The organism is Novosphingobium sp. BF6 (assembly GCF_058273105.1).
Genome location: NZ_CM177776.1, coordinates 703548 through 920000, shown reverse-complemented (window position 1 = coordinate 920000; position 216453 = coordinate 703548). Strand labels below are relative to the sequence as shown.

The 216453-nt window shown below is 65.8% G+C and carries 197 protein-coding genes and 3 pseudogenes (1 of these 200 cut by a window edge); 98 read left to right on the top strand and 102 right to left on the bottom strand.

Annotated features, from left to right (window positions below):
* Positions 1 to 160: 160 nt before the first annotated feature.
* Positions 161 to 1810 (bottom strand): Na+/H+ antiporter, encoded by a 1650-nt coding sequence (locus AC4D6D_RS19510; protein ID WP_491328680.1) that lies wholly within the window; start codon positions 1808 to 1810, stop codon positions 161 to 163.
* 221 nt (positions 1811 to 2031) lie between these two features.
* Between AC4D6D_RS19510 and AC4D6D_RS19505 the strand changes: the two genes are divergently transcribed.
* Positions 2032 to 2733: a glutamine amidotransferase gene (locus AC4D6D_RS19505; RefSeq protein WP_491328679.1), complete on the top strand. Its 702-nt coding sequence runs from the start codon at positions 2032 to 2034 to the stop codon at positions 2731 to 2733.
* Between the two features lie 12 nt (positions 2734 to 2745).
* Here AC4D6D_RS19505 and AC4D6D_RS19500 read toward each other — a convergent pair whose 3' ends face one another.
* The 8 genes from AC4D6D_RS19500 to AC4D6D_RS19465 all read right to left on the bottom strand — a co-directional run bounded on the left by AC4D6D_RS19500 (position 2746) and on the right by AC4D6D_RS19465 (position 10956).
* On the bottom strand, positions 2746 to 3762 hold the full coding sequence (locus AC4D6D_RS19500) for a nucleotidyltransferase family protein (RefSeq protein WP_491328678.1): 1017 nt from the start codon (positions 3760 to 3762) through the stop codon (positions 2746 to 2748).
* On the bottom strand, positions 3755 to 4906 hold the full coding sequence (locus AC4D6D_RS19495; protein ID WP_491328677.1) for a hypothetical protein: 1152 nt from the start codon (positions 4904 to 4906) through the stop codon (positions 3755 to 3757). Before AC4D6D_RS19495 ends, AC4D6D_RS19500 begins: the two co-directional genes overlap by 8 nt.
* 118 nt (positions 4907 to 5024) lie before the next feature.
* Positions 5025 to 5348, bottom strand: a complete 324-nt coding sequence (locus AC4D6D_RS19490) for a hypothetical protein (RefSeq protein ID WP_491328676.1) — start codon at positions 5346 to 5348, stop codon at positions 5025 to 5027.
* A 260-nt stretch (positions 5349 to 5608) separates the two neighbouring features.
* Positions 5609 to 7018 (bottom strand): cardiolipin synthase, encoded by a 1410-nt coding sequence (cls, locus tag AC4D6D_RS19485; protein WP_491328675.1) that lies wholly within the window; start codon positions 7016 to 7018, stop codon positions 5609 to 5611.
* A 212-nt stretch (positions 7019 to 7230) separates the two neighbouring features.
* Positions 7231 to 8046 carry a hypothetical protein gene (locus AC4D6D_RS19480; RefSeq protein WP_491328674.1) on the bottom strand — a complete coding sequence of 272 codons (816 nt, stop codon included), beginning with the start codon at positions 8044 to 8046 and terminating at the stop codon, positions 7231 to 7233.
* Positions 8043 to 9395: a lipopolysaccharide biosynthesis protein gene (locus AC4D6D_RS19475; protein ID WP_491328673.1), complete on the bottom strand. Its 1353-nt coding sequence runs from the start codon at positions 9393 to 9395 to the stop codon at positions 8043 to 8045. The genes AC4D6D_RS19480 and AC4D6D_RS19475 overlap by 4 nt, the downstream gene beginning before the upstream one ends.
* The gene (locus tag AC4D6D_RS19470; RefSeq protein ID WP_491328672.1) at positions 9395 to 10117 is read right to left on the bottom strand and encodes a nucleoside/nucleotide kinase family protein; all 723 of its coding nucleotides are present in this window, start codon (positions 10115 to 10117) and stop codon (positions 9395 to 9397) included. Before AC4D6D_RS19470 ends, AC4D6D_RS19475 begins: the two co-directional genes overlap by 1 nt.
* A gap of 32 nt (positions 10118 to 10149) precedes the next feature.
* The gene (locus AC4D6D_RS19465) at positions 10150 to 10956 is read right to left on the bottom strand and encodes a nucleoside/nucleotide kinase family protein (protein WP_491328671.1); all 807 of its coding nucleotides are present in this window, start codon (positions 10954 to 10956) and stop codon (positions 10150 to 10152) included.
* A gap of 233 nt (positions 10957 to 11189) precedes the next feature.
* Here AC4D6D_RS19465 and AC4D6D_RS19460 point away from each other — a divergent pair, with 233 nt between their 5' ends.
* Both AC4D6D_RS19460 and AC4D6D_RS19455 read left to right on the top strand, forming a co-directional pair.
* Positions 11190 to 11858, top strand: coding sequence for a response regulator transcription factor (locus AC4D6D_RS19460; RefSeq protein WP_491328670.1), 669 nt, complete (start codon positions 11190 to 11192; stop codon positions 11856 to 11858).
* Positions 11855 to 13237: a sensor histidine kinase gene (locus AC4D6D_RS19455; protein ID WP_491328669.1), complete on the top strand. Its 1383-nt coding sequence runs from the start codon at positions 11855 to 11857 to the stop codon at positions 13235 to 13237. Before AC4D6D_RS19460 ends, AC4D6D_RS19455 begins: the two co-directional genes overlap by 4 nt.
* Here AC4D6D_RS19455 and AC4D6D_RS19450 read toward each other — a convergent pair.
* From AC4D6D_RS19450 to AC4D6D_RS19405, 10 genes are all read right to left on the bottom strand, one after another.
* Positions 13234 to 13572 (bottom strand): hypothetical protein, encoded by a 339-nt coding sequence (locus AC4D6D_RS19450; RefSeq protein ID WP_491328668.1) that lies wholly within the window; start codon positions 13570 to 13572, stop codon positions 13234 to 13236. The genes AC4D6D_RS19455 and AC4D6D_RS19450 overlap by 4 nt on opposite strands.
* Positions 13573 to 13654: 82 nt before the next feature.
* Positions 13655 to 14755 carry a phosphotransferase gene (locus AC4D6D_RS19445; protein ID WP_491328667.1) on the bottom strand — a complete coding sequence of 367 codons (1101 nt, stop codon included), beginning with the start codon at positions 14753 to 14755 and terminating at the stop codon, positions 13655 to 13657.
* Positions 14736 to 15950, bottom strand: a complete 1215-nt coding sequence (locus AC4D6D_RS19440) for an acyl-CoA dehydrogenase family protein (RefSeq protein WP_491328666.1) — start codon at positions 15948 to 15950, stop codon at positions 14736 to 14738. The genes AC4D6D_RS19445 and AC4D6D_RS19440 overlap by 20 nt, the downstream gene beginning before the upstream one ends.
* Positions 15947 to 16492, bottom strand: a complete 546-nt coding sequence (locus tag AC4D6D_RS19435; protein WP_491328665.1) for a VOC family protein — start codon at positions 16490 to 16492, stop codon at positions 15947 to 15949. Before AC4D6D_RS19435 ends, AC4D6D_RS19440 begins: the two co-directional genes overlap by 4 nt.
* Positions 16493 to 16505: 13 nt before the next feature.
* The gene (locus AC4D6D_RS19430; RefSeq protein ID WP_491328664.1) at positions 16506 to 17936 is read right to left on the bottom strand and encodes a dihydrolipoamide acetyltransferase family protein; all 1431 of its coding nucleotides are present in this window, start codon (positions 17934 to 17936) and stop codon (positions 16506 to 16508) included.
* A gap of 13 nt (positions 17937 to 17949) precedes the next feature.
* A complete protein-coding gene (locus AC4D6D_RS19425) occupies positions 17950 to 18963 on the bottom strand; it encodes an alpha-ketoacid dehydrogenase subunit beta (RefSeq protein WP_491328663.1) in 1014 nt (337 codons plus the stop codon).
* A gap of 16 nt (positions 18964 to 18979) precedes the next feature.
* Complete coding sequence (locus tag AC4D6D_RS19420) at positions 18980 to 19969, bottom strand: thiamine pyrophosphate-dependent dehydrogenase E1 component subunit alpha (protein WP_491328775.1); 990 nt, start codon at positions 19967 to 19969, stop codon at positions 18980 to 18982.
* A gap of 46 nt (positions 19970 to 20015) precedes the next feature.
* Positions 20016 to 21224 carry an acyl-CoA dehydrogenase family protein gene (locus AC4D6D_RS19415; RefSeq protein ID WP_491328662.1) on the bottom strand — a complete coding sequence of 403 codons (1209 nt, stop codon included), beginning with the start codon at positions 21222 to 21224 and terminating at the stop codon, positions 20016 to 20018.
* A gap of 5 nt (positions 21225 to 21229) precedes the next feature.
* Positions 21230 to 22390 carry a thiolase family protein gene (locus AC4D6D_RS19410; RefSeq protein ID WP_491328661.1) on the bottom strand — a complete coding sequence of 387 codons (1161 nt, stop codon included), beginning with the start codon at positions 22388 to 22390 and terminating at the stop codon, positions 21230 to 21232.
* A complete protein-coding gene (locus tag AC4D6D_RS19405) occupies positions 22387 to 22785 on the bottom strand; it encodes a Zn-ribbon domain-containing OB-fold protein (RefSeq protein WP_491328660.1) in 399 nt (132 codons plus the stop codon). The genes AC4D6D_RS19410 and AC4D6D_RS19405 overlap by 4 nt, the downstream gene beginning before the upstream one ends.
* Positions 22786 to 22924: 139 nt before the next feature.
* Between AC4D6D_RS19405 and AC4D6D_RS19400 the strand changes: the two genes are divergently transcribed.
* On the top strand, positions 22925 to 24559 hold the full coding sequence (locus tag AC4D6D_RS19400; RefSeq protein ID WP_491328659.1) for a GMC family oxidoreductase: 1635 nt from the start codon (positions 22925 to 22927) through the stop codon (positions 24557 to 24559).
* 9 nt (positions 24560 to 24568) lie between these two features.
* Here AC4D6D_RS19400 and AC4D6D_RS19395 read toward each other — a convergent pair whose 3' ends face one another.
* Complete coding sequence (locus AC4D6D_RS19395) at positions 24569 to 25342, bottom strand: LuxR C-terminal-related transcriptional regulator (RefSeq protein WP_147219976.1); 774 nt, start codon at positions 25340 to 25342, stop codon at positions 24569 to 24571.
* 151 nt (positions 25343 to 25493) lie between these two features.
* Here AC4D6D_RS19395 and AC4D6D_RS19390 point away from each other — a divergent pair, with 151 nt between their 5' ends.
* The gene (locus tag AC4D6D_RS19390) at positions 25494 to 26612 is read left to right on the top strand and encodes an acyl-CoA dehydrogenase family protein (protein ID WP_491328658.1); all 1119 of its coding nucleotides are present in this window, start codon (positions 25494 to 25496) and stop codon (positions 26610 to 26612) included.
* A gap of 41 nt (positions 26613 to 26653) precedes the next feature.
* Here AC4D6D_RS19390 and AC4D6D_RS19385 read toward each other — a convergent pair whose 3' ends face one another.
* Both AC4D6D_RS19385 and AC4D6D_RS19380 read right to left on the bottom strand, forming a co-directional pair.
* Entirely contained in the window at positions 26654 to 27418 is a 765-nt protein-coding gene (locus tag AC4D6D_RS19385) for a ThuA domain-containing protein (RefSeq protein ID WP_491328657.1), read from the bottom strand.
* A 4-nt stretch (positions 27419 to 27422) separates the two neighbouring features.
* The gene (locus tag AC4D6D_RS19380) at positions 27423 to 28865 is read right to left on the bottom strand and encodes an aromatic ring-hydroxylating oxygenase subunit alpha (protein WP_491328656.1); all 1443 of its coding nucleotides are present in this window, start codon (positions 28863 to 28865) and stop codon (positions 27423 to 27425) included.
* A gap of 149 nt (positions 28866 to 29014) precedes the next feature.
* On the opposite strand from AC4D6D_RS19380, the gene AC4D6D_RS19375 reads away from it, so the two are divergent.
* The 6 genes from AC4D6D_RS19375 to AC4D6D_RS19350 all read left to right on the top strand — a co-directional run bounded on the left by AC4D6D_RS19375 (position 29015) and on the right by AC4D6D_RS19350 (position 34211).
* Entirely contained in the window at positions 29015 to 29794 is a 780-nt protein-coding gene (locus AC4D6D_RS19375; RefSeq protein ID WP_491328655.1) for an SDR family NAD(P)-dependent oxidoreductase, read from the top strand.
* Positions 29791 to 30609 (top strand): glucose 1-dehydrogenase, encoded by an 819-nt coding sequence (locus AC4D6D_RS19370; RefSeq protein WP_491328654.1) that lies wholly within the window; start codon positions 29791 to 29793, stop codon positions 30607 to 30609. The genes AC4D6D_RS19375 and AC4D6D_RS19370 overlap by 4 nt, the downstream gene beginning before the upstream one ends.
* Positions 30610 to 30829: 220 nt before the next feature.
* A complete protein-coding gene (locus AC4D6D_RS19365) occupies positions 30830 to 31621 on the top strand; it encodes an SDR family NAD(P)-dependent oxidoreductase (protein WP_491328653.1) in 792 nt (263 codons plus the stop codon).
* Between the two features lie 52 nt (positions 31622 to 31673).
* Positions 31674 to 33335, top strand: coding sequence for an FAD-dependent oxidoreductase (locus tag AC4D6D_RS19360; RefSeq protein ID WP_491328652.1), 1662 nt, complete (start codon positions 31674 to 31676; stop codon positions 33333 to 33335).
* The gene (locus tag AC4D6D_RS19355; RefSeq protein ID WP_491328651.1) at positions 33332 to 33841 is read left to right on the top strand and encodes a VOC family protein; all 510 of its coding nucleotides are present in this window, start codon (positions 33332 to 33334) and stop codon (positions 33839 to 33841) included. The genes AC4D6D_RS19360 and AC4D6D_RS19355 overlap by 4 nt, the downstream gene beginning before the upstream one ends.
* 13 nt (positions 33842 to 33854) lie before the next feature.
* On the top strand, positions 33855 to 34211 hold the full coding sequence (locus AC4D6D_RS19350; RefSeq protein ID WP_491328650.1) for a putative quinol monooxygenase: 357 nt from the start codon (positions 33855 to 33857) through the stop codon (positions 34209 to 34211).
* A gap of 78 nt (positions 34212 to 34289) precedes the next feature.
* On the opposite strand, the gene AC4D6D_RS19345 is transcribed toward AC4D6D_RS19350, so the two are convergent.
* The 3 genes from AC4D6D_RS19345 to AC4D6D_RS19335 are packed head-to-tail and all read right to left on the bottom strand — an operon-like array spanning position 34290 to position 36576.
* On the bottom strand, positions 34290 to 34709 hold the full coding sequence (locus AC4D6D_RS19345; protein WP_491328649.1) for a nuclear transport factor 2 family protein: 420 nt from the start codon (positions 34707 to 34709) through the stop codon (positions 34290 to 34292).
* On the bottom strand, positions 34706 to 36022 hold the full coding sequence (locus AC4D6D_RS19340) for an aromatic ring-hydroxylating oxygenase subunit alpha (protein ID WP_465143872.1): 1317 nt from the start codon (positions 36020 to 36022) through the stop codon (positions 34706 to 34708). The genes AC4D6D_RS19345 and AC4D6D_RS19340 overlap by 4 nt, the downstream gene beginning before the upstream one ends.
* Positions 36019 to 36576, bottom strand: coding sequence for a nuclear transport factor 2 family protein (locus AC4D6D_RS19335; RefSeq protein ID WP_491328648.1), 558 nt, complete (start codon positions 36574 to 36576; stop codon positions 36019 to 36021). Before AC4D6D_RS19335 ends, AC4D6D_RS19340 begins: the two co-directional genes overlap by 4 nt.
* Before the next feature lie 212 nt (positions 36577 to 36788).
* On the opposite strand from AC4D6D_RS19335, the gene AC4D6D_RS19330 reads away from it, so the two are divergent.
* Both AC4D6D_RS19330 and AC4D6D_RS19325 read left to right on the top strand, forming a co-directional pair.
* Complete coding sequence (locus AC4D6D_RS19330) at positions 36789 to 38210, top strand: DUF4139 domain-containing protein (RefSeq protein WP_491328647.1); 1422 nt, start codon at positions 36789 to 36791, stop codon at positions 38208 to 38210.
* Complete coding sequence (locus tag AC4D6D_RS19325) at positions 38210 to 39739, top strand: DUF4139 domain-containing protein (RefSeq protein ID WP_491328646.1); 1530 nt, start codon at positions 38210 to 38212, stop codon at positions 39737 to 39739. The genes AC4D6D_RS19330 and AC4D6D_RS19325 overlap by 1 nt, the downstream gene beginning before the upstream one ends.
* Before the next feature lie 97 nt (positions 39740 to 39836).
* On the opposite strand, the gene AC4D6D_RS19320 is transcribed toward AC4D6D_RS19325, so the two are convergent.
* Positions 39837 to 40223: a cupin domain-containing protein gene (locus AC4D6D_RS19320; protein ID WP_491328645.1), complete on the bottom strand. Its 387-nt coding sequence runs from the start codon at positions 40221 to 40223 to the stop codon at positions 39837 to 39839.
* A gap of 103 nt (positions 40224 to 40326) precedes the next feature.
* Between AC4D6D_RS19320 and AC4D6D_RS19315 the strand changes: the two genes are divergently transcribed.
* From AC4D6D_RS19315 to AC4D6D_RS19285, 7 genes are all read left to right on the top strand, one after another.
* Positions 40327 to 40746 (top strand): cupredoxin domain-containing protein, encoded by a 420-nt coding sequence (locus tag AC4D6D_RS19315; RefSeq protein ID WP_491328644.1) that lies wholly within the window; start codon positions 40327 to 40329, stop codon positions 40744 to 40746.
* Between the two features lie 20 nt (positions 40747 to 40766).
* Positions 40767 to 41003 carry an acyl carrier protein gene (locus tag AC4D6D_RS19310; protein WP_491328643.1) on the top strand — a complete coding sequence of 79 codons (237 nt, stop codon included), beginning with the start codon at positions 40767 to 40769 and terminating at the stop codon, positions 41001 to 41003.
* Positions 41000 to 42232, top strand: coding sequence for a beta-ketoacyl-[acyl-carrier-protein] synthase family protein (locus AC4D6D_RS19305; protein ID WP_491328642.1), 1233 nt, complete (start codon positions 41000 to 41002; stop codon positions 42230 to 42232). The genes AC4D6D_RS19310 and AC4D6D_RS19305 overlap by 4 nt, the downstream gene beginning before the upstream one ends.
* On the top strand, positions 42229 to 43320 hold the full coding sequence (locus AC4D6D_RS19300) for a type III polyketide synthase (RefSeq protein ID WP_491328641.1): 1092 nt from the start codon (positions 42229 to 42231) through the stop codon (positions 43318 to 43320). Before AC4D6D_RS19305 ends, AC4D6D_RS19300 begins: the two co-directional genes overlap by 4 nt.
* A 5-nt stretch (positions 43321 to 43325) precedes the next feature.
* The gene (locus AC4D6D_RS19295) at positions 43326 to 44036 is read left to right on the top strand and encodes a methyltransferase domain-containing protein (RefSeq protein WP_491328640.1); all 711 of its coding nucleotides are present in this window, start codon (positions 43326 to 43328) and stop codon (positions 44034 to 44036) included.
* Positions 44030 to 45121: an NAD(P)/FAD-dependent oxidoreductase gene (locus AC4D6D_RS19290; RefSeq protein WP_491328639.1), complete on the top strand. Its 1092-nt coding sequence runs from the start codon at positions 44030 to 44032 to the stop codon at positions 45119 to 45121. Before AC4D6D_RS19295 ends, AC4D6D_RS19290 begins: the two co-directional genes overlap by 7 nt.
* A gap of 106 nt (positions 45122 to 45227) precedes the next feature.
* Complete coding sequence (locus AC4D6D_RS19285) at positions 45228 to 45914, top strand: SDR family oxidoreductase (RefSeq protein WP_491328638.1); 687 nt, start codon at positions 45228 to 45230, stop codon at positions 45912 to 45914.
* Between the two features lie 7 nt (positions 45915 to 45921).
* Here the strand turns inward: AC4D6D_RS19285 and AC4D6D_RS19280 are convergent, their stop codons facing one another.
* Both AC4D6D_RS19280 and AC4D6D_RS19275 read right to left on the bottom strand, forming a co-directional pair.
* Positions 45922 to 46716, bottom strand: a complete 795-nt coding sequence (locus tag AC4D6D_RS19280; RefSeq protein WP_491328637.1) for a sugar phosphate isomerase/epimerase family protein — start codon at positions 46714 to 46716, stop codon at positions 45922 to 45924.
* Positions 46717 to 46724: 8 nt separating this feature from the next.
* Positions 46725 to 47885, bottom strand: coding sequence for an aromatic ring-hydroxylating oxygenase subunit alpha (locus AC4D6D_RS19275; protein ID WP_491328774.1), 1161 nt, complete (start codon positions 47883 to 47885; stop codon positions 46725 to 46727).
* 160 nt (positions 47886 to 48045) lie between these two features.
* Here AC4D6D_RS19275 and AC4D6D_RS19270 point away from each other — a divergent pair, with 160 nt between their 5' ends.
* The gene (locus AC4D6D_RS19270; RefSeq protein ID WP_491328636.1) at positions 48046 to 49668 is read left to right on the top strand and encodes an AMP-binding protein; all 1623 of its coding nucleotides are present in this window, start codon (positions 48046 to 48048) and stop codon (positions 49666 to 49668) included.
* A gap of 132 nt (positions 49669 to 49800) precedes the next feature.
* Here the strand turns inward: AC4D6D_RS19270 and AC4D6D_RS19265 are convergent, their stop codons facing one another.
* The gene (locus tag AC4D6D_RS19265; RefSeq protein ID WP_491328773.1) at positions 49801 to 50604 is read right to left on the bottom strand and encodes an SDR family oxidoreductase; all 804 of its coding nucleotides are present in this window, start codon (positions 50602 to 50604) and stop codon (positions 49801 to 49803) included.
* A gap of 155 nt (positions 50605 to 50759) precedes the next feature.
* Here AC4D6D_RS19265 and AC4D6D_RS19260 point away from each other — a divergent pair, with 155 nt between their 5' ends.
* The 3 genes from AC4D6D_RS19260 (at position 50760) to AC4D6D_RS19250 (ending at position 54775) form a co-directional block, all read left to right on the top strand.
* On the top strand, positions 50760 to 51518 hold the full coding sequence (locus tag AC4D6D_RS19260; RefSeq protein ID WP_491328635.1) for an SDR family NAD(P)-dependent oxidoreductase: 759 nt from the start codon (positions 50760 to 50762) through the stop codon (positions 51516 to 51518).
* Between the two features lie 183 nt (positions 51519 to 51701).
* Positions 51702 to 53990 (top strand): TonB-dependent receptor, encoded by a 2289-nt coding sequence (locus AC4D6D_RS19255; RefSeq protein ID WP_491328634.1) that lies wholly within the window; start codon positions 51702 to 51704, stop codon positions 53988 to 53990.
* A gap of 20 nt (positions 53991 to 54010) precedes the next feature.
* Positions 54011 to 54775: an SDR family NAD(P)-dependent oxidoreductase gene (locus AC4D6D_RS19250; protein WP_491328633.1), complete on the top strand. Its 765-nt coding sequence runs from the start codon at positions 54011 to 54013 to the stop codon at positions 54773 to 54775.
* A gap of 42 nt (positions 54776 to 54817) precedes the next feature.
* Here the strand turns inward: AC4D6D_RS19250 and AC4D6D_RS19245 are convergent, their stop codons facing one another.
* A complete protein-coding gene (locus tag AC4D6D_RS19245; RefSeq protein ID WP_491328632.1) occupies positions 54818 to 55825 on the bottom strand; it encodes an NADP-dependent oxidoreductase in 1008 nt (335 codons plus the stop codon).
* A 150-nt stretch (positions 55826 to 55975) separates the two neighbouring features.
* Between AC4D6D_RS19245 and AC4D6D_RS19240 the strand changes: the two genes are divergently transcribed.
* Positions 55976 to 58471: a TonB-dependent receptor gene (locus tag AC4D6D_RS19240; RefSeq protein ID WP_491328631.1), complete on the top strand. Its 2496-nt coding sequence runs from the start codon at positions 55976 to 55978 to the stop codon at positions 58469 to 58471.
* A 163-nt stretch (positions 58472 to 58634) separates the two neighbouring features.
* Here the strand turns inward: AC4D6D_RS19240 and AC4D6D_RS19235 are convergent, their stop codons facing one another.
* Genes AC4D6D_RS19235 through AC4D6D_RS19225 form a run of 3 tightly spaced genes read right to left on the bottom strand, consistent with a single transcriptional unit; the run spans position 58635 to position 60436 of the window.
* Positions 58635 to 59063: a nuclear transport factor 2 family protein gene (locus tag AC4D6D_RS19235; protein ID WP_491328630.1), complete on the bottom strand. Its 429-nt coding sequence runs from the start codon at positions 59061 to 59063 to the stop codon at positions 58635 to 58637.
* A gap of 10 nt (positions 59064 to 59073) precedes the next feature.
* Positions 59074 to 59442: a Rieske (2Fe-2S) protein gene (locus tag AC4D6D_RS19230; RefSeq protein ID WP_491328629.1), complete on the bottom strand. Its 369-nt coding sequence runs from the start codon at positions 59440 to 59442 to the stop codon at positions 59074 to 59076.
* The gene (locus AC4D6D_RS19225; RefSeq protein WP_491328628.1) at positions 59429 to 60436 is read right to left on the bottom strand and encodes an NADP-dependent oxidoreductase; all 1008 of its coding nucleotides are present in this window, start codon (positions 60434 to 60436) and stop codon (positions 59429 to 59431) included. The genes AC4D6D_RS19230 and AC4D6D_RS19225 overlap by 14 nt, the downstream gene beginning before the upstream one ends.
* A 107-nt stretch (positions 60437 to 60543) precedes the next feature.
* Between AC4D6D_RS19225 and AC4D6D_RS19220 the strand changes: the two genes are divergently transcribed.
* Together AC4D6D_RS19220 and AC4D6D_RS19215 are read left to right on the top strand one after the other, a co-directional pair.
* Positions 60544 to 60954, top strand: a complete 411-nt coding sequence (locus AC4D6D_RS19220) for a nuclear transport factor 2 family protein (RefSeq protein ID WP_491328627.1) — start codon at positions 60544 to 60546, stop codon at positions 60952 to 60954.
* 296 nt (positions 60955 to 61250) lie between these two features.
* Positions 61251 to 61493 carry a hypothetical protein gene (locus AC4D6D_RS19215; RefSeq protein ID WP_491328626.1) on the top strand — a complete coding sequence of 81 codons (243 nt, stop codon included), beginning with the start codon at positions 61251 to 61253 and terminating at the stop codon, positions 61491 to 61493.
* A 14-nt stretch (positions 61494 to 61507) separates the two neighbouring features.
* Here the strand turns inward: AC4D6D_RS19215 and AC4D6D_RS19210 are convergent, their stop codons facing one another.
* On the bottom strand, positions 61508 to 62233 hold the full coding sequence (locus tag AC4D6D_RS19210) for a murein L,D-transpeptidase catalytic domain family protein (protein ID WP_491328625.1): 726 nt from the start codon (positions 62231 to 62233) through the stop codon (positions 61508 to 61510).
* Between the two features lie 107 nt (positions 62234 to 62340).
* Between AC4D6D_RS19210 and AC4D6D_RS19205 the strand changes: the two genes are divergently transcribed.
* From AC4D6D_RS19205 to epsC, 6 genes are all read left to right on the top strand, one after another.
* Positions 62341 to 62799, top strand: coding sequence for an XRE family transcriptional regulator (locus AC4D6D_RS19205; protein ID WP_491328624.1), 459 nt, complete (start codon positions 62341 to 62343; stop codon positions 62797 to 62799).
* Between the two features lie 325 nt (positions 62800 to 63124).
* Positions 63125 to 65917, top strand: coding sequence for a TonB-dependent receptor (locus AC4D6D_RS19200; protein WP_491328623.1), 2793 nt, complete (start codon positions 63125 to 63127; stop codon positions 65915 to 65917).
* A 29-nt stretch (positions 65918 to 65946) separates the two neighbouring features.
* Positions 65947 to 66627, top strand: coding sequence for a DUF6250 domain-containing protein (locus AC4D6D_RS19195; protein ID WP_491328622.1), 681 nt, complete (start codon positions 65947 to 65949; stop codon positions 66625 to 66627).
* 14 nt (positions 66628 to 66641) lie between these two features.
* On the top strand, positions 66642 to 69347 hold the full coding sequence (locus AC4D6D_RS19190; protein ID WP_491328621.1) for an exo-rhamnogalacturonan lyase family protein: 2706 nt from the start codon (positions 66642 to 66644) through the stop codon (positions 69345 to 69347).
* Positions 69348 to 69500: 153 nt separating this feature from the next.
* A complete protein-coding gene (locus AC4D6D_RS19185) occupies positions 69501 to 71375 on the top strand; it encodes a methyl-accepting chemotaxis protein (RefSeq protein ID WP_491328620.1) in 1875 nt (624 codons plus the stop codon).
* A gap of 263 nt (positions 71376 to 71638) precedes the next feature.
* Positions 71639 to 72640 (top strand): serine O-acetyltransferase EpsC, encoded by a 1002-nt coding sequence (gene epsC, locus AC4D6D_RS19180; protein WP_491328619.1) that lies wholly within the window; start codon positions 71639 to 71641, stop codon positions 72638 to 72640.
* Between the two features lie 52 nt (positions 72641 to 72692).
* Here epsC and AC4D6D_RS19175 read toward each other — a convergent pair whose 3' ends face one another.
* Positions 72693 to 73340 (bottom strand): YjbE family putative metal transport protein, encoded by a 648-nt coding sequence (locus AC4D6D_RS19175; protein ID WP_491328618.1) that lies wholly within the window; start codon positions 73338 to 73340, stop codon positions 72693 to 72695.
* Complete coding sequence (locus tag AC4D6D_RS19170; protein WP_491328617.1) at positions 73337 to 73882, bottom strand: D-alanine--D-alanine ligase family protein; 546 nt, start codon at positions 73880 to 73882, stop codon at positions 73337 to 73339. The genes AC4D6D_RS19175 and AC4D6D_RS19170 overlap by 4 nt, the downstream gene beginning before the upstream one ends.
* 70 nt (positions 73883 to 73952) lie before the next feature.
* Here AC4D6D_RS19170 and AC4D6D_RS19165 point away from each other — a divergent pair, with 70 nt between their 5' ends.
* Positions 73953 to 74423, top strand: coding sequence for a hypothetical protein (locus tag AC4D6D_RS19165; RefSeq protein ID WP_491328616.1), 471 nt, complete (start codon positions 73953 to 73955; stop codon positions 74421 to 74423).
* On the opposite strand, the gene AC4D6D_RS19160 is transcribed toward AC4D6D_RS19165, so the two are convergent.
* Genes AC4D6D_RS19160 through AC4D6D_RS19145 form a run of 4 tightly spaced genes read right to left on the bottom strand, consistent with a single transcriptional unit; the run spans position 74395 to position 79404 of the window.
* Entirely contained in the window at positions 74395 to 75435 is a 1041-nt protein-coding gene (locus AC4D6D_RS19160; protein WP_491328772.1) for an AbrB family transcriptional regulator, read from the bottom strand. The genes AC4D6D_RS19165 and AC4D6D_RS19160 overlap by 29 nt on opposite strands.
* 31 nt (positions 75436 to 75466) lie before the next feature.
* Positions 75467 to 76768, bottom strand: a complete 1302-nt coding sequence (locus tag AC4D6D_RS19155; RefSeq protein ID WP_491328615.1) for a CitMHS family transporter — start codon at positions 76766 to 76768, stop codon at positions 75467 to 75469.
* 39 nt (positions 76769 to 76807) lie between these two features.
* Positions 76808 to 78289, bottom strand: coding sequence for an OprO/OprP family phosphate-selective porin (locus AC4D6D_RS19150; protein WP_491328614.1), 1482 nt, complete (start codon positions 78287 to 78289; stop codon positions 76808 to 76810).
* Positions 78286 to 79404, bottom strand: coding sequence for an ABC transporter substrate-binding protein (locus tag AC4D6D_RS19145; protein WP_491328613.1), 1119 nt, complete (start codon positions 79402 to 79404; stop codon positions 78286 to 78288). Before AC4D6D_RS19145 ends, AC4D6D_RS19150 begins: the two co-directional genes overlap by 4 nt.
* Before the next feature lie 99 nt (positions 79405 to 79503).
* Here AC4D6D_RS19145 and AC4D6D_RS19140 point away from each other — a divergent pair, with 99 nt between their 5' ends.
* The 3 genes from AC4D6D_RS19140 (at position 79504) to AC4D6D_RS19130 (ending at position 82526) form a co-directional block, all read left to right on the top strand.
* Complete coding sequence (locus tag AC4D6D_RS19140; RefSeq protein WP_491328612.1) at positions 79504 to 80169, top strand: response regulator; 666 nt, start codon at positions 79504 to 79506, stop codon at positions 80167 to 80169.
* A 59-nt stretch (positions 80170 to 80228) separates the two neighbouring features.
* The gene (locus tag AC4D6D_RS19135) at positions 80229 to 81557 is read left to right on the top strand and encodes a sensor histidine kinase (protein ID WP_491328771.1); all 1329 of its coding nucleotides are present in this window, start codon (positions 80229 to 80231) and stop codon (positions 81555 to 81557) included.
* Positions 81558 to 81737: 180 nt separating this feature from the next.
* The gene (locus tag AC4D6D_RS19130) at positions 81738 to 82526 is read left to right on the top strand and encodes a prephenate dehydrogenase/arogenate dehydrogenase family protein (RefSeq protein ID WP_491328611.1); all 789 of its coding nucleotides are present in this window, start codon (positions 81738 to 81740) and stop codon (positions 82524 to 82526) included.
* Here the strand turns inward: AC4D6D_RS19130 and AC4D6D_RS19125 are convergent.
* Positions 82474 to 83364 carry an exonuclease domain-containing protein gene (locus AC4D6D_RS19125; protein ID WP_491328610.1) on the bottom strand — a complete coding sequence of 297 codons (891 nt, stop codon included), beginning with the start codon at positions 83362 to 83364 and terminating at the stop codon, positions 82474 to 82476. The genes AC4D6D_RS19130 and AC4D6D_RS19125 overlap by 53 nt on opposite strands.
* A 140-nt stretch (positions 83365 to 83504) precedes the next feature.
* On the opposite strand from AC4D6D_RS19125, the gene AC4D6D_RS19120 reads away from it, so the two are divergent.
* From AC4D6D_RS19120 to AC4D6D_RS19110, 3 genes are all read left to right on the top strand, one after another.
* Entirely contained in the window at positions 83505 to 84755 is a 1251-nt protein-coding gene (locus tag AC4D6D_RS19120; RefSeq protein WP_491328609.1) for a putative DNA modification/repair radical SAM protein, read from the top strand.
* A gap of 2 nt (positions 84756 to 84757) precedes the next feature.
* Positions 84758 to 86170 carry a UdgX family uracil-DNA binding protein gene (locus tag AC4D6D_RS19115; protein ID WP_491328608.1) on the top strand — a complete coding sequence of 471 codons (1413 nt, stop codon included), beginning with the start codon at positions 84758 to 84760 and terminating at the stop codon, positions 86168 to 86170.
* Positions 86171 to 86315: 145 nt separating this feature from the next.
* Positions 86316 to 86519 carry a hypothetical protein gene (locus AC4D6D_RS19110; protein WP_491328607.1) on the top strand — a complete coding sequence of 68 codons (204 nt, stop codon included), beginning with the start codon at positions 86316 to 86318 and terminating at the stop codon, positions 86517 to 86519.
* A 55-nt stretch (positions 86520 to 86574) separates the two neighbouring features.
* Here AC4D6D_RS19110 and AC4D6D_RS19105 read toward each other — a convergent pair whose 3' ends face one another.
* Entirely contained in the window at positions 86575 to 88233 is a 1659-nt protein-coding gene (locus AC4D6D_RS19105; protein WP_491328606.1) for a methyl-accepting chemotaxis protein, read from the bottom strand.
* A 580-nt stretch (positions 88234 to 88813) separates the two neighbouring features.
* Between AC4D6D_RS19105 and AC4D6D_RS19100 the strand changes: the two genes are divergently transcribed.
* From AC4D6D_RS19100 to AC4D6D_RS19080, 5 genes are read left to right on the top strand one after another with little or no spacing between them, the layout of a single operon-like run.
* Complete coding sequence (locus AC4D6D_RS19100; protein ID WP_491328605.1) at positions 88814 to 89353, top strand: Csu type fimbrial protein; 540 nt, start codon at positions 88814 to 88816, stop codon at positions 89351 to 89353.
* 19 nt (positions 89354 to 89372) lie between these two features.
* On the top strand, positions 89373 to 89948 hold the full coding sequence (locus tag AC4D6D_RS19095; RefSeq protein WP_491328604.1) for a Csu type fimbrial protein: 576 nt from the start codon (positions 89373 to 89375) through the stop codon (positions 89946 to 89948).
* A 26-nt stretch (positions 89949 to 89974) separates the two neighbouring features.
* Entirely contained in the window at positions 89975 to 90742 is a 768-nt protein-coding gene (locus tag AC4D6D_RS19090; RefSeq protein WP_491328603.1) for a fimbrial biogenesis chaperone, read from the top strand.
* Positions 90743 to 90749: 7 nt separating this feature from the next.
* Positions 90750 to 93155 carry a fimbria/pilus outer membrane usher protein gene (locus AC4D6D_RS19085; protein WP_491328602.1) on the top strand — a complete coding sequence of 802 codons (2406 nt, stop codon included), beginning with the start codon at positions 90750 to 90752 and terminating at the stop codon, positions 93153 to 93155.
* On the top strand, positions 93143 to 94150 hold the full coding sequence (locus AC4D6D_RS19080) for a Csu type fimbrial protein (protein WP_491328601.1): 1008 nt from the start codon (positions 93143 to 93145) through the stop codon (positions 94148 to 94150). The genes AC4D6D_RS19085 and AC4D6D_RS19080 overlap by 13 nt, the downstream gene beginning before the upstream one ends.
* On the opposite strand, the gene AC4D6D_RS19075 is transcribed toward AC4D6D_RS19080, so the two are convergent.
* Both AC4D6D_RS19075 and AC4D6D_RS19070 read right to left on the bottom strand, forming a co-directional pair.
* Positions 94114 to 95190, bottom strand: coding sequence for an acyltransferase family protein (locus AC4D6D_RS19075; RefSeq protein WP_491328600.1), 1077 nt, complete (start codon positions 95188 to 95190; stop codon positions 94114 to 94116). The two genes, AC4D6D_RS19080 and AC4D6D_RS19075, sit on opposite strands and share 37 nt — an antisense overlap.
* Before the next feature lie 3 nt (positions 95191 to 95193).
* Positions 95194 to 96675 (bottom strand): hypothetical protein, encoded by a 1482-nt coding sequence (locus AC4D6D_RS19070; protein WP_491328599.1) that lies wholly within the window; start codon positions 96673 to 96675, stop codon positions 95194 to 95196.
* 155 nt (positions 96676 to 96830) lie between these two features.
* Here AC4D6D_RS19070 and AC4D6D_RS19065 point away from each other — a divergent pair, with 155 nt between their 5' ends.
* The 4 genes from AC4D6D_RS19065 to AC4D6D_RS19050 all read left to right on the top strand — a co-directional run bounded on the left by AC4D6D_RS19065 (position 96831) and on the right by AC4D6D_RS19050 (position 98960).
* On the top strand, positions 96831 to 97787 hold the full coding sequence (locus AC4D6D_RS19065; RefSeq protein WP_491328598.1) for a DUF4424 domain-containing protein: 957 nt from the start codon (positions 96831 to 96833) through the stop codon (positions 97785 to 97787).
* A 149-nt stretch (positions 97788 to 97936) separates the two neighbouring features.
* Positions 97937 to 98188 carry a hypothetical protein gene (locus AC4D6D_RS19060; protein WP_491328597.1) on the top strand — a complete coding sequence of 84 codons (252 nt, stop codon included), beginning with the start codon at positions 97937 to 97939 and terminating at the stop codon, positions 98186 to 98188.
* Positions 98189 to 98202: 14 nt separating this feature from the next.
* Positions 98203 to 98697, top strand: a complete 495-nt coding sequence (locus tag AC4D6D_RS19055; RefSeq protein ID WP_491328596.1) for a class I SAM-dependent methyltransferase — start codon at positions 98203 to 98205, stop codon at positions 98695 to 98697.
* On the top strand, positions 98694 to 98960 hold the full coding sequence (locus tag AC4D6D_RS19050; RefSeq protein ID WP_491328595.1) for a hypothetical protein: 267 nt from the start codon (positions 98694 to 98696) through the stop codon (positions 98958 to 98960). The genes AC4D6D_RS19055 and AC4D6D_RS19050 overlap by 4 nt, the downstream gene beginning before the upstream one ends.
* 51 nt (positions 98961 to 99011) lie before the next feature.
* Here AC4D6D_RS19050 and AC4D6D_RS19045 read toward each other — a convergent pair whose 3' ends face one another.
* The 8 genes from AC4D6D_RS19045 to AC4D6D_RS19010 all read right to left on the bottom strand — a co-directional run bounded on the left by AC4D6D_RS19045 (position 99012) and on the right by AC4D6D_RS19010 (position 108322).
* A complete protein-coding gene (locus AC4D6D_RS19045) occupies positions 99012 to 99833 on the bottom strand; it encodes a TorF family putative porin (RefSeq protein WP_491328594.1) in 822 nt (273 codons plus the stop codon).
* Between the two features lie 153 nt (positions 99834 to 99986).
* On the bottom strand, positions 99987 to 100367 hold the full coding sequence (locus tag AC4D6D_RS19040; RefSeq protein WP_491328593.1) for a hypothetical protein: 381 nt from the start codon (positions 100365 to 100367) through the stop codon (positions 99987 to 99989).
* A gap of 110 nt (positions 100368 to 100477) precedes the next feature.
* The gene (locus AC4D6D_RS19035) at positions 100478 to 101179 is read right to left on the bottom strand and encodes a response regulator (protein ID WP_491328592.1); all 702 of its coding nucleotides are present in this window, start codon (positions 101177 to 101179) and stop codon (positions 100478 to 100480) included.
* The gene (locus tag AC4D6D_RS19030) at positions 101176 to 103857 is read right to left on the bottom strand and encodes a DUF4118 domain-containing protein (RefSeq protein ID WP_491328591.1); all 2682 of its coding nucleotides are present in this window, start codon (positions 103855 to 103857) and stop codon (positions 101176 to 101178) included. Before AC4D6D_RS19030 ends, AC4D6D_RS19035 begins: the two co-directional genes overlap by 4 nt.
* Complete coding sequence (kdpC, locus tag AC4D6D_RS19025) at positions 103854 to 104444, bottom strand: potassium-transporting ATPase subunit KdpC (protein ID WP_491328590.1); 591 nt, start codon at positions 104442 to 104444, stop codon at positions 103854 to 103856. Before kdpC ends, AC4D6D_RS19030 begins: the two co-directional genes overlap by 4 nt.
* A 12-nt stretch (positions 104445 to 104456) precedes the next feature.
* Complete coding sequence (gene kdpB / locus AC4D6D_RS19020) at positions 104457 to 106493, bottom strand: potassium-transporting ATPase subunit KdpB (RefSeq protein ID WP_491328589.1); 2037 nt, start codon at positions 106491 to 106493, stop codon at positions 104457 to 104459.
* 10 nt (positions 106494 to 106503) lie between these two features.
* Positions 106504 to 108207: a potassium-transporting ATPase subunit KdpA gene (gene kdpA, locus AC4D6D_RS19015; protein WP_491328770.1), complete on the bottom strand. Its 1704-nt coding sequence runs from the start codon at positions 108205 to 108207 to the stop codon at positions 106504 to 106506.
* Positions 108208 to 108232: 25 nt separating this feature from the next.
* Positions 108233 to 108322, bottom strand: a complete 90-nt coding sequence (locus AC4D6D_RS19010) for a potassium-transporting ATPase subunit F (protein ID WP_008829858.1) — start codon at positions 108320 to 108322, stop codon at positions 108233 to 108235.
* Between the two features lie 280 nt (positions 108323 to 108602).
* On the opposite strand from AC4D6D_RS19010, the gene AC4D6D_RS19005 reads away from it, so the two are divergent.
* From AC4D6D_RS19005 to AC4D6D_RS18985, 5 genes are all read left to right on the top strand, one after another.
* Positions 108603 to 109499 (top strand): 3'-5' exonuclease, encoded by an 897-nt coding sequence (locus AC4D6D_RS19005; protein ID WP_491328588.1) that lies wholly within the window; start codon positions 108603 to 108605, stop codon positions 109497 to 109499.
* Between the two features lie 38 nt (positions 109500 to 109537).
* Positions 109538 to 110218, top strand: a complete 681-nt coding sequence (locus tag AC4D6D_RS19000; protein WP_491328587.1) for a 2'-5' RNA ligase family protein — start codon at positions 109538 to 109540, stop codon at positions 110216 to 110218.
* Positions 110219 to 110309: 91 nt separating this feature from the next.
* Positions 110310 to 110651 (top strand): DUF485 domain-containing protein, encoded by a 342-nt coding sequence (locus AC4D6D_RS18995; RefSeq protein ID WP_491328586.1) that lies wholly within the window; start codon positions 110310 to 110312, stop codon positions 110649 to 110651.
* Positions 110648 to 112357, top strand: coding sequence for a cation acetate symporter (locus AC4D6D_RS18990; protein ID WP_491328585.1), 1710 nt, complete (start codon positions 110648 to 110650; stop codon positions 112355 to 112357). Before AC4D6D_RS18995 ends, AC4D6D_RS18990 begins: the two co-directional genes overlap by 4 nt.
* A gap of 97 nt (positions 112358 to 112454) precedes the next feature.
* Positions 112455 to 113699, top strand: coding sequence for a phospholipase A (locus tag AC4D6D_RS18985; protein WP_491328584.1), 1245 nt, complete (start codon positions 112455 to 112457; stop codon positions 113697 to 113699).
* Positions 113700 to 113724: 25 nt separating this feature from the next.
* Here the strand turns inward: AC4D6D_RS18985 and AC4D6D_RS18980 are convergent, their stop codons facing one another.
* Together AC4D6D_RS18980 and AC4D6D_RS18975 are read right to left on the bottom strand one after the other, a co-directional pair.
* Positions 113725 to 115194, bottom strand: coding sequence for a GGDEF domain-containing protein (locus AC4D6D_RS18980; protein ID WP_491328583.1), 1470 nt, complete (start codon positions 115192 to 115194; stop codon positions 113725 to 113727).
* Positions 115195 to 115248: 54 nt separating this feature from the next.
* A complete protein-coding gene (locus tag AC4D6D_RS18975) occupies positions 115249 to 116418 on the bottom strand; it encodes a Gfo/Idh/MocA family protein (protein WP_491328582.1) in 1170 nt (389 codons plus the stop codon).
* A gap of 121 nt (positions 116419 to 116539) precedes the next feature.
* Here AC4D6D_RS18975 and AC4D6D_RS18970 point away from each other — a divergent pair, with 121 nt between their 5' ends.
* The 10 genes from AC4D6D_RS18970 (at position 116540) to AC4D6D_RS18925 (ending at position 125784) form a co-directional block, all read left to right on the top strand.
* Positions 116540 to 116908, top strand: coding sequence for a c-type cytochrome (locus AC4D6D_RS18970; protein ID WP_491328581.1), 369 nt, complete (start codon positions 116540 to 116542; stop codon positions 116906 to 116908).
* The gene (locus AC4D6D_RS18965) at positions 116905 to 117966 is read left to right on the top strand and encodes a sugar phosphate isomerase/epimerase family protein (RefSeq protein ID WP_491328580.1); all 1062 of its coding nucleotides are present in this window, start codon (positions 116905 to 116907) and stop codon (positions 117964 to 117966) included. Before AC4D6D_RS18970 ends, AC4D6D_RS18965 begins: the two co-directional genes overlap by 4 nt.
* A gap of 63 nt (positions 117967 to 118029) precedes the next feature.
* The gene (locus AC4D6D_RS18960; protein ID WP_491328579.1) at positions 118030 to 119334 is read left to right on the top strand and encodes an MFS transporter; all 1305 of its coding nucleotides are present in this window, start codon (positions 118030 to 118032) and stop codon (positions 119332 to 119334) included.
* Entirely contained in the window at positions 119331 to 120254 is a 924-nt protein-coding gene (locus tag AC4D6D_RS18955) for a hydroxypyruvate isomerase family protein (protein WP_491328578.1), read from the top strand. The genes AC4D6D_RS18960 and AC4D6D_RS18955 overlap by 4 nt, the downstream gene beginning before the upstream one ends.
* 17 nt (positions 120255 to 120271) lie before the next feature.
* Positions 120272 to 121111, top strand: a complete 840-nt coding sequence (locus AC4D6D_RS18950; RefSeq protein ID WP_491328577.1) for a 3-keto-disaccharide hydrolase — start codon at positions 120272 to 120274, stop codon at positions 121109 to 121111.
* The gene (locus AC4D6D_RS18945) at positions 121108 to 121668 is read left to right on the top strand and encodes a gluconate 2-dehydrogenase subunit 3 family protein (RefSeq protein ID WP_491328769.1); all 561 of its coding nucleotides are present in this window, start codon (positions 121108 to 121110) and stop codon (positions 121666 to 121668) included. The genes AC4D6D_RS18950 and AC4D6D_RS18945 overlap by 4 nt, the downstream gene beginning before the upstream one ends.
* A complete protein-coding gene (locus tag AC4D6D_RS18940) occupies positions 121665 to 122510 on the top strand; it encodes a sugar phosphate isomerase/epimerase family protein (RefSeq protein ID WP_491328576.1) in 846 nt (281 codons plus the stop codon). The genes AC4D6D_RS18945 and AC4D6D_RS18940 overlap by 4 nt, the downstream gene beginning before the upstream one ends.
* Positions 122511 to 122535: 25 nt before the next feature.
* Positions 122536 to 124218: a GMC oxidoreductase gene (locus tag AC4D6D_RS18935; RefSeq protein WP_491328575.1), complete on the top strand. Its 1683-nt coding sequence runs from the start codon at positions 122536 to 122538 to the stop codon at positions 124216 to 124218.
* Positions 124219 to 124295: 77 nt separating this feature from the next.
* Positions 124296 to 125333 (top strand): LacI family DNA-binding transcriptional regulator, encoded by a 1038-nt coding sequence (locus AC4D6D_RS18930; protein ID WP_491328574.1) that lies wholly within the window; start codon positions 124296 to 124298, stop codon positions 125331 to 125333.
* A 40-nt stretch (positions 125334 to 125373) separates the two neighbouring features.
* A complete protein-coding gene (locus AC4D6D_RS18925) occupies positions 125374 to 125784 on the top strand; it encodes a Dabb family protein (RefSeq protein ID WP_491328573.1) in 411 nt (136 codons plus the stop codon).
* Between the two features lie 7 nt (positions 125785 to 125791).
* On the opposite strand, the gene AC4D6D_RS18920 is transcribed toward AC4D6D_RS18925, so the two are convergent.
* The gene (locus AC4D6D_RS18920; protein WP_491328572.1) at positions 125792 to 126655 is read right to left on the bottom strand and encodes a shikimate 5-dehydrogenase; all 864 of its coding nucleotides are present in this window, start codon (positions 126653 to 126655) and stop codon (positions 125792 to 125794) included.
* Positions 126656 to 126661: 6 nt separating this feature from the next.
* On the bottom strand, positions 126662 to 127672 hold the full coding sequence (locus tag AC4D6D_RS18915; protein WP_491328571.1) for a LacI family DNA-binding transcriptional regulator: 1011 nt from the start codon (positions 127670 to 127672) through the stop codon (positions 126662 to 126664).
* 178 nt (positions 127673 to 127850) lie between these two features.
* Here AC4D6D_RS18915 and ptsP point away from each other — a divergent pair, with 178 nt between their 5' ends.
* The 4 genes from ptsP to AC4D6D_RS18895 are packed head-to-tail and all read left to right on the top strand — an operon-like array spanning position 127851 to position 134443.
* A complete protein-coding gene (gene ptsP / locus AC4D6D_RS18910; RefSeq protein WP_491328570.1) occupies positions 127851 to 130373 on the top strand; it encodes a phosphoenolpyruvate--protein phosphotransferase in 2523 nt (840 codons plus the stop codon).
* Positions 130373 to 131365, top strand: coding sequence for a 1-phosphofructokinase (gene pfkB / locus AC4D6D_RS18905; protein WP_491328569.1), 993 nt, complete (start codon positions 130373 to 130375; stop codon positions 131363 to 131365). Before ptsP ends, pfkB begins: the two co-directional genes overlap by 1 nt.
* Entirely contained in the window at positions 131365 to 133059 is a 1695-nt protein-coding gene (locus tag AC4D6D_RS18900) for a PTS fructose transporter subunit IIC (protein WP_491328568.1), read from the top strand. The genes pfkB and AC4D6D_RS18900 overlap by 1 nt, the downstream gene beginning before the upstream one ends.
* 49 nt (positions 133060 to 133108) lie before the next feature.
* Positions 133109 to 134443: a carbohydrate porin gene (locus AC4D6D_RS18895; RefSeq protein ID WP_491328567.1), complete on the top strand. Its 1335-nt coding sequence runs from the start codon at positions 133109 to 133111 to the stop codon at positions 134441 to 134443.
* On the opposite strand, the gene AC4D6D_RS18890 is transcribed toward AC4D6D_RS18895, so the two are convergent.
* The 3 genes from AC4D6D_RS18890 to AC4D6D_RS18880 are packed head-to-tail and all read right to left on the bottom strand — an operon-like array spanning position 134435 to position 136891.
* Positions 134435 to 135208: an alpha/beta hydrolase gene (locus AC4D6D_RS18890; RefSeq protein ID WP_491328566.1), complete on the bottom strand. Its 774-nt coding sequence runs from the start codon at positions 135206 to 135208 to the stop codon at positions 134435 to 134437. The two genes, AC4D6D_RS18895 and AC4D6D_RS18890, sit on opposite strands and share 9 nt — an antisense overlap.
* Before the next feature lie 38 nt (positions 135209 to 135246).
* The gene (locus tag AC4D6D_RS18885; protein ID WP_491328565.1) at positions 135247 to 136026 is read right to left on the bottom strand and encodes an SDR family NAD(P)-dependent oxidoreductase; all 780 of its coding nucleotides are present in this window, start codon (positions 136024 to 136026) and stop codon (positions 135247 to 135249) included.
* Positions 136027 to 136063: 37 nt separating this feature from the next.
* Entirely contained in the window at positions 136064 to 136891 is an 828-nt protein-coding gene (locus tag AC4D6D_RS18880; protein WP_491328564.1) for an alpha/beta fold hydrolase, read from the bottom strand.
* Between the two features lie 126 nt (positions 136892 to 137017).
* On the opposite strand from AC4D6D_RS18880, the gene AC4D6D_RS18875 reads away from it, so the two are divergent.
* Both AC4D6D_RS18875 and AC4D6D_RS18870 read left to right on the top strand, forming a co-directional pair.
* Positions 137018 to 138007 carry a GlxA family transcriptional regulator gene (locus tag AC4D6D_RS18875; RefSeq protein ID WP_491328563.1) on the top strand — a complete coding sequence of 330 codons (990 nt, stop codon included), beginning with the start codon at positions 137018 to 137020 and terminating at the stop codon, positions 138005 to 138007.
* A gap of 148 nt (positions 138008 to 138155) precedes the next feature.
* Positions 138156 to 140684, top strand: coding sequence for a TonB-dependent receptor (locus AC4D6D_RS18870; protein ID WP_491328562.1), 2529 nt, complete (start codon positions 138156 to 138158; stop codon positions 140682 to 140684).
* A 9-nt stretch (positions 140685 to 140693) separates the two neighbouring features.
* On the opposite strand, the gene AC4D6D_RS18865 is transcribed toward AC4D6D_RS18870, so the two are convergent.
* Both AC4D6D_RS18865 and AC4D6D_RS18860 read right to left on the bottom strand, forming a co-directional pair.
* A complete protein-coding gene (locus AC4D6D_RS18865) occupies positions 140694 to 141725 on the bottom strand; it encodes a FecR family protein (RefSeq protein ID WP_491328561.1) in 1032 nt (343 codons plus the stop codon).
* Positions 141722 to 142189, bottom strand: a complete 468-nt coding sequence (locus tag AC4D6D_RS18860; protein ID WP_491328768.1) for an RNA polymerase sigma factor — start codon at positions 142187 to 142189, stop codon at positions 141722 to 141724. Before AC4D6D_RS18860 ends, AC4D6D_RS18865 begins: the two co-directional genes overlap by 4 nt.
* Positions 142190 to 142417: 228 nt before the next feature.
* Between AC4D6D_RS18860 and AC4D6D_RS18855 the strand changes: the two genes are divergently transcribed.
* The 3 genes from AC4D6D_RS18855 to AC4D6D_RS18845 all read left to right on the top strand — a co-directional run bounded on the left by AC4D6D_RS18855 (position 142418) and on the right by AC4D6D_RS18845 (position 147679).
* On the top strand, positions 142418 to 144763 hold the full coding sequence (locus tag AC4D6D_RS18855) for a TonB-dependent receptor (RefSeq protein ID WP_491328560.1): 2346 nt from the start codon (positions 142418 to 142420) through the stop codon (positions 144761 to 144763).
* 79 nt (positions 144764 to 144842) lie between these two features.
* Complete coding sequence (locus AC4D6D_RS18850) at positions 144843 to 146303, top strand: amidohydrolase (protein WP_491328559.1); 1461 nt, start codon at positions 144843 to 144845, stop codon at positions 146301 to 146303.
* A gap of 116 nt (positions 146304 to 146419) precedes the next feature.
* Positions 146420 to 147679: a dicarboxylate/amino acid:cation symporter gene (locus AC4D6D_RS18845; RefSeq protein ID WP_491328558.1), complete on the top strand. Its 1260-nt coding sequence runs from the start codon at positions 146420 to 146422 to the stop codon at positions 147677 to 147679.
* Positions 147680 to 147725: 46 nt separating this feature from the next.
* Here AC4D6D_RS18845 and AC4D6D_RS18840 read toward each other — a convergent pair whose 3' ends face one another.
* From AC4D6D_RS18840 to AC4D6D_RS18810, 7 genes are all read right to left on the bottom strand, one after another.
* The gene (locus AC4D6D_RS18840) at positions 147726 to 150920 is read right to left on the bottom strand and encodes an efflux RND transporter permease subunit (protein ID WP_491328557.1); all 3195 of its coding nucleotides are present in this window, start codon (positions 150918 to 150920) and stop codon (positions 147726 to 147728) included.
* A 4-nt stretch (positions 150921 to 150924) separates the two neighbouring features.
* Entirely contained in the window at positions 150925 to 152064 is a 1140-nt protein-coding gene (locus AC4D6D_RS18835) for an efflux RND transporter periplasmic adaptor subunit (RefSeq protein ID WP_491328556.1), read from the bottom strand.
* Between the two features lie 5 nt (positions 152065 to 152069).
* Positions 152070 to 153350: a TolC family protein gene (locus AC4D6D_RS18830; protein WP_491328555.1), complete on the bottom strand. Its 1281-nt coding sequence runs from the start codon at positions 153348 to 153350 to the stop codon at positions 152070 to 152072.
* Between the two features lie 70 nt (positions 153351 to 153420).
* On the bottom strand, positions 153421 to 153750 hold the full coding sequence (locus tag AC4D6D_RS18825; protein ID WP_491328554.1) for a hypothetical protein: 330 nt from the start codon (positions 153748 to 153750) through the stop codon (positions 153421 to 153423).
* 104 nt (positions 153751 to 153854) lie between these two features.
* Positions 153855 to 154208 carry a hypothetical protein gene (locus AC4D6D_RS18820; RefSeq protein WP_491328553.1) on the bottom strand — a complete coding sequence of 118 codons (354 nt, stop codon included), beginning with the start codon at positions 154206 to 154208 and terminating at the stop codon, positions 153855 to 153857.
* 108 nt (positions 154209 to 154316) lie between these two features.
* Positions 154317 to 154721, bottom strand: coding sequence for an acyl-CoA thioesterase (locus AC4D6D_RS18815; RefSeq protein ID WP_334184049.1), 405 nt, complete (start codon positions 154719 to 154721; stop codon positions 154317 to 154319).
* A 144-nt stretch (positions 154722 to 154865) separates the two neighbouring features.
* Positions 154866 to 155447: a DUF4142 domain-containing protein gene (locus AC4D6D_RS18810; RefSeq protein WP_491328552.1), complete on the bottom strand. Its 582-nt coding sequence runs from the start codon at positions 155445 to 155447 to the stop codon at positions 154866 to 154868.
* Positions 155448 to 155568: 121 nt separating this feature from the next.
* Here AC4D6D_RS18810 and AC4D6D_RS18805 point away from each other — a divergent pair, with 121 nt between their 5' ends.
* Positions 155569 to 155967: a DUF3597 family protein gene (locus AC4D6D_RS18805; RefSeq protein WP_491328551.1), complete on the top strand. Its 399-nt coding sequence runs from the start codon at positions 155569 to 155571 to the stop codon at positions 155965 to 155967.
* 84 nt (positions 155968 to 156051) lie between these two features.
* Here AC4D6D_RS18805 and AC4D6D_RS18800 read toward each other — a convergent pair whose 3' ends face one another.
* From AC4D6D_RS18800 to AC4D6D_RS18790, 3 genes are all read right to left on the bottom strand, one after another.
* The gene (locus tag AC4D6D_RS18800; protein ID WP_147219960.1) at positions 156052 to 156234 is read right to left on the bottom strand and encodes a hypothetical protein; all 183 of its coding nucleotides are present in this window, start codon (positions 156232 to 156234) and stop codon (positions 156052 to 156054) included.
* A gap of 91 nt (positions 156235 to 156325) precedes the next feature.
* Positions 156326 to 156757 carry a hypothetical protein gene (locus tag AC4D6D_RS18795; RefSeq protein WP_491328550.1) on the bottom strand — a complete coding sequence of 144 codons (432 nt, stop codon included), beginning with the start codon at positions 156755 to 156757 and terminating at the stop codon, positions 156326 to 156328.
* Positions 156758 to 156882: 125 nt separating this feature from the next.
* The gene (locus tag AC4D6D_RS18790) at positions 156883 to 157059 is read right to left on the bottom strand and encodes a hypothetical protein (RefSeq protein ID WP_491328549.1); all 177 of its coding nucleotides are present in this window, start codon (positions 157057 to 157059) and stop codon (positions 156883 to 156885) included.
* A gap of 397 nt (positions 157060 to 157456) precedes the next feature.
* Between AC4D6D_RS18790 and AC4D6D_RS18785 the strand changes: the two genes are divergently transcribed.
* The 3 genes from AC4D6D_RS18785 (at position 157457) to AC4D6D_RS18775 (ending at position 161424) form a co-directional block, all read left to right on the top strand.
* On the top strand, positions 157457 to 159433 hold the full coding sequence (locus AC4D6D_RS18785) for a M48 family metallopeptidase (RefSeq protein WP_491328548.1): 1977 nt from the start codon (positions 157457 to 157459) through the stop codon (positions 159431 to 159433).
* Between the two features lie 37 nt (positions 159434 to 159470).
* Entirely contained in the window at positions 159471 to 160031 is a 561-nt protein-coding gene (locus AC4D6D_RS18780; RefSeq protein ID WP_491328547.1) for a hypothetical protein, read from the top strand.
* A gap of 334 nt (positions 160032 to 160365) precedes the next feature.
* Complete coding sequence (locus AC4D6D_RS18775) at positions 160366 to 161424, top strand: LacI family DNA-binding transcriptional regulator (protein ID WP_491328546.1); 1059 nt, start codon at positions 160366 to 160368, stop codon at positions 161422 to 161424.
* 81 nt (positions 161425 to 161505) lie between these two features.
* Here the strand turns inward: AC4D6D_RS18775 and maiA are convergent, their stop codons facing one another.
* From maiA to AC4D6D_RS18745, 6 genes are read right to left on the bottom strand one after another with little or no spacing between them, the layout of a single operon-like run.
* A complete protein-coding gene (gene maiA, locus AC4D6D_RS18770) occupies positions 161506 to 162150 on the bottom strand; it encodes a maleylacetoacetate isomerase (RefSeq protein ID WP_491328545.1) in 645 nt (214 codons plus the stop codon).
* Positions 162143 to 162841, bottom strand: a complete 699-nt coding sequence (locus AC4D6D_RS18765; RefSeq protein WP_491328544.1) for a fumarylacetoacetate hydrolase family protein — start codon at positions 162839 to 162841, stop codon at positions 162143 to 162145. The genes maiA and AC4D6D_RS18765 overlap by 8 nt, the downstream gene beginning before the upstream one ends.
* Positions 162838 to 163884 (bottom strand): gentisate 1,2-dioxygenase, encoded by a 1047-nt coding sequence (gene gtdA / locus AC4D6D_RS18760; protein ID WP_491328543.1) that lies wholly within the window; start codon positions 163882 to 163884, stop codon positions 162838 to 162840. The genes AC4D6D_RS18765 and gtdA overlap by 4 nt, the downstream gene beginning before the upstream one ends.
* 7 nt (positions 163885 to 163891) lie before the next feature.
* Positions 163892 to 165580 (bottom strand): glycoside hydrolase family 3 protein, encoded by a 1689-nt coding sequence (locus AC4D6D_RS18755; protein ID WP_491328542.1) that lies wholly within the window; start codon positions 165578 to 165580, stop codon positions 163892 to 163894.
* Positions 165573 to 166919 (bottom strand): sulfatase family protein, encoded by a 1347-nt coding sequence (locus tag AC4D6D_RS18750; protein WP_491328541.1) that lies wholly within the window; start codon positions 166917 to 166919, stop codon positions 165573 to 165575. Before AC4D6D_RS18750 ends, AC4D6D_RS18755 begins: the two co-directional genes overlap by 8 nt.
* 53 nt (positions 166920 to 166972) lie before the next feature.
* Entirely contained in the window at positions 166973 to 169354 is a 2382-nt protein-coding gene (locus tag AC4D6D_RS18745; RefSeq protein ID WP_491328540.1) for a TonB-dependent receptor, read from the bottom strand.
* Positions 169355 to 169707: 353 nt separating this feature from the next.
* On the opposite strand from AC4D6D_RS18745, the gene AC4D6D_RS18740 reads away from it, so the two are divergent.
* The 6 genes from AC4D6D_RS18740 to AC4D6D_RS18715 are packed head-to-tail and all read left to right on the top strand — an operon-like array spanning position 169708 to position 179354.
* Positions 169708 to 171033: a spinster family MFS transporter gene (locus AC4D6D_RS18740; protein ID WP_491328539.1), complete on the top strand. Its 1326-nt coding sequence runs from the start codon at positions 169708 to 169710 to the stop codon at positions 171031 to 171033.
* Positions 171034 to 171065: 32 nt separating this feature from the next.
* Positions 171066 to 172841, top strand: a complete 1776-nt coding sequence (locus tag AC4D6D_RS18735) for an arylsulfatase (RefSeq protein ID WP_491328538.1) — start codon at positions 171066 to 171068, stop codon at positions 172839 to 172841.
* Positions 172841 to 174274, top strand: coding sequence for a sulfatase family protein (locus AC4D6D_RS18730; RefSeq protein ID WP_491328537.1), 1434 nt, complete (start codon positions 172841 to 172843; stop codon positions 174272 to 174274). Before AC4D6D_RS18735 ends, AC4D6D_RS18730 begins: the two co-directional genes overlap by 1 nt.
* Positions 174271 to 175734: a sulfatase family protein gene (locus tag AC4D6D_RS18725; RefSeq protein ID WP_491328536.1), complete on the top strand. Its 1464-nt coding sequence runs from the start codon at positions 174271 to 174273 to the stop codon at positions 175732 to 175734. Before AC4D6D_RS18730 ends, AC4D6D_RS18725 begins: the two co-directional genes overlap by 4 nt.
* Before the next feature lie 12 nt (positions 175735 to 175746).
* Positions 175747 to 177453 carry a sulfatase family protein gene (locus AC4D6D_RS18720; RefSeq protein WP_491328535.1) on the top strand — a complete coding sequence of 569 codons (1707 nt, stop codon included), beginning with the start codon at positions 175747 to 175749 and terminating at the stop codon, positions 177451 to 177453.
* On the top strand, positions 177450 to 179354 hold the full coding sequence (locus AC4D6D_RS18715; protein WP_491328534.1) for a sulfatase-like hydrolase/transferase: 1905 nt from the start codon (positions 177450 to 177452) through the stop codon (positions 179352 to 179354). The genes AC4D6D_RS18720 and AC4D6D_RS18715 overlap by 4 nt, the downstream gene beginning before the upstream one ends.
* A 169-nt stretch (positions 179355 to 179523) precedes the next feature.
* Here the strand turns inward: AC4D6D_RS18715 and AC4D6D_RS18710 are convergent, their stop codons facing one another.
* On the bottom strand, positions 179524 to 180645 hold the full coding sequence (locus AC4D6D_RS18710; protein ID WP_491328533.1) for an alpha/beta hydrolase: 1122 nt from the start codon (positions 180643 to 180645) through the stop codon (positions 179524 to 179526).
* A 175-nt stretch (positions 180646 to 180820) separates the two neighbouring features.
* On the opposite strand from AC4D6D_RS18710, the gene AC4D6D_RS18705 reads away from it, so the two are divergent.
* The 4 genes and pseudogenes from AC4D6D_RS18705 (at position 180821) to AC4D6D_RS18690 (ending at position 186704) form a co-directional block, all read left to right on the top strand.
* Complete coding sequence (locus tag AC4D6D_RS18705; protein WP_491328532.1) at positions 180821 to 182320, top strand: ATPase domain-containing protein; 1500 nt, start codon at positions 180821 to 180823, stop codon at positions 182318 to 182320.
* Positions 182271 to 184406: a hybrid sensor histidine kinase/response regulator gene (locus AC4D6D_RS18700; RefSeq protein ID WP_491328531.1), complete on the top strand. Its 2136-nt coding sequence runs from the start codon at positions 182271 to 182273 to the stop codon at positions 184404 to 184406. Before AC4D6D_RS18705 ends, AC4D6D_RS18700 begins: the two co-directional genes overlap by 50 nt.
* Before the next feature lie 290 nt (positions 184407 to 184696).
* Positions 184697 to 184906, top strand: a pseudogene (locus AC4D6D_RS18695) (transposase); the annotation flags it as partial.
* Positions 184907 to 185795: 889 nt separating this feature from the next.
* Complete coding sequence (locus tag AC4D6D_RS18690) at positions 185796 to 186704, top strand: alpha/beta hydrolase (protein WP_491328767.1); 909 nt, start codon at positions 185796 to 185798, stop codon at positions 186702 to 186704.
* Between the two features lie 131 nt (positions 186705 to 186835).
* On the opposite strand, the pseudogene AC4D6D_RS18685 reads toward AC4D6D_RS18690, so the two are convergent.
* The 13 genes and pseudogenes from AC4D6D_RS18685 to AC4D6D_RS18625 all read right to left on the bottom strand — a co-directional run.
* Positions 186836 to 187094: pseudogene (locus AC4D6D_RS18685) on the bottom strand (tyrosine-type recombinase/integrase); the annotation flags it as partial.
* Between the two features lie 171 nt (positions 187095 to 187265).
* Positions 187266 to 188489 (bottom strand): NAD(P)/FAD-dependent oxidoreductase, encoded by a 1224-nt coding sequence (locus AC4D6D_RS18680; RefSeq protein WP_491328530.1) that lies wholly within the window; start codon positions 188487 to 188489, stop codon positions 187266 to 187268.
* Positions 188489 to 189691, bottom strand: coding sequence for a 3-oxoadipyl-CoA thiolase (pcaF, locus tag AC4D6D_RS18675; protein WP_491328529.1), 1203 nt, complete (start codon positions 189689 to 189691; stop codon positions 188489 to 188491). Before pcaF ends, AC4D6D_RS18680 begins: the two co-directional genes overlap by 1 nt.
* A gap of 6 nt (positions 189692 to 189697) precedes the next feature.
* Positions 189698 to 190468, bottom strand: coding sequence for a 3-oxoadipate enol-lactonase (pcaD, locus tag AC4D6D_RS18670; RefSeq protein WP_491328528.1), 771 nt, complete (start codon positions 190466 to 190468; stop codon positions 189698 to 189700).
* Positions 190469 to 190471: 3 nt separating this feature from the next.
* The gene (locus AC4D6D_RS18665) at positions 190472 to 190789 is read right to left on the bottom strand and encodes a 2Fe-2S iron-sulfur cluster-binding protein (RefSeq protein WP_491328527.1); all 318 of its coding nucleotides are present in this window, start codon (positions 190787 to 190789) and stop codon (positions 190472 to 190474) included.
* Between the two features lie 15 nt (positions 190790 to 190804).
* Entirely contained in the window at positions 190805 to 191455 is a 651-nt protein-coding gene (locus AC4D6D_RS18660) for a 3-oxoacid CoA-transferase subunit B (protein ID WP_491328526.1), read from the bottom strand.
* Positions 191455 to 192162 carry a CoA transferase subunit A gene (locus AC4D6D_RS18655; protein WP_491328525.1) on the bottom strand — a complete coding sequence of 236 codons (708 nt, stop codon included), beginning with the start codon at positions 192160 to 192162 and terminating at the stop codon, positions 191455 to 191457. The genes AC4D6D_RS18660 and AC4D6D_RS18655 overlap by 1 nt, the downstream gene beginning before the upstream one ends.
* A 13-nt stretch (positions 192163 to 192175) precedes the next feature.
* Entirely contained in the window at positions 192176 to 192961 is a 786-nt protein-coding gene (gene benD / locus AC4D6D_RS18650; RefSeq protein WP_491328524.1) for a benzoate diol dehydrogenase BenD, read from the bottom strand.
* A 10-nt stretch (positions 192962 to 192971) separates the two neighbouring features.
* Positions 192972 to 193484: a benzoate 1,2-dioxygenase small subunit gene (benB, locus tag AC4D6D_RS18645; RefSeq protein WP_491328523.1), complete on the bottom strand. Its 513-nt coding sequence runs from the start codon at positions 193482 to 193484 to the stop codon at positions 192972 to 192974.
* Complete coding sequence (locus AC4D6D_RS18640) at positions 193481 to 194839, bottom strand: SRPBCC family protein (RefSeq protein ID WP_491328522.1); 1359 nt, start codon at positions 194837 to 194839, stop codon at positions 193481 to 193483. Before AC4D6D_RS18640 ends, benB begins: the two co-directional genes overlap by 4 nt.
* Positions 194840 to 194863: 24 nt before the next feature.
* Positions 194864 to 195784: a dioxygenase family protein gene (locus tag AC4D6D_RS18635; protein WP_491328521.1), complete on the bottom strand. Its 921-nt coding sequence runs from the start codon at positions 195782 to 195784 to the stop codon at positions 194864 to 194866.
* A 40-nt stretch (positions 195785 to 195824) separates the two neighbouring features.
* Positions 195825 to 196115: a muconolactone Delta-isomerase gene (catC, locus tag AC4D6D_RS18630; protein ID WP_313442975.1), complete on the bottom strand. Its 291-nt coding sequence runs from the start codon at positions 196113 to 196115 to the stop codon at positions 195825 to 195827.
* A gap of 3 nt (positions 196116 to 196118) precedes the next feature.
* Positions 196119 to 197276 carry a muconate/chloromuconate family cycloisomerase gene (locus tag AC4D6D_RS18625; RefSeq protein WP_491328520.1) on the bottom strand — a complete coding sequence of 386 codons (1158 nt, stop codon included), beginning with the start codon at positions 197274 to 197276 and terminating at the stop codon, positions 196119 to 196121.
* Positions 197277 to 197388: 112 nt separating this feature from the next.
* Between AC4D6D_RS18625 and AC4D6D_RS18620 the strand changes: the two genes are divergently transcribed.
* From AC4D6D_RS18620 to AC4D6D_RS18595, 6 genes are all read left to right on the top strand, one after another.
* Positions 197389 to 198312, top strand: a complete 924-nt coding sequence (locus AC4D6D_RS18620; RefSeq protein WP_491328519.1) for a LysR substrate-binding domain-containing protein — start codon at positions 197389 to 197391, stop codon at positions 198310 to 198312.
* Between the two features lie 204 nt (positions 198313 to 198516).
* Positions 198517 to 199764 carry an MFS transporter gene (locus AC4D6D_RS18615; RefSeq protein WP_491328518.1) on the top strand — a complete coding sequence of 416 codons (1248 nt, stop codon included), beginning with the start codon at positions 198517 to 198519 and terminating at the stop codon, positions 199762 to 199764.
* 10 nt (positions 199765 to 199774) lie between these two features.
* Positions 199775 to 200986: a benzoate/H(+) symporter BenE family transporter gene (locus AC4D6D_RS18610; protein ID WP_491328517.1), complete on the top strand. Its 1212-nt coding sequence runs from the start codon at positions 199775 to 199777 to the stop codon at positions 200984 to 200986.
* A gap of 68 nt (positions 200987 to 201054) precedes the next feature.
* On the top strand, positions 201055 to 202515 hold the full coding sequence (locus AC4D6D_RS18605) for an alginate export family protein (protein ID WP_491328516.1): 1461 nt from the start codon (positions 201055 to 201057) through the stop codon (positions 202513 to 202515).
* A gap of 839 nt (positions 202516 to 203354) precedes the next feature.
* Positions 203355 to 203660, top strand: a complete 306-nt coding sequence (locus AC4D6D_RS18600) for a DUF6481 family protein (protein ID WP_491328515.1) — start codon at positions 203355 to 203357, stop codon at positions 203658 to 203660.
* A 44-nt stretch (positions 203661 to 203704) separates the two neighbouring features.
* Complete coding sequence (locus tag AC4D6D_RS18595; protein ID WP_491328514.1) at positions 203705 to 204415, top strand: spermidine synthase; 711 nt, start codon at positions 203705 to 203707, stop codon at positions 204413 to 204415.
* A 379-nt stretch (positions 204416 to 204794) separates the two neighbouring features.
* Here AC4D6D_RS18595 and AC4D6D_RS18590 read toward each other — a convergent pair whose 3' ends face one another.
* The 3 genes and pseudogenes from AC4D6D_RS18590 to AC4D6D_RS18580 form a co-directional block, all read right to left on the bottom strand.
* The gene (locus AC4D6D_RS18590) at positions 204795 to 205550 is read right to left on the bottom strand and encodes a dihydrodipicolinate synthase family protein (RefSeq protein WP_491328513.1); all 756 of its coding nucleotides are present in this window, start codon (positions 205548 to 205550) and stop codon (positions 204795 to 204797) included.
* Positions 205546 to 205698, bottom strand: a pseudogene (locus tag AC4D6D_RS18585) (dihydrodipicolinate synthase family protein); the annotation flags it as partial. The gene AC4D6D_RS18590 and the pseudogene AC4D6D_RS18585, both read right to left, overlap by 5 nt.
* A gap of 18 nt (positions 205699 to 205716) precedes the next feature.
* Positions 205717 to 206019 (bottom strand): LysE family transporter, encoded by a 303-nt coding sequence (locus AC4D6D_RS18580; protein ID WP_491328512.1) that lies wholly within the window; start codon positions 206017 to 206019, stop codon positions 205717 to 205719.
* A 465-nt stretch (positions 206020 to 206484) separates the two neighbouring features.
* Between AC4D6D_RS18580 and AC4D6D_RS18575 the strand changes: the two genes are divergently transcribed.
* Complete coding sequence (locus AC4D6D_RS18575; protein WP_491328511.1) at positions 206485 to 207417, top strand: hypothetical protein; 933 nt, start codon at positions 206485 to 206487, stop codon at positions 207415 to 207417.
* Positions 207418 to 207642: 225 nt separating this feature from the next.
* Here the strand turns inward: AC4D6D_RS18575 and AC4D6D_RS18570 are convergent, their stop codons facing one another.
* Positions 207643 to 208134 carry a helix-turn-helix domain-containing protein gene (locus AC4D6D_RS18570; protein WP_491328510.1) on the bottom strand — a complete coding sequence of 164 codons (492 nt, stop codon included), beginning with the start codon at positions 208132 to 208134 and terminating at the stop codon, positions 207643 to 207645.
* A 68-nt stretch (positions 208135 to 208202) separates the two neighbouring features.
* Complete coding sequence (locus AC4D6D_RS18565; protein WP_491328509.1) at positions 208203 to 208601, bottom strand: hypothetical protein; 399 nt, start codon at positions 208599 to 208601, stop codon at positions 208203 to 208205.
* A 163-nt stretch (positions 208602 to 208764) separates the two neighbouring features.
* Between AC4D6D_RS18565 and AC4D6D_RS18560 the strand changes: the two genes are divergently transcribed.
* Together AC4D6D_RS18560 and AC4D6D_RS18555 are read left to right on the top strand one after the other, a co-directional pair.
* Entirely contained in the window at positions 208765 to 208971 is a 207-nt protein-coding gene (locus AC4D6D_RS18560; RefSeq protein WP_491328508.1) for a hypothetical protein, read from the top strand.
* Positions 208972 to 209542: 571 nt separating this feature from the next.
* A complete protein-coding gene (locus AC4D6D_RS18555) occupies positions 209543 to 209884 on the top strand; it encodes a hypothetical protein (RefSeq protein ID WP_491328507.1) in 342 nt (113 codons plus the stop codon).
* Positions 209885 to 210716: 832 nt separating this feature from the next.
* On the opposite strand, the gene AC4D6D_RS18550 is transcribed toward AC4D6D_RS18555, so the two are convergent.
* The 5 genes from AC4D6D_RS18550 to gntA all read right to left on the bottom strand — a co-directional run bounded on the left by AC4D6D_RS18550 (position 210717) and on the right by gntA (position 213757).
* Positions 210717 to 211523 (bottom strand): transglutaminase-like domain-containing protein, encoded by an 807-nt coding sequence (locus tag AC4D6D_RS18550; protein WP_491328506.1) that lies wholly within the window; start codon positions 211521 to 211523, stop codon positions 210717 to 210719.
* A 325-nt stretch (positions 211524 to 211848) separates the two neighbouring features.
* Positions 211849 to 212112, bottom strand: a complete 264-nt coding sequence (locus tag AC4D6D_RS18545) for a DksA/TraR family C4-type zinc finger protein (protein ID WP_491328505.1) — start codon at positions 212110 to 212112, stop codon at positions 211849 to 211851.
* Positions 212113 to 212253: 141 nt separating this feature from the next.
* Positions 212254 to 212424 (bottom strand): hypothetical protein, encoded by a 171-nt coding sequence (locus tag AC4D6D_RS18540; RefSeq protein ID WP_491328504.1) that lies wholly within the window; start codon positions 212422 to 212424, stop codon positions 212254 to 212256.
* An 80-nt stretch (positions 212425 to 212504) separates the two neighbouring features.
* Entirely contained in the window at positions 212505 to 213098 is a 594-nt protein-coding gene (locus AC4D6D_RS18535; protein WP_491328503.1) for a DUF1989 domain-containing protein, read from the bottom strand.
* The gene (gene gntA / locus AC4D6D_RS18530) at positions 213095 to 213757 is read right to left on the bottom strand and encodes a guanitoxin biosynthesis heme-dependent pre-guanitoxin N-hydroxylase GntA (protein ID WP_491328502.1); all 663 of its coding nucleotides are present in this window, start codon (positions 213755 to 213757) and stop codon (positions 213095 to 213097) included. The genes AC4D6D_RS18535 and gntA overlap by 4 nt, the downstream gene beginning before the upstream one ends.
* Positions 213758 to 213913: 156 nt before the next feature.
* Between gntA and AC4D6D_RS18525 the strand changes: the two genes are divergently transcribed.
* On the top strand, positions 213914 to 214501 hold the full coding sequence (locus AC4D6D_RS18525; RefSeq protein ID WP_491328501.1) for a PRC-barrel domain-containing protein: 588 nt from the start codon (positions 213914 to 213916) through the stop codon (positions 214499 to 214501).
* A 19-nt stretch (positions 214502 to 214520) separates the two neighbouring features.
* On the opposite strand, the gene AC4D6D_RS18520 is transcribed toward AC4D6D_RS18525, so the two are convergent.
* Positions 214521 to 215246 (bottom strand): Crp/Fnr family transcriptional regulator, encoded by a 726-nt coding sequence (locus tag AC4D6D_RS18520; protein WP_491328766.1) that lies wholly within the window; start codon positions 215244 to 215246, stop codon positions 214521 to 214523.
* A 234-nt stretch (positions 215247 to 215480) separates the two neighbouring features.
* Between AC4D6D_RS18520 and katE the strand changes: the two genes are divergently transcribed.
* Positions 215481 to 216453, top strand: the 5' portion of a protein-coding gene (gene katE / locus AC4D6D_RS18515) for a catalase (protein ID WP_491328500.1). It continues 1250 nt past the right edge of the window; only the first 973 of its 2223 coding nucleotides appear in the window; the start codon lies at positions 215481 to 215483; its stop codon lies beyond the right edge, outside the window.

Below are 216453 nucleotides of genomic sequence, written 5' to 3'. Positions count from 1 at the left end.
TGTGGTCCGCTGCGGTGAGAGGCCCTCTAAGACCGACCCACGATTCGGTCAATAACCTAATTTCAAAAAAACGACATTTTCGAAAAATGACCGTTTTCAGCGGGGTTGACCTTCAAACGCCAAACGGCCCCACCGCCGGGGTGGGACCGTTTGCTCCATCTCATCCCCGGAAGCGGGCTTCCGAAAGATCGAGTTCGCGAGTCAGCTTGCGGATGGTCTCGCTGCCCACGCTGCGGGTGCGGATGAGTTCGCCAAGTGCCGTCCGTTCGGCCTTGAGGCCGACAAGCCGGAAATCGCGAAACAGCCGCTCCTGCTCGCGAGCGGCATCGCGTTCGTCTTCGCGGAGGCCTTCAATCCTTTCGCGGTAGAGGTCCATCACCCGGCCGCCCGCCGCCGCATAGCGGTCGGCATCGCCGCGACTCTCGGCAAGGTTATGCTGATGGCGCTCGATCGCCTTGATCGCCGCTTCGGCGGTTTTGACGCGGGCCGCGTCTTCCTCGGCCTGCTTGGACGGCTCACCCGGCATGGTGAGGTTCTTGAGCAGCACCGGCAAGGCGATACTCGCAAGGACCAGCGAAACGATGATGACACCCGCCGCCAGGAAGATGGCCAGATCACGTGCCGGGAACGGTGTCCCGTCGTTAAGGACCAGCGGCAGCGTCAGCACACCCGCCAGAGTGATCGCACCGCGCACGCCCGCGAAGGACATCGCCGCAACGAGCCGCCAGTTCGGCGTCGGGACCGCTCCCACTGTATCCTTGCCGCCGTTCGCCTGACGCTTGCGCAGGATCGTGAACTTGAGCGAGAGCCACACCCAAGCGAAGCGCAAAGCCGCAAGGCCGAGGACGATGGCGACGACATAGAGCGCCAGCCAGCCCGGCTGGGTATGGCCGGTGACGGCCACGGTCCGCTTCGCTCCGGCAAGGATCGCCGGAAGCTGCTCACCCAGCAGCACGAAGATGATGCCGTTGAGCGTGAACTGGATCGTGTCCCACACCGAGTTGCGCCGCATGCGGGTGACGGCCATCGCTTCACGCGAGATTTCCGCGAAGGTCATGGTCACGCCGGCGCTGACGGCAGCAAGGATGCCCGAGGCATGGAAGTGCTCGGCCAGCATGTAGGAACCGAAGGGGATCAGCAGGCTGACGAGGATCTGCGAGCCGGTGTCCTCGCCCCAGCGGCGCGTGACCCAGGCTTTGGCACGCGAGACGACGAGCGTGACCGCAACACCGATGGCCAGACCCGCGCCCGCAACCCAGAGGAAGTTGAGCGCGGCCCCCCCGGCGGAGAACGTGCCGGTCAGTGCCGCCGCGACGGCGAAGCGGAGGCAGACGAGGCCCGAGGCATCGTTCAGCAGGGATTCGCCTTCTAGGATATGCATCATGCGCTTGGGGATCGGCACGCGGGCGGCGATGGCGGAAACCGCGATCGGGTCGGTCGGCGAAACGACGGCAGCCAGCGCGAAAGCGACGGCCAGCGGCATGGCCGGAATCATCCAGTGAATGAGTAGGCCCATGCCGATCACGGTCGTCAGCACCAGCCCCAGGGCCAGTTCGACGACGGTAGAGACGTCCTTGAACAATTCGTCCTTGGGAATGCGCCAACCGTCAAGAAACAGCAGTGGCGGCAGGAAGAGCAGCAGGAACAGTTCGGGATCTAGCGATACGCTATAAGAAGTCGAAAGACCGATCACGCAGCCCAGCAATATCTGCACGAGCGGTGTCGGCACCGACCAGGGGAGCATGCGCGATACCGCACCGCTCACCACGACCGCCAGCAAAAGGAAAAGTACGACCGAAACTGACTCCAAACCTTGGCTCCTTCCATAATTCTCAGGTGAATTTCGCGGGAACCATGGCGGCTGGGGGCGCAGATTGCAAATCCTGCACCCGTATTTCTTGGCCTTATCGGGCGCGGGCAACCGTTTGATACATTTTCTATCGGACCCGCGTCGGGGCTTGCGCCGTTCGCGTGAGCGATGGAAGATGCAGGCAAGGCATTCCCGCAGTGCCACCCAAACGAAAGCGAGCAGTGACGAAGACCGCCTTGATCATCCGGCACGTTCCTTATGAAGGCGTCGCCGGCTACCGCATGCCGATCGAAGCGGCCGGATACGATGTCGACCGGATCGACGTGACCGATCCCGCCTTTTCCTCGCTCGACCTCTGCGAGCCGGACCTGCTCATCATGATGGGCGGTCCCATGGGCATCTACGAGCAGGACGAGCACCCCTGGATCACCTGCCAGATGCGCCGCCTTGCCCGGCGCCTGGAAGCGGAGCGGCCGACCCTGGGCGTGTGCTTCGGCGCGCAGATGATGGCCGCCGCGATGGGCGCCGAAGTCTATGCGGGACCGCACAAGGAAGTCGGCTTTCACAGTGTCTCGGTCCATGACCATGCTCTCGAAGGCCCGCTTCGCCATATCGCAGGCGTGCCGGTGCTGCACTGGCACGGCGACACTTTCACCCTGCCCGCGAATGTCGAGCTTCTGGCGTCGAGCCATCTCTATGCGCATCAGGCCTTCCGGCGCGGCAGCAATATCCTGGCCTTGCAGTTCCATGCCGAAATGGGCCTCGACCCGCGTTTCGATGCCTGGATCGAGCAATGGCCGGAATCGGTGGTCGAAGCGGGCGGCGACGAGGCCTCCCTGCGTGCAGCCCACGACAGTCTGGGTCCGGGCGCGGTGGCGGCGGGGCAGGCGATGATCGCGGAGTGGCTCACCGGGCTGCGCTGAAGCGCCCCTGCTTCAGACTTTCGTAGCCTTCTTCTCCAGCAGCATGCGCCGGACCTCCCGACCGCGCGCTGCCGCGCCGCTGTGTTCGAACAGGCCGAAAGGCGGATCGATCAACCATGAGGCGAGAGTGAAGGCGGTCTCCGTGCCGGGACGGCGCAACTGCTCACGTCGGCGCCAGTCCTGAAAGGGCACTCTCCAACCGCGACGATCGCTGGCGATCCGCACCCCCAGCCATTCCGCCAGCGTATCGAGCTGCACCGCGAGCGCGCGCCGGGCACGGGCTTCCGGGAACAGCGCGGCCAGTGCCGCACCGTCGATCCCGCCTTCGTCGCGGGCAATCGCCGCGAGATCGACGAGGTGGCGCAGATCGATCCGGCCGCGCCAGTAATCGCCCTCCTGCAACTGGTCGTGCAGCACGAAGAGCGCGGCCAGCGCCGCCGGAGAGGGCATCGCCGCCCTCCCTTCCCCTATCGCGAACGGGCAGCAGGAGGCAGCCAGCCAGGCCGCATCACGCTCGCGGCCCACGCGTTTCAGGCGGTAGTGGAGGTCCAGGCCGCCCGCATCGCGCTCCCGGCCGAGATTGACGCCCTGCCCGTCTTCATGCGTGGAGGAGAAACGGCGATAGCCGATGCTCTCCAGCGCCGCGATCGCCTGCGCGCCCTCCTCTTCGCGAACCATCAGGTCGAGATCGGTGAGCAGGCGATCGGCGCAGTCCGGTCCGCGCCGGGCGAGCAGAGCGGCACCCTTGAGGAGGATCGGCTGGATTCCCGCAGCATTGCAGGCGGCGACGGCCTCGGCAAGCTGGGCATGCATCAGCCCGTTGCGGGTGGCCGTGCGTTCGGCGATGACCTGAAGCAGACCGGCGACTTCGGGAGGGACTTTCGCGTTGAAAACCAGCGCTTTCGCCAATGCCGGGGTCACGAGCGCCCGATTGGCGAGTCCGAGCACCGCTTCCCAGTCGATCAGGGGCGGAACATCGCCCTTCAGGCACTGGCAAAAGTCCGAGAGCGCCTTGGCCGCGCTAGGCAAGAAGAGCCTCGATGGCGGGAAGCGCCTGTCCGGCCTCGGCATAGTGGAGCGTAAAGGTATGGGCGCCGTCGACCATTCGGGCCAGTCCGCGCATCTGGCCCGCCGTGCAGCGTCCACCACGCACGAAGCCTTCCTCCAGCAGCCGTCCTAGACAATCGATGGCGGACTGGGCAAGCAGTTGCGCCCCGGCCCCGGGACTGTCCTCACGTCGCAAGTCGACGATTGCGGCAACGCGCCGCCAACCGGGCGCGACGGGCGACGGCAGCGGGGCATAGCGCAGCCACTGCCCGTCGGCACGCAGGATCGGGGGACTATCCGCAAGGCCGGGAACGGCTCCCACGAGACGGTCCCAACTTCCGCACTTGATCGTCAGCGGCAGCGGCAGACCCATGGCCAGGCCGGTGCGGGGATCGAACAGGACGATATCGTCCCCGGCAAGGCGCAGCGTGCCGGGCGAGACCGCAGCCAGCGTCGCCAGCGTGGATTTTCCCGCACCCGGCGCACCGATCAGCAGGATCGTCTCGCCATCCGGGGTCGCCAGCGAGGCAGCATGGAGGGCAATGTAATCGTCCTGCTCCAGTGCGAGATCGACCACCATCCCGCGCAGCACGGGCGCGGCGCCTTCGCGCGCGACCAGCGTACCGGCGCGGCCGTCGAAAATGCCGGCAAGGTCGTTGTCCCCACCGAGTGCCGCCGCGGTCACCCGGAGATCGGCGCCGTGCTGCTGCGGCAGATGCGCATAAGGCGCGGCCAGCTCACGACCCCACGCACCGTCGGGAAAGACAATGGCAATATCCCGTGCGCCTGCCCGCAGGACGAGGCTGCTCCGTTCGGGCGACCCGGAAGCCTCGGATGACGCAGAAATGACGCGTTGCGCGCTCCAGTCCACCAGCAGCGCATCGACCTCGGCCGCCGAAAGACCGAGAGTGCCACCCAGCTCCAGGCGCAGATCGGCCAGACCGATGCCGTCGGCGAGGAGCGCGACGAGCATTCCGGCCGAGCCGTTCAGCGCATTCAGGCGCTGGGTGGCCTCGACGAAAAGGACCGGGCGGTCATCAATGACCAGCGGGAGGACGCCAGAGGCAAGGTGCAGGATCGGCGCATCGGCAACCGATCCTTCGTCCCTGGAGGAATCCCCGGGCACTTCCCTATCCGGCAAATCCGTTCCGCATGCTCCCGTTCCCGATACAAAGCCGCCGTGCATCGCGGCTCCCTCCCCCGGTTCGCCTCAGCCCCATCCGTTTCGACATTGCAGAAGACGCTCAGCGCCGATCGCGCCTGTCGCCGCCGTTCAGCTTGCCGCCACCGTCGCCCTTGGGAAGGCTGGCCTCGGCGCTCACCGAACCGGCATGGCTGTCGCCACCGCTGGGGACGCCCGTGTCCTTGGGCCCTGAACCGGAACCGCCACCGTCCTTGATGCTGCCGCCATCGCCGGTGGAGCCGCCGCTGCCGGACCCGCCGCCCGGCGTACCGCCCGAGCCCGTGCCGCCGCCCGTACCGCCGGAAGAACCACCTCCGCCGCCACCACCGCCGCCCGACTTGGCGATCGCAGGTGAACTGAGCGAAGTGGACAAGAGCATCGTCATCGCAGGGGGAACGAGAAGCGAATACTTCCCGCAAGCCGCCAAGAAAGATCGTCGGTCGTTGTGGCCCAATTCGGCCAGCTGTTCCTCTGGAAGCTTCATGAGTTCGACTCCTCGCCAAGTCACCCGAGGGTACATGACGAAAACAGGCCGGAAACCGGGAATGTGACAGTTTCTTGCGCGGCTATCCCGATGCCACGACCATCGGGATCAAATGGACTGCCGTCCTACCTCCAATGCGCCGCTTACAGGCTACCTACGGCTTAGAGCAGCGGGCTGACGAGACGTGCGCCGTTCTCGACGAACCGCCTCGTCCGGGGTCGCGCGCGCCATTCCGCCAGCAGGAGTTCATCGCTTCCGGCGATATAGCCCCGCTGGATTCGCGCCAGTTCGTCGATTGCCGGCCGGTCGAGCAGCAGCAGGCTGACTTCCTCGTTGAGCTGGAACGAGCGCACGTCGACATTGCTGGAGCCGACGATGCCGAGGGTATCGTCGATCCGCACCGCCTTCGCGTGAAGCAGGTAGCCGCGATAGCGGTGGATGCGCACGCCGTGCGCCAGGAGCTCGTCGTAATAGGACGCCTGCGCGAGGTTCACCAGCAGCTGGTCGACCACTTCCGAAACGATGACGTGGACTTCCACGCCGCGCAGGACGGCGGTGATCAGCGCGCCCAGCAGGCCCTCGTCGGGGATGAAATAGGGCGTGACCAGCACGACCTCTCGCTCGGCACGGGCGACCTGCCAGGTCAACAGGGTGAGAAACCCTTCCAGCGGGTAGTTCGCCCCACTCGGCAGCACTTGCAAGGTCGAGGCCCCTCCCGGAGGCGGCAGGGCGACCGCCGGTTCGAGCATCTCCTCGGTCTCCAGGAACCAGTCGGAAACGAAAATGGCGGACATCGCCGCGACCACCGGCCCCGTAACCCGCGCCACCAGTTCGCGGTTGGTCACGCCGGGCCGGAAATCCTTGGCGACGATGTTGAGCGAACCGGCATAGCCGATCCGCCCGTCGATCAGGAACAGCTTGCGGTGGTTGCGCATGTCGCGGCGGGTGCGTCCCCGGATCAGGCGGAACGGCAGCATCCGCCGCACCCGCACGCCCTGCCCGCGCAGCGCCTGCAAGGTGCCCTTGAGCCAGCGGTAGGAACCGACCGGATCGACCAGGACGTGACAGGGCACCCCGCGCGCCACTGCCCGGCCGAGCGCGGCGATCACTCGCTGCGCCGTGGCATCGTCGGCGAAGATGTAGGACAGCAGGCGGACGTGCTCCCGCGCCGCATCGATATCGGCGATCAGACGCGCGATCACCGTGTCGTAATCGTCGATCAGTTCGATCGCGTTGCCGGAAGCGGCGGGAAAGTGGCCGAGGCGCCCGGCCAGTTCGACCACTTCACCCGCATTTTCGGAGGCCGCCGGAGCCTCGCCCGCGATGCGGCCCGCGACATCTTCGAAGAAGCCGCGCAGGCTCTCGAAGCGCTCGACCCGCCAGGCCGGAAAGCGCGGGCTGCCGATCGCGGCGAACAGCAGCAGCCCCGGCACCGGCAGGAAGAAGATCAACAGCAGCCAGCTCGCCGCCGCCGCGGGCGTGCGCCGCAAGGGCACGACCGCCAGCATCGTCAGACGGATGCCCCACTCGGCGATGTAGAAGGCCTCGCCGAGAGTGGGCAGCGTCATCATGCGGGGATTGTTGGGCAATCCGCGCAGGATGGCAAGCGTTTGCGCGTGCTGCCCCATCCTTCGACAAGCTCAGGATGACCGGACTTCGAAAAGCTCAGAAGGAGCGGGCTTCGACAAGCTCAGGATGACCGGTCGTGATCCATCAATCCCATTCCTGTCGCCCTTCCGCTCAGCCCGAGCCTGTCGAAGGCCCCGCGACGAAGCGCTCGATCTCAGACGGGATAGGCCGCCGTCAGCGCCTTCAGCCGCGAAAGGATATCCTCGGGCATCGGGAAATCGTCGCGGTGGTAGTCGCGGTGCCCCTTGCCTGCCTGCTCGACGAGATCGTCGTGCATGCTGCCCATCAGCCCATTGATGGCACTGAGGAAGCGCGACATGCGGTAGCCCTGCTCTTCGGGTTCGAGCGTGCGCAGGGTATCGTAGAACGAGACCTGCCGACTCACGACCTTGCGGATACTGTGGAAACGGTGCCCGGTCAGCGAGCCGGTCGAGAGCCAGCCGCGAAGGCGGCGGAACTCCGCCTTGCGATAGGCGAGGAAACCGGCGGCATCTTCCAGCTTCACGCCTTCGACCTCACGCTGCACCGCCATCCAGACCGGCCAGGACAGCAGCACGCGCAACATCAGCGCATAGCCGAACACCGCTGCGCGCCGACGGTTGCGGAAGGCGTCCTGCAAGTGCCCCATGACCGCCACGGTCGAGCGGAACAGCAGCGGCGCCTTGTGGCTCGCCCCGTAGAGCACGAGAGCGAAGCGCAAGTGCTTGTAGGCGGCGCGGATATGCTTGTAGCGCCTGCGGGCATCCTGTGGCAGGTCTCCGGTCAGCAGCAGGGTGCCGACCAGTTCGCGCAGGGCGGCGCGGCTCGCCCGGTCCCGCCAGAACTGGCGGCAGAGGTTGAGGCAGCGTTGCATCTCTTCCCGCGTGCAGTCCACCGGGATCGGATCGGGCAGGCTGACCACCGGATCGACCACGTCGTCCATCTCGATCGCCTCGAACAGGGCGACGAGCGTTTCCTGAGAATAGGTCATGCGGGCGCCTCCTCGGCCATGATGTGCGAAAGCGTGCCCCGCGCCCTGTAGGCCCAGAGCGTCGGCATGAACATGAAGAGCGCCTTGAGACAGACCCCCGCGACATAGGCCAGCCCCGCGCCGGTAATGCCGAAGAAGTGGATCAGCACGAAGAGCAGCACGGCATAGCCCGCTGCAGCCGTGCCCTCGGCCACCAGCGCCGAGCGCTGGCGCCCGGCCATGTAGAGCAGGGATTCGAGCGGGAAGCTGGCCATCGTCACGATCAGCGAGGCGGTCATGAGCTGGAGCAGGTCGTAGGCCTCGACATAGCGCTTGCCGAAGACGAGACCGATCACCGGCTCGCCGCCGAGGATCACCGCCAGCAGGATCACGAAGCCGATGCCGCCCGAGATCAGCGCACTACGGATGGCAAGCTGCCAGGGATGGCGACTGGTAGGGTCGAGGCGCATGATCTCCGGATAGAAGCTGCGCGACATCAGATCGGCGGGCTTGCTGGCGGAATCGAAGAAGGTCGCGGCGATCTTGAACAGGCCCGCGCTTGTCGGCCCGAGCAGGGCACCGACGATCAGGTTGCTCACCGGCCCCCAGGCCGCCCAGATCGAGTGGGCGAAATTGGTGGTCCAGACGAAGTCCCAGGCGCCCGAAAGCCGCCGTCCTGGGCCGAACAGGCCCGGACGCAGCGCTCCGTGGATGCCCCGGCGGCGCAGTTCCTGCATCGACATGAACCAGAGGCACAAGTCGCCCAGCAGGTCGGCGAGATACCAGGTCATCACGAAACCGGCGAAACCGAAGCCACCGAAATAGGAGATCACGCCGCCGAGCGCGCGCAGCGCGGGCGTGACCATCTGCTGCACGGCGATCTGGTCGAAGCGGTCGAGCACGCGCAGGATGCCGGTGGGGGTCGCCGCCGTCATCGTCGGGATCAGCGTGCAATAGAGCATGGCCAGCTTCACGTCCTCGGCCGGAATGCCGAACCATTCCGCCAGGAACGGCAACAGGACGAGGCCGCCTGCAAGACCGATCAGGCCGCTGGCAAGGTCGAGACCGAAAGCGAAGCCGGTGACGTCGCGGAACTCGGCAACGTCACCGCGCCCCAGCGCGGGGGTGCCGTAGCGAACGATGAACTGCCAGGTCTGGAACTTGACCAGCGCGCCCACGCCGTTGGCATAGGAATGGATGATGACGAGCGTGCCGAAAAGCGCCGGGGTCAGTCCCCGCCCGGCGCAGGCCAGCGCGATAAGGCCCAGCAGCGCGCCGACCAGCTTGCTCGACCCAAGATAGGAGGCATTGCGCACGATCGTGCGGAACACCCCGTCGGAAAACCAGTGCTTCATGGAGACGGCTTTCATCACGCCGCCTTCCGGCCCACGGCGCTGCCCGAGGCCTCGATCTGCGACAGGCGCAGGTCGATCGCGGCCTTGGCCTGCGCCAGCACCTCGGCAAGCGGCAGTTCGGCATCGATCTCGACGATGGGTGCCCCTTCGAAGGTCAGGCGCGGCACATCGGCCACCTTGCGCGCGAGCGAGGACGCGCGGTGATCGGGCTTGCGGGCCATCGCCACGTCCAGCGAGACATTGAGCCGCAGCACCAGATCGGGCTTGTTCGCCACCATCGCCGCATAGCGACGGCGCTCCGCGCGCGCCAGCCAGCCGACGATCCCGTCCTGCCGGGCATTGGCGAGGCCCAGACCGTCCATCGGCCCCGGCACGCCGAGCTGCGGGAAGCGATCGCCGATGATCGCGTTACCGGCCTCGCGCAGCTTCATCATGCGGGCGAAGCGGCGCACACGGCGCATCGAGAAGAGGTAGATCACCAGTGCGGCACCGAGGCCGGGACCCTTGTCGGTCTGGGCCTTCTGCGCCTTGGCATGGATCGACTTGTCGAGCTTGCCGCCCAATAGCGGCAGGCGCGCGATGCGGCGGCCGATATTGCCGGATTGCTTGCCGAGGTGGCAAATCTGCGTGGGTTGGCGCTCGTTCATCCAGAGGCGCAGCGCCTCGGTAACGGTCGACTTGCCGGAGCCGTCGCAACCGACGACGGCGATGAGCGGGGGAAGAGAATGACGGGACATATGAAAACCTGAAATTTCGATCGAACGGCCGCTCAGGCCTCAAGACCATGGCGGCGCAGCACCGCAAGGACGCTTTCGAGCACTTCGCGATAGGGACGGGTGGCATCGACGTCGACGATCTGCGCGCCGCCGAAGCGCAAGGTCGGCACGACCGCCAGCTTCTTCTCCAGCATGTCGCGCTGGTGATCGGACTTGCGCGCGAGCGCCGTGTCGACATCGACATTGAGGCGGATCACCAGGGTCGGGCGATAGGCCGCCATCTCGGCGTAGAGCGCGCGTTCACGCGTCGCCAGCCGCTCGACGAGCGCCGACCCCTTGCGCAGCCACGACAGGCCGGGACCGTCGAAGCTGCCGGGCACTTCGGCCTGCGGATAGCGGTCTGTAATAACCTGCACGCCCTGACGGCGGAAATCGAGCACCTGGCGGAATCGCCGCCTGCGGGCGAGCGAGAAACCGAACATCGCCAGCGCCGTCGCCAAACCGGGGAGGCGCTTCTCCTTGCCCGTGCTCTTGCCGTCATGCGCCTTCTTCGCCTTGCCGGTGAGGAAGCGCTCCGCCAACCGTCCGACCAGCGGGATTTCGCCGATCCGGCGACCGAGGTCGCCGGTGCCGAGGCCGAGGTACATCGAGCGGGTCGGGGAGCGCCGGTCGAGCAGCGAGACGAGGTCGCTGGCCAGCGTGGACTTGCCGGAGCCGTCGCAGCCGATCAGCGCCACGCAAGGCGCGAGCGGGCTTCGGCTGCGGATGCCGGCCTGATTGCGAGGCGCGGAAAAAGAAGCGCCGGAAGGTTGCGATACGATCCCGGAAGAGAGATCGCGCGGACTTTGGTGTATCGTCATGTTCTGTTGGCCGTGATGGCTCCGCCGCCGCGTCACACGGCGAAAGACGGAGGATTCCTGCAAATCGAGTCGCCTGGATTCAGGTCGATCCGCAGGCCCTAAACCCCGAAGCTGATGCGAAGCTGACGGGGCGAAAAAGATGTTCCACGCGTTTGACGCCCCCCGCAAGCTGGCATAGCGAAGGGGCTCGGAGGCGCTTTTCCCGCGCCGTTCACTCTCCAAGGGAGCCTGTCTTGCCCCGTCTGCTGGTTGCGGAAGACGATGCCGCCCTCGGGTCCGCGATGAAGCGCGCGCTGGAGCTGGACGGCTATGTCGTCGATCTCTTCGCGCGGGGGGACGATGTGCTCGAGGCGGCCAGCGTGGGCGACTACGACGTGATCCTGCTCGATCTCGGCATGCCGCGCATGGGCGGCCTCGACGTGCTGCGCCAGCTTCGCGCCGACGGCAAGGCGACGCCAGTCATCATCGTCACCGCTTTCGACCGCACCCGCCAGCGCGTCGCCGGTCTCGATGCCGGTGCCGACGACTACGTGGTGAAGCCGGTGGACCTGGAGGAACTGGCCGCGCGCATCCGCTCGCAGCTGCGCCGCAAGGACGGCCGCCCGGCCGACAGCATGAGCGTGGGCGACGTGACGCTGGACGTCTCGGGCCATGTCGCCACCCTCAGCGGCGAGCCGGTGGCGCTGACCGCCAAGGAATTCCGCGTGCTCGCCCTGCTGATGCGGCGCGCCCGGCGCTTCGTCTCCAAGGCGGACCTCGAAGGCGAACTCTACGACCAGGAGCATTGGGTGGAATCGAACACCGTGGAAGTCGCCATCTCCGCACTGCGCCGCAAGTTCGGACGGGACTTCATCCGCACTGCGCGGGGCCTCGGCTACATGGTCGGCGGGCCGGATACGTGATACGCTCGTCGCTCTCGATCCGGCTCTACCGCCGGGTGCTGATCCTGCTGGCGCTGACCGGCCTCGGCATGGGCGCGATCCTCTACGTCGTCGCCAACCGGGAGATCGGGCGCGCCTCCGACGCCCAGCTCGTGAATGCCTCGCGCCTGCTCTACATGATGATGCAGGACGACCTGACCGCAGGCGTGCTCGTCGCACGTGGGAAGAATCTGCCGCTCGACGAAGCGGATGATCCCCTACTTTCCAATCAGGAACGCAAGGCCTTCCACGCCTCCTACGACTGGTGCATGTTCGCGGTGTTCTGGGACGGCAGGCCCGTCGCCCAGTCCGGCTGGGGCGCGCCCGTCAACCTCGTCCCGCGTCAGCCGGGCCTTCACGATTTCAAGGCGGTGGGCGACAGCTGGCGCAGCTACGGCTTGCCCGGCCGCGACCCCCGGCTGCTCGTCGTCGTTGCGGAGCGCGATGCCATGCGCGAATTCTCGATGGTGCCGGTCCTGCGCAAGCTGGCGCTGCCGCTGATCCTGCTGATTGCCGCCAGCATGGTCGTGCTCTGGTGGACCCTGCGCAAGAGCCTGTCCGAAGTCGAACGGCTGGCGACGACGCTGAACGCCCGCTCGCTGGCCGACCTGACGCCGCTGGTGCGGGGCGACTGGTCGCGCGATCTCGGCCCGCTGATCGTCGCGCTGAACAAGCTCTTCGTCCGGCTCGACCAGGCCTACGAACTGGAGCAGGCCTTCACCGACGATGTCGCGCACGAACTGCGCACGCCGCTGGCAGCGATCCGCGCGCAGGCGCAACTGCTGCGCAAAACCTCGCCCGCACCGCAACAGGAAGAAGCCGGGCGCCTGCTCGCCGTGGTCGACCGCGCCGGAGACCTGATCGACGGCATGCTAACCCTCGCGCGCCTCAACGCGACTTCGGTATCCACCCGCTCGGTCGACGTCCATGCGCTGGTGGCGGATGTCGTGGCGGAAACGCTGCTCCGCCTGCCGCCCGATGCGATGGAATTCTCCGTCACGCCCGATCACATCGTGCGCTGGCGCTGCGACCCTTCGTCGTTGCAGATCGCGCTCTCGGCGGTGATCGGCAACGCGACGGTCCATGCGCGGGACGGTGGGCAGGTGGATATCGCCGTGGTGCGCAGTTCGGACCGCCTCGCCATTACCGTGGCGGACCGGGGCTGCGGTGTCGACGCGGCCGACCGGGACCGCCTGTTGCGCCGCTTCGAACGCGGCACCGCGAATTGCCCCGGTAGCGGTCTGGGCCTGTCCATCGCGGTCAAGGCCATGACTCTGGCGGGCGGCACGATCCGGTTGGAGAACCGGCAGGACGGCCCCGGATTGCTCGTGGTGCTGAGTCTGCCCGCCGTGGCGGATTAGGCCACCCGCCGGACTTTCCCGGGTCGCGGCGACGGCGGCGCCAGCGCTTCGACAACCTGTTCCATCGGCGTATCCGGCTTCACCAGATGGACGGTTCCCGGCGCGCTCGCCTGCACGAGGCAGACGGCGTTCTTCGGGCAGATGTCAAGGCAGGGCACCGGCACCACTTTGTAGCGCCCCTTCCCTTTGAGCTGCGACTTCAACGCCTTTTCCAGACGCTGCTCGCCGTCCTTGCCGAAACCGCCGCCGACTTTCTTGCCGCACTTGCGGCAGACCAGCAGGACATCGTCCCACTTGGCCGAAATCTCGCGGATTGACTTGTCCTTACCGGACATTCTGAACTCCTCGCCTTGTCGCTCTCCCTTTATCTGGGAGACGACCGCAAGGACTGCGAGTGCGAAGTTCCGTTTTCAGCGATCAGTCGTGTCGATCAACGGCGTCAAGGCTCTGCCGTGCCATGCGGGCCAGCGTCGGAAAGCTTTCCGCCCGACTGGCAGCCTGCGCATTGGCAGCATTGCCGCGCAGCACCCGCCCCTTGATGCCGTGGAAGATCGCGGCAAGCCGGAACAGGTTGAAGGCGACATAGAACTCGTAATTGGCAATGCCTTCCCGCCCGGTCCGCGCGCAATAGGCGGCCACATAATCGCGCTCGGTAGGAATGTTCAGCGACGCAAGATCGGCACCGGCAAGCCCCGGCACGATCTCCGGCGGCATCCGGTACATCAGCGTGTGATAGGCGAAGTCCGCCAGCGGATGGCCCAGCGTGGAAAGCTCCCAGTCCAGCACCGCCAGCACGCGCGGCTCGGTGGGGTGGAAGATCATGTTGTCGCAGCGGCAGTCGCCGTGGATCACCGAAGTCTCGTCCCCCGGCGGGATCAGCGCGGGCAGCGCCTCCACCAGCGCGTCCATGTCGGCATTACGACCGGCGAGTTCGTCGGCTTGGTACTGCCTGGTCCAGCGCCCGATCTGCCGCGCGAAGTAATTGCCCGGCTTGCCGTAATCGCCCAGCCCCACGGCATCGGGATCGACGGCGTGAAGCGCTGCCATCGTGGCGTTCATCGCGTCGAAGTAAGCCGGGCGCTGCTCACGCGAGACTCCGGGGAAGGTCGCGTCCCAGAAGATACGCCCCTCCACCATGTCCATCACATAGAACCAGGTCCCGATCACGGCATCGTCGGTGCAGAGACCATGGATCCGCGCTACCGGGAAGCCCGCCGTTCCCAGCGCCGTCTGCACCCGCGCCTCGCGGTCAACGGCATGCGCGCCCGGCAACAGGTCACCGGGCGGCTTGCGGCGCAACACATAGTTGCGCGCGGGCGCGGAGAGGCGGTAGGTCGGATTGGACTGCCCGCCCTTGAACTGCTCCACCGTCAGCGGCCCGGCAAAGCCTTCGACATGCTCTGCCATCCACCGCGCCAGCGCCGCCTCGTCGAAGCGGTAGCCTTCGCGGACGGGCACGGTGCCCGCATTGTCGGCAGCGAGATCGACAGCCATCGCGCTAGGCCGCTTGCTCTGCATCGGCAGTCTCCTGCGCCTGCTTCCATTCGCGTTTGATCTTCTTCGCAAGCGACCATTTGTGCACTTCGGTCGGCCCATCATAGATGCGGAAGGCGCGGATCTCGCGGAACACCTGCTCCACGATCGTGCGGTCGGTAACCCCGGTGCCGCCCATCACCTGCACGCAGTTGTCGGCGATCTTCATCAGGGCCTCGCTGACCGAGACTTTCGCCATCGAGCTTTCGACCGTGCCCAACGATCCCGTGTCCAGCACGCCCGCGCACCAGTCGATCATCAGGCGGCACTGCTGGATCAGGATGCGGTTTTCGGCGAGCATGAAGCCCACGCCTTCGTGGTCGATCAGCGTCTTGCCGAAAGCCTCGCGTCGGCAGGCATAGTCCACGGCGATCTCGTGCGCGCGGATGCAGGCGCCCAGCCAACGCATGCAGTGCGAAAGGCGCGCGGGGCTGAGGCGGACCTGCGCATACTTGAAGCCCTCGCCCGGATCACCCAGCATCTGATTGGCTGGAACGCGAAGCGCGCGGATCGTCACGGTGGAATGGCCACCGGGCATCGACGTATCGATGGTGTTCGGCACCTCGTCGATCACGATGGCGGGATCGGGCAGGTCGACCAGGAACATGCAGGCCCCGCCCTTGCTCTCCTCGTCCACCGACACAGCCATGACGATGCCCACCATCGCCCCCTTGGCGCCGGTGATGAAGGTCTTGCGCCCGTCGATCACCCAGTGATCGCCATCGCGGCGGCAGGTGGTCTTCATCATCGAAGGGTCCGACCCCGCACCGCCCCAGTCGGCCGGTTCGGTCATGAAGAAGGCGGAGCGACCCCTGCCCTCCACCAGCGGCTGCAGGAACCGCGCCTTCAACTCGGGCGAGCCGACATGGCCGATCAGGTACATGTTGCCCTCATCGGGCGCCATGGTGTTGCAGGCCAGCGGGCCGAGCGGCGAGAGACCGGAGCGGATCAGCACTTCGGCCGTCTCGCGCTGGGTCAGGTGGCTGCCGTCATCGCGGATATGCGGGGTGAGCACACCCGCCGCGCGCGCCTTGCCGCGCATTTCCATGACGAGATCGTCGGTCGGCGCGCCGTGATGGTCGCGGCGCGGATCGTTCTCGTACGGAACGACGACTTCGCGCACGAACGCCTCGACGCGGTCGGCCATGGCGGCGGCGGATGCGGAAAGGGTCGCGCTCATTGCAGCACCCGCACGGGATCGCTGCCGTCCCAATCGCGCGCGGCGGCCTTCATCATCTCGAACAGGCCCTCCGATCCGGCCATGGGCTGGAGGTATTCGATCACGAAACCGGGGCCCTGACCGGGATCGACGTAGATCACCTCGCCATCGTCGCCCACTTTGCCCTCCACGATCACTTCGGCGCCCACCTCGGCGCAGGCGCGGCGGGCCTCGGCAATGTCCTTCACGAAGACGCAGACGTGGTGCAGCCGGTCGCGCACCGCATATTCGCCGGTGTAGAGCGAGGGCGCCGTGCTCTCGGTGCGAATCAGCTCGATCTGGATATCGCCCCAATAGCCGATCGCCATCGAGAAGGTGGCATCGGTGGGCTGGCCCTTGTACTTCATCTCGCCCAGCCGCACGTCGTTCAACACGAAGAACGGGCCGACGCCCACGGTTTCGATCCAGTATTTAAGAGCGGCGTCGAAATCGCTGGGGAAGTAGGCCAGCTGGATCACGTCCCCCAGCGCTTTGAGCGGTCCCGGTTTGGCCGGACTTGTCATGGCTTTTCCTTATTCAGACGAAGAGGCCTTGCGGCTCCTCGATGAGGGTCTTGAGCGTCTGGAGGAACAGCGCCCCTGCCGCCCCGTCGATAGCGCGGTGATCGACCGAGAGGGTCAGGGCGATCCGCGTCTCGAACGCCACGCCGCCGGATGCCGTCTCCACCGGCTGGCGCTGCGCCGTGCCGACGGCTAGGATCGCGCCTTGAGGCGGGTTGATGATCGCATCGAAGTTCTCGACCCCGAACATGCCGAGGTTGGAGACGGAGAACGTCCCGCCCTCCATGTCCTCCATGCCGAGGCCCTTCCCCTGCGCCTTGTCGATCAGGCGGCGGGTTTCGGCGGCAAGCTGGTCGATCCGCATCCGGTCCGCCTGCCGCACCACCGGGGTAACGAGGCCCTTCGGTCCTGCCACCGCGATCGAAATATCGGCATGGGGAAAGCGGTAGATGTCCGTGCCGTGGACCTGCACGTTGACTTCCGGATGGCGGACCAGCGCCATGGCGCAGGCCTTGACCACCCAGTCGTTCACCGAAGCCTTGCAGCCGAGCACGAGATTGGCGCTCTTGCGCAGTTCCAGCAGGGCATCGGCGCGGGCGGAGAGGCGCAAGTAGAAGTGCGGGATTTCCTGCTTCGCCTGCGTCAGCCGCTGGGCGACGACCTTGCGGATGCGGTCGAAGGGGACGATCTCGGGCCGGTTCTCGCCCGCGACGAACTCGGGCGCGGCCAGGGAACCGGCACTTGTCGGAGCCGGGACCAGTGCCAGCACGTCCCCCTTCGAAATCCGCCCGCGCGGGCCGGTTCCCGTCACGCCCGCCAAGGCGATTCCATGCAGCGCGGCGATGCGGCGGGCGAGCGGGGAGGCGAAGACTTTCGCATCGTCCTCCGGCAGCGCTACGGTGCCCTTGAGCACCGGGCTGGCTGGTCCACGCATGGCCTTGACCACGTCCTGATGGGTAATGCGGCCACCCCGCCCGGACCCGTCGACCCCGGCGATATCGACGCCCTCCTCCTCGGCAAGGCGCAGCGCCTCCGGGCTGATCGGGCGGTTGGTCTCGATCGGCACGCGCACACGTTCGGGCGTGCCAGCGATGGCGCCGACCGGCTCCACCACCTTCGCCTTCGACGCGCCCTGCGCCACGCCGCCCTCGGCGGGGGTGAAGGCGGCAATGAAGGCGTCGATCTCGTCATCCGAGTGCGCCCCCTCATCGAACACCGCCAGCAGCGCGCCCACCGGCTCGGCTTCGCCGCCCCCGGTAATCAGCACGCGGCGCACGGTGGCGTCGTATTCGGCCTCCACCTCGTTGGTGATCTTGGCGGTTTCGATCAGGCACAGCGTCTGGCCGCGCGTGAAACTGTCGCCTTCCTTGACCATCCATTCGGCCACGGTCCCTTCCGTCATCTCGATGCCCCACTTCGGCATCGTGAAAGCGCGGATCCTGCTCATGACGGCGCTCCCTTCAACGGTATGCCAGCGTCTTGCGGACGGCGGCGGCGACTTTCGCGGGGCTGGGCAGATAAGCGCCTTCCAACTCGCGGGCGAAGGGCACCGGGGTATGCGGCGCGGTGACCATCTCGATCGGCGCCCTCAGGCTGGCGAAAGCCTTGTTCGCCACCAGCGCGGCAATGTCGGTGGCAAGGCTGCAGCGCGGCGGCGCCTCGTCCACGATCACCAGTCGCCCGGTCGCCTCCACGGAATCGAGGATCGCTTCCTCGTCTAGCGGAGAGGTGGTGCGCAAGTCGATCACGTCGCAGCCCACGCCGTCCTGCGCCAGATCGTCGGCGGCGGTCTCGGCATAGCCGACCATCATGCCGGAGGCGACGATCGTCACATCCTCACCCGCCCGCGCCAACCGCGCATGGCCGAAGGGGATGACGAAGTCCGGATCGTCCGGCACTTCGCCGGTCATCGCGTAGAGGAACTTGTGCTCCAGAAAGACCACCGGATCGTCGTCCCGGATCGCCTGCCGCAGCAATCCGCAGGCATCGGCGGGGGTCGCGGGCATGACGACCTTCAGGCCGGGCATGGAGGTGACGAACTGGCTGATCATCTGGCTGTGCTGCGCAGCGGCGTTGTAGCCCGCGCCGCAGGGCATGCGGATTACCGCCGGGCAGACCGACTTGCCGCCGAACATGTAGCGGAACTTGGCGATCTGGTTCCACAGCTGGTCCATGCAGACGCCGATGAAGTCCGCGAACATGATCTCCGCCACCGGCCGCTTGCCTGCCAGAGCGAGGCCGCCCGCCGCGCCCATGATCGCGCTTTCGCTGATCGGCGTGTCGATCACCCGGTCCGGCCCGAAGGCCTCGTAGAACCCGGTGGAGGTGGACCATATGCCGCCGATCGCCTCCGGACCGCCCGCCGTGCCCATGCCGCCCACCACGTCCTCGCCCAGCACGACGACGCGCGGATCGCGCTGCATTTCCTGGAATATCGTGCCGCGAATGGCGTCGCGGTACATCATCTTTGCCATGTGTCTCGCTCCGCCGTCAGTAGCTGATGTAAACGTTTTCGAGGACGTTCTCGGGCTGCGGCCGAGCCGCCGCGCGAGAGTCTGCGACAGCTTGTTCGATGGTGCCGAGGGCATCGGTATCCACCGCGTCCAGATCGGCGTCGGTCAGCAGTTTCGCCCCGGTCACCTTCTCGCGGAACTTGCGCAGGCAGTCACGCGTGGCGCGCAGCCGGTCCAGTTCCCCCTCGCCGCGATAGCGCTGGGGGTCGCCTTCGAAGTGGCCGAAGAAGCGCTCTGTATCGAATTCCACCGCCGCCGGGCCATTGCCGGGGGTGCGCACGAATTCCAGCACTTCGCCGAAAGTGTCGAACACCGAGAAGAAGTCCGTCCCGTCCGCTCGCCAGACTTTCATGCCGAAGGCTTCGGCGCGGCTGGCGATGTCCTGCGCGGTGCCCACGGCATAGGCATCGCCTGTGTGTTCCGAATAGTGGTTGTTCTCGAAAACGAAGATCGCCGGAGCCTTGGTGACGACGGCCAGGTTCATCGCCTCGAACGTGGTGCCCTGGTTGCAGGCGCCGTCGCCCGAGAAGGCGATGGAGACAGCCAGCTTGCCGTTCTCGTCCGGCCCATCGATCTTGTTCGATAGCGCCGCGCCCACGGCGATCGGCGCGCCCGCGCCGACGATGCCGTTGGCGCCCAGCATGCCCTTGTCGATATCAGCGATGTGCATGGAGCCGCCCTTGCCGTTGCACAGGCCTTCCTGGCTGCCCCAGATCTCCTTCATCATCCCGGTCACGTCGCAGCCCTTGGCCAGGCAATGGCCATGGCCGCGATGGGTCGAGACGATCTTGTCGCGTTCCGAAAGGTGTTCGCACACGCCCACCGCCACGGCTTCCTGCCCGCAATAGAGGTGCGTGAAGCCGGCGATCTCCCCGGTCTGGATCTCCTCGTGAAGGCGTTCCTCGAATTCGCGGATCAGCTTCATCTGCCGATAGGCGCGCGTCAGCGCCTCGCGGTTCAGTTGCATCCCGGCTTCCTCTCCCATTGTGGTCCGCATGTCTTCACGGTTCCCTTCAAAGGCCCAAGACGGACTTGGCGATGATGGTGCTCTGCACCTCGTTTGTCCCCCCGAAAATCGTCCAGGCCCGGCTGTTGAGATAGCGGGCGGCGGCGACTTGCGCGGCGCGTGAGTGAACCGGCTCCGGCGCATTGGCGCCATAGAGCGGGCGTGAGGTTTCCAGCTGGAGCCCGGCGATGCCAAACAGGTCTACCGCGAGCAGGTCGATCTCCTGCCGCAAGTTCGATGCCAGCAGCTTGGTGAGCGAGGTCTGCGGTCCCGGTTTCCGGCCCTTGGCGATTTCGGAGATGATCTTCAGCTCGATCATCTCCAGCGCCTCCACGCCCAGCCGGGCCTTGGCCATGCGGCGGCGCCAGTCGATGCTGTCCGCCAGAACTCCGCCGCGACCGTCGCTTTCCGCTTTCGACACCGCTGCGATCTGGGCAAGGTCGTAGCCGAGCTTGGGCGCGTGGCACGATCCGCCGCGCTCGTTTTCGAGGAGGAACTTGGCGATGGTCCAGCCCTGCCCTTCCTCACCCACAAGGTTTTCGGCGGGCACGCGCACGTCTTCCAGGAAGACCTGATTGACCTCATGATCGCCCGCCGTCGTCAGGATCGGCCGCACAGAAACGCCGGGGCTGGCAAGGTCGATCAGCAGGAACGAGATGCCCGCCTGCTTCTTCACCTCCGGATCGGTGCGCACCAGCGTGAACATGCCGTTGGCGTGATGGGCATGAGTGGTCCAGATCTTCGATCCGTTGACCACGTAATGGTCGCCGTCTCGCACCGCGCGGGTCTTCAGACTGGCAAGGTCAGACCCCGCGCCCGGCTCCGAAAAGCCCTGGCACCAGTAGTCCTCTCCCGAGAGAATGCGCGGCAGATAGCGGGCCTTCTGCGCCGCGCTGCCGAAAGTCCAGAGCACCGGGGCCAGCAGCTTCAGGCCCAGGACGGTCAGGTTCGGCGCACCTGCGGCGGCGCATTCCTTTTCGAACAGATAGCGCTGCAGCGGTGTCCAGCCGGTGCCGCCATGCTCGACCGGCCATTGATAACCCAGCCAGCCCTTCGCATCGAGCACCGCGTTCCACGCCTGCCCGATGTCCGGCTCCACGAAGACCGAAGGCGTCGCGGCGGCACCCGCCTTGACCGCATCGGGCAAGTGATCGCGCAAGAAAGCACGTATATCCTCGCGGAAGGCGGCGTCGGCGGGGGAGAGTTCGATGTCCATGCGTGCTATCGTTCCAGAATCGTCACTGCGGATACGCCCGGCGCCCCGTAGACATGGCTGTAGGCGGTCTTCGGCTGGTGAGGCACCTGACGACCGCCGCCGTCTCCGCGCAGTTGCACCACGTTTTCATAGACTTGCCGCAGCCCCGAAGCGCCGATCGGCTCTCCGCAGGCGAGGCAGCCGCCGTCGGTATTGACCGGCAAGGCACCGCCGATCTCCGTGCGCCCTTCGGCCAGCCAGCGCTCCTGATCGCCATCGGCGCAGAAGCCGTTCTCGGCCATATGCATGATCTCCGCCCCTGCCTCGGTATCCTGAAGCTGGGCCACGTCGATGTCGCCCGGACCGATCCCGGCCAGACGGAAGGCATCGGCGGAGGCGATCCGCGTGGCGGTGCCGCGCGGGGCGCTGTCGTCCGCGACCACGTCCACGCTTGGTGCGAAAACCTCGAAGCTGTGCGGCGGGCGGGTACGCATGGTCGCCGCCTTCAGGCGGACCAGCGGCTTGCCCAGTTCGCGCGCCTTCTTCTCGCTGGCCAGCACCAGCGCCACCCCGCCCTCAGCAGGAGAGCAGAACATGTATTTGGTGTAAGGGTCCGACACGAGCGGGGCGGCCAGGATTTCCTCGATCGGCACCGGCTGGCGCCGCCAGGCGTGGGGCGCGTGGGCGCCGTTGCGAAAGGCCTTTTCCGCCACGCGGGCCAGCGTCTGGTGGGAGATGCCGAACATGTGCATGTAGCGCATGATCTTCGCCGCAAAGAACTGGGTGGTGACCATGTAGCCCGCCTCCCCGTACCAGTCCGGCAGGTTGTATTCGCTGGGCAGGGCATTGAAGGCGCCGCGGGGGTGCTTGTCGAACCCGACCGCAAGGCCAAGCTCGAACTCGCCCGACTTGATCGCCATCTGTGCCGAGAACAGCGCCGATCCGCCCGCCGCGCAGCCGTTGCGGACATTGATGAACTGAACCCCGGTCAGGCCCAGTCGATCGACCATGGTGTCCGGGTTTCCGGCCGCATCCGAACTGCCATAGGCGAACTGGACTTGCGGCCAGTCCACCCCGGCATCGGCCAGCGCCTGCCGCACGGCGAAGACGCCCTGATCGAGACCGGACAGACCATCGGAGCGCCCGAAGGGATGGATGCCGATGCCGACGATGCAGACGTCGCTCATGCCCGGGCCTCCTCGATCGGTGCGAAAGCCGGAATGGCCAACGGCTCGGCCGCCTCGGGATCGAGCGCCAACGGAACGAGGCGCACCGGCATCCCGATCTCCACCGCATCGAAGTCCACGTCCACCAGCCGTGCTTCCACGATCACTTCGCCCGGCAGTTCGACATAGGCGACGATCCACGGCGCGAAGGCCTCAGGCCCGGTGTAAGGCGGCGTCTTGGGGCGATAGCGCTGCACGGTGTAGGACCAGAGCCGACCCTCGCGCGCCAGCGGCACGGGATCGCAGGCATTGCCAGGCGGGCAGGGAAACACCACGCGCCCCGTTTCCCGCTCGCGGCCGCCCAGCAGCCGGGGCGGCGTTTCGTCGGTGAACAGGCCTTCGGCAATGGCGCGCATCGTTCTCCCCATCTCTCGGCTTTCGAGTCCGTTGATGTGAACGGTTTAAGCGCGCCCGCCCCGGCTTTGTGACTCACCAAAACGCTAGGGTAGCCAATGTGCCAGTTCGTGCGACGCATTGCGGCGGGAGAACGAACTGATGGCAAAGAGCTGGAACTACATCATCGTTGGCGCCGGTTCGGCGGGCTGCGTTATGGCGGAACGGCTGAGCGCCGACGGCCGCGCGCAAGTGCTGTTGCTGGAGGCGGGCGGCGCCAACGACAGTTTCTGGGTCACCCTGCCCAAGGGCGTGGCCAAGCTGGTCAAGAAGCCCGAACACATGTGGGCCTATCCGGTCAGCCAGCCGCGCGAGGAGGGTGCCAACGACGGCGGCGGCGAGGTCTGGATTCGCGGCAAGGGCCTTGGCGGTTCCTCCTCGATCAACGGCATGATCTGGAGCCGGGGCGAACCGGCGGACTATGACGCCTGGGAAAGCGACGCGGGCGCAACCGGCTGGAACGGCGCGAGCATGACCAAGGCTTTCCTCGAACTGGAGGACCACGCAGCAGGCGCTTCGCCGATGCGCGGCAGCGGCGGCCTCGTCCATGTCGACCCCGCCTGCTACACTTACCCGCTGGCGGAGCGCATGATCGAATCCGGCGAAGCGCTGGGGCTGCGCCGGGTCGACGACCTCAACGCCGCGACCGGCCCGCGCGTCGGCTATTACAGCCACAACATCCGGAACGGCCGCCGCGAATCCTCGGCACGGACTTATCTGGCGGCAGCGCGCGGGCGGCCGAACCTGACGGTCATGACCGGCGCTCTGGCGGAGCGGATCGTGTTCGACGGCACCCGCGCCGTGGGCATCGACGCCATTGTAAACGGCGCACAGCAACACTTCGCCTGCTGCGGAGAGATCGTGGTGAGCGCGGGCGCGATGGAAAGCCCACTGCTGCTTCAACGCTCCGGCATCGGCGATGCGCAGAGGCTGAAAGCGGCGGGGATCGCCCCGCTCGTCCATTCGCCCGACGTGGGCGAGCGGATGATCGAGCATCTGTCGATCTCGATCCCCTATCGGCTGGAACACGGGCGCGGCACCAACCGCAGCTTCTTCGGCCTGGGCGCGGGGCTGGCGATGCTGCGCTATCTTCTGCGCCATGACGGCGTTCTGGCGACCGGGCCGTTCGAGGTCGGCGCCTTCTGCAACGTCGCCCATCCCGACGGGCGCACGGACGCGCAGTTCTATCTGGGCGGCTACACCTTCAAGGTCGGCGACGACAAGGACCCGGTCCCGCTCGACAAGATCGATCCGCGCCCCGGCGTCACCATCTACGGCCAGTTGCTGCGCCTTACCAGCGAGAGCGCGGTGCGGGCTACGGGTCCGAACAGCGGTGATCCCGCCGACATCCGCCACAACTTCCTGACGACCGAGCACGACCGCCGCTCCGCCGTCGCGCTGGTCCGCAAGATGCGCGCCTTCATGGCCGAGGCGCCATTGGGGCAGATGGTCGGCACAGAACTGGTGCCCGGCGCGGAAATCGACAGCGACGCAGCCATTCTCTCCGCGTTCCGCCGTCTGTCGAGTTGCGGCCTCCACGCCATCCGCTCCTGCCGCATGGGCAGCGATCCGGCCGCCGTGGTCGATCCGCGCCTGCGGGTGAACGGCGTGACCGGCGTGCGGGTGGCGGATTGCTCGGTGATGCCGGGCCACGTGACCGGCAACACCAACGCCCCCGCCATGGCGCTGGGCTTGCGCGGCGCGAAGCTGATGCTGGAGGACCGGATTACCTTCTGATGCGGTCCATCAGTTATGCAGCGAGATATAGCCTAGCTGCGCGGCCTTGAAGACCGTCTGGCTGCGGTTCACCGCGTTCAGCTTGGTCGCCGCATTGTGGATGTGGAACCGCACCGTCGCCCGGCTGCGCGACATGATCATGCTGATCTCGAGATCGGTCTTGCCGATCGCCGCCCAGCGCAGACACTCGACCTCTCGCTTGGACAGGCGTGATTCCGGCGGCAGCGCCTGGGTGGAACCCATCACCTGCACATAGGTGGCGATGAACGTGCGGGCATAGAGGCCGAGCGCATCCGACAGGCGCAGGAAATCGTCTGCAAGGTCGGTGCGGTCCTTGTCCAGCGGGTTGAAGCTTACCGCGCCGATCTGCCCGAACGGCAGGTGCACCGGCACCGCGATGCAGGCGCGGGTCATGGCGCGCTGTTCGAAATTGGCGATGTCGATGGATTGCAGGTAGGAATTCGGCTCGCGCGTGTGGAACCCCTGTGCATTGGCCCAGAACGGCTGGCCTTCGAAACGGCAGGCCGTCGTCAGCGGGGAATCGAGCGCGATGCGCGAATTGCGCCACCACACCCGTTCGTCATCGCCCCAGCCGAACACCTCGATAGCCAGCACCTTCCCATCCCCGTCCACCGGCGTCCGCTTGTCGGCAATGTCGTGCGCGGGCGCCGCCCGGTAGCCAAGATCGATGGCAATCGTGTGCAGGGCCTCCGCTGCCGGGCGAATGCCAGCCGGCGAAGAGACGCGTACCGCGTCTATGTTTTCCTGTGACAACAGCGACATGTTTTTCCTCTCTTGGCAGGGAGCGTAACGCGTCCAGCCGGGGTGCACAATTGCCCGAAAGCCGAAAAACAGTGCTCCCATCCTAGCCTTTTGCCCAGCGGAGATGGTCCCACGGCAGGTGCTACACCCGTGTGACAGACGGGAGAGGCATGTGAATTTCGATCTCAGCGAAGACGAGGAAATGCTCAAGGCGCTGACCGAGCGCTTCGTCACCAACACTTACGATCACACCACCCGCCGCCAGTTTCTTGCGGAACCGAGCGGATTTTCCAGCAAGAACTGGGCATTGCTGGGTGAGCTGGGCCTAATTGCCGCCCCGTTTCCGGAGGAACTGGGCGGCCTCAGCCTCGACGCCACCGGCATCGCCACCATTTTCGAGGCGCTGGGCCGCGGCATGGTGGTGGAGCCGCTGGCGGAAGCCTCGGTGCTGGCCGGATGCCTTTTCGCGCGGACCGCCCCCGAGGAACTGCGGGATGAATGGCTGGACGGGCTGCTTACCGGCGAAAAGCGCCTCGCCCTCGCCCATGCCGAAGCGAAAGCACGGGACGGGATGACCTGGGTGGAAACCGCTGCCCTGCCCGATAACGGCGGCTATCGGTTGGATGGGGTGAAGCCCTACGCCGTCGCCGGCGGCGGCGCGGACGGCTATCTCGTCTCCGCCCGCCTCTCCGGCACGCCTGCGGATTCGGAAGGCTTGGCGCTGTTCCTCGTCTCCGCCGACACTCCCGGCCTCTGCCGCCGCGAATGGCCGCTGGCGGACGGGTCGATTGCCGCCTCGCTCGTGCTCGAGGGCGTCTCCGTGCCCGAAAGCCACCGGCTCGACGGCGGCCTTGCCGCGATCGAGGAGGCGCAACAGGTCGCCGCGCTGGCCCGCTGCGCCGAAGCGCTGGGCATCATGGAGCGCATGTTCCATGACACGCTGGACTATCTGCGCACACGCGACCAGTTCGGCGCAGCGCTTGGCTCGTTTCAAGCGATCCAGCACCGCATGGTCGCGCAATATGCCGCCATCGAGCAAAGCCGGGCGCTGCTGAATCTGGCGCTGGTATCCTGGGGCGGCGACCGCTTTGCCGAAGCGGTGAGCGGCGCGCGGGCGTGGATCGGCGAGGCATCGATCGCGCTGGCGCACGAGATGGTGCAGTTCCACGGCGGCATGGGCGTGACCGACGAACTGGCCATCGGGGCCGGCCACAAGCGGTTGCTGGTGCTCTCCCGCTGGCCGGAGGGTCCGGAGGCAGTGCTGGATCGCTATGCGCGGCTGTTGAACTGAAAGGGAAAAGGAAGCGGGCGCCCCGCTTCCTTTCTACAACCTCACCCCTCCCGCTGCTTGATCCAGCCGATCCCCCGACGCAGCAATTCGTAGAACACCGGTAGGTCCCAGGCGCAGCGGTCCACCGTCGGCCACCAGTCGAGCATGGGCTGCAAGTCGTAATGGCCCCGGCAGTGGCCGAGCGTGTTGTAGAGAACCGCGCCCTGGCCGTGCTGCTTGATATACATCACCGGATGCGTGCCGATGGCCTCGGCCGCCTCCACGAAACCGGTGCCTTCCTCGGTGCATTCGGTTTCCAGCAGCACGTGCAGGTCGCCGTGGCATTCCATATGGTAGAGTTCGTCAGTCGTCTCGAACGGTTCGATGCCCTCTACCAGCGGATGGTCGGGATCGGCCACCGTCACCGTATAGGGCGCGATCGGTGGGTGGCTGACGAACTGGCTGCCCAGCAGGTCCATGAACAGCGGCGCCCAGCGCGGCGCGTCCCATAGTCCATTTTCGAGCAGGCGCAGCACCGAATTGGTGCCGTGAAGCGCGTACCAGCGCCCACCGGTCGTAAGCCAGTCGCGCAGCACCTCCTGCGCGGCCAGCGACGGGGTGACGTCGCAAGTATAGGTGATCAGCACGGAGGCCGAGCGGATGGCGTCGAGGTTCTCGTAATCCTCGAACACGCGGGTACGCACCGACGGGTCCTCGGCCAGCAGCTTCAGCAGTTCCAGCCGGGCGAAGTCCATGTCATGCCAGACCCCGCCGCAGATCAACACGCAGTCGATGCGCGGCGGGTGGCTTTCAGCGGTCTCGCTCATGTAGTCAGGCCATCCCTTCTGGCACGGTCTGCCCCAGTTCGCCGTCGATGTATTTCATCAGTGTATCCTGGAACTGGCGAATGCGGATTTCCTGATAGTTGCCCAGGTTCACCTTGCCCGTCTTCGAGGCGTGGAGACCTTCCTGAACGAAGGGCAGGTTGTCCATGTCCTGTTCGAACACATCGCCCAGAATACCCAGTTCCGGCGCCTCGGTCCATTTCTGGTCCAGCCGCAGCATCTTCAGCGGCGCGCCGCGCGGGATCGGCTGACCCTTGGGAATGCGCGCAAGAATGCGCACTTCCATCACGCAAGTGTCCGGCGTCTTACCGGGCAGCCAATTGTAGATGATGTTGGGCATGTAACCGCCCCAAGGCGCGAAGTTTGGAAAGACGTTGTAGACCAGCGCGTCCAGCAGTTCGGCATCGGTCGCCTCGGCATGATCGTAGCCGGTGCTCTCGGTATAGGCCGCGCGCATCGCCGCGCCCAGCGCCGCGCGGGCAGTGACGCCTTCAGGCACCCGGATCGCCATGGGATTGGCCGAGGCCTCGCCCTCGTAATTGTCGCCGGAGCGGCCGTTGTACTTGATGAACTCGTCGACGATCCACTGCTCACCCTGACCCTGCTCGATATGCGGACTCATCACGCCGAAGGGGACGAGGTTGACGTTCACATTGTCCCCCCAGGTCCAGTAGGCGGCGTTGGAATCGCCGGTGAAGGGCAGCAGTTGCGGGTGGGTGACGATGGTGTGCCAGGCCTCCATGAAGGCCTCCATCACCACTTTCCAGTTGGCCGGCACTTCCTTGGCCACGCGCATGACGCTGGCACATTCCTCGTGCCGCCAGCGCTTGAAATGCTCGGGCAGCGGAGCCAGGAATTCCTCGAGACTGGGTCCGCCCTTCTCCTCGCGGAGGAAGACGTAGCCTGCCCAGCGACCCACTTCGGCCTCGGGCAGATCGAGGTTCTGTTCGGCCAGATGGGGAAAGTCCCACTGGCAAGGCATGGAATCGAAGCTGCCGTCCTTCTTCCAGACGAAGCCGTGGAACGGGCAGACGAACTTTTCGGCATGGCCTTCCTCCGTGCGCAGCTTGCGGCCGCGATGGAGGCACACGTTGTGCATGGCGCGGATCGATCCGTCGTCCTGGCGGCTGACGAGGTAGGACCGCCCCGCGTTCTCGTAGACGATGAAGTCGCCCGGATCGGGCAGGTCTTCCTCGCGGGCGACGAACTGCCAGACGTAGGGCCACATCCGTTCCCGCTCCAGCTTCGCGAATTCGGCGCTGGTGTAGCGGCTGGCGGGGATCGGGTCGGACCCGCGATAGGTGTAGCTCTCCTCCGTCAGGATCGCGGGGGCCTCCCGCGAATCCCGCGCCATGAGTTCGGCCCAGCTGATGCCCTCGCTGCGGTCTTCTCCCAGCGCGGAGCCCAATTCGGGGTCACGTTCGGCCATTGCTCCAAGGTCTCCCAACCTGTTTCGTTTTTCCCTGTTTGGGGCATGTCTGGACCGGAGGGAAGGCGAAGTCACCTTGCTCTAATCATAGGTTGCCCCCCGGCGAAGATCGGCCATGTTCGAAGCAACGAATAAAACGGGAGAATGCCGTGAAGCGGCTTGAAGGCAAAGTGGCGCTGGTCACCGGAGGCACGTCCGGCATCGGCGCGGGTGCGGTGCGGCGGCTCTGCGCGGAAGGCGCGCGTGTCGTGTTCACCGGCTCCAACCGGGGCGCCGCGGACGAGGTCTGCGCCGCGACCGGTGCCGAATTCGTCAACCACAACGTGCGTGACGGCGCCGCGTGGGACGCGCTGTCCGCCCGGATCGCGAGCGAATATGGACGGCTGGACTTTGCCTTCGCCAATGCCGGGACCGAGCACGGCGACGGCAGCGTGGAAGACATCACGCTGGAGGGCTGGGAGAACGTCATCGGCGTCAACCAGACCGGGGCGATGCTTACCGTGCAGCATGCGATGCGGCTGATGGCCCGGAACCCGGAAGGAGCAGCGGGGTCGATCCTCGTCAACTCCTCCATGAACGCGCACCGGGCGATGGGCAATTTCGTGGCCTATTCGGTGTCAAAGGCCGCCGTCGTCGCGCTGGTGAAATCGGCGGCGGTCCACGCGGGCAACCGCAAGTACCGCATTCGCGTGAACGCGATCCTGCCCGGCGTGGTCGAGACGGCGCTGATCCGCAACCTGATCGAGACCTCCGGCGATCCGCAGGCCACCCGCGCCGCCTACGAGAGCCTGTCTCCCTTCGGGCGCATGGCGCGCGTGGAGGAGATCGCCGGGCTGGTCGCCTGGTTCGCCTCGGACGAATCGCAGTTCGTCTCCGGCAGCGAATACGTGATCGACGGGGCATCTACGGCAGGGATGATGGGCGTATGAGCGATCTGGGTTCGCAGCGGCTGAAGGGCCGCGTGGCGCTGGTTTCGGGCGGTCTGCGCGGCATCGGCCTCGCCTGCGTGGAGCGATTCCTGGCCGAGGGCGCGGAAGTGGTGCTGACCGATCTTGAGGCGCAGGACAGCGCGCTGGCGGGAGAGACGCTAGGGCGGCTGGGGCAGGCGGCCAGCTATGTGCAGGCCAACGTCACCAGCGAGGATGACTGGACCGCAGTGCTGGATGCCGTGACCCAGCGGCACGGCAAGCTGCACATCCTGGTCAACAACGCGGGCATCGACCTGACCGGCCCGGTCGCCGAAACCTCTCTCGAAGGCTGGCGGCGAATCATGAGCATCAATGTCGACGGCGTGTTCCTGGGCGTGCGCACTTTCGTGCCGCTGATGGCGGCGAGTGGCGCGGACGTGAAGGGCGGCGCCTCGATCATCAACGTCAGTTCGATCATGGGCCTTGTCGGCATGAGCGAGGTTTCAGGTTACAACGCCAGCAAGGGTGCGGTGCGGCTGTTCACCAAGTCGATCGCGCTGGAATTCGCGGAAAAGAAGATGCTGATCCGCGCCAATTCGCTGCATCCCGGCTTCGTGATAACCCCGCTGCTCAAGGAAGGCTTCCAGCGCTGGGTGGACAAGGGCGTCGCGGAAAAGCCGCAGGATCTGGTGGACCTGATGTCCGGCAAGACGCCCATGGGCCGCTTGGCCGAACCGTCCGAACTGGCCAGCGCGGTGTTCTTCCTGGCTTCCAGCGACAGTTCCTACATGACCGGTGCGGAACTGGTCGTGGACGGCGGCTGGACCGCGCAGTGACGATGCGTGGCGCCCTGTTTGCTGAGGGCCACAGGTCGGGAGTGACCCTTCGACAAGCTCAGGGTGAGCGGGGTTTGTTCCATGCTCCCAGTCTCGTTCAGCGGGAGCGGCGCTTGTCCCATACGCCTAACCGGACCTTGTTCGATCCCCCCAGTCCCGCTCAGGCTGAACTTGTCGAAGCCCCCTCGTGCAGGGCGCTATTGATAGAGGAACATACAGAATGACCCCCACCTCACCCGGCGCCCTTCCCGACACCATCGCCGTCGTCACCGGAGCCGCAGGCGGCATCGGGCGCGAGATCGTGAAGGCCATGAAGGCCGCAGGCGCCACCGTGATCGCCACCGATCTCAAGGACGACGCGACCGTCGAAGGCGCCGACCACTATCTGAAGCACGACGTCACCAGCGAGGCCGACTGGCGCGCGGTGGAGGCGCTGGTGCGCGAAAACTACGGCAGGCTGGACGTGCTGGTGAACAATGCGGGCTTCTCGATCGTCACGAAGTTCGAGGATACGCCGCTTTCCGAATTTCACCGGGTCAATGCGATCAACGTCGATTCCGCGATCATCGGCACGCAAGTCCTGCTCGATCTGCTCAAGGCCGGGGGCAAGGCGCGCAAGGGCGGGGCATCGGTAATCAACTTCTCCAGCGTCGGCGGCCTGCGCGGTGCGGCGTTCAATGCGGCCTATTGCGTCAGCAAGGCGGCGATCAAGATGCTGTCGAAGTGCTTGGGCGCCGAATTCGCGGCACTGAAGTACAACATCCGCGTCAATTCGGTGCACCCCGGCGGGATCGAGACGCCGATGCTGGCATCGATCATGGACCGCTACGTCGAACTCGGCGCCTCGCCCTCGCGCGAGGCTTCGCTGGCGGCGATGAACACCACCCACCCCATCGGCCGCCTCGGCAGGCCCGAGGAAATGGCGGGCGGCGTGGTCTTCCTGGCCAGCGAGGCATCCAGCTTCATGACCTGCGACGAACTCGTGATGGACGGAGGCTTTAGCCAAGTGTGATCTGGCAGCTCTGATTTCATGAGGTCCTGAAGGGGCCATCGGGAGAGAGACAATGAGCAACAAGGCATACGATCTCGTCGTGCTCGGTTCGGGCGCGGCGGGGCTGACGGCTGCGCTGACCGCGGCCGAGCATGGCGCGAAAGTTCTCGTGGTCGAAAAGGGCGAGAAGCTGGGCGGCACTTCGGCCTGGTCCGGCGGGCAGATCTGGATTCCCTGCAACCCGCATCAGAAGGCGTTCGGCAAGGAAGACAGCCGCGAAAAGGCGCTGACCTACCTCGCCTCCATGTCCAACGGGCTGATCGAACCGCAGATGGCCGAGGCCTATATCGACGGCGGCGTCGAGATGGTGGCCTTCCTGGAGGACCGGACTCCGGTGAAGTTCATGGTGGTGCCCGATTTCCCGGATTACCACCCCGAACAGCCCGGCGCCGCATCGCGCGGAGGGCGTACGCTGGAATGCGCGGTCTATCCCTATGGCGACCTCGGCGAATGGCGGGACCGGGTGGAGGTCTCCCCCTATTACTGGCCGCATGTCTATTTCACTGTGGGCGAAACCTCGCTGGCGCAGGCCGTGCCCGATCCGCTGGACCCAGCCGAGGCGAAGCGCCGGGCGGACAATGACGAGCGCGGGCTGGGCCACGCCCTCGTCGGCCGCCTGCTGCGCGGCTGTCTGGATCGGGGCGTGGAATTCCTGCTCGGCACCGGCGGCAAGGAACTCCGCATCGAACAGGGCGTCACCATTGGCGTGGAACTGGACGACGGCACCCTGATCGACGCACCCAACGTCATGCTGGCGACCGGCGGCTTCGAACATAACGAAGCGTTCAAGACCGCCTTCCTGCGCGGTCCGCTCACGTCTCCGGTCTCGATCCGCACCAATACCGGCGACGGGCTGCGCATGGCGATGAAGGCGGGCGCCATGCTCTCCTCCATGCGGGAGGCCTGGTGGATGCCGGTGGTGGAGGCCCCGCTCAACGAAATGGGCCGGATGCTGTTCACCGGGGAGCGGACATTGCCCGGCACGATCATGGTCAATCGCACCGGCAAGCGCTTCACCAACGAGGCGGCGAACTACAACGCCTTCGGCGCCGCGTTCCATGTGCAGGACCTCAATTCCTGCTCCTGGGCCAATCTTCCGGCCTGGTGCCTGTTCAACCAGGCGTTCTACGACAAGTGGGGCTTCCTCGACACGCAGCTGATCGGCGTGGGGGACGGCGAGCACAAACGAGAACCCGCCGACTGGATCGCGCGCGGCGATACTCTCGCCGAACTTGCCGGAAAGCTGGGCATCCCCGAAGGCGCACTGGAAGCCACGGTCGAACGCTGGAACAAGATGGTCGATGCGGGCAAGGACGAGGACTTCGGCCGGGGCGACAGCTATTACGACCTCTATTGGGGCGACCCCGACAACAAGGGCCGCAAGGAAGCCACGCTCGGCAAGATCGAGGGTGGGCCTTACTACGCGGCCGAGGTCAAGTCCGGCGCGCTGGGCACCAAGGGCGGGCCGAAGACGGACACACTCGGCCGCGTGCTGGACGTGGACCTGAAGCCGATCGAGGGGCTCTATGCGGCGGGCAACGCCATGGGATCGATGATGGGCATGACCTACGGCGGCGGTGGTGGCACGCTGGGCCCCGGCATGGTCTTCGGCTACCTTGCGGGCCGACACGCGGCGCAGCGCAATCTGGGCGCGGAAAGCTCGGTAGCGGCATGAGCGAGACTCTCCCCGGGGTGATCGGCATCCACCACATCGGCGTCTCGGTGCCCGATCTGGCCAAGGCGCGGCACTTCTACCTCGATATCCTGGGCGCGGTGGAGGAAGTGGAGCCGCTGCGCTGGGCCGACAATCCGTTCATCGATCAGATCGTCGGGCTGGAAGGCAGCGCGGCGGAGCAGTTCTTCTGCCGTCTCGGCAATGTGCAGATCGAGTGCTTCGAGTATACCGCGCCGAAGCAGAAGCAGCCGCAGGACCCGCGCCGGGGCGTCAACGAATACGGCTACACGCATATCGCCCTGCAAGTGCAGGACCTCGCCGCCGTCCACGAGCGGATCGTCGCAGCGGGCCTGCCCGTCCACGCTCCGCCCGACCTTGCGACGATCACCACCGACGCGGACGGCGTGAGGCACGGCTATGCGGGCACATATTGCCGGGATTTCTTCGGCAACGTCTTCGAAATTCTGGAAATCCACGAGACGCCGCTAATCCGGCCCATCACCTGAAAGGACCTCACCGATGCGCATCATCGTGGCGGGAACGCTCCGCTTTGCCGGAGACGATGCCCTATGCTCCGAAATCATCCGGGGCGGCGCCGCACACATCGCCTCCAGCCGGGAGGAACGGGGCTGCACCGCCTACAACTGGGCGGTCGATCCGCTCGATCCCGGCGTGATCCATGTCTACGAGGAATGGGACAGCGAACGCGATCTGCTCAGCCACTTTGCGCATTCCTCCTATGCGGCGATGCGCGATCATCTTGGCCGCTACGAACTGACCGGCTTCGCGGTGCAGGTCTATTCCGTCGCCGGGATCGAGCCGGTCTATGACGAGCAGGGTCAGGCGCGGCGGGAGATTTTCGGGGTGACGCTGTAACGCTCACCCTCCCCTAAACGCCTCGTCATCCCCGCGAAGGCGGGGGTGACGAGGTGTAGTGGCAGGAAAGCGCCCCCCTCACGCTTCCGGCGGAAGGAGAAAGTCCATCGTATAGCGCGCGGCCTTCCAGCCCACCGCCGTCCGCACGACATCGAAGTAATAGCGCCCGTGAACCGTCACCCCGCCCCCCGCCTTGTACCGGGCCATTCCCGTCACATAGGCGCGGATCGAAGCCCGATCGCCCGCATAGGCGGTGATTGCGAAGTTGCTCAGGTAATGCGCCTGCGCGGCCATCGCCGCGAACGTATCCTCGAAGAAGCGGCGGATCTCGGCGTGGCCCTCCAGCTTCGCAAACCCGATGCCGGAAAGGTCGAAGACCGCATCCTCCACGAAGAGCGCGAGCAGCCCGTCGACATCGTGGAGACCGTCCAGCCCATGGGCATAGGCCACCAGCAGGTCCTCGATCGCCAGTCGATCCTCGACGGGGCAGGAATTCACCCCAGTACCTTGTCGTTGAGCAGCTCATGGAACCGCTGCACCCGCTTTTCCTGACCCGGCAGGATGCAGCCCTTGAACCCGCGCGAATTGAGGCCCTGTTGCTGGCTGGTGCCGATCGACAGGTCCTGATCCGCCACGAAGCCCACCGAAACGCCGTCGCCATAGACCGAGTGCCGGGCAATGGCATCGTGACGCAGCGGCACGGTGCCGAGCGGCGTTTCCACCTCGCGCATGCCCGCGATCGGAGGATAGAGGCACCAGTGCTGGAATACGCACTTCTCGGGATCGGTCGGGTGCGGTTCGGTGCGCAGGACCTGCAACTGCTCCGGACTCATCGTCAAGGTGAGGTTGGGAAACAGCGTGCAGTGGAAATAGTCCACCAGTTGCTGATCGCTCATCTCCGCGTAGTTGGCGAAGCCCCGCTCCGGCCCCAGCCGCCGCTTGGCCTCGATCACCGCTGCGCGAAGGTCGCCGGTGTGGCCCGCATAATCGGCCGGATCGATGCCCCAGGCCCGCGCGATCTGGTCGAGCGGGGCAGGCACTTCGGTCGTGTGATAATCGACACGGGTGGTGGCCTGATGGCCCTTCATCCACATCGAGTTGTGACCCGAGGGGTACATCTCGAACAGGGTATCCGGCAGACCGTCGTTGATGAAAGTCGCCAGTTCCGGATGGATCGTCGGCAGGTGGTAGCTCTCGTTGAAATTGTCGCGGATGATCTTCCAGTTGAATTCGCAGTCCGCCGAGAGGTTGAGCACCCGCACCCAGTTGTCGATGCCGTAACCGGCCAGGCGTTCCGGGAAGGGCGAGAGCCATTCATGCAGCGGGGCGACGTCGTCGTCCATGCACCAGAACACGAACGGCCCCCAGGTCTCGCAGCGCAATTCCGACAGGTGGACTTTGCCGCAGGGGTTGCCGCCCTCGAAATCGTCCGGGTCCTGCACCTTGATGAGCGTGCCGTCCAGGTCGTAAGTCCAGTTGTGATAGCCGCATGTGATGCGCGGCACGCTGGTCACGTCGGCCAGGATCAGCCGGTTCCCGCGGTGCGGACAGGAATTGTAGAAGGCGCGGATGGAATCGTCCTCCTGCCGCACCATGATGACCGATTCCTTGGCGAAATTGTGCCGGATCACGTCGCCCGGCTCCTCCAGGTCGGCCAGCACCCCGCCCAGGTGCCAGACCTTGGGCCAGAGGTTCTTCATCTCGCCCGCCATCCACTCCTTCGAAATGTAACGATCCGCCGTGATCGGGTCGCCGCGCACCGGCGGATCGAATTCCTGCGAGTAGCGGGAAACCTTGCTCTGGAGGTTCATCGTCTTGCTCCTGCCTGTTGGGCTTGGATATCGCTGGGGTCCGCACCAAGTCGACCGCCGCGCACGACGCCGGGATTGGCGGCAAAGAAATCGAGCGAGCCGGGATCGTCCTTGACCCAATCGGTCACGAGCAGGCGCGAGGTGATGCGCCACTCGCCGTCCCGGCAGGCATATTCGTCGAGGTAACGCCCGGCGATGAACAGGTCCCGCACCCCGCCCGCCTCGTCGGTCACGCCGTGCCAGGCCTGGAAATAGGCCTCGCCGCGCGCGGTATCTCCGGAAATCTCGATTTGATGCTGGCCGAGCAGGTGATGCGTCGCGGCCATCGCGCCGAGGAAATTCTGACAGAAAGCGACGAATTCGTCCGCCGTGCCCTTCATCAGGCCGCAATCGACCACGGCATCGTCGTGGAAGGCCCGGCGCTGGAGCGCGGGATCGAGCCGGTCCAGCCCGCGCATGTAGCGATGCGCGGCCTCGGCGATGTCGCGCCGCGCCGCCAGATCGCGCAGTTCGGCCGCGATATCGAAATCTGTCGCCGCTTGCGGCTCGCCCATGTCCTGCCTCTCCGCCGCCGGTCCTCGAAGACCGGCCTGCTGTTATCGGACTCTTATGGTACGCCCCCGCCCGCGATCTCACCTGCGACTAAGGCTAGGACGCAAGATCCAGACGCCAAAAGCGCCGTTTTCGTAAAAACTTACAGCAAGTGTACGTTGATCGACCGCGCCGCGACGGGCATGAAGGCAGGATTCTGGCAGAGGGGAATGCGATGCGGAAGATTCTCGTGGGCTGTCTGGCTCTGGCGGTTTCCCTAAGTGCGATGCCGGTTGTCGCGAGCGCGCAGGAAACGCCGATCTCCCCCACGGCGCCGAGCGCACAGGGCGATCTCTCCGTCACGATCTACAACAACGACGTCGCCCTCGTGCAGGATGTCCGGCAACTCGATCTGGCCAATGGCCGCGTGCGCCAGAGCTTTCCCGACGTCAGCGCCCGCATCCGGCCCGAAACGGTCTCGCTCACCGTTCCCGATGCCGCCATCGTCGAGCAGAATTTCGATTTCGACCTGCTCAGCCCTTCCAGCCTGATGGAAAAGGCGGTGGGAGAGACGATCACGCTTATCCGCACCAATCCCGCCACCGGCGCGGAGACCCGTGAAAGGGCGAAAGTGCTGGCGGTGAACGGCGGCGTCGTGCTGGATATCGGCGGCCGCATCGAAGTGCTGCGCGACGACGGGTTGCCGGTCCGCGCGGTGTTCGACAGAGTGCCGGAATCGCTGCGCGCGCGCCCAACCCTTTCGGTCACGCTGGCCAGCACCCGCGCGGGCACGCGCCCGGCGACGCTTTCCTACCTCAGCAGCGGCCTCGGCTGGAGCGCGGACTATGTCGCCCTGTTCGACGACAAGAGCGACAAGCTGGACGTGCAGGGCTGGATCACCCTGACCAATACCAGCGGCACGACCTTCACCAATGCCCGCACCGTGCTCGTCGCCGGGGACGTGGGCAGCGCCGACGACGGCAACTCCTACATGCCCAGTCCGCGTCGAGGCACGCGCATGGCGCCGGGCACCGAGACCGCGGGTCGCGAGCAACTTGGCGACTTCTACCTCTACCCCCTCGCCGAACGCACCACGATCGCCGACAAGCAGACCAAGCAGGTCAGTTTCCTCGACGCCAAGGGCGTGGCGGCCAGCACCGGCTATCGCTTCGAGAACGGCTGGCTCGGCAGTTCCGGCGACAGCCGCAGCGCCCAGAGCGTACTGCGTTTCGCCAATTCCGGCGCCGCCGGGCTGGGCGACGCGCTTCCGGCAGGCACCGTGCGCGTCTATATCCGCGACGCGCGCGGCCAGCCGCAGTTCACCGGCGAGAACCGCATCGAGCACACCCCGCAAGGTTCGGGTATCGCCCTGCCGACCGGCGATGCCTTCGATGTGAAAGTGCAGCCCACCGTCGTCGCCCGCACCAAGCTCGGCGACCAGCGCTGGCGTACCCAGATGCGCTACCGCCTGACCAATGCGCGCAGCCGCGCCGTCACCGTCGAACTGGTGCAGGGCGGCCTCGACTGGACCGATACCCGCGTGACCGAGGAAAACCGCAAGAGCGAGCGGCGCGACGCCGGTTCGGCGGTCTGGCAGGTGCCGGTCCCGGCCAATGGAGAGGCGGTCGTCACCGCCACCTTCGACACGCGCTACTGATGCTGCGGCGGCTCTGCCTGACGGCTTTGCTGGCCGCGCTGCTCCCCGGCCCCGTCGGTGCCGCCGGAGACGAGCGTCTCGTCACGTCGCCGTCGCCGGACGAGGTGGCGCTCACCGTCTACCGCGCGCCTTATGGCCGGGGGCCGCTGAACCTGCGCTATCTCGGCGGCTTCGCGATGGTGACGGAGACCCGCAAGATCCGCCTGCCGCACGGCCGCGCCGTGCTGCGCTTCGAAGGCGTGGCGGAGGGGATCATCCCCGTCAGCGCCGTGATCGAGGGCCTGCCCGGCGGCACGATCGAGAAGAACCGCGACGCCCGCCTGCTCTCGCCCGCCTCGCTGGTAGACGGCACGCTGGGCCGTCAGGTCACGGTGACGCGAACCGACAAGGCCACCGGCCGCACAATCAGCGAAGAGGCAACCATCGTCGCCGGGCCGTCGTCAGGCGTCGTTCTCCAGACGAAGACCGGGTTCGAGACCCTGCGCTGCTCCGGCCTGCCCGAGAAGCTCCGCTTCGGGGGCGTACCCGCCAGGCTGTCGAGCAAGCCGGTGCTCAGTGTCGTCACCGAAAGCCCGGCGGCGCGCACCGTCACCGTGCGCCTGAGCTATATCGCCTCCGGCTTCGACTGGCGGGCCAGCTATGTCGCCACGCAGGCTCCCGACGGCCGCTCGCTCGATCTCTTCGCCTGGCTGACCCTGGCCAACGGCAATCCGGAAGTCTTCGCCGAGGCCGAAGTCAATGCCGTGGCCGGACGGCTCAACCGGATCGCCACGCCAGGCATGCGCGCAGCGGTCTCGCAACTTCGCCTGAACTGCTACCCACTGGGGACCACGACTTCGGACCTGCAACGGCACGAGGTCGCTGCCGCTGCCGAGATCCTGCTGACCGGCAATCGGGTCTTGCGCGCGCCACCGCCCATGATGATGGCGATGCCTGCGCCCGCTGCGGCACCGGCGCCCCCTCCCCCACCGCCGGAAGACCTCGGCGATCTCAAGCTCTATCGCGTGCCCGAGCGCGTGACGGTAAACCCGCGCGGCCAGAAACAGGTCGCCCTGCTCGCGAAAACCGCCGTTCCCTTCGAGCGGCGCTATCGGCGCGCGGTCTATCCCGGCCAGCAGCTCGACAATGCACCCAGCGCCGTCGTGCTCGTCCTGCGCAACGAGAGCAAGGCGGGGCTGGGCCTCGCGCTGCCGTCCGGCAGCACCGCGCTCTATGCCGCCGGGCCCGAAGGCGGCAGACAGTTGCTGGGTCTCGGCACCCTCGCCGACCGTGCCGAGGGCGAGACGTTCCGCCTCTCGGCCGGAACCAGCACCCAGGTCCTCGTTTCGCAGCACCCGCTGTCGCAAAAGGAAGCCGCGCTGAGCGTGACCAACGCCAATCCTTTCCCCGCCGCCATCGACGTGCCGATCGGTTCCGCCGGTCAGGAGATCAGGGCGGACGGCGAGGCTCTGCAGCGCGTGGACGGCGTGGCCACCTGGTCCGTGACATTGCCGCCTGGCGGCACTGCCGAACTGCGCTATCGGTTCTGATCCTACGATCCTTCGACAAGCTCAGGATAGACGGCAACCGAAGCCAACAACCCCGCTCAGCTGAGCTTGTCGAAGGCCCCGCGCCAAAGCAGCAGCCTCAGGACTCGCCGAGATGGATTGCCAGCCAGATCGTCGGGTCGGCGGTATAAGTTACCCGGTGCGCGGTCCCTGCCGGAATGAGCAGCGCCTCCCCGGTCCCCAGCCGACGCAGGCCCGCGCCGTCCAGATACAGTTCCGCCTCGCCCGCCAGCACCAGAACCCACTCGTCCCAGTCCTGCACATAAGGCCGGTCCGGCGGCGTCGTGTGGCCATGCGACTCGATCCGCTCGATCCGCACGCCCGGACGAACCAGCAGATCGTCGAAGCGCTCGCCGTCGAGCGGGCCGGCGAGGAGCGGCAGGAGGCTGAGCACATCGGTCATATCCGGCGAGAGGTCTAGCGCGCTCCCCCAAACCTGACAACGCGCGGAACGCGTTGCAGCCATTCCGGATGATCCGCCCTTCGTACCGCGCAATTCCATGTACGCCGTTGATGCGGCGTGATATCGTCGGTTCCTGCCGACCATTCGGCCATGGTGGAGGATCGTCATGAAGGCATTGCTTGCCCTGGCTTCGATCACGCTTCTGTCCGCCTGCGCCGCGACCCACCCGATAGAGCCGCATCTCGCTTCGACCGCCACGGATTTCGCGGATGCGCAGACCGTCACCGTGACATTGTCCAACTTCCGCTTCACACCCCAGGACATCGCGCTCGTCGCCGGAAAACCGGTCGTGCTGGTGCTGGACGATACCGCCACTGGCGGTCACGACTTCACCGCGCCGGAATTCTTCGCCGCCGCCACGATCGCGCCGCAGGACGCCGCCCTTGTGGCCGGAGGACAGATCGCGCTTTCCGGCAAGCAGCAGGTCTCGATCCATCTCGTTCCGGCAGCGGGCGACTACAAGCTGGTCTGCACCCATTTCGGCCATGCCGCACTGGGCATGACCGGCAGCATCAAGGTTCACTGAAACAGGGGGAAACGCACGGCATGACGGTCTCCACGGATGCGATATTGGAGGTGATAGCGGAAGAATCCGGCCTCGATGCAGCCGCCCTGCGCCCGGATGCGACGTTCGAACAACTCGACATCGGCTCGCTCGACGTGGCCAGCACACTGTTCGCCATAGAGGACAAGTTCGGCGTGGCGATCGATCCCGATCAGTTGAACCCCGCCTCGACAATCGCCGAATTCGTGAACCTCGTCCGGCAACTGGCGCCTTCATGAGCCGAAAGGTCGTCCTGACCGGCTTCGGCTGCGTCAGCGGCCTGGGGATCGGCCTTGCGGAAACATGGCGAAGGCTCGCCGCAGGCGAAGGCGCCATCCGCCCGCTGTTGCGCGAGGCGCCGTCCGACCACCCCGCGCGGCGCATCGACGGCCCCGCCGCCTGGGTCGATGCCGAAGCCTGCCGGGCCGCGCTCGCCGCCGAGGACCTGCGGCCGATGGGCCTGCTCGACCCGCTTTCGCTTTATGCGCTGACGGCCGGACTGGAAGCCGTCGAAACCGCCGGTCTGCGCGGCCACGCCTCGCTGGAGCGCCGCACCGCGATCCTCGTCGGCTGCGGCAGCGGCGGCAATGCGACGATCGATCAGGCTTTCGAGCGCCTCTACGCCCGCGAACTGGCGAAAGTGCATCCCCAGACGATCCCCTCCTCGATGATTTCCGCCCCGGCCAGCCATCTCGCCCTGTTGCTCGGCTGCCACGGCCCAACCTTCGTGATCTCCAGCGCCTGCGCCTCCTCCGCCCATGCCTTGGGCGAGGCGATGCACATGATCCGCTCCGGACGGGTGGACGTGGCGCTGGCGGGCGGCAGCGAGGCCTGCCTGACGCTGGGGTCGTGGGTGGCGTGGAACTCGGTGGGGGTCATGGCCGAGGATACCTGCCGCCCCTTCTCGCAGGGACGCAAGGGCATGGTGCTGGGCGAAGGCGCGGCGATGGTCGTGCTGGAAAGCGAGGACCATGCAAGGGCGCGCGGGGCGAAAGTGCTCGGCGAACTGGCGGGCTACGGCAGCAGCAGCGACGCCGCCGACATGACCACCCCCGATCTCCACGGCATCACCGCCGCCATCCGCATGGCCCACGAAGACGCAAGGCTCGCGCCCGAGGAACCGGCGCTGATCTCCACCCACGGCACCGGCACCCGGATCAACGATCCGGTCGAGGCCGCCGCGCTGCACGCGGTCTATGGCCCGGCCTTGTCCGGCCATACGGTGATCGCCACCAAGTCGGCCCACGGCCACCTGATCGGCGCGACCGCCGCCATGGAGTTCGTCATCGGCATGGAAGCCCTTGCGCGCGGCGTGGCGCCGCCGGTGCTGAACCATCTCGGCCCCGATCCGGAATGCGAGCTGCCCCTGGCGCTCAGGCCCGAGCCGATCGACCACCGGGTGCTGGTCTCCAACAGCTTCGCGTTCGGCGGTCTCAACGCCGTGCTCGTGGGCAGGATCGCGCCGTGACCGCAACCGCGCACATCAACGCGATCGGCACGGCAGTACCGCCGCATCAGGTCCACGACGCCTTCGTCGCCTTCGTGCGCGCGTCGCTACAAGACCCCGCCCATGCCCGCCTGTTCGACCGCATGGTGGCGCGCTCGGGGATCGAGCGGCGCTTCTCCTTCATCGAACCGGAAGTGCTGCCGGACGGCCGCATCACCGATCGCGACCGCTTCTACGGGCTGGGCGACTGGCCCTCGACCGCCGCGCGCATGGCCCGCTACGAGCGCGACGCCCCGGCCCTCGCTCTGCAAGCGGTCCGCGCCCTCAGCCCCGACATCGCCGCCGAAGGCGTGACCCACCTCGTCCTCGCCTCCTGCACCGGTTTCGTCGCGCCGGGGCTGGACCAGATTCTGGTGGCCGAGGCCGGACTCGACCCCGGCGTCGAGCGGACCGTCGTCGGCTTCATGGGCTGTTATGCGGCGGTCAATGCCCTGCGCCTTGCCCACCACATGGTCCGCTCCGAACCGGACGCGCGGGTCCTGGTGGTCAATCTCGAACTCTGCACGATCCACTTCCAGCGTACGCAGGATCTGGAGAAGCTGCTGTCGATGCTGCTGTTCGGAGACGGCGCCGCCGCCGCGCTCGTTACCGCCGAGCCGAGGGGCATCGCGCTCACCGATTTCCGCGCCGCCGCCATATCCGGCTCGGGCGAGGCGATCACCTGGCGGATCGGCGACCAGGGCTTCGACATGCACCTGGACGGTCAGGTGCCGAGCCTCATCGCCCAAGCCCTGCGCGCCGAAGCCAGCCGAAACGACGACCGGGGGATCTTTCGCGGCCTGTCTCCGGCGGACTACGATCTCTGGGCGGTCCATGCCGGAGGCCGCACGATCCTCGACGCGGTGGACCGCGCGCTGGACCTGCCCGCCGAGGCACTGCACCCCTCGCGCGAAGTGCTGCGCCGCTTCGGCAACATGTCTTCCGCCACGCTGATGTTCGTGCTGGCGGCGATGATCGAGGAACATGCGGGGATAGAGTGCCGGAACGGCATGGCCATGGCTTTCGGCCCCGGCCTCGCGGCGGAGACCTTCCGCTTCAGGCTGGTCTAGCCGCGATGCCCGACTTCCGCCGCCGCTCCCAAGAACCGGAATGGATGGACGGCGACGCCGTAACCCCGCAGGAATTCGCCGCCTGCATCGAGGATCTCGCGAAAGTGAACACCCTCACGCTGGCGAGACCGCCCACCATGGCCTTTCTGGACCGCGCCTTCGCTGCAACGCCGCCGGAGCGGAGGCTCACCGTGGTCGATGTCGGCTTCGGTGCGGGCGACATGCTCCGCGCGCTCGCCCACCGGGCAAGGAAACGGGGCCGGGCGGTGCGGCTCATCGGCTTCGACATCAATCCCCGCAGCGCCCCTGTCGCCCGCCGCCTCACGCCGCCGGAACTGGAGATCGACTACCGCACCGGCGATGCCTTCGCGATGGCCCCGGACGAGCCGGTCGATCTCGTGGTGAGTTCGCTGGTCACACACCACATGTCCAACGCCGGGATCGTGGACTTCCTGCAATGGATGGAGCGCAGGGCCGCGCTCGGCTGGTTCGTCAACGACCTGCACCGCCATCGCTTCGCCTATCACGGCTTCTCGCTGCTGTCGGCGGCCATGCGCTGGCACCCTTTCGTGCGCCACGACGGCCCGCTTTCAATCGCCCGCGCCTTTCGCCGCGACGACTGGCACGTCCTGCTCGGCCGGGCCGACCTTCTCCGTGCCGCACACGTGCATTGGCGCTTCCCGTTCCGCTACTGTGTGGAGCGGACGAAGTGGTAGAACCGGTGGCGGTACTGGGCGGCGGTCTCGCCGGGGCTTCCGCCGCGCTCCGGCTGGCCCGCACCGGGATCGCCGCCCACCTCTTCGAGCGGCAGGCCGCGGCCCACCACAAGGTCTGCGGCGAATTCCTCTCGGTGGAAGCCCAACGCGATCTTCGCGACATGGCCTTCGAGCCGCTGCGGCTGGGCGCCGTGCCGATCGACCGGGTGCGGATCGTCAACGGGCGGAAAAGCGTGGAATCCCGCCTGCCCTTCACCGCGCTGGGGATCAGCCGGGAAGTGCTGGACGAGGCCCTGCTCGATGCCGCCGCCGCTGCCGGAGCCACGGTCCGGCGCGGCTTGCGGGTCACTGGCATCGAGGATCATGGCATCCGGACCGGCGAAGGCCTTTTCCAGACGGAAACGGTGTTCCTCGCCACCGGCAAGCACGACTTGCGAGGCGCCGCCCGGCCGGATGCCAGGGAGCGGGGCGGACATCTCTGCTTCAAGATGCACTGGCGCATCTCGGCGGGCCAGGACGAGGAACTCGGTTCCGCCGTAGAACTCGTGCTGTTCGACGGCGGCTATCTCGGCATCCAGCGCGTGGCGGCACGGGTCATGAACTTCTGCGTGCTGGTGCGGCGCGAGCGCTTCTGCGGGTCCTGGACCGGCTTGCTGGAAAACCTCGCGCGCGACGATCACGTCGCGCGGCGGCTGGACGGCGCCCGCGAATTGCTGGACCGCCCGGCCTCCATTGCGGGCCTGCCCTATGGCTACGTCCATCGCCCGAGGGACGATCGCAAGAACCTGTTCCGCCTCGGCGACCAGGCCGCGCTTACCGCGCCGCTCACCGGGGACGGCATGGCCATAGCCCTGCGCAGCGCGGCGCTGGCGGTCGATTGCTTCCGTTCGGGCCTCGCACCAGCCGACTATACCCGCCTGCTCCACCGCGCAATCAGTGGGCAAGTGCGCAAGGCCATGCTGCTCCATCACGGCACCGGTCTGCCGGTGCTGCCGCTGGCGCTTGGACTGCTCGGGTTGTGGCCGTCGCTGCTGGGCCGTCTGGCGGCGGCCACGCGGCTGCCCCGAACCGAAGAACCAGCCTGACCGAAGTGGCAGGTCCGGCCGCAACGCGCGTTTGCTAGGCTTGCTGGCCAAGGGCTTGTACATGTCTGTAGACATGCAACCCGCAAGGCATGGAGAAGGAACACCGATGGCGAACGTGGCAATCACCGGAGCAGGACGCGGTATCGCGCTCGAACTCGTCAAGCTGCATTTGGCCAAGAGAGACCGCGTCTTCGCGCTCCTGCGCAACCCGGAGAGTGCCGGGGCGCTGAAGGCCATCGCCGACGGCTCGGACGGGCTGGTGACGCTCCACGCCATGGACGTCGCCGACGATGCCTCGGTCAAGGCGGGCGCGGCGGACACCGGCACGGCCGCGATCGATGTGCTCTACAATGTCGCGGGCGTTTCCGGCAACACGGCTTCGGAACTGGAAAGCGCCGACTTCGCGGACTGGCTCGATGTGTTCAACATCAACGTCAACGGCCCGATGCGCGTGTTCCAGGCCTTCCTGCCGCGCCTGAGGTCCGGCGCGAAAGTCGTCAGCTTCGGCAGCCAGGTGGGGGCCTCGACATGGCCTTATCCGGGCTATGAAGTCTATTCGGCTTCGAAGGCGGCCCTGCACCGGCTCATGCTTTCCGTCGCGCTCGGCACGAAGGACCGGGGCATCATCGCGATCAGCGTGCATCCGGGCTGGGTCCAGACCGACATGGGCGGCGCTCAGGCCGATCTCACCCCGCAGGAAAGCGCCGCAGGCATCGCTGCTCTGACAGACGGGCTGACTCCGGACATGTCGGGCGGGTTCTACAAGTGGAACGGCGAGCCCCACGTCTGGTAGGGTAAGCCTAGGCGAGCCTTTCCAGCCAGCCGCGCGTGGCATCCAGCACCGCCTTGGCGCGTAACACCGGATGGGCGAATGCCTCGCGCAGCGCGGCGGAGCGCAGTTCGATGGACAGCGGCACGTCGCGCGGCAGCGCTTCCAGCAAGGCAGCCAGGGGCAGCGCTCCCTCTCCGCACTGCTCGCGCAAGTCCACCGCATCGGCGATCACGGCGGCGAAGTCGGCGGGGTCCGGTCGCTCCGCGCGCGCATCGCAGAACTGGGCGTAAGGCAGCAATGCGGGGTCGATGGCGGCGATCTCCGCCAGGCGCGTACCCGAGCGGTCGACATGGATCGGATCGACCAGCACTGCCGCCAGCGGATGATCCACCTGTCCGATCACCCCCAGCGCCTGCCCCAGGTTCTTCACCTCGGTGAAAATACCGAATTCCAGCGCCACGCGCATGCCCGAACCCTCGGCATGGCGGCAGAGCGCGGCGAACTTCGCCGCCGTAGCGCCATGATCGGGGTCGGAGGAGACGCACAGGACATTTCCCGCGCCGAGGTCCGCCCCCACGTCGATCACCTTGCGGTGGTCGTCGAACGCGGAATCGGGCTTGATCCACACCACTTCCACATCGAGCACGGGTATCCCGGTGCGCACCAGCGCCGCGCGGGTATCGCGGGTGTGCTGCGCGGTCCATTCCGCCGGGTCGATCCAGAGGCCGACCGCGTCGAAACCCGTCGCCGCCCCGGCCTCCACCACATCCACCGCGCCGAACTCGGGCAGCACGCCCGAGGCGAGCGAAAGTCTGTGCGCCATGGTCCGCCCTACATCTGCGGTTCGGGGAGCGAGGCGTCGTCCTGCAAGTACCAGTTCAGCCATTCGTGGAAGTACTGGTTGCCCCTTTCGTTGCGACCGAAGGTTAGCTCGTCATGCGCCCCGGATTCGAGGCCTTTCTGGATCTCCAGCCCGATGACGTAATCCTCCTGATAGGTCACGTCGCGGAAAAAGTTCATCGCCGCTTCCGCCTTCTCGCGGTCTGCCTCGTCGCGGACGGGATCGCGGCGCAGGTAGTTCAGCACGGTACGGTTGCGGTCGGGCGTGGGTCCCGGGAACAACTGGGCGACCTGGGTGATTTCCGGCGCGATGAAGATCGAGACGTTGGGGAAGAAGATGCGCACGAAATCGTAGCCGTAATTCTCCTGAAGCCCCCATTTCTCGCGCGGCACGTCCTTCAACTGCTCGGCGATCGAGTGCTGCGGAAAACCGATGCGGATGTTCGGGCCGAACCCCTCGTAATGCGTGCAGTTGGACGGCGTGCGCGGGAAGATCGTCTCCGGATGGAGCGACTGGAAGTGATAGCCTTCGAGATAGCCGTCGAAGGCGATCTTCCAGTTCGCGCCCTCGATCGTGCGGTTGCCCAGATAGGTCCAGTCTGCGAAGTCCAGCGCCTCGAAATCCTCCAGAAACCCGCGAAAATGATGGTCGAGATCGATCGGCGCATTGGGCGTCAGGCAGACGAAGATCATCCCCGCACGCTCCTCGCAGGGAAGCTGGCGCAAGCCCATCTCGGCTTTGTCCACTTGTCCGAACGTGCTCGCCTCCGAAATACCCAGCAGGCGGCCATCCGTCGCATACGTCCAGGCGTGGTATTTACAGGTGAAACGGGAGCAATTGCCATGCCCCTCGGCCGCAACCGGCGCGCCGCGATGCGAGCAGACATTGAGGAAGGCACGGGCCTGCCCCTGCTTGTCGCGCGTAATCAGCACGGGAAGGCCCACGGCCTCCATCGCCTTGTAATCGCCAGGGTTCGGCATTTCCGCGGTGAAGGCCAGCATCAGCGGCACGCGCTTGAACACCAGCTCCATCTCGGCATTGAACTGGTCCCTGTCGGTATAGCTTGCGGTAGGGACCTTGAACGTCCGCTCGGTCTGGAAAGTCTTCCTGTTCTCGACGTAGTCGAGCATGATCTCGGCGACGTCGCCCATGTGCTGCACGCGGTCCACTCGGTCCTCTCCCGCATCGTTATCGCCTGCGATCCTGTGCCCGTGGACCGATGGCGGCAACCTGCGCAAGGTGATAGGTGCATACCGTGGCTTGGCACTTTGGCCAGTTGGCCGCGACCTTCGGCAAGGGCAGTCATCGGCGATGATGGAGAGGAACGATCCCCCCTGGGCGTGGCTGAAAACGCCGCCACCGCACCTTGCCGCCTATGCCGGAACCGGCCTGTGGGACGAGCGAACGATCGCGCAGCAGGCACAGGCGCTGGCCGAAGCCGGTCCCGATTTCGTGGCGCTGATCGACGGCGAAGTCACCATGACCCGCGCCGGGGCGCTGGCCGAAGCCGAAGCGCTTTCGGCCGCGCTCCACGCGCGCGGGCTGCGGCCCGGCGACGTGCTGGCCTTTCAGGTGCCCAACTGGCGGGAGGCGATGGTCATCAATCTGGCCGCCGCGATGTCCGGGCTGGTGGTCAATCCCATCGTGCCGATCTACCGCGACCGGGAAGTGGCGCAGATGCTGGCCGATTGCCGCGCCGCCGCGCTGTTCGTGCCTGCCACTTTCCGCAAGTTCGACTATGCCGCGATGGCCGCACGGATCGCTGCCGACCTGCCCGACTTGCGGCATGTCTTCACCGTTCGCGGAAACGGTGACGACGATTACGCCGCGCTGGTCGCGGAAGGACGCGGCCGTCCTTTCGCCCGCCCCGCCGTCGATCCGCTGGGCGTGAAGATGGTGCTCTACACCTCGGGCACGACCGGCAGGCCCAAGGGCGTGCTGCACAGCCATGTCTCCATCGCCCGCATCCTGCGCGAAAGTGCCGCGCACTGGGGCCTCGCGCCAGGGGAGGCGACGCTGATGCCCTCGCCCGTCACCCACGTCTCGGGCTATGCCAACGGTCTGGAGGCGCCCTTCGTCTGCGGCACCCGCACCGTGCTGATGGAAAGCTGGAACGCCGCCGAGGCGCTTGCTTTGATCGACCGGCACGCGCTGGTCGGCACGGTCGCCGCCACGCCCTTTCTGGTGGAATTGGCGGCAGCGGCACGCGCGGCGGGCAATCCACTGCCCACGTTCCGCTTCTTCGCCTGCGGCGGCGCGGCGGTGCCGGCGGACCTGATCCCCGCCGCCAATGCCGCCTTCGCCCATTGCCGCGCCTTCCGCGTCTTCGGCGCATCCGAGGTGCCGCTGGTGACTTTCGGCTGGCCCCGCGACGAGGCGCTTGCCGCCGAGACCGACGGCAAAGTGGTCGATTACAATGTCCGGATCGTCGACGGCGAGGACCGCGACCTGCCCCAAGGCGGGGAAGGCGAGATTCTCGCGCGCGGGCCGGGCATGTTGCTGGGCTATGCCGATGAAGCGCAAACGCGCGAGGCGATCACGGCGGACGGCTTCTTCCGTACCGGAGACCTTGGCGTACGCTCGGCCGAAGGGGCCATCACCGTGACCGGCCGCAAGAAGGACCTCATCATCCGGGGCGGCGAGAACATCTCCGCCAAGGAGATCGAGGACGTGCTCCACGGCCATCCGCTGGTGCGGGAGGCAGCCGTGGTCGCCATGCCCCATGCGCGATTGGGCGAAGGCGTCTGCGCCTATGTGATCGCGGTCGAGGCGGTGTCAGGCGAAGACCTCGCCGCCCATGTCGCCGCAAGCGGACTGGCCAGGCAGAAAGTCCCGGAACGTTTCGAGTTCCGGGAGGACTTCCCCCGCACCGCCTCCGGCAAAGTCCGCAAGGACCTGCTGCGCGAGGATGTGCGGGCCTTGCTGGTTCCGTGAAAATCCGGAAAGGGCGTCCATAGCAATAACGTCATCCCAGCGAAAGCTGGGACCGCTGGCCGCGAGCAGCCACCTTTCGGCAGGGCGTCGATACCGCGCGCACGCACCTGAAGTTTTGCCGGCGATCCCGGATCAAGTCCGGGATGAGGATGCAACCGCCGCGTCGATCTCGCTCTTCATCGGATTGCGCCGCAAGGTCAGGCCGCCGTTCACTTGCAGGTTCTCGCCGGTCATGAAGCATTCGTCGCTGGCCAGCCAGACGGCGGCGGCGGCGATATCGTCCGAGGTGCCGATCCGGCCCAGCGGGTAGCCCGCCAGGAACGCGTCGAACAACCCCGGCACCTGCTTCGCATCGGCCGTCATCGGCGTATCGGTCAGTCCTGGGGAGATCGAGTTCGCCCGTACCCCCTCGCACCCGAATTCATTCGCCACGCAGCGGATCACATGGTCCGTTCCCGCCTTGGTGCCCATGTAGGCGGCGTGATCGTCCAGCATGATCGTTGCCGTGGCCGAACTGATCTGGATGATCGAGCCGCCCTGCCCGCCCCCGCTTCGCGCCATGCGGCGCAGCATCGCCTGGAAGAAGTGAAACGGGCCGACGTACTGCAGCATCGTCATCGCCATCACGTCCTCGTGCGTGGTGTCGAGGAACGGTTTCAGCAGTCCCCACCCGGTGGCATTGAGAGCGATGTCGATGCCGCCCAGTTTCGCCGCGCCCGCTTCGGCCAGAGCCTCTACGCTGCCTTCGTCGGTAAGGTCGCAAGGCGCCCATTCGCAGCCCTCTTGCGCGGCGAAGTCGGCCAGAACCGCCTCCTTGCGCCCCGATACCAGCACGCGCGCGCCTTCGGCCAGAAAGCGCCGGGCGATGTGCTGGCCCATGTTGTCCGCGCTGCTGGCGCCCAGAATCACGGCGCGCTTGCCTTGCAGTCGTCCCATCATCTTCTCCCGTCTTTATCAGCCCCGGTTTATCTCCTGGGCCTACCACGCGGACGGATGCGCCGTTCCTGACCAAAATAGGAGTGGCCCCCAACCCGCCAAGCGGCGACAACCCACCCGAAAAGCAACGCGCGAAGGCAGAGGAACAGGCAGCCATGGATCTTGGACTGAAGGGCAGGAAAGTCATTCTCACCGGGGGCAGTCGCGGCATCGGCCGCGCCGCGCTGGAGATCTTCGCCGCGGAAGGCTGCGACGTCGCCTTCTTCTCGCGCAATGCCGAACAAGTAGCCGAAACCGTGGAGTCGCTGGCGCGCCACGGCGGCATCGTGATCGGCGAGGCGCTCGACATGCTGGACCACGGCGCTTACGTGGAATGGCTGAAATCCGCCGCCGACAGGCTGGGCGGCTGCGACGTCTTCGTTCCCGGCGCCAGCGCCTCCGGCTCCGGCGCGACCGGCGACTGGGAAGCCTGCTTCGCCGCCGACATCAAGGGCACGGTGCTGGGCTGCGAGACCTTGCAGCCTTACCTCGAAAAATCCGGGTCCGGCGCGATCGTCATCATGGCCTCCACGGCGGGCACCGAGACTTTCATCGTCCCCCAGGCCTTCAACGCCATGAAAGCGGCGCTGATCGCCTATTCGGGCCAGCTCAGCCAGATGGTCGGGCCACAAGGCATCCGCGTGAACTGCGTGTCACCCGGCCCGATCAAGTTCCCCGGCGGCAACTGGGAAGCGATCGGGCAGGCCATGCCCGAACTCTATCAGGCGACCGAGGCCGCCTTCGCGCTCGGCCGCTGGGGCGGCCCGGAAGAAGTGGCCCGCACGATCGTGTTCCTGGCCAGCGCAGCCTCTTCCTACACCACCGGCACCAATGTGGTGGTGGACGGCGGCTACACCAAGCGCGTGCAGTTCTGAAGCTCACCCTCCGGCATGGAGTTGGCGGCGGTCCTCAGGGGCCGCCGCCTTTTTTATTGACGCCAATCTGCGCAACAACCCGCCAGCACCTGTGCAAATTGTCAGTTCGGGTATCACTCGAATTCGTAGCATAGTGATGCAGTAAAGTCGGCTACACGAATAGTCGGGGAGAGGGAGGAAACCATGGCATCCGCACATCGTCGCGGAGCGTTGTTTGTCGCACTTTCGACAAGCGCGCTCACTTGCATCATTTCTCCGGCCAATGCGCAAAGCGAAGCGCCGATACCGGCGCCGGCACCGCAACAGGCCACGATCGATAATACGGAAATCATCGTCACCGCCCGCAGACGTTCGGAAACGCTGCAATCCACACCGGTCGCCATCACCGCCGTCAACGCGGCGATGCTGGAGAACAAGGCCTCCGTGAACATCGGCGACCTGCAAGGCACGGCGCCGGGCCTGCTCATCACCCAGCAGAATTCGGGCGCGCAGGCCGCGAACATCTCGATCCGCGGCCTGACTTATGCCGATATCGAAAAGTCGCAGACACCGACCGTGGGCGTCGTGGTCGACGGCGTGACCATCGGCACCAATACCGGCCAGCTCCAGGACGCCTTCGACATCGCCCAGATCGAAGTTCTGCGCGGACCGCAAGGCACGCTGTTCGGCGCCAATACGATCGGCGGCGTGATCAACATCACCCGCACCAAGCCGACCATGGAACCCGGCGTGAAGGCCGAGTTCACCTACGGCCGCTGGAACACCTGGGCGGGCAAGGCCATCGTCAACTACGGCGACGGCGAGACCTGGGGCATCAAGGGCTGGTACTTCCACAACGAGTCCGACGGCTTCTACCACAACGCCATCCGCAATACCCGCGCGGGCGGCAGCAAGGGCGACAGCTACGGCGCCAGTGTCCTGTTCGAACCGACCGGCAGCGGTTTCGACGCCCAGCTCAGCGTCGAGAACGTGGTCCAGAGCTTCGAGCCGGTCGTCAGTAACCTCACCAACAGCACCGAGGCGTTCTGCGGGTTGATCCCCGCAAACGAGTGCAACCGCAACAACACCACCGATCTCTACACGGTGTTCACGCTGCCCGCGCGCAGCAAGTACCGCGCGCCGAATGCCACCTTGCAGATGAACTACGATCTGGGCGGGATAAAGCTCAGTTCCATCACCGGCTGGCGCCACAGCAAGGAAAAGCAGACGCAGGACTTCGACGGTTCGTCGAGCGATCTCTACTATGTCGACCGCCGCCAGAAGTATACGCAGTGGAGCCAGGAACTGCGCGCCGCCGGAAACCTGTTCACCGGGTTCGACTACGTGGTGGGCGCCTATTATTTCCACTCGAAGTACGATCTGACCCAGTGGACGCGCTTCTTCGGCTTCGATCCTTCGGTTCCGCCGATGGAATTCGACCAGAATCCGCAGACCAATCTGGGCAAGACCACCAGTTACGCCTTCTTCGGAGACTTCAACTGGGCCTTTGCCGACAAGTGGCGCCTCTCGTTCGGTGGCCGCTGGTCGCATGACAACAAGAAGCTGACCAACAGCTTCGCCCAAGCCGGGCTGATCGGTTCGGGCGATGCGAATTTCACCAAGTTCACGCCCAAGGTCGGCATCGACTATCGCCCGAATAACGACGTGATGCTCTATGCCAGCTGGTCGCGCGGTTACCGCTCGGGCGGCTTCAGCCCGCGTGCCGCCACGGCCCTGACCGCCAGCACGCCGTTCCAGCCCGAGACCGTCGACGCCTACGAAATCGGCGCCAAGCTCGCTGCGTTCAACAAGAAGCTGGAAATCAATCTCGCCGGCTACATCTCCGACTACAAGGACATGCAGCAGAACCTGACCGTCCCCGGCGGTCCGCTCGGCAACCAGACCATCACCGGCAACGTGCCCGGCGGCGCGATCATCAAGGGCATCGAAATGGATGCCACGCTGCGCATCACGCCCCAGCTGACGATCACCGCCTCTTCGGCCTACATGAAGTCGCACTTCCGCAACTTCGTGACCGACGGCGTCTACAACACCCAGATCGTGCCGTTCGACTATTCGGCGAACCGCTTGATCTATGCGCCCAAGTTTACCGGCTCGGTCAATGCGGACTACACCGTGCCGACCAGCTTCGGCAAAGTCGTGGCCACGGCGGGCTGGCGCCATATCAGCCCCTATGACGAGCAGATCTCGCTGGGGCCGCTTACGCCCGAAACGGATACATCCGGCACGGTCACCGGCGTCGTGGTGAACGGCAACGATCCGCGCGTGCGCACCACCACGCAGGATCTCGTCGATGCCAGCCTGACGGTGAACTTCGATATCGGCGACAAGGAAGCCTACGTGCGCCTGTTCGGTCGCAACCTTCTCAACGAGAAGACGACCACGCATGCCTTTACCGTCGCCGGGCTGTTCTCGTTCGGCATGGCGCTCGAGCCGCGCACTTACGGCGCCACGGTCGGCGTGAAATTCTAAATAGAGAAGGGTTGAAAAGCATGGGTCGTCTGGAAGGCAAGATCACGCTGGTTACCGGCGCCGGGAACGAACGCGGCCTCGGCGCTGCCACCGCCCGGCGCTTCGCGGAGGAAGGCGCCGTCGTCTACCTGACCGATCTCGATGCGGGCGGCGCGGAAAAGGTCGCCGCCGCGATCCGCGAAGCGGGCGGGCAGGCCGAGGCGCTGGCGCAGGACGTGACCAGCGAAGCGGGCTGGGAAGACCTGTTCCAGGCGATCGAGAAAGGCCACGGCCGGATCGACGTGCTGGTGAACAATGCCGGTATCGCCGTGCTCAAGCCGCTGACCGCGCTGTCGCTCGCCGACTGGGAAAAGCAGAACAAGGTCAACCTCGACAGCGTGTTCCTCGGCACCCGCCGGGCAGTGGAACTGATGCGCAAGACCGGCGGCGGCGGGTCGATCGTCAATCTCTCGTCGATCGGCGGCCTCGTCGGCGTGCCGATGTGCGGAGCCTATGGCGCGGCCAAGGGCGGGGTGCGAATCTTCTCCAAGGTCGTCGCAATGGAATGCGCGGCCGAGGGCATCCGCTGCAACTCGGTCCATCCCGGTATGATCGAGACCGCCATGCAGGACGTCGCCCGCAGCGACAATCCGGAAGGCTTCAAGGAGATCGTCGCCTCGATCCCGATGAAGCGCATGGGGAATCCGCTGGACATCGCCAACATGATCCTGTTCCTCGCCAGCGACGAGGCGAACTACATCACCGGCGGGGAATTCACGGTGGACGGCGGCGTGACGGCGATGTGAAGGGCTACGTCGTCCCGGATCCGATCCGGGACGACGAACAGGTCAGACCCGCACCACCACCTTGCCGATATTCTTCCCCGTCAGCATCCGCTCGTAAGCATCGAGCACGTTTTCGATCCCCTGCGTCTCGTCGAAACGCACCGCGAGCTTTCCTTCATCAAGCCATGCCCGCAATTGCGGCAGGAATTCCGCCCCGCGTTCGAGGAAGTCGGGGATGAAGAACCCCTCCACCCGCAGCCGCCGCATCAGGATCTGATCGAAGCGCGCCGGTCCCGGCATCGGCGCGTCGCTGTCGTAACCCGCCACCATGCCGCAGATCGCCACGCGGCCGTAATGCGCCATGTTCGGCAGCACCGCATCGAGGATCGGCCCGCCGACATTGTCGAAGAAGGCCCCGATCCCACCCTCGCAAGCCGCCAGCCGTGCTTCGACATCCTCGCTGCGATAGTCGATCGCCATGTCCACGCCGAGGTCCTCAAGCAGGTAGCGGCACTTCTCCGCCCCCCCGGCGATACCGACGACCCGCGCGCCGAGATTGCGCCCGACCTGACAGGCCAGACTCCCCGTTGCCCCCGCCGCCGCCGAGACCGCCAGCCACTCGCCGGGCCGCACCGCCGCCACTTCCTTAACGCCGACATAGGCGGTCCAGGCGTTCATCCCCAGCGCACCGAAATGCTGGCGCGGATCGCCGACGCTCTCGTCCACCGCCTCCAGCCCGGCCAATGCTGGCACGACCACCGCCTGCTCCGCCCATTGCCCGAAACCGCGTACCAGCGTGCCGACCGGAAAGGCCGGATCGCGCGTCTCGCTGACTCGGCCGAGCACCAGCCCGACCATCTTCGCGCCAAGCGGCAAGGGCGGCTGATAGCCATCGGTGCGCGGGCTCATCCACATGCGGGTCCCCGCATCCATCGAGAGCCACTCGGCGGCAATGCGCACTTCGCCCTCGCCCAGCGGTGCCGGGGCTTCCTCGCAAAGGCTGAGAAAACGGCCAAAATCCGAATTGCCTTCGGGATGGCGGTCGAGCCGCCAGAAACGGTTGCCGGTCAAATGAAGTCTCCCAGTGAACGCGCAACGTCACCCGCCCGCCCCCCCTCGCCACCTGACCAAACAGCTAGGGCTATCCGTTTGCACAGGCCCTCGCCCGCCCCCGAAGTTCTACCAAGGCGGGAATAAAGAAAACATGTGGGAGGCCTTGAAATGCGATTCTCGAAATCCGCTCTGCTCACGTCGACCATGCTGACGATGACACTCCTGTCCCTCCCCGCAGCCGCGCAGGAAGCGGCGGCTCCGCTGCCCCAGGCACAGCCCCAGCAGGACGAGGCCGCGACCGGCGGCATCAAGGAAATCATCGTCACCGCCCGCAAGCGGCAGGAAACCGCGCAGGACGTGCCCGTGGCCGTCACCGCGATTTCCGCCGAGCAGATCGCCTCGCGCGACATCACCAGCGTCGAGAAGATCGCCGCGATCGCCCCGCAGTTCAACGTCGGCCGCGCCTCCAACGGTTCCGGCGCGCAGCTCACCCTGCGCGGTATCGGCTCGTCCTCGACCTCGATCGGCATCGAACAATCGGTCGCGGTCGTCGTGGACGGCGCCTATTACGGCCAGGGCCGCGTGATCCAGGAAGGCTTCTTCGACCTCGCCCGCGTCGAAGTGCTGAAAGGCCCGCAGGCGCTGTTCTTCGGCAAGAACGCGACGGCCGGCGTCATCTCCATCACCACCGCCGATCCCACGCCCACCCCGGAATTCCAGATCAAGGGCGGTTACGAGTTCCGCAGCCAGCAATGGCGTGTCGAAGGCTATGCCTCGATGCCGCTGACCGAAACGCTCGGCATCCGCCTGGCCGCACGCTATTCGAAGATGGAGGGCGGCTACTACCGCAACGTCGCCCAGGACATCGTCTATACCGAAGTGGATTCCGCCAGCGTGCTCGCGGGCGGCAACGGCGATCCCACCTCGCATATCGCCGCGCCCGCCGCGCACAAGGCGCCGGGCGAGGAGGAATTCCTCGCCCGCGGCACGCTGAAATGGGAACCGACCAGCCGCCTCACCGTCAACCTCAAGGGCAGCGTGGACTTCAACACGGTCAACAACTCCTCGTGGAACTACGTCGCCTTCGCCTGCGGCGACGGCAGCACCTCGCAGCTCAACGGCTATGCCTGCGGCAAGCACTTCATCACCCACCAGAACAACATGCCGGTCGACGTTGCCGCCGGTTTCCCCTTCGCCAGGAAGAACGGCGCACTCTACAACCGCTACCGCTCGGCAGGCGGAACGCTCAACGTGACCTACGATGCCGACCAGCTGCAATTGTCGTCGGTCACCAACTACCAGTGGAACAACAACCGCTGGGCCTGTGCCTGCGACTTCCAGTCGAGCAACAGTGCAGGCGGTCCGGGCAGCAACTGGGCGACCGAGAACTCCTCATGGAAGGCTTTCAGCCAGGAATTCCGCGCGCTCACCCAGTTCGACGGCCCGTTCAACATGATGCTGGGCATGCTCTACCAGAAGACCCGGCGCGACTTCGAACAATACGTGCTGACCGGCGGCGTTTCCAATTCCGCCGCGCCTGCCGGGCTTGAGCATGTCGCCACCGCCAAGACCAGCTTCACCAAGGGCGAGACAATGGCCGTCTTTGGGCAGATCACCTACAAGATCCTGCCGACACTCGAACTGGCGGGCGGCGCGCGCTATTCGGACGAGACCAAGAACAGCTACTTCACCCAGTTCTACAACAACCCGCTGGTCACCACCATCTTCCGCGACCAGTTCGACCCCGACGGGCTTGGCGTGGTAACGGCCCGCCAGCACTTCACCAACTGGTCCCCGGAAGCGACGCTGACCTGGAAGCCGACCGAGGACCTCATGGTCTACGGCGCCTACAAGACCGCCTACAAGTCCGGCGGATTCTCCAACGGCGGCATCAACTCAAAGTTCTCGACCGATCCGACCGCCGACCTGACCTTCGATCCCGAGAAGGCGGAAGGTTTCGAAGTAGGCTTCAAGTCCACCCTGCTGAACCGCCAGCTGCGCTTCAACGTCACGGCCTTCAACTACAAGTACAAGAATCTGCAGGTCGATTTCTTCAACTCGCCGATCTTCGCGTTCCAGACCCTGACCGCCGATGCCCGCACCAAGGGCATCGAGGCCGAGTTCCAGTTCGCCCCCAACGCCGTCCCCGGCTTCGACCTGCACGGCTCGGTCAACTACGACAAGGCGCGCTATACCGATTTCCCGCTGGCGCCCTGCTATGCCGGGCAGACTCCGGCGGAAGGCTGCAATCTGGCCGGCAATAGCCGTCAGGACCTCGGCGGCCAGACGCTCTCGGTCGCGCCGCGCTGGACCGGCAATCTCGGCGTGAATTACGAGATGTCGGTGGGGCAGACGATGAAGCTGGGCCTCAACGTCGATGCCAGGTATTCCGGCAGCTATCTCGCCTCGGCCTTCGGCAATCCGCTGTCGCGCCAGGGCAAGTACGTGACGCTGGATGCCGGGCTGCGCTTCGGCGCCGAGGACGACAACTGGCAGCTCGCCGTGATCGGCAAGAACCTGACCAACCGCTTCTACGTGACCGGCGTGGTCGACGGCCCCTCGACCGGCAGCGGCACCGGCACGCCGGGCGGCATCCGCGCCGACCAGCTCGGCTTCGGCACCCTGCCGCGCACGGTCATGGTCGAAGTCAGCAAGAAGTTCTGAGGTTATCGGTGAGGAAGGGGCCGCTTCGAAGGAAGACCGGCCCCTTCTTTTTACGTTCTGCCGGAGCTTCCCTTGTCCTTGCTCCCGCCGTCACCCTGAACTTGGTTCAGGGTGACGAGTGATAAACGCTATGCTGCACCTCAAATAACGGGAAGAATTAGCCTCAGCAGCCCTTGGGCGCGTGCTGGCGATGGATGTTGCGGAAAGAACGGCTCCTGAACAGCCAGCGGCCATCAACTTTCACGCAAGTATCCTCATAAACACCTCGGTCGCGCATCGTCACGCCGTCCTGATCGTAGACTTCCGAGGTATAGCTGCGCATCGTCGCGCTCTCGCCCGAGACTTCGATCGAGCCGGGCCAGGCCTCGAACATGATGCCGGGATAGCCCTTCATCGCCTCGATCCACATGGCCACGATCGCCGGACGGCCCCTGGTGGTGCCGAGTTCGGGATAATCCGGCAGCGACCATTCGGCATCCTCGGCCCATGTCGCGCCCCAGGTTTCCGCGTCGCGGCGGGTCACGGCGTCGGCATACGTCTCCAGCAGCTCGCGGATGGCAAGGCGGTCCTCGAAGGGTCCGGTATAGGGCATCGTTTTCTCCTCAGGCTTCGACCGGGCGCTCGTCAGGCCCCGGCGGCATGTCGGGCACGGCGACTTCGATCATGCCGCCCGCGATGCGCAGATCGAAGCGGCGCAAGTCGGCATAGGCACCGCCGATGCAGCGCCCGGTGGCGGCCTCGAACCGGGCGCCGTGGAGCGGGCACATGATCGCCCCGCGCCGCACCTTGCCGCCGGACAGCAGCGCCGCCTGATGCGTGCAGCGGTCGTTGACGGCATTGAAGCCCTCGTCCGTGCGCAAGACTAGCACGCTCCAGCCCGCGATCCGCGCGGCCAGCTTGCCTTCCTCGGGGAACTCCACCTCGGCCACCAGGGGGTGCCACACATCGCTCATCGTTTCAGATCCGGACAAGTGTCTTTCCTATGGTACGGCCCGACATCAGGTCGATGAAGGCCTCTGGGAGTTTCTCGAAACCGTCGCGCACGTTGGCGAGCGGCTTCAGCTTGCCTTCCGCCACCCAGCCATCGAGTTCGGTCTGGGCCTGCGCCAGCACCTCGGGATAGTCGTATGTGATGAAGCCCTGCATGCGGATGCGGTTGACCACGAGTTGCCAGAGCGTGCGCACGCCGTGGGGATGATCGGCATCGTTGTACTGCCCGACCATGCCGCAGACCGCGACGCGGCCATGCAGGCGCATTAGCGGCAGCACAGCCTCCAGCACTTCGCCGCCGACATTGTCGAAATAGACGTCCACGCCCTCGGGCGCCGCTTTGGCGATCTCCGCGGCGATGTCGGGCGTGGCGCGATAATCGATGGCGGCGTCGAAACCGAGATCGCGGATCACCGCCGCCTTTTCCGCCGATCCGACGAGGCCGATCACCTTGCAGCCCCGCGCCTTGGCGATCTGCCCCACGGTGGAGCCGGTCGCCCCGGCAGCGGCGCTGACGACCACGGTCTCGCCCGGCTTCGCCTCGCCCACCGCGAAAAGCCCGACCCACGCCGTCAGCCCCACCGGGCCGAGCGCGCCCATGTAGTGATGCAGCGGCGTATCAAGCTGCCGGTGGACTTTCTCCAATCCCCAGGCCTCGCCCGAGAGCACGTAGTGGTCCGACCATGTGGCGAAGGCGCGCACAAAGGTACCGACAGGATAGTCCGCATGGTTGGAGGCCACGACCTCGCCCAGCGACATGCCGTTGATCGGCGCCCCCAGCGCAACCGGCTCGATATAGCTCGGCCGGTCGTCGAGGAAGCCCCGGATCGCCGGATCGACCGAGCCCACCCGCATCGCCACCAGGAACTCCCCGGCGCCCGGCTGCGGCATCTCGGCTTCCCGAAGTGCGAAGTCTTCCGGCACCGGCACCCCGTTGGGTCGCCGCGCCAGAACGATCTGTCTGACCTTTCCCATCCCCGCAGCTTAACCGCGCGCGGGCGGCGCGGACTGCTAGTCGAAACGCTAGGTTCGGGAATATCCGGGTTTTGCCACAGTCCGCACCGGAGAAGAGGAACAGCGCCATGACGATGAGTCCCGACCAGATGATCGATTTCGTCGACCGCCTCTATACCGCCACCGGCGCGGGAGACTGGGACACCGCATCCGCCATGCTCACCGAGGATTTCGTGGCCCACGAGGCCGACAGTCTGCCCATGGCCGGGGAATATCGCGGCCCGAACGCCCTGCGCGATCTCTACGCCAAAGTCATGGGCCTCTGCGATGTCGTCGCGCTGGACCGGATCGAGACGGCGGCGGGCAAGGACTATGCCGTGACCATCCTCTCCTTGCGTTTTGCCGATCCTGCGCTGCCGCCCGCCGAAATCTGCGAACGCTTCCGCTTCCGCGACGGCAAGTGCTGCGAGATCAAGCCGTTCTACTACGATCCGGCGCCTTTCATCGCCGCCAGCAAGGCGAAAACGGCCGCTATCTGAAGAAGCCCACGGGTCGCACCGGGCAAAAAACAATCGGTTGCCAAACGGCGGCAGGGAACCGCCGGACTTCCCATGATTTCAGATAATAAGAACGCGCTGTGCAGGCGGGAATCGCGGAATTCCGCGCCCTACCTCCAAAGAAATGCACAGAAAGCTCCGGCAGACCGTTCTTTATCCGCGCCGAAATGCTATGCTCGCAGGCGCAGCACTCAGCATGGGACTCACGAATGCCGAAGGACGCCACGGTTTACTCGCTAGATTCCACGAATCCAAGGACCGCCCCGTCCAGACTGACATTGAACGACCAACTCGCCGCGATCCTGGGCGACCTGCGCGAGCGGATCGGCGAAGCGGACGAGATCACGCTGGATTTCAAGGGTAAGCTCCACGTCCATCTCGACGTGAAGAAAGGCGAAGACCTGCCGCTTGTCGAAGCCAAGCTCACCGCACTGGGCGAAGGCATGTTCTCGCAGATCAGCCGCGGTTCGACGCCGAACCACCCGTTCTCGCACCGGGTCAGCGCCCTGGTTACGATCTAAGGCGAAGAGCGAGTTCAGGCCAGCTTGGCAGCGTAGATCAGGCGTCCTTCGCCGAGATGATCGAACGCGCGGCTGAGCAGGCTGTCGCCCACGGCAAGGCAGCCCTGGCTCCGTCCCAACTTGCCGTGCGCGCCGATCATGTTCGGCTCGGCATACCAGGCACCATGGATCACGATGGCCCGCTCCAGCGCATTGCTGTTGGTGGGGTCCAGCCCGACCAGCCGCTGCGAACGGCCATGTCCGCCGTAATAATAGTCGGAGGTCAGATAGGCGCCTTCGCTGCTGGCGTTCGACCCCATCCGGTTCGAGAAGCGCTGCAACCAGCCGGTATGTGCAGGATCGGACCCACTGCCATGGGCCACATGGAGCGAGGTGGTCTTGCGGTTTTCGAGGTCCACCAGATGGAAACGCGGCTGCGACGAGGAAGACGAGAAATCGACGATCCCGATCCGGTCGCCCTTCACGCGCCGATCATGCCGGTCGAGCGCCTTCATCGCCGCGTCGAACAGTTCCGGGCGAATGCCCTCCGGTTCGAATCGCGCGGGGACCGGCATGAGCGGCGGCTCGGCAGCAGGCTTTACCTGCGGAAACGCGCCGATGGCGGGGCCGCTGCGCGGCTGGACGAGCGAAGGCGCACGCGATCGGTCCGGAAATGCGGATGAAACGGCGCGAGCGGCAGAAGATGACGACGCTGCGAACGCACTGGCTGCAACGATCAGATTGCGACGGCTGAATTTCATATTGTCGCTGCCATATAGCGATTCCGTCGACAAAGTCTTGGCCAGATTCGCATCGTTCGCCACAAGCTCTTGTCCCCACCTCGAAAGACAAGGAAGGATCATACATCATGACCTCGGCCCGATCCGCTGCACTTTCGAGTGAGGACTACCGCCAGGCGGTGGCGACGATCATCCGTAACCTCCAGAAGCACGAGGATTTGTCGGATAGCCAGATGGCCGAGCGGCTGGGCTGCTCGGTCGGCACGATCCGCAATGCGAAAGGCCGGGCAACGAGTCTCGACCCGCTGATTCTCGCGCGAATCGAGCGCACGTTCGGCCCCGGCGCAATCGATCCGTTCCTGGCCCTGGGGCAAGTGCGCGCCGTTCCCCTGCCCAGCGCCCGCATGCCCATGGACCCCGTGCTCGCCATCGTCGAGGCGCTGCACTCCATCGTCGAGGTCCAGGCGGTGGACAGCGAGGGCGGTTCGCGAATCACCGGCAAGGAACTCCGCAGGATCATCGAGGAACTGCGCCACGGCCGCACCGCGCTCGACGCCCTGATCGCGCGTGCCGAAGCCATTCGCTGAATCGCCGCAATCGAACGGGGCCTAGGAATTCCGGTCGACGTTGCGGAAATACTCCGTGTAATTGCGTTTTACGCATTTCCATATGAGCAGTACTCAAGACCGTAAAGCGGCATCGCAGCGCCTATCTCGCACCGATCACCCCGAGATGCGCTGAACCGGCAAAGAGCTGCAAAGCGTCGCTCTGCCAGCTGCTATTTGCATTGCTCAACAAGCGCGAGATCGCCCTCTATCCTACTCCAGCCCCTAGAAAAACTTTTTTGTCAACCAAATCACTGGAGATTAGCCCTCACGTCGATTTTTAGTCCGACAAAAGGGGCATATTGTCGTGTATCGTTTCAGCGGCGCCTTGGCGCTTCTTCTCACCAGCACCTCGGTTTCCGCACAGGAAGCCCAGCAGCAGCCGCGAACCGAAACGCCGGAAACGGGTGCCGAAGACAGGCAGCGCGCCGACATCATCGTCACCGGCATCCGCAAGAGCCTCGCCGATTCTCTCGCCGTGAAGCGCGATTCCGCGCAAGTCGTCGATGCGATCTCGGCCGAGGACGTCGGCAAGTTCCCTGACAAGAACATCGGCGAGGCGCTCCAGCGGATCACCGGCGTGCAGATCACCCGCAGCGGCGGCGAGGGACAGGCGATCACCATTCGCGGCGCCGACGCCTCCCTCAACCGCGTCGAGATCAACGGCCAGACGGCGCTCTCCACCTCGATCGCGGCCGCGGCCGGCAACGGCAGCAACCGCGCGGTCGATTTCCGCGACCTGCCTGCCGAGTTCGTCTCGCGCCTCGAAGTGCTCAAGTCGGCGACTCCGGACATGACCGAGGGCGGCCTCGGCGGCACCGTGCGCGTCATCACCCGCCGCCCGTTCGACGCCAAGGAAGGCTACCTCGCCGGCTCGGCGCAGGGCATCTACAACGAGCTGGCCGACAAGGTGGACCCGAAGTTCGCGGTGATCGGCTCGAAGCTTTTCGCGCATGACACCATCGGCGTGCTGCTCTCGGGCACTTACGAAGAGCGCACGATCCGCTACGACCAGGCCCGCACCACCGGCTGGCGCCAGGTCGAGACCCGGCAACCGGCCACGCCCGCCGCACAGAACTGCCTTTCCGGCCGCAACCAGGCGCGCTGCGTCGATCTCGACGGCAGCGGCTTCGGCGACTTCTATCCCGACATCCCGCGCTACATCACCGCGACCGAGCCGACCAAGCGCTATGCCGTCAACGGCATCCTCGAATGGCGCCCCAGCGACGATTTCCGCGCCTATGTCGAGGGCACTTATACCCGCAGCGACACGACCTCGGACGATCAGTACCTCCAGCTCAGCACGACCCAGTCGGTGGCGAACGGCGGCATCGATCCCACCGGCGCCGTCATCCGCGACGAGACCGCGCAGACGGTGACCTTCGTCAACGGTTCCAACGCCGGGTCGGGTCCGAGCGTGAACTATCGCAGCGTGATCGGCACGCTCAACCGCCGCACCTTCAACGGCATCCTCGGTGCCGAATGGACCACCGGCAAGTTCCGGTTCTCCGCACGCGGCACTTATGCCGCCTCGCGCGTGCTGAATGACGAAGTCGACGTGACCGCCTCGGTCTCCGGCAAGGATGCGCTGCCGTGGATCACGATCGACTACAACAACCCGCAGAACGCGCCCAACATCATCCTGCCGATCGACACCACGACCACGCAGGGCATCAACACCCTCTCGGTCGAGGCCCGTCCGCGCCTCAACAAGCAGCGCGAGACCGGCGGCAAGTTCGATGCCGAATACCGGCCCGATGAACGCGGCTTCCTGACGTCGCTGAAGAGCGGCATCGAGCTGAACCAGCTGGTCTCCAGCAGCCGCTTCCAGAACGCGGTCTACACGCTGAACGGCATCACCGGGCAGACCACGCTGACCCGCTCGGGCGTGACCGGCACCCAGGTGCTCGGCACGACGACCCCGGCGGCCCAGCTCGCCAACATTCGCGACCTGCTGAACACATATGGCGGCATGGGCGACGGCAACTTCTTCAAGACCGGCGACCTCGGCTTTTCGGGCATCGACCGCTGGTGGAACCTCGGCGATAACCTCGCCAGTGCCGTGGGCGTTCCCGATCCCTACACCAGCATCTCGCCGCTCGACACCTACCGGGTCAAGGAAAGCACCGTGGCGGGGTATTTCCAGGGTTCGTTCAACGCCGACCTCGGCTTCGACCTCTCCGGCGTGGTCGGCGCGCGCCTCGTCCATACGCGCACGGTTTCCAGCGGCAGCCAGAGCACCGACGGCGTCATCACCCCCGCTCGCTACAGCGGCGAATATACCGTGCTGCTGCCTTCGCTGAACCTGCGCGCCGAAGTGATCCCGCGCAAGCTGGTGGTGCGCGCCACGGCATCCGACGTGCTCGCCCGCCCGGCGCCTTCGCAGATGGCCCCGAACGTCCGGCTCGATTCCGTCGCCCTCACCGGCTCGCGCGGCAATCCCGGCCTCAAGCCCTATCGCGCCTGGCAGTACGACCTCGGTTTCGAATACTACCTCTCGCGCACCAACTACGTCTCGGTCACGGCATTCCGCAAGGACATCAAGTCGTTCATCGACACGCAGAGCCAGGAAGAGGAGATCGACGGCCAGGTCTACACGATCCGGCTGCCGGTCAACGGCACCCAGCACGTCACCATCCAGGGCTTCGAGGCAGGCGCACAGCTCGGGTTGGACTTCCTGCCGGGCCTGCTGAGCAACCTGGGCGTAACCGCCAACTACACGTTCAACAGCGACAGCGGCTATGAAGGGAAGGACTACTTCACCGGCGGATCGCTGCCCTTCCCCGGCGTCTCGCGCAACAGCTACAACGCCTCGGTGTTCTACGACGATGGCCGCTTCGCCATTCGCGGGTCGTACAACTGGCGCAGCCGCTATCTGATCAACGCGGTCGATCGCGGCAACAATCCCTCTTTCGGCGAGTCCTTCGGCCAGTTCGACGCCTCGGCGAGCTACGTCATCACCCCGCAGGTCTCGGTGTTCCTGGAAGGCGTGAACCTCACCGACTCCACCCGCATCGAAAACGCCAACAGCGTCTATCGGCGCAACGTGATCGAGACCTACGGCCGCCGCATCTATTTCGGCGTGCGGGCCAAGCTGTGACGCTTCCGGGACTTTCCCGGCGCACGATAGTGACGGGGCTGGCAGGAGCCTGTCTCCTGCCAGCCCCGGCCTTCGCGCGCGGCGGCGAGCGAAAACTGTTCTCGGACGATTTCCGCCACGGCCTGAGCCAATGGCGGATCGAGGCCGAAACACCGGCACAGATTTCAGCGACAAGAGGCGTGCTCGATATTGAAGCGCCCGCCGGGCTGACCTTGTGGTTCCTGCCCCGCCTCGAAGGCCGGATCGCCATCGACTACGAAGCCCAGGCCGTCTCCGCAGGCGGCGCGCACGACCGGGTGAGCGACCTCAACTGCTTCTGGATGGCTGAGGACCCCGCCGCACCCGCAGGCGATGCCCTCGCCCGCCCGCGCTCGGGCAGGTTCGAGGACTACGATACCCTCGAAACCTACTATGTCGGGCTTGGCGGCAACGGCAATTCCACCACGCGCTTTCGCCGCTATGTCGGCACACCCGGCGTGCGGCCGCTGCTGCCGGAAAACGACCGGCGCGCACCAGAAGACATGCTCACCGCCAACCGCTGGCAACGCATCCGCCTGACCGCAGACGGCAACAGGATCGGCTTCTTCCGCGACGGCATGCCACTGTTCGCCTTCGACGATCCGAAGCCCCTGACCGGCGGCCACTTCGCGCTGCGCACCACCGCCAGCCATCTGCGGCTGCGCCGTTTCACCGTTTCCCGTCTCGCTTGATATCAGGAATGTCCATGCCCTGCTCACGTCGTGCGCTGCTGCGCGCCGGTCTCCTTGGCGGTGCCGCGCTCTCCCTTCCCGCCCGCGTGCTTGCCGCCCCTGCTGCCGCGGCCCATGCCGAACTGCATTGGCTCGACGGCACCGCGCCCGACTGGGACGCCGGCCAGACGTTCGGCCTGCCCTGGCCGCGCGGCACCCTGCGCCATGCCGACCGCCTCGCCGCCGCGACCGATGGCGGCGCCGTCCTGCCGGTGCAGAGCTGGCCGCTGGCCTACTGGCCCGATGGTTCGATCAAGTGGAGCGGCCATACCCTCCCCGCCGGACGCCATGCGCCGGGACACGTCAGGATCGCCGCAGGGCGCGGCGCCAGCCCGGCCGAAAGGATCTCGGTCGAAGAGCGGGCCGATGCCGTGCTCGTCACCGTCGGCCCGACGCGCTGGCGCATACCGCGCTCCGGCAGCGCTGCGATCGCCTCCGCCGAGCGCGACGGCCGCGTGCTGCTGCGCGATGTCGCGCTGGTCGCGCGTGCGCAGGATGCGGCTTCGGGCGAGGAGGCCGATACCCTCTCGCAGCACCACTTCACCAGCCGCATCGACAAAGTGACCGTCGAACAGACCGGTCCGGTCCGTGCCGTGCTGAAAATCGACGGCGTTCATTCCGGAGGAGCGCGTGCATGGCTGCCCTTCAGCCTGCGGCTCTATTTCACCAGCGGCAGCGACGCGGTGCGGATCGTCCACAGCGTGATCTGGGACGGCGATGCCGAGCACGATTTCCTCTCGGGCCTTGGTGTCACCGCGCAAGTACCGATGCGCGGGGCCTTGCATGACCGCCATGTCCGCCTCGCCACCGGAGACGGCCTCTTCGCCGAAGCCGTACGCCCGCTGACCGGCCTGCGCCGCGATCCCGGCGAAGCCTTCCGGCAGGCGCAGATCGACGGCCGCGCCGTGCCCGATCTGGCGACCCTGCCCGAAAAGTTCGCGCCGCTGCTGGACAGCATTCCCGCCTGGGGCGACTTCCGGCTGTTCCAGGGTTCGTCCGAGGGCTTCGTGCTGACCAAACGCACCCGCAAGGGCCGCGCGCCGATCCAGTCGCTCGAAGGCCACCGGGCACGGGGTCTCGCCTATGTCGGCTCGCCGCAAGGCGGCGCAGCAATCGGCATGGCGGACTTCTGGAAGCGCCATCCGGTCCAGCTCGACATTGCCGGAGCCTCCGGCGACGAGGCCCGGCTCACCGCCTGGCTCTGGGCGCCCGACGCCCCGGCGATGGACATGCGCTCCTACCGCGACGTTCTGGGCATGACCGACTACCCCGCGCAGAACCGGGGTCTCGACGTGACTTACGAGGACTACGAACCGGGCTGGGATTCCGCCAAGGGCATCGCGCGGACCAACGAACTCTGGCTCTGGGCACTGCCCGCGACGCCCGATGCCGCGACGCTGGAAAGCTACGCCACCCATGTCGCCCGCCCGCCGCGTCTTCAGGCCGCACCCTCGCATATCCGCGCCGCCGGGGTGTTCGGGGACTGGGCGCTGCCCGCCGCCACCGGCCCGGCGGCACAGGCGGTAGAGCGCCAAAACGACCTGCTGCTCGGCCATTATCAGGGCGAGATCGAACGGCGGCACTGGTACGGTTTCTGGAACCACGGCGATGTCATGCACACTTACGATGCCGACCGGCACCAGTGGCGCTACGACATCGGCGGTTATGCCTGGGACAACAGCGAACTCTCGACCGACCTCTGGCTCTGGTACAGCTACTTGCGCACCGGCCGCGCCGACCTGTTCCGCATGGCCGAGGCGATGACGCGCCATACCGGCGAGGTGGACGTCTATCATGCCGGGCCATGGGCCGGGCTCGGCACCCGCCACGGCGTCCAGCACTGGAGCGACAGCTCGAAGCAGCCGCGCGTCTCCAACGCCGCCTATCGCCGCATCTACTACTACCTCACCGGCGACGAGCGCGTGGGCGACCTGATGCGTGCCCTGATCCACTCCGATCGCGCGCTCCAGAAAGTCGATATCGGCCGCAAAGTGGCGGACCGTGCCCCGGAATCGCTGCCGCCCGGAGGCATCGCGGCGGTGACCAAACCCGACGGCCTCCCCGAAGGTGTAATCCAGCTACAGTTCGGCACCAGTTGGGGCAGCCTCGTCGCCGCCTGGTTCACCGAGTGGGAACGCACCGGCGAGCGCCACTGGCGCGACCGCATCATCGCGGGCATGGACAGCATCGCCGCCTTGCCCCGCCAGTGGTGGGCAGGCGGTGCCAATTTCGATCTAACCACAGGCTGCTTCGTTTCGGGCGGCGACCAGATCAGCGTCAGCCACCTCAATGCGGTGTTCGGGATCGTCGAGATCATGGCCGAAGTCCTGCCGCTGGTCGATGCGCCCCGCTACCGCGCCGCCTGGATCGACTACTGCGCCTGGTACAACGCCCCCGCCGCCGACTGGCAGCGCCGCTTCGGCGAACGCCCGCGCGGACATAACCTGCGGCAGGCCCATTCCCGCCTGACCGCCTATGCCGCCCGCGCCCTCGGTGATCGCGCACTGGCGCGGCGGGCCTGGGAGGAATTCCACGGCGGCGAACTCGCCTCGAATCTGGCGGAGACGACCGCCTCCGACGGGACCGTGGAAGTTCCCGGCCTCTCTACCAACAGCGCCGCGCAATGGGACCTGGCCGCGATCCAGAACCTCGCACTGATACCTGTCGATTTACAGACCTGAGCAAACGTCGAACCGCCTTCCGCTCGCGGCGAATTGGCGGATTTGCGCGGTTTCCGAGCATTGGTCAGGACCGAAACGACGCCATTGTGTCTATAAATACACAGTGGCGCGCCTTCGTCGGCGCCATCCGGTCTCCCGACAAATGGAATGAACATGCTCGATTTTCTCAATAACTGGCGGCTTCCAAAGAAGTTGTTTGCGGCCTTCGGCCTGCTGATCGCCCTGCTGAGCGTGGTGGGTATCAACGGCCTCGTCTCGACCCGCACGATGAACTCGATCGCTCGCAGCCATGTCGATCATGGCCTTGCCAGCATGTCGGCGCTCGCGGACGTCATCAGCAATGCCCAGGCCCTGCGATCGCTGGTCTATGCCAACTACATCGCGAAGAACGAGACCGAAAGCCTCGAGCTCAAGAAGCGTTACGCCACGGCCAAGGCGGATCTGGGCAAGGCCGTCGGGGAATACGACGTAGTGGCCGATGCCAGCCTCGCGGGCGACCTCGCGCAGTTGAAAAGCGGCATCGATACGCTCAATTCCGTAAACGACCGGACCCTGGAAATGCGCGCCTCGGGTGATCTCGACGGCGCTCTGGCGCTGATGAACGCCGATGGCCGCAGCGCATCGCGCAATGTCACGACCCGTACCGACCAGCTCATCGACAAAGTCCGCGCGCTTTCGACACAGCGGGCCGAAGACGGCGAAGCAACCGCGACCCTGGCTACCTGGCTTTCAGCGGGTCTGGCCGTGCTCGGCATTGCCGGTATCCTGCTGATCTGGCGCGTGCTCAACCGCACTGTCGCCGCACCTATGAGCCGCATCACGCAAGTCACGACGACGCTGGCCGAAGGCGGCAAGGTCGACGTGCCGTTCCGCGAGCGCGGTGACGAAATCGGCGAGATCGCCCAGGCCGTCGAGCAGTTCCGCGTCGCCGCCGCCGCCCGCGCCGAGATCGATGCCCGCCATGCGCGTGAACAGGAAGTCGTCACCGCGACCCTGCGCACCAGCCTGCAGGCGATCAGCGAGGGCGACCTCACCCAGAACATCACCGCCGAGTTCCCGCCTGCCTACGGCGAACTCAAGAGCAACTTCAACATGGCGGTCGGCGCCCTGCGCGACCTGATCGGTGCGGTCGCCGAAAGCGCCGTCGCCATCCGCACCGGCTCCAGCGAGATCGCCCAGGCCTCGGAAGACCTCGCCCGCCGTACCGAAAGCAATGCCGCCAGCCTCGAGGAGACTTCGGCCGCGATCACCCAGATGGACGAACGCCTGCGCGTCACCGCCGCCGCCGCCGGTCGCACCGTGCAGCGCGCCGACGGCGCGATGACCGTGGTCGGTTCGGGCCGCGAGATCGCCGACGAGGCGGTCCAGGCCATGGGCCGCGTCTCCGAGAGCGCCAAGGGCATCGACTCGGTGATCGAAGGCCTCGACAAGATCGCCTTCCAGACCCGCGTCCTTGCGATGAACGCCGCCGTCGAGGCGGGCCGGGCCGGCGATGCCGGTCGCGGTTTCGCGGTCGTCGCCGATCTCGTCTCGGCGCTGGCCATGCGCTCCGAGGAAGAGGCCAAGCGCGCCCGCGAACAGCTCACCGCCACCCAGACCGACATCGGTACGGCAGTGGAAGCCGTGCAGCGCGTCGACGGCGCCTTGCAGAACATCTCGGGCGACGTGACCGAAGTGCACACGCTGCTCCGCGATATCGCGGGCGACAACCAGGCCCAGTCCTCGACGATCACCGAGATCAGCGCGACGATCGGCACGATGGATCAGGCGACCCAGCAGAATGCCGCGATGGTCGAGGAAACCTCGGCCGCCGCACGCAACCTCAACAGCGAAGTGACCGCCCTGTCGGACCGCGCGGCCATGTTCCGCACCGGCAACGAAGGCCTGCGCGGTTCGATCTCGCGTCCCGCCCCGCGTCCTGTCCCGGTTTCGGTCCCCGCTGCCGCCTCGTTCGCCTCGGCGGAACCGGCCCCGGTCCGCAAGCCGATGAAGGCACTCACCACCGCCGACGACTGGATGGACTTCTAAGTCCTTCCGCCAAGGCCAGACGGAAAAGCCGCCCTGCCCCGGGCGGCTTTTTCTTTGTCCGCCAACCTTCGCTTTCGCCGCCGTCAGATTTTCTATCGCCATTTCGGGCCGGCTTGCTTGACTGGTCCGACCTCTTCTCAAATAATCAGGCTACGCGGCTTTTGATCGGGATGCAGCTTGCTCCGCGTTACCAACGGCTAAAGCGCGCGACGCTCAGGCGACAACGCCAAGCTTCGTGATCCCTCATCAAAGAGGTGAAAACGATGCCGATCCCCACTGGCGATCTTGACGACACCGCTCTTGAAGAAGTGGTACCGGCTGCTGCCGCGACCGACGATTTCTGGAACGTCGAAGGCATAGTCCACGAACTGTCGGAAATCCGGCGCGGCTGGCGCACGGCCAACATGCAACATGCCGAGTACGGCGTGGAGGGCTTCCCCTCGCGCGTGCGGCTGGCGAAAGTGGCCGAGGAACTCTGCGGCGCGCTGTTTCCGCTGAGGCTCGGCCCGGACTTCGTGCGGGTGCACAATGAGGAGACGTTCGTCACCCAGTCCCTGCAGATCGCGCTCAGCCGCCTTCAGGCGCAAGTACGGCTGGAACTCTACTACGGCGCGGGCGGACAGAGCGATGCGGCGGAGCAGCGGGCGAACGCCATCGTGCTGGAATTCTCCCGCGGCCTGCCCGCGATCCGGCGCCTGCTGGACCTCGACATCGAAGCCGCCTTCCGGGGCGATCCGGCAGCACGCAGCCTCGACGAAGTTCTGATCTGCTATCCCGGACTACTGGCGATCATCCACCACCGGCTCGCCCATGCCCTGCACGGACTGGGCGCGCCGCTGGTCGCGCGCATCCTCTCGGAAATCGCCCATGGCAGCACCGGGATCGACATCCATCCCGCGGCCAGAATCGGGCGCGGCTTCTTCATCGACCACGGCACCGGCGTCGTGGTGGGCGAAACCGCGATCGTGGGGGACAACGTGCGTTTCTATCAGGGGGTAACGCTGGGCGCGAAGGACTTCACCACGGAAAGTTCCGGCGCGCTCATCCGGGCGCAACCGCGCCACCCCATCGTCGAGGACGACGTGGTGATCTACGCCGCCGCGACGATCCTCGGGCGGGTCACGATCGGGAAGGGTTCGGAGATCGGCGGCAATGTCTGGCTGACCCACAGCGTGCCGCCCCATAGCCGGGTCTCGCAGGCGCGCCCGGTCGTCACCAACAGCCAGACGGGGAACGCGGTTCCGCCGCCGGGGCCGCTCAACTGAATTGCAAGGATCGCGGCATGGCTGGTGCCGCGATCCTTGCAAAGGACTCACCTCAGAACAGCGCGAGAATGCCGCGCGAGGGGTCGACGAGGCCTTCCCAGATCATCTTTCCGGCCACGTAGAGGATGACCATCAGGCCGACATAGGCGATCCAGCGATAGCGCTCGATCACGCGGGCCAGCACGTTCGCGGCAAGGCCCATCAGCGCGACCGACAGGATCAGGCCGATGGCAAGGATACCGGGATGGTCGCGCGCGGCACCGGCCACGGCCAGCACGTTGTCGAGACTCATGCTGACGTCGGCCACGGCCACCGCCCAGGCGGCGGCGGCGAACGAGCGCGGCGCGGCCTTGGCGACGGGGTCATCCTCGCCGCCGACATCCTCGCGCAGTTCGCGCCACATCTTCCATGCCACCCAGACCAGCAACAATCCGCCCGCGAAGACGAGGCCGACAAGCTGCATCAACTGGGTCACGACGAGTGCGAAGGCGATGCGCAGGACCAGCGCGGCCAGCACGCCGATCAGGATTACCTTGCGCCGCATCGCGGCGGGAAGCCCGGCGGCCAGCGCGCCGACGACGATGGCATTGTCGGCCGCCAGCATCACGTCGATCAGCACGACCTGTCCGAAGGCGGCGAGCGCGGCGGGCGAGCCGAGGTTGGAGAAATCGGCAACGATGTGCTGCCACAGTTCGGTCATGCGGAAAGGTTCCTGTTGGTCCAGGCGCCGCTAGCGGTCGCCACGAGAAAGTCGGGATAGCTCCAGCCGATAGCGGCTGCAGCGAGGGTGGAAAGGCTGTCTTGGTCCTCGCGGCCCGGTCGGCCGGAGCCGGTGAGATTGGGCTTCGCATTGACGTCGAAGAGGAAATAGGTGCCCTCGGCATCGGCGCGGCAGTCGATCCGCATCGGCGAGCGGATTTCGAGGTGCGCAGCGGCGTGCTCGCAGGCTGCGGTGACTGCGACGATGGCCGGATCGGCGCATTCTTCCCGCGTCATCGCGGTGCTGTTGCGGCTGACCGGAACGTCGCCGTTATAGGGTGCGACGTCATCGGCCTGATCGAAGCGACGCACAGGCGGCAGCGCGAAAGGTGCAGTCGCACCCTCCCGGCAAGCGGCGGGCATGACGGTCACGGTGATCTCCTGTCCCGGCAGGAACTGCTCCAGCATGATCGCCGCGCCGAAGCGACGGCTCTCGACCAGATCGCGGACTTGCGCGGCAAGTTGCTCTTCGCTCCGGGCCACACCGACGCCCTGACTGCCGCGCCCGCGCAAGGGCTTCACCACCAGCGAGGCAGTCCGCGAATGGCGCGAGTTGCGCGTCCAGATCGCCGTCGCCGTCGATCAGCCACGAACGTGCGACCGGCAGGCCTACCGCCAGCAGGCGCGCGTTGGTGGCGGCCTTGTCGTCAATCGCCTGCATCGCCTGCGGGTCGGGGCCGACGATCCAGACCTTGCGGCTGGCCGCTTCGATAGGGTGACCTGCGAAGACCACGGTATTGGCCCAGAGCAAGGTCGCGCCTGCATCCAGCGCGGCGGCGATGCCTTCCTCGGTGTCGGGCCAGACCCAGTCGAAGACGCGCGTCGGATCGGGATCGGCCACCGGCGTCGCCAGAGTGCAGCCCGCCGCCAGCAGGGCCACGCCGATATCGGCGCCGCTGTCCGAATAGCCGCCGGGCTTGGCCTCCTTGCGGGCGCCGTCGATCACCGGCGGTTCGAGCGCCTGATAGAGCATGGCGATGGTCTGTTCACGGGGATCAGGCGCGGTCATTGGTGGCTCCCATGATGCGGAAGGACAGCGGCGCGCCGACGATGACCAGCATCACCCGCACGAGGTGGTGGACGATCACGAAGCCCGCCTCCAGCGAGAGGCTCAGCGCGACCATGCTCATTTCCGCCACCCCGCCGGGCGAATAGGCCAGCGCGACGAGCGCCGGGTTGAGCCCCGTAGCCCAACCGATCGCAAAGGCCCAGACGAAGGTTACGAGCAGCAGGATCGCCGTAGATCCCGCCGCCAGCAGCAGCGTGCGGGCGAGGGTCCTGAGGTCGAGGCCGACGAAGCGGCAGCCGATGGTGGCGCCGAGGCCGACTTGCGCGGCGGCGATGGCCCAGGCGGGGATGTGGAAGTCGGAAAGGCCGGTCAGATGGACCAGCGCGCTGACGAAGAGCGGCCCCATCAGGTGCCAGGCCGGCAGGCGCAAGGCCCGGCCGAGCAGGCTGCCGACGATCACGCAGCCGAGGCCCCAGAGCAGCAGCGGCCAGCCGGTGGCTTCGGTCAATAAGGGCGCGGCGAGCGGCGGCGCGTGGACGTCCGCCTCGAAGGCGCGGATCAGGAACGGCAGGATGAAGACGACGAGGAAGATGCGCGCGCCGTGGATCAGGCCGACCATACGCTCGTCGGCCCCGCGCTCGGAGCCCATCAGCACCATCTCGGCAATGCCGCCGGGCATGCCTGCGAAGTACGCGGTCGGCGGGTCGAAGCGGGCGACGCGGCGGAAGTAGATCACGCAGAGAAACGCCGCGCTGGCGAGAAACAACGGCAGGAGTGCGATCGGTACGATCCACTCCGCCGCCTGTTTCATGAGGCCGGGATGGAAGGCGCTGCCGAGCACGACGCCGATCACCGCCGACATCGGGCGGCGCGTGGCGGAAGAGGCGGCGATGGGTAGACCGGCGATGCTCCCCGCGGCGCAGGCGGTCATCGCGCCGAGCACCCAGGGCAGCGGCGCACCGATCGACCAGAACGCAGCGCCCCCTGCCGCGCCCAGCGCAAGCGCGGCAAGGAAGCGCAGGATCATGCGGGTATCAGCCAAGGCTCGTAGTTCCCCGTCACCCCACGAACGGGAAGGCCAGCACCAGCATCCCCACGACCGTCATCACGAGGCAGCACAGCGCCGCCGGGACCAGCGTAAAGCGCTGGTGGTCGGCAAGGTCCACGCCCGCAAGGCTCACCAGCAGGTAGGTCGAGGGCACCAGCGGGCTGAGAAGGTGGACCGGCTGGCCCATCAGCGAGGCGCGGGCGATGGCCATCGGCTCGACGCCGTAATGCGCGCCCGCCTCGGCGAGGATCGGCAGCATCCCGAAGTAGAAGGCGTCGTTGGAGATGAAGAACGTCCCCGGCAGGCTGATCAGCGCGGTGATCGGCGCCATGTAGGGACCGAGGAACGGCGGGATGAAGTTCACGACCTCGCGGCTCATCGCCTCGACCATACCGGTGCCCGAAAGGATGCCGGTGAAGATACCCGCCGCGAAGATCAGCGAGACCACCGCCAGAACGTTGCCCGCGTGGGCGGCGATGCGCTCCTTCTGCTCCTTCACATGCGGATAGTTGGCGATCATCGAGATGGCGAAAGCCAGCATCATCAGGATCGGCAGCGGCAGCACGCCCCAGACCAGCAGCACCAGCAGCGCCACGACGAGCGCGGCGTTGAACCAGATCATCTTCGGACGACGCGCCTCGGGCCACTGCGAGACGGCGAAGTCGGCCAGTTCCTTCGGCGTCGCGGCTTCGACGCGGCCGATGCGGCGGCGTTCCTTGCGTCCGAAGTGGACCGCCAGCAGCACCAGGAAGGCGAGACCGGCGACCATGCCCGGAATCAGCGGCACGAACAGCGTCGAGGGATCGAGCTTCAGCGCACTGGCGGCGCGCGCGGTCGGCCCGCCCCAGGGGGTGAGGTTCATCACCCCGCTCGTCACCATCAGCAGGCAGACGAGGTAGAGCCGGTTCATGTCGTAGCGCTTGTAGAGCGGCAGCATGGCGGCCATCGTGATGATGTAGGTGGTCGAACCGTCGCCATCGAGGCTGACGAGCGCGCAGAGCACCACCGAGCCGATCAGGATCAGCATCGGATCGCCGTGGACCAGCCGGATCAGGCGCCCCACCAGCGGATCGAACAGCCCGGTGTCGGTCATGGTGCTGAAGAACAGGATCGCGAAGAGCAGCATGACGCCGGTGGGCGCCAGCTTGGTCAGGCCCTCGATCATCATGTCGCCCAGCCCGGCATGGAAACCGGCGAGCAAGGCGAACAGCGTGGGCACGACGACCAGCGCGACCAGCGGCGTCATACGCTTGGTCATGATGAGCGTCATGAAAGTGGCCACCATCAGGAAGCCGATAAGGGCGAGACTCATGATTGTCCCCGAATGTCTGTCATGGATGGATGGGACGGATCAAAACGTGACGCCGACGCGGGCGGTCAAAGTCTGTCCATCGTCTTTCCCGGTGTAGGCACCGGCGGTATTCTGCGTGTTCCAGTGGATCGCGTTGACCTGGAAGCGGGTGAAGCTGTTAAGATACCAGTTCACGCCCACGGTCGCCGCCCAGCCCTGTGCGGGCGTGACGATGTCGTCGAACTCGAGGTTCTCGTAGCGGGCCGTCAGCTCGATCGCGCCGGGGCCGCCTTCGAACACCGGGCGCAGCACCTTGGGCTGGCCGAAGCTGCCGAGGCGCGGGTTGTAGGGAGGCAGGTCCCCGGTCAGGAACCAGCCGCCCGAGACGCTCCAGGCGCGGGTGACGAAATCGGGGCGGCCGTTGTCGAGCCGCGCGTGGCGCTCGCCCGCCTCGCCCATGATCCAGAGCGGGCCGGAATAGCCGCCCAGTTCCACGCCGTAGCCGGTGGTGCCGGTGCCGCCGGTCAGCGTGCCGGTCGAAAGCCGCAAGCCGCCGTTGAAACGGCCGCCGATCACGGTGTTGCGGGTGAGCGTGTTCTTGCCGGGGTGGAGCATCTCATCGAAGCCCCACACGCCGAGGTGCAGCACCTGACGGTCGGACTTCACCGGGTTCCAGTGCGCGCGGGCGAGCACGGTGCGGTTGTCGGACGTGCTCTGGTCGCCGTCGATGCGGTCGCCGGTGACGGTCAGCGAGGCGTGGCCGGTCTTCCAGAACAGGCGCGGCATGATGCCGAGGCCGTAGAAGGCGCGCTGCGGGATGATCGCGGTGGCGACCACCGAACGCTCGGTGAACGGCGTCGAATCCGAGCCGGTCGAGCCTTCGAAGCTGCGGTCGTTGAACAAGTGACCGACCCGCACGTCGTAGTCCATGCCCGGCGCGATGCGGTTGCGCCAGCCCATGAAGGCCGTGACGACATCGACCTCGTTTTCCGAGAAGTCGGTCTCGAACTGATAGAAGAAGTGCGTGCCGACGGTGCCTTCGAGGCCCATGCGCAGCGCGCGCATGCCGGTGGTCGTCAGGTTGCGACCGCTGTATTTCGAACCCATGCTCGTGCTGACATCGGTGATGATGCGCCCGCGCGGCTTGAAGCTGAACATGCCATCGGCGGAGTGGAACACCGGCAGGCCCGCGCCCCATTCGGTGCTCACGCCCGAGGCCGAGACGGCAGCGGCGCGCACGCGCTCGATATCACGTTCGGCGGGGCCGGGAGGAAGGAGCTGCGGTGCATAAGGCTGCGTCACCACCACTTGCGGCGCGGCTTCGGGGGCAGTTGCCTGAGGGGCCGCCTGCTGCGGAGCCGCAGCCATCACGGGCGCAGATTGCCCCGCTTCCAGCTTCTCCACCCGCTGGCGCAGCGAGGCAATCTCGGCAGCCTGCGCGCGCACGAGTTCGGCGAGGTCTTCCTTGCTCGGTTCCTGGGCGAGCGCCGGAGTCGCCGCGATCAGGGCGACGAGCGCAGTGCCCGATGCAAACATCTTCATGGAGTCTTGTGTCCGGAGGCGAGGACCGCGTTCCAGTCGCGCAGGAAGCGCGCACGGGTCAGGCGATCGAGATTGACGAGAAGCTGCGGACCGACGCGCACGGGGCGGGCCTGACCGGCAGGAAGGCGATGGGAAGCGGGCACGTCGGTGCGCACCGGCCAGAGGCTGTGGCGGGCGAGCTGGGCCTGCCCGGCGCGGGAAAGCAGGAAATCGAGGAACAGCCGCGCGGCGGCCGGATGGCGCGCCTCGCGCGAGATGAAGGCGATGCGCGAAGTGACGATGGTATAGTCGCGCGGGAAGACGACGCCGATGCTCGGATCGCGCCGCGCCCGTTCGAGCGCGTAGGAGCCGATCACGTTGTAGGCCATCGCCAGCTTGCCCGAGGCGACGCCCTGAAGCATCTCCTCGGTATGGGTCATGAGCACCGGCCGCGTCGCTGCCATCGCCTCTACAAGGCTGCGGGTATCGCGGGTGATCTGGAAATCCTGCGAGAGATAGAGATAGCCGACATTGGAGCGCGCCGGATCGAAGGTCGCGACTTTGCCCATGAAGGCGGCGCGGCGATGGCGCAGCAATTGCTCCAGCTGCTGGTGGCTCTGCGGCACTTGCGCCGCCGGAACCAGCTTCCTGTTGTAGGCGATCCCGATCGGCTCGGCGGTGACGCCGAAGCCCATGTTCTTCCACACCGCCGTTGCCGGCAGCGCGGGCTTTTCGGGGCTGGCATATTGCTGCGCATAGCCGTCGTTGATGAGCTTGACCTGCTGGTCCATCGCCGAGGACCAGACGATGTCCGCCGAGTACGTCTTCGAGCGGACTTCCTGCGTGTAGCGGCGGTAGAGTTCGGCCGAGCCGAGATCGGCATAGAGCACCTGGATGCCGGGATAGAGCCGCCGGAAAGCCGAGACCACCGGCACCATCTCCGCCTTGTCGGCATTGGCGTAGATGCGCACGGTGCCCTCGGCGCGGGCATCGGCGATGAGGCTGTCGTAGGAACGCGGGTAGCCCGCCGGGCGCTGGACCTGCCGGTCGTTACGGCGCTGAGCTTCGGCAGGCGCGGTCATCGCGGGAAACGCGACTGTCGCTGCCAGTGCCAGAACCGTGATGAAGCTGCGCATTCCCGTATCCTCTCGCTTTCCGCATCTGATGTCGGATAAGCTGCTGGGCATGGTCTACGATCCGAAGCTGTCATCCACCTTTCACGAAAAAGTGTCCTCATGCGCATCCTGATCGTCGAGGATGACGCGCCCCTCGCGCGCGGGGTAATTTCTCTGCTGCGCGCGGCGGGCCATGCGATCGACCATGTCGCCAGCGGCGAGGACGCGCTTTCGGTGGCGGCGACGGAGCCTTACTCGCTGGTGATTCTCGATGTCGGCCTGCCCGATATAGACGGATTCGAAGTGCTCGCCCGGCTGCGCGCTCGCGGCGATCAGGTGCAGGTGCTGATGCTCACCGCCCGCGACGGTCTCGACGACCGTGTGCGCGGGCTGGACCTCGGCGCCGACGATTACTTGCGCAAACCCTTCGACGTCGAGGAACTGGAAGCCCGCGTCCGCGCGCTCGGGCGGCGACGGGGCGGCGATGCGGCGCCGGAAATGCGGATCGGGGCGATGACCATCAACCGCTCCACCGGCCGCGTCGAAGTGGGCGAGCGCGTGATCGAACTGCGCCGCCGCGAATGGGCGGTGCTGGAAGCGCTGGCCGCGCGCGCCGGGCAGATCGTCTCGCGCGAGACCTTGCAGGCCGAAGTCTTCGGCTTCGACGATCCGGTCGGTTCCAACGCGCTGGAGGTCAACGTCACCCGCCTGCGCAGCAAGCTGGCGCCGGACGGCCCGGCGATCCGCACCGTGCGCGGGGTCGGCTACATGCTCGACCGTTCGTGACGGCGACGGAAGTCACCCAGAAACGGGCGCTGTCGCTGCGCCGCCGGCTCGGCATCGCGATGCTGGGACCGCTGGTGATCGCGGCGCTGGCGCTGGGCGTGATCGGCTGGGCGCTGATCTCCGATGTCGTGCGACGCACCAACGATCGCGTGCTGGGCGGCGCGCTGGGCGCCATTGCCGAAACCGTGCAGGTGGAGCGCGGCGAAGTCACGCTCGACCTGCCGCCCGCCGCGTTCGGGATGCTGGAGAATTCCGAGCGCGACAATGTCTACTACCGCATCGCCGTGGGCCGCGAACTGCTGACCGGCTATGCCGACCTGCCCGCGCCCGATGTGCCAAGCCTTTCCGCCGAAGAGCCGCGCTTTCGCTATGCCGATTATCGCGGCCAGCGCATCCGCATCGGCGAAGTGCGCCGCGACCTGCCCCGCGTCTCCGCCCCGGTGGTGGTGCAGGTGGCCGAGACGCTCGACAACCGCAACGCCCTGCGCCAGCGGCTGATGACGGCGCTGCTGCTGGGCGAAGTGGTGCTGGTCGGTTTCGCGCTCGCGCTGATCCGCCCGGCGCTGGGTTGGAGCCTGCGCCCGCTCGCCGAACTGCGCGCCGCCATCGAGGCGCGCGACACCCGCGCCGCACCGGACCTGTCGCCGCTGCGCACCGGCCCCCTGCCTGCCGAACTGCAACCGCTGTCGCGCTCGTTCGACCGCCTGCTGGCCCGGCTCGACGATGCCACCAGCGCCATGCGCCGCTTCACCGCCGATGCCTCGCACCAGATGCGCACCCCGCTCTCGGTGCTGAAAGTGCAGGTTGCGCTGGCCCGGCGCGGCTCCGACGAGGCGCTTCAGGAGATCGACGAGGCCACCGACCGCCTCGAACGCCTGCTCACCCAGCTCCTCGCGCTAGCCCGCGCCGACGAGGCGGGCACGCTGCCGCCGCTGGAGCAGGTCGATCTGGTGGAAGTGAGTCGCCGGGCGATCTCCCGCCGCATCCGCCAGGCGATCGAGGCCGATGTCGAACTCCTGCTCGACAGCGAGGAAAATGACGAGTTCCCGGTACTGGGCCATCGCTCGCTGATCTACGAGATGCTCTCCAACCTCGTCGACAATGCGATCCGCTACAACCGCCCCGGCGGCAAGGTCACGGTCGCCCTGCGCAAGAATGCGGCGGGCACGCAGTTGATCGTCAGCGACGACGGCCCCGGCATTCCCGCCGGACAACGCGCGCAGGCCATGGCCCGCTTCGCCCGCCTTCAGGGCGAGAACGGCCCACCGGGAAGCGGCCTCGGCCTCGCGATCGTGCAGTCCTCGGCCGAGCGACTGGGAGCGGGTCTGGTGCTGGAGGACGCCGGGCCGGGCCTGCGGGTGATCGTCACCTTCGGCCAGGGCGGTTGACAGCCCTCCCTTCACCGCCTAGCCGGGAGCCCATGACAAGCATGCTCGCCCTTGCAGGAAGCTATTACTACCGCTGATCGGCGGTGGACCTCTTGTCGTTCTCAACCGCTGCGTGATCAGCGGTTGACCTCTTCCCAGCAAGACCATGGTTACGGCAGCCCTTATCGAAGGCTCCTACTCGTGGATTTCCCGGAACGTCGTCAGTCGCAGCAAGCCCCCTCGCTGGGCATCATCGGATTCGGTGCTTTCGGGCAGCTGACCGCGCGCTATCTGCGGCCTTGGTTCCGCATTCTTGCCGCCGATCCCAATATTGCCGCGTCGCCGGTGGAAGGCGCGGCGATGGCCGATCTCCGCGCGGTCTGCCGCTGCGATCTGGTGGTGATCGCGGTGCCGCTGACGGCGCTGGCGGAGGTCTGCCGCGAGATCGCGCCGCTGCTGCGGCCCGGCACGGTCGTCATGGACGTCTGCTCGACCAAGGTGCGGTCCGCCGAGATCCTACTGAGCGAACTGCCGCCCCATGTCGATCTCGTCGCGACTCATCCGATGTTCGGCCCGCAGAGCATCCGCGCGGGCACGAAAGGTCTCAAGATGGTGATTTGCCCGCTACGAGGCCGCTCGGCCGGGCGCATCGCCGCTTTCCTGCGCAAGCGCTTCGGCCTGTCGATCGTGCTGACTTCGCCCGAAGAGCACGACCGGGAAGCGGCCTTCACCCAGGGCCTTACCCACCTCATCGCCAAGGCCCTGCTACGTATGGACCCCTTGCCCGAGCGCGTGACCACGCGCAGCTTCGACCTGCTGCGGCAGGCGGTGGAAATGGTGCGCCACGATGCCCCCGGCGTCAGCCATGCGATCGAAAGCAATCCCTTTTCCGCAGAGGCCCGCAGCCTGTTCTTCGCGGAGATGGACGCCCTGCGCCTCAACCTGGAACCATCGCGCCCGACAGCCGTGCCCGCAGTTCCGCTTCAGTGAGGATCTCGATCCGCCCGCCCGCCCGGCGCAGGTCCTCGGCCTTGCGATACTGCGCCTCGGCCGTCACCCAGCGCCCGAGACTATGTCGCGCGCTGACGACCAACAGCGTCGTGGTGGTGCCGACGCCGGAGACGATGCGCGCCCCCTCGCCCGCCAGAAACTGCGCGAGAATGCCGTCGCGGGCCTCGCCGAGAATGGCCACGCGCTGCCCCCTGAGCGGCCCCTGCGCGGCGGCAGTGGGCACCTTGCGGGACTTGTCGGGCTTCGCCATCCAACCCGCGAGGTCGATCCCGGTCTCCCCGATGGCGCGCACGATCACCATGCCCGCCGCCCGCGCGTCGCTCAATGCATCGTGGTGCCGGTGCCGCAGGCCGAGGTGCCGCGACAGCACGTTGAGCCGGTGACTGGAAAGCTGCGGCCAAGCCCGCTTGGCGACGCGGACGCTGTCCAGCCAGGTCGTCTCGATCGGTGCGAGTTCCCCGATCCGGCAGGCCGCCGCCAGCGCGCCCTTGTCGAAGCCCGAATGCGCCACGGTGACGCGCCCGGTCAGATGCCCGGCAATCGCGCCGTGGATCTCGCCGAAGGTCGGCTTGCCCGCGACATGTTCGGGTGAGATGCCGTGGATACGGATGTTGAACGTGGAAAATTCGTCGCAGGGATCGACGAGCGTCTCATAGGCGAAGACTTCCCGCCCCTGCCGGAAACCGACGATGCCGATCTGGCAGATGCTGCTGACGCGCGCGCAGGCGGTCTCGACATCGACCACCACGAAGTCGGGTTCTTCGGAAGGGAATGCAGGGTCCAGCGCAGGAAGCGGATTCGAATCCGGGAGTTTCATGGCCGGCGATGTAGCAGGCACGGCCTGTCGCCGCGACCATCAACCGCAAGAACATTTGCAGAACATTTTGATTGCATCGACGTTCGCCTTCGGTCAGTCTGAGCGTTCAAAACGGACTCGAAAGAACAAGGTTTACGCGAATGCCCGCGCTCGAAGTGGCCGAAAAGCTGTCGATTCTGGCGGATGCCGCCAAGTACGATGCCTCGTGCTCCTCGTCCGGGGTAAAGAAACGCGATTCGAAAGACGGCAAGGGCATCGGCTCGACGCTCGGCGGCGGCGGCATTTGCCATGCCTATGCGCCGGACGGGCGCTGCATCAGCCTGCTCAAGGTCCTGCTGACCAACAGCTGCATCTTCGATTGCCACTACTGCATCAACCGCAAGTCCTCGAACGTGCGGCGCGCGCGCTTCACTGCGAAGGAAGTCGTGGACCTGACGCTCGATTTCTACCGCCGCAACTATATCGAAGGGCTGTTCCTCTCTTCCGGCATCATCCGCACGCCCGACTATACGATGGAGCAGATCGTCGAAGTGGCCCGCTCGCTGCGCGAAGATCACGATTTTCGCGGCTACATTCACCTGAAGACGATCCCGGATGCCGATCCGGTGCTGGTCGAAGCGGCGGGGCGCCATGCCGACCGCGTCTCGATCAATGTCGAGCTGCCGACCGTCAGCGGCCTCCAGCGGCTCGCACCCGAGAAGTCGCAGGCGCGGATCGAGGGCGCGATGGGCACGATGCGTGCCGCCATCGAGGACGGCGCCGATGCCCGCAAGCGCTTCCGCTCCGCCCCGGCTTTCGCGCCCGCAGGACAATCGACGCAGATGATCGTCGGCGCCGACGCCGCCACCGACCGCGATATCGTCTCGCGCGCGGCCACGCTTTACGACCGGTTCGATCTCAAGCGCGTCTATTATTCGGCCTTCAGCCCGATCCCCGATGCCAGCACCGTGCTGCCTTTGCGCCGCCCGCCGCTGATGCGCGAACACCGGCTTTACCAGTCCGATTGGCTCATGCGCTTCTACCACTTCTCGCCGCAGGAAGTGAGCGCCGCCGCCGATCCGGCCACCGGGATGCTCCCGCTCGACATCGACCCCAAGCTCGCCTGGGCGCTGCGGTTTCGCGACCGTTTCCCGGTCGACGTCAACCGTGCCCCGCGCGAGATGCTGCTGCGCATTCCCGGTCTCGGCATCAAGGCGGTGGACGCTATCGTCGTCGCCCGCCGCTGGCGCACGCTGCGGCTGGACGACGTGGCGCGCATGACCGTCTCGGTGAAGAAGCTGCGCCCCTTCATCGTCACCGCCGACTGGCGGCCGACCGCCCTGCTCGACCGCGCCGACTTGCGCCCGCTGCTGACGCCGCCCGCCCGCCAGTTGGAACTGTTCGCGGCCTGACGATGCGCGCGGTCCGCCTCGAAGCCGAGGACGATTTCGACGGCTGGCGCGCCGCCGCCCGCGCCCTCGCGGTCGAGGGCGTGGCACCGGAACAGGTGGTCTGGCAGGTCGGCGACCGCGCGACCGACCTGTTCGCCGATCCGGGCAGTAACCGGCCCCCGGCCCTGCCGACCACCACACCCTTGCGCGTGTCGAAGCCGTTCCTCGAACTCGCCCGCGATGCCGCGCTCCATAGCGAGCCGGAGCGTTTTTCGCTGCTCTACACACTGCTCCTGCGTCTGCTCGACCGTCCGCAGGCGCTGGAGGACCGTGCCGATCCGCTCATCCGCCGGATCGAAGGCCTCGCCCGCAACGTCCGGCGCGACAGTCACAAGATGCACGCCTTCGTCCGTTTCCGCGAACTTGCGGACGGGGACGGGGACGGTTCGCGCTTCGTCGCGTGGTTCGAGCCGGAGCATCACATCCTGCGCGCCAATGCCGGGTTCTTCGTCGATCGCTTCACCAATATGCGCTGGTCGATCCTGACCCCGCGGGGATCGCTGCACTGGGACGGCACGGTGCTGAACGAAGGCCCGCCCGCCACCCGCGCCGATGCCCCCGGCGACGATCCGGTCGAAAGCATCTGGAAGGCCTATTACAGCGCGATCTTCAATCCGGCACGGGTCATGCCCCGCGCCATGCTCAAGGAAATGCCGCGCAAATACTGGAAGAACATGCCGGAAACCGCGCTGGTCCCCCAACTTATCGCCGGAGCACGCAAGCGCGAACTCGGGATGATCGAGCAGGCCCGCAGCATGCCTGTTCGCGGAAGAGGCCCCGAATCCCTCGAACTGCTTGCCGAGGAAGCGGCAGGCTGCCGACGCTGCCCGCTGTGGCGACCCGCGACCCAGACCGTCTTCGGCGAAGGCCCCCACGATGCCGAGATCATGATCGTCGGCGAACAGCCCGGCGACCAGGAGGATTTGGCCGGAAGGCCTTTCGTCGGCCCCGCCGGTGCCCTGTTCGACCGCGCCATGGCGGAAGCCGGGATCGACCGCACGCGGACTTACGTGACCAATGCCGTCAAGCACTTCAAGTTCGAGCCGCAGGGCAAGCGCCGCCTCCACGCCCGCCCGAACGTCGGAGAGATCGAGGCCTGCCGCTGGTGGGTCGATCAGGAACGCGCCATCGTCCGGCCGCGCCTCGTCATCGCCATGGGCGCCACGGCAGCGCGCTCTCTGACCGGCCGTACCGTCGCCATCGGGCAGGAACGAGGGCGAGCCGTCCCCCTGCCCGATGGTACGCCATGCTGGGTGACGGTCCATCCCAGCTATCTGCTCCGCCTGCCGCCCGAAGCGGACACCGAGGCGGAGTTCGCCCGCTACGTCGCCGACCTTCGCGGCGCCGCAGCGAGTCTCTCGGCCATGGCGTCATGACTCGCCCTGCAATGCAGGATCGCCATCCACACGGCGTTTCGAAGCAACGATTTGACGCAAATCACTCCGAAACGGAGAGAATTGGGTTAGCCCTTATCCCGCAAGTGCGAAGGCCGGACACGGCGCGCACCTCTGGAGGAATGACATGAAGGTCTACACCCTGAGGTTCTTCGAGGACGAACACGGTCTCGCCAGGAGACTGGAATTCAAGGCGCCGGACATTGCCGGGGCCGTCGCCATCGCCCAGCGCGAAGCCGCCAAGCGCAGCGCCGAACTCTGGGAAGGCGCCCTCAAGCTTTGCACGATCGGCCGCTCTCGCCCCGAACTGGCGATCCTCGCGGTATCGTGAACGGCCCTGAACGGCAAGGCCGGGTACCGCAGCACCCGGCCCGTCACTGACTTTTTCAAGCGACCTTGAACAGCGAGGCCTGTGCGGCCAGCCGGTCCACTTCCTCGGTCAATCCGCGCGCAGCGGCGGACGCCTGCTCCACCATCGCGGCGTTTTGCTGCGTCGCGATATTCATCGCACCGATCGCCGCGGTGATCTCGCTGACCGACGTGGCCGAAGCGCGATTGCTGCGGGCCATGCCGCCAAGCAGGACATGGACTTGCGCTACGTCCCCGGCGATTCCCTCGAAAGCCCCGTCCACCCGCTCCACCGCACCGAGTGCGGAGACGATTTCCGACTGAGTCACGGTAAGCTGCTCGCGGGCGCTGCGGGCTTCCTCTTCCGAACGCTTGGCCAGCGCCGAGACGAGATCGGCCACGACCGCAAAGCCGCGCCCGGCCTCGCCCGCCCGGCCCGCCTCGACGGCGGCATTCATGGCAAGCACGCGGGTCTGGAAGGCGATCTTGTCGAGGCCCTCGATCACGCCGTCGATGTTGGTCGCGCTGTCCGAGACCCGGCGCATCGCATCGACCGCTTCGGCGGCCACCAGGCGCCCGCCGCCAACGGTGGCGATCGCCTCGTCGGCGCGGGCGACGGTTTCCGCCGCCGCTGTCGCTCCGGCCTTGAGGCCATTGTCGATTTCCAGCAGCGCCGCCGAACTCTGCTCCAGGCTGGCGGCACTCGCCTCGGTCCGGCGGGCAAGGTCTTCCGAGGCCTGGGCGATCTCGAACGAGCTGCCGCGGATCGAGATCGTGCTCTCGCCGGTGGAGCCGATCAGGCCGCGCAGCTCGGTCAGGGCCGAATTGTAGTTCGTGCGCAGGCCCTCATAGGTGCCGGGGAAGGCATGGGCGATCTCGGCCGTGAGGTCTCCGGCGGAAAGCTGCGCCAGGCTGCCGGCCAGGCGTTCGACCACCTGGTGCTGCTCCAGATCGGCCGCTTCCTTGGCGACGGCTGCGTCGCGGAACACCAGTAGCGCGCGGGCGATGCCACCGATCTCGTCCGGCCGCGCGGTATCGGCGATCTCGGCATGGTTGTCACCCTTCGCCAGCCGCATCATCGTCGCGCTTGCGGTTTCCAACGGTGCGAAGAGCTTGCGGGCACCGCGCATGCAAAGCGCGGCGGCGATCACCGCAACGACGACGGCGAGCAGCAGGATGTGCCAGCCCAGACTGTCGACATTGCGATAGAAATCCTCGGCGGAAACACCCACGAAGAGCACGCCGATCACTTGTCCGCTGGGGTCCTTGACCGGATCGTAGGCGGTGAAATAGCGAGTGCCCAGAATGTCGGCCTCGCCGCGATAGGGCTGGCCCTTGCCGAGCACGGTATCCTTGACCGGGCCGTCCGCGAGCCGGGTGCCGATGGCGCGGCTGCCGTCCTCCTTCAGGACATTGGTGGCCACGCGCATGTCGCCCATGAAGATCGTGGCGGTGCCGCCGACCAGTTCCTTCATGCGGTCGACCGCGGCATTGTTGTCATTGAGCGGCGTTTCGCCGACGTAGAGCTTCCCGTCCCGCATCGCGTAGTCGAGTCCGCTCCGCTGGAGCACGGACCAAGCCACGCGCATGTTGGTGTCCAGCCGCTCCTGGCCTTGCGCACGAGCGTCCTGCACGAGCAGCAGGCGGGTGCCGATGAAGAGCACGGCCGAAAGCATGACCAGTGCGCCGACGGTCATGAGCGTTACTTTGGTCGATAGATTCTGCCTGTTCAGAAAGGCACGAAGTCGTGTCATGGCATTTCTCGTTTGGGGGGAGGCGAGAGAAAGGCACCGCGATACCCGGCCCCGGGCTGATCCTCCCGTGCCGAGCGCGATTGCAGTCGTTATAGAGGCCTTGCGTCTGCAGCCCGCCGAAAACCGGCGTTTTTTAACATTTTGCAACAATGTTGCTGGAAAGATCACGCCGCACCCGCGAACGCGACTCAGAGGCGGGCGAAAGCTTTTCGATATCGCTAACCTCCGATTTTCTCATCGGAAATTCACAAACGTGGAAGGAGCGGAAAGAAGCATGTCCGCTTCGGCAGTATAATACCCGGCCGATTGAAGACATATCGGACCGATATCATCCATTTGATATGAATATGAAATCTTCCGAGTTACGCTCATTTGTCCAGTCGAGTGCTCTGCAATGGGTTCATTCCGGAGCCAATTCCCCGAAGACGAAAGGAACTCCGTAAGCAACTCTCAGATTACGATTGCAAAATCGCCGCGATTTTCCCGCCCGTGCGGGTCGGCAGCAAAGAGAGGTGCAAAGGTGTTGAGGACTATTCTAGCCGCAACGGGCCTGTCGGCGGCCTTGCTGGTCGCGGCACCGGCCCAGGCCGACATCACCGGAACCATCAATGCTACCCTGACGCTACAGGCAGGGTGCATCATCAATGGCCAGAACTACGACAACGGCTCCGCCAATGTCACGTTCGGCACGCTGAACTTCGGGACGCAGAACACGCTGTTCACGCAGGTCGATGCCCAGGTGCTGAGCGGCGCCACCGGCTTCACTATCCAGTGCAGCAACGGCGTTACCCCTTCGCTCTCGTTCCGCGCTGGCCAGCACGACGGTTCCGGCACCGGCACCGGCGTTCGCGCCATGCTGAACACCACGACCGCCGGGCAGTTCGTCACGTACAACCTCTATAGCGATGCAGGACGCACCACCGTGATCCCGATCGGCGGCACGATCCCCCTGTCCAGCACCGGGGCGGCGCAGACGGTGAACGTCTATGGCCGCGCCTTCGGAGCGGCGGGGCTTTCGCCGGGCACGTATACGGATATCGTCACGGTCGTTCTCGTCCTTTAAGGCGATCTCGCCGCCCGTCATGACCGTTGCCCACCCCCTTGGGGCGAGGAGGGGTGTTTCACCTGTCCCCCTCGCCCGCCTGACCGTCTTCGGCGCTTGCGTCGTAGCGCTGCTCCCTCCGGGTGCCGATGCCGCCACGACCGGGCAGTTCGACGTCACGGCAACGGTCACGCCCGGTTGTCTGGTCGACGGGCTGGGCGCCAGCGGCAATGCCGGGCAGATCGGCACGCTGGACTTCGGCACCGCCTCCACGTTCTCCACCCAGCAGCGCACCGCGACCTCCACGACCGGCCAGACCATGCGCCTGCGCTGCACGCAGGGCGTAACCCTGCGAATGAGCGTGGACGGCGGCACCCATGCCAGCAGCGGCCAGCGCAACCTCCAGCGCGGCGCTACCGCCTCGCGCATTCCCTACAGCTTGTGCAGCGATGCCGCCTGCACTTTGCCGATCGCCATCGGCACTGCGGTCAATACCGCAATCACCACGAGCAACAGCGAGGACGTGCGCCTGCCGATCTACGCCCGGCTGACCCTGCCCGGCACACTGCCGCCTGGCACGTACACCGACACGCTGACCGTCACTCTCGCATGGTGATCCGCCATGCCCCAAGGAGCCAGCCGATGCGCACGACTTTCCGTTTCCTCGGCCCGTTCCTCAGCTCAGCAATCCTCTCGGCGCTGGTTCCCCTCGCTGCCGGCGCGCAGTCGCCGGGTTCACTGCTGATCTGGCCGATCAGCCCGGTGATCGAGGGCGATGCGCCGGCAGCGGCACTCTGGCTGGAGAACCCCGGAAAGACGCCGATCACGTTGCAGATCCGCATCTTCGCTTGGACCCAGCAGAGCGGGGAAGATCTCTACGGCGAGCAGAAGGACATCCTCGGCACCCCGCCGATCCTCAGTATCGAGCCGGGCCAGCGCCAGCTTATCCGCCTGACCCGGCTAGTGCCGCCGCCCGGCGTTCCGGAAAAGCCCTACCGTGTCATCGTCGACCAGATCCCGACCAGCGACCCCGCCGCCGCGACGGGCGCCCAGGGCGCGGCCGTGACATTCCGCATGCGCTATTCGCTCCCGCTGTTCTCGCTTGCCAAGACCGGAGACGGCCCGAAGAAGGCCGCCCCCCCGCCGCCGCAGCTCGGCTGGAAGACCGGAACCGACGGCCAGGGCCGCTACCTCGAGATCCGCAACAGCGGCACCGGGCACGCGCGGCTCAGCGATGTCGCCTTTTCGCGCACCGGCACGCGCTCCGGCCTTGGCGAAGGGCTGTTCGGCTACGTCCTGCCCGGCGCGACGATGCGCTGGCCGCTCCCCGATGGCACGGACGCGCAAGGAGACCTGACGGCGACGCTCAACGGCAGGGCGCTGGCCCATATCGAGCGTCTGCCGGAATGATCCGCAGATGCCCGGAGCCGAGCCATCGCGGAGACGCCCGAAGCGAGTCCCGGCCGGGATCGCCACCTGCGTCATCGCGCTGTTGCTGGCGACGGACTGCCTCGCCGCGCCCGATGCACCGGACGCCCCCGATGCCGCCCCGCGCGCCGATTTCTTCTCCGACCTGCCGCCGCCGGTCGACCGGGCGGATTTCAACGCCGACCAGACCCTGCAACTCGAAATCCACGTCAACGGCATGGCCAGCGGCGTGCTAGCGCCGGTGCTCAAGCGCGACGACCGCTTCCAGCTCCGCACGGCGGACTTGCGCCGCGCCGGGATGGTTCTGCACACGACCGATGAAAAAGTCTTTCTCGATACGCTGGACGGGGTGAGCGCCGATTACGATGCCGCGCGCCAGCAGTTGCACCTCACCGTCCTGCCCGACTATCTCCCGACCCAGCAGATCGGCCCGCACGGCCGCCCCTACGAACGGGCGAAGCGGGATACCGGCGCCCTGCTCAACTACGACGCCTTCCTGACCGGCGGCGGCGGCCTTCCGCTGCAAGCCTCGCTCTGGCACGAGGCACGGGTGTTCGGGCGGTTCGGCATGGTCTCTACCACCGGCGTCGTCAGCACCTCGCCGGGCAATATCTCCGACGATCGCCGCCATGGCCCCTACATCCGCTACGACACGTATTGGCGCTGGTCCGACGAGCGCAGCATGACGACGGTGGAAGCGGGCGACATCATCACCCGCACCCTGCCCTGGGCACCCGCGATCCGGCTGGGCGGGGCGCAGATTTCCCGCGATTTCTCGGTACGCCCGGATATCGTGACCTATCCGCTGCCCGAATTCGCCGGCAGCGCCGCCCTACCCTCTACCGTCGATCTCGTCGTCAACGGCCAGCGGATCGCGGGGAGCCAGGTCAATCCCGGCCCGTTCTCGCTCGGCACCCTGCCGCCGATCAACGGCTATGGGCAGGCCAACCTGATCGTCACCGACATGCTCGGACGCAGCATCGCCACAACCATGCCCTTCTACGTCAGCAGCGCCCTGCTGCGTCCGGGGCTGACCGAATATGCACTGGCCGCAGGCTCGTTCCGCCGCAACTACGGCATCCGCAATTTCGACTACGAAGGCCTCGCCGTCAGCGCCTTCGCCCGGCACGGATTGACGAGCGCGCTCACGCTGGAACTGCGCGGCGAGGCGGCAGAGGACATGCGCGTGCTCGGCGCCGGGGCGGTGTTCCGGGTGGGCGAGCTGGGCGTGGTCAATGCCTCCTACAGCCGCAACTTGGGGCAGACCTCGGGAGGCGAGCTGACGGTCGGCTACGAATACCAGGCGCGGCGGTTCTCCGTGGGGGTGCGGCATATCCGGCATGACGCCGACTATGTGGACCTCGCCCTGCTCGACCAGCCCTACCGTCGCGGGTGGGAGCGCCAGACTTCCGCCACCGCCAGTTTCTCGCTGGGCGGCGGCGGCACGCTCGGCCTCGGCTATTTCGACCTTGCGCGGCAGGGGGCCGATAGCGGCAAGCTCGCCAATCTCTCGTGGACGGTGCCGCTCTGGCGCGAAAGCCGCCTCTATGCGGGCGTTTCGCGCGACTTCGCCAGCAAGAGCTGGTCCGGCGCGCTGACGCTCACCGTGCCGCTCGGCACCGGCTATGCCAGCGCCGGCGTGGCGCGCGATCAGGACGGGCGGACCGGGCTGACGGCGGACTACTCGCGACCGATCCCCACCGAGGGCGGCTTCGGCTGGAACGCCAGCGTCTACGGCGAACCCGGAGACCAGCCCTACTTGCGCGGCGACCTTGCCTGGCGCACCCAGCCGATCCAGCTGCGCGCCGGAGCCTATGGCCAGGGCGACTATACCGGATGGCTGGGCGCGAGCGGATCGCTGGTCTTCATGGACGGCGCCCTCTTCGCCGCCAACCGCGTGACCGACGCCTTCGCGCTCGTCACCACCAACGGCGAGCCGGGCGTTCCGGTGCGCTACGAGAACCAGCTGATCGGCGAGACCGACCGGAACGGACGCCTGCTCATCCCCTCCGCCAGCGCCTGGTATCCGGCCCATTACGACATCGACACCCTGTCGTTGCCGCCCAGTGTGCAGGCCGACGTCGTCAGTCGCCGCGTGGCGGTGGCGGCGGGCAGCGGCTACGTGGTGCGCTTCCCTCTCGACCGCACGACCGTCGCGCGCGGCGTGCTCGTCGATACGGCGGGCAAGCCGGTTCCGGCCGGTTCGGTCATTCTGCTCAACGAAAAAACGCGAACTTACGCGGGGTGGGACGGGATGATCTTCCTGGAGGGCGTGGCCGCCGAAAACGCGCTGGTGGCGACTTTCCCCGAAGGCGGCACCTGCCGCGCCCGGTTTGCGGCGAGCCTTCCCGCCGAGGATATTCTCGACATCGGAACCGTGATATGCCAACCGTAAGCCGCCTCCTCGCCCTGTTCACCGCCATGCTGGCGTTCGTGCTGCTCGCCGCCCGCGCCGAAGCCTGCACCGTCTCCGCGGGCAGCGCCAACCTGGGCGGCGTGAGTTCCTACACGGTCGGCACCACGTCCCAGCAAGGCAGCGGCTCGGCCGGTTTGCAGTGCGACATCACGCTCGCCTTGCTGGCCACACACTATGTGGGCCTTCGTGTCGAAAATTCCACGCTGCTGCTGACCGGACCTGGCGGGCTGACGGTTCCCTATATCCCATCGGCCACGCAGAACGGTGCCGCCCTGCCCCTGAACACGTTCGAGAACATCTCTTCGACGCCCCTTCTCAGCCTGTTCTCCGGCACGGGCGGCACCGTACCGATCTACATACGCACTACACCGACCACGGCACTGCGGGCCGGGGACTATACCGGCTCCTTCGATCTGCGCTGGTACTATTCGATCTGCACCGTCGGGGTGGTCGCCTGCATTACCTTCGACAACAGCCCCGGTCTCGTACGCCCGCTGCTGACCGCGCCGACCAACTGGGGGACAGGGGTGGTCGCGCGCATCACGGTAACGCTCACGGTCCAGAACGACTGCATCATCAACGCACCCGCCGCCGGGTTCGGCTCGGCGCCGCTGGTGGGCAGCTTCAACCCGATCACCCGCACGATCCAGATCCGGTGCAGCGCGGGAACCTCCTATACCGTGGGCCTCGACGACGGCGCCAATGCCAGCGGCGCCGTGCGCCGGATGCGCTATACGTCGGGCTCGACCTCCAGCTATCTCAATTACGAGATCTACAAGACGACCGCCTCCACCGAGCGCTGGGGTTCGGTCGGCGCTGCAAGGCGCGGCAGCGGCACGGCGGAAACCAATCCCAACATCTACGATTCCGTGACCACGCAGGGCTACACCTACCGCGCGGCGATCCTGCCCGGACAAGTCACGCCGCCCGGCGGAACCTATACCGATACCGTGCGGGTCGACGTGGCGTTCTGATCGTCCTCGCGCGGGGATTTCGCTCTGCGCCGCATACGCCGTAACAGCGGCCCTTCGATCAGGTGATGCACGAAAAGCCCGCAGGCGAGCGCCCCTGCTAGCAGAAAGGCATAACAGGACGCGAGATGCGCGGCGGTATTGATCCCGGTGCGCAGCCACACCTGCCAGGCCACGCCGATGCCCAGCAGGTGGAAGAGATAGAGGCTGTAGGACGCCTCGCCCAAGGCGACCGGCAGAGCGGAAACCCGCCGACGCGCCTGCCCTTCCCAGACCGCAAGCCCCGCGATCAACAGCGCGCAAGGCAGACCATAGGCAAGCCGGGCGAGATTGCCGTAACCGTCGATCCGCCCCAGCGCCTCCATCGTCCCGACCAGCACCAGCAGCCCGGCGGCAGCCAAAGCAAGCAGGCCTCCGCGCCCGATCCAGCCCCGATTGACCGCCAGCGCCGCCCCCATGCCGAACAGGAACTGGAGGTTGAACAGGCTGGCGAAGCGCGGCAGGCCGAGGTCCGGCAGCAGTCCGATCCCTTGCGCAAGGCCCCAGAGCAGCCAGAGCGAAAGGCAAGCCAGCCCGACTTTCCGGCTCACTATCAGCAGCGCGAAGGCGGCGTAGAACAGCATCTCGTGCTGCAAGGTCCAGGCGACGCCCAGCAAAGGGTCCTGCGTCACCGGCAGCAGGCTCGCCGAGAGCACGACGCGGGTGAGCGTCACTTCGCCGCCGTGATGCGGCAACATCAGCGCGATCGTCGCCGCCAGCGCCACCCAGTAGATCGGCATGAGCCGCGCGAACCGCTGCCAGGCATAGCGCCCGAGCGCCTGCGGACGGCCGATGTCCTGCCGGTGGACATGAAGGATGATGAAGCCGGACAGCACGAAGAACAGGTCCACCCCCGCATGGCCCGGCTGGGTAAAGCGGGTGATCGCCGATGCGTCCACCGCCTGCCCGAGGTGCCGGGCGGCGTGATAGGCGACGACCGCGAGCGCCGCGATCCCGCGCAGGGCCTGAATGCCCCGGAGCTTCGGCGTGCGCGCCGCGCTCATGGTTCAGCGCTCCGGCTGCGGCGGAACCACGGCGATCCAGCCGTCCCCGATGCGCCGAAAATCCATGTCCCGCACCGGAACACCTGAGGCGCGCAGATGGGCCGAGACCGCCCCGGCGTCGAACTGCTGCTTGCTGTCATGCTCGCCCCAGAACACCGTCGGGCAACCTTGCGCCATTTCCCGCGATCCCGCCGGAGCAACCGAAAAACCGAACGAACGCGCCACGTAGCGATAGGCGAAAGGCACGACTTGCGCATTGTCGCGCGGCAACATGGCCATGACTTCGGCATTCCAGAACGGGTCGGTATGCACCACCGTCCCCGGACAGCGGGCGACTTCCTGCGCGATCACCCGGCCCGTAGTGAACCAGCTCACCCGGTTCACCGCGAGCGGCACGTTCTGCGCAAGCGCCAGCAGCGTCGCCGCGAACCCGGCCAGCAGCGCCAGCAGCCGCCAGCGCGGCGACAGGCTTTCGAGCAGCCGCCCCCCGGCCAGCCCCACGCTGACCGAGACCGCCGCGACCAGCGCCATCAGATACTTCTCGATCAGGATCGGCCGCAGCATGTGCAGGGCGACAAGCCCCCCCGCCGCCAGCACGACACCGGCCACCAGCAGCGCCAGCGCCCCGGCCTCGCCGCTTGGCTTCCTGTGCCGCAGCACGTCGCGGCCCAGCAACACCGCTCCTGCCAGGGCCCCCGCCAGCACCGGCAGGTTGGCCTCCAGCGTGCGCAGCAGTGCCCATTCCACCGACCAGCGGGCGGAATCGAGGCCCGGCTCGATCCAGAACACGCGGGTATTGCTCAGCCAGATCGGAAGCTGGAGCGCCGTGATCGCCGCGAAGACCAGCCCGGCGACGACGACCGGCACGCCGACCGCACGCACCTCCCGCCAGTCGCGGCGCAGGGCGGCAGCCATGAGGAACGGCAGGGCCAGTGCCGCACAGGCGAGCGATGTGATGATATGCGTATTGAACGCCGCAAGCGCGGCGATCCAGAACACCGCCTGCCGCCGGGCCGAGCCCGCCTCTCCGGTCAGCCGGACGGCGCAAAGCCCCAGCGCCAGCACGGTCGCCGCGCAGAGCGAGAGAAAATAGGACCGCAGCTCGCTCCCGGCGATCAATGACCAGGGATTGGCGGCCAGTTCCAGCACCAGCACCGCTGCGGCGTGCGCGAGGCGCGGCACCTCGCGCACGATAATCGCACCGCCCGCCAGCGCCAGTCCGCCGAGCGCCACATTGAGCAGGCGATGATACGCGATCGAGCCGAGCCACGCGGTCATGCGCGCCAGCACGTAGTAGAGCGGCGGATGGTTGTCCGCGAGCCAGCTTTCGCGCAAGGCGTCCGTCCAGGGCAGGCCGGGACGGGTCACGAACTGGGTGTAGAATTCGTCGTACCACGGCCCGCGCTGAAGACAGGTCCAGACCAGCGCGCAGCCAAGCAGGAGCAGCGTGGCGAGAACCAATAACCGGCTGGACGAACGGATCAACGACAGGCCCCGCAACTTGCTCGCCCGCTCCGGACGCAGGCAAGGCGTCTAGGCAGGTTTGGCGAAGGAAGCGTTAACTCTCCTTCGGCGCCGCGCCAAGGGCAAGCCACCGGAAGCGATTGAAACCCGGCCGCTCTCCGCGCTACCACAGTGCCATGCGGAGATATCTGACCCTGGCCATCGCGGCGCTTTCCTCCTGCCTTTCGGGCATGGCCCTCGCCAACGATTCCTCAGCGCAACTGGCGGCAGGCGGCCTCGTCCTGACCCGCAGCGATAGCATCGAGATGCAGACCGAGGATCTCGAAATCTCGCGTTCGGCGGTCAAGGTGCGCTACACCTTCCTCAACACCAGCGGCAAGGACGTGGTCAGCCGCGTCGCCTTCCCGCTGCCACCTGTGGGGGGCCGGGAGATGTTCGAGATGGATGTCTCGATTCCCCTCGATTCCCCCGACAATTTCCTCGGCTTCACGACCCGCGTGGACGGCAGACCGGTCGCCATGGACATGGAGCAGAAGGCCGTGGTCGGTGCCGCCGACCGCGCCGCCTGGCTGCGCACGCACGGGATTCCTCTGGCCCCGCACCTCGGCCCCGCGCAGGAAGCGCTGGAGCGCCTGACCCCGGCCGACAACGCCGAAGCCCAGCGTCTCGGGCTGATCGACGAGGACGGCTATCCGGCCTGGAAGCTGGAGACGACCTATCACTGGCTCCAGACGTTCCCGGCGGGCGTGCCGGTGGTGGTCGAGCATCGCTACCAGCCCTCGGTCGGCGGCACGGTGGCTACCCTGCTCGGCCATGAGCCGGAGTCGGAAACCGTGCGCACCTACTGCGTCGATGCCACCCTGCTCTCGGCCATGAACCGCGCCGCTGCCCGCGACATCCATTATTCGGAAGGCTGGATCGACTACATCCTCGTCACCGGCGGCAACTGGAAGAAGCCGATCGGCAAGTTCCGCCTCGTCGTCGACAAGGAGCTTCCGCACGACTTCGTCAGCTTCTGCGGCGACGGCGTCCGCAAGATCGCCCCGACCCGCTTCGAAATGACGAAAACCAACTGGCGACCGGAAAAGGACCTCTCGATCCTGTTCCTCGAACGCCGCACCGAAGAAAAGTAAAGCCTTCCTCCAGGACGACACGCATTATGAAATCTCAACGGGCCGCCGCCTGACCTCGTCTGGAATTCACACGCGCCTCCTTTTAATTTTCGAGACATCGGCCCCGTCGTTTCGAGGCCGATTGTCTACGTAGCTTTGAGGAGCGTATCGTGATCCAATCCTTCGGCACTGCGGAGCCCGACCAACAGGGGTCCGTGATCTATGTCGGCCAGGACCGGGCCGGGCACTGGCTGGTCCAGGAAAACCACGGCCTTCTGGAAGGCCGGTTCATTTCCCGCGACGCCGCCTGGCGTTTCGCGCGCAGCGAAGTCCATGGCTTTCCGGGCGCGGTGATCGTCCTTGCGGCGGAATGGCTCGTGCCCGCGATCCCGTTCGAGCCGCCGCTCGAACGGGCCGCCTGACGGGAGCATCGACCATGCCCTACGCGCTTTCGCTGAAGGGGGCCTCGCCCTGGCCTGCCGTGTCGATCACGGCGGCGATACGGCCCCTGAAAATCGCTCCCGCCCCGTGCGATGATCCCCGCTGGCCCGCCCTCTCGGCCCGTCTCGAAGAACTGCGCGAGCACGGCCGCCGCGCCCTGCGCATCATCCACGTCCCGTGCGGCGACGGCTGCCTGCTCATCGCAGCGGCGAGACGGGCAAAGTCCCTCGGCTTTCTGTCGATCGAGGCCCTCGGCGCGGATGTCGATCCCGAGCGCATCGAACGCGCACGCCGCCATGCGTGCCTTCACGCGGACTCCGCCATCGGCTTCGCCTTCGAGGTCGCGCAGCCGCTGGCAAGGCTCGAAGCAGAGGCGGAATTTCCAGCCGATATCGTGCTTTACGAAGTAACGGCAGCGGCGCCGGAAGCCCTTGTGGAGGCAGCGGGACGCGCCGGTGATCTTGTCCTGCCCGCAAGGCTCTGCACATGACACGCCGGGACTTTCGCTGGCGCGTCCTCGGCGCGGTGCTTTTCGTCGGCGGGCCTAGCCTGGCACTGCTGACGCCGGGCCGGGCCGCCGGGCCGCATGGCCTCGTTACCGTGCTGTGCCTTGTCGCGACGCTGCTGGGCCTTGTCCTGTTGATACGGGGCAGGAAAGTCGCGCTGGCCCTGCGCGTCGAAAACAGCCAGCATCGGATGTTGCCCGCGCTGCTGCACGAGCGGCGCCTGAAGCGCCGCAGACCGCGGGGCTGATCGCTATATCGAGAAAGCCCGGCATCCCCCGATGCCGGGCTTTTCGCCCTGTCAGAATGCCGCCGTCACCGAGGCGACCACGGCGGCATCGGCAATCGAGCCGGAGCCGTCCTGCCCCTTGCTGAAGTTCGGCTGGAGCCGCGCGGCAGCGGCGCCGCCGATATCGGTATCGACGTAGGACACATTGAAGGTCAGGTTGCGCCAGGCGGCGTCCAGCCCGAGCGACCAGTCCCAGTACCTGCCGGTGGGCGCGACGCTGGTGCCGTTGGGTCCAAGGCCGGGATTGCCGTTCGAATGGCCCAGATGCGCCTTGGCCGTCAGCGGCGTTCCGGCAATGGCCAGTGCACCGTCACCCCAGAGGTAGAGGTTGTCCTGCTTCTGCCCCCGACTGTTGGGCGCTTTCGAGACGTTCGCGAGCGCATATTGCTTCGGCGCATAGGCCGCGCCCGCCGTCAGCGTGGCCGGGCCGGCGGTGCCGGAGAGCTTGACGTAAGGCTCGGCGAAATCGGTATCGTCCGCCCCGCCCGGATACATGTACCAGGTCAGGCCGACATCGAGCGCGGCATGGTCGCCCAGCTTCGCCTTGTAGCCGCCGATCAGGTCCAGTTCCATGTTGGCGCCGCCGAACGTGCCCCAGCCCGAAAGGTTCGATGCCCAGGTTCCGACGTAGAGTCCGCTCTCATGGGCGATGGTAAGGCCGCCCTGAACCGCCATGCTCTTGTCCGACTGCGAGACGCCGCGGAAACGGTAGTCCGAGGTCAGCGTGGCGGAACCGGAAACGGTCACAGCGCTTGGCGCCGACTCGTCCTGGGCCTGGGCCGCCAGCGGAATGGAGCCGACGAAGAGAGCGGCGAGAGATACGATGGATTTCATGATGTCCTCTTGCGTTCTCCGCCGGAGCGGCGGAGCGATTCGAGGACGCCCAAGTAGAGCAGGTTCGCATTTGATATCGAGAGCGGGACAACTGCGTCCGCATAGTGTTTTCATTACTTCCCGGGACTTTATCCTGCCCCATGACGGCTCCCATCAGCCGGTCGAACGCTGCCCGGCGCGTCCGGCGAACAAGGTGTCTGTACCCGCGACTGTCGGGCTTTCTGCGGTTTGCGGAGGCTCATCGTGCCGGAACAGCTCGAACAGGCGCGGCTCGGTTAGTCCGGCGCTCCAGCGTCCCGGTATGGTCACCTGTTTCCAGAGCCCTTCGCCGACGAATGCCAATGCGTTGCCGGTCACGGTCAATAGAAGCAGCAGCGCGCAAAGGCCCAGTTCGGCGGGCGTCGCCGCCCGCGGCGAATGCGCATGAACGCTGCTGTAGAGCAGCGAGCCGACGAACCAGGCCGCGCTCAGCAGAGCGCCGCCGCCGAGCCGCAGCAAGAGCCGGGCTGCGAGAGTTTCATGCCATGCCGCCATCGTGCACCTCCTTCGGGAGGCACACCATCTATAGGGGCGCGCATAGCAATTCGAGAGCGGCAAACGGCCCCCGGCATAGAGATTTCACAATGCCGGTCTCTGAGCCGCTCTCAGGCCGCGTCTTCGGGCAGGCGCAGGCGGTAGCCTATGCCCACCTCGTTGCTGATGATCTGCGGACGCTGCGGATCGGTTTCCAGCTTCTGCCGCAGCGACCGCACCAGCACGCGCAAGTATTCGACATGGCGCTCGGATTCGTTCGGCCAGACGTTCACCATGATCTGGTCGTGGGTGATGACCCGCCCCGGAAACTTGGCGAGCTGCGCCAGAACCGCATATTCCTTAGGCGTCAGATGGACTTCCTTGCCCGCCTTGGTGATCCGGCGGTTCATCAGGTCGATGGAGAGGTCCCCGGCACTCACGGCGGGCACGCCGCCGCCGCGCGTCATGCGGTTGCGCAGCGCCACGCGGACGCGGGCCAGCAATTCGTCGGTATCGAAAGGCTTGGTCAGGTAGTCGTCGGCGCCGAGATCGAGCGCGGCGACCTTTTCCTCGGTCGCCTCGCGGGCGGAGACGATGATGAGCGTGGTGTCGCTCTGCTGCTTGATCAGCGGCACGAGTTCCAGCCCGTCGCGGTCCGGCAGGCCGAGGTCGAGCAACACGATGTCGGGCCGCTCCTGCCGCAGCCGATCGAGCGCCTCGCGCCCGTTCACCGCCTCGATGACATGGTAGTCGGCCCGGCCGAGCGCGGCGAGGATGAGGCGGCGGATCTGCGGCTCGTCATCGACGATGAGGACCTTGTGGCGGATGGTCATGGTACGTCCCTATCTTCGAAGTTGCCCTCGAAACTCTTGAGTATCAACGCATCGGGAATGCGGATGGTGAAGCAGGCACCCGGCGGCTCCTCGTTGTTCGAAGCCTCGACCGAAAGCCCCATGGCCTCGGCAAAGCCCTTGACGATGGCGAGGCCAAGGCCGGTGCCGTGGCGCACCCGGTCCGACCCTTCGAGCCGCGTGAAGGTCTCGAACACGCGCTTTTCCTGGCCGAGAGGAATGCCCGGTCCCTGATCGATCACCGAAAGCAGCAACATGTCCGGCGCCCGGCGGCAGCGGATCAGGATCGGCGTGCCGGGATCGGCATAGCGCCCGGCATTGTCGAGCAGGTTGATGAGGCAATGGTGCAGGAGGACCGGGTCGACGCGCACCAGCGGCACGTCGGGCGGAATGTCGAGCTGGACCGCATGTCCGTGCAGAGCGGCGCGGGTATCGTGGGCGGCCCCGGCCACCGCGTCGAACAGGTCGGTCGGCTCCGGTTTCATCGGCAGGGCGCCGGCCTCGACGCGGGCCATGTCGAGCAGGTTGGCGACGAAGCGGTTGAGGCGCAGCGCCTCGGTCTCGATGGCCTCGGCCAGTTCGCCGGAGGGGTGCTGGCGCATCTCCTTCGCCGCCGTCAGGATCGTGGTGAGGGGGGTGCGCAGATCATGGCTGACCGACGAGAGCAGCGCCGAGCGCAGCCGGTCGCGCTCGCCCACGGCCTGCGCCTTGAGGTTCTCCTCCTCCAGCGTCAGGCGGTCGAAGGCGATCGAAGCCTGGTCGAGCAGGCTCATCAGCAGCGGCAACTGGTCGGAGCGCAGGGGATCGGCGGCATCGGTGCGGGCGATGCCCAGCACGCCGAGCACGCCGCGCGTCGTCCGCAAGGGGTTGAACAGCCAGTCGGAGGCGGTGAGCGTGGCCGAACCGCGCCCGGCGGGCTGGTCGTTCTCCATCGCCCACTGCGCGGCGGCGCGCTCGATCTGTTCGAGCCGGTCTTCCGGCGGCAGTGCGGCGGCGAGCACCGGGCCGTCGGCGGAAGGCAGCAGCAGCACCGCGCGCACGTCGAGCAGGCGGGAAACTTCGGCGCAGATCGCCTGCATCAGTTCCTCGCGGGTGACGGCGGCGGTCAGCTGGCGCGAAAAGCTGGCGAGCGCGGCATTCTGGCGCGCGCTCGATCCCGCCAGATCCGCCTGCGCGCGGACCCGCGCGGCGAACTGGCTGGTGACGACAGCGACGCCCAGCAGCACGAGGATCGAGATCACGTTCTCGGGATTGCTGACGGTCAGCGTGCCGGTCGGCGGCAGGAAGAAGAAGTTGTAGGCAAGGCTGGAGGCGAGGCCTGCGAACAGGCCCGCGCGCAAGCCGAACGTCGCCGCCGCGAACATCACCGGGACCAGGAACAGCAGCGCGATATTGCCGAGATCGAGCGCTTCCAGCAGCAGCCGCCCGATCACGGCCATCGCCGCCACCATCAGCAGCGACCAGAGGTAGTCGGCGGGATTTCCCCATTTTCCGCGCAGCCGATGCCGCGCCTTGCGGTCGGGCGAGGCCTCCTCGCCCGAGGGCAGGACATGGACCGCCACATCGCCCACCGAGCGCACCAGCCGGTCCACCACCGAACCGTGGCGCATCTCGAACCACCAGGTGCGGCTCGACTTGCCGATGACGATCTGCGTCGCCCGCGCCTCGCGCGCGAACTGGCGCAGGCCGTCCACCACGTCGGCCGCCGGAATGCTGGCGGTCGAAGCGCCCAGTCGGGTGGCGAGTGCCAGCGTATCGGCGAGCTGGCGGCGCTCCTCGTCGCTGAACTGGCGGTGGCGCTGGGTCTCGATATGCACGGCGGTCCACGGCGCCCTCAGCGCGTCCGCCATGCGCTTGCCCGCGCGGACCAGCCCGGCGGCATGCGGCAGTTCGCTGACGGCCACGACGATACGTTCCCCGACGGCAAAGCTGCCCGCCAGCGCATTGGCGCGGACATGCTCCAGCATCTGCGCATCGACCGCCTGCGCCGCGCGGCGCAGCGCCAGTTCGCGCAAGGCGGTGAGGTTGGTCTTGGAAAAGAAGTGACCGAGCGCCCGCGTCGCCTCGTGCGGGATATAGACCTTGCCGTCCTTCAGCCGCTCGATCAATTCGTCGGGCGGAATGTCGACGACTTCGATCTCCGCCTGTTCGAGCACGGAATCGGGCACCGTTTCGCGCACCCGCACCCGCGTGAACGAGGCGACGACGTCGTTCAGGCTCTCGACGTGCTGGATATTGATCGTGGAATAGACGTCGATCCCGGCGTCGAGCAGTTCCTCGACATCCTGATAGCGCTTGGGATGGCGGCTTCCCGGTGCATTGGTGTGGGCGAGTTCGTCCACCAGCACCAGCCCGGGCGCCCGCGCGAGAATGGCGTCGATGTCCATTTCGCCGAGGCTGTGCCCCTTGTGCTCGACCTCGCGGCGGGGGATCACTTCGTGCCCCTGTACCAGCGCCTCGGTTTCGCGCCGGCCATGCGTCTCGACGACGCCCACCACCACGTCCACCCCGGCATCGCGCCGCTGGTGGCCCTCGGTCAGCATTTCCCAGGTCTTGCCGACACCGGGCGCGGCGCCGAGGAATACCTTCAGACGGCCACGGCCCTCCTGCGCGGCGGCGCGCAGGAGGGCTTCCGGAGAGGGTCTGTCGTTTTGAGTCACGGGGTCTGCTTAGCGCCGATACCGTCCAGTCGTCGATTGAGTTCGAACACGTTTACATGTGGTTCGCCGATGAAGCCGAGCAGCGGCCGTTCGACGCTCTCGTCCACGAGGCGGCGGACGGCGACGGGATCGAGACCGCGCGCCCGTGCCACGCGATCGGCCTGATAAATGGCCGCCTCGGGCGTGATGTCGGGATCGAGGCCCGAGCCCGAAGTCGTGACGAGATCGGCGGGGATCGGCTTGCCCGGCTCCGCCGCCTGCATCGTCGCGACCTGCTCCTTCACCCGGTCGTGCAGGACTTGCGAGGTCGGACCGAGGTTCGAGCCGGACGAGGCCAGTCCGTCATAGCCCTTGCCCGCAGCCGAAGGGCGCGTCTGGAAGTAGCGGTCCGAAGCGAAGGCCTGACCGACCACGGTCGAGCCGACGACCTTGCCGTTCTCGGTGATAAGGCTGCCGTTCGCCTGGCGGGGGAAAAGCAGCTGGCCGACGCCGGTCATCGCCAGCGGATAGCCGAGGCCGAGCAGCGCGGCGAAGAGCCCGGTCATGACGAAAGCAGGGCGCAGCGAGGATAGGATATCATTGTTCATGTCGTCGCCTCCTCAGGCGAGGCCCAGGCCATTGACGGCCAGGTCTATGAGTTTGATGCCGATGAACGGTGCGATCAGCCCGCCGAGGCCGTAGATGGCCAGGTTGCGCGCCAGCAACGGGCCTGCCCCCATCGGCTTGTACTTCACGCCCCTGAGCGCCAGCGGCACGAGGCAGGGAATGATCAGCGCATTGAAGATGATCGCCGACAGGATCGCGCTCTGCGGGGTCGCAAGGCCCATCACGTTGAGCACGCCCAGCCCCGGATAAAGCACGATGAACATGGCCGGGATGATCGCGAAGTACTTGGCGACGTCATTGGCGACCGAGAACGTGGTCAGCGCCCCGCGCGTCATCAGGAGCTGCTTGCCGAGGCCGACGACCTCGATCAGCTTGGTCGGATCGCTGTCGAGATCGACCATGTTGCCGGCCTCGCGCGCGGCCTGGGTGCCGGTGTTCATGGCGACGCCGACGTCCGCCTGCGCCAGCGCGGGCGCATCGTTGGTGCCGTCACCGCACATGGCGACAAGCTTGCCGCCCTGCTGCTCCTTGCGGATCAGCGCGAGCTTGTCCTCGGGCGTGGCTTCGGCGAGGAAGTCGTCCACGCCCGATTCCGCCGCGATCGAGGCCGCGGTCAGCGGGTTGTCGCCGGTAATCATCACCGTGCGGATGCCCATCTGCCGCAACTCGCCGAAGCGCTCGCGGATACCGGCCTTGACGATGTCCTTGAGGAAGATCGCCCCCAGCAGGCGGCCGTCGACGGCAACCGCCAGCGGCGTGCCACCCGCGCGGCCGATCTCGTCGGTCACGCGGCGCAGTTCGGTGGCGGCGGCGGTCGTCCCGGCCTCTGGATTGGCGCGGAGGATCGCCTGCACCGCGCCCTTCTGGATCACCCGGCCGCCAGTGTTGACGCCGGAAATACGGGTCTGCGCGGTGAAGGGAATGACCTCTGCGCCTTCGGGCAGCACCGCCGTGGTCAGCCCGAACTTCTCGCGGGCGAGGACGACGATCGAGCGGCCCTCGGGCGTTTCGTCGGCGAGGCTGGCCATCAGCGCGGCTTCGGCCAGTTCGCTGATATTGACGCCGCCAACGGGCCGGAATTCGGTGGCCTGGCGGTCGCCGATGGTGATCGTGCCGGTCTTGTCGAGCAGCAGGACATCGACGTCGCCCGCCGCCTCGACCGCGCGGCCCGACTTCGCCAGCACATTGAAGCGCACCAGACGGTCCATCCCGGCAATGCCGATGGCCGAGAGCAGCGCCGCGATCGTCGTCGGGATCAGGGTGATGAGCAGCGCGGCCAGGATCGATACCGGCACCGAACCGCCCGCATAGCTGGCAAAGCCCGGAATGGTCGCCACCGCGATCAGGAAGATGATCGTCAGGCCGACGAGCAGCAGGGTCAGCGCGATCTCGTTGGGGGTCTTCTGGCGCTCGGCGCCTTCGACCAGCGCGATCATGCGGTCGAGGAAGCCCTGCCCCGGATTGACGGTGACGCGCACGCGAATCTCGTCCGAGATGACACGGGTGCCCGCGGTCACCGCCGAGCGGTCGCCGCCCGCCTCGCGGATGACGGGGGCGGATTCGCCGGTGATCGCGGCTTCGTTGACCGAGGCGACGCCGGAGATCACTTCGCCGTCCGAGGGGATCAGGTCGCCGGTCTGCACCAGCACCACGTCGCCTTTCTTGAGCTGGCTGGCGGGCACGTTGTCGAAGCGGGAACCGTCGGCCTTGAGGCGCTTGGCGGCCAGTTCCGCCTTGGTGGCGCGCAGCGAGGCCGCCTGCGCCTTGCCGCGCCCTTCGGCCAGCGCCTCGGCGAAAGTACCGAACAGCACCGTCAGCCAGAGCCACACCACGAGCTGGAGCTTGAAGCTCGCGGCCAGACCGTCATGGCCGACGATCAGCAGCACCGTCAGCAGAACCGCGACGACGGCGGTGGTGAACATCACCGGGTTGCGGATCAGTTCCCGGGGATCGAGTTTGCGGAAGGCATCGCCGATCGCCGGAACGATCAGGTCTGCCGTGAACAGAGAAGTCTTGGAGGACCGGGCCATTGGGTGATCCTTAGAAAAGCTGGCCGCGGATCATCGCGAGATGATCGGCGATGGGGCCAAGCGCGAGGCTGGGCAGGAAAGTCAGGCCGCCGACGATCAGCACGATGCCGATCAGGAGGCCGGTCCAGAGCGGGCCCGTCGTGGGGAAGCTGCCTGCGGTCTCGGGCGTATACTTCTTGGCGGCGAGGCTGCCTGCCACGGCCAGCATCGGGATGATGATGAAGAAACGGCCGATCCACATGGCCACGCCCAGCATGCCGTTGTAGAACGGCGTATTGGCGGACAGTCCCGCGAAGGCGGAGCCGTTGTTGGCGACGGCGCTGGTGAAGGCGTAGAGGATTTCCGAGAAGCCGTGCGGCCCCTTGTTGAGCGGTCCGGCAAGCCCCGCAGGCAGCACCGAGGCCATTGCGCTCATGCCCAGGATCGTCAGCGGCAGCACCGCGATCGCCAGCACCGCAAGCTTCACTTCGCGGCTCTCGATCTTCTTGCCGACATATTCGGGCGTGCGTCCGACCATCAGGCCCGCCACGAAGACGGCGAGGATGGCGAACAGCAGGAACCCGTAGATGCCTGCACCGACGCCGCCGATCACGACTTCGCCAAGCTGCATGTTGAACAGGGGGATCAGGCCGCCGAGCGCGGTGAAGCTGTCATGCATCGCATTGACCGCGCCGCACGACGCCGCCGTGGTGACGACGGAAAACAGCGAACTTGCGGCTATGCCGAAGCGGACTTCCTTGCCCTCCATGTTGCCCCCGGCGACGCCGAGGTGATGTATCACGGGATTGCCCGCAGCCTCCTGCCAGTAGGTCACGGCGGTTCCCGCGAGGAACAGCGCCATCATCGCCGCCAGGATCGCCCAGCCCTGCCGCGTGTTGCCCACGGCCTTGCCGAACGTGTAAGTCAGCCCCACGCCGATCGCGAAGATCGACAGCATCTGCACGAGGTCGGTCAGCGCCGTCGGGTTCTCGAAGGGATGGGCCGAGTTGGCGTTGAAGAAGCCGCCGCCGTTGGTGCCCAGCATCTTGATCGCCTCCTGCGAGGCGACGGGGCCGAGCGCCAGAGTCTGCTTCACGCCTTCCAGTGTCGAGACGTCCACCGAAGCGGCCAGGGTCTGCGGCACGCCGCTGGCGATGTAGAATAGGGTCAGCACGATGCAGAGCGGCAGCAGCAGGTAGAGCGTCACCCGCGTCATGTCGGCCCAGAAATTGCCGATGCCGCTCGCGCTCCGGCGGGCGAAGCCGCGAAACAGCGCGAAGGCCAGCGCAATGCCGGTCGCCGCCGAGAGGAAGTTGTGAATGGTCAGCGCCAGCATTTGCGACAGGTTCGACATCGTCGATTCACCGCCGTAGCTCTGCCAGTTGGTGTTGGCACCGAAGCTGATCGCCGTGTTGAAAGCGAGGTTCTCACTTACCGCACCGTAGCCCAGCGGGTTCAGCGGCAGCAGCGCCTGCGCGCGCAGCAGGACATAAGTCAGCAGGATCAGCGCGGCGTTGAAGATCAGCATGTGCACGGCGTAGCGGCGCCAGGACTGGTCTTCCTCGGAATCGATCCCGGAAAGCCGGTAGAACCCGCGCTCGACCGGCCCGAACACCGCATGAAGCGGCGTGCGGCGCCCTTCGTAGAGTGCATGGAGCCACAGCCCCATCGGCTTGGTAAGCGCCAGCAGGATGCCGACGAAGGCCGCGATCAGCAGCCATCCTTGTAAGGTCATGGCCTGTACGGTCATTGGGGCGCTCCTAGAAGCGTTCGGGCCGCGCGAGCACGGCAACGAGGTAGACGAGAAGGCCGAGTGCGGTGAATCCCGCCAGCCAGAGGTCGATGGTCATTTGCGGCTGCCCCTCATGCCTTGTTGCACAGCGCGGCGTAGCCAAGGCTGGCCGCCAGCAACGCGAGGGTCAGGCCGATCCAGAGGATGTCCTGCATGGGTATTGCTCCTGCAAGCTCACGTCGCGGGAGGCGCGGCATGAGTCGAATGCAGCAGACCCATTAGGATAATCCGCCGTTGAAATTCGAGACGAGCTGTTCGGCGATGGCGTAGTATTTGCATATGATTCAGCATTGGATTTCGTGTTTCGACTTCGCCGCGCAGGCGCTATCGGGGCAGCGATGTTCATGCCCCCCCATGAAGCGCCGCCCAACGCCCTGTCCCGTGCCGCCGCGCTGCTCGAAGAGGATGCGGATTACCGGGTGCTGCGCCGCCTCCGCACCGTCTCGCGGTTCCATGCGCCGCGACCCGGCGTCCCCTGCCGGGTCGGCGTGGCGGTCGATGTCGAGACGACCGGGCTGGACAACACCTCCGACCGGATCATCGAACTCGCCGTCCAGCGCTTCCGCTTCGACGAAGCCGGGCGGATCGTGCAGGTCGGCCAGCCCCGCGTCTGGCGCGAGGACCCCGAGTGTCCGCTCGATCCGCGCATCACCCAGCTGACGGGCCTGACCGACGCAATCCTGCAAGGCCAGGCGATCGACGAGGCGATGGCCGTCGAGATCCTCGGTTCGGCGGACCTGATCGTCGCGCACAATGCCGCTTTCGACCGGCCGTTCATCGACCGGCGCCTGCCTGCCCTCTCCGACAAGGCCTGGGCCTGTTCGATGGCCGAGCCGGACTGGCTCGAACTCGGTTTCGACGGACGGGCGCTGGGCTATCTCGTCTCGCAATGCGGATGGTTCTTCGAGGGCCACCGCGCGGAGAACGACATCCTCGCCCTCCTCTACCTGCTGGCCCACGGCCTGGCCGACGGCCGCACCGTGCTGGCCGACCTGCTGGCCCGCTCCGAGCGGCCCAGCTTCCGGGTGAACGCGGTGGACGCGCCGTTCGAAGCCAAGGACCGCCTCAAGGCGCGCGGCTATCGCTGGAACGCGGCGATGCGGTTCTGGTCGAACGAAATCCCCGAAGCCGAGCGCGAGGACGAAGCCGCCTGGCTGGCAACCGAAGTCTACACCGGCCATGGTAGCCCGGCGTTCTTTCCGGTGACCGCCAACGATCGCTACAAGATCGCATGATCTTCACCCATCCATCTCTCCGGCAGGAATCTTCGCTGATGCTTCGTTACGTCATTCCAGCCCTCCTCGCGACTTTCGGCGCCGCGCTCCCGGCGCAGGCCGAGGACCGGCTCAGCATCGACATCTACGCGATCCCGTCCCGCCCCGTCGTCGATGCGGTGGAGAAGGCCAGCCGCGACCTTGCCGGGCGCGGCATGACCACGTTCTACGCGAAAGGGCAGGCGCCCCATGTCACGCTCTACCTCACCCAGTATCCGGCGGATGCCGCCCCCCGGCTGAAAGCCGCCGTGGCCGCCGCCGCGAAAGACTGCAAGGCAGTGCCGCTGACCGTCAACGGCACCGAGCGCACGGCTTCCAACTGGCTGTTCCTGCATGTCGAGCGCAGCCCCGAGTTGCAAAGGCTGGCAGACCTCGTGACGCTCGCCGCCGAGCCGCTGCGCGACCGCACCGTCACGCCGCCCGGCTGGATGAGCGCCTATCCGGCCAAGCTCCCCGCCTTCGAGCGCTACGGCTCGCCCAACGTGTTCATGCAGTTCGAGCCGCATCTGACCCTGCTCGCCAACGAGAGCAACCCGGCTCTCGCCACGTTCATGACCGACATGGCGCGCACCCCGCCCGAGGCGCGCGGCGAAGTGGAAGGAATCGGCATCGGCCTCGTCGACGGCGACGGGCAACTGGTGAAGACCCTGGCCGAATTCCGCTGCACCGGCCGCTCCTGAATCCACGGCGCATCGGCGCTTCCACAATACCATTGCGTTTCAGAAGGCTGGAGGCATAGTCTTCCCCATAAAGTCGGCCCATAAAGCCGGCATGAAGGGGCATGAGGACGTGGAGAGCGAAAACGATACCGTGATGTCGTTGGCCGAGATCGCCTCGGATCCGCGCTACCGCGAACTGGTCCGCCGCCGCGCCCGCTTCGGCTGGATCCTGACCGGCGCGATGCTCGCCGTCTTCTTCGGCTTCATTCTGGTGATCGCCTTTCGCAAGGACCTGCTGGCCCGGCCGATCGGCGAGGCGACGACGACCTGGGGCATTCCGGTCGGCCTCGGCGTGATCCTCGTGGGGATCGCTCTCACCGGCCTCTACGTCCTGCGCGCGAACCGCGATTTCGATCCGATGGTAGCGGCCATCCGCAAGGACGCCGCGCAGTGAAGGGCAGTCTCGGCGCCGCTGCGCTCGCTCTGGCCTGCTGCCTTCCCCTTCCCGCCCTTGCCGATGCCCTGACCGGACAGACGCAGCAACAGGCCACGAACTGGCCCGCGATCCTGATGTTCGGCATCTTCGTCCTCGCCACCCTCGGGATCACCCGCTGGGCCGCGCGCAAGACCCGCACCACCGCCGACTTCTACACCGCGGGCGGCGGCATCACCGGTTTCCAGAACGGACTGGCGATCGCCGGCGACTACATGTCGGCGGCCTCGTTCCTCGGCATTTCCGCGCAGATCTTTGCCGACGGCTATGACGGACTGATCTACTCGACCGGGTTCCTGGTCGGCTGGCCGATCATCCTGTTCCTGCTGGCGGAGCGCCTGCGCAACCTCGGCCGCTATACGTTCGCGGACGTCGCCTCGTTCCGCTTCGCCCAGACTCCGGTGCGGCTCTTCGCCGCATCCAGCACGCTGGCCGTGGTGCTGTTCTACCTGATCGCCCAGATGGTCGGGGCGGGGCAGCTCATCAAGCTGCTGTTCGGGCTGCCCTACTCCTATGCCGTGGTGATCGTCGGCGTGCTGATGACGCTCTACGTCCTGTTCGGCGGCATGATCGCCACCACCTGGGTCCAGATCATCAAGGCCGTGCTGCTGCTGGGCTGCGCCACGCTGATGGCCTTCGCCGTGCTGGCCAGCTTCGGCTTCTCCCCCGACGCCCTCTTCGCCCGCGCCGTCGAAGTGAAGACGGCGCTGGCAAGCGAGGCCGGGGCCGATCCGGCAACGGCGGCGGCCAAGGGGCGGTCTATCATGGGGCCAGGCAACTTCATCAAGGACCCGGTCTCGGCGATCTCCTTCGGCATGGCCCTGATGTTCGGGACGGCGGGCCTGCCGCATATCCTGATGCGCTTCTTCACCGTTCCCGATGCCAGGGCCGCCCGCAAGTCGGTGCTCTGGGCGACCGGCTGGATCGGCTATTTCTATATCCTGACCTTCATCATCGGCTTCGGCGCGATCGTGATGGTCGCCACCGAACCGGCCTTCCTCGATCCAGCGACGGGTGCCCTGCGCGGCGGCGGCAACATGGCCGCGCTCCATCTGGCGGATGCGGTCGGCGGAGACCTGTTCCTCGGCTTCGTCTGCGCGGTCGCTTTTGCGACGATCCTGGCCGTCGTCGCCGGGCTGACCCTGGCCGGCGCCTCCGCCGTCAGCCACGATCTCTACGCCTCGGTCCTGCGCAAGGGGCAGGCGAGTTCCGAGGACGAACTGCGGGTATCGCGGCGGACGGTGCTGGTGCTTGCAGTCGTCGCGATCCTGCTTGGCGTCCTGTTCGAGAACCAGAACGTAGCCTTCATGGTCAGCCTTGCCTTTGCACTGGCGGCATCGGGCAATTTCCCGGTGCTGCTGCTCTCGGTGCTGTGGAAGGGCTGCACGACGCGCGGGATCGTCTGGGGCGGGTCGATCGGGCTGGCCCTGGCACTGGTGCTGACCGTGCTGTCTCCGGCGGTCTGGGTTTCGGTGCTGGGGCATGGCGAGGCGATCTTCCCGTTCACGTCACCGACGCTGTTCTCGATGCCGCTTGCCTTCTTCACGATCTGGATCGTGTCCCGCCTCGACCGCAGCGGCCGCGCGGCCGTCGATCGCGCGGGCTATCTCGAACAGCGCGTCCGCTCCGAAACCGGGATCGGCGCCGCCACCGCCAGCACGCACTGACCGCGCCTCCCTGCTCGCCGCCCGCGCCGAGGCTTGCCCGCAAGGGAGAAAATCATGCTACGGTGGGACTGATCGGCAACGGACGGCACCTGCATTCATGATAAAGCGTTTCACTTCGGCATCCACGGCAGGCTTCGGCGCCGCGCTCGCGCTCCTGGCGCTACCCGGCCCCGCCATGGCGCAGGAAGGGGTCGAGCGGCTGATCGGCCACGTCGCGCCCGGCGAGGACGGCAGCGCGCAAGTGGACGTGCGCCTGCTAAATACCGGCACCGCAGCCGTCACCGCCGAACTGCCCGAAACCGTCGAGGCTCGCCTTTCCCGCCCCGGCGCCTTCGGGCGGGGCCGCAGCGTCACTCTTCGCCGCGACACCGCGACGCCGGCCGCGCTCCCCGTCGCACCCGGCAGCTTCGCAAGCGCCCGCTACCGGCTGGCGGCAACCGACGTCGCCGACGGCGCGCTGCTCTCGGTACCCGGCTGGGGCGGCCAGTCGGTGACACTGGCCGTGGCTCCGGCTTCCGCGCCCGCGGCATCCCCGAACGCGGTGGAAGCGAGGATCGCCGCCGCCGATCCTGCGCCTGCGCAAGTTCCCGTCACCCCGCCGCCGAGCGACCGCACCGTGGGCAATGCCTTCATCGAGAACATGAGCGCCTACGAGCCGATCTACGCCGTCTACGGCCCCGGCACCAACGACGAGGCACGCATCCAGCTCAGTTTCAAGTACCAGCTCTTCGGCAGCCGCGCGCGGGCGGACCGTGCCGCGCTGGGCGACGGCCTCTACTTCGCCTATACCCAGCGCATGTTCTGGGACCTCGGCGCAAATTCCTCGCCGTTCCGCAACATCGATTTCCAGCCCGAGGTGTTCTACATCACCCCGCCCAAGGCCCTTTCGGACAAGGCCACGGTCAGCGCGCAAGTGGGCCTGCGGCACGAATCGAACGGGCGCGACGGCCTGTCCTCCCGCAGTCTCAACACCGTCTATCTCGCCCCGGCGGCAGCCTTCTCGCTGGGCGGCGATCTCCGCCTGACGGTGGCACCGCGCGCATGGTTCTACGCCGGCGACCTTTCGGACAACCCGGATATCCGCCGCTATCGCGGCAATACCGGCCTCTTCGTGGAGATCGGCGAGGCGGACGGGCTGCGCCTGTCCTCGTCCAGCCGCTTCAATTTCGGCAGCGGCAAGGGCGCGATCTCGGCGGACCTGTCCTATCCGCTGCGCCGCCTGCTGGGCGGCGGGCCGGACTTCTACCTCTTCGCGCAGAGCTTCGCCGGCTATGGCGAGAACCTGCTGGACTACAACCGCCGCATCACGCGCCTGCGTCTCGGCGTGGCCCTCGTGCGCTGACGGCAGGGTCGGCGCGAAAACGTGATCAGACCGCTTCCAGCGCCCGTTCCAGATTCGTGCCGACGCAATTGCGCCCCCCGCGCTTGGCCTCGTAAAGCGCGCGATCGGCGCTATCGATCAAGGCTTGGGCGTCCGCAGTTCCGGACATGAAATGGGCGAGCCCTATGCTCACCGTCACCCGCCCGCCCGGCGCGGGTGACGTAAGGTGCATGTCCTCCACTGCCGCGCGCATACGCTCGGCCAGCGGCACCGCCTGGCTCGCCTCGGTCCGGGGCAGAATCACGGCGAACTCCTCGCCGCCATAACGCGCCACGAGATCGCTGCCGCTCCTCGCGCAGGCCTGGAGCGCCGAGGCAACGCTGCGCAGCCGCACGTCGCCCACCGGATGGCCGAGATGGTCGTTCAGCAACTTGAAGTGGTCGATATCGATCATCAGCAGGGCCAGCGGCGTCCGGTCGCGCTGCGCCCGCAGGACTTCGCGCTGGAGCACTTCGTCGAACAGCCGCCGGTTCGCCACCCCCGTCAGGGCATCGTTGTGCGACAGGTGGGTCAGCCGATCCTGCTCGTCGTAGCTGCGTAGCTGCACCAGCACGCTGCGAATCCCGTAACCCGCCGTCGCGAAAAAGGCCCCGGTCAGCACCAGGGTCACGTCATGGCCGACCAGCAGCGCCGAGACGGTCAAGAGCGTGACCGGGATCATCAACGGACTGCCCGCTTTGACGACCAGCGCAAAACGCCGGGAGGCCGCAGGCACCGAAAACCGGGGCGTTCCCACCGCCGCCACGGCCAGAGACAGGAAGGGCAGGTCGATCAGGAGGTCGGGCCAATGGCCGAAGTCGCTCTCCCATTCGGCGTGGTTGATATAGGCCGCGACCAGCATGTAGAGGCCCGCGTAAGCGGTCAGCACGCGCAGGAAGCGGCTCTGCCCGGCATCGGTGGAAGCGGCAAGGCGCAAGCCCGCGAAAGCGAGGATATAGACGTTCTCGACATCGAACATCAGTCGCAGCGCCGCGGCGCCCGCCATCCCGGTCCCCTCCATGGTCGACATGATCGAGACATAGCGGAAGAACACGTAGCCGAGCGCCCCGGCCAGCAGTGCGTCGACCACGCGAACGTACCACGCTTCCTCGGCCGGGCTGGCGAGGGCGAAAATGATCGGTACGCCGTAGAGCACGTAGAGCAACATGCTGAGGCTCATCTCGCTCTCGACGTCCATCGCCATCAAGCCGAACATGGTGGCGGCCATGCCCCCCGCCCAGAGCAGCATGGCGGCGGCCAGCGGCAACCAGCCTTCCCACCCGTCCCGCTTCGCTCGCAGCAGGCAGAGGATGCCCGCCAGCACCGGGCTGCCGATCAGGAAGGCGAAAGTTCCGGAAGCAGCGCCCGCCAGCAGGACAAGGCCATGCAGCGCGACCAGAACCAAGGCAAACAAGGCCACGAACCTGGCCGCGACGCCCTCCCTGTCTGCCGACTGAGGACCGGTAATGACTTTCATGGCCTTGTCCGCGCTGATCGCAATCCGGTAAGACCCTAGGTCTCAAAGGTTAAGCTATCGCTTCGCGGCCGCCTTCACGCTCTCCTGGCCAGCGGCGAGAGGCGTCCACTTTCGATCCGATGCGGCATCGTCCAGGACGGTTTCGACGAAGGCCATCGTCCGCAGCCCGTCCTCGACCGAGGGGAAAGCGGCCGCCGCATCCTCACCCGCGATGCACTGTGCGAAGGCGCGGTAGAGGTTGGCGAAAGCCTCGATATAGCCTTCCGGATGTCCCGCGGGGGTGCGCAGGCGGCGCAAGCTGGACTCGGCAAGGCCCGGCCCGCCCGCGCGGACGATCTCGGTTGGACGATCCAGCCAGCGCAGCACGAGGCTGTTCGGCTCCATCTGCGACCATTCCAGACCCCCGCGCTCGCCGTGAATGCGCAGCTTCAACCCGTTCTCGTCCCCGGCTGCGACCTGCGTGGCCTTGAGCACCCCGCGCGCGCCGTGATCGAGGCGGAGCAGCACGCTGACATCATCGTCGAGCCTGCGGCCGGGCACATGGGTCGTCAGGTCGGCACAGAGTTCCTGTACCCGCAGCCCCGAAACATGTTCGGCAAGGTGGAAGGCGTGGGTGCCGATATCGCCGAGACAGCCGCCCAGCCCGGCGCGGGCGGGATCGGTCCGCCATTCCGCCTGCTTGTTGCCGTCGCGGTCGATCGGCTGGCTGAGCCAGCCCTGCGAATATTCGACCTGGACCAGCCGGACTTTGCCGAAATCACCGCGCGCCACCCGGGCGCGGGCCTCTTCCACCAGCGGATAGCCGCTATAGGTGAAGGCCAGCGCGAAGTGGCGGCCGGAACGCGCCGCAGCCTGCGCGATCGCTTCGGCCTCTTCCATGTTCAGCGCCATCGGCTTTTCGCAGAAGACGTGGAAACCGGCGTCCAGCGCGGCGATCGCCATGGGCGCGTGGAGGTGGTTGGGGGTGACGATCGACACCGCATCCACCCGCTCTCCTTCCGGCAGGGCGGCTTCCGCCGCGAGCAGGGTTTCCAGCGAAACGTAAACGCGATCCGGCGCGATACCCAGCCCTTCACCCGAGCGGCGATTGCGTTCCGGATCGCTGCTGAAGGCCCCGGCCACCAGTCGCCAGTCCCCATCCAGAGCAGCCGCCGCGCGGTGGATCGCCCCGATGAAGGCGCCCTCGCCACCTCCGGCCATAGCGAGACGCAAAGTCCGTGGCATCACCCTCTCCTTTTTCTTCATATGCGATAAGCCCCTCAAATTCAGGCCTTGATCCGATATGATTTACCGGTAAACGTTAGGCAACGAGAAAAAACGCAATAAGAAATATGGAGAGTCGAGGATGCGCATGACAGCAAGCCTCTGCCTGACACCGATCGCTGCCGTTGCCGCGATGTTTGCCGTGCCGGTTATGGCCCAAACGGCGCCTTCCGCCTTCAACGCCTGCCGCGCCTGCCACACCGTGGACAAGGGCGGAAAGAACGGTATCGGCCCCAACCTGAATGGCGTCGCGGGCAGGCAAGCCGCTTCGGCCCCCGGTTTCAACTATTCCCCGGCGCTCAAGGGCGCCAAGCTGCGCTGGGACGATCAGAGCCTCGACACGTTCCTGGCGGCGCCCGCGAAGAAAGTGCCCGGCACCCGCATGCCGATCGGCACGCCGGACCCGGCCAAGCGCGCGGCGATCATCGCCTATCTCAAGAGCCTGAAATGACGGAGAACAAGGCCATGCGCGGTCCGGCGATCTTCCTCGCGCAGTTCATGGGCGACGCCGCGCCGTTCGACACGCTGGACAATGCTGCGCGCTGGATGGCCGAAGCCGGTTACAAGGGCATCCAGGTGCCCAGTAACGACCCTCGCTGCATGGACCTCGCGCTGGCGGCGGAAAGCCAGGACTATTGCGACGAACTGGCCGGGCGCTGCCGCGAGGCGGGGGTCGAGATCACCGAACTGTCCACCCATCTTCAGGGCCAGCTGGTCGCGGTTCATCCCGCCTACGACGCCGCCTTCGACAATTTCGCGCCGCCCGAACTGCGCGGCAAGCCCGCCGAGCGGCAGGCCTGGGCCGTCGATCAAATGAAGCTCGCCGCCAGGGCCAGTCGGCGCCTGGGGCTGTCTGCGCATGCGACCTTTTCCGGCGCTCTGGCCTGGCCCTTCGTCTACCCCTGGCCGCAGCGCCCGGCGGGTCTCGTGGAGGAAGCCTTCACGGAACTCGGACGCCGATGGCGGCCCATTCTCGATGCCTTCGAGGATGAGGGCATCGACCTTTGCTACGAACTCCATCCGGGCGAGGACCTGCACGACGGGCTGACCTTCGAACGGTTCCTCGATGCCGTCGGCGGCCACCAGCGCGCCAATATTCTCTACGACCCCAGCCACTTCGTGTTGCAGGCGATGGACTATCTCCAGTTCATCGACATTTACCACGACCGCATCAGGATGTTCCACGTCAAGGATGCGGAGTTCAATCCTACCGGGCGGGCGGGCGTCTACGGCGGCTATGCCGACTGGGTCGATCGTCCCGGCCGGTTCCGTTCGCTGGGGGACGGACAGGTCGATTTCACCGGCATCTTCTCGCGCCTGACCCAGTACGGATACGCGGGCTGGGCCGTGCTGGAATGGGAGTGCTGTCTGAAGCACCCCGAGGACGGCGCCCGCGAAGGCGCGCCCTTCATCGAGGCACACATGATCCGCCGCCCGGAACGGGCGTTCGACGATTTTGCGGGAGGCGGCGATCCCGCCGACAACCGCCGCTGGTTGGGGCTGTCCTGACGGCAAGGCAAGAATGACCCCGACAACAGATAATACGCGGGGCAAACGGGTAGAGGATCGGGCATGACGGGCATAAACCGGCAAAGACTGTTCTGGCTGAGCGTGCTGGCGCTGTTTACAGCGTCGATGAGCGCAGCGCTGCGCGCCGCCGTGGCGAGCAGCCTCAAGGCGGAGTGGATCGATCCCGTCGCGCCGATCGCGGCGGGGGAAATGATCGGGGCGGCGCTGGGCTCGGCGTTCCTCGGCTTCTCGATCACCGTCTTCGTGGTCAGCGCGGTGCTGGACAGGATCGGCATCCGCCGCGTCCTGATCGGTTGCGGCATAGCCTTCCTGATCGGCACGACGCTGATCGTCGGCGCGGGCCTCTTCGCCAAGGGCATGGCCGTCTACCATCTGGTCTGGCTGGGCATGTTGTTGAGCGGCATCGGCTGGGGCTTTGCCGAAGCCTCGATCAATCCGCTGACCGCGCGGCTCTATCCCGAAGACACCACGCATCGTCTGAACGTGCTCCACGCCTGGTATCCGGGCGGGCTGATCGTCGGCGGGCTGGCCGGTGTGTTCCTGGCCCCGCTGCTGCCCTGGCAGGCGATCATGGCGCTGGTCTACCTCCCCGCCGTCTTCGTCATCCTGATCGGCGCGACGACCCGCTTCCCCGAGCCTCCCGCCGCCGCCGGTAGCCGGGCGATAAAGGACATGATGCTGGAAGTGGTGCGCCGTCCCAGCTTCTTCGTGTGGTTCGGCGCGATGTTCCTGACCGCCTCCTCGGAGCTGGCGCCGGGCCAGTGGATCGACGTCGCGCTCAGCAACCGGGTCGGCATGCGCGGCATCCTGCTGCTGGTCTACGTCAGCGCGCTGATGTTCGTGTTCCGCCATTTTGCCGGGCGCATCGCCGGGCGTCTCTCCAATCCGGGCCTGCTCTGGGTATCGAGCCTGCTAGCCGCGATCGGCCTGTTCCTGCTGTCGCAGGCACAGTCGCCGGTTTCCGCGATCCTCGCCTCGACCGTCTGGGGCCTTGGCGTCTGCGCCATGTGGCCGACGATGCTGGCCTCGGTCGCCGAACGCTATCCGCGCGGCGACTCCTGGACGCTGGGACTGGTCGGATCGGCGGGCGCGCTGGCGAGCTTCTTCGTCCTGCCGCGCCTCGGCGAGATGTTCGACCAGGCGAAAGTGGAGATCGCGGGCGGACCGGAAGCCTTCACCCGCTTGAACGGCGCCGCGCTGCGCGCCGTGGAAGACGCCGCCGCCTCGCAGTCCTTCGCGCGGCTGACCTTCGTGCCGCTGACTCTGCTCGTTGTCTTCGGCGCCGTCTGGCTGGCCGAACGGCGCTCCGCCCGCCCGAGCGCTTCCGTCGCGGAGGGCGCGGCATGAGCCTGACTCGTCGCGGCGTGATCGTCACCGGCCTTGCCGCCACCACCGCAGCCGCTGCCCCCGCCCTCTCGGCGGCTACCAGCAAGGGCGGCTCGAACGCCGCGCATTTCTCGCTCGGCTATGCCCCGCACGAGGGCAGCTTCGCCAGCCGGGGCGGCCTGATCGAACAGATCGCCTTCGCCGCCGATCAGGGCTTCCGCGCCTGGGAGGATAACGAAGCGCGTAACCGCCCGGTCGAGCAGCAGGAAGCCATGGCCCGCGCCCTGTCGCAGCGCGGCATGACAATGGGTGTCTTCGTCGCCAGCATGCCGAGGTGGGCCGACTTCCGCCCCGTGCTCGGCGGCAACGACGACGGCGAGCGGGAGGCCTTCCTGGCCGATATCCGCACCTCGATCGAAGTCGCGAAGCGGCTGAATGCCAAGCACATGACGGTCGTGACCGGCTTCATGGACCGCAAGGTGCCCGAGGCGATCCAGACCGGCCGGATCATCGACTGCATGCGCCGCGCCGGAGACATCGTCGCGCCGCACGGATTGACGCTGGTGATGGAGCCGCTCAACACCCGGACCAACCACCCCGGCGTGTTCATGCAGTCGATCGCACAGGGTTATGCCGTCGCGCGCGGGGCCGACAGCCCCGGCGTCAAGGTTCTGGCCGACCTCTATCACGAGCAGATCCAGTCCGGAAACCTGATCCCGACGCTCGACGCCTGCTGGGCGGAAGTCGGCTATATCCAGTTCGGCGACAATCCCGGCCGCAAGGAACCGGGAACCGGCGAAATCAACTACGCCAATGTCGTGCGCTGGCTGCGCGCCCGTAACTATGCCGGAGTGATCGGCATGGAACACGGCAATTCGCTGGCCGGACGCGAGGGCGAGGAGCGGCTGGTCGCCGCCTATCGGGCTATCGACAGAACATAAGCAAGGGGAGCGAGAGGATGAAGATCATCCCGATCGGCGTGCTGCTGGCAGTCACTATCGGCGCCTGCTCATTGGTCGAAGCGCAGGACAAGCCGGGATTCAAGGATACGCCGATACTGCCGGGCGGCCCATGGCACGTCCATGATCCGGACCGACCGGCGCCCAAGGTCATCACGCCCGCAGCCGCGCCCGGCGGCGCGCCGTCCGATGCGGTCGTGCTGTTCTCCGGCACCTCGCTCGATGCCTGGCGCGGCGAGCGCGGCCCCTGGACGGTCGAGAACGGAGTCATGACCGTGCCCTCCCGGGCGAAGAGCGGCGGCGAGAACAACCTGATCTCGAAGCAGGAGTTCGGCGACGTGCAATTGCACCTCGAATTCCGCTCGCCCAATCCGCCGCAGAAGAGTTCGCAGGACCGGGGCAACAGCGGCATCTGGTTCATGCAGCGCTACGAAGTCCAGATCCTCGACGGTTATGACAACCCGACTTACGCCGACGGCACCGTGGGCGCGGTCTATGCCTGGAAGCCGCCGCTGGTGAACCCCTCCCGCCCGCCGGGGGAGTGGCAGAGCTACGACATCGTTTTCGAACGCCCGCGCTTCGATGCGAGCGGCGGTCTGGTTCGCCCGGCCTATGTTACGGTGCTACTGAACGGCGTGCTGGTGCAGAACCATCAGGCCATGCTGGGCACGACCGCCTGGCGCAAGGTCGCGCAATATTCGGCGCATGCAGACAAGGCGCCGATCCAGTTGCAGGACCACGATTCGCCGGTTTCCTTCCGCAACATCTGGGTCCGGCCCCTCCCGGAAGAGGCGCCAAAAGAAGCCAGCGCCCAGGACCTGAAAGGGGTACAACGATAATGGATCGCAGACACGCGCTTGGCGGCATGCTCGCCCTGTTCGGCGCCCAGGTTTTCGCCCCGCTCGCCCGCGCCGCGGGTCTCGCCGCCCCTCCGACGATCGACCAGGGCGTACCGCGCCTGCAGGTCTTCACGCCGGACCAGCGGGCGCTGATGACCGCGCTTTGCGAGCGGGTCATCCCCACCACCGACACGCCCGGCGCCATCGCCGCCGGCGTTCCCGCCTATGTCGAGAAGCTGCTGGCCGACTGGGCCCTGGCGGAAGACCGCCTGCCGATCCTGTCGGGCCTCGCGGAAATCGATGCCCGCAGCTGGCAGGACTACAAGGTTCCCGCCGTCCAGGCCAAACCGGAGCAACAGGACGCCCTGCTGACCCTGGTGATGAACGACCAGATTCCCGACGGCGAGGAGTTCTTCAAGGCGTTCCGGCAGATGGTGATCGTCGGCTACTACACCTCCGAGATCGGCATGACGCAGGAGCGCGAATACCTGCCGGTCCCCGGCGAATACAACGGCGCCTTCCCCTATTCTCAGGTCAACAAGGTCTATTCGGCATGATCCTCAATCGTCGTTCCATGATGTTGGGCGCCGGCGGTGCCGCCGTGCTCGCGGCCCAGCCCCTCGTCGCGGGCCTCGCCCGCGCCGCGCAGCTCCGCAGCATCGGCCTGCAACTCTACACGGTACGCGAACTCTTCGCCGCCGATCCGGTCGCCACGCTCGAAAAGGTGGCGAAGATCGGCTACCGCGAGGTCGAATACGGCGGCGGCGGCTACGATGCCATGGACCATGCGCTGCTGCGCAAGACCATGGACCGGCTTGGCCTGAAGGCACCTTCCATCCATGTCGGCTACGATGCCCTGCTGGACACGTTCGATGCCAGCGTCGCCATGGCCAAGACGCTGGGCGCGGACACGATCGTCCTGCCCTACATGGTCGACAAGTACCGCAATGCCGAGGCGTGGGATGCTGCCCTCGTCAATATCAACCGCTTCGGTGAGCAGTTGAAGGCGGTCGGCCTCGGCTTCGCCTATCACAACCACGACTTCGAATTCACCGTGAAGCCGGACGGCGTCAGCCTGTTCGACCGTCTGGTAAAGGCCTGCAACCCGGCGCTGGTGAAGATCGAACTCGATCTCTACTGGGCGATCCATGCGGGACAGGACCCGCAGGCGCTGATCCGCAGCCTCGCGGGCCGCGTCTATGCCTATCACGTCAAGGACATGCGCCCCGACCGCAGCATGACCTCGGTGGGCCTCGGCACGATCGACTTCGCCTCTATCTTCAAGCTCAACGGGCTCGCCGGGGCGCAGCACTTCTACGTCGAGAACGACCAGTCGCCCGCGCCCTATCTGCCGGACATCACCAAGAGCTTCCAGACGCTCAACGCGCTCAAGTTCTGATTTTCCGATCAGGGAGAGGATCACGATGGCTACTACGGACAGGTTCGATGCGATCGTCATCGGTTCGGGCATCAGCGGCGGCTGGGCCGCCAAGGAATTGACCGAAAAGGGTCTGCGCGTGCTGATGCTCGATCGCGGCCACATGGTCGAGCACGTCGACGACTATACCTATGACGGCAAGCCCGCCTACGAGGTGCCCGCGCGCAACATCATGCCCGACACGCTGCGCGACAGCGACTACTTCATCGCCCAGCACGGCTATGTCGCGCCCAGCAACCAGGCCTTCTACAACAACGACCGGCTGAACCCCTACGACTACGGCGAAGGCAGCAAGTTCTACTGGATCCGCCCGGCTGCCGTCGGCGGCAAGTCGCTGATCTGGGGCCGGTGGAGCTTCCGCTGGAGCGCCGCCGATTTCGAGGCGAACAAGCGCGACGGCATCGGCGGCGAATGGCCGATCGGCTATGACGACCTCGCGCCCTGGTACAGCTACGTCGAGAAGTACATCGGCGTATCGGGATCGCGCGAGAACCTCGACTATCTGCCGGACAGCGAGTTCCAGCCGCCGATGCCGATGAACATCGCCGAAAAATGGATGAAGCAGCGGCTGGAATCGGCCTTCCCCGGCCGCAAGATGATCAATGCGCGCCTGTCCAACATGACCGAGGACAAGCCCGAGCAGAACCGCTCCAAGTGCCAGCTGCGCAACCAGTGCGGCAACGGCTGCTCGTTCGGCGCCTATTTCTCGACGCAGGCGGTCACCCTGCCCGCCGCCCGCGCGACCGGGCGCCTGACGCTGCGCAGCGATGCGGTGGTCACCAATCTCGAATACGATCCGGCCACGAAGAAAGTCACCGGCGTCCGCTTCATCGATGCCAAGACCGGGCAGGCGGAAGTGGTGCGCGCGAAAGTCGTCTTCCTGAATGCCTCGACGCTCGGCTCGGTGCAGATCCTCATGAATTCGCGCGCCGAGGGCAGCGAGCGCAGCCACTTCGACACCAGCGGCACGCTGGGCCGCTATGTGATGGACCATATCTTCCGCGTCGGCGTGAAGGGCGATATTCCCGGCATGGAGGAATTCATCGAATATGGCCGCCGCCCCGGCGCCATCTACGTGCCGCGCTTCCGCAACAACGGCAGGGACGAGGATCTCGGCTTCCGGCGCGGCTACGGCTATCAGGGCGGGGCCTATCGCGAACCGTCCAAGCCGGTCGGCTTCGGTGCTTCGATGAAGGAAGGCATGCGCCGTTACAGCGGCTGGAAGTTCCAGATGGGCGCTTTCGGCGAATGCCTGCCGTATGAGGACAACCGCGTCTCGCTGAACCCGAACAAGGCGGATCGCTTCGGCTTGCCGCTGATGCGCTTCGACGTCACCTTCCGCGACAACGAAATGCGCATGATGGCCGATGCCCGCGAGCAGGGCGAAAAGATGCTGCGCGCAGCGGGCCTCAAGAACGTCGAGAGCAACGTCAAGGAGCATGTACCGGGCGATGCCATCCACGAGATGGGCGGCGCGCGCATGGGCGACGATCCGCGCGCCTCGGTGCTCAACAAGTGGAGCCAAGCGCATGACGCCTCCAACCTCTTCGTCACCGACGGGGCGCAGATGGCGTCGATCTCTTGCGTCAATCCCTCGCTGACCTTCATGGCACTGACCGCGCGGGCAGTGGATCACGCGGTGAAGGGCCTGAAGGCGGGCACGATCTGACACGGGCTGCACGCGGGTTTTCAACGCTGTGAAGGCGCTGGAAACCCGCTATCGGAGCATATGGAATTACGATTCTGATGGCGAGGCGCAACGAAAACGGCGTGACGATCCGCGCGGTCGCGCAGCGCGCAGGCGTGTCCGCCATGACCGTGTCCAACGTCATCAACGGCGCCGGACGCGCCAGCCCGGCAACGGTCGCCACGGTTCGGGCGGCGATCGCGGAACTGGGCTATGTTCCCAATCTGGCCGCGCGGCGGCTCGCCAAATCACGCGCAACCACCGTGGGCCTGCTCTACAGCGACCGGCGCACGCCTTTCCTCGATGCCGTGCTGGTAGGCGCCCTGCGCGCGACCAATGCCCACGGCCTGCAACTGATCCTGCGCGACGGCGGCGGCGTCAGCCGGATAGCCGCCGAGCGCATGGCGCAGGACCTCGTGCGCTCCGGCGCCGATGCACTGCTGCTGATCCCGCCCTTTGCCGAGCAGCTCAGCGGATCGGCCATCGTGCCGGAACTGGGCGTTCCGCTCGCCGCGATCGCCACCGGCACGGCGATGTCCGACATGACCACCGTCCGGATCGACAACCGCGCCGCCATGCTGTCGCTTACCGGCGAGGTCATCGCCGGGGGGCACCGGCGCATCGCCTATGTCGCCGGTCCCGATCAGTACAGCGTCGTCGCGGCCCGGCTCGACGGTTTTCTCGCGGCGCTGCACGACGCCGGTCTCTCCGAAGAGCCGGACCTGATCGTGCGGCACGGCGAATTCGACTACGCATCGGGCCAGGCTGCGGCGCACAGGCTGTTGGCCCTGCCCGACCGGCCGACCGCGGTCATCTGCAGCAGCGACGACCTCGCCGCCGGTGTCGTCGCCGAAGCCAACCGCCTGGGCCTGCAATTGCCTGCCGACCTCACGGTCACGGGCTTTGACGACACCATCCTGGCCTCGCGCATCTGGCCGCCGCTGACGGTCGTGCGGCAGCCGGTCGAGGACATGGCCTTCCGCGCCGCCCAGTGCCTGATCGCCGCGCTCGGCAAGACCCAGATCGGGGTGAGCGACGAGATCTTCGATCACGCGATCATGATGCGCCAATCCATCGCGCGTCGGCCTGCGCCATGATCCGTAACGCCCCCACCCTCAGCAAAAGGAAAGCTGCACCATGGAAGCAAGCAGACGGGAACTGGCGGCCATGATCGCCCTGGGAAGCACCGGCATCGCCCTGTCCGCGACCGGAGCCGAGGCGGCGACCACGCGCCCCAGGCTGGTCCACCACGTCTTCTTCTGGCTCAAGCGGCCCGGATCGCAGGAGGATCGCGACCGGCTGATTGCCGGTCTGCGCACCCTGCGGGGCATCCCCGTGATCCGGAACCTCGAGATCGGCATCCCGGCCAGCACCGAGGCGCGCGATGTCGTCGATGCCAGCTACGACGTGTCCGAACTGATGTTCTTCGACAGCGTGGAAGACCAGAAGTCATACCAGGATCACCCTCTCCACCTGGCCTTCGTCAAGGCCTGCGAGCCGCTCTGGGCGAAAGTCGTGGTCTACGACATGGCCGTGGTCAGGGAATAACGACCTCTCACACGAGGTCGTTCAGCCGCGGCGCCATCGTGGCACCGTGGGCGAAGGTGGCCGCCGCTTTCACCGCCTCGGCGCTCGGGCGGATGCCGGTGTAGAGCACGAACTGCTCGATTGCCTGAAGCACGATCACTTCCGCGCCGGAGATGACGGTCTTTCCGGCTGCCAGCGCGGCCTTGATGAACGGGGTTTCGGCAGGCTGGGCCACCACGTCGAACGCCACGTCGCAGGCGGCAATCTGGGCGGGCGTGAAGGCAAGTTCGTCGGCCTGCGCGCCTTCCATGCCGAGCGGGGTGACGTTGACCAGCATGGCCGCACCCTCTTCAGACAGTTCGGGTAACCAGCGGAAACCGTATTGTGCGGCCAGCGCCTGCCCTGCCTCGGCATTGCGGGCGACCACGGTGCCGTCGCGGAAGCCGAGATCGCGCAGGGCTGCGACCACCGCCTTGGCCATGCCGCCGCTGCCGCGCAGCAGGAAGGGCGTGGCCGGATCGATGCCGCGCCGGGAAACGAGATCGCGCACGGCGGTATAGTCGGTGTTGTAGCCGGTCAGCACGCCGCCCTCGTTGACGATGGTGTTCACGCTGTCGATGGCGCAGGCCGAATCCTCAAGCCCGTCCAGCAGCGGGATCACCGCTTCCTTGAACGGCATGGAAATCGCGCAGCCGCGAATGCCCAGTGCCCGCAGGCCGCCGACGGCGGCGGGCAGGTCGGTGGTGGAGAAGGACTTGTAGACATAGTCCAGCCCCAGCAGCCCGTAGAGCGTGTTGTGCAGGCGCGATCCGGCATTGCCCGGGCGGGCGGAGAGCGACATGCACAGGCGCGTGTCGCGGCCGATCGATTGCTTCGCGCTGAAGTCGGTCATGGTTGGTCAGGCTCCGGTAGGCTGGGTGGTGGCGGTACGAGGGCCGCTCGATCCGCGCGCGATGAGGCGACCGGCCAGCACGACCTTGCGTGCCGGGGCGTCGGGGTGATCGAGGCGGTCGAGCAGCATGGTCATCGCATTGCGGCCGATCTCCTCGACCGGCTGCTCGATGACGCTGAGACCGCCGCCGACGAATTCCATCCAGTCGTTGTTGTCGAACCCGGCCAGCGCGATATCGGCGGGCGCTTCGAGGTTCAGGTTGCGCAGCGCGCGCAGCACGGTCAGCAGCATGACGCCGTTGCTGGCAACCAGCGCGTCCGGGCGGACCGGGGCCGAGAGCAGGTCCGTCACCACGCGCTTCGCCGCGTCGGCGGCGTGGGGCATCTCGATAGTCGTGACATCCATGCCGAGCTTGCGCGCGGCCTGTTCGAAACCGGCGCGGCGCTCGGCGCCGGTGCTGCTGGCGGCACCGAACAGTCCGGTGACGCGGCGGTGGCCCTGCGCGTGAAGGTGCGCGACCAGTTCGGCGGCCATGCGCTCGTTGTCGAGCAGAACACTGTCCAGCCCGGCAGAGGCCAAGCTGCGGTCGATCAGGACGACGGGGAAGCCCGGCTCCAGTCGCTCGGCCTTTTCCACCCATTGGCGACAGGGCGCGAAGATAACCCCGGTCACGCGTTCCTCGTGCATGAGTTCGAGGTAGGCGGCTTCCTTGGCCGGGTCTTCGTCGGTGTTGCAGAGGATCACCCGCAGCCCGCGCGCGGTGGCGAGGCTTTCGATGGCGCGCGAGACGGCGGTGAAGAACGGGTTGCGGATATCGGCGACGATCAGGCCGATGGTGTTGGTATGCTGCGAGCGCAGGCGCCGCGCGGCGAGGTTGGGGCGATAGCCGGTGGACTTGACCGCGGCAAGCACCCGTTCCTGCATCGCGGGATCGACGCTGCGCCCCGAAAGCACCCGCGAAACGGTGGCGGGCGAGACTTCCGCGACCCGCGCTACGTCCTTGATTCCTACTGTCATCCGCAATGCGCCATCCGGGAAATCGTTCTCACCAATTAGGGCACATTGCCCCTCTCCTGTCGCGGACTATGCATCACGTCATCGCATGATCGCAAGCATTCTCTTGACAAGAGCTTTGAGAAAACGTTTTCTACACATGTCACGGACTCGTTATCAAAACGGTCAGGAGAGGCCTGAAATGCTCGCAGATGCGCCCGCCTCGGGGATCGAGGATCTCGTTCGAATCGACGCCAGCGCAGCCAGCAAGGTCGATGCGATTCGCCAGGTCGGCCAGTTGCTGGTCGCCGCCGGTTGCGTCGCGCCCGGCTACGAGGAAAGCATGGTCCGCCGCGAAGGCGTGGCGAACACGTTCCTGGGTGCGGGCGTCGCGATCCCGCATGGTCTCGGTGAGGACAAGGGGCTGGTCCGCCGAGACGGCGTGGCGATCCTCCAACTGCGCGGCGGGGTGGAATGGAACCCCGGCCAGCGCGCCCATCTGGTGGTCGGCATCGCCGCCAATTCGGACAGCCACATCGCCATCCTGCGCCGGTTGACCCGCCTTATTCAGGACGAGCCGCGCCTTGCCGCGCTTGTCGCCACCGACGATCCGGCCGCCTTTTCCCGCGCCCTGTGGGAGGACGGAGAGACTTCCGCCCCGTCCGAACCGGCGGCCGACTACGCTGAAACCACCGAATGGACGGTCGATTACCCAACCGGCCTCCATGCCCGCCCCGCTTCGGCCTGGGTCGAAGCGGCGCGTGCCTCTGGCGTGCGCCTGCGCGTACGTCACGGCGGGGAGAGCGCCGATCCTCGCAGCCTCGTTTCCCTCCTCCAACTGGGGCTGCGTGCTGGTGATCGGGTGACTCTCTCCGCCGAAGGGGCAGGCGCGCGGGCGGCGCTGGACAGCTTTGCCGCCATGGTCCGCCGCCTGACCGCGCGCGAGAAGGAAGACGCCGCGCGCGCCGCCGAGAAGGCCGCCGCACCGATCCGGGGCTGGAAGCCCGAGGGCGAAGCGCAAATGATCGCGGGCGTTGCCGCCAGTCCGGGCCTCGCCATCGGCAAGGTCCATGTGCTTTCCGCGCAGGAACTCGACGTGCCCGACCGGCCGACTGATCTGGCCAGCGGCGGCACCCAGCTGAACGATGCGCTCACCCGCACCCGCGCGCAGATGAAGGCGCTGATCGACGACACCACCCGCCGCCTTGGCGCGGGCGATGCGGCGATCTTCAAGGCGCAGGCCGAACTGCTCGACGATACCGACCTCATCACCCTCACCTGCCAGTTGATGGTCGAGGGCCACGGCGTCGCATGGTCGTGGCATCAGGCGGTGGACCGGATCGCCGGGCAACTTTCGGCGCTGGGCAATCCGGTGCTCGCCGCCCGCGCGGCGGACCTCCACGACATCGGCCGCCGCGTTCTGGCCGAGATCGATCCCGCGCTCGCCGCCGGTTCGCTGACCGATCTGCCCGAGGAGCCTTGCGTGCTCGTCGCGGCGGACCTCTCGCCTTCGGACACCGCCACGCTCGATACCGCGCGCGTGGCGGGCATTGCGACGGCACTGGGTGGGCCGACCTCTCACAGCGCGATCCTGGCTCGCACGCTGGGACTGCCTTCGGTGGTGGCGGGCGGCGCGGACCTGCTGGGCCTTGCCGCCGGAGCCACCGCCATCGTCGACGGCGACAGCGGCCGCGTCTGGCTGAACCCGTCCGAGACCGACCTTGCCTCTGCCCGCGCGTGGATCGCGGAACTCGCCGAAAAGCGCGCCGCCGAAGAGGCCGAGCGCAGCAAGCCCGCCGAAACCCGCGACGGCCACCGCGTGGAGATCGCCGCCAACGTCAACCGCCCCGATCAGGTCGCTTTCGCGCTGGCGCAGGGCGGCGAGGGCGTCGGCCTGATGCGGACCGAATTCCTGTTCCTCGAACGCGGCGACAGCCCCGGCGAGGACGAGCAGGCCGATATCTACCGCGCCATGGCCGAGGCATTGGACGGTCGCCCGCTGGTGGTGCGCGCGCTCGATATCGGCGGCGACAAGCAGGTGCCGCACCTCGACCTGCCGCGCGAGGAGAACCCCTTCCTCGGCGTGCGCGGCGCGCGGCTGCTGCTGCGCCGCCCGGACCTGCTGGAGCCGCAGCTTCGCGCGCTTTACCGTGCGGCCAAGGCGGGCGGCGATCTGGCGATCATGTTCCCGATGATCACCTCGGTCCACGAACTGATCGCCCTGCGCGCCCGCTGCGAGGAAATCCGGCTGGAACTCGATGCGCCGACGATCCCGGTCGGCATCATGATCGAGGTCCCCGCCGCCGCCATTCAGGCGCGCTCGCTGGCGGCCCATGCCGATTTCTTCTCGATCGGCACCAACGATCTCACCCAATATGTCCTCGCCATCGACCGGCAGAACCCGGAACTGGCGGGCGATGCGGACAGCCTGCATCCCGCCGTGCTGCGCATGATCGCGGCGACGGTGGAGGGCGCGCAGGCGCATGGCCGCTGGGTCGGCGTCTGCGGCGGCATTGCCGGGGACCCGTTCGGCGCGGCGCTGCTGGTGGGGCTTGGCGTCAGCGAACTGTCGATGACCCCGCGCGACATCCCGGCGGTAAAGGCCCGCATTCGCGGCGCCTGCCTCGAAAGCCTGCGCGCACTCGCCGCCAGGGCACTCGACATGGAAAGCGCGAGCGAAATCCGCGCTCTGGACGTGCCAAAAATCGAAGAGGGGGAAGGCTGATGCGCACTCTTACCGTCACCTTCAACCCGGCCATCGACCAGACCGTCACGGTCGACAGGCTGATCGTCGGCGAAGTCCAACGCGCCCGGTCGGTGCGCCAGAACGCGGGCGGCAAGGGCGTGAACGTCGCCAGTTGCCTGGCCGACTGGGGCATGCCGGTTGCCGCCTATGGCCTGCTCGGCAGCGACAATGCCGCCGCGTTCGACGCGCTGTTCGCCGCCAAGGCCATCGAGGACCGTTTCATCCGTATCGCCGGGGCCACGCGGGTCAACCTCAAGCTGGTCGACGTGACGGGCACGACCGATATCAATCTCGACGGGATCGCCGTCGATGCGGGCCGCGCCGAAATGGTGGGGGCAACGATCTGCGAAGCCGCGCGCGAGGGCGATCTGGTGGTGCTCGCCGGAAGCCTGCCGCCGGGCTGCCCGCCCGACAGCTACGTGACGCTGGTGGCCCGCCTGCGCGCGGCGGGGTGCCGGGTGGTGCTCGATACCAGCGGGTTGCCGCTGAAGTGCGCGCTGACCGCCGATGTCCTGCCCGATGTGGTGAAGCCCAACCGCGACGAACTGGCGCAGGTGCTGGGCCGTCCTCTCCCCGATCTGGCGGCGCTTTCCGAAGCGGCCTGCGAACTGCACGCGCGCGGCGTTTCGCTGGTCGTCGTGTCGATGGGCGAGGAAGGGGCGCTGTTCCTCTCCGCAGAAGGCGCGGCAACCGCGCGCCTCCCGATCGCGCAAGTGGCGAGCACGGTCGGCGCCGGGGATGCCATGGTCGCCGGGATCGTCGCGGCGCTGGGCGAGGGAGCGGACCTTGAGCGTACCGCGCGTCTCGCCACCGCGTTCGCGGTCGCCAAGCTGGGCATGGCCGGGCCGAACCTGCCCGATCTGCCGACCGTCCACGCGCTTGCCGAAGAAGTCAGCGTCACGCCCCTCATGCCGTGCGGCGGGATGGAGCAGCAGAAAGCCACAACGGGAATTGGGGCCGGAGAGGAATAATGGCCAAGCTCTACGCAGTTATCGATGCGGCGGATTCCGCCGTACAGGGCGTGCTCGCCGGGGAAGCGCTGCGCAAGGCAGCGCGCGCCAGGGGCCGCGATATCGAGATCGAGGTGCGCACCGGACAGGGCGTGCTCAACCCTTTGCCCGAGGAATTGCAGGCAGACGACACGCTGCTGCTGGTTGCCGCCAATGACGAGGCTGGAACCGCGCTTCCGCTCGCCCCGCATCGCCGCCTAACGCTGGAGGCGGTGCTCGCCGATCCGGCTTCGGCGCTGGTGCCGGACCCGCAGTCAGCCACCGATACGCCGCGCGTGGTGGCGATCACCTCATGCCCCACCGGCATCGCGCATACCTTCATGGCGGCAGAGGGCCTTCAGGAAGGCGCGAAGCAGCTGGGCTATCCGATCCGCGTGGAAACGCAGGGCTCGGTCGGCGCCGGTTCGCCGCTGACGGCAGAAGAGATCGCGGCGGCCGATCTGGTCATCATCGCCGCCGACCGCGAGGTCGACCGTGCGCGCTTTGCCGGAAAGCGGGTCTTCGCATCGAGCACCAAGCCCGCCATTTCCGGCGGCAAGGCGCTGATCGAACGTGCACTGACCGAGGCGAAAGTGCAGGGCGGCGCGGCTTCGGCCGAGACTGCCGGTGCCGCTGCCGAACGGGCCGGTCCCTACAAACACCTGATGACGGGCGTTTCCTTCATGCTGCCCTTCGTGGTCGCGGGCGGCCTGATGATTGCCATGGCTTTTGCGCTAGGGGGCATCGATGCCAACAGCGCAGCGGCGGAGGGAACACTTGCCAATGCCCTGTTCCGCATCGGTGCGCAGGGCGGTTTCGCGCTGATCGTACCGGCGCTGGCTGGTTACATCGCCTATTCGGTGGCCGACCGCCCCGGCATCGCGCCGGGCATGATCGGCGGCATGCTGGCTGCCAATCTCGGCGCGGGTTTCCTGGGCGGCATCGTCGCGGGCTTCATTGCCGGTTACGGCGTCGAGTGGCTCAACCGGATTATCAAGTTGCCCAAGAACCTCGCGGGCCTGAAGCCGGTGCTGATCCTGCCGCTGCTGGGCACGCTGCTGACCGGGCTGCTGATGATCTATGCGGTCGGCACGCCGGTCGCCGCGGCGCTGGCGTTCCTCACCGAGTGGCTGCGCTCGATGCAGGGATCGAGTGCGATCCTGCTCGGCGTGATCCTGGGCGCGATGTCGGCTTTCGACATGGGCGGGCCGGTCAACAAGGCGGGTTATGCCTTCTCGGTCGGTCTGATTTCCAGCCAGGTCTACACGCCGATGGCCGCGACGATGGCGGCGGGCATGGTGCCGCCGCTCGCCGTGGGCCTTGCCACCCGTCTGTTCCGCGACCGTTTCACGACCGAGGAGCGCGAGGCCGGAGGCGCCGCCGCCGTGCTCGGCCTTGCCTTCATCACCGAGGGCGCGATTCCCTTCGCCGCGCGCGATCCGTTCCGGGTGATCCCGGCGCTGATGGCGGGTTCGGCGATTGCCGGGGCCATCTCGATGGCGGCGGGCGTGGAACTCAAGGTGCCGCATGGCGGTGTGTTCGTCCTGCCGATCCCCGGCGCGGTCACGCATCTGGCGGTCTACGGGCTGGCCATTCTGGCGGGCGTGCTGGTGAGCGGGGTCCTCGTCGGCCTGCTCAAGCCGCGTCCGGCATCGGCGGAAGCTGCCGCCGTCTGACATAATTGCGGCCCGGCGGAAGAACGGGCTCGAGAGAGGATTTCATTCGATGCGGTTCGCATTGCTCAAGGGCGCCTGCTGCGCAGGCGTCGCCGCCCTTTCCTTGTCTGCCGCCATGGCACAGGAGGCGGTTTCCGAAGACACTCGGGCCGAAGCTCCCAAGCCGTGGCAGCCGCTGGCGGATGACGGCATTACCCTTGCGCTCAGCTACACCGGAGAGGCGGCGACGAACGTCTCCGGCGGCCTGCGCCGCGATGCCGCCTATGCCGGGCAGATCTATGTCGGCGCGGACCTCGACATGGACCGTATCGCGGGCATCGGCGGCGGTACGATCCATGCCGCGATCACCAACCGCCATGGCGACAGCCTCTCGGCGCTGGCGCTGGGCAACAACACGTCGGTTCAGGAAATCTGGGGCACCCAGAACACCCACCTCGCGATCCTGACCTGGGAGCAGAAGCTGCTGGACGACCGCCTGATGATCGAGGCAGGGCGCAGCCAGGCGAACATCCATTTCCTGAACGCGCCGATCTACTGTCATTTTCAGGGCAACTCGGGCTGCGGCAATCCGACGTTCGTCTTCAAGAACAGCAATTTCACCTATTTCCCGGCATCGAGCTGGATGATCCGCGCCAAGGCCGAAGTCCTGCCGTATGTGACCGTCCATGTCGGCGCCTACGAGGTCAATCCGGACCGCAAGCGCCCCAACGACCACGGCTTCAACTTCAGCACGAAAAACGCCACCGGGGTGATCGTGCCGTGGGAACTGGGCTACTCCAAGGAAGGGAAAGGCGTGCGCCTGCCCGGCCACTACATCGTCGGCGGCTGGTTCGACCGGGGCGACTATGCCGATCCGCTGCGCGACGATCGGGGCGGTATCGCCATTCTCACCGGACGCGGCGCGCAGACCCATAATGGCCGCTCCGGCATCTATTTCCGCTTCGACCAGCGTGTGACCCGGCCCGACCCCAACTCGGAACGCGGCCTCAGCGTGTTCGGCGTGGCGATGACCAACCTGTCAGGCCGTGTCGAGGAAAGCCGCTTCTTCGACTTCGGCGTGGTCCAGACCGGCACGTTCGCCGGGCGCGATGCCGATACCATCGGCTTCATGCTCAGCGACCAGCGTTTCAGCGACCTTGCCATGGAGCGCATGCGCGCCGCGCGGATTGCGGCGGGCGGTGACGACAATGTTCACCGCCACCAGTACATGATGGAACTGGCCTATGGCGCCCAGCTCGGCCCGGCGATCCGCCTCTCTCCCAATGTGCAGTATATCCTCCACCCCGACCAGACCGGCGCGCCCTTCCGCCCAAACGGCATCAAGGACGCGCTGATCTTCGGCTTCAAGTTCACGGTGGATGCCCCCGCCCTGCTGTCACGCTGAGGCGCGCTCGGCCCAGTCGATGGCGGCATCGGCAACCTGTTCCCAGCCTTCGTCCAGCAGGGTCCAGTGCGAGCGGTCCGGGAATTCGATGTAGTCCGTCCGCGTCGGCGCGCGGCGCTGCTTGCGATGGATCGCGCGGGTCATCCCCGCGTCGGCGATCAGGTCCCTGCCGCCGCCGATCAGCAGCAGCGGCGGGCGCTGCGGGTTGCTCCAGTCGATCTTCATCGGCCCGACCACGCCGTCCCAGTAGACCCTGCCCGGCGTCGGGACGATGTAGCGTTCGTAGGCAGCCCCGGCTCTGTCGGCGGAAAGCGTCTGGGCGAAGCGCCGGGCGAAGAAGCGGCGCGACATGTGTTTCGCCTTGCCGCGGCTGAACGGGTCGAGGAACACCGGCAGCGCCGATACCAGCGCATGGGGAAAGATCGGCACGCCGGGGGTCGGCGCCGGGTCGATCGCCACGCCGGCAAGGCCCAGCCCCCGGTCGAGCAGGTGCTGCACGAAGACCCCGCCCAGCGAATGACCGATCAGGATCGGCTTTTCCGGCAGGGCGCGGATCACCGCTTCGTAGTGATCGACGATCCGGCGCTGGCCCAGCGTGCCGAGTTCCGGGTGCGGCCTTGCACGCAGGGCAGCGGGATCGCCTTCGTCGAGCGGCCAGTCGGGTGCGAGGACGGTATGGCCGCGCGCTTCGTAGCGGGCCTTCACATGCTCCCAGCTCAGGGAATTGAGCCAGGCGCCGTGGATGAGTACGATGGTCTTGCTCATGGCAGCGTCTCCTTCGCCGGTCGTTCGCCTTTCAGCGGTCACGCTTGGTAGCGTTCGGCGGGGCGGTTGCGGGACAAGTTGGGGCGCAGTGCGCGGCGGGCGTCCAGATAGGCGTTGAGATCGGCGGTGTCGGGCAAGGCGGGAATGGTGATCGTCTCGCCGAGGTCCAGCCCCTTCAGCGCCGCATCGACCATGTCCTCCACGTCCATGACCATTTCGGCGGGAAGGCTCGCCAGTTGCTCCTCGGTCCAGATCGGCGTGCGGGTGATCCCCGGCAGCACCGCCTGAACCTGCACGCCCCTGGCCCCGAGTTCGACGTGCAGCGCCTCGGTGAAGGCGAGCACGTAGGCCTTGCTCGCGGGATAGACCGCCGTGAAACCGTCGGGCATCAGCGCCGTCACCGACGTCATGTTGACGATCGTACCGCTGCCACGTTCGGCCAGACGCGGGGCGATGGCGGCGGCAAGCCGCGTGACCGCCAGCACGTTGAGGGCGATCATGCCGGTGAGATAGGCCGGATCGGAACCGACGAATGTGGTCTCTCCGGCGATCCCGGCATTGTTGACGAGACCGGTGATCGCCGCATCCTCGCGCAGCCGCCGTTCGATGCGGGCGAGGTCTTCGGGCCGTGCAAGATCGGCGCCGAGCGTTTCGACCTTCACGCCGGTCTCGGCGGCGAGGATTGCGGCCAGCGCTTCCAGCCGGTCCGCGCGGCGGGCGACGAGGATCAGGTCATGGCCGCGGCGCGCGAGGCGGTCGGCATAGACCGCGCCGATACCGTCCGACGCGCCGGTGATGAGGAAAGTGCCCTTGGTCATGTGCATGTCCTTTCGTGGATAGGGTTCGTGGGAGGTTTCAGGCGCGGATGAAGTCGAGGAGATCGGCGTTGAAGCGGTCCTGATGCGTCTGGGTCAGGCCATGGTCGGCTCCCTGATACACCTTGAGCACCGCATTCGGCACGATCTTCACCGTTTCCAGCGCCGAGGCGCCGATCGGCACGATCTGGTCGTCATCGCCGTGGAGGACGAGCGTGGGCACGTCGAAGCGGGCGAGGTCGCGGTGGAAATCGCTTTCGGAAAAGGCACGGATGGAGTCGAGCTGGCCCTTGAGGCCGCCCATCATCCCCTGCCGCCAGAATTCCTCGCGAATGCCTTCCGAGATCGCCGCGCCTTCGCGGTTGTAGCCGTAGAAGGGGATAGTCAGGTCGCGGAAGAACTGGCTGCGGTTGTCGAAAGTGCCCTTGCGGATGGCGTCGAAGGCATCGATCGGCAACCCGCCGGGATTGGCCTCGGTCTTGAGCATCAGCGGGGGGACCGCGCCGATCAGCGCCACTTTGGCGACGCGGGCGGTGCCGTGGCGGCCGATGTAGCGGGTCACTTCGCCGCCGCCGGTCGAATGGCCGACCAGGATCGCGTCGTGCAGGTCCAGCGCCTCGATCAGTTCGGCAAGATCGTCGGCATACTGGTCCATCGTATTGGCGTTCCACACCTGGTCGGAGCGGCCATGGCTGCGACGGTCGTGGGCCACGGTGCGGAAGCCCTCATGGGCGAAGAAGACCATCTGCGCGTCCCAGGCGTCGGCCGAAAGCGGCCAGCCGTGCGAGAAGACGATCGGCTGGGCGTCCTTCGCGCCCCAGTCCTTGTAGAAGATGCCGGTTCCGTCCTTGGTGGTGATCCTGGTCATGTCCCTTTTCCTTTCTCGATGGGGCCGTTGCGCCCCGTGAGAAGAGGGATAGACTGCCCCGCGAACCGGCAGGATCGGCGGTTCCGACATAAAACAGGCCAAAACCGACAAAGAGGGAATTCGGGCATGTCCGTGCCGCCGCGTATCCGGGCCGAGATCGGCCTCGTCCTCTACCCGAACTGCCAGGCGGCGATGGTCCACGGGATCACCGACCTCTTCGCCATCGCCTCCCATTTCTCGGCTCAGCACGAGGGACCGGGGCTGCGGGTCAGCCACTGGACGATGGAGGGCACGGATAGGTTCGCGCGCAGCTTCGACACCCATCCCGGAGGGGACGGCGGCCCCGAATTCCTGATCGTGCCCGGCCGCCTGTCCGGCCCGGCCGATGCCGAGGAGGCCGCGCCCTATGCCCGCTGGCTGCTCGACCGCCACGGCCACGGCGCGACGCTCGCCTCGACTTGCGGCGGCGCCTTCATGCTGGCGGCGACCGGGCTGCTCTCCGGCCGCCCCGCCACTACCCACTGGCTTTTCGCAGAGGCTTTCCGCACCCGCTTTCCGGACGTGCGGATGGAGCCGGACAAGATGGTCATCGAGGACGGCGACATCATCACCGCCGGAGGGCTGATGGCCTGGACCGACCTCGGCATGCGGATCGTCGACCGCCTGCTGGGTCCGACGGTGATGATCGAGACCGGCAAGTTCCTGCTGGTCGATCCCGCCGGGCGCGAGCAGCGCCACTACAGCAGCTTCGCCCCGCGCCTGACCCACGGCGACGAGGCGATCCTCAAGGTCCAGCACTGGGTCCAGGGCCGCGCCGAGCGTCCGCTCAGCGTTCCCGAGATGGCGGGACAGGCGGGGCTGGAGGAGCGGACCTTCCTGCGCCGCTTCAAGGCGGCCACCGGCATGAAGCCGGTCGAATATGTCCAGAACCTGCGCGTCGGCAAGGCTCGCGAGCTGCTGGAATTCACCCGCCGTTCGGTGGACCAGATCGCCTGGGCGGTCGGCTACGAGGATGCCACGGCGTTTCGCCGCGTGTTCCATCGCATCCTCGGCCTGACGCCCGGCGAGTATCGCACCCGCTTTTCCAGCGGCGCCGAACTGGAGATCGCGGCCTGAGGCCACCGGAGGTCACCCCGATTCCGGCCCCGGTTCCGGCCCCGCATGCCCGTGCAGGCGCTTGAACTTTAAGACCAAGGCCCATAGGCATCCGCCATCACCGAGAGCCGTTTGCGTTGGGAAGGCTCCATTCGCCGGGAAAGTCTGGTTGCGTCGCCCCCTTGCAAGTTCCTTCGGTGTGGTATCCGGTCTGGTCGCAGCGGCGACCGGCGCCCATGCGCAAATCACGCAAGTCGATGTTCCAGCCCTGCCCCTCTCCGCCGCCGTCGGCATGCTGGGGCGGCAGACCGGCGTCGAGATCCTGCTCAACGCGCCCGGCCGAGAGCGGCTGCCGACCACGGCCGTCCATGGGCGCCTTTCCGCGGGGGAGGCACTGGCAAGGATGATCCGCGGGCTGGACCTCGCCGTCCGCCGCGCCTCGCCCGGCGTCTACGTCATCGTCGCCGCTCCGGCCAGACGCCCTGCCAAGGCCCAGTCCAGGCCGTCCCCCCGGCCCGAGCCGCTGGAAATCCTCGTCTCCGCCCGCCGCCGTCCCGAACGCGAGGAAGACGTGCCCTTGCTCGTCAACCAGGTCGACGGCGGCACGCTCGACAAGGCGGCGGTGCGGACGATTGCCGACGTGGCCCGCCTCACCCCCGGCTTCATCGCCACCGGTCAGACCAGCAGCGCCACCCCCCTGCTGGTGATGCGCGGCCAGCGGCGCTCGATCAGCGACGAGAACCGCCTGCCGCTCGTCGTCTATCAGGACGAGATTCCCCTGCCCAACCAGGCGGCGCTCTCGCCGCTGTTCGACATGGCGTCGATCGAAGTGCTGCGCGGCCCGCAGGGCACGCTGTTCGGCCGCAACGCCACGAGCGGCGCGGTGCTGCTGCGCACAGTCCAGCCGGGCACGGGCGCGGCCTCCTATCTGGAGGCGGAGACCGGCAACTATGGTCTCTCCCGGCTGGAGGGCGCGGTCGAACTGGCCGCATGCGGACCGTTCGCGCTGCGTATCTCGGGCCAGCGCATGCGCCGCGACGGCTATACCCGGCTGCTGACGGGAGGGCGCGCCGACAGCGTGCACAGCGACGGCCTGCGGGCGATCCTGCGCTTCGATCCGCTCGGCCCGCTGCGATCGACCACGAGCTTCGACATGCTGCGCGCCGAGGAAGTCGGCGCCGCGCTGATCCTGGCAGGCGTCTATCCCGAGGGCAGCGTCCGCAATGCCGCGAACGCCCCCTATTTCGATTGCGGCGCGGGCGCCTGCGACATCGACAGCTATTTCGACGTACAGAAGGAATTGGGACGGCGAACATCGCAATCCAGTCCGGCGCTGTCGTTCGGCAGGAACTTCAAGGGGCTGGGCAACGTCACCGAATATGGCGACGAGAACCTCCTGTTCCGCAACATCGCCGGGCTGCGCTCGACGAGGGTGCATTACGAACTCGACGGCGACGGGACCCCGCTGCCGATCAACGATTCCGTCAGCGAGTCGCACCTGCGGCAGATCACGGAGGAGTTCCAGGTGCAGGGCCGCAGCGGCAGCCTGCGCTATATCGTCGGCCTGTTCTATCTCGACAGCGCGCCCGACGGGCCGGTTCTCCAGACGGTGTCGCGCCTCGTGCGGCCGGACAATCCCCCGTCGCATATCGCCAGTTACCAGACCTTCCGCAGCGGCGCGCTGTTCGGTCAGGTCACGGCGACGCTGGGCGGCGGCTATGTGGCCGACGTCGGCCTGCGCTACACGCGCGAGACGATCTCCGGCTGCTCGCTGCGCGCGGTAGATGCCATGCCGCAGAACGAGGGCCAGTGCATCGCCGAGAACGGCACCCGCGCGCGCTCTCGCTTCGGTCGCCTCACCTGGACGCTCTCGCTGATGCGGAAAAGGGGAGATCACAGCGTCTATCTCACCAGCCGCCGCGCATTCCGCTCCGGCGGATACAATACCCCGGCGCTGGGCGGCAGCCTGCGCCCCTACCAGACCTTCCGGCCGGAAACCCTCACCGACATCGAAGCCGGTGCGAAAGGACGCTGGGACATCGCCGGGATTTCGGGTTCCTACGCCGTCGCGGCTTATGTGGGCCTCTATTCCGACGTGCAGCGCGCGCTGTTTCCCGATGTCGACTACGACGGCGACGGCGACCTGAAGACCGATCCCATCACGCTATACGTCAACAGCGCCCGCGCGCGGGTGGCGGGGCTGGACGGCGACCTCTCGCTGGACCTCGGCGCGCGGACCCATGCGACGGTGAGCGCCTCCTGGATCGATGCGCGCTATACCAAGGTGATCGCGCCCGCCGAACTGACGAGCCTGCTGGGCAGCGATCCGCTGCACAACCGCTTCACCTATACGCCCACTTTCAGCGGCACCGTGGCACTGTCGCACGAAATCGACTTGCCGGGGCGCCTCGGCGTGCTGGAACTGCGGGCGGACTATGCCCATGTCAGCAGCGTGCGCTTCAGCGAGCGCCTCACCGAAGACTTTGCACGGCAGCCTGCCTACGGTCTGCTTGGCGCCTCGCTGAACTGGATGCGTCCGGCGGGCCTGCCGCTGGAATTGCAGCTCTGGAGCCGCAACCTGACCGACCGCTTCTATGCGAGCGGCGGGGGAACGCTCAACCCGGCCTATACGGCGGCGACGGTGATCCCCGGCCCGCCGCGCACGATCGGCATGCGACTGCGCTACACCTTCGAATGATGGGAAAGCCTAGGGCGCGACGAGTTCGGCCCTTGTCGCGCTTTCGTTCTCCACGCGGGCGATGCCTGCCGCTTCGAGGCTTTGCAGGAAGCCGCGTGTCACACCGATGCGGAAGGTGCCGCTGATCGGATGGCGCGCCAGCGCCGGGCTGGAGACGATGATCTCCTGCGGGCTGTAGCGATTGATTTCCGCCACGGCCTCGGCCAGCGGAACCCGGTCGAAATCGATCACCCCCTTGCGCCAGGCCAGCTGCCGCTCGACCTCGACCGCGCCGGTGCGATAGCCGCTCCCGTTCCAGACCAGCTCCTGCCCCGGCAGCAGGATGGCCGACTGCGCAGGTCTGCCGTCTACAGCAGGCATATCGACCCGCACGCGCCCTTCGGCCAGAGTCACATCGACACGCCCGTCGGTCTCGCGCACCGCGAACCGGGTGCCCAGTGCCGTCACCGTGATCCGGCCTGCCGTCACCACGAAGGGCTTGCGCGGGTTCTTGGCGACTTCGAAGAAGGCCTCGCCCTCGCGCAGGGCGGTGCTGCGCCGGGTGTCGCTTTCGGCCACGGTCAGCACGGTCGCGGTATTGGCGGTGATGACCGAACCGTCGGCCATGCGCAGCGTGCCCTGCTGCCCGACGCCGGTGGACAGCTCGCGGCTGTCGGCCACGGCAGGCGCCGCCGGGGAAACGGACGTGTAGTGCTGGAAACCGAACGCGCCGCCCAGCACTGCCAGCGCCATCGAGGCGGCGATGGCCGGACGCACCCAGGCCTTGCGCCGACGCCGGTTGGCCAGTGCACGTTCCCGGATTTCGAGAATGCGCGCCTCGGTGCGCATGGCGCCGGAGCCGTCCCAGGCCCGCTCCACCCTGGCCCAGGCGATGCGGTTGGCCTCGTCCCGCGCGTGCCAGCTTTCGAAATCCTCGTAGTCCCGCGCGGTCGCGCGCGGGGAGCGGAAGATGCTGAAATAGGCCGCCGCCGTCGCTTCGGGCGAATCTATCCGCTCCAGCGCATGGGCGTCGAACGGTCTCGGGTCGAGCGGCCGGCTCATGGCAGGTCCCTCGCGGCCAGGAAGCGGACGGCCTTCATGAGGTGGCGCCCGACCGCACTGTTGGAGAGGCCCAGATGCTCCCCGATCGCATCGTAGGACATGTCCTCGAAGCGATGGAGCACGAAGACGTCGCGCGTCAATTCGGGCATGTCTTCCAAGGCATTGGCCAGCCGGTCCACGTCCTCGCGCCCGCGCAGCACGCGTTCGGGGGTCAGTTCGTCGACCGGATGGAAAGCCTCGGTCAGCTCATGATGCGCGCCGCGGTGGCGCACGCTGTCGCGCCGGGCGCGGTCGGTCAGCACGCTGGCGGCGACCTGGAACAGGTAGCCCTCGACATTGGCGATGGGATCGGCCTGCCCGCGCACATGCATGCGCATCAGCACGTCCTGCACCAGATCGTCCACGTCGCCCGGCTGCGCGCGCTTGGCGATGTAGCGGCGCAGGGCGGGAACGTGCGCGGACAGGTCCGGCCCCTCGGGACGGCCCGGTTCCTGCCTGTTCGGCGATGTCCTGCGCAGCGAGAAAATGGGTCCGGCCTTCCGTGTCGAATGCCCGGCATCCTTAGCCGCCGGCGGCCCGGCGCGTCACCCGGAATATTTTTTCATCGAAAGCGAATGATCCGCGATGCGCTGCGTCTTGCGACTATCGGCCTGCGATCAGGGACAGGCCGGAAAAAAAGGGGAAATAAAAAAATGACCTGTCGCAGCCTTTCGGCTCTGCTTCTCGCGTCCAGCATCCTCGCCGCCGCCGCGCCTGCCCAGGCGCAAGTTCAGAATCAAGCCCAGAGTCAGACCCAGTCGCTCGACCAGCCGGGCGGCGACATCGTCGTCACCGCACGCCGCCGCGAGGAAAGCGCGCAGACCGTGCCCGTCTCGGTCACCGCCTTCAACGCCGAAATGCTGCGCGAAAAGGCCGTCGTCAGCACCCAGGACCTGACCTATACGACGCCGGGTCTCAACGTCGCGCCGCAGACCTCGCGCGATACCCCCTCGATCGTCATTCGCGGCCAGCGCCGCGCCACCGCTGGCGCCTCGGCTCCCTCGGTCGTGACCTACTTCGCCGACGTGCCGCTGCCCAACGAAGGCTCGATCGTGCCGACTTTCGACATCGGCTCGATCCAGGTGCTCAAGGGGCCGCAGGGCACCCTGTTCGGCCGCAACACCACCGGCGGCGCCCTGCTGCTCTATCCGGTCGCGCCCGACTACGATCTGGCCGGTTACGGCCAGGTCACGCTCGGCTCTTACAACGAGACCACGTTCGAAGGCGCGGTGAACGTGCCGATCGTCGATGACCATGTGGCACTGCGCGTCGCCGGCCAGATCGCTCGCCGCGACGGCTATACCAAGAACCACGGCAACGGCGGCGACCTCGACGATCGCCACAACGACGCTTTCCGCGCCTCGCTTCTGCTCGAACCGGTCGACGGCCTGAAGAACACCACCGTGTTCGACTGGTATCGCGCGCGCGAAAACGGCACCGGCACCGTGCTGAGCGGCGTCTACCCGAACCCCGCCGTCAGCGGCGGCGGTACCGCGCGCACGGCGGCCAACCGCCCCTACTTCGACTGCGGCGTCGCCGGTTGCGACATCGACATCGCCCTCGCCGAACAACAGGCGGCAGGCGTGCGCGACGTCAGCACCAGCATCGATCCCTACTCGAACCGCACGTTCTGGGGCATTGCCAACACTTCCGAACTGGAAGTGGGCAAAGTCACCTTCAAGAACATCTTCGGCTACCGCCGCAGCAAGGTTGCCGCCGCCCGCGACATGGACGGCACCTACCTCGCGCTCTACGACGGCGTTTCCAACACGAACGTCAAGCAGGTCTCGAACGAGTTCCAGATCCTCGGCTCGCTGCTGAACGACCGGCTCGACTGGATCGTCGGCGCCTTCTATCTCAAGAGCGATCCCAGCGGCGTCAACGGCAGCGTCACTTACTCTGCGGTGATCCCCGGCAGGACCTTCACCTACAACGAGAACTACAACTCCTCGACCAGCAAGGCGCTGTTCGGCCAAGTCGGCTATGCCTTCGGCGGCTTCGCGGAAGGCCTGCGCTTCAACGGCGGCTTCCGCTACACCTGGGACAAGTCCTCGGGCTGCTCGGTGGCCACGCTCGACACCGCCGCCCACATCGGGCCTGACGATTGCGGGACTTCGGGCGGCAAGACCGGATCGGAAAGCTCCAAGGCGCCGACCTGGACGCTGGGCTTCGACTACAAGGTCAACGACGACCTGTTCCTCTACGTCACCAACCGCCGCGGCTACCGCTCGGCAGGCTACAACCAGAGCGGCATGTCGCCGTACTTCGACGGTTTCGAGACCTTCAAGCCGGAAAAAGTCACCGACTACGAAGCGGGGATCAAGTCGAGCTGGGAACTGGGCGGCGTGAAGGGCCGGTTCAACGTGGCGGCCTACACCAGCAAGTACAGCAACATCCAGCGCTCGATCTTCCCCGGCGCCGACTTCGACGGCGACGGCAATTCGGCCAACGATCCCAGCAGCCTGATCATCAACGCCGCCAAGGCGACGATCAAGGGCACCGAGTTCGACTTCTCGGTCACGCCGACGAGCGGCTTCACCCTCTCGGGCTTCGGCGCCTATACCGATGCCAAGTACGACGAGTACGACGCCCCCGCCGCCTTCATCCCGCTGCTGGGCAACAACCCGGTGAACAACAAGTTCTCCTACACCCCCAAGTGGACCCTGGGCGGCGGCGCCCGCTATGCCACCTATCTCGGCGACTTCGCCGAGATGGTGTTCAACGCCAACTGGTTCCACAGCACCAAGGTCTGGTACGTTGAGCGTCCGCTGGACACCAACGGCATCCAGAAGGCCTACGACACCGTCAATCTGAAGCTGGACTTCAACAATATCGAGAATCGCGGCATCGACCTCGGCTTCTTCGTGCGTAATCTGTTCGATGTGACCTATGCCGCTGCCGGTGGTGTCGTCACGCCGTCCGTTACATCGACCACGCTCGTCTACAACGAGCCGCGCGTGATCGGTGCCCAGCTGCGCATCTCCTTCGGGAAGCGTTGATTCCGAGTGCCGGCCCCCGCGCGGACAGGATGCCGCGCGGGGGCACCCTTTCGATACGACCTTCCATGGGGATAGCCTGATGAAATCCTTCGTTCGTACCGCCCTGTTCCTCCTCGCCGCCGGGGCCAGCGCGCCCGCGCTCGCAGGCCCGCTTGCCGAGGCCGACCGTACCGCGATCCTCGCCGACGTCGATCGCGGCGCGGCCGCCATGTCGCGCAATGCGCTGCAGATCTGGTCCTGGGCCGAAGTCGGCTTCCAGGAGACCAAAAGCTCCGGCCTGCTCCAGAAGGACCTCAAGGCCGCAGGCTTCCAGGTGACGCCGGGCGTCGCCGGAATGCCCACAGCTTTCGTCGCCAGCTTCAAGACCGGCGATGGTCCCGTCATCGGCATCCTCGCCGAATTCGACGCCCTGCCCGGCCTCGCCCAGGCCGCCGAGCCGGAACGCCGCGTTATCGACGGCGTCGCCGGGCACGCCTGCGGCCACAACCTGTTCGGCGCCGCCTCGATCGCCGCCGCCATCGCCACCAAGAACTGGATGGTCGCCCACGGCATCAAGGGCGAGCTGCGCGTCTACGGTGCGCCTGCCGAAGAAGGCGGCTCGGGCAAGGTCTTCCTCGTCCGCTCGGGCCTGACCAAGGACGTTTCCGCCATGCTGCACTGGCATGCGGGTGACGGCTATAGCGCCATGCAGGGCCACGCGCTGGCCAATGTCAGCGCCAAGTTCCGCTTCCACGGCGTCGCCTCGCACGCCGCCGCCGCGCCCGAGCGTGGCCGCTCGGCACTCGATGCGGTCGAGGCGATGGACAACATGGTCAACATGATGCGCGAGCATGTCCCGCAAGAAACCCGCATCCACTACGTCATCACCGACGGCGGCAAGGCGCCCAACGTCGTGCCCGAGACCGCCGAAGTCTATTACTACGTCCGCCACCCCGACCAGCAGCAGGTGGCCGAGATCATGGAGCGCGTGAAGAAGGCCGCCGAAGGCGCCGCGCTCGGCACCGGCACCACGGTCGAGTACAACCAGATCGGCGGCACCTTCGACCTGCTGCCGAACGACACGCTCGGCCATGTGATGTACGACAACCTGAAGCAGGTGCCGCTGCCCAGCTACACGGCGCAGGAGCAGGCCTTCCTCGACAAGATCGGCGCCAGCCTGCCCAAGGGCGGCCGCAAGCGCGAGACCGGCGTGGCGCCTTATTCCAGCGGCGAGATCATGTCGGCCTCGACCGATGTCGGCGATGTCAGCTACACCACCCCGACGGCGGGCATGTCCGCCGGGACCTGGGCGCCCGGCACCCCGCCGCACAGCTGGCAGGCGGTCGCCGCCAGCGGCAACAGCGTCGGCACCAAGGGCGCGGAAGTTGCCGCCAAGACCTTGGCGCTGACCGCCGCACAGCTGTTCCAGAGCCCGGACACGCTGGCCGCCGCGAAGCAGGAACTCGACGAACGGCGCGGCCCGGACTTCGTCTACCGCTCGCTGCTGGGCGACAAAGCGCCCTCGCTCGACTACCGCAAGGCCGCTTCGTCCAAGGACTGATCGCCTTTTACAGAGTTGACCGGACCCATCCTGACCCCGGTTCCGCCGCTCCAAATCCGGCGGAACCGGGGGCTTTTTTTGGGCTTCACGCACTCCCTTCGAAAAGAGAATTTCCTATGTCGCGTCGCCTGACGACTTTCATCGTCGCCGGGATGGTTTCCGGCGTCTGCGCGGGGTTCGCCGCCAACCGGCTCGTCGGCGATACGCCCGAGACGGCCAGCGAAGTGGCGGGCTACTTCCACCTGCTCGCCGACGTCTTCCTCCATCTCATCAAGATGATCATCGCCCCGCTGGTATTCTCCACGCTGGTGGCGGGCATGGCGCATATGGGGGACAGCAAGGCGCTGGGCCGGATCGGCGGGCGGGCGATGGCCTGGTTCCTCACTGCCAGCCTGCTGTCGCTGGCGCTGGGCCTCATCCTCGTGAACCTGCTGGCCCCCGGCGAGGGGCTGCACCTCGTCCGCAGCGGCGCCGCCTCGGCGGTCGATGCTCAAGCGCTCAACTTCCGCGACTTCGTGCTCCACGTCTTCCCGACCTCGATGGTCGGGGCCATGGCGGAGAACTCGATCCTGCAGATCGTCGTCTTCTCGATCTTCGTGGGCGTGGCGCTCACCGCGCTCGGGGAAGAGGGCAGACCCATCGTCACGCTGATCGAGGCGATGGTGAAGATGATGCTGACGGTAACCGGTTATGTCATGCGCATGGCGCCGTTGGCAGTGTTCGGCGCGCTGGCAGCGGCGGTGACGACCGAGGGCATCGGCGTGCTGGCGACGTTCGGGCGACTGGTAGGATCGTTCTATCTCGCGCTGGGCACGCTGTGGCTGCTGCTGGTCTGCGCCGGTGCCCTGTTCCTCGGCAGGCGGATCCTCACCCTGCTGCGCCTTGTCCGCGAACCCGTGCTGCTCGCCTTTTCCACCGCATCGTCCGAGGCAGCCTATCCCAAGATGCTGGAGCAACTCGACCGCTTCGGGGTGCCCCGCCGCATCTACAGCTTCATCCTGCCGCTGGGCTACAGCTTCAACCTCGACGGTTCGATGATGTACGCCACTTTCGCGACGCTGTTCATCGCCCAGGCCTACGGCATCGACCTGCCGATCCTCACCCAGATCACGATCCTGCTGGTGCTGATGGTGACCAGCAAGGGCATTGCCGCCGTGCCCCGCGCCTCGCTGGTCGTCGTCGCGGCGACGCTGGGGCAGTTCGACCTGCCGGTGGAGGGCATCGCCTTCATTCTGGCCGTCGATCACTTCATGGACATGGGCCGCACCGCCACCAACGTCCTCGGCAACGCCATCGCGACGGCGGTGATCGCGAAATCCGAACAGAAGCTGGAAGCGGCGCAAGGCGCATCCCTCGAATGCACCGCCCCGGCATGAGATAGCAGGGAGAAGCGCTCGACGGGCGCGCTTCTCCCTTGCGCCCTTACCGGGCGGGTGCCTCGACCGGCAGGTCACGGCGTCCATATCGCGCATAGAGCGTCGGCAGGACGAACAGCGTGAGCAGGGTCGCCGAGATCAGCCCCCCGATCACCACCGTGGCAAGCGGCTTCTGCACTTCCGCGCCCGCCCCGGTGCCCAGTGCCATCGGCACGAAACCGAGGCTGGCGACAAGCGCCGTCATCACCACCGGACGCAGGCGCTGGATGGCGCCGGAGCGGGCCGCCTCGGCCCGCTCCATGCCCTTGCGCATGAGGTCCTGGATCGACGAAACCATGACCAGACCGTTGAGCACGGCGATGCCCGACAGCGCGATGAAGCCCACCGCCGCCGCGATGGAGAAGTCCATGCCGCGTGCGAACAGCAGCAGGACGCCGCCGACCAGAGCCAGAGGAACCCCGGTGAACACGATCGCCGCATCCCGGATCGAACCGAGCGCTCCATACAGCAGCAACAGGATCAGCGCGAAGCAGGCCGGTATCACCAGTTGCAGCCGCGCCCTTGCGGAGGCCAGATTCTCGAACTGGCCGCCCCATTCCAGATAGCTGCCTGCCGGAAGCCGGACCTCACCCGCAATAGCCGTTTGGGCATCTTCGACCACGCTGCCGACATCGCGTCCCCGCACATTCGCCTGGACGACGACACGGCGCTTGCCATTCTCGCGGCTGATCTGGTTCGGGCCGTCGACGACGCGGATGTCCGCCACGCTGGCCAGCGGCACGAACCCTCCTCCCGGCACCGGCACCTGAACCTGCTCCAGCACGCCGATATCGGCACGCTGCGTTTCGGACAGACGGATGACGACCGGGAAGCGGCGATCGCCTTCGAAGATCATGCCCGCCTCGCGGCCGCCGAGCGTGGCCGTGACGATATCCTGCACGTCCTGCGCAGTGACGCCGAGACGCGCCATGGCATCGCGATTGGCGCGAATGTCGAGCATGGGAAGTCCCGTGGTCTGCTCCACTTTCACGTCCACCGCCCCCGGCGTGCGGCGCAACACTCCCGCGATCTTCTCGGCCGTGGCATTCATGGCATCGAAGTCTTCGCCGAAGACCTTGACCGCGATGTCGCCGCGGACCCCGGCGATCAGCTCGTTGAAGCGCATCTGGATGGGCTGCGTGACCTCGTAGGCATTGCCCGGAAACCTGTTCAGTTCCTTTTCCAGCCGGGCCACGAGTGCATCCTTGGTGAGCCTCCGGTCTGGCCACTGATCGCGCGGCTTCAGCATCACGAACATGTCGGTGGCATTGGGCGGCATCGGATCGGATGCCAGTTCCGCCGTGCCCGTCTTGGAAAAGACGAACCGCACCTCCGGCTGCCGTGACAGCATACGCTCGATCGGCACCTGCATCGCCTGGCTCTGCTGAACGGAAGTCGCGGGGATGCGCAAGGCCTGGATCAACAGGTCGCCCTCATCGAGCTGCGGCAGAAAGACCTGTCCCAGCGACAGGAACGCGGCGATGGCGAGAACGAACCCGCCGATCCCAACGCCCACCGTCATGCCCGGCCGCTTCATCGCCTTGTCGAGACCCGGCGCATAGCGCCCCTTGAGCCAGGCCATGATCCGGCCTTCCTTCTCCTCCACGCGATTGGAGAGCCAGAGCGCGATCACGGCAGGCACTGCCGTCAGAGAGAGCACGAAGGCAAAGCCAAGTGCCATGATGACCGTCAGCCCCATCGGCACGAAGGTCTTGCCCTCCACGCCGCTGAGCGTCAGCAGCGGGATGTAGACGAGAATGATGATCGCCTGCCCATAGACCGAAGGCCGGATCATCTCGCGGGCGGCGGCAGCCACTGTGGCCAGGCGCTCCTCCACGGTCAGCAGACGCCCGCTGTCATGCTGTTGCTCCGCCATGCGCCGCAGCGCATTTTCGACGATAATGACGGCGCCGTCGACGATCAGCCCGAAATCCAGCGCGCCGAGGCTCATGAGATTGGCCGAGACACCGGCCCTGAGCATGCCGAAGCCGGTCAGGAGCATCGTGACCGGGATCACCATCGCCGCGATCAGCGCCGCGCGAAAATTTCCGAGCAACGCGAAAAGCACGACGATGACCAGCAACGCCCCTTCGCCCAGATTCCCCGCAACGGTCCTGATCGTCGAATTGACGAGCTGCGTGCGGTCCATCACCGGCTGCACGATCACGTCGGGCGGTAGCGAGGCATTGATCTCCTGGAGGCGATCCGCAACTGCCGTGGCGACCGTCCGGCTGTTCTCGCCGATCCGCATGATCGCGGTGCCGACGACGACCTCGGTGCCGTTCTCGGAAGCCGAGCCCATGCGAATGGCCTGCCCGGTCCGGACCTCGGCAACCTGGCCGAGCGTGACCGGAACGCCGTCGCGCGTCGCGACCACGACCTTGGTCAGTTCACTGGCATTCCGGATCAGCGCATCGGACCGCACGGCCAGTCCTTCGCCGTTGCGATTGACGAAACCGCCACCCACGCTCGTATTGTTGCGCTCCAGCGCGGTTGCGAGGTCGGTCAGCGTGATGTTCATCGCTGCAAGACGCTGGACATCCGGCACGACCAGGAACTGCCTGGCATAGCCGCCGATAGAGTCGACCCCGGCCAGCCCCTTGGTGTTCTTGAGCAAAGGCGAGACGATCCAGTCCTGCGCCGTTCGCAGATAGGTCGCCTTGTCGGTCTCGCCGGTCAGGCGCTCGCCTTCAGGCGTGATGTAGCTGCCGTCCGGCTGCATGCCCGGCTCACCGGGAACGTGCTTGTCATCCTTTCGGTGTTCGAGACGGACGGTCCACATGTAGACCTCGCCCAGCCCGGTGGCGATCGGTCCCATCTCGGGGTTGACCCCGGCGGGAAGGTTTTCCTTCACCCCGGTAAGGCGCTCGCCCACCTGTTGGCGCGCGAAGTAGATGTCGGTGCTCTCGTCGAACACCGCGGTGATCTGAGAGAAGCCGTTACGGCTCAGCGAACGGGTATGTTCGAGGCCGGGAATACCGGCCAGCGCGGTCTCGATCGGAAACGAGACCTGCTTCTCGACCAGTTCCGGCGACAGTGCCGGGGCGCGGATATTGATCTGCACCTGGTTGTTGGTGATGTCCGGCACCGCGTCGATGGGGAGCCGGGACAAGGCGGCGGCGCCGACGATGGCGGCAAGGACGGTCAGCAGCAGGACGAGCCAGCGCCTGCGAACCGCCCAGTTGACGATAGGGGCGATCATCGGCTCAGTCCTCGTGCGCCGCTTCGCCCTTGCCGAGTTCGGCCTTGAGCGTGAAGCTGTTGACGGTGGCGATCTGCTCGGTGCCCTTCAGGCCCGACCTGACGATCACGGTGCCCCCGGCATTGTCGCCGAGCGTCACGGGAACCGCCTGGAATCCGGTCGCGGTGCGCACGAAAATCACGCTCCTGCCCGCAATCGTCTGGATGGCGGTGCTGGGCACGCGCACGGCGCTGTCGCTGCCCTCGCCATTCAGCTGGACCGAAGCCGTGACCGGCTCGCCCACGCGCCATTGCCCGCCGCGATTGTCGAGCATGGCCATGACCGGCACCAGCCGGGTCTGCGGATCGAGCGCGGGTGAAACGAATGTCACCTTGGCGGTGGCGCTGCGACCGGATGCGGTAACGGCTACCGAACTGCCCGGCTTCACCCGGCCGGCATCCGCCGGTTGCAGGCTCAGCGCAAGCGAGACGCTCGACAGATCGGCTATCCGGTAGAGTTCGGCATTGGCATCGACGGTCTGGCCGAGCACGACGCTGCGAGCGATGACCTGTCCGGATATCGGCGCGGCAATACCAAGGCGGTTGAGCCCGCCCCCGCCGACACCCGCCGCCGAAATCTGTCCCTGTGCCTGCCGGTAGGCGATCCGGGCTTCGGTGGCTGCCGTACGCGCCGCGATCAGGTCCTGCTCGGGCGAGACGCGCTGGGCGAACAGGCGCTGCTCGCGGGCCAGATTCGCATTGGCCAGTGCCAGACGCGCGCGGCTTGCCTCGACTTCGCCCTTGAGCAGGGCGGCTTCGCGGCTCTCGATCACCGCCAGAATCTGGCCGCGCCCCACCGACTGGCCGAGATTCCGGTCGAGCGCCACCACGCGCCCGCCGATCGCCGCGGACACGACCTGCGTGCCTTGCGGATCCCCTTCGACGATCGCCGGCAGTTCGAGCGTGCCCGAACCGCCCACCACCGGACGGCCAAGCTGGATGCCCGCCGAGGCGATCTGCTCCTGCGTCAGTGTGACCTTGCCGTCATCGGCATGGGCGGCCTCGCCCGCCTCTTCTTCCTTCGGAGCGGCATCCTGTGAATTGCCGCCGCCACAGCCCGCGAGCGAGAGCGCCAGCGCGGCGCAGGCAAACATGTAAAGCTTCATGACGATCAATTCCCCCCCTGAAATGCGACGGCGGGCGCGGTCAGGCGCTCCAGCTGCGCACGGGCATTCTGATAGGCGGCCAGCGCATCGATGGCCGAGACGCGCGTCTCGGCGAGCGTGCGTTCGGCATCCAACAGGTCGAGTTGGCCGAACTTGCCCTCGCGGTAGCCGATGCGGGCGATCCGCGCGGCTTCCTGCGCGGCGGCCAGCGCCGGACCGGCAGCAGCCCTTGCCGCCGTGGCGGCATTGTCGGCATCAGCCTGAGCATCGGTGATGGCCTGTTCGATATCGAGCGCGCTGACGCGCCGCTGTGCCTCGGACTGGGAGCGCCGGGCGTTGGCCTGCTCAAGCGCGGCGCCGCCGTTGTTGAACACCTGCAGCGGGATCGACAGAGTGAATACCGCCGCGAAGTCGTTGCTCGCCTCCAGTCGCCGTAAGGAAGGTCCTACGTCCACATCGGGCACCCGGTTCGCACGGGCCAGCCGGACCTCGGCATCGGCGACAGCCAGATCGGCATCGGCCGCCGCGAGCGCCAGCGTGCCCTGCGGATCGACGGGAAGGCCCGGCCCATAGGCGTCGGAGGGCAGGCGATCGAGCAGGCCTGCATCAAGTGCGCCATTCAGGCCACGCCCCATGCGCCGTTCCAGATTGATCCGCGCGGCACGGGTCAGGCGGTCCTGTCGTTCGACATTCGCCTCCGCCGCTATGCGGGCGACATCGGCCCGCTGCTGTTCGAGCGGCGAGGCGCGGCCCGCCTGCACGCGAATGCTCGCGGCCCTGAGCGTATCACCGGCGATCCGGGCCTGGTCGCGTGCCGTCGCAAGTCGGCGTTCGGTTGCGATTGCCGCGACGTAGAGCCGGGTGGTCTGAAGCCGCAGGTCGGCGGCAACGATCGCGGCCTGAAGCTGCGTTCTGGACAGTTCCGCCGAGGCCGCCGCGACGCGAGCACTGCGCTTGCCGCCCCGTTCGAGGGTCTGCATGAACCCCACCGTCGTCTCGTTGCTGCGAAGGCCATTGTAGGCCCCGGTTCCGGCGACATTCTCGATCTGGGTCTGCGCCACGGGGTTGGGACGCAGCCCGGCGACGCGCCGCCCGGCCTCGGCGGCACGGATGCCGGCCGCGGCGGCTTCGATGGCGGGCCCGCTTCCGCCCGCTGCCGCAACGGCATCATCGAGGGTGACTATTCGGCCCGAAGACTGCACCGCGCGCGGCGGCGCAGTGTCCTGCGCCTGCGCGACGGCAGCGCACGACGTGGCGGCCAGCAGAGCCGCTATGATCCTGTACATGAAGGTATTCCTGATTGAAGGATGACTGGCCTCGGCCGCACATGCGCGCGCCGGAGCCGTTCGAATTCAATCAGGCAATGGGAGGTCGCAGATCAGGCCCGGCGATCCACCGGCCGAGACCCTGCGAGCGCGCAGCGGGAACCCGCTCCTTCAGCGCGCCGCGAAGCTGGGGATCCAGGTCCCGGGATGGCAGGAAGGAGGCACCGCCATGACAGTTTGCGTGGTGGTGCGGCACGCCCTTGTCGGCGTCGCCCTGCGATTGGTCCGCGTCCCCTTCGTCGTGGACGTAGCCGGAACATTCCATCGTCACCGGACCCGAAATCTCGGCAGCATGAAGGGCAGCGGTCGCCAGGAACGACGACAGCAGCATCAGCAGCAGAGAAACGCTCCAGCGCGACATGGGCCCGCCCATACCGCATTCGCGAAGCCCTGTCATCTCGAAGTCTTGCCCGTCGCAAAGCGGCATTTTCGCACGGTCAAAGCGCGGGCGTCCCGGTCTTCGCCTCAGGAGCGCGCTCTGGCCACGGTGCCCTGAAGCTCTGGAAAGCACTCGCGCGCAAGGCTTTTCCACATGGGCTCCACGGCATCCTTCCAGTCGCCGTAACCATAAAGAACCAAGGTGCCGTCATGGCGCGCCTCGAACGACATGAGCGGATTGGTCGGGGTATCGACATCCTTGGCCACGCGGAAATCAACCTTGCGGCCGAATTCCACCGAGAGGTTTTCGCTCACCCCGACATCGTCGAACTCGGTTTCGACACAGGCCGCAACCTCACCGATGGGACGATCCGAATGCGCCTTGATGGAGGCCGAGACCGAAGGCAGCGCAGCCGAAAGCAGGATAGCGGCAAGAAACATGACGCGTTGATACCACGAGTGGACAGATGGCCCAAGGCCGCCCGTCAGCGGGCGGGGCACCTGGCGAGTATGACGTTCAAGGGGTCAGGCAAAAGATCCGGCAAAGGATCAGGACGGATTTCCAAAGAAATGGTCGATAACATCCCGCGCCAGTCGGGCAGGCTTGAGCGTGGCGGCATCGAGACAGCACCAGCTGGACTTGACCTCGGCGAGGACTTCCTCCCCTCGCTTGATGATCGTTTCGTAGAAGGCCCGCGCGCCCTGGACCTTTTCCAGCAGCACGGTGGCGATCACGTCGTCCCCCAGGAACGTCGGCTTGCGATAGGTGATCTCGTGCTTGAGCGCGACCCACAAGTGCTGGCCGACCACGTCGGTCGGCGCGATGGCGCGCCAATGGTCGAGAACCGCGTCCTGCACCCACTTGAGATAGCTGGCGTTGTTCACATGACCCATGAAGTCGATGTCTGCAGCATCGACGCCGATGCGGAACTCGTGGGGAATCGCGGTGCTCACGGCAAGACTCTAACAGAACTGCGGCCCGCGCAGCAGACAAATATCATCGTTTTCGGATAAACCCGGATTATTGCAGAGCCGCGACAGCGGCAGGGATCGCCGCCAAGGTCCGGACGACCATCCCTGCCCGCGACCGTATTTCCGTTACAGCGACTTGGCCATGTTGAGATGGGCCGTGACGGTCGGAACCAGTTCCTTGGCAAAGGCCTGGAGCGGCGCGGAATCCCCGCTAGCGGCATAGGCCTTGAGCGCCGTCAGAGTCGCCTGATGGGCCTCGACCTGGGCCTTGGCATAGGCCTTGTCGAACTCGGCGCCGGTCAGCTTGCCCAGCGAATCGACGGTCTGCTCCTGCGCATCGCTCAGCGTGGCAGAAGGCGTGATTGCGGGAGAAAGCTTGCCGGTGACGCCCTTGAGCTTTTCGGTCGAGGCCGTATGCGCATCGATCATCTTGTTGGCAAAGCGCTTCACCGCCGCCGAGCTGCCCTTGGCCACGGCCAGCTTGGAGGTCTCGATCTCGAAGGCGTCGCTTGCGGCGGCCGTGTTGGCGAAAGCCTGCGCCGGACTTTGCGTGGCCGTGTCCATCGGCACGTCCGCGCCCGGAATGGCGCCGGGAACGACGCCGGTTGCCGTGCTCGTGGCCACGTCGCTGGTGGCCGGCGCTTCTTTCTTGCAGGCCGTCAGCGCAAGAGCGGCGAACGATACGGCGAAAAGTACCCGATGCTTCATGGTGAGTTCCTCTTCCAGACTATGCCTCTGCGTGAACCATCTTCTCCGCCGAGCGTTCCCGCTCAGGCTGCTTCCGGTCGCCCGGACCGGCAAAGCGCCCTTTCCTGCCAGGAGCACGACTATGGGAATCCTCGGAAACATCTTCGACAAGGTCTTCCATCGCAACAAGGCGGAAGCTGCCCCCGCACCTGCCCAAACTGCCCCGACGGCGCCTGCCGCGACCACACCTGCCACTTCCGCCCCGACACCTGCGGCCGAGCCTGTCGATGTCGGCGCCGTACTGGAGGAAATGGCCTCGATGAAGGCCGACCATGGCGGCAACTACAAGACCTCGATCGTCGACCTGCTGAAACTGCTGGACCTCGATTCCAGCCTCGCCGCACGCAAGGAACTGGCGGACGAACTGGGTGTCCATGTCGCCGCGGACGGATCGGCGGAACAGAACATCGCCCTGCACCGCGCGGTCATGGACAGTCTTGCGGAGAACGGCGGCGTGGTTCCGGACAGCCTTCGCCAATAGCCGTCGAGCCAATGGGATTGGATCGCGGGCGATCGGCAGATCCGATCGCCCCGGTTTCTTGGCGAGTCCAGCTCTTTGACGTGTTCAGTTCCTCAACATGTTCCAGTCGTCATCGCCGCCCTTCGCCCGCAGGACATCGAGCGCGGTCTGGACGTGGATCGCGGCAAGGTCCTGCCCGCAAGCATCGAGACGCCCGACCGCCTCCTGAAGCAGGGCAGCAATGCTGCGCAATTCAAGGATAAGCTGCTCCTGGTTGGTGAGTGCCATACAGAACCGTCTCTCCCCCTGGCCCTGACGCCAAGGCTAAGCGATCGGAGACGCTTCACCAAGTGGAATTACGTATGATTTATGGCGAATATCAGACGATCCGCGCCGCTCGCCTGAGATAGTCGTGCATCAGCGTAGCCCCCTTCTCGGTCAGGCGGATGTCTCCGCCCAATCTGTCGCTTCCCGGTGCGTGAAGCACAAGCCCTTCTGCTTCAAGGACATTCACCCATCGCTGGGTCGTGTTCCAGGATACCATGCGTCCAGGCATCGTGCGGCTTTCGGACTGCCCGATATAGAGGTCGAGAAGGATGTCCCATGCGGGATCTCCAAAGAAGTCCGCACCGAACACGTCATCCCGCAGCCGCCGACAGCTGCAGATGAACTCCGCCATCGGCACCAGATCGGCAGGTTCCAGAGTATCGTCGGAGTCGTCTTCTCCCTCGCGCTTCAGCAACCGGCGCGCCAGAACCGCCAGCTTCGGCGCAACGCCGGTGGCTTTCCCTTCCCGCAGTTTCCTACCCATTTCCCCCGCTTCTCGATTCCACGATCGCAGCTCATACCGCAGTTGCGAATGCCGGAAGCCCACCATGCTGACAACGGCGCAGCGGCGATAGATGTCGAGACTGCAAAAAGTTAATCAGCAAGGCTTCATCGACGACGGGCAGCGGCGACCAGCGCGTAAGTTGTCACGCCGCTGATCGCCAGAGCCAGCACGAAGCCCGCGATCGCGCCCCACTTCGCACCGACCGGCCCCAGAAGAAACCCGCCGAGCGCCAGTCCTATGAGTGGGAGGACCACCAGGGCAAGGCAGCCGATTGCGAACACGGGCATTTCTCCTGCCAGGTTGCGCGGCCCTTGCACGCCCTGCCCTGAACATAAGCTTTCGGCCCTGTTCCGTTCATTCCAGCCCTGCACCGGACTTGGACGCCCCCGTCCCACCTATCTACCTGTGCAGGCATCCAATTCAGGACAAAAGCAAAACGATCTTCAAAGCGATTAAACGCTGGCAGGTAACGTTTCGACGTATGCGCTCCTTGCCAAAAGTTTCGATCTTTCTAGGCGCATTCCACCTAAGATTTTGATTTTTGAGGTATTTAAGATGGTGCTTAGTCGGCAAAGATTCGAATTGCTGGCCGCCTTGATAGTTGCTCCGATACTACTTCTTGCCCTCGGGTACTGGGAGCATTCACGGGCGGGCGAGGCTATCGCCTATTTCGAAGGGATGTCGGCGGAACTCCCCCAAAAGGTCGCCGAGCTGCGCGCATTGGCGGCAAGCGACAAGTATGCCTCCGTCGATCTGGGAGACGAGGTCCGCTACGCGCCCGGACTGGCGGCGAACATGCTGGAGGAGATGCAACCTGCAGCGCAGCGGGGGCTGTTCCTGGCCCGATTACAGCCCTTTCTGGCGTTTGCGGCCATCGTCGGCGGCCTGCTTGCTCTTGCTGGCGGCGTGGGCGGCCTGGCGTTCGCCGAGATCGCGGCGCGGCGGGCGAGAGCCTCGCGCGACACTCTGGTTGCCAGTTTCGCCGCGCTCCAGCGCGCCCTGCCGGTCATCCTGGGAACGATGGTCGTCGGCCTGTCGCTGGCTATCGCGGCCAGTGCCGCCTTCGAGGCCATCGGTCTGGTATCGTCGGTGCACCTCACGAAGGGCGACATCAAGCTGACGATCGCGGCGGTGGTTCTCGGCGGCGGTGCCGTCATGGTGGCCTGGTCGGCGGTGCGTTCGCTGATGAAGATCGGCGCGCTCTATACGCCGGAGGAAGGTACGGTGCACGGCCGCCTTCTGACCGACCGGGACGCCCCGGCCCTGTGGCGCTTCGTGCGTGAAATAGCCGATCGCCAGCAGACCGTCTCGCCCGACGCGGTGATCGTCGGCATGGAGGGCGGGTTCTTCGTCACCGAGCAGACCTTGCGCCTGTCGCCGGGGGACAGCCGGGTCTCCGGCCGCACGCTCTATCTGCCCGCACCCTATCTGGCTTTCCTGAACGAGGGCGAGACTGCGGCGATCGTGGGTCATGAACTCAGCCACTTCACGGGCGACGATACGCGCTACAGCCAGCTTTTCGCACCGCTCTACGCAGGCATGCAGCGCACGCTTGCCGCCATCGCAACGGAGGCCGGCAACATGATCCTGCTGCGCGGTCCGCTGCTCTACGCGGTTCATGCGATGCACCGCTTCGACCACGGCGTGCAGCACTGGAGCAGGTTGCGCGAGTTCGAGGCCGACCGGCTCGGAGCGGGCGCCGAAGGACGCCGCCATGCCGCTTCGGCGCTCGTGCGGACCACCATCGTCGCGCCGCCGGTCAGAATGGTGCTGTCGGAAGCGTTCGAGAACCCGGACCGGGCGGAAGCCGATCTGCTCGGCGTCATGGTCGCGCAAGTGGAGCAGCGCGGCTGGCCGGATGTGCGCGATCATCTTGCGGATTCCACCTCTCACCCGACCGACAGCCATCCCCCTACCTCGGAGCGAATCCGGCGGCTGGATGTCGCGGTCGATGAGGCTTTGCTGGAAGAAGCGCTGCGCCCGCCGCAAGGCGCCTCCCCCTGCGCGGGCGAGCGGTTGGTCGCGGACTGGCCTGGCCTCTGCCGGGAATTGAGCACCGAGTTCGTCGCGCAGGCGCACACCGCGCATGGCGAGCACCGTGCCTTCCTCGAGGAAACCGCCGCGGCCGTTTCCGGGGAGGCAGTAACCTTGCACAATGATACCCGGCTCATGGTGGGCTTCCAGTTCACCGCGAGCGCAGTGCTTGCCACGGCTGGCATAGCGGCCTGGATTTTCCAGATGCCGCTTGGCCTGGCGGGACTGCCCGCCGTGATCCTGACCGGTTCCTGCCTGGTCGCTGCTGCCGCCACGCTCCTTGCGGGCATGCTCGTGAAGCGCAGTACCAAGGTGCCGTTTCTCGTCCTCTACCCGGATCGTCTGGCAACGCCGCGACTGAGCGAGGCCGTCGCCTGGAGCGAGATCGAGGAATGGACCGTGACCTACGGCAATCGTTTCGGGCTCGACCTCGTGCTTTCCGAAGATGCCGTGCTTCCGCGCGTTACCGGCGCAGGCAGGTTCACCAAGGTTCTTCGCAAGAAGCGGGAACTGCGCATCGGCGGTTATGGAGTGCGCGGGATGAAGGTCGATGCCTTTGCAGAGCTGGTCGGAAGCTATATCGCTGCGGACAAGGCCCGGCGCGCCTTGGGCAAGTCCTGAGCGACGAAGAATTTTCTCAATGAGACAGGGATCTATCGTGACAAAACCCGACCACTTCCGCCGACGCTCCGCTCTTGCAAGCGCAGCACTCGCCATCGCGCTTGTCGGCAGCGCCCAGGCATCCTCCGCCGAAACGCAGGAAGATATCGCCCAGTCCATGGGCGAGGCGAAAAGCGGGTGTTCGCAGAGGGAATTCAACCAGTTCCTCGACGCGTTCATCGCCTCGCCGGCGGTACGCGCCAAATACACCGCACCGCAAGTCGAGCAGCGCGGATTTGGCCAGCCCGCGAAGGCGACCGGCCGCAGCCTTCCGGCGAGTGCCTACCAGTCGTTCAATGTCTCGCACGTGGATTGGCAATTCGCCGACACCGCCTCCGTCGCGCGGTGGCAGGCCGACCCGAACAAGCCCTACACGGCGCTGGACGTGAAGTTCGAGGATCTGCCCGACGGCAGTTTCAAGTTCACCTATCAGCCTGCCATCCTGCGTGACGACGACGAAGGCGACGGCTGGACCGTGGAACGCCACATCGGCAAGCCCGCCGCCTATTTGTTCGCCTGGCGAAGCGGCTGCTGGCAATTGACGCAGGACTTCCGCTGAGGGAAAGCCGGGGACGGGCAAACGATGCTCGTCCCCGGCGAGGCCCGGATAATCCCGGCGGTCGCTCATATCGAGACCGAAGCGCATCCGAACGCGTGTCGGAATTGATGCCCTGGCGAAATCGGCGCGCGTCTGCTTGGCCATTTTCAGCATGTTCCCCTCTTTCTGAACGATCCTTCGCCATGCGCGATTAGCGGATGGACACTCGCTTATTTAGCGCTACAATCCGGCATGCACCATGGATTGCAAATCTGGTTGCCCATTGTGTCGACATACTCGCAGCGGCCGGTCTCAGCCTTGCCTATTCGCGGGCGGCACCTATGACGGGAGCGATATGACAAGCGGCACGAACATCCGAAAACGACGGCGCGGCGGCGGCGGCCCCACGATCGCCGAAGTGGCCGAACGCGCTGGCGTATCGACGATGACGGTATCGAACGTGCTGAACAACAGACCGGTCGTCCAGGCCGATACCCGCGACGCCGTGCTGAAGGCCGTGAAGGCGCTGAACTATACGCCGAACAGCGCCGCCCGCGCCCTTGCCAGTGCCGTGACCTTGCGGATCGGATTGATGCACAGCGATACGGAAAGCGCACTGCTGAGCGCGGTTCTGGTCGGATCGCTCAAGGCTGCCGCCCGGCTTGGCGCACAGCTGATCATCAACTCCTTCGATCCCGCCGATCCCCTCGGCGGCGTGGAGGCCTTCCTGAAGACCGGCCTCGACGGACTTCTGCTGCCGCCGCCCATTTGCGAAATGGTGAGCGCGGCGGGAATTCCGGAGCGATACGATACCGCCATGATCGCCCTCGCCCCGGGTAGCGAGCTGCGCAACATGGACTGCGTGCGGATCGACGACGAACAGGCCGCCTACGAAGTTACCCGCATCCTCCTCGAAAAAGGGCATCGCCGCATCGGCTTCGTCACGCTGCCCGGCGCGCTTGTCGCCGTATCGCGCCTGCGCGGCTACTTGCGGGCGCTCGGCGAGCAAGGCGTCATTCCCGACATGGGCCTGGTCTGGGAGGCGCGTCCGACTTTCGACGCCGGGCTTGCGCTCGCCGAGCGCGTGCTCATCGGCGAGCGGCAAGTGACGGCCGTAATCGCGGGCAACGACGACATGGCGGCCGCGTTCGTCAATGTCGCCTTGCGCAACAACCTCTCCGTTCCGGGAGACATCTCGATCATCGGCTTCGACGACACGCCTATTGCGGTGAAGATCTGGCCGGCCCTGACGACCGTGCGCCAACCGCTGGCGCTGATCGCGGAGCAGGCCACCGAAAGGCTGATCCGCAATCTTCGCGAAGGCACCGGCAAGGGCACCGGCAAAGTTGAGGCCAGTTACGTGGACTTCACCGTGATCGAGCGCAATTCGGTCGGCTGCGTACCGAAAGCATAAAAGAAGGCGGCGGCGGATCTGCATCCGCCGCCGCCTGGGCAATCGGCTCGGGAGGAGGTTTCGGCCGGTCGCCCCAAGGTTTCAGGACAGCTCCGCGTCAGGCTGGCGCGACGGCGCCGCGAGCTGAAATGCCGGCAATGCGTTGCAGGCAGATTCGATCGCAGCGATCCGCGGAAAATCGAAGCGCGCCCCGAACCGCCGTGCATTTCCAAGCTGAGGAACCAGGCAGAGGTCGGCCAGCGTCACTTGCTCGCCGAAGCAGTAAGGCCCCTCGTTCGCCGCGATCAGCTCCGAGAAGGCTTCAAGGCCGGTCTCGATCACTTCGCGCGCCCAGCCGGACACCGCCTCTTCATCGAGCCCGCGCCCGCGCAGCATCTCCAGCACCTTCAGGTTCTGAAGCGGGTGCACCTCGCAGGCTATGACCTGGGCCGCAGCCCGTACCCTGGCCCGCTGGACCGGGTCCGCCGGCAGCAGCGGCGGATCGGGCCGGATCTCATCGAGATATTCGCAGATGGCAAGGCTTTGCGTCAGCGTCTCGTTACCCACTTCCAGGCTGGGCACCAGCCCCTGCGGGTTGAGCCTGAGGTAGTCCGCCGCGCGCTGCTCGCCCGCGCGCAGTCGATACGTCCGTCCGGTCCATTCCATGCCCTTGAGCGCGAGTGCGATGCGCACGCGCCAGGACGAGGAGGATCGCCAGAACGTATGAAGGACCAGCGGCTCAGGCACCGGCGGGCGGCCCCACCGTCACCACGGTGTCGCTGAGCCCCGCAACCGAGACGACGATCTCGTCTCCGGGAACCACGGCGCCGACACCGGCGGGCGTGCCGGTGTAGATGAGGTCGCCCGGTTCCAGGCGGTAGGCGTTCGAGAGGAAGGCGATCAGGTCCGCCACCGGATGGATCAGGTCCGCCAGGTCGGCTTCCTGCCGTACCGCTCCATTCACGGTCAGCCGGATGGTCCCCTCGTTCAGCGGGCCGGTCTCGGCGATCGGATGGATCAGGCCAAGCGGCGAGGATTGCTCCACGTTCTTGCCGGCATCCCAGGGGCGGCCCTTGGCCCGTGCTTCGAGCTGAAGGTCGCGGCGGGTCATGTCCAGCCCGGTGGCATAGCCGTAGACATGGTCCAGCGCGTCAGCGGCGGCGATTCCGCGCCCCCCCTTGCCGATGGCAACGACCAGTTCCGCCTCATAGTGAAAATTCGCCGTGACCGGCGGATAGGCCATGACCGCGCCGCTGGGGATCACCGTTTCCGCCCACTTGGTGAAGTAGAACGGCGCCTCGCGGTCGACCTCGACGCCCATCTCCCTGGCATGGTCGGCATAGTTGCGGCCGATGCAGAACAGCCGGCGCACCGGGTAATCGTGACCGTCGCTGGTCTTCGCGATGACGGGCGGCAGCGGGTCGAAGAGATAGGTCAATGGTTGAACTCCCGGTAGAGATCCAGCTTCACCTGCGAAGCCTTGTCGGAATAGGCGAACAGCACCAGCTCGGATGCCGCCCGAAAGCGATGGGGAACCCAGGAGGGCACCACGACGACATCGCGCGGCTTGAGGTCGATGACCTCCTCGCCCAGCAGCAGTTCGCCGCTGCCTTCGCAGACCACGAAGACGGTGCCGTCGGTCGCCTGGCGGGTGCGGCTTTCGAAGCCGGCGGGCAGAAGGCGGACATGGGCCGAAATCGTGGAAAGTACCGGCCCGCCGTCCGCCGGATTGGTGAATTCCAGCGCATGGCCAAGGTGCGGGTCGATGTCGCCGCTGGAAGCCAGGGCCTGGAGCGCGGGCCGCCAATCGGCATAAGGATAGTGGAACAGCGGTCGGCCCGCCGGTCGCCGGTCTGCCGCGCTGCCGCGCATCGGGCGCATGTTGTGGCCGTAGCGCGCCAGGGTATCGCCCGGCGGCGCGGTTTCGGGGTGCACGGCAGTGCCGAGACGCTCGGCGAAGCTGGCATCGAACAGGCGCACGGTCGGAATGTCGAGACCGTCGAGCCAGATCATCGGGGCGTCGCCGGCATTGCCGTGATCGTGCCACTGGTACGCCGGTGTCAGCACCAGGTCGAACTGCTCCATCATCGCTTTCTCGCCGTCGAGCGCGGTGAAGGCCCCGCTCCCTTCCATGACGAAGCGCAGCGCGTTCTGGGCGTGGCGGTGACAGGGCGCGACTTCGCCCGGCAGGATCAGCTGGAGTCCGGCATAGAGGCTGGGCGTGATCGCCGCCTGTCCGGCGATTCCGGGATTTTCCATGATGAGCACCCGGCGCTCGGCCTGTTCGGCGCTGATGATGTCGCCCGCGCGCATCAGAAACGCGCGTGTTTCGTCATAGTCCCAGCGCCACGGACGGGCCGGGGACGCCGGTTCGGCCAATACGAGCGCGTGGAGGCTCTCCCACAAGGGCTGAAGCCCCTGCGGCGCCATCGCCGCATAGAGCGCTTCGAGCTGGGAACGCTGGTCGTTGGCACCTGTCATGTCGGTCTCACCACTTGAGCTGTTCGAGGCCGCAGAACGGATCGACCGGGCTGACTCCGGTGAAGGGAGCCTCACCGGTCAGGCGGCGGACCGTCTCGCGCTGCACCGGCTCGATCGAGCTATAGGCGTTGACGCAAGTCTGCATGTGCGGCGCATCGAACAGGTAATAGGGCTGGCCGAACGAGACCAGCGCGGTCGGAATCTCGCGCGGGTATTGGGTCATCGCCTTGCGATTGCCGCCATGCAGCTTCACGAAGTCGAGGAAGATGCGCGAGGCGCTCGGCGTCGCCTCCTGGCCGACGAGATAGAGGACGAGGTCGGTATCCTCGCGCGTCGGCATCGCCTCGGGATCGAAGCTGCGCACGTCGAACCCGCGCTGCTCCAGTTCCGCGATCAGCGGACCATAACCGCGATCGAGCGAGCCGTCCCAGAAGCTGAAGCCTTCCTCGGCGATCACCGTCACGCGGCGGTGCCGAGCCGGATCGAGCGGCAAGAGGTTCTGCACATCCTTGACCAGGGTAATGCTCTGCCCCGCTGCGGCGCGGGCGGTTTGCGCATCGGCAGGCCTCTGCAAGGCGTCCTGCATGGCCTCAAGCGGCAGAAGCCGTTCGGCAGGTTCTTGCAAATGCAGGCCAAGACGCGCCTTGAGCGTGAGGATGCGCGTGACCGCTTCCTCCAGCCGCGCTTCCGAAAGCAGACCCTTGCGCAGGCCATCGAGCATGAAACCGTAGTCGCGCTCGGGCGCGCGGCTGAACAGGAACATGTCGCAGCCGTTCTCGATCACGGCAGGGACCGTTTCGGAGCGCTCCATCCAGCTCGTCAGCCCGCCCATGCCGGTGGCATCGGAAATGATGAGGCCCTTGAAGCCCAGCTCGCCCCGCAGCAGATCCTCGTTGAGCAGGCGCGAGACCGTCGCGGGCTGGAACGCCTCGCGGCCCGCGTCCGGCATGCGCGCGCGGATATAGGCGGGAAACGCGATATGCGCCGACATCACCGTCATCACTCCGGCCCCGATCAGGGTGCCGTAGATGCGGCCGTAAAGCGCATGCCATTCCTCGACCGACAGCGGATTGACGCTGGTGACGAGATGCTGGTCCCGCTCGTCGAAGCCGTCGCCCGGCCAATGCTTGAGGCAGGCGGCAATGCCCTCTTCCTGGAGGACCCGGGCATAGACCCCGGCCTGCGCGAGCACGCGCGCGGGGTCCGAGCCGAACGAGCGGGTGCCGACGATCGCGCTGCGGAAGGCTTCGTTGATGTCCACCACCGGGCCGAACGACCAGTCGTAACCGAGCGCCCGGCTTTCGCGCGCGACCAGGCGGGCGACCGCTTCGGTCGTGGCAAGATCGTCGCAGGCGGCGAGGCCCATGATGTTGGGCACGGCAGTGGCGAAGGGATAGCTGATCGTGCCGCCCTCGATGTCGCCGGTGAAAATTGGCGGCACGCTGGCGTTCTCGACCGTGAACATCGTCGCCTCGCGGAAGGCGGCAAGATCCGGCCGAGGGAAGCGGTTGATGCCACCGGGCTTGAGCGCGAGCAGCGGGGCCAGTTCCTCGCGGCTGTCCTGCGAGGTCGAGAAGACGAAGAGCTGGCCGATCTTCTCCTCGGTGCTCATCGCGTCGCGGGTGCGCTCCACCCAGGCGCGGGCTTCGGCGTCGATGGCGATGGGGTCTTGCGCGTCGAGGGCGAAATCAGTCATGGGCCGCTCCCGAGGTCACGGCCACCGGACCGCGCTTGAACGGCGCGAAACGGGCGCGGGCTGCCGCGAGGCGGCCGCGCATGTCCTTCAGCACGTCGGGGTGCCGATCGGCGACGCTGTAGTTTTCGGCCGGGTCGGCGCTCAGATCGTAGAGCTGCGGATACTTGGGATCGGTCGGGCGGAATCCGGCCAGGAAATAGTCGCCGGAGACATATTTCCAGCGCTGGGTGCGGATCGCCACCGGGTCTTCATTGTTGAACAGGACAAGTTCCTCATGGGGAGACTGGCGCGCGCCGCCGAACAGGACCGGGGAGATGTCCTTGCCGTCCAGCTCCGCCTCGGGCAGAGCGACGCCGGCCAGCGCGCAGCAGGTGGGGAGAAAGTCTATGGCCATCGCGATCGCGTCGCTATGGCCGGAGGCGGAAATCGATCCGGGGCACCAGGCGATCAGCGGCACCTTGCTGGCACCGTCGTAGCCGCCACCGCCCTTGCGCTGGCGCAAGGGACCGCTCGATCCTTCGTACCAGGGGCCATTGTCGGAGGTGAACAGGACGAGCGTGTCGCGCTCGATCTTGAGCTTGCGCAACAGGGCAAGGATGCGGCCGACCTTGTCGTCCACTTCCTCTACGGAATCGCCATATGCACCCGCATGGGAGCGACCGGCGAAAGGCGCTGGCGGAAGGCAGGGAAGATGCGGCGCGCTCAGGGCCAGTTCGACGAAGAACGGACGTGCGGCGTTTTCGCGGATGAACGTCTCCGCCTCTTCGCAGAAAATCTGCTGGAGCGGGGTGATCTCGGTCGGTGCCTGCGAAGCCTCCTTCCCGGCTTCGGCGCGGACCAGCAGCAGCGGGCTCATGTCGTGGCTATAGGGAATACCGACGAAGCGGTCGAAACCGTGGTGCGTGGGCAGCCAGTCCGGTCCGCGATGGCCGAGGTGCCACTTGCCGAAAAGTCCGGTCGCGTAGCCGGCGGGCTTGAGCGCCTCGGCTATGGTCACTTCGGACTTGGGCAGGGCCCGGTCGTCGTTGTAGAGGATGACCTTGTCGCCAAGGCCGGTACGTACCGGATAGCGCCCGGTCAGCAGGCCCGCACGCGACGGCGTGCACAAGTTGGCGGCGGCATAGAACTCGGAGAAAGTAAGACCCTCGCGCGCCATCCTGTCGATGTTCGGCGTGGCGATGCCGCGGGCCCCGGTCATGCCGAGGTCGCCATAGCCGAGATCGTCGCAGAGGATCACGACCACGTTGCGCGGACGGCGCGGCCTTGCGGCCATGGCGGCACTCGCGGAGCAGGCTGCCGCTGCGGCGACACCGGATGCCAGGAACTTGCGTCGATCCAAGGCGCGATCCTTCAAGAAGCGGCCGGGCGCAAGCGCCCGGCCAAAGGTGGGTCTCAGAAACGGGCGCCGAAGGTCGCGCCGAAGTAGCGGCTGGAGTCCTTGTTGTAGGTTCCGACCAGATCGTAGGGATTGGCCGTGGTGGACATCAGCGAGTTGTGGCCGATGCTGGTCAGGTAATTGGTGTCGAACAGGTTCTTCACGAAGACCGAGATGCTATAGCGCTGGTCCGGCGTGGAAACGCCGACCGTGGCATCGACCAGCGTGTAGGACGGCTGGCGGGTCAGCGGATCGAGTTCGGACGTGAAGTACTGCGCGCTGGTGAAGTTGACGCCGAGCTGGGCGAAGGCGTTGAACTTCTCGCCTTCGTAGTCATAGCGAGGGGCCAGCGTGATGCGCCAGTCCGGGCTGGCTTGGAGCGGACGGTTACGCAGGTTCTGCTGGGGCGTCGCGCCGGCGGCGGTGCGATAGCAGATATTGTACGGGGTCCCCGTCATGACCGGTGCGGCAGCTTGCAGCTGAAGCGGGCAGTTGAGGCCGTCGATGTTGATGCGCGACTGCGCGTAAGTGACGCCCGCATTGACCGAGAACGAGTCCGACGGACGCAGGGTGGCCTCGATTTCGAAACCACGGCTGCGCGACGAGCCGGCATTGGTGGTGACGAACTGGATGACACCGGTGGTCGGATCGGAGCGGTTGGCCTGGACCTGGAGGTTCGAGTAATCGGCCTGGAACAGCGCGGCCGAGAAGGTCAGGCTGCGGTCAGACGTGCTGCCCTTGAAGCCGATTTCGTAGGCATTGACGTGCTCGGGCTGAATGGCCCTCTGGTTCGCCAGATCGGCCGAGATTTCCATCTCGTAACCCAGGCCCTTGTAACCGCGGGTGTAGGTTGCATAGACCTGCGCATTGCGGTTGAACTCGTACTGCAGGCCGGCCTTGCCGGTAACGGCAGTGTCGTGCGCCGAAAAGCTGCCGCTGTTGCTGGCATTACCGGGGAACACGGTGTCGCCGGCGACGATCGGGGCGGTTCGCGTGCCGCTGTTGGTGCCCTTCTCGTACTGGACACGGATGCCGCCGATCGCGCGCAGGCCGCCGACGATGCGGTAGTCCGCCTGGCCGAATGCGGCCACGCTGTCCTGCTTCAGGCGGATACGGCTCGATGCGGACTGCCAGACGATGTTGGCGGTCGTGCAAGGCTCCCCGACAATACCGGCCCTGCAGCGGGCGCGGCGGCGGTCGAACGGACGCACGATGTCGCTGTGCATGTAGAAGGCGCCGACCACGTAGTTCAGGTCCGACTTGCCGTTGTTGGCGATACGCAGTTCCTGCGACCAGGCGCTCAGATCGACGATGCCGTGGTTCTGGTTCCAGAACGTGTAAGGCGCAAAGGCGGCCGTACCGAGAAAGATCGGCGACGTCGAATTGATGCGGTCGATCGGCTGGTTAACTTCGAGGTCGTACTTCTGGTAGGCGGTGATCGAGGTGATCGAGGCAGCCCCGAGATCCCAGTCGGCCTGCAACGAATAGGTCTGCGACTTGCTGTTCGCGTAAGTGTCGGTGTCTTCGTTGATCTTACGGTTCTTGCGGCTGGCGTCGATGGGGCCGACGACCTGCTGGAGCACCGGGTTGACGATCGAGATGAGCGTCGAGCCGCAGCAGTCCGCGTCGGTCTTCTTGTATTCGCCGGCCAGCAGGAAGGTGAGGTTGTCGGTGGCATCCCATTCCAGCTTGCCACGCACGCCCCAGCTCTTGGTGCCGTTGACCCACTTGTTGGTGCCGATATTGCGCGTCACGCCCTGGACGTCGCTGTAGTAACCCGAGACGCGGGCGCGCAGGCTATCCGTGATGGGGCCGGAAACGGTGCCGCGCGCACGATATTCGTTATGTTCGGCGATCGTGATGTCGCCCTTGCCCTCGAACTTGTCGGACGGGCGCGCGGTCGTCACGCTGATGACGCCGGCCGAAGCGTTCTTGCCGAAAAGCGTACCCTGCGGTCCGCGCAGCACCTCGATACGCTCGATATCCGCCAGTTCCGAGAAGCCCTGCGCCGAACGCACCGCCACGACGCCGTCCACGACCACGGAAACCGAGGATTCCACGCCCTGCCCGAACAGCGCGGTGCCGACGCCGCGAATGCGGAAGCTGGTGTTGGTGGGGTTGGCGCCCTGCTGGAACGAGAGCGAGGGAATGGCGCTGACCAGCGAGGTGGTATCGTTGATCTGGCGCGCGGCAAGCGCATCGGCGGTCACCGCAGTCACGGCCAGCGGCACGTCCTGCAGGCGCTCGGAGCGCTTCTGCGCGGTGACGACGATGTCGCCCGTCATATTGCTTGCGGTGTCGGCGGCATCCTGCGCCGACGCCGGTGCCGAGACGGCAAGCGCTGCGCAGAGCGCGGTGACGGAAACGCCGGACGCGCCGAAAATGGCCTTAAAAGACATGCTATTCCCCTCCACTTGGGCTCCCCGGCATCTTTGCCGTTCGGAGACACACCGAACGTTCGCGCCGAGTTCGAATCACCTGATTCCTGTAACGCTAAACTCCATCGGGACCGGAGCTGTCAACGATTTATTTTACCGCTAATATGGCAGCGTTACAAATATCGAAGACAACTGCGCCTTTTTCCTCGCATTACCGAGGCGATGCAACATCGGCCAGCGTCGTGGGAGCTGGTTGCCGCTATGAAAGACGGTGTTCACCCGGCAAAAGACGGTTGACATTCAGCAAAACACTTGCTGTTTTAGCGTTAAATATGGCTGTAAAACATGGCAGCCACATATCTGCGGAGAGGTTCGTGAGGGAACAGTTGGAAAGCGAAGGCCGCGAATGGCCGTCGCCCAAGCGGGCTTGGTTCGCAGCAGGCATGCTGGCTGCGGCAAATACCCTTGCTTTCGTCGACAGGCAGGCGCTGGCCTTGCTCGTGCAGCCGATCAAGGAAGACCTGCAAGCCTCCGATACGGCGATGAGCCTTCTCTACGGCCTCAGCTTCACGATGTTCTACGTGCTGGTCGGCATTCCCGTGGCGCGACTCGCCGATCGGGCGAACCGCCGCAACATCGTCGCCGGCGCAGTATTCATCTGGAGCATCGCCACCGCGCTTTGCGGCCTGGCACGCAGCTTCGGCACGCTCTTCGTGGCGCGGATCGGCGTCGGCGCCGGTGAAGGCGGCCTCAGCCCCGCCGCCTATTCCATCCTCGCCGACTACTTCCCGAAGGAACGCCTGCCGGCGGCCATGGGCGTCTACCAGATGGGCATCTATGTCGGCGGCGCCTCCGCCCTGGTTCTCGGCGGCTTCATGGCGAGCGTGGTGCCGCCGGGCAGCGTCGTCATCCTGCCGCTGATCGGCGCGGTGAAGGGGTGGCACCTGGTGTTTCTGATGCTCGGAATCCCCGGCGTCCTGTTGTCCGGAGCCATGCTGCTGGTGCGCGAGCCCCAGCGCATGGGCCTTGCCGGAACCCACAAGAGCCCGCCCTTCTCCGAACTTGCCGCCCATGTCCTCCGCCACTGGCAAGCCTATCTGGGGATCAGTTGCGGGTTCGCGCTGATGATCCTTGTCGGCAATGCCACCGGGGCCTGGATACCGGCTTTCCTCGAACGGAAATACGGCCTGACGACCGCCCAGATCGGCGGAATCTATGGCACGATCACGGCCATCTGCGGCGTCAGTGGGACCTTGGCCGGCGGCTTCGCTGCGGCGGCTCTGCGGCGGCGCGGTTTCGAACGCGCCAACCTGCTGGTCGCTCTCTTCGGTTTCACCGCGCTGGTCCCCGTCACCACGCTGTTCCCCCAAGCTTCCACGGCGACACTTTCGCTGACGCTGATCGGTGCGATGAACTTCCTGGCGGGCTTCAACTTCGGCGGCGGCCTTGCGGCGCTTCAGGAAATCACCCCGAACCGGATGCGGGCTTCCGTATCGGCAGGCTATATGCTGATGGTGAACATGATCGGTGCGGCCGGCGGCCCCTTCGCGATCGCGCTGGTCACCGACTATTGGTACGGCGATCCCGCCGCCCTGCCGAATGCCATCACCATCGTCTGCGCCGTGGCCTCGCCGCTGTCGATAGCGGCACTCCTGCTGGGTCTGCGCGGCTATGGCCGCGCGATCAAGGGCACGATCTGAGATTGCGCGGGCCATTACCGGGAAAGAACAGGATGACGAACCGCATGTCGAAGCTGAAGCGCATGACGCATCTGGCCTGCACCGCAGCCCTGATCGCCGCTGGAACGCTCGCCGCGCAAACGGGCCTGGCCAAGGCTCGGGCTGCCACCGTTCCCGGGCAGGCACGACCCGATATCGTGCTCATCGTGCTGGACGATACCGGCTTCTCGGATATCGGCGCTTTCGGCTCGGAAATCCGCACACCCAACATCGATGCGCTTGCGGCGGGCGGACTGCGCTACAACCATTTCGACACCAAGGCGGTCTGCTCGCCCACCCGCGCCGCGCTGCTGACAGGTCGCAATCCGCAGACCGTGCGCATGGCAGACCTTCCGGCGCGCGTTCTCGATCCCGCCGACATGACCCGCGACCGGGGCGAGCTCCCGCAGAACGCCAGCACCATTGCGCAAGTCCTGCGCCGCGCCGGCTACGCCACGCACGGCTATGGCAAGTGGCATCTCGCGCCCGAGGATGAGGACGGCTCGCCCGGACACAACGGCTCCTGGCCGCTCCAGCGCGGTTTCGACGATTTCTACGGCTTCTTCCTGGGTTGGTCGGACCAGTACCACCCGGACCTGATCGAAGGGAACCGCCAGCTCCCCAAGCCCGACCGCCCCGGATACCATTTCTCGGTCGACATCACCGACCATGCCATCCAGGCCCTGTCCGGCGATCGGGCTCAGCCCCAGTTCGTCTATCTCGCCTTCGGCGCGGCCCATGCGCCGATCCAGGTGCCCAAGGCCTATATCGACGCTTACGCAGGTATCTATGAAAAGGGCTGGGATGCGCTGCGGGAGGACCGTCTGGCGCGCCAGAAGCTGATGGGGATCATGCCCCCGCAGGCCCGGCTCTCCCCCCGCGCTGCCGGCGACCGTGCCTGGGCGGACCTGACGCCGACCGAAAAGACCGTCTTCGCCCGCTTCATGGCGACTTATGCCGGTTTCATCACCCATACCGACGAGCAGATCGGACGGCTGGTTCAGCACCTCAAGGATACGGGCCGGTTCGACAACACGCTGATCATCCTGGTGTCCGACAACGGCGCTGCGTCGGAAGCCGGGCAAAAGGGTTCGTTCGAACGGATGTACCGCCCCAACACGCTCACCCCCGAGCAGATGCTGGCGCGCCTGGACGAGCTGGGTACGGACAAGACGCAGAGCGAGTATCAGCGCCCCTGGGCCTATCTCGGCGCGACGCCCTTCAAGCGCTACAAGATCTGGCCGCAGCTCGGCGGGGTCCGCACGCCGATGGTCGTGAGCTGGCCCAGCCACATCCGCGACGGCGGCAAAGTCCGCACGCACTATGTCGACGCGGTGGACATCGCCCCGACCCTTGCAGCAGCGGCGGGCACGGCCTTTCCAAAAGCGATCGAGGGCCGCGCGGAAATCGCCGTGGCCGGAAAATCGATCCTGCCCACGATTGCGAACGCCGCCGCGCCTGCCGTTCGAACCGTCCAGTATTTCGAACTGCGCGGCAATCGGGCGATCACCCAGGGCAAGTGGCGGGCGCTGGCGATCCATCCGCGCGACGCGGACTTCGCCCAGGATGTCTGGCAGCTTTACGATACCGACGCCGATCCGGCCGAAAATCACGACCTTGCGGCATCGATGCCGGCCAAGCTCAAGGAACTCCAGGCGCTCTGGTGGTCCGAGGCACGCAAGTATTCCGATCCTCCGCTTGCCGAGGCGCCCAAGCCTTATCGTTATCGCGAAATGTTCGACGGCAGCGGAGACCGCGTTGCACCGTCCGCTGGTGGGGAGCCGAAGTAATGGCACGATTTGCCCTCTCGCTGGCCGCGCTCGCGCTGGGAACCATGATCGCGGGGCTGCCGCCCGCTGCCGCCCGGGACAGCACGCGGACCGATGCCCTGACCACGGCCCTGGCCTCCACCCCCGCGCCGCGCACGTCCGGTCCCCCCAACATCATCCTGATCCTGGCGGATGACTTCGGCGTGGAAGGCATCAATGCCTATGGCGGCGAATATCATACGCCCCATGTCGACCGGCTGGCCGCCGAAGGCACCCGCTTCGACAATGCCCACGCCATGCCGCTGTGCTCGCCCTCCCGCGTGCGGCTGATGACGGGTCAGGAAAACTGGCGCAATTACGAGGCCTTCGGCTATCTCGCGCCCGGCCAGCGGACGTTCGGCAATGTCATGAAGGACGCCGGCTACGTCACCGGCATCGTCGGCAAGTGGCAACTGATGGGCAATGGGTTCGACGGCCGCGTCGGCATAACCCCGGAGGCCGCCGGTTTCGACGAGAGCTACCTGTGGCAACTTCAGGCGCTCACCGCCAAGGGTTCCCGCTACTGGGGACCCACCCGCGCCGGCAACGGCACAGCGAAGATCAGCGAGGAAGGTTTCGGCCCCGATTTCGACAGTGCCAAGGCCCTGGACTTCATCTCGCGCCACAAGGACAAGCCGTTCTTCCTCTATTATCCGATGGTTCTGGTTCACAACCCCTGGGTCCAGACGCCGGACACGATGACGGCGGAGGGCGCGAAGGATCGGTTCAACGGCATGGTGTCCTATATGGACCGGCTCGTCGGCGACCTGATGGCGCGGCTTAAGGCTGAAGGGCTGGACCGGAACACGATCGTCATCTTCACCGGCGACAACGGCACCAATCGCCAGATCACGTCGATGCGCGACGGCCATCCGGTGCGCGGCGGCAAGGGTACGACCGCGATCAACGGCACCCACGTCCCCTTCATCGCCTGGGGGCCGGGCGTTCCTCAGGGCAAGGTCAACGCGGCGCTGGTGGACTTCACCGACCTGCTCCCGACTTTCGCCGACATGGCGGGTCAGCCCGCTCTCGCCGGCAAGGTCGATGGCGTGAGCCAATGGCCGGTCATCGCAGGCAAGGCGAGCAGCGCGCGCGGTTCCATCTTCATGCACTACGCACCGATGTGGCAATTCAAGCCCGAGCGCTTCGCTTTCGATGCGACCTGGAAGCTCTACGGCGATGGCCGCTTCGTGGCGATGGACCCGATCTCCGGCGTCGAGACCGACGTCCCTGCGAACAAGCGCAAGGGCGAAGCCGCCCGCCGTTACGCAGCGCTGCGCAAGGTGCTCGACGAGACGAAGGACGGGCCGCTCGACCCCACGCGCTATCCCTGGTGCGAGGGACAGACCTCGGTCGATCCCGGCAGGCCCGCCACGGTCGCCGGCTGCGGCAGGACGCCAGGAGGAGAAGAATGATGCGACGCGCCCTTATCCCCGCGATGCTCGCAGGCGCCGCCACCCTGTCCGGCTGCGCGGCGAGCGCCCCCGGTGTCCCCCCTGCCCCGGCGGCAAAGACCGTCGCTGCCGGCCGACCGAATGTCGTCGTCATCCTTGCCGACGATCTCGACTGGGCGGACGTCTCGACTTACGGCCGCGCCGACGTGCCCACGCCCAACATCGATCGCATTGCCGAAACCGGGGTCGCCTTCTCCAGCGGCTATGTCGCCGCATCGGTCTGCGCGGTCAGCCGCGCCGGCTTGTTGACCGGCCGGATGCCGCAGCGCTTCGGCTTCACCTACAACATCAACGATGAGGGGGACGAAGGCGCCGGCCTGCCCGTCGGCGAGCAGACGATGGCGGACCGCCTGCGTCCGCTCGGCTATCGGAGCGCCGCGTTCGGCAAATGGCATCAGGGCTCGGAGCGCCAATTCTATCCCACCGAGCGGGGCTTCGACGAGTTCTTCGGCTTCCTTGCCGGTGAGACCAACTACGTCGATCCGAAAACGCCCGGCATCGTCACCACCCCGACCAAGGCGGATAAATACGTGATCGGTCCGCGCACCGGCAATCACGCGATGGTGGAAGGCCCCGATGCGAAGCCGGCCGACGATTTCGGGCGCTACCTGACCGACCAGATCACCGATCGGGCGGTCGATTTCATCGATCGCTCCGCGTCCGACAAGGATCGGCCGTTCTTCGCTTATGTCGCCTACAATGCGCCGCATTGGCCGCTGCAGGTGCCGCAGAGCTATTACGACCGCTTCCCCCAGGTGAAAGATCCGGTGCGCCGCACTTACATCGCCATGATCGCGGCGATGGACGACGGGATCGGCAGGATCCTCGACCGGCTGGAAGCGCAAGGCCTGCGAGACAACACCATCGTCGTGTTCCTCTCGGACAATGGCTGTCCGGAACGTTTCGGCTTCTGCAACCCGGATCATCCTTGGGGCGCGGGAAAGTTCACTTATCTGGAAGGCGGCGTGCGCGTTCCCTTCATGATCTCCTGGCCGGCAGGCCTCAAGCCGCAGGGCATCAGCGACAGCCCGGTCTCTTCGGTGGACATCGCCGCCACCGTGCTTCACGCCGCCGATCCCGAACGGTCCCTGCCCGCCGAGCTCGACGGACGCGATCTCGTGCAGACGGCGAAACACCCCGATCCGGATCGTCTGCTCGTCTGGGGACAGGAACCCGTCTATGCCGCGAGACGGGGTTCCCGCAAGCTCTGGGTCTCGCACGACTGGAACACGTCGCACCTCTACGACCTGAACAGCGACCCGGCCGAGATGAAAGACCTTTCCAGCAGCGATCCGGCCGGCGCCGCCAGCCTCTCGGCCGAGATCGAGCGCTTCCGCGCGGCACTCCCCGATCCCCGCTGGAAGCTCCACTTTACCCGCAAGACCACCGTCAACGGTCGCGAGACCGAATGGGTCTATTGACGAGGAACCCCGATGAAAAAGCACACCGTCCTCGCTCGCGCCCTTGCGGGTGCCGCCTGCTTTGCGGCCATGGCGATTTCAACGCTTCCGGCCTCGGCCAAAGCCCCTGCCGCCGCGCCCGCATCCCAGGAAGCGCGCCCGCGCAACATCATCTTCGTTCTCGTCGACGACTTGCGCTACGACGGCATGGGCTTCCTCCAGCCCGGCCTGCTCAAGACCCCGAACATCGACCGCATGGCGAAGGAAGGCACCTACTTCCCCAACGCCGTGGTAACCTCCTCCCTGTGCAGCCCCAGCCGCGCGACCATCCTGACCGGGCAGACCGCACGCAACCACGGCATCGTCGACAATAACGACGCTTCCGAGGCCGGGCTCACCTATTTCCCGAGCTATCTCCAGCAGGCCGGCTACGACACCGCCTTCTTCGGCAAGTGGCACATGGGAAGCAACAGCGCCGCCCCGCGGCCCGGCTTCGACAAGTGGGTCAGCTTCATCGGTCAGGGCAACTACTGGCCGGCCAAGGCGACCACCGCCCATTCCTCCCCCGACCTAAACGTCGACGGCAAGGACGTGCCCCAGAAGGGCTATATCACCGACGAGCTGACCGACTACGCAATGAACTGGCTGGCCAGGGAGCGTGACCCGAAGAAGCCGTTCTTCCTCTATCTCAGCCACAAGGGCGTCCACTCCGACCCGCTGCCGCCGCCGCGCTACGCGCATCAGTACGACAAGGCGAAGTTCACCCTGCCCGCCAGCGCCGCCAACACGCCCGAGAACAACGCGGGCAAGCCGGTCTGGGTGCAGAACCAGCGCAATTCCTGGCACGGCATCGACTTCTTCTACAATGCCGACGTGCCGATGACCGAGTATCTCAAGTACTACTACGGCACCCTTTCCGCGATCGACGACAGCCTTGGTCGGATCATGGACTATCTGCGCAAGAACAATCTGGAGAAGGACACGCTGGTCGTGTTCACGTCCGACAACGGCTACATGGTCGGTGAACATGGGCTGATCGACAAGCGCAACGCCTACGAAGCCTCGATCCGGGTGCCGCTGGTGGTCTGGGAGCCGGGTACGGTTCCGGCCGGCAAGGTCAATCCCGGCCGCATCCGCAATCTCGACTTTGCACCGACCTTCCTCGACGTCGCGGGCGCCAGCCGCCCCCAACAGTTCGAAGGCACCAGCGCATGGGACTTGTGGGAAGGCAAACTGGCCCCCACCGACTGGAAGCCCGGCGATTTCACTTACGAATATTACTGGGAATACAACTTCCCGATGACGCCGGGCACGTTCGCCATCGAGCGCGACCGCGTGAAATATATCCAGTATTACGGCGTCTACGACACCGACGAACTCTACGACCTCAAGACCGATCCCGAGGAAATGCACAACCTCGTCGACGATCCCAAGTGGGCGGCCCAAAAACAGGAACTGCGCATTGCGCTCTACCAGCAACTCGCCAACCGGGAAGGAAAGCACATGATCCCCTATGGCGCCCGCCTTTCGACCGGCGCAGTGCGGCGCGACGTGAACGGCACCCGCGCTGCGGACTTCCCCGCGTCGTGGTACATCAAGCCGAACCCGACCGACCGGCTCGACCCGATCCTTCCCGACAGCCCCGCCAAGCTCAAGGCCCAGGCCGAAGGCAAGCCGCTGGTCTATACGCCGCCACTCGGCGCCGAACTGAAGAGCCAGATCGGGAGCACCGGCAAGTGAGCGCCGTTTCGCGCCGCGCCGTGCTCGGTTCGATCGCCGGGGCGACGACATTGGCCGCGACGGGCACGGCCGCCCGCGCCGCCGCGCCTGTCCAGCGTCCCAACATCCTGTGGATCGTGAGCGAGGACAACAACCCCTACGTCGGCGCCTATGGCGACAAGCTGGCCCACACGCCGACGATCGATGGACTGGCCGCCAAGGGCCTGCTGTTCCGCCACGTCTATTCCAATGCCCCGGTCTGCGCGCCGTCGCGCTTCGGCATCCTGACCGGCGTCTACCCGGAAAGCTGCGCGCCCGCCAACCAGATGCGCGCCATCGGCAAGCTGCCTGAACAGTTCAAGACCTATCCGGAACTGATGCGGGCGGCGGGCTACTTCTGCACCAACAGCGCGAAGACGGACTACAACTGCAATGTAGACCCCAAGGCCGTCTGGGACGCCCAGGGCAAGGCCGCGCATTGGCGCTCGCGCGAGAATCCGGACCAGCCCTTCATGGCGGTCTTCAACTATGAGACCACCCACGAATCCAAGATCTTCACGCCCACGCCGGGCCGCGTGACGCCGGACATGGTGAAGATCCCGAGTTTCCTGCCGGATACGCCAGGGACCCGTCAGGATTTTGCCAGCTACTACAACCTGATGGAAAAGATGGACGGCCAGTTGGCCGAACGTCTCGCCGAACTGGCGGCAGACGGTCTCGCCGAGAACACCATCGTCTTCCACTATTCCGACAACGGCGGGGTACTCGGGCGGTCCAAGCGCTACTGCACCGAAGAGGGTCTGCGTTGCGAGATGGTGGTCTACGTGCCGCCCAAATGGCAGCACCTGATGCCGGGTCGCCCCGGCACCGAGATCACTTCGCCCGTGAGTTTCATCGATCTCGCCCCGACCGTATTGGCCATCGCCGGCGCGAAGCAGCCGCCGCAGATGACCGGCCAGCCGTTCCTCGGCCCCAAGGCAAAGCCCCAGAAGTACGCCTTCGGCATGCGCAACCGCATGGACGAGCGGATCGACTTCCAGCGCACCGTCACCGATGGCCGCTGGCGCTACATCCGCAACTACATGCCGCATCGCCCCCTGGGCCAGCACCAGGCCTTCGCATGGCTGGCAAAAGGCTATCAGGAATGGGAGCAGGCCTATCTCGACGGCAAGCTGACCGAAGCCCAGGCGCGCTTCTTCCAGCCGAAGCCGTTCGAGGAACTCTACGACCTCAGGGCCGATCCCGAAGAGCTGGACAATCTGGCCCGTAACCCTTCGCATCGGGCGATCCGCAAGACGCTGAGCGCCGCGCTCGACGGCCATATGATCGCGATCCACGACAATGGCTTCCTGCCAGAGGGCATGGCGGGCGAAGGCTGGGCCGAGAGCCGCGACCCGGCGGTCTATCCGCTCGGAAAGGTCATGTCTCTCGCCCGCACGGCCGGTCTCGGACGACTGGAGGGACTGCCCTCTCTGCGCGCCGCGCTTTCCGACCGGGTGGAAGTGCTGCGCTACTGGGCCAGTATCGGACTGCTCATCCTGGGGGACAAGGCTTCCCCCGCCAAAGCCGACATGATCGCCGCTCTGGCCCGCGAGACCTCACCCCATGTGCGCATTCAATTGAGCGAAGCGCTCGCAAGGCTGGGGGAAACCGGCCCTTCCATCACCGCGCTCGTCGATCTTTCAGGCGAGACCCAGCCGTGGCAGATCCGTCTTCATGCCCTGAACGCCCTGACTTTCCTGGGCCCGGTTGCCATGCCCGGGTTGGAGAACGCCAGGAAAGCGATGGGCGGGAGCAACGAATATCTCAAGAGCGCAGGCAAATATCTGACCCTGAAGCTGACCGGAGCCTATACGCCGGCGACGCAGATCTTCGACTGGGAGGGCCTGATGGCCCGCGTCAAGAACGGCGGGGCTCCATAGTTGCGTCCAACACCTGCGATGGCGGCGCCGGTCGAGGTTCGGGATGACTTCGGCGCTGCACAGGTCCGCCGACGCCTGCCCAAAGGCACATGATGGAATGGCGGTCCCGAAAACGTTTCGGGTACCGTCAACGACGTTTGCCGGACCCGCATGATCTACCCCGCATGATCTAAGGGGCAACATCGCCGTTACGTGCAGCGATTGGCCGGGCCTCGGTCACCAGCGTCGTCAGCAGTTTGCCCGGTTCCTCGCTCGTGATGTGATGCCCCGATCGCTCGAACCAGATCAATCGCTTCGACGGCGCACGCAGAGCTGCGAACCACTCGGCTGCCACCTCGCTCGACACATTCACGTCGTGCCGGCCAAGCAGCAGCAGCAGCGGGACATCCAATCGCCGGATCGTCGAGAGGTCGGTTGCCAGAACCTTGGGCAGCAGGGCCTGGGTGACCGGTTCCTGACCCTTGAACGCATTGCGGACATCCTCGTCGCTGTATTCCGGAGCCAGCTTGAAAGCGGCTGCCTCGAAATCGCCGCCCGGCCGCCGCCACGCCGCGCCGCCGTAATGGCCCAGCCACTTGCGCTGCGTCAGGATCGCGGGAACGGTGAGCGGATGGTCAGGGGCGCCATAGGGGGCGATTGCCTCCAGTTCGTGCACGGCCTGTGCGTTACCCTCGGCCCGCGCCCTGGAAAGCGTCCATTGCCAGCCGCGCCGTTCGCTCTCCAGCCCGTCCGTCAGTTGGCCCATTCCGATATAGGCATGGAGCCATTCGGGATGGGCGGCGGCAAGTTTCAGTCCCAACATGCTGCCCCAGCTGTGCCCGAGCACGAACACCTTGCGCTTGCCGAACCGCTTGCGTGCCCACTGCACCAGTTCTTCGGCATCGGCCTGGAAGCGCTCGGGCGTAAGCGTCGCGGGATCGCTCGCGCCGCTCAACGTGTACGTCTTGCCGGCGTCGCGCTGATCCCAATGAATGACCGTGAAATACTCGTCCCAACCGCGGTCCCACCACCAGTCGAGAGGCATCTCGACGAACCCGGGGCCGCCATGGAAGTAGATCAGTACAGGGTTTCGCAAATCCTGGCTGCGGATCGACACGGCTTGGGCAATGCCGCCGATCGGCACCGTTTCGATCGCCTGCAAACCCTGCGGGCTGACGATTTCCCGCAGGTCTGCAATGATTTTGACCGCTTCCGCCCGATTGTGCGGCCCTACGGAACTTTGCGGAACCTGTGGTTCGGCGATCACAGGAACGGCGGCGGCCATCGCGGCCAGTGCAACGATCCTCTTCATCCCCTCTCCATCGGTCTTGGATATCGGACTGTCAGCTTGCCAAATTTCGCGACCGCCTGTCCATCATCGATTGGGCCCTCCAAAGTTACCTTTACCTCCGCAAGGGGCTGACATTGCGACCGGGGACATTTTCGTTCGATAAGCGTTAACTCGCGGAACGGAACGAAGGTGGGCGATGGAACCCGAAGAACGTATTTCGACTGGCAATGACGGTTTAGACCTGATCCTGGGTGGAGGTTTGCCCGCCAATCGCCTCTATCTGATCGAGGGGAGCCCGGGATCGGGCAAGACAACCCTTTCGCTCCAGTTCCTCCTTGAGGGGGCGCGCCAGGGCGATGCCGTCCTTTACATCACTCTCTCGGAAAGCAGCGAGGAGCTTGAGGTCGTTGCCCGATCGCATGGCTGGGACCTCGACGGCGTAGCCCTTTTCGAGCTCGCTTCAGCCGAAGAGGTATTGGGCACCGGGCGCGAGCAGTCGATTCTACATAGCTGGGAGATGGAACTCGGAGGCACGATCGACCTCATCAAGAAGGAAGTGGAGCGTGTAAAGCCGAAGCGGGTCGTCTTCGACAGCCTTTCGGAAATGCGTCTTCTGGCTCAGGATCCGCTCCGCTATCGCCGTCACCTTCTCCAGCTCAAGCAGTTTTTCACCGGTCTCAAGACGACCGTGATTCTGATCGACGACCTGACCGGTACACGGGCTGAGCGGGACAGCCACCTGCACAGTCTCTGTCACGGTGTCATCACGCTGGAGCGTCTTACTCTGGATTTCGGTGCCGCGCGCCGGCGCCTCCAGGTCCAGAAGCTGCGCGGCGTCGATTTCGTCGCAGGCTTCCACGACCTCATCATTCGAAAGGGCGGTCTCGATGTCTTTCCTCGCCTCATCGCGGCCGATCACCATAAACCTTTTGTCGGCGAGCCGGTCGGCAGCGAAATCGAGGCACTGGATGCGCTGCTGAGCGGTGGCCCCGCACGCGGCACCAGTACGCTCATCACGGGACCGGCCGGCACGGGCAAAACATCACTCGCGCTCCAGTATATCGCGGCCGCGTGCCGGCGGGGCGAGAATTGCGCGATCTATCAATTCGACGAGCGGGTCGGCACGTTGCTGGCGCGTGCGCAGGCGTTCGGGATCAATCTTCAACGATTCATCGATGAAGGCTACCTTGTCCTGCGACAGGTCGACGCCGCCGAAGTCGCGCCCGGTCAGTTCGCGGCCATGGTGCGCGAGCAGGTCAATGAGGGCAAAGCCAAATTGATCCTCATCGACAGTCTCAACGGCTACCTGGCAGCCATGCCGCAGGAGCAGCAGCTGATTCTGCAGCTTCACGAGTTGCTTTCGTACCTCAATCAAGCCGGCGTCGTGACCTTGCTGGTCAACCCGCAGCAAGGTTTCTTCGGCAACATGCACGGGCACAATCTCGATGTGTCCTATATCGCCGACGTCGTGATCCTGATCCGTTTCTTCGAGGCGCAGGGCCGCCTCCGCAAGGCGATTTCCATCGTCAAGAATCGTAGCGGCCCCCATGAGGACAAGATTCGCGAGTTCCGCATCGACGCGAAGGGCGTGAGGGTGGGTGAGCCTCTTTCGGAGTTCAAAGGCATCCTGACCGGCACGCCGGAATATGTCGGCTCGCAGACTCCTCTCATGGAAGATCGCGGAAAAGGTGCATAGGACCGCACCTGAAGGACATCGCGTCCTCATCACCGCCCCATACGGGCAGGACGCGCAAAGCGTTGCCAAGCTTTTCGCGCAGAACGGCTATGATACCCTCATCTGCCAGAGCATCGATGAGCTGGCCGCCGCTTTCGACGACCATGTCGGCGCCATTCTTGTCACCGAAGAAGCGCTGACCGGACAGCTGGGGACCTTGCGTCATGCGCTGGAGGGGCAACCGGCCTGGTCCGACATACCTTTCATCCTGCTCGCAGGGCGTCAGGCGGGACGCCGGATCGCCGCCGAGGCGATTAGACGGCGGCTGCCAGACAATGCCACCAACGTCGTCCTGCTGGAACGCCCCCTGAGTTCAGAGTCCCTGTTGAGCGCGATCGCGTCGGCCATGAAGGCGAGGCAGAAGCAGTTCCTGCTTCGCGATCAGGTTGCCGAACTCGATGCCGAGCGCCGCCGCCTCTCGACCTTGCTCGAGAATTTGCCGGTCGGTGTCGCTTTCATCGGTCCCGCAGGGGATACGCAACTCGTCAACCCGGCATTCCGCCGCTTCGACATCGACGGCAACATCCCGGGCCTCGATCCGACCATCCAACCTCGCTGGGAGGCGTGGGACGCCGATGGAAAGCGGCTCGAACCCAAGGACTTCCCTGGCATGCGGGCGCTTCGCGGTGAGAATTTCGGTGGCGTGGAGTTTCTCTATCACCCGCCGAACGGGCCAGATGTCTGGACGCGGGTGGGCAGCATTCCTCTCCGGGACGAGGACGACATTGTAACAGGTGCGATCTCCGTGATCGTCGATATCGACGAACAGAAGCGGGCACAAGAAGCTCTCCTGGATGCGGCTCGCACCCTCGAAGCGCAAGTGGCCGAGCGCACCGCCGACCTCAAGGGCGCACTCGATCGGCTCGAAGCCGAGGCCGCCGAACGCAAGCGTGCGGAAGCCGCCTTGCGGCAGTCCCAGAAGATGGAGGTTGTCGGCCAGCTTACAGGCGGCATCGCCCACGACTTCAACAACATGCTGACCGGCGTAATTGGCGCGATCGACATCATGAAGCGCCGCATCGCCTCGGGCCGTACCCACGATATCGATCGCTTCATGGATGCCGCCGCCTCGTCTGCCCAGCGCGCTGCCAGCCTGACGGCCCGGCTGCTTGCGTTCTCCCGCCGCCAGTCGCTCGACAGCCGTGCCACCGACATCAACGCTCTGGTCTCGTCGCTTGAAGAATTGTTGCGACGGACGATGACCGAAAAGGTCGAGCTGTCGATCGTGCCTGCCGAAAGCCTGCCTCCCGGAATAGCCGATGCTAACCAGCTTGAAAGCGCGATCGTCAATCTTGCGATCAACGCGCGTGACGCCATGCCGGACGGCGGCAAGCTCACGATCGAGACGCGCACGGCCGACCTCGATGATGCGTACTGCTCGACGCACCCAGGCGTGAAGCCGGGCAGCTACGTCATCGTGTCGGTCTCCGACACCGGCGTCGGCATCGAGGAAGAGATGGTGGAGAAAGTGTTCGAGCCCTTCTTCACGACGAAGCCGATCGGTCAGGGCACAGGTCTCGGCCTCTCGATGGTCTACGGCTTCGCCAAGCAATCGAACGGCCAGGTCAGGATCCATTCCACGGTGGGTACGGGAACTACCGTAAGCATCTTCTTGCCCGCGGCCGATGTCGTGATCCACCGCGAGGCCTCGGCGACATCTGACATGATACGAGAAGGCGATGGTCAGTCCGTGCTGCTGGTCGAGGACGACGACTCGGTGCGGCTCCTCGTCCGTGATGTCCTGGAGGAGCTTGGCTACCGGACTTTCGAAGCGGCCGAGCCCACACATGCCTGCGAAATGCTTCGCTCTGGCCAGCATTTCGATCTCATGGTGTCGGACGTCGGCCTGCCAGGCATGAACGGGCGACAGCTGGCAGAAATCGCCCGCGACCATCATCCCGAACTCCCAATTCTGTTCGTCACAGGCTACGCGGAAAACGCCGCAATCCGCGCCGATTTCCTGGGCACCAACATGGCTATGATCACGAAGCCGTTCCAAATCGAAGTGTTGTCGGCCAAAATCAGCGAGATGCTGGGCGAGAGTTGAATTCGGGGGATTGTCTGGAGTTCAAGAACGCCAATCGCCGTTTGAAAGAAGTTTCCCAGACGCAATCATAATTCGAAGATCCGCTTCTAGGCGCGGAAAATCGCTACGGAACGACGAAAAGGGGGGCATCGGCAGCCGGTGGTTCCGAAGCAGGGCGCCGTCAGAAACGGCGATGCTCTGAGGTGGCCCCGCTTTTCCGGACAGGATGCTAAGCTAAGGGCGTAAACTCATAAATTGAGTTGAGTAGTCAGCCCTGTCGTGATTCAGGCGTCCTTCGGAATGGAGGGTGTATGGCGCGGCGGCGGTATGAATTGACGGATCAGGAATGGCTCATCATCGAGCCGTTGCTGCCCAACAAACCGCGCGGCGTGCCCCGAGTGGATGATCGCCGGGTGTTGAACGCCATTCTCTGGCGTTTCCGTTCCGGTGCGCCGTGGGCGGAAGTTCCGGAACGGTATGGGCCATCGACGACCTGCTACAACCGGTTCGTCCGCTGGCGAACGCCATCAAAGCGGCCGATCGCTGGGTTGATCACAATATGAACGGACGGACGCTGTACAGGGGACGGATCGAGACCCCTTAAGACCAAAAGGTCGGGGCTAGGCGCCATTAATTTTTGACACGGGGAGTTGTGAAACGCGGAGATCGCAATTCCGCCTGCTCATGTCGCAGAGCCTATCGATGGCAAAGCGTTGCAGCTTCTCCGGATCGTCGCCGAAATAGAGTATGCTGGCTTCTTGGGGAGGCCAAGGAGCGGTTATTACGTTGCCGGGGATAAGCTTTTGCGCCGATGGCGGGCGCGCCACCCCGCTCCCGACAATATCGACATAGACCGTCGCCTTACTATCGTTGCGCAAGCTAGTCGTCGGACTACAAGCTGCTAGCGCCCCGAGGGTCAATGGCCCCATCAATTTGAATTGCCACCTCACGCGCGCATTATGCCGTTCAACCGGATTGACCGCAATGTTGGCGGCTCCGGAAACGCGGGTTCTGGGTTAAAGTAGTGCAAAGCGGCCATCTGTCAGGTTTTATCAGGGGCCGCCATTCTACCAGCCTGAGAGGAACGGCTTAAGTTGGTCGACAGCCGCCGAAATATCTGACGGTCTGCACCGCGGAAGCGAAAATCGAGAGCTGAGTGACCGGGAAGGGTCGGGTTCTTCATATGGCGCAGCTCCGGCGCATTGTAGCTTGCTCATGTCTGGCGTGATTTCACGATGCAGTGATTGTCACAGCTGACCGGCAAACATGAGTGCAAGGCGCGGAGGTATAGGAAATTACTATGGGATTGCAAAATAAGCGTATTTGACCCTTTACGTTCGTAGATGTCATTCACCTTCCAAACAACAGGGGAGATCGTGGATGGCGACTGGCAAAATGGCCTATTTTGTTATGGCAATAGCATGCGTAGCAGCAGCAGGGAGTGCTGCTGCGCAGCCGGCCGACTATCCTGCCCCCGCTCCGGCAAGCGCGCCGGTCGAGACGGGCGCCATCCCGCTCTATGGCGCCAAGACGCCCGGATCTGCCGCCAACGAGAACTGGGCCCGATATTTCGGTAAGGCCTATGCGGTACGCAATGTTACCCGGCCCACTTTGACCCCGGTTCTTCCCGATCCCGCCAAAGCGACCGGCGCCGCTGTGATCGTTGCGCCCGGCGGCGCTTTCATGGCGCTTTCCATGTCGCACGAGGGCTGGGATGTAGCTCAGGCCCTTGCAGACCGCGGTATTGCCGCGTTCGTTCTGAAATATCGCCTCCTGCCAACCCCCAAGGACGAAGCCGAAGCCGGAAAATATGTATGGTCCAAGATGATGGAAGGCATTCCCGATCCGACTAAGCAACCGGTGTTGACCAATCCGCAGGCGACTGAAGATGGCCTTGCCGCGCTGAAGATGGTGCGCGAACATGCCGCCAAATGGGGCGTCGACCCCGCCCGCGTCGGCATGATCGGTTTTTCGGCAGGCGCCATGACCTCGCTCCAGACCGTCCTTGCCGCGAAGTCGGGCGAACGGCCTGCTTTCTTCGGGTACATCTATGGCCCGCAGGCAACGATCGACGTTCCGGCAGACGCATCGCCAATGTTCGATGCAATCGCTCTCGACGATCCCCTGTTTCCCTCGATGGGCTTCCCAATTGCGCAGGCCTGGCTCGCAGCCAAGCGGCCTGTAGAAATTCATGGCTACCAGCAGGGGAGCCATGGTTTCGGGCTCGGAAAGCCAAACACCACTACAACGCTCGTGTTAGACGAATTCACCGCGTGGCTTGCTATGCAGGGATTCTTGGCCAGAAAGACAGCCCCCTGACTGTGAAGCGCCTGAAACCGGCAGGTCTCTTCACGGCCATCCTCTCGGCAGGAAAATGGGAAAGCTGCCGGTCCGTGGTTGGGGAGCGAAACTGGGGCGCTGAGTGACTGGGAAGGGCGCTGAGCAGCCGCCACGCTGAGGTATCTGACCGTGCTTTCGATCTTCGTGTGCCCAAGCAAAATCTGGACGGCGCGGAGATTTCCAGTCGCCTTGTAGATGATCGACGCCTTGGTTCGGCGCAGAAAGCGGGTGCCATAATCTTCGCCGGGAAGTCCGATCCCCGTGACCCACTCGTCAACAAGGCGAGAATATGCCTGGTGCTTATGTGGGCTGCGTGATCGGTCCGGCTAGGAAATGAAAATCCTCCAAGGATCCACCTCTCAGGTGCAGACCGGCAGGTTTTGGGCGACCAACATGGATAGCTATTCGTGACTGTGCTACAGCTATGTCAGCTGCCGCTTTTACTCGTGTACGCTGCACCATACGCGATACAGGACGGCTAAGCCTGCAAATCTGCGCAACTGCTGCGAGCGGATGATATCCGGCCTGATCCACAACATATCACTGGACCAGTTCCTTGAGCGGCCTGTCCTTGTCCGCCAGCGCGGCGAGATCGGGCTTTGCCCCTGCCTCGACCAGCTTGCGGCCCTGGACGTAGTCCTTGACCATGTTCACGCAGTCGAGCGCGAGGACTTTGCCTTCCTTCAGGTAGATCACCGAGAAGCTGCGATCCTCGGGATTGCCGCGGATCACCGTCTGGTCGAAGCCGAGATTGATGCCAGCGGTCTGGAGCTTGAGGTCATACTGGTTGGACCAGAACCATGGGAAAGCCTTGTAGGGCTTCTCGTCCCCGCAGATCGCCTTGGCGACGCATGTGCCCATGTCGTTGGCGTTCTGCACCGATTCCACCCGCATCACGGTGCCGCCCGCAAAGTCGCAGGCGAAAGCGGCGCAGTCGCCGATCGCGTAGATGTCGGGCAGCGAAGTGCGGCAATATTCGTCCACATCGACGCCGTTCGCGCCCGCCGCACCGGCAAGGATCAGCGGACCGACCGCCGGGACGATGCCGATGCCGACGATCACCGCCTCGGCGGCCAGCACTTCGCCGTCTGCCAGCTTCACGCCGGTCACTTTATGGCCGTCGCCCACGAGGCAATCGACCGCAACGCCGGTGCGCAGATCGACGCCGTGGTCGCGGTGCTCGTCCTGATAGAAAGTCGAAAGCTCCTCGCCCGCCACGCGCGCCAGCACGCGCGGCAGCGCTTCCAGCAAGGTGACGTTGAGCTTCATCTTCGACAGCACCGCCGCCGCTTCGAGGCCGATGTAGCCGCCGCCGATCACGACCACGTTCTTCGTGCCCGCATCGACTTCGGCCATCAGCGTGTCGCAGTCCTCGCGGGTGCGCACGGCATGGACCCCGGCAAGGTCGGAGCCCGAACACGAAAGCCGACGCGGATCGCCGCCGGTGGCCCAGACCAGCTTGCCGTAGCCATGGCTCTCACCATTCGAGAGCGTCAGTTCATGCGCCTCGGGATCGACCTTGGTGACTTCGGTGCCGAGCTTGAAAGTGATCTCCTTCTCGGCCCAGAACGTCGGCGGGCGGATGTAGAGCCGGTCGAAGGTCTTCTCCCGCGCGAAATATTCCTTGGAGAGCGGCGGGCGCTCGTAAGGATATTCCGGCTCGCGGCCGATGACGGTGACGGTTCCCTCGAACCCGTTCTGGCGCAGGGCCAGCGCGCATTGCGCGCCCCCGTGTCCGGCTCCCACGATGACGACGTCTGCCATCAGACGCGCTCCATCAGCAGGGCAAGCCCTTGCCCGACGCCGATGCACATGAAAGCCAGCGCATAGCGCCCGCCGCCGCGCTGAAGCTCCTCGACCGCCGACATCGCGATGCGCGCGCCCGACATGCCGAGCGGATGGCCCAGTGCGATGGCGCCGCCGTTGGGGTTCACGCGCGGGTCGGCGGGATCGATCCCGAGTTCGCGCAAGGTGGCGATGGCCTGACTGGCGAAAGCCTCGTTGAGTTCGATGACGTCGAGCTGGTCCACGGTCAGTCCGCTGCGGGCGAGCACCTTGCGCGCCGCCTCGATCGGCCCGGCACCCATCACGCGCGGGGCGATACCTGCCGCCGCCATGCCGATCACACGGGCGCGCGGGGTGAGACCGTGGCGCTTCGCCGCCTCCTCGCTGGCGACCAGCATAGCCGCCGCGCCGTCGTTGAGGCCCGAGGCATTGCCTGCCGTCACCGTGCCGTCCACTTTCACCACCGGCTTCAGTTTCGCCAGTGCCTCAAGGCTGGTCGCGCGCAGATGCTCGTCGGCGGCGAAGAGGATCGGATCGCCCTTCTTCTGCGGGATCGTGACAGGCACGATCTCGGCGGCAAAGCGGCCACTAGCCTGCGCCGCCGCTGCCTTTTGCTGGCTGGCGAGGGCGAAGCGGTCCTGCTCCTCGCGGCTCACCTGCCACTGCCCGGCGACGTTCTCGCCGGTCTGCGGCATGGTATCGACGCCGTAGGCGGCCTTCATCGCCGGGTTGACGAACCGCCAGCCGAGCGTGGTGTCCTCGATCTTCTGGCCGCGCCCGAAGGCGCTGTCCGCCTTGCCCATGACATAAGGCGCGCGGGTCATGCTTTCGGCGCCGCCCGCGATCAGGAAGTCCGCGTCGCCGCTGCGGATCGCCTGCGCCGCCATGCCCAGGGCATTGAGGCCCGAGGAACAAAGCCGGTTGACCGTGACGCCCGGCACGCTCTCGCCCATGCCTGCCAGCAGCACGGCCATGCGCGCGACGTTGCGGTTGTCCTCCCCCGCCTGGTTGGCGCAGCCGAGGATCACGTCGTCGAGCAGGGACCAGTCCGCTTGCGCATTGCGCTCCATCAGCGCGCGCAGCGGGATCGCGGCAAGGTCGTCGGCGCGGACGCCGGAAAGCGAGCCGTTCAGCTTGCCGATGGGGGTGCGGATCGCGTCGCAGACGAATGCTTCGGACATGAGAAATCAGCCTTCAAGAAACGGAATGAGCGCGGCGGCGAGTGCCTCGGGGGCTTCGAGCGGGGCGAGATGGGCGGCTTCCAGCGCGACATGGGCCGCACCGGGGATGCGGGCGAGGAGATGTTCGCCGTGGCCTTCCATCGGCGTGGAGGTGTCGCGGGTGCCGGTCACCACCAGTGCCGGGCAGGCGATGCCGGAAATGCGGCTCTCAAGATCCATGTCGCGGATCGCCGCGCCGCAGCCCGCGTAGCCTTCAGCATCCATGGTCAGGAGCTGGCGGCGCACGGTTTCGTAGACGGCAGGTTCGGCGGCGTCCGACAGGAAGCGGCCCATCGCCAGATCGGCAATGGCGGCCATGCCCTCATCGCGTACTTTGGCGATGCGGTCGCTCCAGGAGGCGCTGTCCATCGTCACGGAGGTGCAGATCGGTGCCAGCTTCGTCACACGCTCAGGCGCGCGGAGTGCGAGTTCCATGCCCATCATGCCGCCCAGCGACACCCCCGCCAGCGCGAAGGCTTGCAGACCGGCGTGATCGGCCACCGACAGCACGTCATCCGCGAGCATGGCCATCGAAAAGTCGCCCGGCTCGGCCGCCGAGGCGCCGTGGCCGCGCGTGTCGATCCGCAGCAGGGCGAAGCGGTCGCGAAGATGGGGCAGGACGGCGTCCCAGAGGTCCATGTCCGTGCCGATCGAGTTGAGCAGCACCAGCGCCGGGCCCTCATCGCGCCCATCGCGCTTCCAGTAGAGAGCGGCTCCGGGAACCTGGGTGAAAGGCATGGTTCAATCCTCCGGGGCAATGGTGACGCGCAGGCCGTCCAGCGCGGCGGTCAAGGCGATCTGACACGAGAGGCGCGAGTGCGCGCCGCGATGGTCGGAGGAATCGAGCAGGTCGTTCTCGTCCTCTCCGGGGGCACCGGTCGTCTCCACCCAGCCCTCGTCCACAAAGACATGGCAGGTCGCGCAGGAACAGCAGCCTCCGCAAAGCGCAAGCAGTTCATCGAAGCCGCTGTCGCGAATGGCTTCCATCACGGTGACGCCCTCGCGGGTCTCGATCGCGGTTTCGTCTCCCGAACGGTCGACGACTATCAGTTTCGGCACCTGGATGTTCCTGTCTTACGCCGTTTCCAGCGCATGGACGAAGGGTGCGCCGGTCTTGGCGGTGACTTCCTCCAGCGTGACGCCGGGGGCGAGTTCCACCAAGGTCAGCCCACCCGCCTTGCGGTCGATGGCGAAGACGGCCAGATCGCTGACGATCATGTCCACCACGCGCTTGCCGGTGAGCGGCAGGGTGCAGGCGGGCAGGATCTTGGGATCGCCGTGCTTGGAAACGTGGTCCATCACCACGATCACCTTCTTCACCCCGGCGACGAGGTCCATGGCCCCGCCCATGCCCTTCACCATCTTGCCCGGGATCGTCCAGTTGGCGAGGTCGCCCTCGGCCGAGACTTCCATCGCGCCCAGCACGGCCATGTCGATATGACCGCCGCGGATCATCGCGAAGCTGTCCGCGCTTGAGAAGAAGCTGGAGGTCGGCAGCGCGGTGATCGTCTGCTTGCCGGCGTTGATCAGGTCGGGATCGACATCCTCGTCATAGGGGAACGGGCCGATGCCGAGCATGCCGTTCTCGCTCTGCAGCGTCACCTTGATGCCGGTCGGCACATGGTTCGCCACGAGGGTCGGAATGCCGATGCCGAGGTTCACGTAGTACCCATCGCGCAGTTCCTTCGCGGCGCGCGCGGCCATTTCATCGCGGGTCCAGCTCATTACGCGGCCTCCCTTTCACGGATCGTGCGCTTCTCGATGCGCTTCTCGTTGATGGTCGAAAGCACCACGCGGTCGACGTAGATGCCGGGGGTGTGGATGCAGTCCGGATCGAAAGTGCCGGCGGGGACGATTTCCTCGACCTCCGCCACGGTGACCTTGCCCGCCGTCGCCATGTTCGGATTGAAGTTGCGCGCGGTCTTGCGGAACATCAGGTTGCCCTCCTCGTCCGCGCGCCAGGCCTTGATGATCGACAGGTCGGCGCGCAGCCAGGTTTCGCGCACGTATTCCTCGCCCTCGAACACTTCGACCGGCTTGCCTTCGGCGACCACGGTGCCGACGCCCGTCTTGGTGTAGAACGCCGGAATGCCCGCGCCGCCCGCGCGAATGCGCTCAGCCAAAGTGCCCTGCGGGTTGAGTTCGAGTTCGAGTTCGCCCGAGAGATACTGGCTTTCGAACAGCTTGTTCTCACCCACGTAGGAGGAGATCATCTTCCGGATCTGGCGGCTTTCCAGCAGCATCCACAGGCCGAACCCGTCCGCGCCGGCGTTATTGGAAATGACCGTCAGGTTCTTCACGCCTGCCGCGCGGATTTCGGGGATCAGGCTCTCGGGATTGCCCGAGAGCCCGAAACCGCCCGACATGATCGTCATGCCGTCGAACAGCAGGCCGTCGAGGGCTGCGGCAGGGCTATCGTAGATTTTCGACATCGAGTGTCTCCGTTTAGCCGAGGTCGCCACCGGCAACCGGAAGTACCGTGCCGGTTACGTAGCTGGCCTCGTCCGAGGCGAGGAACAGGATCGGGGCGATCTGCTCCTCAAGAGTTCCGTAGCGTTTCAGGAAGGCGGAGGACGTCACCTGCTCCACCGCTTCCGCCATCCATGCCTGCTCCTGCGCGTTGTCGCCTTCGGCGTTGCGGGCGACACGGCGGGGGGGAGCGCTCGTGCCGCCCGGCGCCGTCGCGACGACACGAATGCCCGCTTCGGCGTATTCCATGGCGAGGCTCTGGGTCAGGCCGTTGATCCCGCCCTTGGCCGCCGAATAGGGCACCCGGCGAATGCCGCGCGTGGCGTTGGACGAGAGGTTGACGATGGTGCCCGCCCCTTGCGTGAGCATGGTCGGCAGCACCGCATGGCAGCAGTAGAGCGTGGGCATCAACGAGCGGCGGATTTCCGCATCGATCTGCGCAGGCTCGAACTCGGCATAGGGCCGCATCCGGATCGCGCCGCCGACATTGTTGATCAGGATGTCGATCCGCCCGAATGCCTCGACCGCCTTGGCCATCGCCATGGCCGCGCCTTCGTAAGTCTCAAGGTCGCAGCAGACGGAGACGGCTTTTCCGCCCGCCGCCACGATGGCCTGTTCCACCTCGGTCACGAATTCGGCGCGGTCCACCAGCACCACGCTGGCCCCTTCGGCAGCGGCACGGGTGGCGACACCGGCCCCGATGCCCTGCGCCGCGCCGGTCACGACCATGACCTTGCCTGCGAAACGTCCGGAGAAGATCATGCCGACCTCCTCAGACGTGGTAGATGTCGATGACCTGATGAATGTAGTCGTCCTTCAGGACGATCTTCTTCTTCAGGATCATGGGCGCATCGCCAGAGGTATCCAGCGTCAGGAACGTGGTTCCGAAGAACTGCTGCGTCTGCTGATAGCGGTGGCTCAGCGTGTGCCAGTTGTAGCGCAAGTCCACCTGCCCCTCGCGGCTCTCCAGTACTTCCACATTGGCGATGAAGTGCGCCGAGCGCGGTTCCGGGGTCGAGGCGGAGGAGCGTTCGGTGTTCAGGCGGTAGACGCGGTCTTCCAGCCCCTTCCGGTTGGCGTAGTAGATCAGCGAGATTTCGGTCTGCGGGTCGGTGCAGAGTTCATCGTCGTCGGTCCACGCCGGCATCCAGTATTCGGCGCTTTCGGAATAGCATTCCAGCCATTCGTCGAACCGGCGATCATCCAGCAGCCGCGCCTCGCGGTAGAGGAAGGCGCAAATATCGCAGTAGGACAGCGTTTCTCGGGTCATGTCGAGCGTGCTCATTCCGCCGCCTCCATCATCGGCGGCTGATTGGCCGCGTCCTTCGCCAGACCGTCCAGCATGATCTGCGCCCAGAACTCATGCTGGCGCACGAAGAGGCCCTCGTCCTCGCTGCGCTCGCTGGAGAGCAGCGGGTTCATGCCCATCGCGGCGGCATTGGCGTCCGGCCCGTGTATCCAGCGCTTGGCCCCGCGGCTGAGGTCGTTCCACAGCTCGCCCGCGCCTTCGTAAGCCTTCTGGCAGGACCGGAATTCCTCCAGATCGTCGGGCGTGCCCATGCCGGTGACGTTGAAGAAATCCTCGTACTGGCGGATGCGGTGGGCGCGGTCCTCGGCGCTCTCGCCCCTGGGGGCGTAGCAGTAGATCGTCACTTCGGTGGTGTGAACGTCGATCGGGCGGACCACGCGGATCTGCGTGGAGAACTGGTCCATCAGGAACACGTTGGGATAGAGCGCCAGATTGCGCGTCTGTTCGATGATGAACTTGGCCCGCTCTTCACCCAGCCGCGCGTCCAGTTCCGGCTTGTGGTTCCAGATCGGCCGCACTTCGGGATTGATCACCTGCGTCCAGAGCAGGATGTGGCCATGTTCGAAGCCGTAGACGCCGCTGGCGGGCGCCTTGGACCAGCCATTGGCATCCACCGCCTTGGTCCCGCCCTCCGCGCGGCGGCCCATGGTGGACTGGTAGTTTTCGTGAACGGAGCTGACGTGATAGCCGTCGCAGCCGTTCTCCATCTGCATCTTCCAGTTGCCGTCGAAGGTGTAGGTGGAATTGCCGGTCAGCACTTCCAGCCCTTCGGGCGCCTGATCGACCATCTGGTCGATGATGACTTTCGCCTCGCCCAGATGCTGTTCCAGCGGCAGCACATTGTGGTTCAGCGATCCGAACACGAAGCCGCGATAGCTCTCGACGCGCAGGCGCGTCAGGTCGTGCGAGCCTTCATGGTCGAAGCTTTCCGGATAGGCGCCGGTGCTGGCATCCTTGGCGCGCAGGAGCTTGCCGTCGGTCTTGAAGCTCCAGCCGTGGAACGGGCAGACGAACAGCGGCTGGTTGCCCCGCTTGCGGCGGCACAGCTTGGCGCCGCGATGCGCGCAGGCATTGACCACGCCGTTGATCGCGCCGTCCTTCGCGCGGGTAAGGATCACGGGCGTGCGCCCGATGAAGGTCGTGAAGTAATCGTTCTTGTTTGGAAGCTGGCTTTCGTGGGCGAGGTACACCCAGTTGCTTTCGAAGATGTACTTCATTTCCAGTTCGAACAGCGCCGGATCGGTGAAGACGTCCCGGCGGCAGCGGAACTCTCCGGTTTCGACGTCATCGACCACGGCGGTCGAGACCCGGTGCATGAGGTGTTCGTACATGATCCTGTCTCCCGTATTCTGTGATCAGGCCGTTTCGGTCTGCTTCTGCGGCTCGGCTTCGGCGCGGGCGCGGGACGAGAAGTGCTCATCATCCGCGTCGGCGGCGCGCTGCATCTGGAAGTCGAACTGGATGTAGGCGCTGTCGCCCTGGCGGCTGGGCACCGGCAGCAAGCCCTCGCGGGTGCCGAAAGCGAAGTCGTCGGCCGCGAAGGGATCGTCGCCGAAGTTGATCTGCGTGGTCAGCGTGCGATAGCCCGGCGCTTCGATGAAGAAGTGGACGTGGGCGGGGCGATTGCCGTGGCGGCCCAGCGCCTGCATCAGCTGGTCGGTCGATCCGCCCGGCGGCACCGAATAGCCGCTCGGCTGCTTGGAATGGAACGCATAGCGCCCGTCCTTGCCCAGCTTGATGCGGCGGCGGTTGTTGAACGGGGTCTGTTCGCCGGTCGGGTCGAAGTGCGAATACCAACCCTTCGAATTGGCGTGCCAGACGTGGACGATCGCGTTCTCCACCGCTTCGCCGTCCGGGCCGGTGACATTGCCGGTCATGTGCAGGACCGTGGTGCCCTCGTCCTCGTCCACGCTGAGGTTGGCATTACCCTCAACCAGCGGCGCGCCGGCGACGTAGAGCGGCCCTTCGATAGTGCGCGGAGTGCCGCCGGAGAGGCCGGCCTCGGCATCCTTGGCGTCCATGTAGAGGTCCAGGAAGTGCTCAAGGCCCGTGCCCGGCACGATCAGGCCGATCTCGCCCGCGCTGTCCGAAAGGTACTTCATGGCGAGCCAGAACTCGCTTTCGGAAATGTCGTGGCGGACGATCAGCTCCATCACCGATTCGGTAAGGTCACGCATGATCGCCTTGAGGCGCTGGCTGCCGCCGCTCTCGTTCACGCCGGCGGCGCGGTCGAGCAACTGCTGGATTTCCGGGGTCTTTACGAAGCTGACGTCCATTTTATTCTCTCCCAAGGACTGAATTCAGTGGCTCCGGCGATCAGCGATCGTCGTCATGGATGGAGGATGGGTGCCGGGCGAGCGGCGTGACCTTCATGGTCATGAAGGGGTAGAGCGGCAGCGCCATGAGCGTGTCATGCAGCGCCGCATTGCTCTCGACATCGAAGATCGAGACGTTGGAATAGAGCCCGACCTTGCGCCAGATGTGGCGCCAGGTGCCCGCCTGCTGGAGCTTCTGGAAATAGGCCTTCTCGGCCGCCTTGATCTTCGCGGCTTCTTCCGCGTCGAAGTCCAGCGGGATGTTGACGTCCATTTCGACCATGAACAGCATGGCTCAGGCTCCTGCATTTACGGCGTGAAGGCGCGGACCGGAACGGTCACGCCGGAAAAAGGCGATCTTGTCGGGATCGAGCGCGATGCCGAGGCCGGGGCCGGTCGGCACCTTCAGCGAAAAGTCGCCGTAGCCGAGCGGCTCGGTGAGGATTTCCTCGGTCTGCAGCAGCGGGCCGAACAGTTCGGTACCCCAGGCAAGCTCGGGAACGGTGGCGAAGACATGGGCCGAAGCCGCCGTGCCCACGCCGCCTTCCAGCATCGTGCCGCCATAGAGGCCGATGCCCGCCGCGGTGCCGATGGCGGCCACATCGGCGGTGGCGAAAAGCCCGCCGGACTGCGCGATCTTCAGCGCGAAGACGCCCGCCGCGCCGGCAGCGGCAATCCGCAGCGCGGTGCGCGGGCCGTGCAGCGCCTCGTCCGCCATCAGCGGCACCGCCTGCGTGGTGGCAAGGCGGGTCATCGCCGCAATGTCGTCCCCGGCGATGGGCTGTTCGACCAGATCGCAGCCGACATCCTGCAGCATCGCCATGCCCAGCTTGGCCTGCGCCTCGCTCCAGTTCTGGTTCACGTCCACGCGCACGCTGGCGCGATCACCCAGTGCCTTGCAGATCGCGCCGACATGGGCGACGTCCGCCCGCACATCGCGCTTGCCGATCTTCAGCTTGAAGATGCGGTGGCGGCGCAGGGACAGCATTTCCTCGCCCTCGGCAATGTCGCGTGCGGTGTCTCCGCTGGCGAGGGTCCAGGCCACCGGCATGTCGTCACGCACGCGGCCACCGCCGATGAGGTCAGAGACCGGCACGCCCAGCCGCTTGCCCGCTATGTCCAGCAGCGCCGTCTCCACCGCGCACTTGGCGAAGTGGTTACCGCGTACGCACTTGGCGACCTTGGCCATCGTCGCGCCGACATGGGCGATGTCGCAGGTCTTCAGGACCGGAACGATATAGGTGTCGATGGCGGACTTGATGCTTTCCGGGCTTTCCTCGCCATAGCTAAGGCCGCCGATCGTGGTGCCCTCGCCAATGCCCTCGACGCCGTCACCGTCCGTCAGGCGGACGATCACCATCGCCTGCGAATGCATCGTGGCCATGGCCAGCACATGCGGGCGGATCGTCGGTACATCGACGATTAAGGTATCAGCCTGGCTCAACAGGGCCATTGCAGCGACTCTCCCGAATGTTTAGCTTTCGAGAGGAAAGTTAGGCCCCGGCCGCAACGGCTGCAAAGATCAATGCGGTTACAGGTCCATACCTGAGAGGTATAATATCGTGATGGACGTGCGCCTTCTGCGCTATTTCGTGGCCGTGGCGGACGAAGGGAACTTCAATCGCGCCGCCGAGCGGCTGCACATCGCCCAGCCGCCGCTTTCGCGCGCGATCCAGCAGCTGGAGGCCCATGTCGGCGCACCGCTGCTCGATCGCGGCACGCGCCCGCTGCGGCTCACCGCCGTCGGCCGCCTGCTCCACGAACAGGCCCTGCAAGTCTTGGCCCGCATGGAGGATGTGGAGGCCATGGTCAGGGCCGCCGCCACCAGCAAGCGACGGCGGCTGGTGATCGGTTTCGTCGCCTCAACCATCTATGCGCGCCTGCCCGAACTGATCCGGGAATTCCGCAAGGCGGCGGAGAACGTGGAACTGGTCATGGTGGAAGCCACCACGCTGGACCAGATCGCCGCGCTGAAGGACGGGCGCATCGACGTCGGCTTCGGACGCATCCGCTTCGAGGACCCTTCGGTCCGCCGCATCATTCTGCGCAACGAGAAACTCGTGGCCGCCTTCCCGGTCGACCACCCTTTAGCCATCGGGAGCGGGCCGATCTCGCTGCGCGACCTGGCCGACGAGCCGCAGATCATCTATCCGCGCGCGCCCCGCCCCAGCTATGCCGACCAGGTGATCTCGCTGTTCCGCGATCATTCGATAGAGCCGCGGATCGTTCACGAGGCGCGCGAACTGCAGATCGCCATCGGTCTCGTCGCGGCCGAGGAAGGCATGGCCATCGTCCCGGAATCGGTGCGCCGCGCGCGCAGCCACGATGTCGCCTTCCGCGAACTGGTGGAACCGGCCACTTCCCCCATCATCATGAGCCACCGTCCGGGAGACCGCTCTCCCGAACTGGCGCTCATGGCCTCGGTGATCGCGCGGCAATATGCGCAGTGGGGCTACGACGTCCCCTCCGCACTTGGCGAGGAATTGTGACCGGCGCGTTTCCGGCGATACCCGCTGCGTATTCGCATCGGACTTAAACGGTATTTGTTGAACCCCTACTGGTCATTCACTTTCCCGGAAAATCACACAACGTGAAATGGGAGAGAAGTCGATATGCAAGGTATCGATGTAAGTCGCTTAGTCGACGAAGCCAGATTCGGAAATCTGCATCTCAAGATAATCATAGCCTGCGCATTGCTTCTAATAGTCGATGGCTACGACGTATTCATTTACGGCGTCGTTCTTCCCAAGCTGATGGAGCAGTGGCAACTCACCGCGCCCGAGGCCGGTTCTTTGGCAAGCTGGGCGCTGTTCGGCATGATGTCCGGCGCGCTTCTGTTCGGACCGATGGGCGACCGGATCGGCCGCAAGAAGTGCATCACTCTCTGCTTCACCCTGTTCAGCGCCGCGACCTTCCTGAACGGCTTCGTGACGACGCCGACGACGTTCGGCCTGCTGCGCTTCGCCGCGGGCCTGGGCTGCGGCGGGTTGATGCCCAATGCCGTCGCGCTGACCAACGAATATGCGCCCAAGCGGATGCGCAGCACGCTCGTGGCGCTGATGTTCAGCGGCTATGCGGTGGGCGGCATGGTCGCGGCGGGGCTCGGCATCTGGTTGCTGCCGCGGTTCGGCTGGCAGGCGATGTTCCTGGCCGCCGCCGTGCCGCTGGCGCTGCTTCCGCTGATCCTGCGCGGCCTGCCGGAATCGGTCGGCTTCCTGGTGCGCAAGGGCGAACAGGACAAGGCCCGCGCGATCCTTCGCCAGATTTCCCCTAAGGCCGCCACCGGCGCGCCGCTGGTCCTGGGCGAGGCCGACGCGGGCCGCGCCTCGGTGGGCGAGCTGTTCCGGCATGACCGCACCCTGGGCACGCTGTCCATGTGGCTGTGCTTCTTCTGCTGCCTGCTGATGGTCTATGCGCTGGGGTCGTGGTTGCCGCAGCTGATGCGCAGTGCCGGATATAGCCTGGGGTCCAGCCTCTCGTTCCTGCTCGCGCTCAATTTCGGCGGCATGTTCGGCGCGATCATGGGCGGCCGCCTCGCCGACCGCTTCGGGCTGCCCCGCGTGGTCATGGCCTATTTCGCCCTGGGCGCGCTGTGCATCGCCCTGCTCGGCCTGAACAGTGCCATGCCGGTGCTCTACTTGCTGATCTTCATCGCCGGCGCCGGCACCACCGGCACGCAGATCCTGCTCTATGCCAGTGTCGCGGAGTTCTACAGCCTCTCCGTGCGCTCCACCGGGCTGGGCTGGGCCTCGGGAATGGGCCGGGTCGGCGCGATCGTCGGACCGATGCTGGGCGGGCTGCTGCTCGCGGCAGAACTGCCGATGGCGCTCAACTTTCTCGCCTTCTCCATTCCGGGCCTCGTCTCCGTGCTGGCGACCGCGCTCTACATGGTGAGCCGCCGCCAGCAGCGCAGCCGGGAAGCCTACGCCCTCGCGGCGTGAACGGACGATCATGACCACCACCATCGACACGCTCCCGACAGACGGCCAGACATCGATGGTCCCGGCAATCGTCGCCGGGGTCATTGCCACCACCATATCCTATGCCGGACCGCTGGTGATCGTGTTCCAGGCCGCTCAAGGGCTGGAACCGGCCATCGTCGCCTCGTGGATCTGGGCGATCTCGATCGGCAGCGGGCTACTGGGCGTCGTGCTGAGCTGGCGCTGGCGCGTACCGATCGTGGTGGCATGGTCGGCGCCGGGTTCGGCGCTGCTGGTGACGATGCTGCCGCAGACGGACTTCGCCACGGCCATAGGCGCCTATATCGTCGCCAACCTCGCGATCCTGGCAGTGGGCGTTTCCGGCGCATTCGACCGGCTGATGAAGCGCCTGCCCGCCGCGATCACCGCCGCCATGCTGGCCGGGATCCTGTTCCGCTTCGTGATCGACATGGTCGGCGCCGTGCCCTCCGCGCCCGTCATGGTGATCGCGATGATCGCCGCGTTCTTCACCGGACGCGTGCTCGCCCCGCGCTATGCCGTGGTGGCCGTACTGGTGACAGGCGTGGTGCTGACCCTGCTGGACGGCGGCCTCTCCGGCACTGTCGCCGCCCCTCGCCTGACCATGCCGGTCTGGACCACCCCCCGTTTCGACTGGGCTGCCACCGCCAGCATCGCCGTGCCCCTGGCCGTCGTGGCGCTGACTGGACAGTTCCTTCCCGGCATCGCCGTGCTGCGCGCCGCAGGCTACGAGACGCCGCCCGCGCGCCCGATCGTTTCGGCCAGCGCGATAGGCTCGATCCTGCTCGCGCCGTTCGGCTGCCACGGCCTGAACCTGGCGGCATTCACCGCCGCGATCTGCCTCGGCCCGGATGCGCATCCCGATCCGGCGAAGCGCTATCTCGCGGGGATCGCGGGCGGCGTGACCTACCTCGTCTTCGGCGCCTTCGCGGCGACCGTTCTGGCCCTGTTCGCCACTTTGCCCAAAACGCTAATCGCCGCGCTGGCCGGGCTGGCGCTGTTTCCGGTCGTCTCCGGCTCGCTAAGCACCGCCTTGCGCGCGGAGCAGGGCCGCGACGGGGCGCTCGTCACATTTGCAGTCAGTGCTTCGGGCATGACGCTGGCGGGCCTCGGCTCCGCCTTCTGGGGCCTGATCTTCGGCCTGGCCGTGCACTGGCTCCAGGTTTTCGCGTCCAGAGCGCTGCGCAAGACGGCGATGACATAGCTGCTGCGACATGGCGGCTAGGATTAGCCGCCTCTTTCAGAACAAACGAAAAATTCGGGAGAGTATCGATGTTCCAGATCATGGCGCATGCCCTGACCGCAGCCACCGCGCAGGTGCCCGCACAAGCACCTGTGTCGGTATCGGCGCAAGCCCCCGCCGAGGCGGCCACCGCAACACAGACCGCCGCGACCGAGATCGCAGCACCGCAAAGCCCGAACCGCCCCAAGGCACCAAGGCCCGCATTCAAGCCGATCAACCACGACGAAGACTATTCCAGCTTCCGCGCCGTGCGCGACGCCAATCTCTGGACCCGGATCAAATACATTCCGCTGGCGGGCAACACCTATGCCTCGCTCGGCGGTGAACTGCGCCTGCGCCCCGAACTGCGCATCGGCGAGCGCTGGGGTCGCGGCCCGCAAGATGACGACGGCAACTTCCAGCAGCGCACCCGTGTCTGGGGCGACCTCCAGATCGAAGGCCTGCTGCGCGCCTTCGTGGACCTGGAACACGCCACCAGCACCGGACTCGATTCCGTGGTCGCACCGATCGAGGAAGGCCGCCTGGACTTCAACCAGGCCTTCGTCGAAGCGCATGTTCCGGTCGGCAATGCCCGGATCACCGCACGCTTCGGCCGACAGGAAATCGGTATCGGCAACCAGACCGTGTTCGACATGCGCGAAGGCGCCAATACCCGCCGCTCGCTGGACCTGCTGCGCGTCATGGGAACAATGGGCCCGTGGGATGGCGGCTTCCTCACCGGCCACGCGGTACTCGAAAAGCTGGGCACGTTCGACGACGAGACCAATCACGACTACGACCTCACCGGGCTCCACGCCGGCCGCACCTTCGGCGCCGGAAACCACACGGGCCGGGCCGAAATGCTGTTCGTCGCTTCCGATCGCGCCAGCGTGTCCTTCGCCACCGCGCCCGCCGCGCGCGACAAGCGCCGCACCCTGTCGCTGCGTTACGCCGGGAAGGCCGATGCCTGGAGCGTCGATCTGGAGGGCATCCGGCAATGGGGTTCGTTCGGGAACCTCGACATCGATGCCTACTACGTCACCGGCACCATCGCCCACGGCTGGCAGGGAGGGTGGAAGCCCAAGCTGGCCCTGCGCATCGACGTAGGTTCGGGCGATCGCAATCCCGGCGATGGAAAGGCCGGAACCTATGGCCCGCTGTTCCCCAAGCCGCTCACCTACAACGGCGACCTGGGACCGCATAACCTGACGATCTTCCAACCGATGCTGACGCTACAGCCGACGGCGAAACTGACGCTCGACTTTTCGGCGGCAGGCCTGTGGCGCACTTCGATCCACGACGGCGTCTATTCGCTGGGCGGCCAAGTGCTGCGCCGCGCCGACGAAACCGATTCCCGTTTCTTCGGAAAGCGTGCGACTGCGGCCGGGCGATATGCTCTCAACCCTTTCACCACGCTCGGCTTCTACACGATCTACGGTGACGTTTCCGAGAAGTTCAAGCCGGGGCGTGACTTGTTCTACGCCGCCGCATACCTAACGTTCCGCATATGAAATGGGCCTTTTTTCCCGCCCTTACTTACGAGGAGCTTCATCTTCGCAACATCCGACCGAGGCCATGGGGGGATGTATCGACCATCGGCACGCAGGGCAGGATGCCCGTACCGTCGTATCCAGCACTTGCTCGCGATTGTAACAGCCACGATCGGCCAACACCGTAATCTGGTACGAACCGGGAGCCCGGCGCCGCCTGCCCCATAGACACTACCTGCTTGCGATCGTGACCAACACCGTCTTTCGCCGTCTAGCCGTTTCGCACTTCCGGTGTGTCGGTTTCTCAGTTCGTCAGACAGGAGAGGCAGGTGCCACGAACGGGTAGTGGGCACCAAGAGGGCAGGCTGTGGAGCGGCGTCTAAAATTGCCCCCCCCTCATCTCATCATGAGAAGCGCCGCCGTTTGGGTTTCGGACGGCGGCTACAGGGATGTTGGTTGTGGAGACGATTACGAGGATCCGTCGGGAGCACCGGGACGGGAAGCCTATCAAGGCGATAGCGCGGGATTCGCGGTTGTCGCGCAACATACATGGGGCCTGACGACGGCGGTATGAGGAGTAGACCACTGATCGCACAGCATTTTTGCCCTCAGTCTATCACTCCGGCAAAGCTTCGCTGTTTGACTGAAGACCTGCTCCGCGACTCGTCGCTAGCCGCCAACTTCAACTCGTGCTATCGGGGGTGCGCCGCGAATGTTGCTGTAAACGGATGTTGCACCATTCAATCGGCGTCCTCGGTCGGGAAGGCGACAGCGGCAAAGCCTTTATCCATATCTGGTGGTGCAATTGAGCAGCGTTTGCTCTTCGCATTTGCCAACCTACCTCCAATCGGAAAGATTCAATGGCAGCATACAAGGAACCTGGCGTCGAGGCTCGTCGCAATGCAGCGGACCAGGCTCGTGCCAAAGCACTTGCGGCGCTGAAGGCGAAGCCGCCGATGGATCCGGCCGTTCAGGCAGAACGCCTAGCAAAAGCGCAGGCGCGCGAGCAGGCTCAAGCTGAAAAGCGCAAAGCGACAAAGGAAAAGCATGAGCGTGAACTTGCGCTCAAGGCTGAGCGAGCCGCTGCATCCGCTCCCCCGACCGATGAAGAACGTAAGGCAGCCCGCGACGCGCGGTATCAGGCACGGAAAGCACGCCAAAAATAGTCAGCGCATGCAACTCCATCTTTTTTCGGTTCCGGATGCCTGCCGTGACCACCAACAGTTTGGACCTTGTTGAAGGCGACGAACTGATTGACGTCGCGCATGTGCCGAATGGCGATCGCCTGCGACTGGTCCGCACCGCAGGCGAATTTGTCATTCTTCTCGATGGTCATGAGCTCATGAGCACGGATCTCTATGCTTCGGAAGAGGCGCTCGCGACGATGGCCTGCGAGAAGATTGGCACTCGTTCCGCCCCGCAAATTCTTATTGGTGGGTACGGAATGGGCTTCACGTTAAGGGCCGCGCTTGCGGTTCTTGGCGAAGATGCCAGCGTGACCGTGGCGGAAATCGTTCCAAAGATAATCGACTGGGCCCGAGGGCCGATGAAGGCGTGGACCTCCGGGTGCCTCGACGATGCTCGCGTCCAACTGGTCCAGGATGATGTTGCACTACTGATCCACGCTGCGAATGGCGCCTACGATGCCATCCTGCTTGACGTCGACAACGGCCCCGAAGGGCTCACTCGTCGGGCCAACGATTGGCTCTATTCTCGCAGAGGGCTCGAAGCGGCGATTTCGGCCCTGAAGCCTCAAGGTATTCTCGCGATATGGTCCGCAAGCCCTGATGCAGAATTCGTGGCAATCCTTTCGCAGATGGGTTTCGCGGTAACCGTGGTTCCCGTCGAAGCTCGTACAGGAAACGAGATAGGCGGCAACGAACTTGAGCACGTCATTTTGTTCGCCGAAGTATTACCCTGATTCCATATCCGATTGCCCTCGATTCGTATATTCGTCCCTGCAGCAGCCTCGTTCGTTAGCGCAGGTCGAGGGCATTGGTTTCCGCGGCCCGGAGCGACCATTTCGGTCGCGTAGAAGCCGGTTCCGCAGTCGATCCCTTCGGCCGTTCAGCAGCCCATTTTAGGCTCCCAGGTGCAGCCCGTCCACTTATCCTCTTCTGGATACCCAAGACTGGCCGTCTGCCGAACAGCAGGTCTAGGATGGGAACAGGGGCCAAGCCACCGGTCGCCTTTTAGGTCGCCGCCGGACTTGGCGGGATGATCGAAATGCCGTGCATTGCCGGATGATCGTTTATGCTAACATTAGGATCATCGTCGAATGGGCGTTGTATGCCGAAATTTCACCTTGCAGCCGAGACCATGCTGTCGATCGCAACCGGTAGCTCAGCCAACTGATCCACGCCGACGTAGCCTTGCACTGGCAGCGGGGCGGCCCCGACATTCAGCCCGAGGATTTCCGCGATCCCATAGATAGTGCGCAGGCTGCCGTACTTTTCGAAGAGCGCCCTCATGGGTGCACAGAGCGCCTGCAGCCGCGCAGTTTCCTCAGCATCGCCGGCCATCGCAGCCTGCGTGAGGCGGACCGCTGGCTCCGGCAGCACACCGGCAGCGACGCTATGCCAGGCATCGGCGCCCGCCAGGAATGCCGGTGCCGCACACCAGTCGCCGCTATAGCCTATCCTGAAGTCTTCCGGCATTCGGGCGCGAAGCTGCTCGATTACGGCAGCATAGGCTCCATCATAGCGGGGCGGCATCTTCACCGCTGCGATACCTGGAACATGAGCAAGTTCGACGATGAGGTCGTGCGAGAATTTGAAATTCGTCGTGCCTGGATTGTTGTAGATACAGAGCGGTAAATCCGTTGCAGCGGCGACCGCCTTGAAGTGATGCTCGACTTCTCTGGCGGACAGCTGCGCGTAGGACATCGGCGCGAGCAGAAGCCCGCTGGCACCGCCCCTTTGCGCAGCAACGGCAAGTTCGCAGGACCAGCTCGTTCGCAACGCTCCGACACCCGCTACCACAGCGGACGCGACCTGCTGCCGCTTCCACAGCGGCCGAGACAGCGCGATTGCGCTGCTCCCGATCCAGGTAGGCATAAGTGCCCGTGCTACCCAGAACGCTCACTGAATCGACGCTTGCCTCAGCAAGGCGATCGACGAGAACCCCCAAAGCATCGGTATCGACAATGCCGTCTTCGTTTGCCGGAGTAGGCGGGAATGCGGAAAGGCCCTTGAAAACTGTCATATCTGATAACCCAATCTACTATCGGCCGATGAGGAAGCGCACGCCTGCGCCAGCGAAAACTACACTGAGCGTCCCATCGATCCAGCGTCGGGTTCTGGCATAGCCTTTGACCATCGGCGCCGTCGAAAACAGCACGGCATAGCCGAAGAAGATAAGCACCCCGAGAACGACACAGCTGTCGAAAGCCAGGGCCAGATGCTCTGTAGAAGCATGTGCTCCGACGCCGAGAGACATGAGGGCGACCCACGAGAGGATCGCCTTCGGATTTCCTACGTGCATGAGCCCCGCGCTCATCGCCATCGGTAAATCAGGGTGTCCCAACGCACAAAACCCGCCAGGAAGGCGGGTTCTGAAAAGGCATCCAAATCAGCCGATGTTCTGCAATTTGCGATGGTTGCGGGGGCTGGATTTGGCCGATCGCGACATTCGCTTACTGCCGTGATCTAGCCATCTTGAGCCGCACTGAGACGGGTACCTTTAAAGGGCTTTGGTGAATGACGGGATGACGGGATGACATTGCTGACTTGCATGGCGCGCTACAACCCTCTCGGCAGAGCGATTCAACGGGCGCCGGATTTGCGGTCGTGTACCGGGCTATGAGCCAGGAACCGCCCGTCGTATCCTATGATCTAAAGTGACGCACGGCGCCACTAACTGCGCTTCATCCCAAGACAATGAGGTGAGAAACGGATGTTGATTAGCATCGGTTTTGCGCTTTATCTGACGTAAATCTTTGGAGTTTTTCGAATGCGGGGCTGGGGGATATTTCTAATTTGCGGCGGAGTCGTGTTTCTCCTGATCGCGCTGAACATGGACACGAGCGTTGAGACGGGTGGGAGCCTGTATGTCCCCTCGCGTGTCCAGAACATCGGGCTGATCGCGGATCGCCAGACCTACATTTTCCTGTCTGGGCTGGTCATCCTGATTGGCGCGCTAATGGCGATTTTCGGGGGACCCAAGCAGCAGCAGGTGGTGACCTCCAGTGCCGCAGTTCCGGCAACCCCTCCATCAGATGCCCCGCCGTGCGAGCGCGACCTGAGCCTCGATGGATACCGCCTATGGCTGGCCTCCCGCTACGGTATTGCCCGGAACGAGGTGTTCGACCGCTTTGTCTTCGACAATCAGACCTTCGAATCTCTCGATGCCGCATTGGCTGAGGCCCATGCCCGTGAGCAGAAGAAGATCGCCGAGATGGCCGAATGGAGGAAGCAACAAGAGGCCGAATCGGAGCAACTTGCGGCGGCCCAAGAAGAGGTCGAGGCAGAGACGCGCAAGATTCTCAAGGTGTCTGCCGTCATTCTAACGGCGGTGGTTCTTATCTGCGGCCCTCTGTTCTATTTCCAAGCCAAGGACGCCGCCCGGGTAGAAGCAGCTCGCGCCGACGAAGAGCGAAAGAAGGTGGCCGACACGTTAGCGGAATGGAAACTGAAAATTCCAGAAAGCTGGGTTCAAACCGAAATCACCAACGAGCCGAACGATTCTCAGAAGACATTCTGCGACGGGAGGACGGGCACGCTGGTTCGCGCCATGACTCAGGATAGTCCCGGGGCAGTCGTGAAATCATTGGATGACCAACTCGGCGAGGGCACCAATCCGTTCTCCAGCGTGACCGGAGCTGGTGATAGCGAAAGCCGGGTCTACAAGAAAAAGGGTGGCCGGGAGCTTCACCTGTATGCCTCGACAGGCATGGTTTGGGTGTGTGACGTCCCCAAGGCCTGAGGCCGCGCGGGCGGGTCAGTAGCATTGACCCGCCCTACCCTCTTCGACGGTTAGTCGTCACACGCGCCGCAAAGCGGGAACTCTGACAAATCAGAGCCTGCTGACAGCGGTGCGCCGCAGTGGCTGCAAGCTGACGACGATAGCGAATCCTCGCTCTCTATGTCTTCAAAGCCCTCTTCTTCAGCGACGCGTCGCCGCTCAGCGTGCCACTGCTGCTTTTCCTCATCAGTAAACGGCATTGGTCTGCCCTCCCGTTGTAGCGCCAACCTCCTCATCGAAGAGTGCGTCTATTTCCTTGTTGAACTCGGTGAATATTTCAAAGTCACGGGCGCGAGAAAGCGTTCGAGCCTCATGGGGATTCGCCGACCGCTCGATTGCGCGCCGCCACCGTTCCGCATCTCTGCGGCGGACAAACTCGCCAAGGAGTCGAACTTCCTGATAGCCAGACCACATCGCCAGTCCTACGCGGCTCTCACGCATCGTCCGGCGCACAACGAGATAAGTCTCGCGTTCGCTAACCTCGATCCAAACGCATGCGGCCACAAGGTTGAGGCGACATGCCAGAGACTGAATCGTTAGTTCCGTGCGCCGGTCAATTAGCATCCGCTCGTTCTCAAGTGCATTCACCAACTTGCGATTCAGCCCGATCTGCTCAGCAAACGCCACTTGGGTCAAACCCGTGCTCAGCCTGATCGATTTCAATTCATCGCATTTCATTCGATTTGGCACACGACTATTCCACTCATAAACGCGATGGCGGAATTAGTCGCCGAAAGGTTACGCGGTCAAATCTCGATTGTCTTGGAATCCTCCGAACCATCGAAAAAGCGCTCGTGGAAATAGATGCTCTTCTTATCCTGAATTTTGAAGGTGATCGTCCCTCCTCGCCCAGACCACGCGCCGGGACCCGTTCCGGGCCCGGCCTCGTCGATCATACGGGTTCGCAGAACGTTCCCCTCGACCATGCAATCATAAGCGAAGAACTTACCGTCCGGCCGCGTGTACGAGTAACGTACGATTTGGTCACCGGTCACCTTCGCGCTGATGCCCTCGACGGGTCGCCCAACAGCGAAGGCTCCCCCGCCCTTGCAGACGCGAAGCAAATCACGGTCGGACAGCTTGACGGGCTTCACCTCCGGGCTCTCGCTGACAGTAGGGCTCTGACTGACCTCGGAACTAGCCATATCATTAGCAGATGGGTCCGCGCTTCCGCACGCGGAAAGTCCAATCGTCAGCACAAGAGCAAACCCTACGCGCATGATACCCCCTTGATGGTGCCTCGTATTGGAATAATCTGCGACACGACGCGGAGCCGGTCAATATCGATCCCTAACGATGGAGATTTGCGTGATGTTGCGTGAACCCGATCCAGCTTATTGCCATCAGAGAGCGCGCGAGCTTTACGATGAGATGGGTGAAGAGGTGAAAGACTATCTCGAAAAGAGGATCGAGGAAGTCAAACGCAACGAAGATTTCCAAGGCATGCTTGACTGGTTCGCCATCAGGAACTGTGTTGGGCTTCTTTGGCGGAGCGGAAATACGACGACCCAGTGATCAGAAGGACAGCTTGTCCTCTGCCTTGCGCGCCGGATCTACACCGGCCATTCCGCTACCCGGCTGCATGGCTATTCGCTCCGCTGGCAGCATTGGGCTGCGGCTATCTCCTCTTCAGTCTGCCTACCTTGACGCTTGGTCGTTACGCTATCTGGAGCATCGCCGGCCTGTGCCTGTACGCAGCGTTCGGTCGTCGCCAGAGCGTCCTGCGTGAAGTGGATGGGACAGATGTCGGAGGCCCTACCCACGATACCGCGGTACGTGTCAGGCCAGCTTCTTCCAGCATGGGGCTATGGGACCTTATGCGTGAGACCTCCGCGATAGCGGTTGCGATCCACTATGATGAGCCCTGACACGATGATCGATGATTTCGGATGGGTAGCGCAAATGACGATACTCGCCAGCGCTGCTCATCCGCCCAGGATTGGCATCACCCCTTCTTAACAGCCTAAGATGATTACATGGTTTGCCAGCCATCGTTCAGGGTTGTCCTGCTAGTACCGCGATCACGTTCGCAACTAGCTTGTCACCAGAAGTCTGGACAACCCGAGCGCGTTTCCGGAGAATCCTAATGCATACGTTCATTCCTGCCAGACTAGCCGCCGTTGTTATCGGACTGTCCCTTGCCGTAACCCCCGCACTGGCGACGTCGATGCACCCGAATGCCCCGGCGCATAAGGTTGATGCTCTCCAGTCGCGCCTTACCGCCCGCCTGCATACCGTAGAGGCGAAGCTGACCGCTGCACGCAAGTCCGGGCGGATTGCGCCGACAAAGGCCGCGCAACTGAACAAGAAGCTGGCGTGGGTCCGCACAGACTCGGCGAAGTATGTAAAGCAGCAGGGATTCTTGAGTGCCGGCGAAAGCGCCAGCTACAACCGGACCTTGGACGAGGTGGAGCGCAGCGTACGCTGACAGGCGACCTAACGGTTTGGGGTGGAGAAGGCTGTCTCAAGAGGCACGCTCTTCCATCCCACCGGGTCATCACTCATTCGATACCTTACCCAGTGCCGCGGACGGTCGAGCGGACAATCGCAGCCAAAGTCTTAGAATGTCCGCCCGAGCTCGTATGCCTTTATGCACCAACGCTCGCGGTGCTGTTCACTGTACCGCTGTGCGTTGCGTCGGTGGCGGGTGGGTATGGGTGAGCGTCCGCAATCGGCAACCCAGCAGGTACGCAGTGGCCATACAGCCATGCGTGATGGCGATGCGGGCCACCGCTTTGGTTCGAAGCGGACGTTCAATTACTAAGTGCCAAATGCCTTATCCTGGTCGCGACGTGCAGGTAACGCCCCCACCCTGCTCCGCCGACAGAGCTGCCGTTCAACCCATCACCTGCCACCCCTCAAAGCCGCCTTTCGTTCACCAATCTTCACCCTCTTCTGAACGACCTAGTTGGCCGACAAGCGACTGTCCGGTTTCGGAAATCCAAACTGAGATAGCTGCCGTCCGTTCTGACCCGAAGCAAGGGCGATAAGCGACCCGCTATGGTCATTCGCCCCTCTGTCACAAGCGGCCATCCGGTAATGGCATGGTGACTGGCAGATGGTGATCTGCCCCCACCGAGTGGACCGATTGGTTTATTAGTGCATTAAGTTCATTGCGGCGTTCGTCCGATAGCGCCGGGTTCGCCCTGCGCCAGCGCCTTCCGCTCACAGCGAGATATCGACCGTCCGGCGTTACCGGATAGCCACCGCGAAGCCTTCGGCCTGGCGCGGTGGCGCGGCTCATCGTTACCCCAATCCGTTCAGTGTGCGCCGCCGATCGCGTCGTTCTCCGGCCCGCGGACCACCTGGACCGACTGGTTTTGCAGAACGACGGGCCCGTAGCTGGTCAGAAAGGACACTCCGGCCGCATCCGGGCCGACCCCGATCTTAGCCATACCTTCCGGGTACGACATGCCGGTTGCATCGACCAAGTGCCAGGTGCCGTCGAGGAACACTTCCGCCACCGCATGAAAATCCTGCGGCTCGACGCCCAGTCCATAAACGCTGACAAAGCGGGCAGGAATGGCATTGGCCCGGCACAAGGTGATGACCAGGTGCGCAAAATCGCGGCAAACTCCTTCCGCAGAGCGGAGGCTATCGGCTGCGGTGGTTTGGGCGTTGCTCGATCCCGGCACGTATCGAAGGTGGCTCCCGACCCAATCCCGAATTGCCGCGACTTTATCGCCGCCCAGCAATGTTCCGAACTTCTGACCGGCGAACTCCTGAAGCGTATCGGAAGGGCAGAAACGCGACGGCAAAAGATAGTCGACCGTCTCGGCAGGCAGACGATGCGGCGGCACTGCGACTAGACCCTCGATCGGCATGACTATCCGCCGAGGCTCGACGAGCGCTTCGTAGCGAACAGTAAGCCGCTCGTCTGTCCGAAGCCAGATCCGATCGCCGATCTGGTCGTGCCCGGGCAGACGCGCAAAATGCGAAACAGGGGGCAGTTCGATCAGCGCACGATGCACGATCTGTTCGGGAATGAACGCAGCTTCCAATTGCAAAAGAAGATCGGTGGGGCCGGAGAGAGCATAGTCGAGTTCGACGGTAATCGATAGTTGCATGGGCAGGCTCGCTCCTTCCGCTCATTTTTCGTACCCGGTGAGCGTCCCATCGGCAGAGGAGGCCGCAGAAGGTTGAGAAGAAAGTCGCTGCGGATGCCATGCGAAGATAACAAGGCAACCGCATGGCGTCGGTTCCACTCTCGCCGAAAGATCCTGCGAGCATGTGGATTTTTTGTGTTGGCGTCGAAGTCGGTCCCAGAAACATCGGCACGGGCAGGCTCACGGTTCGATAGCACCCATCCTATGGCCGGTTTGACAATGCATTTCTGATCCGAATTTCGGGGAATGCCCACCGTTCCTCCAATCCTTGGTAGGACCTGCCCACCTAACGCAGCTGGCTGTCTTTGCTTCCTCTGCGATTAACCGCCACATGGACCGGCTTCCTGTCGCGAAGTGTTTGACAGGAAACACAGGTACGTACACCGGGAAGAGCGCGCCGCCGGGCCTCGGGTATCTTTTCGCCGCATTCTTCGCAGTCCGCTAGACCTACGCCCTGCGGCAATCGGGAGCGGGCTGCCGAAACGGCGTCCTTCAAACTGTCCTCGATCTGATCTTGAACCGCACTGTCTGGTGCCCAGCCATTTGCCATAGCTCTTCTTCCCTAACCTGCCCGAACAATCGCGCTGCCGTGGTACGTTTCTCGAATGGGATCCTCCGTTCCAAGGCCGGCAACCAGAGGCAATGGTCCGCAAATCAGACCCTGCCGAAGTTGATCGGTAGAAGAGTATTTTCAGGTCAAGCCCTCGTGCTGAACCTGCCCCGTCGTTTCGTGGTCTTGCTGCTCTTCGGCATGCCAGATATTGCGGCCGATAAAGACCAGAACGATGACCGCCAGCACCACGCTGACCACGAATATGGCTGCTCGGCCCTTGCGTTTGGCGCTTGGTTGATCGGAATCCATCGTTGCTCCTAGACTGGCGGCAGGCCTTTTGCGGGCACGGTTTCGTTTCCATGGAATGCCGCCGTGCCGGCGAAAGTTCCTCATTCGTCCGAGATGCGGTAATGTATCGGCTTGAAGGTGCCGCCGTTCGATGCATAAGCCGAGCAGGCCGTCAGCCCGATGATGCAATCGCGCTCTGCCCGCAGTGCTATCCGGTCGCCAGGCTGGCTGGTCGGTGGCAGAACTGAAAGCTTGCCGCTGTCCGCCGCCACGGGAACGTTCATGAACACGTTGAAGGCGGTTGGGATGGCATCGGGCTCGATCCCATAGGGAGCGAGCGCTTCGGCAAGATTGCCAAAGCAGCCGCGGTGCAGCGGTTTCTCGGGATAGAAATGGCGAAAGGTCGCTTCGCTACAGGGGGGCAGCAGAAAATCATGCCGACCGACTGTATCCTCGACGATCTCGAGCAAGACCTGCGAGCGGTTCGACCACAAGCGATTGCCGGTGCTGAGGCTAATCGTCTCTTCGTAGTCGAAGGTGCGGCCGTTCGAGATGACCTCGCGCACGTCCTCCGCCGCGAAAGCCAACAGATCGGCCACCTGACAGCCGAGCGGATCGCAAACCGTAAGAACTTGCCCTTGGCGAAGCGGAAAGGCCGCGCCGCTGCGGGGCGGGATAACTTCGTATTCGTTCATTTACGCGGATCCTTGAAAGGACATGCCCAGTCGGTACCGACTGCCCTGCCGCTATACTGACGGGCCTCGCTGGCCTCGCCATGGCGGGCCAGCATCGGGTTCGGTGATCCGGCCATTGCCAGATCGCGTTCGAGGATGCGTTCGCGCAGGCGTTCGTACCTGCCTTCCTCGCGCAGACGTTCGAACTGGTCGTGCAGGTTGAAGACCAGCGCCGGACGCGGGAATCGACGCGCCGGACGGGAGGCTTGGGGGTGAAGGCCGACCACGAAGAAGGCGTTACCACCGAAACTTAGAGAGAAATGCGAGTCCTGCGGGTCGGGACTGACCGAACGGTCGTAAGGCTGGCCGAGCCAGGCATCCTTGTCCGCGAACGACTGGATACGCTCCCACATGGCCACCTCGAAGTCGCCTTCGCTCAAGTCCAGGGGGCCTTCGAAGACGACGGCTAGACTGCGCAGTCCTTCCGGCTCGTCCCGGTAATCCCGGCTCCATTCAAGCAGTTCGCGGTGGATCGCCACGTCATTCCAGGCGCTGGTCAGATCCCGCGCCGGGATCACTTTCAGCGTTCCTTTCGCCAAGGCGGACTTCGCACCGACGCAAGGGAAGCATGCATCGCGAATTCGGTCGTGAAATTCTTGTTTCAGGTCCTCGGCATTCATTCTTGTTCTCCCGGTCCCATAACGGTCTGTGGAGCAAAAAGTGGCGGATGGAGAAGACACCTTCGGCGCGGGATGCCCGCCCGCTGCGGAACAAAAGGGACCGCGCGACCTTGAGCCACCATGCGCAGATGTCGGCGCGGTCAGACGGGAGGCATCATGAACGAGCTGATCAACTGGATTGCCCCAATCGCCACGATGATCGCCGCCATGATGACGGCCGCCAATCTTGGTGCGCGCGTGACCGGCTGGGGCTTTGTGGTCTTTACCCTCGGTTCGATTTGCTGGACGATCGTAGGTCTCACATCAGGGCAAACTTCGCTGATTGTCGCCAATGGATTTCTGACATTCGTCAATCTCGTGGGAATTTGGCGTTGGCTTGGACGGCAACGTGCGCACGAAGACGGGGCCAAATCCGCCAAGATCGCCAGCAGGGAAGCGCCCGGCCCCTCACTTTTTACCGCTTCCGGGATTGCCGGCATGCCGGCCATGGCAGCCGATAGCATTTCGCTCGGAAAGGCAGTCGATGCCCTTATCGAATGTCGTTCCGGCGAAGTGAGCTATGTGGTCGTGGCAAGCGGCGGGATTTCTGGTCTGGACGAAGTTTTGCGCCCCGTTCCCGCCAGCGCCATCGCGTTCGGCTGCGATGTGCTGACGCTGAGGATTTCCAAAAACGCTTTCAATAGAATCGAGCCGCTTGAAAATGACGATTGGGCTGCCTCCATTGCCTTTCGAACTGGCTCTTGAAAATGAGTGATGACCGGCATCATGCGGCGGACGCCTGTGCTTCTATATAAAGATAGCTCGGGTCGAACTGGCCTCGCGCCGCTAATTTTGCCGGGTCGGTGATCTCCACCAGCGACGATCTGAACACGCAGAGCCGCTCCTCTCGCAGTTGGCGAAGCACGCGGTTTACATGCACATTGGTCAATCCGCAGATCTCCGACAAGTCGGTCTGCGTCAGTGGGAGCGCGAAGCGCCGACCGTCGCTGAGGCCCGCAGCGACGAGACGCATGTTGGTTTCGCAGAGGAAATGCGCGACCCGGCCGACCGCATCCAGCCTGCCAAGCCGGAACAGCCATGCGCGGTGTATCGCGGCATCGATCAGCGTCGCGAACCAAAGTTTTCGGCCAAGAACGGGACTTTCCGCAATCATGGCATCCAGTTCGCTGTGGGGCACGACCGCGACCTTGGCCGACGTCATAGTGGCAACGTCATGGTCCAGCGCCTGCAAGGGATAGGCGTGAAGGTCCACGAAGTCGCCGGGAACATGGATCGCCACCAACTGCCGCAAACCATTGCGATCGTCGATGTAGCGCGACATGATGCCTTCGATCAGCAGCATGCTGTGCCGCAGCGGCGTTCCTGCTCGCACGATTATCTGCCTTGCTTCCAATGCGCGCAGCTCGACAATCCCCGCCTCCAGCCTTTCGCGTTCGCGGGAGGACAAGTTGATGCCCTTTTTCTCCCTAAGAAAGCGGTCGGTAAGCAGACGGGAACTCCTTTCATGTCCGGCGAGAGGCAGGCTTCACTAGGCGTAAATCCGCAGACGCGCGGACGTTGCAGATTGAGCCGCCGGAAAACGTACTGACGTAAGTTAATTCTGCGTCCCGCCGGGCAACCTGGCGCTCCATCGGCATGTTTAGCGGGGACTGAAACCCAAGGCATGCGACCGTCGTTCCGACGTTTTGTCCACCTTGCATTCCACTTACAAAAGGATAGCCAGATGGCCAAGACGCCCGATAAAGCGCCTTCCGCAGCAGCGAAGAATGCAACCCCGAGCGACTTCGCACCGGTCGACGTGGGAGGCGAACCTCCGCAAAAGGCGCCCGCAATACCGGCGGACGCTGCCATATCCTTCACTTTCGCCGAAGTGCAGGCGCCCGGCGGCGATACGCACCAGGTTGCCGGGGGGGAGGTCAAAACACTCACCACTCAGCAGGGTATTCCCGTCGCGGACGACCAGAACAGCCTCAAGCAGGGTCCGCGCGGCCCCACGCTGTTGGAGGATTTGCATTTCCGCGAGAAGATGTTCCACTTCGACCATGAACGCATTCCCGAGCGGGTGGTCCATGCGCGCGGATACGGCGCGCACGGCTTTTTCGAACTGACCGACAGCCTGGCCGATGTGAGCCGCGCCGACATCTTCCAGCGCGTCGGCGAGCGAACCCCGGCCTTCGTTCGGTTCTCTACGGTTGCTGGTTCGAAGGGATCTCCGGACCTTGCCCGCGACGTGCGCGGCTTTGCGGTCAAGCTCTACACCCAGGAGGGCAACTGGGATCTCGTGGGCAACAATATCCCGGTGTTTTTCATCCAGGACGCAATCAAGTTCCCCGACCTGATCCATGCTGCCAAGCCTGAGCCGGACCGTGATTTTCCGCAGGCCCAGACCGCCCATGACAATTTCTGGGACTTCGTCAGCCTGACCCCGGAAAGCTTCCACATGGTCATGTGGACGATGTCCGACCGCGCCATCCCGCGCTCGCTGCGCACGATGGAAGGCTTCGGGGTGCATACTTTCCGGCTGGTCGATGGCCAAGGCAAGTCGACGTTCGTGAAGTTCCACTGGAAGCCGAAACAAGGCCTCCAGTCGGTCGTTTGGAATGAGGCGGTCAAGATCAACGGCGCCGATCCCGACTTCCACCGCCGCGACTTGTGGGATGCGATCAATTCCGGCGACTTTCCCGAATGGGAACTCG

What these genes read in the sequence shown, in the direction of transcription:
- AC4D6D_RS19240 (WP_491328631.1), top strand. Translation starts at nt 55,976, where the DNA reads ATGCGATTCTCGAAATCCGCTCTGCTCACGTCGACCATGCTGACGATG.
- AC4D6D_RS18885 (WP_491328565.1), bottom strand. Translation starts at nt 136,026, where the DNA reads ATGACCAAGGGCACTTTCCTCATCACCGGCGCGTCGGACGGTATCGGC.
- AC4D6D_RS18900 (WP_491328568.1), top strand. Translation starts at nt 131,365, where the DNA reads ATGGCCAAGCTCTACGCAGTTATCGATGCGGCGGATTCCGCCGTACAG.
- AC4D6D_RS18935 (WP_491328575.1), top strand. Translation starts at nt 122,536, where the DNA reads ATGGCTACTACGGACAGGTTCGATGCGATCGTCATCGGTTCGGGCATC.
- AC4D6D_RS18915 (WP_491328571.1), bottom strand. Translation starts at nt 127,672, where the DNA reads ATGACAGTAGGAATCAAGGACGTAGCGCGGGTCGCGGAAGTCTCGCCC.
- AC4D6D_RS19380 (WP_491328656.1), bottom strand. Translation starts at nt 28,865, where the DNA reads ATGGCCGAACGTGACCCCGAATTGGGCTCCGCGCTGGGAGAAGACCGC.
- AC4D6D_RS18775 (WP_491328546.1), top strand. Translation starts at nt 160,366, where the DNA reads ATGACAAGCGGCACGAACATCCGAAAACGACGGCGCGGCGGCGGCGGC.
- AC4D6D_RS19415 (WP_491328662.1), bottom strand. Translation starts at nt 21,224, where the DNA reads ATGGACATCGAACTCTCCCCCGCCGACGCCGCCTTCCGCGAGGATATA.
- AC4D6D_RS18535 (WP_491328503.1), bottom strand. Translation starts at nt 213,098, where the DNA reads ATGAACGAATACGAAGTTATCCCGCCCCGCAGCGGCGCGGCCTTTCCG.
- AC4D6D_RS19325 (WP_491328646.1), top strand. Translation starts at nt 38,210, where the DNA reads ATGCTGCGGCGGCTCTGCCTGACGGCTTTGCTGGCCGCGCTGCTCCCC.
- AC4D6D_RS19425 (WP_491328663.1), bottom strand. Translation starts at nt 18,963, where the DNA reads ATGGCAAAGATGATGTACCGCGACGCCATTCGCGGCACGATATTCCAG.
- AC4D6D_RS18890 (WP_491328566.1), bottom strand. Translation starts at nt 135,208, where the DNA reads ATGAGCAAGACCATCGTACTCATCCACGGCGCCTGGCTCAATTCCCTG.
- AC4D6D_RS19000 (WP_491328587.1), top strand. Translation starts at nt 109,538, where the DNA reads ATGCTTCGTTACGTCATTCCAGCCCTCCTCGCGACTTTCGGCGCCGCG.
- AC4D6D_RS18730 (WP_491328537.1), top strand. Translation starts at nt 172,841, where the DNA reads ATGGCACGATTTGCCCTCTCGCTGGCCGCGCTCGCGCTGGGAACCATG.
- AC4D6D_RS19280 (WP_491328637.1), bottom strand. Translation starts at nt 46,716, where the DNA reads ATGGCGCACAGACTTTCGCTCGCCTCGGGCGTGCTGCCCGAGTTCGGC.
- AC4D6D_RS19450 (WP_491328668.1), bottom strand. Translation starts at nt 13,572, where the DNA reads ATGTCCGGTAAGGACAAGTCAATCCGCGAGATTTCGGCCAAGTGGGAC.
- AC4D6D_RS19105 (WP_491328606.1), bottom strand. Translation starts at nt 88,233, where the DNA reads ATGACCGTCGGCGCACTGGTCATGCTTTCGGCCGTGCTCTTCATCGGC.
- AC4D6D_RS18995 (WP_491328586.1), top strand. Translation starts at nt 110,310, where the DNA reads ATGAAGGGGCATGAGGACGTGGAGAGCGAAAACGATACCGTGATGTCG.
- AC4D6D_RS18985 (WP_491328584.1), top strand. Translation starts at nt 112,455, where the DNA reads ATGATAAAGCGTTTCACTTCGGCATCCACGGCAGGCTTCGGCGCCGCG.
- AC4D6D_RS19090 (WP_491328603.1), top strand. Translation starts at nt 89,975, where the DNA reads ATGCGCACGACTTTCCGTTTCCTCGGCCCGTTCCTCAGCTCAGCAATC.
- AC4D6D_RS18590 (WP_491328513.1), bottom strand. Translation starts at nt 205,550, where the DNA reads ATGCCTACCTGGATCGGGAGCAGCGCAATCGCGCTGTCTCGGCCGCTG.
- AC4D6D_RS18940 (WP_491328576.1), top strand. Translation starts at nt 121,665, where the DNA reads ATGATCCTCAATCGTCGTTCCATGATGTTGGGCGCCGGCGGTGCCGCC.
- AC4D6D_RS19010 (WP_008829858.1), bottom strand. Translation starts at nt 108,322, where the DNA reads ATGACCATCGACCTCTGGCTGGCGGGATTCACCGCACTCGGCCTTCTC.
- AC4D6D_RS18610 (WP_491328517.1), top strand. Translation starts at nt 199,775, where the DNA reads ATGACCACCACCATCGACACGCTCCCGACAGACGGCCAGACATCGATG.
- AC4D6D_RS19340 (WP_465143872.1), bottom strand. Translation starts at nt 36,022, where the DNA reads ATGAACCTCCAGAGCAAGGTTTCCCGCTACTCGCAGGAATTCGATCCG.
- kdpC (WP_491328590.1), bottom strand. Translation starts at nt 104,444, where the DNA reads ATGAACAATGATATCCTATCCTCGCTGCGCCCTGCTTTCGTCATGACC.
- AC4D6D_RS18975 (WP_491328582.1), bottom strand. Translation starts at nt 116,418, where the DNA reads ATGCCACGGACTTTGCGTCTCGCTATGGCCGGAGGTGGCGAGGGCGCC.
- gtdA (WP_491328543.1), bottom strand. Translation starts at nt 163,884, where the DNA reads ATGACAGGTGCCAACGACCAGCGTTCCCAGCTCGAAGCGCTCTATGCG.
- AC4D6D_RS19270 (WP_491328636.1), top strand. Translation starts at nt 48,046, where the DNA reads ATGATGGAGAGGAACGATCCCCCCTGGGCGTGGCTGAAAACGCCGCCA.
- AC4D6D_RS19265 (WP_491328773.1), bottom strand. Translation starts at nt 50,604, where the DNA reads ATGGGACGACTGCAAGGCAAGCGCGCCGTGATTCTGGGCGCCAGCAGC.
- AC4D6D_RS18955 (WP_491328578.1), top strand. Translation starts at nt 119,331, where the DNA reads ATGAGCCTGACTCGTCGCGGCGTGATCGTCACCGGCCTTGCCGCCACC.
- AC4D6D_RS18725 (WP_491328536.1), top strand. Translation starts at nt 174,271, where the DNA reads ATGATGCGACGCGCCCTTATCCCCGCGATGCTCGCAGGCGCCGCCACC.
- AC4D6D_RS19310 (WP_491328643.1), top strand. Translation starts at nt 40,767, where the DNA reads ATGACGGTCTCCACGGATGCGATATTGGAGGTGATAGCGGAAGAATCC.
- AC4D6D_RS18980 (WP_491328583.1), bottom strand. Translation starts at nt 115,194, where the DNA reads ATGAAAGTCATTACCGGTCCTCAGTCGGCAGACAGGGAGGGCGTCGCG.
- AC4D6D_RS18550 (WP_491328506.1), bottom strand. Translation starts at nt 211,523, where the DNA reads ATGCAACTATCGATTACCGTCGAACTCGACTATGCTCTCTCCGGCCCC.
- AC4D6D_RS19085 (WP_491328602.1), top strand. Translation starts at nt 90,750, where the DNA reads ATGCCCGGAGCCGAGCCATCGCGGAGACGCCCGAAGCGAGTCCCGGCC.
- ptsP (WP_491328570.1), top strand. Translation starts at nt 127,851, where the DNA reads ATGCTCGCAGATGCGCCCGCCTCGGGGATCGAGGATCTCGTTCGAATC.
- AC4D6D_RS19320 (WP_491328645.1), bottom strand. Translation starts at nt 40,223, where the DNA reads ATGGCTGCAACGCGTTCCGCGCGTTGTCAGGTTTGGGGGAGCGCGCTA.
- AC4D6D_RS19440 (WP_491328666.1), bottom strand. Translation starts at nt 15,950, where the DNA reads ATGAGCGCGACCCTTTCCGCATCCGCCGCCGCCATGGCCGACCGCGTC.
- AC4D6D_RS18555 (WP_491328507.1), top strand. Translation starts at nt 209,543, where the DNA reads ATGCATACGTTCATTCCTGCCAGACTAGCCGCCGTTGTTATCGGACTG.
- AC4D6D_RS19285 (WP_491328638.1), top strand. Translation starts at nt 45,228, where the DNA reads ATGGCGAACGTGGCAATCACCGGAGCAGGACGCGGTATCGCGCTCGAA.
- AC4D6D_RS19405 (WP_491328660.1), bottom strand. Translation starts at nt 22,785, where the DNA reads ATGCGCGCCATTGCCGAAGGCCTGTTCACCGACGAAACGCCGCCCCGG.
- AC4D6D_RS19480 (WP_491328674.1), bottom strand. Translation starts at nt 8,046, where the DNA reads ATGACCTATTCTCAGGAAACGCTCGTCGCCCTGTTCGAGGCGATCGAG.
- AC4D6D_RS19080 (WP_491328601.1), top strand. Translation starts at nt 93,143, where the DNA reads ATGCCAACCGTAAGCCGCCTCCTCGCCCTGTTCACCGCCATGCTGGCG.
- AC4D6D_RS18680 (WP_491328530.1), bottom strand. Translation starts at nt 188,489, where the DNA reads ATGGCAGACGTCGTCATCGTGGGAGCCGGACACGGGGGCGCGCAATGC.
- AC4D6D_RS19145 (WP_491328613.1), bottom strand. Translation starts at nt 79,404, where the DNA reads ATGCGCAGCTTCATCACGGTTCTGGCACTGGCAGCGACAGTCGCGTTT.
- AC4D6D_RS18845 (WP_491328558.1), top strand. Translation starts at nt 146,420, where the DNA reads ATGTCGCGTCGCCTGACGACTTTCATCGTCGCCGGGATGGTTTCCGGC.
- AC4D6D_RS19305 (WP_491328642.1), top strand. Translation starts at nt 41,000, where the DNA reads ATGAGCCGAAAGGTCGTCCTGACCGGCTTCGGCTGCGTCAGCGGCCTG.
- AC4D6D_RS19190 (WP_491328621.1), top strand. Translation starts at nt 66,642, where the DNA reads ATGCCCTGCTCACGTCGTGCGCTGCTGCGCGCCGGTCTCCTTGGCGGT.
- AC4D6D_RS18960 (WP_491328579.1), top strand. Translation starts at nt 118,030, where the DNA reads ATGACGGGCATAAACCGGCAAAGACTGTTCTGGCTGAGCGTGCTGGCG.
- AC4D6D_RS18525 (WP_491328501.1), top strand. Translation starts at nt 213,914, where the DNA reads ATGAACGAGCTGATCAACTGGATTGCCCCAATCGCCACGATGATCGCC.
- AC4D6D_RS18965 (WP_491328580.1), top strand. Translation starts at nt 116,905, where the DNA reads ATGACGGAGAACAAGGCCATGCGCGGTCCGGCGATCTTCCTCGCGCAG.
- AC4D6D_RS18785 (WP_491328548.1), top strand. Translation starts at nt 157,457, where the DNA reads ATGTCGGCGGAACTCCCCCAAAAGGTCGCCGAGCTGCGCGCATTGGCG.
- AC4D6D_RS19250 (WP_491328633.1), top strand. Translation starts at nt 54,011, where the DNA reads ATGGGTCGTCTGGAAGGCAAGATCACGCTGGTTACCGGCGCCGGGAAC.
- catC (WP_313442975.1), bottom strand. Translation starts at nt 196,115, where the DNA reads ATGCTGTTCATGGTCGAAATGGACGTCAACATCCCGCTGGACTTCGAC.
- AC4D6D_RS19295 (WP_491328640.1), top strand. Translation starts at nt 43,326, where the DNA reads ATGCCCGACTTCCGCCGCCGCTCCCAAGAACCGGAATGGATGGACGGC.
- kdpB (WP_491328589.1), bottom strand. Translation starts at nt 106,493, where the DNA reads ATGGCCCGGTCCTCCAAGACTTCTCTGTTCACGGCAGACCTGATCGTT.
- AC4D6D_RS19035 (WP_491328592.1), bottom strand. Translation starts at nt 101,179, where the DNA reads ATGACCATCCGCCACAAGGTCCTCATCGTCGATGACGAGCCGCAGATC.
- AC4D6D_RS18920 (WP_491328572.1), bottom strand. Translation starts at nt 126,655, where the DNA reads ATGACCGACTTCAGCGCGAAGCAATCGATCGGCCGCGACACGCGCCTG.
- AC4D6D_RS18600 (WP_491328515.1), top strand. Translation starts at nt 203,355, where the DNA reads ATGGCAGCATACAAGGAACCTGGCGTCGAGGCTCGTCGCAATGCAGCG.
- AC4D6D_RS19120 (WP_491328609.1), top strand. Translation starts at nt 83,505, where the DNA reads ATGCCCGCGCTCGAAGTGGCCGAAAAGCTGTCGATTCTGGCGGATGCC.
- AC4D6D_RS18660 (WP_491328526.1), bottom strand. Translation starts at nt 191,455, where the DNA reads ATGAGCTGGACCCGCGATGAAATGGCCGCGCGCGCCGCGAAGGAACTG.
- AC4D6D_RS19260 (WP_491328635.1), top strand. Translation starts at nt 50,760, where the DNA reads ATGGATCTTGGACTGAAGGGCAGGAAAGTCATTCTCACCGGGGGCAGT.
- AC4D6D_RS19160 (WP_491328772.1), bottom strand. Translation starts at nt 75,435, where the DNA reads ATGATCCTGCGCTTCCTTGCCGCGCTTGCGCTGGGCGCGGCAGGGGGC.
- AC4D6D_RS19445 (WP_491328667.1), bottom strand. Translation starts at nt 14,755, where the DNA reads ATGCAGAGCAAGCGGCCTAGCGCGATGGCTGTCGATCTCGCTGCCGAC.
- AC4D6D_RS18625 (WP_491328520.1), bottom strand. Translation starts at nt 197,276, where the DNA reads ATGGCCCTGTTGAGCCAGGCTGATACCTTAATCGTCGATGTACCGACG.
- pcaD (WP_491328528.1), bottom strand. Translation starts at nt 190,468, where the DNA reads ATGCCTTTCACCCAGGTTCCCGGAGCCGCTCTCTACTGGAAGCGCGAT.
- AC4D6D_RS18570 (WP_491328510.1), bottom strand. Translation starts at nt 208,134, where the DNA reads ATGAAATGCGATGAATTGAAATCGATCAGGCTGAGCACGGGTTTGACC.
- pcaF (WP_491328529.1), bottom strand. Translation starts at nt 189,691, where the DNA reads ATGTCCGAAGCATTCGTCTGCGACGCGATCCGCACCCCCATCGGCAAG.
- AC4D6D_RS18720 (WP_491328535.1), top strand. Translation starts at nt 175,747, where the DNA reads ATGAAAAAGCACACCGTCCTCGCTCGCGCCCTTGCGGGTGCCGCCTGC.
- AC4D6D_RS18930 (WP_491328574.1), top strand. Translation starts at nt 124,296, where the DNA reads ATGGCGAGGCGCAACGAAAACGGCGTGACGATCCGCGCGGTCGCGCAG.
- AC4D6D_RS18755 (WP_491328542.1), bottom strand. Translation starts at nt 165,580, where the DNA reads ATGACTGATTTCGCCCTCGACGCGCAAGACCCCATCGCCATCGACGCC.
- AC4D6D_RS19005 (WP_491328588.1), top strand. Translation starts at nt 108,603, where the DNA reads ATGTTCATGCCCCCCCATGAAGCGCCGCCCAACGCCCTGTCCCGTGCC.
- AC4D6D_RS19330 (WP_491328647.1), top strand. Translation starts at nt 36,789, where the DNA reads ATGCGGAAGATTCTCGTGGGCTGTCTGGCTCTGGCGGTTTCCCTAAGT.
- AC4D6D_RS18850 (WP_491328559.1), top strand. Translation starts at nt 144,843, where the DNA reads ATGAAATCCTTCGTTCGTACCGCCCTGTTCCTCCTCGCCGCCGGGGCC.
- AC4D6D_RS19470 (WP_491328672.1), bottom strand. Translation starts at nt 10,117, where the DNA reads ATGTCCCGTCATTCTCTTCCCCCGCTCATCGCCGTCGTCGGTTGCGAC.
- AC4D6D_RS19365 (WP_491328653.1), top strand. Translation starts at nt 30,830, where the DNA reads ATGACCCCCACCTCACCCGGCGCCCTTCCCGACACCATCGCCGTCGTC.
- AC4D6D_RS18605 (WP_491328516.1), top strand. Translation starts at nt 201,055, where the DNA reads ATGTTCCAGATCATGGCGCATGCCCTGACCGCAGCCACCGCGCAGGTG.
- cls (WP_491328675.1), bottom strand. Translation starts at nt 7,018, where the DNA reads ATGATGACGCTGCCCACTCTCGGCGAGGCCTTCTACATCGCCGAGTGG.
- AC4D6D_RS18545 (WP_491328505.1), bottom strand. Translation starts at nt 212,112, where the DNA reads ATGGCAAATGGCTGGGCACCAGACAGTGCGGTTCAAGATCAGATCGAG.
- AC4D6D_RS19135 (WP_491328771.1), top strand. Translation starts at nt 80,229, where the DNA reads ATGCTGGGACCGCTGGTGATCGCGGCGCTGGCGCTGGGCGTGATCGGC.
- benB (WP_491328523.1), bottom strand. Translation starts at nt 193,484, where the DNA reads ATGAGCACGCTCGACATGACCCGAGAAACGCTGTCCTACTGCGATATT.
- AC4D6D_RS19275 (WP_491328774.1), bottom strand. Translation starts at nt 47,885, where the DNA reads ATGGGCGACGTCGCCGAGATCATGCTCGACTACGTCGAGAACAGGAAG.
- AC4D6D_RS18795 (WP_491328550.1), bottom strand. Translation starts at nt 156,757, where the DNA reads ATGGGTAGGAAACTGCGGGAAGGGAAAGCCACCGGCGTTGCGCCGAAG.
- AC4D6D_RS18640 (WP_491328522.1), bottom strand. Translation starts at nt 194,839, where the DNA reads ATGTACGAACACCTCATGCACCGGGTCTCGACCGCCGTGGTCGATGAC.
- AC4D6D_RS19335 (WP_491328648.1), bottom strand. Translation starts at nt 36,576, where the DNA reads ATGGGCGAGCCGCAAGCGGCGACAGATTTCGATATCGCGGCCGAACTG.
- AC4D6D_RS18820 (WP_491328553.1), bottom strand. Translation starts at nt 154,208, where the DNA reads ATGTTTCTTGCCGCTATCCTGCTTTCGGCTGCGCTGCCTTCGGTCTCG.
- AC4D6D_RS18840 (WP_491328557.1), bottom strand. Translation starts at nt 150,920, where the DNA reads ATGATCGCCCCTATCGTCAACTGGGCGGTTCGCAGGCGCTGGCTCGTC.
- AC4D6D_RS19385 (WP_491328657.1), bottom strand. Translation starts at nt 27,418, where the DNA reads ATGAGCGAGACCGCTGAAAGCCACCCGCCGCGCATCGACTGCGTGTTG.
- AC4D6D_RS18925 (WP_491328573.1), top strand. Translation starts at nt 125,374, where the DNA reads ATGGAAGCAAGCAGACGGGAACTGGCGGCCATGATCGCCCTGGGAAGC.
- AC4D6D_RS19235 (WP_491328630.1), bottom strand. Translation starts at nt 59,063, where the DNA reads ATGCCCTATACCGGACCCTTCGAGGACCGCCTTGCCATCCGCGAGCTG.
- AC4D6D_RS18705 (WP_491328532.1), top strand. Translation starts at nt 180,821, where the DNA reads ATGGAACCCGAAGAACGTATTTCGACTGGCAATGACGGTTTAGACCTG.
- AC4D6D_RS18830 (WP_491328555.1), bottom strand. Translation starts at nt 153,350, where the DNA reads ATGTACAGGATCATAGCGGCTCTGCTGGCCGCCACGTCGTGCGCTGCC.
- AC4D6D_RS18875 (WP_491328563.1), top strand. Translation starts at nt 137,018, where the DNA reads ATGTCCGTGCCGCCGCGTATCCGGGCCGAGATCGGCCTCGTCCTCTAC.
- AC4D6D_RS19095 (WP_491328604.1), top strand. Translation starts at nt 89,373, where the DNA reads ATGACCGTTGCCCACCCCCTTGGGGCGAGGAGGGGTGTTTCACCTGTC.
- AC4D6D_RS19050 (WP_491328595.1), top strand. Translation starts at nt 98,694, where the DNA reads ATGACACGCCGGGACTTTCGCTGGCGCGTCCTCGGCGCGGTGCTTTTC.
- AC4D6D_RS18565 (WP_491328509.1), bottom strand. Translation starts at nt 208,601, where the DNA reads ATGGCTAGTTCCGAGGTCAGTCAGAGCCCTACTGTCAGCGAGAGCCCG.
- AC4D6D_RS19055 (WP_491328596.1), top strand. Translation starts at nt 98,203, where the DNA reads ATGCCCTACGCGCTTTCGCTGAAGGGGGCCTCGCCCTGGCCTGCCGTG.
- AC4D6D_RS19430 (WP_491328664.1), bottom strand. Translation starts at nt 17,936, where the DNA reads ATGAGCAGGATCCGCGCTTTCACGATGCCGAAGTGGGGCATCGAGATG.
- AC4D6D_RS19410 (WP_491328661.1), bottom strand. Translation starts at nt 22,390, where the DNA reads ATGAGCGACGTCTGCATCGTCGGCATCGGCATCCATCCCTTCGGGCGC.
- AC4D6D_RS19210 (WP_491328625.1), bottom strand. Translation starts at nt 62,233, where the DNA reads ATGAAATTCAGCCGTCGCAATCTGATCGTTGCAGCCAGTGCGTTCGCA.
- AC4D6D_RS18690 (WP_491328767.1), top strand. Translation starts at nt 185,796, where the DNA reads ATGGCAATAGCATGCGTAGCAGCAGCAGGGAGTGCTGCTGCGCAGCCG.
- AC4D6D_RS18700 (WP_491328531.1), top strand. Translation starts at nt 182,271, where the DNA reads ATGTCGGCTCGCAGACTCCTCTCATGGAAGATCGCGGAAAAGGTGCAT.
- AC4D6D_RS19220 (WP_491328627.1), top strand. Translation starts at nt 60,544, where the DNA reads ATGACGATGAGTCCCGACCAGATGATCGATTTCGTCGACCGCCTCTAT.
- AC4D6D_RS18950 (WP_491328577.1), top strand. Translation starts at nt 120,272, where the DNA reads ATGAAGATCATCCCGATCGGCGTGCTGCTGGCAGTCACTATCGGCGCC.
- AC4D6D_RS19420 (WP_491328775.1), bottom strand. Translation starts at nt 19,969, where the DNA reads ATGCAACTGAACCGCGAGGCGCTGACGCGCGCCTATCGGCAGATGAAG.
- AC4D6D_RS18825 (WP_491328554.1), bottom strand. Translation starts at nt 153,750, where the DNA reads ATGTCGCGCTGGAGCGTTTCTCTGCTGCTGATGCTGCTGTCGTCGTTC.
- AC4D6D_RS19155 (WP_491328615.1), bottom strand. Translation starts at nt 76,768, where the DNA reads ATGAGTCTCGCCCTTATCGGCTTCCTGATGGTGGCCACTTTCATGACG.
- AC4D6D_RS18865 (WP_491328561.1), bottom strand. Translation starts at nt 141,725, where the DNA reads ATGAGCCGGCCGCTCGACCCGAGACCGTTCGACGCCCATGCGCTGGAG.
- AC4D6D_RS19400 (WP_491328659.1), top strand. Translation starts at nt 22,925, where the DNA reads ATGGCAAAGAGCTGGAACTACATCATCGTTGGCGCCGGTTCGGCGGGC.
- AC4D6D_RS19175 (WP_491328618.1), bottom strand. Translation starts at nt 73,340, where the DNA reads ATGACCGAACTGTGGCAGCACATCGTTGCCGATTTCTCCAACCTCGGC.
- AC4D6D_RS19360 (WP_491328652.1), top strand. Translation starts at nt 31,674, where the DNA reads ATGAGCAACAAGGCATACGATCTCGTCGTGCTCGGTTCGGGCGCGGCG.
- AC4D6D_RS19370 (WP_491328654.1), top strand. Translation starts at nt 29,791, where the DNA reads ATGAGCGATCTGGGTTCGCAGCGGCTGAAGGGCCGCGTGGCGCTGGTT.
- AC4D6D_RS19115 (WP_491328608.1), top strand. Translation starts at nt 84,758, where the DNA reads ATGCGCGCGGTCCGCCTCGAAGCCGAGGACGATTTCGACGGCTGGCGC.
- AC4D6D_RS18895 (WP_491328567.1), top strand. Translation starts at nt 133,109, where the DNA reads ATGCGGTTCGCATTGCTCAAGGGCGCCTGCTGCGCAGGCGTCGCCGCC.
- AC4D6D_RS19205 (WP_491328624.1), top strand. Translation starts at nt 62,341, where the DNA reads ATGACCTCGGCCCGATCCGCTGCACTTTCGAGTGAGGACTACCGCCAG.
- benD (WP_491328524.1), bottom strand. Translation starts at nt 192,961, where the DNA reads ATGATCTTCTCCGGACGTTTCGCAGGCAAGGTCATGGTCGTGACCGGC.
- AC4D6D_RS19465 (WP_491328671.1), bottom strand. Translation starts at nt 10,956, where the DNA reads ATGACGATACACCAAAGTCCGCGCGATCTCTCTTCCGGGATCGTATCG.
- AC4D6D_RS18635 (WP_491328521.1), bottom strand. Translation starts at nt 195,784, where the DNA reads ATGGACGTCAGCTTCGTAAAGACCCCGGAAATCCAGCAGTTGCTCGAC.
- AC4D6D_RS18880 (WP_491328564.1), bottom strand. Translation starts at nt 136,891, where the DNA reads ATGACCAGGATCACCACCAAGGACGGAACCGGCATCTTCTACAAGGAC.
- AC4D6D_RS18810 (WP_491328552.1), bottom strand. Translation starts at nt 155,447, where the DNA reads ATGAAGCATCGGGTACTTTTCGCCGTATCGTTCGCCGCTCTTGCGCTG.
- AC4D6D_RS19140 (WP_491328612.1), top strand. Translation starts at nt 79,504, where the DNA reads ATGCGCATCCTGATCGTCGAGGATGACGCGCCCCTCGCGCGCGGGGTA.
- AC4D6D_RS19435 (WP_491328665.1), bottom strand. Translation starts at nt 16,492, where the DNA reads ATGACAAGTCCGGCCAAACCGGGACCGCTCAAAGCGCTGGGGGACGTG.
- AC4D6D_RS18710 (WP_491328533.1), bottom strand. Translation starts at nt 180,645, where the DNA reads ATGAAGAGGATCGTTGCACTGGCCGCGATGGCCGCCGCCGTTCCTGTG.
- AC4D6D_RS19185 (WP_491328620.1), top strand. Translation starts at nt 69,501, where the DNA reads ATGCTCGATTTTCTCAATAACTGGCGGCTTCCAAAGAAGTTGTTTGCG.
- AC4D6D_RS19075 (WP_491328600.1), bottom strand. Translation starts at nt 95,190, where the DNA reads ATGAGCGCGGCGCGCACGCCGAAGCTCCGGGGCATTCAGGCCCTGCGC.
- AC4D6D_RS18970 (WP_491328581.1), top strand. Translation starts at nt 116,540, where the DNA reads ATGCGCATGACAGCAAGCCTCTGCCTGACACCGATCGCTGCCGTTGCC.
- AC4D6D_RS19040 (WP_491328593.1), bottom strand. Translation starts at nt 100,367, where the DNA reads ATGGCGGCATGGCATGAAACTCTCGCAGCCCGGCTCTTGCTGCGGCTC.
- AC4D6D_RS18835 (WP_491328556.1), bottom strand. Translation starts at nt 152,064, where the DNA reads ATGAAGCTTTACATGTTTGCCTGCGCCGCGCTGGCGCTCTCGCTCGCG.
- AC4D6D_RS19355 (WP_491328651.1), top strand. Translation starts at nt 33,332, where the DNA reads ATGAGCGAGACTCTCCCCGGGGTGATCGGCATCCACCACATCGGCGTC.
- AC4D6D_RS19315 (WP_491328644.1), top strand. Translation starts at nt 40,327, where the DNA reads ATGAAGGCATTGCTTGCCCTGGCTTCGATCACGCTTCTGTCCGCCTGC.
- epsC (WP_491328619.1), top strand. Translation starts at nt 71,639, where the DNA reads ATGCCGATCCCCACTGGCGATCTTGACGACACCGCTCTTGAAGAAGTG.
- AC4D6D_RS19475 (WP_491328673.1), bottom strand. Translation starts at nt 9,395, where the DNA reads ATGAAAGCCGTCTCCATGAAGCACTGGTTTTCCGACGGGGTGTTCCGC.
- AC4D6D_RS18540 (WP_491328504.1), bottom strand. Translation starts at nt 212,424, where the DNA reads ATGGATTCCGATCAACCAAGCGCCAAACGCAAGGGCCGAGCAGCCATA.
- AC4D6D_RS19045 (WP_491328594.1), bottom strand. Translation starts at nt 99,833, where the DNA reads ATGAAATCCATCGTATCTCTCGCCGCTCTCTTCGTCGGCTCCATTCCG.
- gntA (WP_491328502.1), bottom strand. Translation starts at nt 213,757, where the DNA reads ATGAATGCCGAGGACCTGAAACAAGAATTTCACGACCGAATTCGCGAT.
- AC4D6D_RS19225 (WP_491328628.1), bottom strand. Translation starts at nt 60,436, where the DNA reads ATGGGAAAGGTCAGACAGATCGTTCTGGCGCGGCGACCCAACGGGGTG.
- AC4D6D_RS18745 (WP_491328540.1), bottom strand. Translation starts at nt 169,354, where the DNA reads ATGTCTTTTAAGGCCATTTTCGGCGCGTCCGGCGTTTCCGTCACCGCG.
- pfkB (WP_491328569.1), top strand. Translation starts at nt 130,373, where the DNA reads ATGCGCACTCTTACCGTCACCTTCAACCCGGCCATCGACCAGACCGTC.
- AC4D6D_RS19150 (WP_491328614.1), bottom strand. Translation starts at nt 78,289, where the DNA reads ATGAAGATGTTTGCATCGGGCACTGCGCTCGTCGCCCTGATCGCGGCG.
- AC4D6D_RS18655 (WP_491328525.1), bottom strand. Translation starts at nt 192,162, where the DNA reads ATGTCGAAAATCTACGATAGCCCTGCCGCAGCCCTCGACGGCCTGCTG.
- kdpA (WP_491328770.1), bottom strand. Translation starts at nt 108,207, where the DNA reads ATGACCTTACAAGGATGGCTGCTGATCGCGGCCTTCGTCGGCATCCTG.
- AC4D6D_RS19065 (WP_491328598.1), top strand. Translation starts at nt 96,831, where the DNA reads ATGCGGAGATATCTGACCCTGGCCATCGCGGCGCTTTCCTCCTGCCTT.
- AC4D6D_RS18805 (WP_491328551.1), top strand. Translation starts at nt 155,569, where the DNA reads ATGGGAATCCTCGGAAACATCTTCGACAAGGTCTTCCATCGCAACAAG.
- AC4D6D_RS18800 (WP_147219960.1), bottom strand. Translation starts at nt 156,234, where the DNA reads ATGGCACTCACCAACCAGGAGCAGCTTATCCTTGAATTGCGCAGCATT.
- AC4D6D_RS19110 (WP_491328607.1), top strand. Translation starts at nt 86,316, where the DNA reads ATGAAGGTCTACACCCTGAGGTTCTTCGAGGACGAACACGGTCTCGCC.
- AC4D6D_RS18620 (WP_491328519.1), top strand. Translation starts at nt 197,389, where the DNA reads ATGGACGTGCGCCTTCTGCGCTATTTCGTGGCCGTGGCGGACGAAGGG.
- AC4D6D_RS19350 (WP_491328650.1), top strand. Translation starts at nt 33,855, where the DNA reads ATGCGCATCATCGTGGCGGGAACGCTCCGCTTTGCCGGAGACGATGCC.
- AC4D6D_RS18735 (WP_491328538.1), top strand. Translation starts at nt 171,066, where the DNA reads ATGACGAACCGCATGTCGAAGCTGAAGCGCATGACGCATCTGGCCTGC.
- AC4D6D_RS19395 (WP_147219976.1), bottom strand. Translation starts at nt 25,342, where the DNA reads ATGTCGCTGTTGTCACAGGAAAACATAGACGCGGTACGCGTCTCTTCG.
- AC4D6D_RS19255 (WP_491328634.1), top strand. Translation starts at nt 51,702, where the DNA reads ATGGCATCCGCACATCGTCGCGGAGCGTTGTTTGTCGCACTTTCGACA.
- AC4D6D_RS19490 (WP_491328676.1), bottom strand. Translation starts at nt 5,348, where the DNA reads ATGACGATGCTCTTGTCCACTTCGCTCAGTTCACCTGCGATCGCCAAG.
- AC4D6D_RS19125 (WP_491328610.1), bottom strand. Translation starts at nt 83,364, where the DNA reads ATGAAACTCCCGGATTCGAATCCGCTTCCTGCGCTGGACCCTGCATTC.
- AC4D6D_RS18855 (WP_491328560.1), top strand. Translation starts at nt 142,418, where the DNA reads ATGACCTGTCGCAGCCTTTCGGCTCTGCTTCTCGCGTCCAGCATCCTC.